Below are 205259 nucleotides of genomic sequence, written 5' to 3'. Positions count from 1 at the left end.
TTCGAAAAACGGCGCGCGTCCTGCGCGCCGCCCTTCGGGTCTACGGTTGCTCGCGTGGGTGCGGGGCTATGGATTCCGATGCCGCGGCAACGGCAACGGCAACGGCAACGGCAACCGCAACCGCAACGGCAACCGCAACGGCAACCGCAACCGCAACCGCAACCGCAACGGCAACGGCAACAACGCGGGCGTGATGCGTGGCGTTGGGCTGCTCTTCAGAAACGCTGGGCGTCGCGATCGCCGCATCGAAGTTCGCTGGACTCCGATGCGGCACGCTCAAACTCAGCGGCTCTTGAAATCTTCCGGCTTCGGCAGGGTCACCGGTACCTGCTGCGCATCGCAATCGCCCTTGGCGCAAAGCGCGGCGCGCAGTTTCGGCATGGACTGCAGCATGAAGTGGAAGATCGTGTTCTGTTCGACGCTGCCGCGCACCGCGTCGCTGCCGGGGCCGCGCGCCCAGATGCCGACGTCGTCGCCGCCGTGGGATTCGTTGCTGGTCGGGACCAGGGCTTCCTGCAGATAGTCGGGCTGTTCGGTGTCGACCTGGGTCAGGTCCGGGCGGCCATGCTCGGCCTGCTGGGTGCCGCTGGCGCTGTGCTGAAAGCGCTTCGGGCCTTCGGGCTGCTGCGCGCTGGCGCCGACGTAGCCGGGGCCGTTGCTGTAGCTGAGCGTGGTGTAGGGCATGCCGAGCGCGTCGCGCGCGTAATCGGCGGCGTCGCCGTCCTCGCCGCTGGTGCCGCGCACCTTGCCCAGGATCGGATTGCCGCGCACCGGATAGCCGACGAAGCTGAGCGTGTGCGAATGGTCGGCGGTGACCAGGATCAGGGTGTCGTCGGCCGAGGTGGCTTCGCTGGCCGCGCGCACCGCGTCGCTGAGGGCGACGGTCTCGGTGAGCGCGCGGTAGGCGTTGCCGTAGTGGTGGGCGTGATCGATGCGGCCGCCCTCGACCAGCAGCACCCAGCCGCTGTCGCCCTTGTCGGCGCTGAGGCGATTCAGGCGCGCGATCGCGGCGCGGGTCATGTCGGCCAGGCTGGGTTCGCCGGCGCCGTCCTGGGGGCGGTCGTGGTCGAATTGCATGTGGTCGGGTTCGAACAGGCCCAGCAGCGGCTTGCCGGCAGGCGCGGCCGCGAACTGCTTGGCGTTCCAGACGTAGGCGCCGTCGGGGTGGCGCTGTTTCCAACTGGCGATCAGGTCGCGGCCGTCGAGGCGCTGGCCGACCTTGTCGTCGTATTCGGGGTCGCGTTGGTCGACCGGCATGAAGTTGGTGCGGCCGCCGCCCATCAGCACGTCGGGGCCGTTGCCGTAGGGCGACTCGATCATCTGCCGGGCGATGTCCTGGCAGCCCGCGGTCTTGGCGCTGTCGGGCAGGTCGGCGTCGTTCTCCCAGTTGCGGTCGGCCGAGTGGCTGAAGGTGGCGCCCGGGGTGGCGTGGGTCACGCGGGTGGTGGTGACCACGCCGGTGGCCAGGCCGCTGCCGGCGGCGAGTTCCCACAGGCTCAGGATCGGCGCGGCCAGGGCGCCGGTGCAGCTGCCGCGCGCGGCCTGCTGGCCGATGCTGAGCACGCCGGCGCGGGTCTTCACGCCGGTGGCCATGGCGCTCATGGTGCCGGCCGAGTCCGGTGTCTGCGAGTCGGTGTTGTAGGTCTTGCTGAGCGCGGTGGACGGGAAGCGCTCCCAGCTCAGGCGATTCTCTTCGCCCGGTCCGCCCTTCTTCTGGCCCTCAAAGATGCGCGCGGCGGCGACCGTGGTCAGGCTCATGCCGTCGCCGACGAACAGGATCACGTTCTTGGCCTTGCCGCCCATGGCGCCGCGCGCGGCGGCCTGGCTGGCGCCGTCGCGGAACCACCACTGCGGGGTTTCGTCCTGCGGGTGGCGGATGGAGGGAACCTCCACCGCGAGCGCGGCGGCGCCCACGACGGCGTTGCCGGCGGCGGCGCGCGGCGGTGCCGAACTGGCGCAGGCGCCGAGGGACAGGGTGACGGCGAGGGCGAGGCAGGCGGTGCGCGTACGGGACATCTCGGGGACCGGTGGCGGACGAAACCGCGATTATGACCTGCGGTTGTTGCTGGAATGGGATACCGGTGTTGCAACGGCGGGGGTCGCCGCGGTCGGGCGCCTCGGCTAAGGTGCTTGCTTGGCAGCGGTGAGGTACGCGCATGACCCTGGTGTCGGCCTGGTTCAAGATCCCGTTCTGGCAACGGGTGTTGGGCGGCTTCGTGCTCGGCGCACTGGCCGGCTGGTTGCTGGGCCCCGCCGCCGAGACCTGGTTCGGGCCATTGGGCAAGCTCTACGTGACCCTGATCAAGATGATCGCGGTGCCGCTGGTGCTGTTCGCGGTGATCAACGCGGTGGCCTCGCTGCACGGGCAGAAATCGGTGGCCGCGCTGGGCGGGCGCACCTTCGCCTGGTTCGCCTTCACCGCGGTGCTGGCGGTCGGCGTCGGTCTGACCGTCGCCCACCTGGTGGCGCCGGGCGAGGGCGTGGGCACGCTGCAGATCGCGGGCGACTACAAGCCCAAGGAGGTGCCGCCGGCGATCGACGTGCTGCTGGGCGTGGTGCCGTCCAACCCCTTCCAGGCCATGGCCGAAGGCAAGGTCCTGCAGGTGATCTTCTTCGCCGGCCTGATCGGCTTCGCCCTGGTCAAGCTGGGCGACCGCGTCGCCGGCCTGCGCAAGCTCGCCGGCGAAGCCAGCGACACCATGATCCAGATCACCCGCTTCGTGCTGGAGTTCACCCCGCTGGGCACCTTCGGCCTGATCGCGGCGCTGATCGGCGGCTACGGTTTCGAGAAACTGCTGCCGCTGGGCAAGTTCGTGATCGCGCTGTATCTGGCCTGCGGCCTGCACATCGCGGTGGTCTATAGCGCGCTGCTGCTGGCGCACGGCCTGAATCCGCTCAAGTTCTTCCGCGGCGCGTTCCCGGGCATGCAGGTCGGCTTCGTGGCTTCGTCCAGCTTCGCCGCCTTGCCGGTGTCGCTGCGCAGCGTCACCCACAACCTGGGCGTGGACAAGAACTACGCCGCGTTCGCGGTGCCGCTGGGCGCAACCATCAAGATGGACGGCTGCGGCGCGATCTATCCGGCGATGGCGGCGGTGTTCATCGCCCAGTACGCGGACCTGGACCTGTCGCTGTCGCAGTACCTGGTGATCATGCTGGCCTCGGTGCTGGGCAGCTTCGGCACCGCCGGGGTGCCGGGCACCGCGGTGGTGATGGCGACCGTGGTGCTCAGCGCCGCCGGCCTGCCGCTGGAAACCATCGGCTACCTGTACGCGATCGACCGCGTGCTCGACATGATGCGCACCATGACCAACGTGACCGGCCAGATGCTGGTGCCGGTGCTGGTGGCCAAGGAAACCGGCCTGCTCGATCGCGCGGTGTACGAGGCCGCATCGACCAATGTCGGCCTGGAATCGGCCGAGGCGGCCGGCAAGGACGGCGCCTGAGATGGGCGGCGCGTCCGCCGCCGAGGTCGTGCTGGTCGAACGTTTCCCCGGCGTCGACGACTACCGCCGGCTGCGCGCGGCGGCCGGCATGTCGCCGCGCACGCACGAGGCCGCGCGCGCGGGTTTGCCCAACACGCTGTACGGCGTCAGCCTGCTGCGCGAGGGCGAGACCATCGGCATGGGCCGCATCATCGGCGACGGCGGCTGCTTCTACACCGTGGTCGACATCGCGGTCGCGCCCGAGCACCAGGGCCTGGGCCTGGGCAAGCGCATCCTCGACGCGCTCGACGCCTGGCTGCGCGCGCATGCGCAGCCGTCCGCGTTCGTGACCCTGGTCGCCGACGGCGACGCCAAGCACCTGTACGCCAAGTACGGCTTCGCCGAAAGCGCGCCGCATGCGGTCAATATGGAATACGTCGTGGGCGAACGCCGCGACGCTTGATCCTGCGCCGCGCGGTCCGCGCGCGCCGCCACCGCTGGAGACCCCGCGATGCCCGACGCTTCCAACCTGATCGCCTTCGCCCTGATCGCTTTGGGCATGGTGCTCACGCCTGGGCCGAACATGGTCTATCTGATCTCGCGTTCGATCTGTCAGGGGCGCAAGGCGGGGCTGATCTCGCTGGCCGGCGTCGCGGTGGGCTTCGTGTTCTACATGCTGTGCGCGGCGCTGGGCATCACCGCGCTGGTGATGGCGGTGCCTTACGCCTACGACGCGCTGCGCCTGGGCGGCGCGCTGTATCTGCTCTACCTGGCCTGGCAGGCGCTCAAGCCGGGCGGGCGTTCGCCGTTCCAGGTCCGCGACCTGCCGCAGGACAGCCCGCGCCGATTGTTCGCGATGGGCCTGATGACCAACCTGCTCAATCCCAAGGCCGCGGTGCTGTATCTGTCGCTGCTGCCGCAGTTCATCGATCCGGCCAAGGGCAGCGTGCTGGGCCAATCCCTGACCCTGGGCAGCCTGCAGATCGCGATCAGCCTGACGGTCAACGCCCTGATCGCGATCAGCGCCGGCTCCCTGGCCGCGTTTCTCGGCCGCCGCCCGACTTGGCTGTCGATGCAGCGCTGGCTGATGGGCACGGTGCTGGCCGCGCTGGCGCTGCGGATGGCGACCGAAGCGCGGCGCTGAGGCCCGGGCGCGCAAGCTTCGAGCGCGCGCTTCAAGGCCGTAGGCTTCAAGCCCGCAAGCTTCAAGCCCGTGTGTAGCGCCACGACTGCATGCGGCCGTCGCGGTAGGGCATCACCCCGTGGAACGCGCGCGGGTCGGCATCGAACACCAGCGGCAGGAATTCGCGGTCGCCTTCCCACATCGGCAGGTCGTGCAGGCGTTCCAGCGGCACCCATTCCAGCGTGCCCTCGGGATTGCTCGCGTAGGGCGTGCCCGTGTAGCGGGTAATGGTGAAGATGAAACCCAGCCAGTCCTCGCCGTGCTTGCCGAAGCCGGGCCAGCTGATGGTGCCGCGCAGGTGCAGCTCGTCGCAGACGATGCCGGCTTCCTCGTGGATCTCGCGACGCATGCCGGCGACCACGTCCTCGTCGCGTTCGAGCTTGCCGCCCAGGCCGTTGTACTTGCCGAGTTGGTGATCGTCCGGCCGCGCGTTGCGATGGACCATCAGCACTTCGCGCCCGTCCGGCGAGAGCACGTAGCCCAGGGTGGCGACGATCGGCGTATAGGGCATCAGCGCGCTTCCTTGGCCTTGGCGGCTTGCTCGGCCAGGGTCTTGTCGAGCGCGCGCTCGGCCTTGTCGGCGTAGGCGCGGCAGCTCATCGGGGTCTTGCGCGGGGCGGCGGTGTCGGCCGGGTCCCAGCCGCTCGCGTCCGGGTGCGGCGTCAACAACAGATCGCAGGGCAGGCCGCGCACGGTCGCGAAACCGCGCCGGTAGTCGTCGACGATGCGCGGATAGCGCGGGTTGCCGATCAGCTGGTAGCCCGGCGCGCTCAGGCTGTCGGCGTAGGCGATGTGGGCGGGCTTGCCGTCGATGCGGTCGTCCCAGGTCCAGCTGAGGCTGCCGGGCGTGTGCGCGGGGGTGAAGTGCGCGGTGAAGCGCACGCCGCCGAGTTCGACGGTTTCGCCGTCCATGACGATGCGCTGGACCTGCACCGGCGGGAACAGCATGCCCTCGCCGAAGTGGATGTCGTCGCTGCCGCCGCGCGCCAGCAGCACCGCGGCCTCGGCGTTGCCGACCACCTGGGCGCCGGTCGCGCGCTGGATCTGCGCCAGGGCGCCGATGTGGTCGATATGGGCGTGGCTGTGCAGGATCAGCTTGAGCTGCGAGGGCTCGATGCCGAGTTCGCGCATGTGCTTCAGCAGCATGTCGCCGGCCTGCGGCAGGCCGGTGTCGATCAGAACGGCGCCGGCGTCGGTCTTGATCAGGACCGCGCTCAATCCGGCGGTGCCGATGTACCAACTGCGCTCGGCGACGCGGAACGGCGCCACCGGCTGGCGCCAGCTGTCCCGGCTGGAATAGGCGCGGGCTTCGGGGAGCAGGGGCTCGGCGGCGGTGGCGCTGCCGGCTGCGATCAGGGACAGGGCGAAGGCGAACAGGGCGGGACGGAGCGGCGGCATCGGCTGCATTGGGGCGTGCGGGTGGGCTTGCAAGTGTCGGCTATTCGGGCGAGTGCAGCTAGGGTTTGAACGGATTGCGGGGTGGTTCGCCAAGCCGGCCTCGGCGCCGGCCTCATCGGGGTAATGTTTCGGTTCAATCCGGCACACCGATTGCCCATTGGCTAATGCCGGGGCTTGCGACGAGAATATCCCAGCACTCGCGCATCTTCGCGCCAGGGGGGGTATGAAGCTTTTCGTAAACATTCTGCTATTCGCGCTCGTCTTTATCGGCGCTCCCGCATTGGCCCAGGACACAGCTTCGACAGGTACGTTGGTGGTCGACGTTAGGCCTTACGTGGGCGAAAAGCCTCTGTCCAAGAAGGTCGAACAGCAGTTCAAGGGAGCCGGTCTGGAATGGGGTATCCGCGACGATCTGCTGGTGTTCACGATGGTCCACAAGCGCTTCATCGATTTTCCGATCAATCACATGACCCGTTATGGGCAAAGCGAAACCTTGACCCTGCCGGCCGGCGAGTATCGCATCACCGGCATCGGCATGAGAATGATGTCCAGCTTCACCATGCAGAAAGTTCTTGATCGCGGCGCTTTCGTCAACAATGACGTTATGACCTTCAGGGTCGAGCCCGGCAAGACCACTACTCTGCGTATCAATTCCGTCATCAAGCGCGATACGGCTTTCGCGGCCGATTTCTGGATGCCGACCTTGTTGGCTAGCATCGTCGACAAGAACGGCACGAGTCAGGAAAAGGCACTGAACGAGCGCATCGATTCGTCGATCGGTTGGCTGGACTATCACGGGCCGTTGAAGTTTGTTGCTCAGTAAGGCTGTGGCCTGCGGTCGGGTCGCGCCCTCACGTCCTTACTGCGATTTCGGGGTAGGTAGCCGCGTCTTCACGTGACTTCTGGCCGGTATGCCGGTGCGGGGGCGAGGTTAGGGTGGGAGTCTTCTGGGGAAAACGGAGACCTCCATGCGCCTGCGCCATATCGCGCTGCTGCTGGCCGGCCTGACGACGACCACGGCCGCGCTCGCGGCCGACGGCGATCGCTGGACCTTGCCGGTGGCGGTCAAGAAGCTCGACAACGGTCTGACCGTGGTCGTGTCCGAGGATCACACCTCGCCCACGGTCGGCGTCAGCGTGGTCTACCACGTCGGCATGCGCCTGGAGCCGAAGAACCGCACCGGCTTCGCCCATTTGTTCGAGCACCTGATGTTCGAGGGCACGCCGAACGCGAAGGAAGGCGTGTTCGATCGCGTGATCACCGGCGGCGGCGGCCGCAACAACGGCTCCACCCGCGCCGACTACACCAACTACATCGAAGTCGCGCCGGCCTCGGCCCTGGAGCCGATCCTGTGGCTCGAAGCCGACCGCATGAAGACCCTGGACTTCAATCCGACCACGCTCAAGAACCAGCAGGACGTGGTCAAGGAGGAAATCCGGGTCAACGTGAAGAACCAGCCCTACGGCGGCTTCATGTGGATCGACATCGGCCAGCAGGCGTTCCAGAAGTGGGAGAACAACCACGACGGCTACGGCAGCTTCCAGGACCTGGAGAACGCCAGCCTGGAGGACGTGGCCGCGTTCCATCGCGACTACTACGGCCCCAACAACGCCGTGCTCGGCCTGGCCGGCGACATCACCCCCGAGCAAGGTTTCGCCCTGGCGCAGAAGTATTTCGGCGCGATCCCGGCGCGCAAGACTCCGCCCGCGCCCGACTACGCCGAAGGCCTGAACACCCAGGAGAAGCGCATCGTCCAATCCGACGCGCTGGCCCAGGTGCCGGCGATCGCGGTCGGCTGGAAGATGCCCGACCGCGGCAGCAAGGACCAGGCGCCGATGGCGGTGCTGGGCGCGCTGCTCGCCGACGGCGACGCCTCGCGCTTCTACCAGGGCACGGTCAAGGGCCGCGAGCTCACGCTCAACATGGAGCTGCTGTACGGCCTGACCAGCGAATGGGAATACGACGGCCCGACCCTGTTCGTGGTCAATGCGCTGTACAAGCCCAGCTCCAGCGCCGATCAACTGCTCAAGGCCTTCGACGAAGAAATCGCCAAGGTCGCCGAGCAGGGCGTGGACGAAGCCACGCTGAAGCGGGTCAAGACCCAGCTGCTGGCCAATTGGTACAACGGCCTGGAGACCTTCATCGACCGCGCCGATGCGCTGGCCAAGCTGCAGACCCTGTGGGGCGACGCAGGCGTGGTCAACCAGATTCCCGGCTGGATCGAAGGCGTGAGCTCGGCCGACGTGCAGCGCGTGGCCAAGACCTATCTCACGCCGGCCAATCGCACCGTGATCGACCGCAAGCCCGCCGCGATGCTGGCCCCGGCCGCCGCGCCCGCCGCCGCCAAGAAGAACTGAGGAGACAAGGATGAAGACCCATCCGAACCTGATCGCCGTCGCGATCTCCTTGAGCCTGGCCTTCGCCGGCGCCGCCCAGGCCGGCCCCAAGGCCGCGCTGCCCGCGCAGCTGCCGCCGTACGCGCCGGACCGCCCGCTGCCGGTGCCCGATATCGTCAAGAAGACCCTGTCCAACGGTCTGGAAGTGTGGGTGCTGCCGCGCGACGGCATGCCGCGCGTGGACTACGTGCTGGCGATGCGCAATGCCGGTTACGCCGCCGATGGCGCCGACGCCTCCGGTTTCGCCGCGCAGCTGGCCGGCCTGCTCAACGAAGGCACTGCCCAGCGCGATTCCAAGGCGATCGCCGAGGCCGCGCAGGGCTACGGCGGCAGCATCGGCGCGGCCGCCAACAACGACGGCATCAATCTGTACGGCGACGCGTTGGTGTCCAACGCCGCGCCGATGCTGGCGCTGCTGGCCGAGATCGCGCGCACGCCGGCCTTCCCGGACAGCGAGGTCAAGCTGGCCCAGGCCAACGCCCTGCAGGCGCTGAAGGCGGCCGAGGCCCAGCCCTCGTTCAAGGCCTCGCGCGCGCTGCTGGCGGCCACGTACGGCGACCATCCCTATGCGCGCACCCAGCCCACCGAGAGCATGATCGCGGCGATCACGCCGCAGAAGCTGCGCGCCGAGCACGCGCGCCGCTTCCGCCCCGATCGCGCGCTGCTGGTGATCACCGGCCGGGTCGCGCCCGAGGACGGCTTCAAGTTCGCCGAGCGCTCCTTCGGCGATTGGAAGGCCGGCGGCGAGGCGATCGCCGACACTCCGCCCGCACGCCGCGAGGCCAAGCCCAGCTTCGTGCTGATCCAGCGCGACGGCAGCGTGCAGTCGACGCTGCGCCTGGGCCGGCCGGCGATCGCGGTCACCGATCCCGACTACGTGCCGATGCAGCTGGCCAGCACCGTGCTCGGCGGCGGCTTCAGCAGCCGCGTCAACCAGAACCTGCGCGAAGACAAGGGCTACACCTACGGCGCCAGCGCGGGCCTGCAGGCCGCGCGTGCCGGCGGCCGCGTGCAAGGCGGCGCCGACGTGCGCAACGAGGTTACCGGCGCGGCGCTGAAGGAGTTCTTCCACGAGTTCGAGCGCCTGGGCCGGGAGCCGGTGCCGGCGCAGGAGCTGGAGGACACCAAGCGCTACATCGCGGGCGGCTACATGATCAGCAACCAGCAGCAGGGTTCGGTCGCGGTGACGCTGGCCAATCAGTGGCTGATGGGGCTGCCGTCGGATTTCCTCGGCCAGTACGTGCCACGCATCCGTGCGGTCGATGCGGCTCAGGTGCAGGCGCTGGCGAAGAAGTACTTCGTGCCGGCGGATCAGTCGATCGTGGTGGTCGGCGACGGCAAGGCGGTGGCGGAGCAGCTCAAGGCCTATGGGGAGTTCGTCGCGCCGGCGAAGTGAGTTTGAGTTTGCTCGTTTCGTCTTTCGCTTCCGACTCTCCGTCTTGTCCTTCGCGATGGCGCCCTCTCCCGCTTGGGGAGGGGGCTTTGGGTAGGAGCGGTGCGAGCCGCGACCGCGAACGCCGGCTACGCCGTTGGCTGGTCATCTTCTCCTGCTTTTGGCTCCCTCCTTTGGAAAAGGGTGAGGCCGTGCGTTTACGAACCGCAGGTTCGTGCGCGGCTGAACGCCAGTAGGCCATGCCTGCTGGCCGGGCGGGTTAGGGAGGATTTGCTGTTGCTCTTGCTCTGCGTGGTGGGCACGAAGGTCAAGGGCTTCCGCCCGCTGCGCGTGCGGGTCACTTTCTCTTGCTAGCCCAAGAGAAAGTAACCAAAGAGAAGGGCTAGCGGGACCAAACCTCCCCTGCGGGTTCGGTGCTGGCGCCGGGATTTTTCGAATGGACATCCTTGTCCATTCGAAAAACGGCGCGCGTCCTGCGCGCCGCCCTTCGGGTCTACGGTTGCTCGCGTGGGTGTAGGGCTATGGATTCCAATGCCGGGGCAACGGCAACGGCAACGGCAACGGCAAGCCGCAGCGGCATCCGCGATGAGTGCCCAACAATCCGGCGTCGCTACGCCGGGGCTATCGGCTCACTGCAAGCGCACTTCCAGATCGCGTTTCGCCGCCGCGACATTGCCGCTGTAATCCTTGGCCGTGATGCGCAGGGTGTAGTCGCCCGGCGGCAATTCGGTGGGCGTCCACAGGCCGGTCGCGAGCGTGCCGTCGCGTGCGGTGTTGGTCAGCACGTAGCGAAAGCGCGTGATCGCGCTGCCGTGCACGGTGACGCCGCTGCCGTCGGCGTAGACGACCTGGACCGCTTCGTCTTCGGACGGCATGCGGTCGAACTGCAGTCGGGTGCGTGGATTCTCGTAGCCCGGCAGCGGGGTGCCGGCGGCGTCCAGCCATTGGTAGCCCAGCGAGTACAGGCCGAGCCGGCGTCGCGCCTGGTTGCGATCGACCTGGTCCCAGGCGTCGACCACGATCTGCACGCCGGGCAGGGCGCGCGAGACCAGCACCCGATTCTGTTCGCGCTGATCCAGCGGCTGGGCCGCGTCGTCGAGCAGGGCCACGCGTTCGATCTGCGGCGCGTGGTGGTCGGCGTAACCGACGAAACCCAGGGTGATCGCGTTGCGTTGGTAGCCGCTGGCGCCGACCACCAGATGCACGTGCGCCATCGGATTGATCGTGCCCAGGGCGTCGCCGACGCGGAAGCGGGTGCCGCGCGGCACCCGGATGCGCTCGGGTTTGCCGTCGTCGCCCAGCACCGGATGGAAGCGGGCCGGGTCCAGCGAGTTGCCTTGCGGATCGCGGCCGACGCGCATGTGGATATAGCTCAGCGTGTCCAGGGCCATGCCTTCGCCAAGCGAGCCCAGGCCCCAGGTTCCGTTCGGGCTGCTGACCTTGGCGTCGGCGATCGCCAGCACGCGCTGGCCGACATCGCCGGCGATGTCCAGGCCGTCGTGCAGGTGGTGGCGGCTCTCGCCGTTGCCGTCGCCGCGCACTTCGGCCAGGGTGCCGACCACTTCGTGCCAGCCGTCCTGCGGCGCCAGAGGCCAGCGGCCTTCGCTGCGCGGCAAGGGATTCAGCGGCGAGGGACCGACCGCGCCGGCAACGGCCGCGGCGCCGGACGCGAGCGGCGCGATCCGGTGCACGCGGTAGCCTTGCGCGTCGGCGACGTAGAGCGCGCCGTCGGGCGCGAGCGCCAGCGCGGAGGGACGCGCGAGGCGCTGCCCGCTGGTGGCGCCGGTGATGGTGCGCACACCGCGGTCGAGGCCGATCTGCAGCACGCGGCCGCGCGCCATCTCGCCGACGTAGATCACGCCGTCGTGGGCGATCGCCAGGCTCAGCGGGCGCCGCATCGCGTCGGGCGGATCCTCCTGCAGCCCCCGCAGCACGGTGCTGACCGCGCCGTCGAGGCCGATCCGGCGGATCGCGTTGTTGCGCAGGTCGGCGACCAGCACGCGACCGTGCCGGTCCAGCGCCAGCGCGGTCGGGGTGTCGAAGCGCGCCAGCGCGCCGGGGCCGTCCAGGTAGCCGGGGCGTTCGCCGCCGGCCAGCGTGCGCACCTGACCGTCCAGGCCGATCACGCGGATACGGTCGTTGTAGGTGTCGGCGATGTAGACCTGGCCCTTGGCGTCCACGGCCACGCCGGTCGGGCCGTTGAAGCGCGCGACCGCGCCGGGGCCGTCGAGATAGCCCGCGCTGCCGTCGCCGGCCACGGTGCTGACCGCGCCCTGCGGACTGATCTTGCGGATCGCGTGATTGCCGGTGTCGGCCACGTAGAGATTGCCGGCCGCGTCCAGGGCCAGGCCCGAGGGCGTATCGAAGGCCGCGGCCGCGCCGAGGCCATCGCGGAAGCCTTCGTCGGAACCGGCGAGGGTGGCCACGCTGCCATCGGCGCGGATCGTGCGGATGCGGTTGTTGTCGCCGGCGTCGGCCACGTACAGTGTGCCGTCGCGGCCCAGGGCCAGGCCATAAGGATCGGCGAAGCGCGCCTGCGCGGCGACGCCGTCGCGCAGGCCGAGCACGCCGTCGCCGGCGCGCAGTTGCAACTGCCCGGCCCAGCCCAGCGGCGTGGGCGGCGGCCCGGCGGGTTTGCGCGGGGCGCCAGGTTCGAACACGAAGGTGGCGGCCAAGGCGGCGGCGGTGAGGGCGACAACCAGCCCCAGCCAGAGATTTCGGGTCATGCGGTTCCTGTTTTTGCGGCGACCGTGCGCGCAGCGGGCCTTGAGCGAGTTGGGATTCTAGCCCGCGGGATCGGTGTCGCCGCCACGCGTTTCGGCGTAGCGATCCACTTTCCGCAGCAAAGCGGACGATCGCGACCTACCCAGGCATCGACGCTGTCCGTGCGCTGGTTTAGATTGCGGCGCGGCGCGCCGGTATCGCCCGGCGCGCCTACCACAGGGGATGGGAATGAGTCGAAACAGGAAGTGGCTCGCGGCGACGGCCGCGTTCGTGATCGTGGCCGCGTTTGCGGCGCCGGTGTTCCAACAGACGATCGAGCGCGCGCTCGCGCACGCCGCGAACGCGCGGGTGCTGCCGCAAGCGGCGCCGGGCGATCCGGCCGAGCCGATCGCGGTCGAGGGCTCGCAACCCAAGTCGCCGCCGGTCGTCCTGAGGATTTCGGGCGAGATTTCCGGCCTGGCCCCGGGCGCGACGCCGGATTCGATCCTGGTGCGAGTCGGCAACCGTAGCTTCGCCGGCCAGGTCCATGGCGGCGGCTATGTGGCCACGATCGATGCGTTGGATCCTGCCGAGATGGTCAGCGTCGAAGTCGCATCGCAGCGCCTGCGCTACCGCAGCATCGTCGGCAGCTTCCGCAAGCTCGCGCTGCGCTCGGGCGGGGACCGTCGCGTCGAGGCCGTCGAATTGCCGACGCTGCGGGTCTCGCCGTGGAGCAGCGCGCTGGCGTTCTTGGTGCGCAACATCCTCGGCGGCCGCGACGCCAACAGCGACCAGGAGTTCGAGCGCACCACCCGCAGCGTGTTCGGCGACGACCTGTTCGATGCCCGCGCCGTGCTGGCGGGCACAGCTTCCGGCACGGTCGCCCTGCCCAACGGCTACGCGGACGGCCAGCAGCTGTTGGAGGACGAGGTCGCCTACCGCGATCTGCTCGTCCGTCTCCAAGTGCATCCGGCCGACCCCGAAGCGGTATTCGCCCAGACCGACTATGCGCCCTTGCCGTCCTTGGCCGAGCTGCCGGCGCAGACGCTGATGATGGCGCCGATCCAACGCGACCACTTTCCGGTGTTCGCGAACGCTCCGAAACTGTTGCTCAGCAACACCGATGGCAGCTACAGCTTTTACGAAGGCGATGCCGAAATCGCGCGTCCGACCTACAACGCGCAGTTGGATGGGGCCGGCGACGTGCTGCTGCTGCCGCATGCGCCGCGCGTGGTCGAACGCTATGAGGGCGCGACGCGTGTGCGCCTGAGCTTGAACCGAATCGTCCTGCGGCGTTTGTTCGACGGCGACCGCTACGACCTGTGGGCGCTGCGTGCGGAGTGGACCCGGACCTCGGTCGACGAGCCGGCATCGCCGCCCAGCCTCTACGCGCCGATCGACCTGTGGTCGGTCTCCGACCTGCAGGAGGTCGCGCGCGCGCGCGCCTGGACCTCGGCGCCGACCCGGCGCGCCTTGCCCTGGCCGTGCGCGCTGCCGGCCCCCGATCTGGGTGGCGATCTGCGCCTGGAAAGCTGCGACTTCGTCCAGCACCGTTTCGATCCAGGCGGCAGCGGCATCACCGAGGACCACGGCGCCAAGGTCGGCGCCAACATGCAGCCGCAGACCGCCGGCTGGGGCGTCGCCTTCGCCTGGGGCGTCGAAGGCAGGCAACTGTTGGTGCATGGACCGCTGGCGAGCCTGCGTTATTGGAGCATCGACGGCGACGACGAACTCGCCGATACCGTGGTCTACGTGGCCACCGGCACCAGCGGCGCAACCGCCGGGCAAACCTTGTCCGGTGTGAGCGGCTCGCTGGCGGTGGAGAGCGTGCCGTTCCCGGCCGCGCATGCGCAGGGCACCTGGACCACCGGATCGGTGCAGGCCCTGGTGAACGCGTATCCGAACCCGCACAGCACGCTGGAGATCCAGCGCAACGCCGGCGGCAGCGCCGAGCAGCGTGACTACAGCTATGAGAGCGGCGCCCAAAGCGCTGTCGCGCGTTGGGAGGCGCTGGGCGAGCGGGTTTACGACATCCGCACGCGCGCCAGTTTTGGTCCGGGACAGGGTTCGCGTTTCGTGCACGACTGCGCCACCGCCTTCGCGGCCGGAGCGCAAACCTGCGCGCCGAGTCGGATCCGCTATTTCCGTCCGCTCAAGCGCGTCGGCGACCGTTTGTACGGAATCGAGGAGCTGCACACCCAGTTCGAGCAAAAGCCGCCCGGCTACACCGGCACCTACGACGTCGTCACCACCATTCGCCCCAACTACCATCAATGCATCGCCGGGGCCTGCCTGGCGCCGCTGGCGCTGCGGCTCCCAGCGGTCCCGGCCCCGGTTGTGGTTGAATCGCGGGCTGCCACCCCCATCCTTCCCCTCGTCCGTCCCAGAAAAACGCCGACCGCAATGCCTATCTACGCCTTCCAATGCAGCGCCTGCGGGCACAGCTTCGACCGTCTGCAGAAGCTGTCCGACGCCGATCCCAGCGTCTGTCCGTCCTGCGGCGCGGAACGGGTGAGCCGTCAGCTCACCGCGCCGCAGTTCCGCCTGGCCGGCGGCGGCTGGTACGAGACCGACTTCAAGAAGGACGGCGACAAGAAGCGCAATCTGGCCGACGCCGCCGGTTCCGGCGGTTCGGACACGCCCAAGCCGGCCGAGACCAAGGCCGAAACCAAGGCCGAGCCGGCCAAGAGCGAGCCCAAGCCGGCCGCCAAGCCGGCCGCGTCCTAGTCGCGGGATTGCGCCCTCGCGGCATCGCGGGGGGGCGACGGGCGCCGTTGCGGCGCCCGCCAGGGGCCGATCAGTTACCGAATTCGCCGCGGCAGCCGCGGCTGACCCAGATCGCGGTCTGCGAGCCGATGCCCCAGGTGTTGCCCTGGATGCAGGGCTGCTTGGAGATCTGCCGCAGCAGGCGCGGCACGCCGTAGCCCGGCGGCCAGGGACAGGTGGTGGTGCGGTTGTCGACGCTGGAGCAGGTGACCCGGCGCGCCCCCGGTTGCGGCGGCTGGATCTGCGCGCCGGCCACGAAATCCGCGCGGCAGCCCTGGCTGACCCAGACCTGGCCGTTCTGCGACTGCCAGGTGCGGCCCTCGATGCAGGCCGAGCTGGACAGCTGGCGCGACAGCCGCGTCGGCCCGTACCAGGGCACCGAGCAGGTGCGCGGGCGGTTGTCGCTGCTTTCGCAGCGCACGGTCTGGCCGATCGGGGGCACCGGCGGGCTCAGGCCGGGCCCGAACTCGCCGCGGCAGCCGCCGCTGACATAGATGTTGCCGTCGCGCGACTGCCAGGTGCTGCCCTCGGTGCAGGGCGTCTTGGACAGCTGCCGCAGCAGGCGCGAATAGCCGGGCCAGCTGGTGCGGCAGGTGCGCGGCCGGCCGTCGGTGCTTTCGCAGCGGATCGTGCCGCCGGGCTGGGGGCCGACCCCGCCGCCGCCGGCCAGGGACTGGGAGATATCGGCCTTGATCCGGCTGAAGGTCCAGTTGGAGCGGTTGACCTGGTCGATATAGAAGCGCAGCTGGTCGTCCGGGATGCGCCGGCCGTTGGACTGTTCGGAGTACTCCAGGCTGATCACCCGGACCTGATCGTTGTAGGACAGGGTGCGCAGGTTCTCGGGCGCGTAGGCGCGCGCCTGCGGCTGGGCCTGGACCAGGGCGGGCGCCGCCAGCGCCGCCAGACACATCGCCAGCGACAGCGGTTTGAGCAGTTTCAGCATGGCCTATCCCCTAAGCCGGGTGGAGCGCGCGGCGGACCGGGCCGCGGCCGGTGATGCGGGTGCGCACGGGGGCGGAAGTGAGTGGACTGGGTATGGACAAAATCCAGCCGCAGTCGCCGTGGCCGGACAAGTAACCGGCCGGAGCCGTTAAGATAGCGTGTTCCTGGCCCAGGCCCGGACGCGCGCCGGCCCGCCCGGCGCCCCCCACCGTGCCGGCCCCGCCGCCGGCCGCCGTTTCGATCCCGGAGTTTCCATGCGTACCCACTTCTGCGGCCTCGTCGACGAGGCGCTGATCGGCCAGACCGTCACCTTGTGCGGCTGGGTCAACACCAACCGCGTCCAGAGCCACGTGGTGTTCACCGATCTGCGCGATCACGAGGGCGTGGTCCAGATCGTGGTCGATTCCGACATGGCCGAGCTGTTCAAGACGGCCGGCGACCTGAGCGTGGAGAGCTGCGTGCGCGTGACCGGCACGGTGCGCGCGCGCCAGGCCGCCAACGACAAGATCCGCAGCGGCAAGGTCGAGATCCTGGCCGCGACCATCGAGGTGCTGAACAAGGCCGAGCCGCTGCCGTTCCACGCCCACGAGAACGCCGGCGAGGAAACCCGCCTGACCTATCGTTACCTCGACCTGCGCCGCCCCGAGATGCAGAAGATGATGCGCACCCGCATCCGCCTGGTGCAGTCGCTGCGCCGCTGGCTGGATGCGCGCGGCTTCCAGGACATCGAGACCCCGATCCTGACCAAGGCCACGCCCGAGGGCGCGCGCGACTTCCTGGTGCCGGCGCGCATGCACCCGGGCGAGTTCTACGCCCTGCCGCAGTCGCCGCAGCTGTTCAAGCAGATCCTGATGGTGGCCGGCTTCGACCGCTATTACCAGATCGCGCGCTGCTTCCGCGACGAAGCCCTGCGCGCCGATCGCCAGCTCGAGTTCACCCAACTCGACATGGAGTTCGCCTGGGTGTCCGAGCGCGACGTGCAGGACACGGTCGAGGACATGATCCGGGTGGTGTTCAAGGAATCCATCGACGTCGAGCTCGACGCCCAGTTCCCGCGCATGAGCTATGCCGAGGCGATGCGCCGCTACGGTTCGGACAAGCCCGACCTGCGCATCGAGCTGGAGTTCGTCGACATCGCCGAGCTGGTCAAGCACTGCGAGTTCAAGGTCTTCACCGACTGGGCCAACCATGCCGACGGCCGCGTGATCGCCCTGCGTGCGCCGGGCGCCGCGGGCTGGTCGCGCAAGCAGATCGACGACGCCGGCGCGCACGCGGCCAAGTACGGCGCCAAGGGCCTGGCCTGGATGAAGATCGAGGACGCGTCCAAGGGCCGCGAAGGCATCAACTCGCCGATCGCCAAGTTCCTCGACGACGCCACCCTGGCCGCCATCGTCGAAGCCTCCGGCGCGCAGACCGGCGACGCGATCTTCTTCGGCGCGGCCGATTACAAGACCGCCAGCGACTTCATGGGCGCGCTGCGCCTGAAGCTGGGCAAGGATCTGGGCCTGGTCCAGGACGGCTGGAAGCCGCTGTGGGTCACCGACTTCCCGATGTTCGAGTGGGACGAGGAGGCGCAGCGCTACGTCGCCCTGCATCACCCCTTCACCGCGCCGGCGGTGGACGACATCGCCGACCTGCGCGCCAACGCCAAGACCGCGGTCTCGCGCGGCTACGACATGGTGCTCAACGGCAACGAGATCGGCGGCGGTTCCATCCGCATCCACCGCCCGCAGATGCAGTCGGCGGTGTTCGATCTGCTCGGCATCGGCGCGGAAGAGGCGCAGGCCAAGTTCGGCTTCCTGCTGGACGCGCTCAAGTACGGCGCGCCGCCGCACGGCGGCATCGCCTTCGGCATCGACCGCATCGCCGCGCTGATGGCCGGCACCGAGTCGATCCGCGACGTGATCGCCTTCCCCAAGACCACCACCGCGCAATGCCTGATGACCGGCGCGCCGTCGCCTATCCCGGACGCGCAGCTGGCCGAAGTGCACGTGATGGTGCGGCCGAAGGATCCGGCCTAAGCCTCGCACGGCCTTGGGGTGGGGCGGCGCTAGCCGCGGCCTCGCCGCGACGGCCGTCGGCGCCGCGGCGATCGTGCGGATGGCCAGGGTTTTGCAACGCGGTCGTCGAGCGCGGTCGATTGCGCGGCCGCGGGCCATGACCGTAGGAAATCCCTGTAGGACGCCGCTCCTGCATCGGGCAGACAACGAGAGGACAGGTCGAGACATGAGCGACGACTACCGTATCCGCCGCGCCACTCCCGCCGACGCGGCGTTGCTGGCCGATCTGGGCGCGCGCACCTTCATCGAAACCTTCGGCCATCTGTATCCGCCGGAGCATCTGCGGCGCTTCCTGGACGATAGCTATTCGGTCCAGGCGCAGGCGCGCGTGCTCGGCGACGCCGAATGCGCGGTCTGGCTGATGGAGCGCGACGGCGTCGCGGTCGGCCACGCCCTGGCCGGGCCCTGCGGCTTGCCGCATGCCGAGGTCGCGGCCGGCGACGGCGAGCTCAAGCGTCTGTACGTACTGCGCGAAGCACAGAACGGTGGTTGGGGCGGGCGTCTGTTCCAGGTCGTGCTGGACTGGCTGCTGCGCGACGGCCCGCGCACGCTGTGGATCGGCGTGTGGTCGCAGAACCAGGGCGCGCAGCGCTTTTATGCGCGCCACGGCTTCGTCCATGTCGGCGATTACGAGTTCGTGGTCGGCGACACCCGCGACCACGAATTCATCCTGCGCCGTCCCGCGCAAGCCTGACCCGAACCTCACCGCCTTGGTAGGAGCGGCGTAAGCCGCGACCACGACACTGCGCGTGCGACGCAAGCTTGCGCTGGCAGCCAGACCTACGCATCGCGGCTCACGCCGCTCCCACAGTGAGGCGCATCGCTCTGATGTCGGTCGACGGCACCGTGGGGCGCGTACCGCTTCCTGTAGGAGCGACGTGAGTCGCGATCGCGAAACTCGGCGCTTGCGTTGGCCTCGCTGGTTCGCGGTCGCGGCTCACGCCGCTCCTACAGTGCAAGGTCGCCGCATGGGTGCCGGTGCGACGACCTTGACGGTCGCGGGGTGCGGCCGCTATCGAAATCTCATCGCCGCGCCGCCGCCACCACATCCACCACCCCTAAACTCAAGCGCCCCGCGCTGTCGCGGCCGGCGTTCTGCGGGGCGATGCCGCGCCGGCCGGGCCAACTGTCGGCCAGCGCCAGTTTGAGGGTGTAGCGACCCGGCGCCAGCGTCGCGGGTACGGTCGCCTGCAGCGCCTGGCTGTGCGCCGCGCCCGGCGGCAGGCCGGTGAGCGGATAGTCCAGCACCGACTTGGCGCGCAGCGCGCCGCCCGCGTCCAGCCAGTGCAGCTCGGCCTGGTAGACCTGGTACAGCGGCGCCACGCCGGTATTCTCGATGCTCAGGCTGACCGGCATGGCGGCGCCGGGCACGGCCTGATCGGCCCAGCTCACGCGGCGCACGGTGAACTCGTAGCCCAGCGCGCGTTTGATGCTCAGCAGCTTGGCGCGGAAGGCCGCGGTGCCGGTGTTCTCGTGCTGCCCGGCCGGGCCCAGCCAACTGAAGTGGTAGTCGCGCACCAGCTTGACGATGTCGGCGGTGCGGTCGGTCCACAGCTTCTTCTGGTCGGCGTAGGGGCTTTCGCCGCCGATCGGGTTGAGCCGCCAGTTCTCGCGCGCGGCCGGAACCTCATTGCGGTAGCCCCACTCCAGGTTCCACCAACCGCTGTCGTCGCAACGCTTGAGCATGGGCGTATAGGCGTTGCACATCGCGGTGTAGGAGGGGAAGAAGTCCTCGCTGAAACCGAACGCGGCGCCGCCGACATCGCTGGCGCGCGCATAACGCGTGTGCAGCGGCGTCTGCACGAAGGCGTTGGTGTAGGCGTCGCGGACCAGGGCGCGGGTGGTCGCGTCGGGCTCGTAGCCGGGGCAGCCGGAGGTGTGCCATTCGCCCCAGAACCCGAGCAGGCCGACATGGACCGCGGTGATGCGCGGGTCGCCGTCGTAGCGGCGCGCGAACGCGCGCACGAACTGCTGCAGCTGCTCGCGCATCGCCGGCGTGTTGTAGTCCGGCGCCACGCCGGGGCCGTCGCCGCCGCAACTGGTGTAGGCGTGGCCGGGAATATTGAGCGGGGCCTGGCCGAGGAACTTGGGATAGTCGCGCTCGGCTTGTTCGCTGTCGTAGTAGTGGTGGATGTTGTTGCCGACGCTGTCCGGGTAGTCGGCGACCGGGCGCAGCACGAAGGTGGCGTTGGGGGCCTCGGCCAGGATCGGCGCCAGATGGCGCTGCTCGAAGCCGTCCCAGTCGTACTGCTCATCGGCGGTTTCGACTTCGCGCCAGGGCAGGTAGATCTGATAGATCGAGGCGCCGTAATGGTTGTCGGGCAGACCGCCGTCGGCGCCGACCGTGGTGCCCCAGAGCAGGAAGCCGCGGTGCGGGTTGGACAGGTCGTCGTTGCTTTGCGCGGGCATGGATTCGCCGGCGCGCGCGGGCACGAGGGCGAGCAGGGCGCTCAGCGCGACGGCGAGGGCGGCGGGTACGACGGGTCGCAGGTCCATGTGGACTCCGTGATGGGGGGGGCGGCGATGGTGAGCGCTGCCCGCGTCGCCGGGAGGGCGCGGCATCACAGTCCCAGGCGTCCCGTGGATGGGACAACCGTTCCGCTAGCCTGGTCACGCTTGTTCCACGCGATTTGCGCCGGCGATGCGAGCCATCGCGCTCCGCTTCAAGGTGGGGCGGCGCAAGCGGCGACCGTCACGCTCACGAGCCTGCGCGGGCCGCCCGACCGTCGCGGTCGCCGCTCGCGCCGCTCCTGTGCCGGACCCGCGCGGCACGACTTGGTTAGCATCGGCGCAGCCCCGATATCCCCGGCATGGCCAACGACGGAGCGGCGATGGAGCGAGCGACGACGGCGGATGCGACGCGCAAGGTGCTGCTGATCCACGGCATCTGGATGCCGGCGCTGTCGATGCGCTGGATGGCCGCGCGCCTGGCTCAGGCCGGCTACGAGCCCGCCCTGCATGCTTATGCCGGCGCCGCCGGCGGCCCGGACGCGGCCCTGCCCGGCTTGGTCGCACGCCTCGGCGCCGGCCCGACCCACGTCCTGGCCCACAGCCTGGGCGGCCTGATCACCCTCAGCACCTTGGCCGCGCACCCCGAACTGCCGGTCCGGCGCGTGGTCTGCCTGGGCTCGCCCCTGTGCGGCAGCGCCGCCGCCGGCGGGCTGGCCCGCCGTGCCTGGACCGCGGCCGCGCTGGGCCGCAGCGCCGAACTGCTGCTGCACGGCTGTCCGCCCTGGCGCGGCCGGGCCGAGGTGGCGGTGATCGCCGGCTCCACCCCGCACGGCCTGGGCCGCTATTTCGGCGATCTCGGCCCCGACAGCGACGGCACCGTGGCGGTCGCCGAGACCCGCCTGGACGGGCTCAGCGACCATGCCGTGATCGCCGCCAGCCATACCGGCCTGCTGTTCTCGGCCGAGGCCGCCGCCATGGCCGCGGCCTATTTCCGGCATGGCCGCCTGCGCGCCTGAGCCCCGGCCGGCCCGGCCTGGGCGCGCCGGCCCCGGCGGACGCGCACTATCGAGTAAAATCGCCGGCTTGTTCACAGATTGAGCCGATAACGCCATGGGTAGAGGTCCGTCGATCGAAGCGCGCAAGAACGCCGAGGACGCGCGGCGCGGCAAGATCTTCACCAAGATCATCCGCGAGATCAGCGTGGCCGCGCGCCGCGGCGGCGGCGATCCCGGCGGCAATCCCAGCCTGCGCACCGCGATCGACAAGGGCCTGTCGGCCAACATGTCCAAGGACGTGATCGAACGCGCGGTGAAGAAGGCGACCGGCGCCCTGGAAGGGGTGGAATACGAGGAAGTGCGCTACGAGGGCTACGCCCCGGGCGGCGTGGCGGTGATCGTCGACTGCCTGACCGACAACAAGGTCCGCACCGTCGCCGACGTGCGCCACGCCTTCGGCAAGTTCGGCGGCAATCTGGGCACCGACGGTTCGGTCGCGTTCCTGTTCCAAAAGCGCGGCGTGCTGTGGTTCCCGGCCGGCTCGGACGAGGACAAGATCACCGAAGCGGCGATCGAGGCCGGCGCCGACGACGTCGTGGTTTATCCGGACGACGGCTCCATCGACGTGCTGACCGCGCCCGACGCGTTCGCCGCGGTGAAGGCGGCGATGGAGGCGGCCGGCCTGGCGCCGGAGCAGGCCGAGGTCACCTACCGCGCCGAGAACGACATCGCCGTCGCCGGCGAGACCGCGCAGCAGGTGGTCAAGATGCTGGCCTGGCTGGAAGACCTGGACGATGTCCAGAACGTCTACTCCAACGCCGAACTCGGCGCCGACGCCTACGCGTAGACTGCCTGCGTGATCCGCATCCTCGGCATCGACCCCGGTTCCCAGCGGACCGGCCTGGGCGTCATCGACGTCGCGGCCGACGGCCGCTGCACCTATGTGCACGCGCAGGCATTGAAGCTGCTCGACGCCGAGGACTTCCCGTCGCGGCTGGGCTTGCTGTGCGAGGGGCTGGAAGCGGCGCTGGACGAATGGCGGCCGCAGCAGGTCGCGATCGAAACCGTGTTCATGGACAAGTCCGCGATGTCGGCGTTGAAGCTGGGCCACGCCCGCGGCGCCGCGCTGGCGACCGTGGTGCGCCGGCGCATCCCGATCTGCGAATACGCCCCGCGGGTGATCAAGCAGTCGCTGGTCGGCCGCGGCGCGGCCGACAAGCAGCAGGTCCAGCACATGGTGCGTTTGCTGCTGAACCTGCCGGAAATGAAGCTGCAGGCGGACGCCGCCGACGCCCTTGCGGTGGCCCTGACGCATGCGCATATGAGCGCTACCGCGGCCCGCACCGGCCTGAGCGCGGTGCAACTGCGCAGGCGCGGCACATGAGCGCGCGGCATCGTCATCCCAAGGGAGTGTGTCCGTGATCGGTCGTCTCAAAGGCATCCTGGTGCACAAGGCGCCCCCGTGGATCGTCGTGGACGTCAACGGCGTCGGCTACGAGCTGGAAGCGCCGATGAGCACCTTCTACGACCTGCCCGAACTGGGCCGCGAGGTCGCCTTGTTCACCCATTACGCGCAGAAGGAGGACAGCGTCTCGCTGTACGGCTTCCTGCGCGAGAGCGAACGCCGTCTGTTCCGCGATGTGCAGAAGGTCAGCGGCATCGGCGCCAAAATCGCGCTGGCCGTGCTGTCGGGCGTGCCGGTCGAGGAGTTCGCGCGCCTGGTCCAGATTGGCGACGTGACCGCGCTGACCCGCATCCCCGGGATCGGCAAGAAGACCGCCGAGCGCATGGTGGTCGAGCTGCGCGACCGCGCGGCCGGCCTCTATGGGGATGGGCTCGTCGGCTCCGGTAGCGTCCTGGGCGGCAACGGCGTGCCCGCCGACCCGCAGAGCGAGGCCACCGTCGCCCTGCAGCAACTGGGCTACAAGCCCGCCGAGGCCGCGCGCATGGCGCGCGAGGCCACCGCCGCCGGCGACGACGCCGCCGCCATCATCCGCAAAGCGCTAAAGTCCGCGCTTCGCTGAGCCCACGGCGGCCCCCGCCCGGAGCACTCGCACCATGGCTTCCACCGTTCCTTCCGCTGCGCCTTCGCGCAAGAACTCTCATGACGCCCAGGGCCACGGTCACGGCCACGGCGGCAAGGGCTTGCCCGGGCTGGTCGTCGGCGCGATCGGCGTGGTCTTCGGCGACATCGGCACCAGCCCGCTGTACACCCTGAAGGAGGCGTTCTCGCCGCACTTCGGCCTGGTCGGCAACCACGACACCGTGCTGGGCATCCTGTCGCTGGTGTTCTGGGCCCTGATGATCGTGGTCACGCTGAAGTACGTGACCATCATCATGCGCGCCGACAACGAGGGCGAGGGCGGCATCATGGCGCTGATGACCCTGGCCCAGCGCACCCTGGCCAAGGGCGGACGCTCGGCCTACGTGGTCGGCATCCTGGGCATCTTCGGCGCCTCGCTGTTCTTCGGCGACAGCGTGATCACCCCGGCGATCTCGGTGCTGGGCGCGGTCGAGGGCCTGGAAGTCGCGGCGCCCGGCCTGCACCGCTTCATCGTGCCGATCACCGTGGTGATCCTGGTGATGGTGTTCCTGGCCCAGCGCTTCGGCACCGAGAAGGTCGGCCGCGTGTTCGGCCCGATCACCGTGCTGTGGTTCCTGGCCTTGGGCGCGATCGGCATCCACAACATCATCGACGCGCCGGAAGTGCTGAAGGCGCTGAATCCGATCTGGGGCGCGCGCTTCTTCATGGAACACGGCGCCCACTCGGTGCTGATCCTGGGCGTGGTGGTGCTGGCGGTGACCGGCGGCGAGGCGCTGTACGCCGACATGGGCCACTTCGGCGCCCGGCCGATCCGCTACGGCTGGTACATCATGGTGCTGCCCTGCCTGATGCTGAACTACCTCGGCCAGGGCGCGTTCGTGCTCGATCACCCGGCCGCGGTGCGCAACCCCTTCTTCGAGGCGGTGCCCTCGTGGGCGTTGTACCCGATGATCGTGCTGGCGACGATGGCGGCGGTGATCGCCTCGCAGGCGGTCATCACCGGCGCCTATTCGGTCGCCCGCCAGGCCATGCAGCTGGGCTACATCCCGCGCATGCAGATCAAGCACACCTCGCACGACACCATCGGCCAGATCTACGTGCCCTACATCAACTGGATCCTGGCGATCGCGGTGATCACGGTGGTGCTGGCCTTCCGCAGCTCGACCGCGCTGGCCACCGCCTACGGCATCTCGGTGTCGGCGACCATGCTGATCGACACCCTGCTGCTGGCCCTGGTCGCGCGCGCGCTGTGGCCGCGCTGGCGCACCTGGGTGCTGCCGCTGTGCGTGGTGTTCTTCGTCGTCGATCTCGGCTTCGTGGTCGCCAACGGCGCCAAGTTCTTCGACGGCGCCTGGTTCCCGGTGGTGCTGGGCCTGACCGTGTTCACGGTGATGCGCACCTGGCGCCGCGGCCGCGAGCTGCTGCACGACGAAGTGCGCAAGGAAGGCATCCAGCTCGACAGCTTCCTGCCCGGTCTGATGCTGGCGCCGCCGATCCGGGTGCCCGGCACCGCGGTGTTCATGACCGCCGACAAGGGCGTGGTCCCACATGCGCTGCTGCACAACCTCAAGCACAACAAGGTGCTGCACGAGCGCAACGTGTTCCTGACCGTGGAAACCTTGAACGTGCCGCACGCGCCGCGCGAGAAGCGGCTCAAGATCGAAGCCATCGGCGACGATTTCTACCGCGTGCTGATCCGTTTCGGCTTCATGGAAATGCCCGACGTGCCGCTGGCGCTGATGCGCTCCTGCGACGCCGGCGGCATCTACTTCGACCCAATGGACACCACCTATTTCGCCAGCCGCGAGACGGTGGTCGCCAGCCGCCACCGGGGCATGCCGATCTGGCGCGACCGCCTGTTCGCGTTCATGCACCGCAACGCCGCGCCGGCGACCGGTTTCTTCCGCATTCCGGGCAACCGCCTGGTCGAGCTGGGCGCGCAGGTCGAGATCTGAGCGCGGCGTCGCCGGAACGTGCGCCGCGGCGTGGGCGGCCCGCGCGCGGCCATGCGAACATAGGCGCATGACCGACGACCGCATCATCGCCCCCGGCGCCACCCGCGAGGACGAGGCCCTGGAGGCCTCGATCCGGCCCAAGCGCCTGGACGAGTACCTGGGCCAGCAGCCGGTCCGCGAGCAGCTCAAGATCTACATCGAGGCCGCCAAGGGCCGCGGCGAGGCCCTGGACCACGTCCTGATCTTCGGTCCGCCCGGCCTGGGCAAGACCACCCTCAGCCACGTGATCGCCAACGAGCTGGGCGTGAACCTGCGCCAGACCTCCGGCCCGGTGATCGAGAAGGCCGGCGACCTGGCCGCGCTGCTGACCAATCTGCAGCCGCACGACGTGCTGTTCGTCGACGAGATCCACCGCCTCTCGCCCGTGGTCGAGGAAGTGCTGTATCCGGCGATGGAGGACTACCAGATCGACATCATGATCGGCGAGGGCCCCGCGGCGCGCTCGATCAAGCTCGACCTGCCGCCGTTCACCCTGATCGGCGCCACCACCCGCGCCGGCCTGCTGACCGCGCCGCTGCGCGACCGCTTCGGCATCGTCCAGCGCCTGGAGTTCTACAGCGCCGAGGAACTGACCCGGATCGTGCGCCGTTCGGCCCAGATCCTGGGCATCCACTGCGAACCCGAGGGCGCGGCCGAGATCGCCAAGCGCTCGCGCGGCACCCCGCGCATCGCCAACCGCCTGCTGAGGCGCGTACGCGATTACGCCCAGGTGCGCGCCGGCGGGCGTATCGACAACGCGACCGCGGACGCGGCCATGGCCATGCTCAAGGTCGACCCGCAGGGCTTCGACGAGCTCGACCGGCGCCTGCTGACGACCATCGTCGAATCCTTCGACGGCGGCCCGGTCGGGATCGAATCGCTGGCCGCCGCGCTCAGCGAGGAACGCGGCACGCTCGAGGACGTGATCGAGCCCTACCTGATCCAGCAGGGCTATCTGGTCCGCAGCGCGCGCGGCCGCATGGCCACGCCCAAGGCCTACCGGCACATCGGCCTGAAGCCGAAAGCCAATGCCGGCGGGCTTTTCGAAGAGGGTTGAGCGAGTGATTGCACCGGCGTTCAGTTGGCCGACACGCGTCTATTGGGAAGATACCGACGCCGGTGGCGTGGTCTACCACGCGCAATACCTGGCGTTCCTGGAGCGCGCGCGCAGCGAGTGGGTGCGCGCGCAGGGTTACGGCCAGGAGCGGCTGCGGCTGGAATTCGAGCTGGTGTTCGCGGTCCGCGCGATGCAGATCGACTTCCTCAAGCCCGCGCGGCTGGACGACGCCCTGTCGGTGTCGGCCGAGCTGCGCGAGTGCCGCCGCGCCAGCCTGGTGTTCGCGCAGGCCATCCACCGCGGCGGCGAGCGCCTGCTCACGGCGACCGTGCGGGTGGCGGCGCTGGACGCGCAGGGCTTCCGTCCGCGCCCGATTCCGGCGGCGCTGTACGAGCCGCTCAAAGCGCTGGAAACCCCGGCGTCGCAGGAAACAACGTAACCACTAGGCCCGTGCTGCGGGCTACGGAGAAACAAGCATGACGTCATCGTTGATCGCGCTACTGGCCACGACCGTGGAAGCCCTGCCGGAACAGGCCGCCAGCGCGGCGACGCAGGTCGCCAGCGCCGCCACCGCCGCCGGTGGCGACTTCAGTCTGCTGGCCCTGTTGCGCGACGCCAGCTTGCCGGTGCAGTTCATCATGGCCCTGCTGGTGCTGGCCTCGGTCACGTCCTGGATCATCATCTTCCGCAAATGGAAGGTGATCCGGCGCGCCAAGCACGAGGCCGACCACTTCGAGGAGCGCTTCTGGTCCGGCGCCGAGCTGAGCAAGCTCTACGCCGGCACCACCGAGCGCGGCCGCGGCGTCGGCGGCCTGGAGGCGATCTTCGAAGCCGGCTTCCGCGAGTTCAACCGCATCCGCCAGCGCCGCGGCGTCGACGCCCGCGCCCAGCTCGAAGGCGCCCAGCGCGCGATGCGCGCGACCGGTTCGCGCGAGCTCGACGGCCTGGAGCACAACCTCGAACTGCTGGCCAACATCGGCTCCACCTCGCCCTACATCGGCCTGGTCGGCACCGTGTTCGGCATCATGGTCACCATGCATTCGCTGATCTCGACCACCAAGCAGGTCGGCATCGCCGACGTCGCGCCCGGCATCTCCGAGGCGCTGCTGGCCACCGCGATGGGCCTGTTCGTGGCGATCCCGGCGGTCTGGGCCTACAACCGTTTCGCCACCGGCGTGGAGCGCCTGTCGGTGCGCTACGACGCGTTCTCCGAGGAGTTCTCCTCGATCCTGCAACGGCAGTCCCACCTCGACGAAGCCTGATGCGGGCCGCACGCACGCATCCGCACCCGAGCGCGTCCGCGCGCCTGCGCTTTCCGCCCCCGCGGAAGGCCTCGTAAAGAAAGAGAGGCAAGGCCATGTCCGGCATATCCACGCGCCGCCACCGCAAGCGCAAACTCAAGGCCGAAATCAACGTCGTGCCCTACATCGACGTGATGCTGGTGCTGCTGATCATCTTCATGGTCACAGCGCCCTTGCTGACCCTGGGCATCGACGTCGACCTGCCCAATTCCAACGCCAAGTCGATCGAAACCAAGAACGATCCGGTGGTGGTGCAGGTCGACGCCGCGGGCAACTACTTCCTGGCGGTCAAGGCCGACAAGAAGGAAGGCGTGACCGCGCAGACGCTGCGCACCCGCATGAGCGCGCTGGTCGCCGAGAACGGCAAGGACAAGGTCCAGGTCTACGTGGCCGGCGACGGCCAGTCGAACTACCAGCGCGTGATGGACGTGATGAACATCCTGCAGGGCGCCGGGGTCGAGAAGGTCGGCCTGATCAGCCAGCCCGAGAAGAGCAAAGCCCGATGAGGGAAAGCAAAGCCGACACCGCGCAAGCCGTCGGTTTGGCCCTGGCGCTGCACGGGCTGCTGATCCTGGCCCTGCTGCTCAGCGCCCTGAACTGGGGCGGCGCGCCGGAAGGCGGCGGATCGCCGATGGCCACCGAGCTGACCGACGCCTCCGACCTGTCGGCGACGATGCAGCGCACCCTGCGCAGCCAGGTCGCGCCTGCGGTCGAGGAGCCCTTGCCGCAGCCCGAACCCGAAGACGCCCTGCCGCTGCCGCAGCCGGAACCCGAGCCGCGCCCGCAGGACGCGCCCACGCCGCAGCAGCAGGCGCCGCAGGACTTCATCCCGGTCCCCGACGAAACCACTCAGGAGCAGGTGGTCGACACCCCGACCCCGAACCAGGCCACCGAGCAGCAGGTGCAGGAGGCCAAGCGCCAGCAGGACCAGGTCGACCTCACGCAGCAGGAGCGCCAGCTCGAGATCCAGCGCCAGCAGCGCCTGACCGCGATGGAACTGGAGCGCCAGAAGCAGCTCGAGGACATCCGCCGCAAGCGCGCCGCGGCCGCGCGCGAGGCCAGCCTGGCCGAGCAGCGCCTCAAGCAGCTCGCCGACGCCCAGGCCCGCAGCGCCTCGTCCAGCCAGGCCGACGCCAGCCAGCCCAATCCCGGTACCGGCGGCCAGGGCGATCCGGGCCTGATGGCGGCCTACCAGGCCGCGCTGCAGGCGGCGATCCTGGCCAAATGGACCCGGCCCGACAACGTGCCCCTGGGCGCCAAGTGCCGCCTGGTGATCCGCCAGCTCCAAGGCGGTACCGTCATCGACGCGCAGGTATCGTCGCCGTGTTCCTACGACGAGCAGGCGCGGCGCTCGATCGAGGCCGCGGTGCTCAAGGCCCAGCCCTTGCCCTACGCGGGCTTCGAGAAGGTGTTCAACCGCCAGCTCAACTTCAATTTCACCGCCCAGGACCAGTGAACCGGGCCGCTTGGGCGGCTCCAATGCTTGCTCAGCTTGAATTCGTTCAGCTTTGAGGTGGCGTTCACCTCCAAACTGTTAAGAATCCCAAGCTGAACAGTGCCGCGTCCGAATGATCCGTATGGAGTGCCGATGAACCGACCCCTGTCCTGGCTGGCCGCGCTGCTGGCGCTGCTGCTTCCGTTTTCCGCCGCCGCCCAGGGGCTGGATGTCGATATCGTCGGCGGCAAGGCCGCAGCGCTGCCGATCGTGGTGGTGCCCATGCCCTATCAGGGCGCCGGCGCCGCGCCGGCCACCGATATCGCCAAGGTGATCCGCGACGACCTCAACCGCTCGGGCCAGTTCCGCGGCCTGCCGGTGGAGCGCATGGCCAGCCAGCCCAGCCGCGGCAGCGACATCAACTACCCGGAATGGCGCGCGATCAACCAGGACTACATCGTGGTCGGGCGCGTGATCGACGGCGGCGCCGGCAGCTACCGCATCGAGTACGAACTGTTCGACGTCGCCAAGCAGCAGCGCCTGGCCGGCTTCGCCTACACCGCGCGCGCCAACGTGGTGCGCGACGCCGCCCACCAGATCGCCGATGCGATCTACCAGAAGATCCTCGGCGTGCGCGGCGCGTTCTACACCCGCATCGCCTACGTCACCGCCAACGGCACCGGCCGCGGCGCCGACTACGTGCTCAAGATCGCCGACTCCGACGGCTTCAATCCGCAGCCGGTGGTGCGCTCGCCCGAGCCGCTGCTGTCGCCGGCCTGGAGCCCGGACGGCAACCGCCTGGCCTACGTCAGCTTCGAGGGCGGCAACTCCTCGATCTACATCCAGAACATCAGCTCCGGCAGCCGCGAACTGGTGGCCAAGTACCGCGGCATCAACGGCGCGCCGGCGTTCTCGCCGGACGGCCGCCGCCTGGCCCTGACCCTGTCGCGCAGCGGCAACCCCGAGATCTACGTGATGGACCTGGGCAGCCGCGCGCTGACCCAGCTGACCAACCATTTCGGCATCGACACCGAGCCGACCTGGAGCGCCGACGGCAGCAAGATCTACTTCACCTCCGACCGCGGCGGCAAGCCGCAGATCTACCAGGTCTCCTCCAGCGGCGGCGGTGCCACCCGCGTGACCTTCCAGGGCAGCTACAACGCCACCCCCAGCGTGTCCTTCGACGGCAAGAAGATCGCGGTCGCGCAGGGCGCGGGCAACACCTACCGCATCGCCATGATGGACAGCAGCCTGGGCTCGGCGCGCTGGAGCACGCTGTCGCCGGGCTCGCTGGACGAGTCCCCGACCTTCGCTCCGAACGGCGCCATGATCATTTATGCTGCGCGCGAAGGCCGCCGCGGCGTGCTGTATTCGGTCTCCGCCGACGCTCGCGTGCGCGAGCGGGTGGTGCTGGACGACGGCGACGTGCGCGAACCGGCGTGGGGTCCCTACCGCACGCCGCAGTGACTGCGAGCCATTCCCCAGATCGATCCCCCGGCACCTGCTGTCCCGCTAATCCTGCCCCCTGTTCCACCAGACGAGGAAAACCCATGAACAAGATCGCTCCTGCCACCGTCGGCAAGGTCGTGCTCGCCGCACTGCTTTGCACCGTCGCTGTCGCCTGCTCCAAGAAGGTCAAGGAAGTTCCGCCGACCGACTCCGGCAGCAACGTCGGCACCACCCAGCCCTCGACCGACACCGGTCCGGTCGCCTCGGGCGCGTACGGTCCGAACGATCTCGACACCGACGCCTGCCTGCGCCAGCGCGTGGTCTACTTCGATCTGGATCAGGACAGCCTGAAGCCGGAGTTCCAGGCCATCGTCGGCTGCCACGCCAAGTACCTGCGCGACCGTCCGTCCTCGCGCATGACCCTGGAAGGCAACGCCGACGAGCGCGGCAGCCGCGAGTACAACCTCGGCCTCGGCGAGCGCCGCGGCAATGCGGTGTCCTCGGCGATCCAGGCCAACGGCGGTTCGGGTAGCCAGATCACCGTGACCTCCTACGGCGAAGAGCGCCCGGTCTGCACCGAGTCCAACGAGGACTGCTGGGCCAAGAACCGTCGCGTCGAGATCGTGTACACCGCCAAGTAATCGGACCCACGATCGATGCGCACGTTCGCACAGACCCTAGCGGCTTCGATCGTCTGCGGAGCGGCGGCCCTCGCGGCCGCCGCCCCCGCTTACGCCCAACGCGCCAGCCTGGCCGACCGCGTCACGGTGCTGGAGCAGCGCGCGGCCAACAACCAGGCCAATGTCGACCTGCTGAACCAGGTCACCCAGCTCAAGTCCGAACTCCAGGCCCTGCGCTCACAGGTCGAGGAATTGCAGCAGCAGAACCAGCAGCTGCAGCAGTCGAGCAAGAACCAGTATCTGGACCTGGACGGTCGCCTCAACCGGCTCGAAGGCGGTGCCCCGGCCGCACCGGCACCGGCATCGGCGCCGGCCGCCGCCGCACCCAAGCCAGCGGCCGTCGCTCCGCCGCCGCCGGCTCCGCACGCGGCCGCCCAGGACCGCCCGCCGGCGGTCTACGGCGACCCCGGCGCGGTGGCCCAGAGCGCCGACGAGCGCAGCGCCTACGACATCGCCTTCAACGCGCTCAAGGCCGGCCTCTACGCCGACTCGGCGCGCATGTTCCAGGCCTTCGTCGAGACCTACCCGAACGGCACCTACACGCCCAACGCGCTGTATTGGCTGGGCGAGAGCTACTACGTGACCCAGAACTACCAGCTCGCCCTGGTCCAGTTCCAGTCGCTGTACGAGCGTTACCCCACCCACGACAAGGCCCCGGGCGCGCTGCTCAAGCTCGGCCTGTCCCAGCAGGGCCTGCGCCAGATCGACGCCGCCGAACGCACCCTGGGCGAAGTGGTGTCGCGCTTCCCCGGCACCGACGCGGCGCGCGCCGCCTCCGACCGCCTCAACGCGCTCCAGCTCGGCCGCCTGCGCTGAGCCGCCCGCCCAGCCGCTCCCGGTAGGAGCGGCGTAAGCCGCGACCGCACCAGCTCGATCCCCGCCGCACCCCGGGCTGCCGAGGCCGCCCCTCCCGTCGCGCCCGCGCGCCGCAGCATTCCAGCGCCGTTCGGGCCCTGGCGGCCCGGCTCCGATAAACTAGGCGTATGAACGCCGTATCGACCGACGCGGCCCTGGCGTCGCCCGAGCGCCTGCGGCTGACCGAAATCTTCCTGTCCCTGCAAGGCGAAGCCCGCAGCATCGGCTGGCCGACCGTGTTCGTGCGCCTGACCGGTTGCCCGCTGCGCTGCCAGTACTGCGACACCGCCTACGCCTTCCATGGCGGGGAGTGGTGGCAGATGGACGACATCCTGGCCGAGGTCGCCCGCCACGGCGCGCGCCACGTCTGCGTGACCGGCGGCGAGCCGCTGGCGCAGAAGCGCTGCATCGGCCTGCTCGCCCGCCTGTGCGATGCCGGCTACGAGGTCTCGCTGGAAACCTCCGGCGCGATCGACATCGCCGAGGTCGACCCACGCGTATCGCGCGTGCTCGACATCAAGACCCCGGATTCCAAGGAAGCGCACCGCAACCTGTGGAGCAATCTGGCGCTGCTGACCGCGCGCGACCAGGTCAAGCTGGTGATCTGCAGCCGCCAGGACTACGACTGGGCCAAGGCCGTGGTCGCGCAGCACCGCCTGACCGAAGTCTGCGACGTGCTGTTCTCGCCCAGCTTCAGCCAGGTCAAACCCAGCGACCTGGCCGACTGGATCGTCGCCGACCGCCTGCCGGTGCGCTTCCAGCTGCAGCTGCACAAGATTCTTTGGAACGACGAGCCGGGGCGGTAAGCGCCGGGATTCGGGATTGGGAATTCGGGATTCGCAACAGCGGCTTCCGACTCAGCCGGATTCTGCGTTCCTCCCATCGCTCGCTCCGACCAATCCCTAATCTCCAATCTCGAATCCCGAAATGAAAAAAGCCGTCGTCCTCGTTTCCGGTGGCATGGACTCCGCCGTCGTCATCGCCATCGCGCGCGAGCAGGGCTATGCCGTGCATGCGCTGAGCGTGCGCTACGGCCAGCGCCACACCTCCGAGCTCGATGCCGCCGCGCGCGTGGCACGCTCGCTGGGCGCGGTCGCGCACAAGACCGTCAACGTCGACCTGCGCAGCATCGGCGGCTCGGCCCTGACCGACGAGGCGATCTCGGTGCCGCTGGATACCGACCACCACCCGGTCGGCGTGGACGCGGCCAAGGACGACATCCCGGTCACCTACGTGCCGGCGCGCAACACCATCATGCTGTCGGTGGCGCTGGGCTGGGCCGAGGTGCTGGGCGCGGCCGACATCTACTGCGGCGTCAACGCGGTCGACTATTCGGGTTATCCCGACTGCCGCCCGGAGTTCGTCGAGGCCTTCGAACGCCTGGCCAATCTGGCCACCAAGGCCGGCGTCGAGGGCGCGGGCCTGCGCGTGCGCGCGCCGCTGCAGTACCTGAGCAAGGCCGACATCGTGCGCGAGGGCCTGCGCCTGGGCGTGGATTTCGCCCAGACCGTGTCCTGCTACCAGGCCGACGACGAGGGCCGCGCCTGCGGCCACTGCGACGCCTGCCGCCTGCGCGCCGAAGGCTTCGCCGCCGCCGGCGTGGCCGATCCCACGCACTACGTCTGAACCGCGGCGCCGGGCCCCGGCTGCATGGGGGCCTGACTCGGCGCGGACGGCTTGTTAGAATGGCCGACTCCGGCACGCTGCCGGCGATGTTCCGGGCCGTTAGCTCAGTCGGTAGAGCAGAAGACTTTTAATCTTTTGGTCGTAGGTTCGAATCCTACACGGCCCACCAATCCCAGCCGCTCCTCGCCCTGGCCATGCGCCGCAGCAGCGAGCAGGCCCCGAAGCGGCGAGCCCGCCGCCGCCTCCGACAGCTTCCACTGGCGAACTCCACGGGCCGATCACCATTTGGCGCTGGGCGATGTGCCCAGGTCCTCGTACAGGCCGAAGACGTCGTTGCCGTCCACTCCGGGATCGCCGATGGCGTACAGGGTGCCGAACACCGCCTCGTAGGTCGCGCTGCGATAGATCAGGCAAAGGTCCGCCGCCGGGATGCCGGCGGCGAGCGCGCGCTCGATCACCGGACCGACCGCGGCGAAGCCGGCCTCGGGATCGCGCTTGCAGTTGGCGATGATGTTGTCGAGCACGCTGGGGTCGTCGAGCGGGTTGATGATCTCCCGCCACAGATGCTCGACCAGTTCTTCTCTCGTGGTCATAACGACTCCTGGCGGCCTGGGCCCGAATCGATCGGGCCACCGCCGCCGTCAGGCTTGCGGGCCGGTGCGGCCCCTTGCGACGCCGATCGTCATCACAGCGCGGGATATTTCTCGCCGTAGCTAAGCGCTTCGTCGATGCGATTGGCCAGGGCGATAGGACAGTTGTAGAAATCCGAGTGCGCGCAAAGAAAGCTGTAGGCCATGTTCAGATCGACGGACAAGGTCTTCGGGGCGGCGCCCTTGGGAATATGCAGTTCGATGACGCGCCCGCCGCCGTAGGTCGACTTGCCGCTGGTCTTGTCCTTGATCAGCAGGAGCAGGGCGTCGATGTCGGCCCAGCGGTTCTTGTAACTGTAGGCCTTGACGGTGTGCACGCGGCCGGCGATGGGCAGCCTCACCGTGCCCATGGCGTACATCACGCCCGCGTGCTCGCGCGAATCGAGGTAGTTGACCGCGGTCGGGTTCGCGCTGGGGGTGAACGAGGCCGCGATCACGCCCTTGGGGTTGTACGGGAAATAGTCCAGGCCGCGGAATCCGCGCTTTTGCACCAGCGCCGGGTTGTACAGCCAGACCTTGAGCGTGGTGGTTCCGAGGAAGGACACCCTGACGGTCATCTGGTTGGGCAAGGTCAGTTGCCGGCCCTCTCGTTTCAGCAGGTCCGTCGCCGCGATTCCGGGCCCGCTGAGCATGGCCCGCGCGTTGCGGAACTCGATCCGCGCGAGGTCCGCGGAACCCGGCGTGTTCGACCAGGCGAGTTGGCCGGCGGTGCCGGCGGCGCGCAGGAACAGCGATTGTCCGGCCGCGATTTCCTTCATGTCCTGCGCGGCATACATGCCGGTCGGGCCGGCCGCGTTGAACGCGGCGCCCTGCGTGAAGGAAAGCCATTGTTGATGCCCGTCGAGCTCGCCTGCGAGCGCTTGCGACGATAGAAACATGCACAGCAGCAATATCCAGCGCATATCTTGCCTCCGAAACGATGGTTGTTGGCGAGGGCGTACCTGCCCATTCGGCGATGGTAGGGCGATGCGGATCGGCGAAACTATGCTTTTCCAGGCACTTCGCTCATGAACGCGGGCCGCGCGCACGAACGCGACGCGCCTGGGGGCGCCAGGCAATCGCGTCTGTATCGGCGAATGGCTTGCCTTAGCGGGACTTATAAGGAAAAAGTCGGCGCCGTGAATTTACTCGGCAGGTAATGGGGCCTGGACCCGTTGCTGCGAGAAGCATAAGTCGGCGCTCGCCGGCGCAACAACGCGAAAGTTATTGAATAGGCACAAGCTGTGCTTATGGAAGTCTCGTCGGTGCCTAGCCCGGCGGCACCATTCGCTCGGACCTGCCGACCTCCGAGCGGGCCGGTGCCAGGACATCGGACAGATCGGCGCGCTGGCCCGTGAAACGCCCGGCCGCGTCGCCGGCCAGGGCCACGCCGGCGATTCCCACGATCCACAGCAGGGTCTCGCGCGCGCCGCGTTGCAGCGATTCGCGCCAACGCTCGAAACGGCCCTGCAGGCGGCGGCCCGCGAACAGGTACAGGCCCAGCAGCGCCAGCGGCGGCGCGACGAAGATCGCGTTGTAGACCAGCAGCAGCGGCAGCCATTGCCAGACGCCGAGCTTGGCCGAGGTCATCAGGGCGATCGCGGCGAAGTAGGGCAGCGCGGTGACCATCTCGATCGCGGTGACCGTCATGCCCAGCAGGGCCATGCCGATCAGGCCGCCCACGCGTGGTTGCGGTTGCGCCGGCGCGGCTTTGCCTTGCTTGGGCGCGAAGATCGCATAACCGAGCATGCCCAGTCCGAGCGCGAGCTGGATCGCCAGCGCCAGCGGGTGATCGAAGGCCTGGCCGAAACGCGCGACCGCCGCGCCCAGGCCCAGCATCAGGGCGATGCCCAGGACCGTGTAGCTCAGGGCGATGCCGGCGATATAGGCCAGCAGGCGTGGCGCCGCGCCGGGGCGCGCCATCCACCACAGCGCGACGGCCAGCGCCGAAGGATTGACGCTGTCCACGACGGCCAGGCCGAGCACGGGTAGGACGATGTCGGTCATGCGTTGGGGGGCGATGGGCGGAGCCGCATTGTGGGACAGGCAGCGGCGGCAAGGCCTGGGCCGTTGGGCATGCATGCGGATCGTTGCGGCGGCTTGGGTGCGCCGCGCCGCGTCGAGGCAGGCGGTGCCCCGGGTTGATGCGTCGCATACGCAAACCGGGGTGGCGCATATCGAGCCGATCCGGATTGTCGACGGCTCCACCAGCCATTATCGTGGCGTTCGCCCATGCGGCGCTTATCCCCCGTAGAAAGGATTCCCATGCTTCGTTCCTCGCTTAGCCTCCTGATGCTGACGCTCGCCGCCACCGCTACGCCTGCGCATGCGGCAGAGACCGAAACGCGCGCCATCGCCGCACCGGATGTCGCCCACGCCAAGAAATACGCCCAGGACGGCGTCAGCGTTTCGCTGCCGGGCAACTGGACGGTGACCGAGAACACCGCCATGGACGAGGGCGGCGGACGCGCGCTCGGCATCGAGGCCGACAAGCCGGACTTCGAGACCCTGGGGCTGGACATCACGCTGCAGGTCTATCCCGAAGACATCGCGCCCTCGCTCGAAGGCGCGGCCGAATTCCTGGTCGCGCGCCAGATCGACGGCTCCAAGAACTACAGCGAACCCAAGCACAGCGACTACAAGCTGGGCGGACGTTTTCCGGCCCTGGTCTCGCGCTATACGCATACCGTGTTCGGTGCCGATTCGCCGTACGCCAAGCGGGTCGACCTGTACGCACTCAAGCCCTGCGGCGACGGCTGGGTCTGCCTGATCTTCGCCCAGACCCTGGCCGCGAACGAAAGCGCCGCGAGCGCCGGCATGGCCAAGCTGTACGAAACCATGAAGTTCGCTCCCGCCAAGGAGTGAAGCGGGACGCTGCGATGCGTGATCCCTGCGTCGCAGTCTTGCGGTTGGCGCGGGGAGCTCGCAGTCCGGCTGGATTCCGGCCCCGACATGCCGGATGGATTTTGGGTAACGCAATCGGAGCATGGTTATGAACAAATGCAGCATAGCCGTGGCAGCCATGCTCTCGATGGCGGCAACGCCTGCGATGGCGGGGGAGTGGTGGCTGGTGTTCATGGGCGGCGAAAAGCCCGGTCGCCTGATCGTCACGGTCGATGAGGCGTTTCTCGACCCGGTCCCATTCGCCAAGAACACCTACAAGCTGGAGACCTTCTCCTTGATGGAGCATCCGAAGTCTCCGGATTCGGTCTCCTCCAACATGATCATCGATTGCGATCGCAAGACGCTGGAAGAAAAACTGATCCAGGTTTCGCCACGCGACGACTTCATCCAGACCGTGCCCGACCAGCCCGCGCAAGCGCCCAAGGACGCGGCCGGCCGCAAGCTGGTCGAGTTCGCCTGCGAGATGGGCCCGAAGACGCAGGCCGAACGGCTGGCGATGCGCAAGCTCAACAACAGCGAGCGCGGTCTGCTGTTCATGGGGCCGCTGACGACCGGCGACATCCGCGAGTTCGCCTGGAAGAACTTCTGGGAAGACGGCAAGCGCCCGGTCGTCGCCAGCAAGCGATCCAAGCAGGAGATGGACGCCAAGATGGCCGAGCTGGCCGAGCGCAGGAAAGCCGCGCTCACCGAGGCCAACGCCATTGCCGGCCAGGTCGTCGAGGCCGACCAGAAGGACCGGCAGCGCACCGCGGACGTGATGGCTCTGACCGAGGCGAATGCCGCCATCGCCAAGGCGCGCAAGAAGCGGGAGTCGCGCGAAGTGCGCGACGGCCTGGAGCCCTGGATCGGACACAGCGAAACCGAACTGGTCGACGCCTGGGGCAGGCCGACCAGTTTCGAGGATCAGGGGCCCAAGCGCACCCTGCATTACTACAAGTCCACCGTGCTGCTCGGGCCCGATCCGTCGCAGGGATGCGGGCCGGGCAACATGTACGTGCCCGATCCGAACTCCAAGAACGGCGGAATGATGTGCGTGGGCGGCGCTCCGCCCCGCTCGGAAACCAAGGTCGATTGCACCGCCAGCTTCGAAGTCCGCGAGGGCACGATCATCGACTTCGTCACCAAAGGCCAAAGCCTGCAAAGCCTGGCCCATAGCAGCAGTTGCGGGGCGATCTTCGGCAAGTCGCGCTGACCCGGGGCCGCCGCTATCCAGGGATGCGGCGGCCACGTTCTTTCTCGGTCAGAGCAAGCGCCGGCACGACCGATCCGTACGGGGCGATGAAGTCCGCTGCCGCCAAGGAGCGACGCGGGACGCTGCGACGCGCAATGCCTGCGTCGCAGTATTCCGATCGGCGCGGCGGCGCTCCTATGCGGCGTCCGCGGCGCCCATGGAGCTCAGTCGGCGATGATGCGTACCGGGCGTAGTTCGAACGGCGGCGTAGGCGCTGGCGGCAAGGCGTCGAAGTACAGGTGCGCGGTGTCGCCGGCGTTGTAGTAGCTCAAGCGGCGTGCATTGTCGAAGTGGAAGACGTAGCCGGCCACTACCTCCGGCGCGACGGTCGCGCCGAACAGCAGCGCGTCGATCGCGACGATCCGGGCGCCCAGCAAGGCGCGGTAGGGCGCCCGGGCGCTCAGATCGACCCGGCGCCAGTCGCTGTTCTGCGCATACAGCAGGGCGGGCAATGAGGCGTAGATCGCGTAGGTCGCCGATTCACCATCCGAGATCAGCCGCGCCTGCAGCGAGCCGCCGTCGTCGAAGCCGAGTTCCAACGGGCCCAGATCGTCCGACTCCAGCGGCTCGTCGACCGCCAGTTCGCCGTGGCACATGCGCGTCAGGCGTTTGCCCAGGACGGCGAGGATTCCGGTATGGGCCGCCAGCGTCGCGTGCGTCGGCGACAGGCGGTTCACCAGACCTTCCAGAACGGCTTCTTGCGTGCGGGCGTTTCAGTCCCGCTATCCGCAGGCGTGTGGCCGAGATAGGGAATGGCCTTGCCGCTGAAACCGTCGATGCCCAGCGGCAGCGGCTCGAAGCTCCGGCTCAGCCAATCGGCGTGTTGCTGTCGCGCTAGGGCGACTTCCGCGTTGGGCAGCACCAGGAAGCCGTGCGTGTCCGAGCCGCCGTAGGAGTCGCTGTGCACGAATACGGTGTAGCGCTCCTTCAGGATTTCGGCGATCGAGGCGATCATCACGTAGCGGTCGCGGCCGCTTTCGGTCAGCGGGACGGCATAGCTCGTCCCGCGATGGACCAGTTCGCGCGGCTCGTCTTCGTCCGGCATCGCGATCGCATCGGCTTCGTCGAGTTCATCGGAAAAGCCGGTGACGACTTCCGACTCGAAGGAGCGCCAATCGATCCAGATCAGCGCCTCCGACAGCGCGTCCTCGTCCAGCGTCGTCAACGTCGTTAACGGAATGCGCATGCGGTACTCCGAGGACCGGACAGGTAAAGCGCGGGCTCGGCTCGGCGCCGGTCCGCGTACTTACGCGTAGCGGTCGGCCAACGCATCGGTGGACGACACCAGCACGTCCACGATCGCCGGGTCGGCCGCGCTGTGCCCGGCCAGCACGATGCGCAGTTCGGCCTCGGGCCAGGCCTGGGCCAGGTCGTAGGCGCTTTTCACCGGGCAGATGATGTCGTAGCGGCCGTGCACGATGGTCGCGGGAATATGGCGGATGCGGCCGACATCGCGCAGCAGTTGGTCCGGTTCCAGGAACACGTCATGGCGGAAATAGTGGGCCTCGGCGCGCGCCACGCTGATCGCCAGGTGCGGTTCCTCGAAGTTGCCGGTCTCGTCGGGGTCGTGGATCAGGGTGGTGCTGCCGCCTTCCCAATAGCCCCAGGCCTGCGCCGCGGCCAGCCGCTCGGACGGATCCGCGCTGTCGAGCCGGCGCCAATAGGCTTCGGTGAGGTTGTCGCGCTCGGCCTCGGGGATGTGCCCGACGTAGCGCTCCCAGCGTTCCGGGAAGATCCAGCGCGCGCCGCCGTCGAGTTCGTTGAACCAGCGCAGCTCGCCGGGGCGGCCCAGGAAGATGCCGCGCAATACCAGCCCCAGGACGCGTTCGGGGTGCGCCTGGGCGTAGGCCAGGGCCAGGGTCGAGCCCCAGGAGCCGCCGAACACCACCCAGCGGTCGATGCCGAAGTGCGCGCGGATGCGTTCGATGTCGGCGACCAGGTGCCAGGTGGTGTTGTCGCGCAGCTCCGCGTGCGGCGTGGACTTGCCGGCGCCGCGCTGGTCGAACAGGACGATGCGGTAGCGCGCCGGATCGAAGAAGCGGCGGTGGTAGGGCGAGACCCCCGCGCCCGGACCGCCGTGCAGGAAGATCACCGGCAGGCCGTCGGGATTGCCGCATTCCTCGATATGCAGTTCGTGCAGATCGTCCACCGCCAGCCGTTGCGTGCGGTAGGGCTCGATCTCGGGGTACAGCTCGCGCATGGCGCCGCTCCGTGGGGTTTGCGCAAGCATACGGCGCGGCGATGGTGGGTACGATAGGGGCTGCGGCGAAACGGTGATCGCGACGAGCGAGCGGGCGTGTCCGATGCTGACGACGGGGCAGCGACCTGGCGCTGGCCAGCTTCGTGTGGGAGCGGCGTAAGCCGCGATGGCATTGCTTCGTGTCGCGGCGACCGTACCGGTGAGCGGCGATGCGTCATTGGCCGCGCAGGCGGTTCGATGGCATCGACTGCGGAGAGCTTGCGCCGGTGGTTGGGGTTGAGCTATCGCGGCTTACGCCGCTCCCACAGAAGGCAGGGGCGGCGCATTGCTTTGGGTAGGAGCGGCGTAAGCCGCGACCGCGTTGTGTCGGAATCGCGGCGGCCGCGTCCATAGCCGGCGTTGGGTCGCTGGCCGCGCCGGTTTTCCGATGGCATCGACTGCGGAGGGCTCGTGCCGGAGCTTGGGGCTCGCGGTCGCGGCTTGCGCCGCTCCTACAGAAGGCAGGGGCGGCGCGTTGCTTTGGGTAGGAGCGGCGCGAGCCGCGACCGCGTTGTGTCGGGTCGCGGTGGTCGCGTCCGTAGTAGCCGGCGTTGGGTCGCTGGCCGCGCCGGTTGTTCGATGGCATCGACTGCGGAGGGCTTGCGCCGGTGGTCGGGATTCGCGGTCGCGGCTTGCGCCGCTCCTACAAGGCAAGGCGGCGCGCCCGCCCCTGCCACAGGCGGAGGTGAGCTGCAGCTGGGGCGCGACGGCTGGCCTCAGGCGTGGTCCAGCAGGTGCTGCAGCACGGCCTCGCCGTAGCGGTCGAGCTTGCTGGCGCCGATGCCGGGGATCCGCGACAGATCGTCGAGGTCGTCTGGTGCGGCCTCGGCGATCGCGCGCAGAGTGGCGTCGTGGAAGATCACGTAGGCGGGCACGTTCTGCTCGCGTGCGGTGGCCGAGCGCCATTCGCGCAGGGCGTTGAAGCGTGCCAGCGAGGTCGGATCGAGGTCGATCATCGGCGCCGCGGCGGCGCCGCTGCGGGTCTTGCGGCTGCGCGCGGCCTTGGGCTGTTCGGTGCGGAAGCGCAGGTCGCGCTCGCCGCGCAGGACCGGGCCGCTGTCGGCGGTGAGGCGCAGCGCGCCGTGGCGTTCGATGTCGGCTTCGAGCAGGCCGCCAGCGACCAGCTGGCGGAACACGCTGCTCCATTGGCGCGCGTCCAGGTCGCTGCCGATGCCCCAGGTGCTGAGGCGGTCGTGGCCGAACTTGAGCGCCTTCTCGGTCTCCACGCCGCGCAGCACGTCGATCACGTGGCCGGCGCCGAAGCGCTGGCCGGTGCGGTAGACACAGGACAGGGCCTTGCGCGCGGCTTCGGTGCCGTCCCAGCTCTGCGGCGGCTCCAGGCAGTTGTCGCAGTTGCCGCAGGCGCCCGGATGCGGTTCGCCGAACCAGCCCAGCAGCGACTGGCGCCGGCATTGGGTGGATTCGCAATAGCCGAGCAGGGCGTCGAGCTTGCGCAGCTCCAGGCGCTTGCGCTCCTCGCCGGCCTCGCCCTGCTGGATCAGCTGGCGCAGGTTGACCACGTCGCCCAGGCCGTAGCAGAGCCAGGCCTCGGCGGGTTCGCCGTCGCGGCCGGCGCGGCCGGTCTCCTGGTAGTAACCCTCGATCGACTTGGGCAGGTCGACGTGGGCGACGAAACGCACGTCGGGTTTGTCGATGCCCATGCCGAAAGCGATGGTGGCGACCATGACCACGCCGTCCTCCTGTAGGAAGCGGCGCTGGTTGGCCGCGCGCGTGGCCGCGTCCATGCCGGCGTGGTAGGGCAGGGCGCGGATGCCGGCTTCGACCAGTTGCTCGGCCACCGCGTCCACGCGCCGGCGCGAGAAGGCGTAGACGATGCCGCTGTCGCCGCGATGGGCGGCGAGGAAATCCAGCAACTGGCGGGTGCCGTTGTCCTTGTGGACCACGCGGTAGCGCAGGTTGGGACGATCGAAGGAGCTGACGAAGCGGCGCGCGTCCTCCAGGTTCAGGCGCTCGGCGATCTCGCGCTGGGTCGGGGCGTCGGCGGTCGCGGTCAGGGCGATGCGCGGGATGTCCGGCCAGCGCTCGTGCAGGATCGTGAGTTCGCGGTATTCGGGCCGGAAGTCGTGGCCCCATTGCGAGACGCAGTGGGCCTCGTCGATCGCGAACAGGGCGATCGGGGCGCGGTCGAGCAGGGACATGAAGCGCCCGGTCAGCAGGCGCTCGGGGGCCACGTAGAGCAGGTCGAGCTCGCCGGCCAGGAGCTGGCGCTCGACTTCGGCCGCGGCGGCCGCGTCCAGGGTGGAATTGAGGAAGGCCGCCTGCACGCCGAGCTGGCGCAGGGCTTCGACCTGGTCCTGCATCAGCGCGATCAGCGGCGAGACCACGACGCCGCAGCCGTCGCGCAGCAGCGAAGGCAGCTGGTAGCACAGCGACTTGCCGCCGCCGGTGGGCATCAGCACCAGGGCGTCGCCGCCCTCGCTCAGGTGTTGGACGATCTGCGCCTGTTCGCCGCGGAAGTCGGAATGGCCGAAGGTGCGGCGCAGCAGGTCGAGGGCGTGGTCTGACATGGCGCTAGTGTAACGAGCGCCGGCCTTACGGCCGCTAAGCGGATGCCGTGGCCCGATGTAGGAATTCGCCGTGGGCGCGACCGGGGCTCGCGATCCAGGGCCGCCCGCGCCGCGGTCGCGGCCGGACAAGGTCGACGCGGGCCGGCCGCCATCGGCAACTCCCCCTGTGGGAGCGGCGTGAGCCGCGATCGGCCCGGGACCGCTGCCCGGGCGGTCGATCGCGGCTCACGCCGCCCCCACAGGGGGCGGAGGCTAAGCGTTTATTGCAGCAGCGAGCGCAGCATCCAGGCGTACTTCTCGTGGGTCTGCAGGCGCTGGGTCAGCAGGTCCTCGGTGGGCGCGTCGTCGACGTCGTCGGCCTGGTCGAGTACCTTGCGCGCGGTGCGGCACACGGCTTCGTTGCCGACCACCAGCTGGCGGACCATCTCGCGCCAGTCGGCGGCGTCGCTCAGGCCCGGTTCCTCCGGGATCGAGCTCAGGCGCACGAACTCGGCGTAGGAGCCCGGCGCGTTGAAACCCAGGGCGCGGATGCGCTCGGCGATCTCGTCCAGCGCGGTCCACTGCTCGGTGTACTGGGTCTCGAACATCACGTGCAGGGCGTTGAACATCGGGCCCGTCACGTTCCAATGGAAGTTGTGGGTCTTCAGGTACAGGGTGTAGCTGTCGGCCAGGAAGCGCGACAGGCCCTCGGCGATCTTCTTGCGATCGGCCGGCGAGATCCCGATATCGATGGAGGGCGCGTTGCTGCCCGGCGCGGGCGAGGCGGCCGGCGTCAGCGGCTTGGCGGGCTTGGTTTTGCTGGTTTTGCTCTTGTCGGGCTTGTTCGACTTGGCCATGGGGGGCTCCTGTCCTTAGTGGAATGGCGACGGCCCGCGACGGGCCGAATAGGGTTTTTCCGGCGTTGCGACGACAATAGGCGCTGTCGCCGCCGATGTTAAATGGTTTGTTCCTAGCGCTGCGATGCAGACGATCTATCGATGAAGAACGAGTCCTCCAGGCCACCATCCACCGACGATGCTAGCGCCACCAACGCTAGCGCCGCGTTACGCCAGGCCCGGCGCGCCATCGACGGCGCGCTGAGCCGCGACCGCGGCCGTCTGCACGGGCTGTGGTCGCGCTGGAGCGGCAAGCCCGGCGACGCGGCCGCGCGCGACGCGTTCGCGCAGGCCCTGGCGGTGTCGGTGGCGCAACGCGAGGCGCGCGCGGCGGCCCTGCCCAGCGCGCCGGTGGAGCCCTCGCTGCCGATCGCGTCCGAGGCCGAGCGCATCGTCGCCTTGATCCGCGAGCACCCCGTGGTGGTGATCGCTGGCGAGACCGGTTCGGGCAAGACCACCCAGCTGCCCAAGCTGTGCCTGGCCGCCGGGCGCGGCGCCGCCGGCATGATCGGCTGCACCCAGCCGCGCCGGATCGCCGCGCGCGCGGTGGCGCGGCGCGTGGCCGAGGAGCTGAACACCCCGGTGGGCGGCGCGGTCGGCTACCAGGTGCGATTCAACGAGAACGTCGGCGAGCGCACCGCGATCAAGTTCATGACCGACGGCATCCTGCTGGCCGAGATCCAGTCCGACCGCTGGTTGTCGGCCTACGACACCATTCTGATCGACGAGGCCCACGAGCGCAGCCTCAACATCGACTTCCTGCTGGGCTACCTCAAGCAGCTGCTGAAGAAGCGTCCCGACCTCAAGCTGATCGTGACCTCGGCGACCATCGACACCGAGCGCTTCGCCGCCCATTTCGACAATGCGCCGGTGGTGAACGTGGAAGGGCGCGGCTATCCGGTGACGGTGCGGTATCGGCCCTTGGACGAGACGGGAACGAGTAGCCGGGAATCGGACATCGAAAAACCGAGCCGCCGCGAACCCGCTGCTACGAATCCCGACTCCCGAATCCCGAATCCCGGCCTTTCAGTCAACGACGGCATCGTCGCCGCCTGCGACGAGATCACCCGCGAGGATCCGCGCGGCGACGTGCTGATCTTCCTGTCCGGCGAACGCGAGATCCGCGACGCCCACCAGGCCCTGGAACGGCGCAAGTACCGCGAGACCGAAGTGCTGCCGCTGTATGCGCGGCTGTCGGTGCGCGACCAGGACCGGGTGTTCAACCCCGGCCCCAAGCGCCGCATCGTGTTGGCGACCAACGTCGCCGAGACCTCGCTGACCGTGCCGCGCATCCGCTACGTGGTCGATCCGGGCCTGGCGCGGGTCAAGCGCTACAGCCCGCGCGGCAAGCTCGACCGCCTGCATATCGAGCCGGTCTCGCAGGCCAGCGCCGACCAGCGCAAGGGCCGCTGCGGCCGCATCAGCGAAGGCACCTGCTACCGCCTCTACAGCGAGGCCGATTTCGAATCGCGGCCGCGCTACACCGATCCGGAGATCCGCCGCGCCGCCCTGGCCGGCGTGATCCTGCGCATGCTATCGCTGGGCCTGGGCAGCGTCGACGCGCGCGGCAAGCGCGGCGGCGACGGCGAATCCGGCGGCGCGGCGCGCATCATCGAGGACTTCCCGTTCCTGGAGCCGCCCGACGGCCGCGCCATCGCCGACGGCTGGCAGCAGCTGACCGAACTGGGCGCGGTCGACGAGCAGCGCCGGCTCACCGCGGTCGGCCGCAGCATGGCGCGCCTGCCGGTGGACGTGAAGCTGGCGCGCATGCTGGTGGCCGCGCAGGCCCACGGCTGCCTGCGCGAAATGATCGCGATCGCCGCCTTCCTGGGCATCCAGGACCCGCGCGAGCGCCCCGCCGATCAGCGCGCCGCGGCCGACGCCGCGCACGCCGAGTTCGCCGATCCGCGTTCGGAGTTCATCGGCATCCTCAAGCTGTGGGACGCCTACCAGAACGCGCACGAGGAGCTGACCCAGTCCAAGCTGCGCGGCTGGTGCGAGAAGCATTTCCTGGGTTTCCTGCGCATGCGCGAATGGCGCGAGTTGCATCGCCAGCTCAAGCTGCTGTGCGAGGAACTGGGCTGGGCGAGCGACCGCGCTTATCAGCCGCAGGCTCATGCGGTCGCGAGCGCCCGGCCGAGGATGGCCGGGCAGGACGGTCCGCGAGCGCGCATGCCGCGCCAGGCAGGGCAGGTGCGCAAGCTCGGCGAAGACGAGGCCGTCGGCTACGACGCCGCCGCCTACGCCACTTTGCATCGCGCCTTGATCGCCGGCCTGCCCAGCCAGATCGGCCAGCGCGGCGACAAGGGTTTCTACGACGGCCCGCGCGGGCGAAAATTCCAACTGTTCCCGGGCTCGCCGCTGGCAAAGAAGCCGCCGCCGTGGGTGCTGGCCGCGACCCTGCTGGACACCGAGCGGGTGTGGTCGATGACCAACGCCGGCATCGAGCCGGACTGGGCGATCCAGGAGCTGCCGCACCTGCTCGCGCGCCGCTACCACGACCCGCACTGGGCGCGTTCGCAAGGCCGCGTGGTCGGCAGCGAGCAGATCAGCCTGTTCGGCCTGGTGCTGGCGCCGAAGCGGCCGGTGCACTACGGCGCGCTGTTCCCGGAAGAGAGCCGCGCGATCTTCGCGCGCGACGCCCTGGTGACCGGCGAGATCAACACCCGCGCGGCTTTCCTGCAGCGCAACCTCGCCACTGTGGCCAAGGCGCGCGACGAAGAAGCCAAGCAGCGTCGCGCCGGGCTGGTGGTCGACGAGGACTGGATGAGCCAGTGGTACCTGGACCGGCTGCCGCCGCAGGTGCACAACGCCCAGGCCCTGGACGCGTGGTACGGCAAGCTGCCGGCGGCCGAGAAAGCGGCGCTGGAATGGTCCAGCGCGGAGCTGATGGTCGGCGGCGAGAGCGAGGCCGCGCGTTTCCCGCCCTATCTGCAGCTGGGTAACGCGCGGCTGGCGGTGCGTTACCGCTTCGAGCCCGGCGCGCCCGACGACGGCATGACCCTGGCGGTGCCGCTGCACCTGCTCAACGCGCTGGACCCGGCGCAGCTGTCCTGGCTGGCGCCGGGCTTCGTCGCCGACAAGGCCGCGGCACTGATCAAATCCCTGCCCAAGACCCTGCGCCGCAATTTCGTGCCCGCGCCGGACTTCGCCAAGGCCTTCCAGGAAGCGCACGCCAAGCCCGAGGCCGACGACCTGGTCGGCGCGCTCGCGCGCTTCCTGCGCAAGCTGACCGGGGTGGAGGTCGCCGCCGGCGATTTCGATCCCGGCGCGATCGAAGCGCACCTGCGCATGAACCTGCGCCTGCTCGATGCCGGCGACGAGCGCGGCGCCGGCGGGCGCAAGACCGAGCCGGTCGTGCTGGCCGAGTCGCGCGACCTCGACCAACTGCGCGCGCGTTTCGGCGAACGCGCCGCGCGCGCGTTCGCGGCGCGCGCCGCCGACGGTCTGGGCCAGCGCGGCCTGACCGCCTTCCCCGAGCAGCCGATTCCGGTCTCGGTGCCCGGCGCGGCCGGCGTGCCGGCGTTCCCGGCCCTGCACGACGACGGCGACAGCGTGTCCCTGCGCGTGCACGCCGAGCGCGAGGCCGCGCTGCGCGCGCACCCGGACGGAGTGCGCCGGCTGCTGGCGATCGCGCTGGCGGACAAGCTCAAGCAGGCGCGCAAGCAACTGCCGGTGTCGCCCAAGACCGGCCTGCTGTACGCGGCGATCGAATCGGCCGCGCCGCGCGCCGACGGCCCGCGCGACAGCGACCGCCTGCGCGACGACCTGGTCGGCGGCGCCTTGCGTTCGCTATTGGGCGAAGACGACGAGCTGCAGCAGGTGCGCGACGCCGCCGCGTTCGAGGCGCGTCGGGAGACGGTGGCGCGCAAGCTGTTCCCGGAGGCGATGGAGCGTCTGCGTCAGGCCGAGACCATCCTGGCCGCGGTCGCCGACGCGCGCGCCAAGTTGGAGTCGCCGCTGATGGGCTGGGCCAGCGGCAACCTCGACGACATGCGCGCGCAGTTGGCGACGTTGACGCCGCCAGGCTTCCTGCGCGAGGTGCCGGCCGAGGCCCTGCGCGAGTACCCGCGTTATCTCAAGGCCCTGGCCCTGCGCGGCGAACGCGCCCTGCGCGATCCGGTGCGCGACCAGGCGCGAATGCTGGAACTCAAGCCCTTCGCCGACGCCCTGGCGGCCGCGAACGCGGCCGGCACCGCCGGGACGGCGGGCTGGCAGGCGCTGCGCTGGGACCTGGAAGAGCTGCGGGTGTCGCTGTTCGCGCAGGAGCTGGGCGTGCGCGGCGGGGTGTCGCCGAAGAAGCTGGCGAACCGACTGGCGCAACTGCGCAGTTAGGACGGGGCAGCCGGGTATTTCTCGCTGACGGCTGATTATTGGTTGCTGGTTGCTGGTTGCTGGTTGCTGGTGCTGATCGCCGGTTGCGGCGTTGTCGCTTTGGCTCGTCATCCCCGCGAAGGCGGGGATCCAGTGACTTCAGCGTCTTGTGGGCATGTGACGTGGCCCGCGCCGAACGAACATCCCGGGCACACGTCGACCGCGTTGCGCGCGGTCGAGAGTTCCGCGGTCACTCCGGCGCCGCCTTCGCGGCGGTGACGTTTCGGCAAAGCCACGCACTGCGCGCTTGGGCGGATCGTCATTTGATCCGCTGCACCCGTGCCTTGGGCAGGTCCTCGTCGACTTGCAGGAACCAGCGCCCGCTCACGCCCGGCACGACCACGATCGCCGGCGCCTGCATCGGCTTGCGCAACTTCAGGCTGCCCTTGAGCACGCGCCACTGCTGGCCGTTCTCCAGCGCGAACACGGTGCCCGGCGCCCATTCGGCGACATCGCCGAGCAGGCGGCTGCGGATCGGGCCGTCGCCGGCGCCTTCGAGCAGGCCGGCGTCGTCATGGCCGGGCGCCGCGCCGGCCATCGCGGGCACGGCGGCGGGTGCCGGCGGCGCCGCAGCGGCCTCGCGTTCGGCGTCCTCGCGCAGCAGGCGGTTGAGCAGGGCCAACTGCGCCGGCGTCAGCGCGTCCAGGCCGGTCTGGCGCAGCTGTTCGGGGCTGAGGCGGTGTTCGAGGTCGCGGTAGGCGGTCTGCGCGCCGGCCAGACTGGGCAACAGGACGAGCGCAAGCAGGAGGGCGGTACGGTGGAGTCGGCGCATGGGTCAGGCCTGGCGACAGCGGTGCGGAGTCGGGCGCCATCGATCGCCGCGGCCGGTATGCGGCGGACGGCGGATGGCGCGGTTCAGGCCGCCCAGACTATTGCGAAGGCGTGACAGTTTCTTGACATGGCCGCTGGCCGCGGCGCCCGGATCATCGCGATCCGGGACGCATTGCGCCGCGGCGGGCGCCGCGCTCGGACGCGGCCATGCTGGTCGCAGGGCCGCGCGTAGGGACGCTTACTTGATGCGCTGCACCTTGGCGCGCGCGTTGTAACCCTGCACCGATATGTACCAGACGTTGCCGATCAGGCCCGGGTTGATCTTCACTTCCGGATTGCTGAGCTTCACCCCGGCCAGGGAGGCGTCGTCGGACTGCTGCCAGACCTGGCCGTTGTCCAGCGTGTACTGGCGGCCGCGACCGAAGCCGCGGAATTCGCCGCTGATGCGCGAGGCGATCGGGTCGCTGGAGCCGCCGAAGTTGAAGAAACCGCGATGTTCGGTTTCGATCACTTCCTTGGCGCTCTTGGCGGCCTTGGCGCTTTCGTCGCCGATCTTGCGGTTGAGCCACTCGTTGAGGCGGCCCAGTTCCTGCGTGCTGAGCTTGTCCAGGCCCGCGGCCTTGAACTGCTCGGGCGTCATCTCCTGTTCGATCGGCGGCTGCGACTGGGCGAAAGCCGCAAGCGGTGCCAGCGCGAGCAGGGTGGCGACGATCAGCGGGCGGGTGCGGAGCATGTGCTGTTCCTCGGGTCGGTTGGCGGCTAGTGTAGACGCTCCCCCGAACCGCTTCGATCCCGATACGCAATCCGCGATGAACGCATCGCCTTCCGCCCCCGCTCCGATCCAGACCGCGCTCGCGCACGCGTCGGCGGCGGCGATCGCCGGCCCGCTGCGGCAGCGCCTGGATCAGGCCGCGCAGGACCCGGCCGCCGCACGCGACGCCCTGGACGCGCCGCCGGTGGTGGCGGCCACCCTGGACGCGCTGGGCCTGCTCGGCGCCGACGGCGACACCGTCGCGGCCGCGCTGCTGCACGCCTATCCGGGCCTGGCCGCGGCCATGGGCGCGGCGCTGGACAAGCAGTTCCCGGCGGTGGCGGCCCTGCTCGACGGCCAGCGCGCCGCCGCCCAGGTCTGGACCCTGCACGCCGAGCACGGCGCGCGCTCCGGCCACGAAGGCCTGCGCCGGCTGTTGCTGGCGATCGTGCGCGACCTACGGGTGGTGCCCATCCTGCTGGCGCGCCAGCTCGCGCGCATGCGCAACGCCGACGCCCTGGCGCCGGACGCGCGCCGCGAACTGGCGGCGCTGACCCGCGACATCCACGCACCGCTCGCCAACCGGCTCGGCATCTGGCAGTTGAAATGGGAGCTGGAAGACCTGGCGTTCCGCTACCTGGAACCGCAGACCTATCAGAAGATCGCGCGTCTGCTGGACGAGAAGCGCGGCGACCGCGAGCGCTACATCGAGCAGGTCAAGCGCACCCTGCGCGGGGCCCTGGCCGCGGCCGGCCTGCAGGGCACCGAGGTCGCCGGCCGGCCCAAGCACATCTACAGCATCTGGAAGAAGATGCAGCGCAAGGACGTGCCGATCGGCGAGCTCTACGACCTGCGCGCGGTGCGGGTCATGGTCGAGGACCTGGCCGCCTGCTACACCGCGCTGGGCGTGGTCCACGCGCAATGGACGCCGATCCCGAGCGAGTTCGACGACTACATCGCCCGGCCCAAGCGCAACGATTACCGCTCGCTGCACACCGCCGTGGTCGGGCCGGAAGGCAAGACCCTGGAGGTGCAGATCCGCACCCACGACATGCATCGCCAGGCCGAGCTGGGCGTGGCCGCGCACTGGAAGTACAAGGAGGTCGGCAGCCAGGCCGCCGACGCCTCGTTCGACCGCAAGATCGCCTGGATGCGCAAGCTGCTCGACGCCCACGGCGAGGGCGGCCGCGACGGCGGCGACGCCACCCTGGCCGGCGAACTCGACACCGAACTGGTCGAGGACCGGGTCTACGTGCTCACGCCCAAGGGCGAGGTGATCGACCTGCCGACCGGGGCGACCCCGCTGGATTTCGCCTACCACGTGCATACCGAAGTCGGGCACCGCTGCCGCGGCGCCAAGGTCGACGGCCGCATCGTGCCGCTGGACCACAAGCTGCGCAGCGGCGACCGCGTCGAGATCCTCACCGCCAAGACCGGCGAGCCGCGCCGCGACTGGCTGGTCGCGGCCAACGGCTTCCTCGCCAGCGGACGTTCGCGCGACAAGGTGCGGGCCTGGTTCCACAAGCTCGATCGCGCCCGCAACGAGCAGGCCGGACGCGAGCTGCTGGACAAGGAACTGCGCCGGCTCGGCCTGCTCGGCGCCGACCTCGCGCCCGCGCGCGAGCGCTTCAACCTGGGCAACGACGCCGAGCTCTACGTCCAGGTCGCGCTGGGCGACCTCGGCCCGCACCAGGTCGGGCGCGCCCTGCACGAACACGAGCGCGCCGCCGCCGCGCCGCCGCCCGCGACCGGCACCACCACCCTGGCGCCGGTGCCGCGCCGGCGTCCGAGCAAGAGCACCGACTTCACCGTCGAGGGCGTCGGCAACCTGCTGGTGCAGCTGGCGCGCTGCTGCCAGCCGCTGCCGGGCGAACCCATCGTCGGCTACCTCACCCGCGGCCGCGGCGTCAGCGTGCACCGGCCCGGCTGCGCCGCGTTCGAACGCCTGGCCGCGGCCCAACCGCAGCGCGTGCTGCCGGTGGAATGGGGGCGCAAGGGCAGCGGCTACGAGACCGATATCGAAGTGCTGGCGCTGGACCGCAAGTGGCTGCTCAAGGAAGTCACCAACCTGATCGCGCAGGGCAACGCCCACGTGGTCAGCATCCGCAGCGACGTCGAGCGCAGCGGCGCGCGCGTGCGCCTGCGTCTGCGCCTGCGCGTGGCCGATTACGGCCAGCTCTCGACCCTGCTGGGCAAGCTGTCCTCGCTGCCCGGCGTGGAGCAGGCGCAGCGCTGCTGAGCAAGGGCCGTGCGCCCGGGCGTTGCGGCCCGCATGCGTCTCGGCCGTCACTCTGATGCAGCCGCGACGGGGCTATGCTTCGGCCGTGACGTCAGAACGCCCGCCCCGCAACGACCGCAACGAGCCGCCCGGCGCGCGCGCGCCGGCCGCCGCGCCGGCGCGGATCGAGCCCGAATTCGGGCGCTGGAACGAGTTGCGCTTCGATCGCCGCGAGCGCCCGCAGCGGCCGCCGGCCGCGCAGCCCTGGTTCGGCTGGGGCGCGGCCGGCGCGGTGATGCTGGTGCTGCTCGCACTGGTGCTGCTGCGGCAGCCGTTGTCGGACCGGCTGTGGCCGGATTCGCGCCTGCAGCAGCTGCGCGGCGATGCCGCCCTGGCCTTGCGCGAAGGCCGCCTGAGCTCCGCCGACGGCCGCGGCGCGCGCGAGCTGTACGAGGCCGCGCTGGCCCTGGACCCGGACCGCGACGAAGCCCGCGCCGGCCTGACCCAGGTCGGCCAGGCCGCGCTGGCGCAGGCCGAACGCGCGATCGCGCAGCGCCGCTATGCCGATGCCCACACCGCCCTGACCCTGGCCGCCGAGCTGGCCGTGCCGCGCGCCCAGGCCGAGGCGCTGGAGCGCCGCCTGCGCGCGCGCGAAGCCGCCGACGCCGGCCTGGACCAGCTGCTCGCGCAGGCGGCCACCGCGCGCGCAGCCGGCCACCTCGACGACGGCGAAAGCGCCGCGCTGCCGCTGTACCAGCGCGTGCTGGCGCTGCAACCCGATCGCGTCGAGGCCTTGGAGGGCCGCGAGGACACCTTGGCCGATCTGCTTCAGCAGGCGCGCCAGGCCCTGGCCCACGGCGACCTGCTGGCCGGTGCGGCGCGCATCCGCCGCGTTCAGGCCGCCGATCCCGGCCACGGCGAACTGCCCGACGCGCTGGCCGAGCTCGCGCGCCGCGCCGATGCTGGTCGCGGCCAGGCCGAGCGCGCGCTGCGCCGTGGCCGTCTGCCCGAGGCCGCCGAGGGCTATCGCGAAATCCTGGCGGCGCTGCCCGACGACGCCGCGGCCCAGCGCGGCTTGAGCGCGGTCGCGACGGCGTACGCGCAGCGCAGCGAACGCCTGGCCGCGGATTTCCGTTTCGACGAGGCCGCCGCCGCGCTGGGTGAAGCGGATGCGATCGCGCCGGCCACCGCGGCCGTGAGCGAGGCGCGCCAGCATCTGGAGCGCGCGCGCCAGTCGCGCAAGCGCCTGGGCGGCGAGCTACCGGTCGCGCAGCGCCAGCAACGCCTGCGCCGGTTGCTGGACGAAGCCGCAGCCGCCGAAGCGCGCGGCGAATTGCTGGCGCCGCCCGGCGACAGCGCCTACGACAAATTGCGCGCGGCGCAGGCGATCGCGCCGCAGGACCCCAAGGTCCGCGCCGCCGCGGCGCGCCTGTTGCCGGCGGCGCGCCGCTGTTTCGAGGACGAGTTGCGCGGCAACCGCCTCAGCCGGGCCGGCGAATGCCTGGATGCGCGCCGCGCGCTGGAGGGCGAGGGCGCGGCTCTGGGCGATGCGCGCCGGCGTCTGGCCCAGCGCTGGATCGCGGTCGGCGACGAGCGCCTGGGCGCGGGCGAACTGCGCGCGGCGCAGTCGGCGCTCCATGCGGCCGGCAATCTGGATCCGGGGGCGCCGGGCTTGGAGGATTTCGCCAGGCGCGTGCGCGCGGCGGCGCCTGGGGCGAACTGAGGGCCCGTTGTTCGCCCGCGCCTCGCTTTGGTTTTCGACTCGGATCGGCCTTGTGTGGGAGCGCCTCGGGTAGGAGCGGCATAAGCCGCGATCGCGAACTGCGATTGCTGCATCAGCTGGACGCTTGTTGAGATTCCGCTGGCGTCGGATTTTGCTTGGGATTAACGGCATACGCCCGCTGCGCGCGCGGGTCACTTTCTCTTGTCCGGGCTCTCTGTAGGAGCGGCGCGAGCCGCGACCGCGAATTCCGGCCACGTCGTTGGTTCCGAATGGGCTGGCTTTCTGTGGGAGCGGCGTCCCACGGGGATTTCCTTCGGTCATAAGCCGCGATCGCGAACCCCGGCTACTGCGCTGGCTGGGCGGTTGGGGGATCTGCTGTTGCCCTTGCTCTGCTTGGTCGGCACGAAGGTCAATGGCTTCCGCCCGCTGCGCGTGCGGGTCACTTTCTCTTGCTGGCCCAAGAGAAAGTAACCAAAGAGAAGGGCCGGTTGGCCAAACCTCCCTTGCGAGTGCTTGGCTGGCGCCGGGATTTTTCGAATGGACATCCTTGTCCATTCGAAAAACGGCGCGCGTCCTGCGCGCCGCCCTTCGGGTCTACGGTTGTTCGCGTGGGTGCGGGGCTATGGATTCCAATGCCGGGCAACGGCAACGGCAACGGCAACGGCAACGGCAACGGCAACGCCATCGCCATCGCCATCGCCATCGCCATCGCCATCGCCATCGCCATCGTCGGCCGTAGGATGTGGTGAGCCGAAGGCGAACCGCATCGCTCGCGCGGTGGCGCCGGGGCGCCGAAAAATCGGCGTGGGGTCTGCCCGCGATCGCCGCCGCGCTCTACGAAGCTGGGGAGTGTGTTCGGCGGTGCCCGGACGCGAATCGCTTCCGCTCGCTCCTCACCGCTCCGCGCTCACTCCTGCTTCAACAGCACCCTGCGCACCACCTCGCGCGCGGCGTCGAGCGAGAAGTGGGTCTGGACGTTGCGCAGGCCGTTCTCCGACAGGCGCTGCCACAGCGCCGGGTCGCGGTACAGGCGCAGCACCGCCTGGGCGTAGCCGGCGGCGTCGTCGGCGACCAGCGCATCCTCGCCGTCGCGCAGGTGCATGCCTTCGACCGCGCAGCGCGTGGCCACCACCGGCTGGCCATGGGCCATGCTCAGGTTGACCTTGCCCTTGACGCCGGCGCCGTAACGCAGGGGCGCCACCGCGATGCGCGCACCGTCCATGTACGGATCCAGATCGGGCACGTGGCCGTGGATCTCGATGCCGGGCTGCGCCGCGAGCGCGGCGATCTCCGGCGGCGCATCGGCGCCGATGCAATGGAAACGCAGCTCCGGCAGTTCGGCGCGGATCAGCGGGAACACCTCGCTGGCGAACCAGAGCACCGCATCCACGTTCGGCGGATGGCGGAAGCCGCCGACGAAGACCAGATCCTGGCGCTGCTCGAACGCGCGTCCGGCGCCGGCGACCCGGTGCAGATTGGACAGGATGTCGACCCGCGCCTGCGGCGCGTCCTCGGCCAGCAATGCGCGCTCCACCTCGCTGACCACCAGGGTCGCGTCGGAGCGCGCGATGATGTCCAGCTCCAGCTTGCGGGTGGCCTCGGCCGCGCGCGCCAGCGCCGGGTCGGCGGCGACTTCGGCGCCACGGCGTTCGCGCAGGTAGTGCAGATCGACGGTGTCGAACACCAGCCGCGCCTGCGGCGCGTACTTGCGCAGCAGAGGCAGCAGTTCGCGCAGTACGTAGTGGCGGCAGACCATGACCGTGTCGAAACGCGGCCCGTGTTCGCGCAGCCAGGCCGGCAGACGGCCCAGTTCCGGCGCGGTCCATACTTCCACGCCCATGCGCTGCATGGCCGCGACCGAGGCGTCGGCGTGGGCGAGGTACGCCGGTACGAACGTCACCTGCGCGCCTTCCTCCAGCAGCAGGCGCATCAGATTGACCAGGCGCAGCGAACCCGAGTCGCGGTCCGGCTGCGGCACCAGGGCATCGACGATCAGCACGCTGCGGCGGCCGCGCGGGAATGCGGCGCGTTCGGCCGGCGTATTGGCCGGCCATTGCGCGTTCAGCGCGTCGCGCCATTTGTCCGCGAACACACCGCGATTGCGCACCTGGTAGGCCTTCACCCCCGAGCCGGTGTCGGTGCCGGCGGTGATGCCCTCGCAATGCACGACCCGCGCCTTGGGCTGGTAGACCACGCGCAGCCCGGCCGCGCGCACCGCGAAGGCCAGGTCGGTGTCTTCGTAGTAGGCCGGCGCGTAGCGGGTGTCGAAACGGCCCAGGCGCTCGAACAGCGCGGTCGGCAGCGCGATCGCCGCACCCGAGCAGTAATCGGCGTCGCGCAGGAAGGCGTAGCGCGGATGGTCGGGTGCGTCGAAGCGGCCGTAGTTCCAGCCGCTGGCGTCGTCGAACACGATGCCGCCGGCTTCCTGCAGGCGGCCGTCGGGATAGACCAGCTGGGCGCCGACCAGACCGACCTTGGGCTGCTCGTCGAAGGTCGCCAGCAGCACGTCCAGCCAGCCCGGTTGCGGGATGGTGTCGTTGTTGAGGAAGACCACGTATTCACCGCGCGCCATCGCCGCGCCGTCGTTGCAGGCGGCGATGAAGCCGCCGTTCTGGACGCGGCGGTGGTAGCGCAGGCCCTCGACCTGGCGCAGCGAGGCCTCGGTGGCGTCGGAACTGCCGTCGTCGACCACGATCACTTCGAACGCGGCCGCGGGCGGGCGTGCGGCCAGCCCGCGCAGGCAGGCCAGGGTATGGGCGAACTGGTTGTAGACCGGGATCACCAGGCTTGCGCGCGGCCGCTCCGAGGTCGGCAGGGCGAACGGGGCGAACGGCTGCTGCTGCGGCAGCCACAGGGCCGCGCGCTGCACGTCGGGCAGGCGCCGGAACTGGCGCAGCACGCGCTGCCAGGAGGCGGCGAGACCGCGGGTGCGCAGGCTGATCAGGCCGCGCCGCGCCAGGCCCGTTCCCCGGTCCAACATAAACCGAAGATCGGTCCAACTCATCGCCATCGAACGCTCGCCATTGCTGAAGGGATTCCCTAATACGGAGACGGTGGCCGGGCCCGCCGCGCGGCGGCGCCGGCCGGCTGCGTTAGACTCGATGGCTACGAGGGCGCAGCCCTGTCATTGTCCCATGCCGTGGCCCGAATCGATTACGACGAAGACGACAGCTCCGACGACGCCCGGTCGCACGACGGCGGCGGCCCAACCTGGAAACGGCGCCTGGTGACCTGGGCCCTGGCCGCGATCGGCCTGGGGCTGGGCTTCCTGATCCCGTATACGCTCTACCTCAATCACGAGGTCGGGCAGCGCTTCGGCCAGCTGCGCTGGCAGATCCCCACGCGGGTCTATGCCCGTCCGCTGGAGCTGACTCCCGGCTTAACCCTGGACGCATCCACGCTCAAGACCGAGCTCGACGCCTCGGCCTACCGCGACGACGGCGCCGGCGCGCGCACCGGCACCTACGCCCGCGACGGCGGGCGCTGGACCATCTCCAGCCGCGGCTACAACGACGTCGACGGCGCGGTCGCCGGGCGCCGGATCGAAGTGCTGCTGTCGGGCGGCCGTGTGGCCAGCCTGCGCGAGGCCGGCAGCAAGAAATCGCTGAAGGTCGCGCGCCTGGACCCGGCGCGCATCGCCACCCTGTACGGACAGAAGCAGGAAGAGCGCCGTCTGGTCCGGATCGAGGACGTGCCCGAGCTGCTGGTCACCGGCCTGCAGGCGGTCGAGGATCGCGATTTCAACAGCCACTTCGGCATCGACATCTCCGGCATGATCCGCGCGGCCTTCAAGACCGCGACCGGCACCCGCCAGGGCGCCAGCACGCTGACCCAGCAGCTCGCGCGCAGCGGCCTGCTCGGCATCGGCCAGGAGCAGACTCCGACCCGCAAGGCCAAGGAAATCCTGTACGCGTTGCTGATCGAGGCGCGCTACGACAAGCGCACCATCCTCGAGGCCTACTTCAACCAGGTCTATCTGGGGCAGCGCGGCTCGCAGGCGATCCACGGCGTCGCCGCCGGCGCCGAGTTCTGGTTCGGCCGCGACCTGCGCGATCTGAGCACCGAGCAGATCGCGCTGCTGATCGGCATCGTCAAAGGCCCGTCCCACTACGACCCGCGCCGCAATCCCGAGCGCGCGCTGGACCGCCGCAACTTCGTGCTCGGCGAGATGCACGAGACCCAGCTGATCGACGATGCCGAATACCAGCGCGCGCTGAAGACGCCGCTGGGCATCACCAAGACGCCGGGCAGCACCGCCGCCAACCGGTTCCCGGCCTACGTCGACCTGATCCGCCGCCAGCTCGCGCGCGACTATCCGGCCGACGCGCTGGCCGGCGCCGGCCTGAGCGTGATGAGCGGCATGGCGCCGTCGGCGCAGGCCCAGGCCGAAGGCGCGGTCGCGCGCACCCTCAAGAGCCTGGACAGCAAGCGCCGCCCGCCGCTGCAGGCCGGCCTGGTGGTCACCGATGTGCACAACGGCGAAGTGGTGGCCGTGGTCGGCAGCCGCGACGTCGCCCAGCACGGTTTCAATCGCGCGGTCGAAGCGCAGCGGCCGGTGGGTTCGCTGCTCAAGCCCTTCGTGTACCTGCTCGCGCTGGCCCAGCCTGGCAAGTATTCGCTGGCCAGCTACGTCGACGATTCGCCGGTCACGGTGACCCTGGGCAAGGGCAGGCGCTGGAACCCCGGCAACTCCGACGGCCGCAGCCACGGCACGGTGCGCCTGGTCGACGCCCTGGCGCAGTCCTACAACCAGGCCACGGTGCGCGTGGGCATGCAGGTCGCGCCCGAGCGCGTGGCCGGCCTGATCAAGACCCTGGCCGGCATCGAGGCCGATCCCAACCCCTCGCTGATCCTGGGCGCGGTCGATCAAAGCCCCTATGCGATGGCGCAGCTGTACCAGTTCCTCGCCTCCGGCGGCGAGATCCAGCCGCTGCACGCGGTGCGCGGCGTGCTCGACGCCAACGGCAAGGCGGTCAACCGCTACGACAAGGAACCGGCGCCGGCCCAGGAAGGCGACGCGATCGCCGCGCGCCTGATCACCATCGCGCTGCAGCAGGCGGTGTCCAGCGGCACCGGTCGCCAGCTGGTCAACGACGGCCTCGGCCGCCTGTCGCCGGCCGGCAAGACCGGCACCAGCAACGACGGCCGCGACAGCTGGTTCGCCGGCTGGACCGGCGACCATCTGGCGGTGATCTGGGTCGGCAACGACCAGAACAAGGAAACTGGCCTGTACGGCGCCACCGGCGCGATGCGGGTGTGGTCGTCGATCTTCTCGCGCCTGCCCAGCGCGCCGCTGCGGGTCGGCGACAAGGGCATCGACTGGCAGTTCATCGTCAACCAGAACACCACCGACCCGGGCTGCGCCAGCGCGCGCCGCTTCGCCTTCGTCGCCGGTTTCGCCCCCGACTACGCGCCGTGCCCGATGCCGCAGGCCGAGCCGGAGCAGGAGAGCGGCGGTTGGCGCGACTGGTTCGGCATCGGCAAACGCGACGACGAGCAGGCTCCGGCCGAGCCGCCGCCGCAGCAGGAGCAGTGAAGTGCGCATGAGGTTCCGTTCCATCGTGCTGTTGGCCGTGAGCGCCTTGTGCGCGGCCTGCAGCACGGCGCCGCAGGCGCCGCCGCAACCGGCCTACGACGCCGAAGCCGCGGTCGCCGCGATCCGCAAATCCGCCGTGGCCGCGCGCGAGCTCGATGTGCAGCCGCTGCGCGACAACCGCGTCGAGGACCTGCGCCAGACCGCGGTCGCTTTCGAGAGGCAGCGCAAGTACGCCGAATCCGCGGCCGCGCTGGACCAGGCCTTGGCGATCAACGCCGCCGATCCGGCCCTGCTACAGGAGCGCGCCGAAGCGGCGCTGCTGCTGCGCAAGCTCGACGACGCCGAACGCTACGCCAAGCGGGCCTACGACGGCGGTTCCAAGGTCGGCCCGCTGTGCCGCCGTCACTGGAGCACGATCGCTGCGGTGCGGCAGACGCGCCTGGACGTGCTCAAGACCACGCCGGTGTACAAGGAGGAGTTCGACGCCGTGCTGGCGCGCATCTCCCAGGCCGGCAAGGACGTGGCCGCCGCGCGCGCGCAGGCCGAGGCCTGTACCGTCGCCGCGCCGCCGCGGTACTGAAGGCGATGGGGTGGGCGTGATGGAATCTGGCCGCCTCGGCGTCGCCAGCCGCGCCGCGCTGAGCGAAGGCGGCGACCTCGCGCGCAGCATCGCCGCGTTCGCGCCGCGCCCGGCCCAGCAGGCGCTGTCGGCGGCGATCGCCGACGCCTTCGAATCGCGCGGCACCCTGCTGGCCGAGGCCGGCACCGGCACCGGCAAGACCTACGCCTACCTGGTGCCGGCGCTGCTGTCGGGCCTGAAGACCATCGTCTCCACCGGCACCCGCGCCCTGCAGGACCAGCTCTATCACCGCGACCTGCCGCGCGTGCGCGATGCGCTCGGCGTCGGCCTCAAGACGGCCTTGCTCAAGGGGCGCGCGAACTACCTGTGCCACTACCGCATGAAGCAGGCCCAGGGCGAGCCGCGCTTCGGCAGCCGCGAACTCGCGGCCCAGTTCCAGCGCATCGTGTCCTGGGCCGGTCGCACCCGCATGGGCGACCTGGCCGAACTCGATGCCCTGCCCGAGGATTCGCCGCTGCTGCCGATGGTGACCTCGACCGCCGAGAACTGCCTGGGCAGCGAATGCCCCTTCTTCGGCGACTGCTTCGTGGTGCAGGCGCGCCAACGCGCCCAGGCCGCCGACGTGGTGGTGGTCAATCACCATCTGCTGCTGGCCGACCTGGCCCTGAAGCAGGAGGGCTTCGGCGAAATCCTGCCGGGCGCGCAGGCTTTCGTGGTCGACGAGGCCCACCAGCTGCCCGACCTGGCCGCGCAGTTCTTCGGCGAGGCGCTGAGCGCGCGGCCGCTGGTCGAACTGGCGCGCGACGCCCTGGCCGAGTGCAAGCATTCGCCGGGCTCGCTGGCGGTGATGCAGGGGCCGGCGCGCGATCTGGAGCAGGCGGTGCGCGGCTTGCGCGCGGCCATGGACGAGCTGCCGGTGCGCGCGACCCGCCGGCGCGCGGCCGAGCTGCCCGCGGTCGAGTACGCCTTCGACGTGCTGGCCGCGGCGCTGCAGCAGATCCAGACCGCGCTGGCGCCGCTGCGCGAGGCGGCACCGGGCTTCGACGGCTGCCATGCGCGCGCCAAGGAATTCGAAGCGCGCCTGCGCCGCTGGCGCGGCGAGCCGCGCAGCCACGGCGAGGCCGACGACATCGTCGACGAGGAAGGCGATGCCTTCGAAGTGCGCATGCCGCTGCCGGCGACGATCGACGAGGACGGCTTCGGCGAGGAGTCGCCGCCGCCGCCGCAGGCCGAGGCCAGCGTGCTCTGGTACGAGCTCACCGCGCGCGGCTTCCGCCTCAGCCGCACGCCGCTGGACGTGGCCGGCCCCTTGGCCGAACACCGCGAACGCTCGCGCGCATCCTGGGTGTTCACCTCGGCCACGCTCGCGGTCGGCGGCCAGTTCCAGCACTACGCCCAGAAACTCGGCCTGGTCGACCCGCCGACCCTGCTTGCGCCCAGTCCGTTCGACTGGCCGCGCCAGGCGCTGTGCTACCTGCCGCGCGGCCTGCCCGATCCGACGGTGCGCCACTACAACGAGAGTGTGGTCGACAAGCTGCGGCCGGTGCTGGAGGCCTCGGGCGGGCGCGCCTTCGTGCTGTTCGCCTCGCACCGCGCCCTGCGCGAGGCGGCCGAGCTGCTGCGCGGCGGGCCCTGGCCGCTGTTCGTGCAGGGCGAGGCGCCGCGGCCGGTATTGCTGGAGCGTTTCCGCGCCTCCGGCAACGGCGTGCTGCTGGGCGCGGCCAGCTTCCGCGAAGGCGTGGACGTGGCCGGCGAGGCTCTGAGCGTGGTTGTGATCGACAAGCTGCCGTTCGCCGCGCCCGACGATCCGGTGTTCGAAGCGCGCCTGGACGCGATCCGGCGCAGCGGCGGCAACCCCTTCCGCGACGAACAACTGCCGCAGGCGGTGATCGCGCTCAAGCAGGGCGCCGGCCGCCTGATCCGCACCGAGACCGACCGCGGCGTGCTGGTGCTGTGCGACCCGCGCCTGCAGTCCAAGAGCTACGGCCGGGTGTTCCTGGAATCGCTGCCGCCGCTGCCGCGGACCCGCGAAATCGCCGACGTGGCCGCGTTCTTCGCGCCCGGCGCCGATGCCCGATCCGGCGAGTCGCTAGAATCGGCCCCGGAACCCGGCGAGGAGCAAGACCATGGCTGACACCGACAACGCCAACAAGCCGCGCGTGCACGGTCTGGGCGGCGTGTTCTTCAAGGCCCAGGACCCGGCCGCGTTGTCGCAGTGGTACGCGCGCCACCTCGGCATCGACGCCCAGGATTGGGGCGGCGCGCTGATGTTCTGGAACCGGGCCGACACCGGCGAAAGCGCATGCACGGTGTGGTCGCCGTTCAAGGCCGACACCGAGTACTTCAAGCCCAGCGACAAACCCTACATGCTCAACTACCGCGTCGACGACCTCGCCGGCATGCTGGCCGTGCTGCGCGCCGAGGGCTGCCAGGTGCTGGACCGCTACGAAGAGAGCGAGCAGGGCAAGTTCGGCTATGTGGTCGATCCGGAAGGCGCGTTGATCGAGCTGTGGCAGCCCGCGCCCGACGACACGTCGACCGCGCCGCCGGCCTGATGCGCGCATGAACCACGCAAGCCCCAACGCATGAAACTGCTCGCCTTCGAAACCGCCACCGAAGCCTGTTCGGTCGCGCTGTGGATCGACGGCGAACTGCGCCAGCGCCACGAGCTGGCGCCGCGCCGCCACGCCGAACTCGCGCTGCCCTGGGCCGAGCAACTGCTGGCCGAAGCCGGCATCCGCAAATCCCAGCTGGACGCGATCGCGCTCGGCCGCGGCCCCGGCGCGTTCACCGGCGTGCGCCTGGCGATCGCGCTGGGGCAGGGCATCGCGCTGGCGCTGGACCGGCCGATCGTGGCGGTATCGACCCTGGCGGCGCTGGCCCTGGGCGCTCGCACCGCGCCGTGCGCGATCGACATGATTCGCGCTCCGCTGGCTGACGCGAGCATCGGCGAACCCCAGCGCGTCCTGGCCTGCATCGACGCGCGCATGGGCGAGGTCTACACCGGCGCCTTCGAACTGCGCGAGGGCGACGCGTTCGCGCTGGATGCCGAGGCCGTGCTCGCGCCCGAAGCCGCCACGCTTCCCGACCGGCACGACGGCTGGCTGGGCGTGGGCACCGGCTTCGGCGCCGCCGACGGTGCGCTGGCGCGGCATCTGGGCACGCGCTTCTTGGCGATCGACGCCAGCGCCCTGCCGACCGCCGCCGACGTGGCCCGGCTCGCGGTCGCCGCCTACGCGCGCGGCGAAGCGCTGGCGCCGGAACGGGTCGAGCCGGCCTACCTGCGCAACAACGTCGCGCTGACCATCGCCGAGCAGCAGGCGCTGCGCGCCAACCGTTGATCGCGCCGCTCGCTTAGGCGCTGGATCGATTCGGTTTCGCGGCGCGCGGGAACGATTGCGGACTCGCTCAGCGCCGAGCCGGCGAGCTGGTCGCCTGGCGGGCCATGACCTGCGACCTATGCGGCGAACGGGAACTCCGACGATTTCGCGCAGGTCTCTACCTTCGACCAAAGGGAGAACGAACCATGGCGAAGCAAGACAGACAACCCGGCCTGCGCGGCTGGCTGCGCAGCGAAGGCCGGTCCCTGCTGGTGATGCTGGTGCTGTTGACGGTCGCGCGCACCTCCTTCGCCAATCACTACACCGTGCCCAGCGGCTCGATGGAGTACACCCTGATGCCGGGCGACCATGTCGCGGTCGACATGTCGGCCTATGGCCTGCGGATTCCCTTCACCGAGACCACCCTGATCGAACGCGGCCAGCCGCAGCGCGGCGATGTGGTGGTGTTCAAGTCGCCGGTCGACGGCACCCGTTTGATCAAGCGCGTGGTCGCGGTGGGCGGCGACCGGGTCAGCGTGATCGACGGGCATCTGGCCATCGACGGCGCGCCGATGGCCCTGGCGGGCGAGCCGGACGTGGAGCGCTTCGGCGCGCGCCGTGCGGCCCTGAACCTGGATGCCGGCGGCGGCCCCGACGTGTTCGACGCGATCGTGCCGGCCGGTCAGGTGCTGGTGATGGGCGACCACCGCGGCAACAGCCAGGACGGGCGCTACTTCGGCCTGGTGCCGGCGAAATCGCTGTACGCGCGGGCGCTGGGGGTCTATTGGCGCAGCGGCGAAGGCCCGGTCTGGAAGGCGCTCTGACGGCCGGCCGCTGCACGGCGCCGGAACTCGCCGGTGCCGGTCCGCCGCCGGCCCTTGGCCGCGACGGACGGCTCCTGAGACCGGTTTACTCGTCCACCAGCGCCCCGTCCGGCAGGAACTGCCAGGTCCGGGTCACGTGCAGGATGTCCGGGTCTTCGTCGGTATGCGGCAGCGGCGGGTAGGGCTCGGCCAGGCGGGCGATGCGCAGCGCCGAGGCGTCGAGCAAGGGGATGCCGCTGGACTGGACGATGTCGGCGCGCTCGACGCTGCCGTTGCGGCGCACCGCCACGCTGATCACCACCTGGCCCTGCAGGCGGCGCCGGCGCGCTTCGTCGGGGTAGTTGAGGTTGCCGACCCGCTCGACCCGGTCGACCCAGCCGCGCAGGTAGCCGGCCCAGGCGTACTCCTGGGTGCTGGCGGAGACGAACTTGCGCTTGGGACGCTTGGCGTAGCGCTCCGAGCGCAGGTGGATCTCGGCCGCCAGGCGCGCCATGCGGATGTCGCGCTCGATCTTTTCCTGGCCCACCGGCAGCGGCCGTTCGCTGGGCGGGGTGGTGGCCTGGGCGCGCGCGGCCACGAATTCGCCGCGCGAGGAGCTGATCACCCGCGCCTGCGGCGGCGGGGCCGGCGCAGGCGACTGCGCCTGCAGGGCGCGCGCGGCCACCCCGGGTTCGGGCTGCGGGGCCGGGCCGGACTGGTTTTCGCGCGGGCGGCTGCTCTTGTCGTGCTCGCCGCCGCCCTGGTTGTTGGCCTGGGCCATGAAATCGGCCTGCTTGGGCGTGAGCGCGGTCTGGGTCTGGGTCAGGATCACGTCCAGGGTCGGCATCACCGGCGCGGCCTGCTCCAGGGCGTAGCCGACGCCGAGCACGAACACGCCGTGGACCAGCAGGGACAGCACCAGGGTCGCGCTGAAGCGGCCTTCGCCGTCCAGGCCGGCGCCGCCGGGGGCAGGGGCGGCCGTCGCGCTCATGCCGCCTGAGCCGCCCGGGCTTCGATGGCGTCGAACAGGGTGGCGGCGATGTTGAGCCCGAACTGGGCGTCGAGCTCGCGGATGCAGGTCGGGCTGGTGACGTTGACCTCGGTCAGGTAGTCGCCGATCACGTCCAGGCCCACGAACAGCATGCCGCGGCGCTTCATTTCCGGGCCGACCTGGGCCGCGATCCAGCGGTCGCGCTCGCTCAGCGGGCGGCCCTCGCCGCGGCCGCCGGCGGCCAGGTTGCCGCGGAACTCGTCGCCCTGCGGGATCCGCGCCAGGCAGTAGTCCACCGGCACGCCGTCGACCAGCAGGATGCGCTTGTCGCCCTGGGCGATCTCCGGCAGGTAGCGCTGGGCCAGGGCCAGGCCGTGGTCGCCGGTCAGGGTCTCCAGGATCACGTTGAGGTTGGGCTCGCCCGCGCGGGCGCGGAAGATCGAGCGCCCGCCCATGCCGTCCAGGGGCTTGAGCACCGCCTCGCCGTGCTCCTGCACGAAGGCCTTGAGCACCGCCGGCTCGCGGCTGACCACCGTGGGCGGGCAGCACTGCGGGAACAGCAGGGCGGCCAGCTTCTCGTTGTAGTCACGCAGGCCCTGGGGATCGTTGACGATCAGGGCGCCGGCGTTCTGGGCCACGCTCAGGATCTGGGTGTCGTGCAGGTAGTTGGCGTCGACCGGCGGGTCCTTGCGCATCAGCACCACGTGGCCGCGGCCGAGCACGAGTTGTGACCAGGGCCCCAGTTCGTACCAGCCCTCGGGGTCCTCGCGCACGCTCAGCGGGGCGACCGTCGCCAATGCGCTGCCGTCGCGCAGATTCAGCGCACCGGGGCGCACATAGTGCAGCCGGTGGCCTCGCCGCTGCGCTTCCAGCAGCATGGCGAAAGTGGAATCTTTGGCGATCTTGATCGACCCGATCGGGTCCATCACCACGACGATGTCGAGCGGCATGGGCGGTTCGTACCTGGAAATGTGCGCGATGGTAGCAGGCGGGTCATCGATATCTGCCATCATGTAGCGTCAGGAATGGTCCTTGCCGGGCCCTTTCTGACTCGTCGGGGCGGCCTTCGCCGGTTTCCCGACGGGACCGACCCAATTCGTGCGCATGCTCGGACGCGAACGGGCCCTCGCGCCAGCCGCAGCCTCAGGGCCCGGCCGGCGCCATGGTCCACGCGTTCAGCTTTATTGCTGGAAAAACGCGTGCTTGACAGCATGCGCGCGGCTTGGAATAAAGGCATCTTCGCGACGCGCCGGGGATTGCGCGGCGTTTCGCTCCGGGGGATACAAAGAATGCTCGATGAGGCTCGTAACGGCAGCCTCGACGGTTTGAAGGTCATGGTGATCGATGATTCCAAGACCATCCGTCGTACCGCCGAGACGCTGTTGAAACGCGAAGGTTGTGAGGTGGTCACGGCCACGGACGGATTCGAAGCACTGGCGAAGATCGCCGACCAGCATCCACAAATCATCTTCGTGGATATCATGATGCCGCGTTTGGACGGCTATCAAACCTGCGCGCTGATCAAGAACAACCAGTTGTTCAAAAGCACGCCGGTGATCATGCTGTCCTCGAAGGACGGTCTGTTCGACAAGGCGAGAGGACGCATCGTCGGTTCGGAGCAGTACCTCACAAAACCGTTTACGCGCGAGGAACTCCTCGACGCGATCCGCAAGCACGTACACGCCTGACCGGGGGGTAGGGCAATCACATGGCACGCATTCTTCTGATCGAGGACTCGCCGACCGATACGGCGGTCCTGACCCAGCTGCTGGAACGCAACGGACACCAGGTGTTCGCGTCCGGCAGCGCCGAGGACGGCATCGAAGCGTGCAAGCGCGAGTTGCCCGATCTGGTGCTGATGGACGTGGTATTGCCCGGCATGAACGGGTTCCAGGCGACCCGCGCGCTGTCGCGCGACGCCGCGACCAGCGCCATCCCGGTGCTCATCGTGAGCACCAAGGGCATGGACACCGACAAGGCCTGGGGCATGCGCCAGGGCGCCAAGGACTACATCGTCAAGCCGCCGCGCGAAGACGAGCTCATCGCGCGCATCAGCGCGTTGCTCGGCGGCTGACGCCATCAGGTACGGTCTATGAACACGCAGTCGCCGTTCGATGTGCTGGTCGATTACGAGCGCCGCAGCTTGGCGCACGTGGTCGGCTTGCCCGAGCAGCTCGACGCGCCGGGCCTCTGGCGCGGCGTCGGTTACCGCATCGGCGATCGCCGCCTGGCCTCGGGTTTCGACGAGGTGGTGGAAATCCTGCCGCTGCCCCAGGTCACCGCGGTGCCCGGCGCGCAGCCGTGGATGCTCGGCCTGGCCAACGTGCGCGGCAGCCTGCTGCCGGTGGTCGACCTCAAGCAGTTCCTCGAGGGCACCCGCACCGTGCTGCACGAAAGCCAGCGCGTGCTGCTGGTGCGCCAACCCGGCGGCGACGTCGCGGTGCTGATCGACGAGCTGTACGGCCAGCGCAGCTTCAACGACCAGCAGCTGGTCGCGTCCGACGAGATCGCGCTGGAACGCATGGCCGAGGGCCGTTACGCCAATTTCATCGACCGGGCCTACCGCCTGGCCGATCACCCGTGGGGGATCTTCAGCCTGGAACGGCTGGCCCGCACGCCCGAGTTCCGCCAGGCCGCCGCCTGACGGGCCCCGGTCCGAACCGCCACGCAATGCCCTGGTTGCACCGCTGCACCCCGAACCGCTCCCCCGCCCAAACCATCAAATCCGCATAAGCAACACTTTCTGAGGTCGAACATGAGCACTGTGATGGACAACGTGGCCGGCAAGGGCCGCAACCTGGGCGTCAACACCTGGCTGATCATCCTGGGCATCTCGGTGGCGGTGTTCGGCTTGAACACGGGCTACGCGACCTGGAAGGCGGCGCGGCTCGGTAGCGCGAGCACCTCGGCCTCGAAGCTGCAGGTGAATTCGCAGAAGCTGGCGGTGCAGGGGCGAGAGGCGGTCGGCGGCGCCAAGGAGGCCTTCGCGGCGTTCAAGGCCACCAAGAGCCAGATCGACAGCGACATCGCCGATCTCAACAGCAAGTACGGCAGCACCTTCGAGGTGTCCGCGCCGATCGAGACCGTCAGCAACACCTGGGGCCTGCTGGGCAAGAACGCCGACCAGGTGCTGAACTCCGAGAAGCAGGTCCTGGACCTGGCCGGCAACTTCGACAGTTTCTCCGGCCGCGTGCCGCAGCTGCAGGCGCGCCTGGACGAGCTGGTGCGCGCGATGTCGGCTTCCGGCTCGCCGTCCTCGCAGGTCTACATCGCCCTGCGCCAGGTCCTGCTGGCCGGCAACATGGCCCGCCGCATCACCGAAATCCGCGCCGGCGGCAGCGGCGCCTCGCTGGCCGGCGACGCGCTCGGCCGCGACGCGGCGGTGTTCGGCAACGTGCTCACCGGCCTGCGCAAGGGCGGCGACACCTCCACCGGCGTGCTGCCGCTGAGCAACGGCGGCGCCCTGGCCGCGCTCGGCCAGGCCGAGGCGCTGTGGGCCGAAATGAAGAAGGACCTGGACGCCATCGCGGCCAGCTCGCCCAAGCTGTTCGCCGCGCAGAGCGCGGCCGAATCGATCACCGGCGGCTCGGAAAAACTGCTCAGCGACAGCGAAAACCTGTTCAGCGCCTTCACCTCGTTCGGCTCGGTGCGCAGCACCAATCCGCTCGGCCACATCCTGGTCTCGATCATCTCCGGTATCGTCGCGCTGCTCGCCATCGCCGGCTTGCTGTTCTCCTTGAACCGCGCCCAGCAGAAGCGCTACCAGACCACCAAGGAACTCAACGACCGCAACCAGGAGGCGATCATGCGCCTGCTGGACGAAATGGGCTCGCTGGCAGAAGGCGACCTGACGGTAAAGGCGACGGTCACCGAGGACATGACCGGCGCGATCGCGGACTCGATCAACTTCGCCGTCGAACAGCTGCGCAGCCTGGTGCAGACGATTACCGACACCTCGGTGCAGGTGGCGTCCTCGGCCCAGGAAACCCAGGCCACCGCCATGCACCTGGCCGAGGCCGCCGAACACCAGGCCCAGGAGATCAACTCCGCCTCCGACCGCATCAGCGAAATCGCGGCCTCGATCGACCAGGTTTCGAAGAACTCGGCCGAATCGGCCGACGTGGCGCAGCGCTCGGTGCAGATCGCGACCAAGGGCGCGGGCGTGGTGCGGCAGACGATTCAGGGCATGGACTCGATCCGCGACCAGATCCAGGAAACCTCGAAGCGAATCAAGCGCCTGGGCGAAAGCTCGCAGGAAATCGGCTCGATCGTCGAACTGATCAACGACATCTCGGAACAGACCAACATCCTGGCGCTGAACGCCGCGATTCAGGCCGCCTCGGCCGGTGAAGCGGGCCGCGGGTTCGCGGTCGTGGCCGACGAAGTGCAGCGACTGGCGGAACGCGCGTCCAACGCGACCAAGCGAATCGAGACGCTGGTCCAGACAATTCAGTCCGACACCAACGAAGCTGTGAGCTCCATGGAGCAGACGACCTCGGAAGTGGTCGCCGGCGCCCGACTGGCCGAGGACGCGGGTACCGCGCTGGGCGAGATCGAAAAGGTGTCGTCCGACTTGTCCAACCTCATTCAAGGCATTTCCAGCGCGGCGCAGCAGCAGTCCAGCGCGGCCTCGAACATCACCCAAACCATGAACACGATTCAGCAAATCACCTCGCAGACCTCCCAGGGCGCCAACCAGACCGCCGAGTCGATCGGTAATCTGGCGCAGTTGGCCGCCGACCTGCGCCGCTCGGTCGCCGACTTCAAGCTGCCGGCCTAAGCCCAGGACGAACGAGGTCGCAATCAGGATGAAGATCCCAGCCGCAAGGCTTCTCCAGGACCGGCGAACACGCCGAGGCCCCGCTGACGGGCGGGGTGCGGCATGACCGCGCTGCGAGAAGCGATCGATACCACCACGCTGGGCTGGATCAAGCCGGAGCTGGACGAGACCCTGCGCCAGGCGCGCCAGGAGATCGAGGCCTACGCCGAAGATCCCACCGACACCAGTCGCATGCGCTTCTGCGCCAGTCACCTGCACCAGGTGCACGGCACCCTGCGCATGGTCGAGCTATACGCGCCGGCCATGGTCGCCGAGGAAATGGAGCGCCTGGCGCTGGCGCTGCAGCAGGGCCAGGTCGGCGATCGCGACGAGGCCTGCGCGGCGCTGATGCGCGGCGTGGTGCTGCTGCCCGACTACCTGGAACGCCTGCAGGGCGGCCACCGCGACATTCCGATCGTGCTGCTGCCGCTGCTCAACGAACTGCGCGCCTCGCGCGGCGAGGCCGGCCTCAACGAAAGCGTGCTGTTCGCGCCCGATCTCGACCGTCCGCTGCCGGCGCACCTGGCGCCGCCGCCGCCGAGCTCGCCCGCGCGCGGCAATACCAATCTGCATCTGACCGCGCTGCGCGATGCGCTGGCGGCGTGGCCGGAAGACGGCGCCCCGGCCGACCCCAGCAAGCTCGCCCAGGCGGTCGACGGCCTGCTCGCCGAGGTCGTGCTGGAACCGGTGCGGCGCATGCTGTGGGTGGCCTCTTCGGTCGCCGGCGCGCTGCGCGACGGCGCCCTGCCGCCCACGCGCGCGCTGCGCCAGGCCTTCGGCGGCGTCGAGCGCGAAGCCCGGCAGATGCTCGCCGACGACGGTTTCTCCAGCCCGCGCGGCGAACCCGCGGCCGAGCCGACCCGTCAGCTGCTCTACCACGTCGCCCACAGCGACGGCCGTCACCCGGCCCTGGACGACCTGCGCCAGACCTTCGAACTGGCCTCGCACCTGCCCAGCGAGTCGGAACTCGAGCACGCGCGCGGCAGCCTCAGCGGCCGCAACCGCGCGCTGCTGGACACCGTGTCGGCGGCGATCAAGGAAGACCTGCTGCGGGTCAAGGACGCGCTGGACCTGCACCTGCGCACCAACCAGACCGATGCCGGCGAACTGCGCCCGCAGGTCGAGGCGCTGGCCCGCGTCAGCGACACCCTGGGCATGATGGGGCTGGGCGTGGCCCGCACCGTCGTGCTGCAGCAGCGCGACGCCATGATCGAAATCGTCGAGGGCAAGCGCCCGGCCGACGAGGGCGCCCTGCTCGACGTCGCCGGCGCGCTGCTGTACGTCGATGCGTCCCTGGACGACCAGGTTTCGCGCCTGGGCCTGCCGGAAGAGAAGGCCGACGAGGACCTGCTGGCCGGCGAATCGCGCAAGGTGCTGGACGTGGTCGTGCGCGAAGCGATCGCCAATTTCGGCGACGCGCGCCAGTCCTTCGTCGCATTCGTCGAGACCAACTGGGATCACGCCGAGCTGGTCGAAGTGCCGCGCGTGCTGGACGAAGTCGCCGGCGCCCTGCGCATGCTGGAACTGCCGCTGCCGGCGGATTACCTGACCGGCGTCAAGCGCTACACCGAAGTCGAGCTGATCGGCCGCCATCGCGTGCCCAACGGCCAGCAACTGGACACCCTGGCCGATGCCCTGGCCAGCCTGGAGTACTACCTGGAAGCGCTGCGCGAGCAGCGCCCGAACCGCGACGACATCCTCGACATCGCGCGCCAGAGCCTGGAAGCCCTGCGCTACTGGCCGCTGCCCGAGGTCGTGCGCGCGCCCGATCCCGCCGCCGCCGCGCCCAGCCGCATCGAACTGCCGGAAGCGGCGGAAATCGACGCCATGGTCGCCGGCCGTGCGCACCTGGATTACCTCGCGCCCGACGCCCTGGCGCCGGCGCCTGCGCCGCCCGTACCCGCCGCGCCGCCGGCCGCGCCCGCGGTCGCCGAAGCGCCGCGCCAATCGGCCGCCACCGGCGGTTTCGCCCACAGCGACGACATCGACGACGAGATCCGCGACATCTTCCTGGAAGAGTTCAAGGAAGAGATCGGCAACCTCGACGAGCTGCTGCCGGCCTGGCGCGAAGCGCCGGACGATCTGGAGCGCCTGTACCCGATCCGCCGCGTCTTCCACACCCTCAAGGGCAGCGGCCGCTTGGTCGGCGCCAAGACCCTGGGCGAGTTCAGCTGGAAGATCGAAAGCCTGCTCAACCGCGTGCGCGATCACGGCCGCCCGGTCAGCCCCGAGCTGATCGATCTGGTCGGTCACGCCCATCGCGCATTGCCGCAGCTGTATTCGGCGCTGCGCAACGAGGGCCCGATCACCGCCGATCTGGCCGGCATCGAGGCCCATGCCGACCTGCTCGCCACCGGCGAAGAAGCTTTCTATCGGCCGATGCATCTGGTCGCGCCGGCCGCGCCCGCGGTCGAGGCGCCGGTCGAGCCGGTGCCGGAAATCGCGCCCGAAGCGCCGCCCGTGCTCGAAAGCGAGAGCTTCGTGCTGGATGTCGAGCCCGAGGCGCCGGTCGCGGAGCGCGAGCCCGAAGCGCCCGCGGTGGTGGAGGCTTTCGCCGCCGACAGCGTGCCGGCCTCGGTCGACGCGGTGCTGCTGGAGATCCTCGACACCGAGGTCACCGGCCACCTGGTCACGATCCAGCGCTGGCTCGCCGCCGCGCAGGCCGCGCCCTCTCCGGCGGACGACGGCCTGCAGCGCGCGATCCACACCCTCAACGGCGCGTTCGCGATGACCGAAGTCCCGGTCATCACCGACGTGATCGCGCCGACCGAGGTCTACGTCAAGCGCCTGTTGGCCGCGGGCGGCCCCGCCAGCGACGAAGGCGTCGCCGCCATCGGCGCGGTTGCGGTCGCGATCGAACGCACCCTGGCCAGCCTCAAGTCCGAACCGCAGAGCGTGCCGGTGTTTCCCGGCCTGGCCGAGCGCATGATCGCGCTGCGCGACAGCCTGCCCGATGCGCGTTCCAGCCTGCAGGTCGAAGAGCCGCAGCTGGAGACGCTGGAATCGGCGGAGTCGCCGTTCGCCGATACCCGCCTGGACAGCGAACTCACCGCGCTGGACCTGAGCGAATTCGGCCAGCTCGACGACGAAGCCGTGCCGGCCGGCCTGGTGCGCGGCCACAGCGCCGCCGATCTGGACGCGCCCTCGCAGGACCTGCCCATGGGCGCCGAGTTCGTCGGCGCGATCGCGGGCGCCATCGCCTCGGCGATTCCGGGCGACGACGCCCTGGCCGCCGCGGCGGAAGCCGAGCGCGCCGCCGCCGAAGCCGAACGTCTGGCCGCGGAACGTGCCGAAGCCGAACGCCTCGCCGCCGAGCGGGCGGAAGCCGAGCGCGTCGAAGCCGAACGCGTCGAAGCCGAACGCCTCGCCGCCGAGCGGGCCGAGGCCGAGCGACTCGAAGCCGAGCGCATCGCCGCACAACAAACCGAGGCCGAACGCGCCGAAGCCGAGCGCCTCGAAGCCGAACGCCTCGCCGCCGAGCAGGCCGAAGCCGAACGTGCCGAAGCCGAACGCCTCGCCGCCGAGCAGGCCGAAGCCGAGCGTGTCGAAGCCGAACGCCTCGCCGCCGAGCAGGCCGAAGCCGAGCGCGCCGAAGCCGAACGCCTCGCCGCCGAGCAGGCCGAAGCCGAGCGTGTCGAAGCCGAACGCCTCGCCGCCGAGCAAGCCGAAGCCGAACGCGCCGAAGCCGAACGCCTCGCCGCCGAGCAGGCCGAAGCCGAACGTGCCGAAGCCGAACGCCTCGCCGCCGAGCAAGCCGAAGCCGAACGCGCCGAAGCCGAACGCCTTGCCGCCGAGCAGGCCGAAGCCGAACGGCTGGCCGAAGAGGAGCGCGAGTACGCGCGCCTGGAAGCCGAGTACGCCGAAGCCGAGCGCGTGGCCCGCGAACAGCAGGCCGCCGCCGAGGCCGCGATCGCGGCCGCACTGGCGCCGCCCGCCGACGCGCTGGCGCCGCTGCCGGCCGCGAACGACGAGGCCGAGCCGGTCGAAGCCCCATCCGCCGAGACCGAACCGGTCGCGACAGAACTCGCCGAATCCGAACCCGCTGCGGCCGAAACGATCGAGGCCGAAACGATCGAGGCCGCCGAGCCCGCGCCGCTGCCGGAAACGCTGGCGCGCATCCTCGACGCCAACCCCGATCCGGACGAGGCGCTGGACCTGAGCGAACTCGATCCGGAGCTGGTCGACATTTTCGTCGAGGAAGCCGGCGACCTGCTCGACGAGTCCGACGGACACGTGGTGCGGCTGCGCGAGGCGCCGAACGAGCGCGAGCCGCTGGTCGGCATGCAGCACAACCTGCACACGCTCAAGGGCAGCGCGCGCATGGCCGGCATCATGGCCGTGGGCGAACTCGGCCACGCCATGGAATCACTGCTGGAAGCGGTGGTCGACCAGCGCAGCGAACTCGGACGCGACGGCGTGCCCTTGCTGGAGCGCGGTTTCGACCGCCTGCACGCGATGATCACCCGGGTCGGCGCGCGTCGCGCGATCGCCATGCCCGAGGCGCTGATCGCCGAATTCGACGCCCGCGCGCGCGGCGAGATCTACACCGCGCCCACCGTCACCGACGACGGCACCATCGTCCCGGCCACCGCGCCCAAGGTCGATCTCAAGCCGCTGTCGGCGCCGTTGGTGGAAATCGATGCCGGCGGCGACGACGACATCGGCGTGCGCGCGCCGCAGGAGCAGGTGCGCATCCGCGCCGACCTGCTCGACCGCCTGGTCAACTACGCCGGCGAAGTCGCGATCTACCGCGCCCGCCTGGAACAGCAGCTGGGCGCGTTCCGCGGCGCGATCGCGGAAATGGCGCAGACCAACACGCGTATGCGCGACCAGCTGCGCCGCCTGGAAATCGAAACCGAAGCCCAGATCATCGCGCGCTACCAGCGCGAGGGCGACGCCAGCGACCAGTCCTTCGACCCGCTCGAGCTCGACCGCTTCTCCAACCTGCAGCAGCTCTCGCGAGCGCTGTCGGAGTCCGCGGCCGACCAGGGCAGCCTGCAGACCACGCTGGACGACCTCACGCGCCAGTACGAAACCCTGCTGCTGCAACAGTCGCGCGTCAGCTCCGACCTGCAGGAAGGCCTCATGCGCACGCGCATGGTGCCGTTCGACGCGCTGCTGCCGCGCCTGCGCCGCGTCGTGCGCCAGGCCTCGGGCGAACTGGGCAAGCAGGTCCAGCTCAAGCTCGACGGCACCCAGGGCGAACTCGACCGCAACGTGCTCGAGCGCATGACCGCGCCGCTGGAGCACATGCTCCGCAACGCCGTCGCGCACGGCCTGGAAGCGCCCGCGCAACGCAAGAAGGCCGGCAAGCCCGAAGAGGGCACGGTCCGCATCGCGGTACGCCGCGAAGGTTCCGAAGTCGTGCTGGAAGTGGCCGACGACGGCGCCGGCCTGAACCGCGCCGCGATCCGTCGCCGCGGCGAAGAGCGCGGCCTGGTCCGCAGCGAAGCGGTGCTGGCCGACAGCGACCTCGACGCGCTGATCCTGGAACCGGGCTTCTCCACCGCCGACGAGGTCAGCCGACTGGCCGGCCGCGGCGTCGGCATGGACGTGGTCGCCAGCGAAGTGCGTCAGCTCGGCGGCACCCTCGACATCCAATCGCGTCCCGGCCAGGGCGTCACCTTCACCCTGCGCCTGCCGCAGACGCTCGCGGTCACCCAGGCGGTGTTCGTTCGCATCGGCGATACCACCTTCGCGGTGCCGATCGCCTCGGTGCGCGGCGTCGGCCGGATCGCGCGCGAGGGCCTGGAAGCCGAAGGCACGAGCTACCGTTACGGCGGTGAAGACTATGCCGTGCACGACCTGGGCCTGTTGCTGGGTCACGCGCCGGCCAAGGCCGAAGGCCAGCTGCAGATGCCGCTGCTGCTGATCCGCTCCGGCGATCTGCGCGCCGCGGTCACCGTCGACCAGGTCGTGGGCAACCGCGAAATCGTGGTCAAGCCGGTCGGCCCGCAGGTCGCCTCGGTGCCCGGCATCTTCGGCGGCACCATCATGGGCGACGGCCGCGTGGTCGTGATCCTCGACGTCGCCCCGCTGGTGCGCCGCCATGCCCTGCTGCCGCGCGATTACGTGCCGGCGCCGGTGGTGCCGGTGGAAACCCGCCGCGTGCCGCTGGTGATGGTGGTCGACGACTCGGTCACCATGCGCAAGGTCACCGGCCGCGTGCTGGAGCGCCACAACTTCGAGGTCCTGACCGCGAAGGACGGCATCGATGCGCTCGAGCGCATGACCGACGTGGTGCCGGACCTGATGCTGCTGGACATCGAAATGCCGCGCATGGACGGCTACGAGCTGGCCACGCAGATGAAGTCCGACGCGCGCCTGCGCGACGTGCCCATCGTCATGATCACCTCGCGTACCGGCGACAAGCACCGTCAGCGCGCGTTCGAGATCGGCGTGGAACGCTACCTGGGCAAGCCTTACCAGGAGCCGGAACTGATGCGCAACGTGTTCGAACTGTTGGGAATCGCGCGACACCATGAGTGATTCGAGCAGACGAGTGGTGTTGCTGGCGCGCGAAGGCGCGGCCCGCGACCGCCTGCGCGGCGCCCTCAACGACGCCGGCGCGCAATTGGTGCTGGAAGCCGATCCGACCCGGCTGCAGCCGGCCGAGCTGAGCGCGGCCTCGCCCGACGTGGTCGTGGTGGCGCTGGACCAGGTCACCGAGGACGCGCTGGACCGCTTCGAAAGCGTGCTGGTGGATCCCTCGATCGAAGTGCTGTTCGAGGAAGCCGAACTCGCCGCCGCCCGCGAAGGCTGGGACGCGGCGCGCTGGGTGCGCCACCTCAGCGCCAAGTTGCATCACCATAACGACGTGCTGCCGCCGGGCCGCGAGCCGGAACCGGAGCAGGCGCTGTTCGCGCCGCAAGCCGACCGGCCCTACGTGCCGCCGATGCGCGAAGAATCCTATACGGGCTTCGATCCGGTCGCGGTGGAGATTCCCAGCGGCGGGCTGTCGTTCGTCGCGCCCGACCATGTCGCCGAACTGCCGCCCGAGTTGCCGCCCGAGTTGCCGCCGGAGCTTCCGTCCGAGTTGGCCCCGCTCGAGATCGAAGGCGCGCTCGACGAAGCGCCGGTCGAGTTCACGCCGTTCAGGTCGACCTTCGATATCGACGCCGACCCCAGCGCGCCCGCCGCGCCGGAAGCGCCGGTGGAACTGGCGCCGTTCGAGTCCAGCTTCGACTTCGAGGCCGAGCCCGCGGCGCCGGCCCCCGCGGCGACGGCGGCGTCCACCGATGCGCCGGTGATGATGTACTCGACCCAGTTCGAATTCGTGTCCGAGCGCGTACCGCCGCCGTTGCCGCCGCAGGACGCCGCCGCCGACACGGCGCCGGCCGCGCCCGCGCCTGCGGCCGAAAAGGCCGTGCCGGTGGCGCCGGAGTGGGGCTTCGACGACGACGCGCCGGCCCTGCGCACCAGCGCCGAGCCGCGCGCACGCGCGCAGGCCGACGGCAATCTGCACCGCGACCTGGATGCGATCGAGCAGCGCATTTCCTCGCTGGAACTGGTCGACGACCGCCCGACCCAGGCGGTCGGCGGCGCCGTGCTGGTGCTGGCCGGCATCGGCGGCCCCGACGCGGTGCGTCAGCTGCTGGGCGCGATGCCCGAAGATTTCCCGCGCCCCTTGCTGGTGCAGCAGCGCCTCGACGGCGGCCGCTACGACAAGCTGGTCGCGCAGATGCAGCGCGCGACCTCGGTGCTGGTCAAGCTGGCCGAGCCGGGCTCGCGCGCGATCGCCGGCGTGATCTACATCCTGCCCGCGGGCGTCGGCATCAACGTCGGCGATTCGGGCATCCAGTTCAACGGCGACGGCGGCGACGTCATGGCGGCGCTGCCGCCGGCCGACAGCGCGGTGCTGATGCTCAGCGGCAGCGATCCGGCCCTGGTCGACGCGGCCATGAACCATGCCTCCGCCGGCGCCCTGGTCGCCGGTCAATCGCCCGACGGCTGTTTCGACGCGGCCGCGCCCAATGCGCTGATCGCGCGCGGCGGCGAAGCGGGCCAACCGGCCGAACTGGCCGCGCGCCTGGCCGCGCGCTGGTCCTGAGGAAGCGAACGATATGTCCGAGCAGAACACCCCCGTGCCCAGCGACATCCGAGGCGTGCTGATCCAGGTCTCGGGCGCGCGTTTGCTGCTGCCCAACGCCACCATCGCCGAGGTGCTGTCGTACGCGCCGCCGGAGCCGATCGCCGATGCCCCGCATTGGCTGCTCGGCCGCCTGCGTTGGCGCGGCTGGCAGCTGCCGCTGATCGCGTTCGCCGAAATGGCCGGTTTCGCCCAGGAAAACGCCGCGCTGGGCAGCAAGGTGGTGGTGCTGAAGGCGCTGGGCGGCGATCCGCGCGCGCCGTACTTCGCGATGCTGACCCAGGGCTTCCCGCGCCTGGTCACGGTGTCGCAGGACGGCCTGCTGCTGGACGCCAACCAGGAAGGCATCCCGCAGGGCGTGCATGCGCGCGTGGTGCTGAACCAGGACGTGGCCTTCGTGCCCGATCTGGAAGCGGTCGAAGCGCTGATCGGCGGCGCGCTCGCGCAGGCCGCCTGAGCCCCAGCCCTCGCGCGGCGTGGGCGCCTCCGTCAGTTCCGCCGCGCCGCCGCGCTACGCCTCGGTCGACGCGCTGCGCGGCCTGACCGTGGCGGCGATGCTGCTGGTCAACAATCCCGGCGACTGGAGCCATGTCTACGCGCCGCTGTTGCACGCGCCCTGGCACGGCTGCACACCGACCGACCTGATCTTCCCGATGTTCCTGTTCATCGTCGGCGTGTCGATCGCGCTGGCCCTGAACCCGCGCCTGGAGCGCGGCGACGCGCGCTCCGCGCTGGGCCGCGCGGTGCTGATCCGCGCCGCGCGCATCCTCGGCCTGGGCCTGCTGCTGCACCTGTGCGCCTGGTGGGCGTTCGATCTGGCGCATTACCGCGTGATGGGCGTGCTGCAACGCATCGGCCTGTGCTTCGGCGCGGCCGGGCTGTGCGCGCTGTGGCTGCCGGCGCGCGCGCAGTGGCGGCTGTTGAGCGCGCTGCTGGGCGGTTACGGCCTGCTGTTGGCCGCGGGCGGCAGCTACGAGCCCTACGCCAACCTCGCCAGCCGCTTCGATACCCAACTGCTGGGCGTGCATGTCTACCAACTCGAGCCGGGCAGCGGCCGCGGCCACGATCCGGAGGGCCTGCTCAGCACGCTGGGCGCGTTGGCGACGACCCTGCTCGGTCTGCGCGCGGGCGACTGGCTGCGCGGCGGACGCCTGCGCGCGCTGTGGATCGGCGGCGCGCTGTGCATGGCGCTGGGCTATGCGGCGTCCTACGTCCAGCCGCTCAACAAGAACCTGTGGACGCCCGCCTACGTACTGTGGACCGGCGGCATCGCCTGCTGGACCTTGGCGGCCTTTCACCATGCGATCGACCGGCGCGGCTGGCCCGCGCTGGGCCGCGCCTTCGGCGTCAACGCGATCGCGGCCTATGCCGGCTCGGCCTTCGTGCTGTATGCCCTGGCCGCGACCGGCTGGCTGGAGCCGCTGTACCGGCACGCCTTCGCCGACTGGATGACGCCGCGCTTCGGTCCGACCTTGCCGTCGCTCGCGTACGCGCTCGCCTTCGTGGCGCTGTGGTGGGGCGTGGTGCGGCTGCTGGACGCGCGGCGTATCTATTTCAAGATCTAGTGTCTGCGGCGGCGGCATGATGCGGTTCGCCTGCGGCTCACCGCATCGCGCGTAGCTTCAAGCCAGATCGCCGAACCGGGCCTGCAAAGCCGCGATCGCGGCCAAACCCGCCGTTTCGGTGCGCAGGATGCGCGGGCCGAGCCTGAGACCGGCGAAGCCGGCGGCGCGCAACTGCTCGCGGTCCAGCGGCGACCAGCCGCCTTCCGGGCCGATGGCCAGATGGACCGGCGCATCCGCATCCACGCTCAAGGTCGAGAACGCGAGCTCGCCGTCCGGATCCAGGATCAGGCGCAGCCCGCCGGCCGGCAGCGCCGCCAGTGCGGCGCTCAGCGCCAGCGGCGCGGCCACCTCGGGCACGCGCGCGCGCCCGCTCTGCTCGCAGGCCGAGGCGACCACGCTGCGCCAATGCGCCAGCCGCTTCTCGGCGCGCGCCTCGTCCAGCTTGACCTCACTGCGCTGCGACCACAGCGGGCGCAGCTCGGCCACGCCGAGTTCAGTCGCCTTCTGCAGGATCAGGTCCATCTTCTCGCCGCGCGCGATGCCTTGCAGCAATACCAGCCGCAGCGGCGACTCGCGCTCCACCGCCGTAGCCGCGTCGATGGCCACGCGCAGTTCGCGCTTGCCCAGGGCGACGATGCGCGCCGGATAGTCGTGGCCGTCGCCGTTGAACAGCACGCAGGCGTCGCCGACGCCCAGCCGCAGCACCCGCGACAGGTGGGTGGCCGGGCCTTCGGGCAGGGCGATCTCGCTGCCGGCGCGCAGCGCCTGGTCGACGTGGACGCGGGTCAGCCTCATGCGCCGGCCTCCGCGACGGCACGGTCGATGGCCTCGCGCGTGGTCCGCGCCAGCAGTTCCAGCGCCTCGTCGTCGATGCAGTAGGGCGGCATCCAATACAGCACGTCGCCCAGCGGGCGCAGCAGCACGCCGCGCTCCAGCGCCGCGCGATAGGCGCGCAGGCCGATCCGCGCCGATGCCTCGAACGGCTGGCGCTTGTCGCCGCCGCGGCTGAGTTCGAAGGCCAGGATCATGCCGGTCTGGCGCAGGTCGGCGACGTGCGCGTGCGCGGCCAGCGGCGCGGCCAGTTCGGCCATGCGCGCGGCGGTGGCGCGGTTGCGCACCAGGATGTCGTCGCTGGCGAAGATGGCCTGCGCGGCCAGCGCCGCGGCGCAGGCCAGCGGATTGCCGGTGTAACTGTGCGAATGCAGGAACGCGCGCTCGCGCGAATCGTCGAGGAAGCCGTCGTAGATGCTTTGGCTGGTCAGCACCGCGGCCAGCGGCAGCGCGCCGCCGGTCAGGCCCTTGGACAGGCACAGCAGATCGGGGGCGATGCCGGCCTGCTCGCAGGCGAACATGCTGCCGGTGCGGCCGAAGCCGACCGCGATCTCGTCGGCGATCAGGAACACCCCGAACTCGTCGCAGAGCGCGCGCGCGTGGCGCAGGTAGGAGGCATCGTGCATGCGCATGCCGCCGGCGCACTGCACGCGCGGCTCCAGGATCAGCGCGCAGACCTCGCCGGCGTGGCGTTCGAGCAGGGCGCGCAGGCCGTCGGCGGCGTGCCGGGCGCGCTGCGCCGGCGTCTCGCCCGGCTCGCACAGATAGGCATCGGGCGAGGGCGCGAACAGGGCCTCGGCCAGCAGCGGGGCATACACGCGCCGGTACAGCGGAATGTCGCCGACCGCGAGCGCGCCCAGGGTCTCGCCGTGGTAGCCGTTGTCCAGGGCGATGAACTTGGTGCGTGCGTTCTCGCCGCGGTTGCGGAACCAGTGGAAGGCCATCTTCAGCGCCACCTCGACCCCGGCCGAGCCGTTGTCGGCGTAGAACACCTTGGCCAGCGGCGCGCGGCCGGGCTCGCGCGGGGCGATCTGCAGCAGGCGTTCGGCCAGCTCCACCGCCGGCGCATGCGAGCAGCCGGCCAGGATCACGTGCTCCAGCGTGCGCGCCTGGTTGGCGATGGCCTCGGCCAGGCGCGGCTCGGCGTGACCGAACAGGTTGGTCCACCAGCTCGAGATCGCGTCCAGGTAGCGCCGCCCGTCGCGCCCGATCAGCCACGGCCCCTGGCCGCCGGCGATCGGCAGCAAGGGCAGCGTGTCGGGGTGTTCGCGCATCTGGGTGCACGGGTGCCAGAGCACGGCGAGGTCGCGTTTGCGCCAGGCGTCGGCCTCGGAGGCGTTGCCCTCTGCTAGCATCGCGGCATGCTGATTCGTATCTTGCATCCCGACATTATCCCGCCTTTTGCCCCGCATACACCTACCGCGGGAGCGCTCTCGTGAGCCGGCGTCTGCCCATCATCCACGGGGTCACCGAGCACGACGCCGGGCCCTACAAGCTGGAACGGCTGGACCTGGAGTTCTCCAACGGCGAACGCCGCCGTTACGAGCGCCTGCTCGGGCGCGGCCACGGCGCCGTGGTGGTGGTGCCGATGCTCGATGCCGAGACCGTGCTGCTGGTGCGCGAATACGCCGCCGGCGTGCACCGCTACGAGCTGGGCCTGGTCAAGGGCCGGATCGACGAGGGCGAGACCGCGATCCAGGCCGCCGACCGCGAGCTCAAGGAAGAAGCCGGCTACGGCGCGCGTTCGCTGACCCTGCTGCGCTCGCTGTCGCTGGCGCCGACCTATATGAGCCATCAGGCCCAGTTGGTGCTCGCGCGCGACCTGTACCCCGAGCGCCTGCCGGGCGACGAGCCCGAAGAGCTCGAAGTCGTGCCCTGGAAGCTCGACCGCCTGCACGAGCTGATCCTGTGCGAGGATTTTTCCGAAGGCCGCAGCATCGCCGCCTTGTTCATCGCCCGCGAGTGGTTGCGCACTCAGGCGACGCAAACCGCGGGACCGTCCCCCGCATGAGCGACACCGCCCCCGATTACGTCGACGGCGCCCTGATCGAAGGCGCGATCGCGATCGCGCGCGACGCGGCCGCCGCGATCCTGACGATCTACGAGCAGGACTTCGACGTCGAACACAAGGCCGACGCCTCGCCTCTGACCGCGGCCGACCTGGCCGCCCACCATTGCATCGTCGACGGCCTGGCCCGGCTCACGCCCGAGATTCCGGTGCTGTCGGAGGAATCCGCGCACGAGGTCTCGTTCGAGCAGCGCCGGCAGTGGCGGCGGCTGTGGCTGGTCGATCCGCTCGACGGCACCCGCGAGTTCGTCAAACGCAACGGCGAGTTCACCGTCAACCTGGCCCTGATCGACGACGGCGTGCCGGTGTTCGGCGTGGTCCAGGCGCCGGTCGGCGGCGCGCTGTGGTACGGCGTGCGCGGCGGCCGCGCGTGCCGTCGCGACGGCGATCGGGAACGTCCGCTGCAGGTACGCATTCCGGCGACCGCGCCGCTGCGCGTGGCCGCGAGCCGCTCGCACCGCGACGCCCGTACCGAAGCCTTCATGGCGCGGTTGTCGGCGCTGGCCGGCGGCCAGGTCGAGCCGATCGGGCTGGGCTCCTCGCTCAAGTTCTGCCGCATCGCCGAGGGCGGCATGGACATCTATCCGCGTTTCGGCCCCACCAGCGAATGGGACACCGCCGCCGGCCAATGCGTGCTCGAAGCCGCGGGCGGGCAGGTGCTGGACCCGCAGGGGCGGCCGTTCCGCTACAACCAGCGCGCGCGCATCCTCAACGGCGATTTCATCGCCCTCGGCGATCCCTCGCTGCCCTGGCGGGATTGCCTCGATGGCTGACGGCGCCGAGCTGCCGGAGGGCATCGCCGGCCTGATCGAAATCATGGCGCGTCTGCGCGCGCCCGTCGGCGGCTGCCCCTGGGACGTCGAACAGACCTTCGCCACCATCGCGCCGTACACGGTCGAAGAGGCCTACGAAGTCGCCGACGCGATCGACCGCCAGGATCTGCCGGCGCTGAAGGACGAACTCGGCGACCTGCTGCTGCAGGTGGTGTTCCACGCGCGCATGGCCGAAGAGCAGGGCGCGTTCGCGTTCGCCGACGTGGTCGCCGCGATCAGCGACAAGATGGTGCGCCGCCACCCGCACGTGTTCGCCGGCGCCAGCGTCGAGGACGCCGAGGCCCAGACCGTGGCCTGGGAAGAACAGAAGCGCCGCGAGCGCGAGGCGGCCGGCGAGGCCGACACCTCCGCGCTGGCCGGCATCGCCCGCGGCCTGCCGGAATGGCAGCGCGCGGTGAAACTGCAAAAGCGCGCGGCCTCGGTCGGCTTCGACTGGCCGAACGCGACCCCGGTGATCGCCAAGCTGCACGAGGAAATCGAGGAAGTCCGCGCCGAGTTCGACGCCGTCGCCGCCGCGCCCGACGATGCGGCCGCGCGCGACCGCCTCGAAGACGAGATCGGCGACCTGCTGTTCGTCGCCGCCAACCTGGCCCGCCACGGCAAGGTCGACGTGGGCGCCGCGCTGCGGCGCGCGAATCTCAAGTTCGAACGACGCTTCCGCTCCATGGAGCGGCTCGCGGCCGGCGACGGCACGCCCTTGTCGACGTTATCGCTGGATGCGCAGGACGCCTATTGGGGCCGGGCCAAGCGGGAGAAGCGGGATGGCTGACCCTCGCGCCGTTCGCATCGGACTGGGGCTGGCCGCATTGATGCTGGGCCTGGCCGGGGTATGGGGCGCGAGCGCGGTCGCCGCGGAAGGCGAGGTGGCGCAGACCTTGCAGGCCACCGCCGAAGGCGAAGACTTGCTGGTATTCGTCGGCGAGAAGCTGTCCGTCGAAGACGTCACCGCACAGGAGCGCGCGGCCGCCGAAAGCGAAGCGGGCCCCGGCCAGATGATCGTCCTGATGGATGAGTACTACCAGGCACGCTATCGGGTCTTGCAGGTCGTGCACGGACGCTACGACAGCGACGTCATCGAGTTCGATGCCGCCGATCACTACGGCGAACCGGCATTCGCCTCCTACGACACCGTATTGCTGTTCGTGTCGAAGGGAGATGGCGGCTACCACCACGTGAAGTACCAGTACTACCCCGTGTTCCGAACTTCGTCGGGCGGATGGGCGGGCTGCGGGCCGATCAGTTCGGGCGACGCCGAAGAGCGCGCCGGCATCGTCACGCCGCACCGCATCGATTTCGGCCCGGAGGCCTACTTCGATCTTCGCAAGCTGGATTGGCGCGTCCATCGCAAGGATTTCGCGGGCGAATACTTTAGGTTCGAGCGCGGTCGAGCCCGCTGCAGACTGGGCAACACGCTCGAAGAGCTGTTCGAGGTCAAGCGGCGTACAGTACTGAAGGAGCGGGGATTCTTCGCCGACACGGCGGCGGCATCGCCTTGAGTCCCGGACGGACACCGATATCGAGCCCGCAGGAGGAAACGGTCATGGCCAACCGATTCGCGAGCTTCAACGAGTTCTATCCCTTCTACCTCAGCGAACACAGCAACCGCACCAGCCGCCGCCTGCATTTCATCGGCAGCTGCGGGGTGTTGGTGTTGCTGGCGCTGGCGCTGATCCAGGGCCGCCCCTGGCTGCTGCTGGCGGCTCTGTTCTGCGGCTACGGCTTCGCCTGGGTCGGGCATTTCTTCTTCGAGAAGAACCGCCCGGCGACCTTCAAGCACCCGTTCTATTCCTTCGTCGGCGACTGGGTGATGTTCAAGGACATCCTGACCGGCAAGATCCGATTCTGAGGCCGGTGCCCAGGGCTCAGTCCAGGAAGATCAGCCAGGCCGCGACCACGATCAGGCCGAAGCCGGCCCAGTGGTTCCACTTCAGGGGCTGGTCCAGGTACCAGGCCGAGAAGCCGGCGAACACCAGCAGGGTGATGACCTCCTGCAGGCCCTTGAGCTGGGGGGCGGAGTAGACCGCGCTGCCGATGCGGTTGGCCGGCACCATCAGGCAGTACTCGAAGAAGGCGATGCCCCAGCTGACCAGGATCGCGGCGGTCAGCGGCGCCGACTTGTACTTGAGGTGGCCGTACCAGGCGAAGGTCATGAACAGGTTGGAGCCCAGGAGCAGCAGGATCGGATACAGGCGGTCGGCGAGCATGGACGCGGTTCGAAAGGGAAAGCGGCCAGCTTAACGCCCCGCCTTCACGGGGCGTCCACCCCGGCCACGGCAGTCTTCACAAAACTGAAGGAAACTGGAGGGCTGCATGCAGGGCACTAGAGACGGGGGCTTGGTCCTGATCGTTGAGGACAACCGAAATATCTCCGAGATGGTGGGCGAGTACCTGGAAGGCCGCGGTTTCGAAGTCGATTACGCCGCCGACGGCCTGGACGGTTACCGCCTTGCGGCCGAGAACAGTTACGACGTGGTGGTGCTGGACCTGATGCTGCCGCGCCTGGACGGCATCGAAGTGTGCAAGCGCCTGCGCGAGGAAGCGCGCAAGTCCACGCCGGTGCTGATGCTGACCGCGCGCGACACCCTGGACGAGAAGCTGACCGGCCTCAGCGCCGGTGCCGACGATTACCTGACCAAGCCGTTCGCGATCCAGGAACTGGAAGCGCGCCTGCGCGCCCTGATCCGTCGCGAGCGCCGCCAGGTCGGCGGCGAAGTGCTCAAGGTCGCCGACCTGGTGTTGGACCCGGCCAGCCTGCGCGTGACCCGCGGCGGCAGCGAACTGCAGCTGTCGCCGATCGGCCTGCGCCTGCTGACCATCCTGATGCGCGAATCGCCGCGCGTGGTGAGCCGCCAGGAGATCGAGCGCGAGATCTGGGGCAACGGCCTGCCGGACTCCGACACCCTGCGCAGCCACCTCTACAACCTGCGCAAGACCATCGACAAGCCGTTCGGCAAGCAGCTGCTGCACACCGTGCAGAGCGCCGGCTACCGGGTCGCGGATATCTCGCAACCGCCGGATTGAGCCTGTCGCCATGCCGCATGGGTTGCCGCGCAAGATCAAGCTTGCCTTCATCGCGCAAGCTTTGATCGGCAGCATCGTCATCACGCTGGGCATCGGCCTGGCGGGATTGGCAGTGCGCAACCTGGTGCTGGAACAGCGCATGCAGCGCGAGGCCGACGCCTTCTGGGCCGGGCATGCGCGCGATCCCCAGCACCCGCTGCCGATCACCTCGACCACGGCCGGCTATTTCATCCCCGCCGGCGCCAGCGATGCGGCGCTGCCGCCGGTGGCGCGCGGCGCCAGCCGGGAGGGGCTGAACGAATTGCCGCACGACGAGCGGGTGATGCTGGTCGATCGCCGCGCGGAGGGCAGCTTCTATCTGCTGTACTCGTCGGAGCTGATCGACGAGGCGATCATCTTCACCGGCCTGGCCTCGCTGCTGCTGTCGCTGCTGACCATGTACCTGATTTCCTGGCTGACCTACCGCAACACCAAGCGCCTGGTCACGCCGGTCAACCGCCTGGCCGCGGCGGTCGCGCATTGGGACCCGCGCGATCCGCGCGCGGTCGCCGTCTCGCTGGAAGACCTGCCCGGCGAGATCGGCACCGAGGTGCGCCAGCTGTCCTCGGCCCTGCGCGGGCTGGCCCAGCGCGTGGGCGATTTCGTCCAGCGCGAGCGCGATTTCACCCGCGACGCCAGCCACGAATTGCGCACGCCGCTGACCGTGATCCGGGTCGCCACCGACCTGATGCTGGCCGACCCGGAAACGCCGGTGCGCGCGCAGCGCTCGCTGGCGCGCGTGCAGCGCGCCGGACGCGACATGGAAGCGGTGATCGACGCCTTCCTGATCCTCGCCCGCGAAGCCGAGATCGCGCCGCAGAGCGAGGAGTTCCCGGTCCGCGAGATCGTCGACCACGAAGTCGAGCGGGTGCGGCCGATGCTGACCGGCAAGGAGGTCGAGCTCAGCGTGGTCGACGACGGCGCGCCGCGCCTGCTGGCGCCGCCGCACGTGCTCAGCGTGATGGTCGGCAACCTGCTCAGCAACGCGGTGCGCTTCACCGACGCCGGCCGCATCGACGTGCATCTGGCGCGCGACCGCATCGAGATCCGCGACACCGGCATCGGCATGTCCGCCGAAACCCTCAACCGCGCCTTCGACCCGTTCTACCGCGCCGACTTCTCCGGCGTGGACGGCAAGGGCATGGGCTTGTCGATCGTGCGCCGCCTGGGCGAGCGCTTCGGCTGGCCGGTGCAGCTCAGCAGCGTGCCGGGGCAGGGGACGCTGGCGGTGATCCGCTTCAGCCACTGAGCGGAAGCCGGCCGCTTGCGCCGGTGCGAACCTGGAGCGAACCGGAACCCGCGGCGGCGCGGCACGGGACGACTTGGCCCTGGTTGGCGGCGCGCTGTGGGTTTGCCATAGCGGATCGAGCCCGATCCCGCGGGCGCGAGCCCGGCGGCGATGCGGCGGGCGCGGAGCTCGCGACGGTTCCCGGCCCGCGCGCATCTTCATGGCGTCGTATCGGGCGCACGGGGCTTGCCGCTAAGCTGAGCGCGCCGTGAAGCGGCCCGCCCGGGAACGAATGCCTGCCCCGGCCTGTCAACCGAAAGCGGCCGTGCGCGTTGCCGGCTCCATACCTTCCAATCAGAACCTCATGAGCGCAGCCCGTAAGCCGCAGTCGCCCGTACGCAAATCCTCGCCCTGGATCCGCCGCGCCGTCGTCGCCGCGGTGGTGCTGGCCCTGGCCGGTGGCGGCTACTACTACTACGCGCAGCGCAACGCCCAGGCCGAGGCCTCGGCCTATCGCACCGCCAAGGCCGAACGCGGCGACATCCGGGTCGCGATCTCGGCCACCGGCGCGCTCGCGGCGATCTCGACCGTGGACGTCGGCAGCCAGATCTCCGGCCAGGTCACCGAGGTGCTGGTGGACTTCAACGATCGCGTCAGCAAGGGCCAGGTGATCGCCAAGATCGATCCCAGCACCTACCAGGCGCAGATCGCCCAGGGTTCGGCCCAGGTCAACAGCGCGCGCGCCAGCCTGGCCACCGCGCAAGCGACACTGCGCAACGCCGAGCTCGATTTCCAGCGCAAGTCGACCCTGGTCGAACGCCAACTGGTCGCGCGCAGCGACGCCGACCTCGCGCGCGCCGCGCGCGATCAGGCGCGCGCCCAGGTCGCCTCGGCGCAGGCGCAGATCAGCCAGCAGATCGCCTCCACCCAGACCTCGCGCCTGAACCTGGAGCGCACCGTGATCCGCGCGCCCGTCGACGGCGTGGTCCTGACCCGCACGGTCGAGCCTGGCCAGACCGTGGCCGCCAGCCTGCAGTCGCCGGTGCTGTTCCAGATCGCCGAGGACCTGTCGAAGATGGAGATCGTGCTGGCCATCGACGAGGCCGATATCGGCCAGGTCAAGGCCGGCCAGAGCGTGAGCTTCACGGTCGATTCCTTCCCCGACCGCCAGTTCCGCGGCAAGGTCCAGCAGGTGCGCCTGTCGGCCACCAATACCAGCAACGTGATCACCTATCCGGTGGTGGTGGCGGTGGACAACGCCGAACAGATCCTGCTGCCGGGCATGACCGCCAACGCCGAAATCGAAGTCAGCCGCCGCGACGACGTGTTGCGGGTCAGCAACGCGGCGCTGCGCTACAAGCCGGCCGAGGACGACCCGGCCGCGCAGGCCCAGGGCGGCGCGGGCGGCCCCGGCGGGCCGGGCGGCGGCGGACGCGGCGGCATGGCCAACGATCTGCCGCGCGTGGCGCAGCAGCTCAAGCTCAGCCCGGCCCAGCAAGCCGCCTTCGACGCCGCGCTGGAAGCGATGAAGCAGCGTTCGGCCGCGCGCCAGGCCACGCCGCCTGCGAACGGCGGCGGCAGTGCGCTGTTCGGCGGGCGCGGTCCCGGCGGCGGTGGCGGCGGCATCGTGATCCGCGGCGGTGGCGGCGCCAATGCCGGCGCGGCCGCGGGCGCGCTGCGCCAGCGCATGCAGGAACGCTTCAACCAGCAGTTCGCCGAGTTCCGCAACGGCCTGAATCCCGAACAGCAGGCGCGCTGGGACAGCGAGGTCGCGGCCCTGCTCAATGCGCGCCGCGCGCCGTTGTACAAGCTGGTGAACGGCAAGCCCGAACAGGTCGTGGTCCGGGTCGGCGCCAGCGACGGCAGCTGGACCGAGGTCTCGGGCAACATCCAGCAGGGCGACGAAGTCATCGTCGGCAGCGGACGCAGCGCGCAATGAGCGAGGCGGCCGCCACCGCCGACGCCGCGGTGATCGAAACGCGCGCGTTGGGCAAGGTCTATTCGCCGGGCACCGAGGCCGAGGTGATCGCGCTGCATGCGGTCGATCTGCGCATCGGCCGCGGCGAATTCGTCGCGATCATGGGGCCCTCGGGCTCGGGCAAGTCGACCCTGATGAACCTGATCGGCTGCCTGGACACGCCCAGCAGCGGCCAATACCTGTGCGACGGCGTCGACGTGGCGACCCTGGACGCCGAGGAGCGCGCGGCGCTGCGCCTGGAAAAGATCGGTTTCGTGTTCCAGGGCTTCAACCTGCTGCCGCGCATGAGCGCGCTGGAAAACGTGGCCATGCCGATGAGCTACGCCAACGTGCCGCGCGAGGAACGCCTGCAACGCGCGCGCGAAGCGCTGGACTCGGTGGGCCTGGCCGAACGCGCCAACCATCGTCCCAGCGAGCTGTCCGGCGGCCAGCAGCAGCGCGTGGCGATCGCGCGCGCGCTGATCAACCGGCCGCCGATCCTGCTGGCCGACGAACCCACCGGCGCGCTCGACACCAAGACCGGCGAGGAGATCCTGGCCCTGTTCAAGCGCCTGCAGGCCGACGATCACACCGTGGTGCTGATCACTCACGATCCCGACGTGGCCGCGCATTGCGACCGCGTGTTCGCGATGCGCGACGGCGAGCTGCACGAACAGGGTGAGGCGCCGCGTTCAGACGATGTCCTATCGACATCGTCTGCGGCGCCGAACGCACGGCCAGGGATGGTCGGGCAGGAGCAGCCATGAGCGGCGCGGGTTGCGCCATGGATGGCAACGCGAACTTGGAGAACTGGAAGTGAACTTCCTCGAAGTCCTGCGCACCGCGATATTCGCCTTGCGCGGCAACTGGCTGCGCAGCGCGCTGACCTCGCTGGGCGTGATCATCGGCATCGCCGCGGTGATCGTGATGGTGTCGGTGGGCCAGGGCACCCAGGCCGAAATCGACAAGCTGGTCTCGGGCCTGGGTTCGAACCGGCTCGACATCAGCTCCGGCGCCGGCCGCGGCGGCGGCGGCGCGCGCCAGAGCGCGTCCAGCTTCTTCACCCTGAACGAAGGCGACGCCGACGCGATCCGCCAGGAGATACCGGAGGTGCAGTACGTCGCCGGTTCGCTGCGCGGCGGCACCCAGGTGGTCTACGCCGAGAACAACTGGTCCACGCAGTGGCAGGGCGTGCAGCCGGAATTCTTCGACATCAACGGCTGGAGCATCGCCTCCGGCGGCGGCTTCGAGGCGCGCGACTACAGCGGCGGCGGCAAGTCGGTGATCCTGGGCGAGACCGTGCGCCGCGAGCTGTTCGGCGACGAGGACGCGATCGGCCAGACCCTGCGCCTGGGTCGGGTGCCGTTCACCGTGGTCGGCACGCTCAAGCCCAAGGGCCAGGGCGGTTTCGGCCAGGACCAGGACGACATTCTGCTGGTACCGCTGGAAACCGGCCGCCGCCGCCTGCTCGGCGCGATGGGCCTGCCGCCGGGCGCAGTGATGCAGATCGCGGTCGGCGTGGGTCGCGCCGAGGACGTGAGCTACGCGCAGGGCGAGATCGAGGCCCTGCTGCGTCAGCGCCACAAGATCCAGCCCGGCGCCGAGGACGACTTCACCGTGCGCAACATCGCCGAGGTGGTGGCCACGCGCACCGCCACCACCAACCTGATGTCCAAGCTGCTGGGCGCGGTGGCGACGATCTGCCTGATCATCGGCGGCATCGGCATCATGAACATCATGCTGGTGTCGGTGACCGAGCGCATCCGCGAGATCGGCCTGCGCATGGCGGTCGGCGCCGGCCCCGGCGACATCCGCCGCCAGTTCCTGGCCGAGGCGATGGTGATCGCGATGATCGGCGGCGTGATCGGCATCGCCATCGGCGTGGTCGGCGCGCTGCTGGTGGGCAAACTGGGTTCGTTGCCGGTGGCCTTGAACGCGCAGGTGGTGGGCTTGGCGGCGGCGTTCTCGATCGCCACCGGCCTGTTCTTCGGCTACTACCCTGCGCGCAAGGCTTCGCTGCTGGATCCGATCGAGGCGCTGCGGCAGCAATAGCGGCGCGCGACCACGACCACCGGCACGGGTGGGTGCCGGCGCGGGCTGGCATCGTGCCTGCCGACAACCCCGATCGGAGCGGATATGAGCAAGTGGTGGCCCCTGGCCCTGTTGACCTTGCAGGCGTTCGGCGCCCAGGCCGCGGACACGGTCGCGGCGCCGACGACGGTGACCGTCCTGGGCGTCGATCATGCCGCGCAGCTGGTCGCCGAGCGCGATCCGCCGGCGCTGCTGGCGGCGTTCCTGGACCGCGTCGAACCCGATGCGATCTGCATCGAGCGCGCGCCGGAGGCCTACGCGCGCGGCGACTATTACGAGTTCACCTACGAGGTCCAGGATGTGGTGGTGCCGTTCGCGCGCCGCGCAGGCATCGAGCTGTGTCCGATCGACTGGGAGCCGCCGGTCGAGGATCAGCGCCTGGGCTTCGGCATGGCCTTGGACGCACCGCCGGAATTGCGCCTGCTCAAGGGCTTCCCCAGTTTCCTCAGTTTCGGCGCGGACGCGCTGAAGCGCGACTTCTTCCGCGCCGACGATCCGGCCAACCTGCAAAAAGTGACGCAGTGGGCCGCGGCGCCGGCCGCCAGCGCCAAGAACGATCTGGCGCGCCGCCTGTACTTGTACCGGACCTACATGCAGGCGCGCCGCATCCTCGCCGCCGCGCGCGCGCATCCCGGCGGCAAGCTGCTGGTCGTGGTCGGCGAGTTCCACAAGCACGACATCGAGGCGATCTTGAAGGACGAGCCCGGCCTGCGCCTGGTCCAACCGTCCAGCTACGGGCGCCCCAGCGCCGCCGACGTCGCCGCGCACGACCGGCCCGAGTACCGCAGCGCCATCGCCAGCTTCAATCTGCTGGGCCTGCAATCGCAGTCCGGCCAGGTCGACTACGCCTACGTCGGGCGCGCGCTGCAGGCCCTGGAAGCCGACGGCATCACACCGCAGACGCGGCTGTTCCGGGTCCGCCTGGAGCTGCTGCAGGGACGGATCCGGCGCGAGGAAGCGATCGCGCGTTACCGCGCCATCGCCGCCGAGGCCGGCGATGCGCGCTTCGCCTGGAACGGGGTCAAGGACCCCGCGCGCGTGGACTCGTACTTCGATCCCTACGGCAATCTCGACGTGCGCCGGCGCGCCCTGCTGGAGGCCGCGCGCGAGACCTGGGCGGCCGGCGACGCCGCCGCGGCCCAGGCCCTGGTCGACGCCTGCGTCGAAGGGCTGAGCCCGCGCCAGCGCAACCAGTTGCGCGGCTACTGGGAGCGCGACGTGGCGACGGCGGCGCAGCTGCGCTAGTTCGCGCAAGCGCCTCGCCGGCCGCTATCCTCGGGGTCTTGAAGGAGACCGCCATGCGCCTGCCGATCCTGCTGTTGAGCCTAGCCGCCATGTCCAGCCCCGCCCACGCCCAGACCCCGCCCAGCGGCGAACGCCCGATCGCCCTGGTGATCCACGGCGGTGCCGGTTTCGTGCCGCGCGATTCGCTCAGCGAAGCCGACCGCAAGGCCGCGCACGCCGACCTCAACCGCGCGCTGGATGCGGGTTACGGCGTGCTCAAGGGCGGCGGCAGCGCGCTGGACGCGGTGTCGGCCGTGGTCGTGGCGCTGGAGGATTCGCCGATCTTCAACGCCGGCAAGGGCGCGGTGTTCAACGCCCGCGGCGGCCACGAACTGGACGCCTCGATCATGGAAGGCCACACCCGCCGCGCGGGTGCGGTCGCCGGCGTCACCACGATCAAGAACCCGATCAAGCTGGCGCGCGCGGTGATGGAGCACAGCCCGCACGTGATGCTGGCCGGCGCGGGCGCGGAAGCCTTCGCCGACACCCGCCCGGAGATCGAGCGCGTGCCCAATACCTACTTCGACACGCCCAAGCGCCGCCAGCAGTTGGAGAAGGCGCAGCGCGAGGAGGCGGCCAAGGGCAAGCGCGAAGCCAACGCGGGCACCGACGCGCCCAGGTATTTCGGCACCGTGGGCGCGGTCGCGCTGGACCGCCAGGGCCATATCGCCGCGGCCACCAGCACCGGCGGCATGACCAACAAGCGCTACGGCCGCGTCGGCGATTCGCCGGTGATCGGCGCCGGCACCTGGGCCGACGACCGCTGCGGCGTGTCGGGCACCGGTTGGGGCGAGTACTACATCCGTTACAACGCCGCCCACGACATCTGCGCGCGCGTGGCCTATCGCGGCGACAGCCTGCAGGCGGCGGCCGACGAGGTCATCAACAAGCTGATTCCCGCCGCCGGCGGCGACGGCGGCGCGATCGCGCTGGACCGCGAGGGCCACATCGCGATGCCGTTCAACAGCGGCAGCATGTTCCGCGGCTGGGTGAAGCCCGACGGCAGCCGTGGCACGGCGATACACGAGGAGGAGTGAGTTTCGCGCGCGAGCGCTAGCTCCGGCCTCGTCCGGGAACCTCATCCGGCGCTGCGCGCCAGCTCTGCCACGGAAGTAGGGAACATCAAGAGCTCTACCTAGCCCCTCTCCCGCAGACGGGAGAGGGGTTGGGGCGAGGGCGGCGCGAGCGCATAGTTCCAAACGCATTCGCTGCCCTCATCCGCCCCTGCGGGCGGCTTCTCAGCCTTGCACACCCTGCGGGCGCCGCGAGCGGGAGAAGGGAAACGCACGGGCTGCGCCGTTATCCGCTGTCCTTATCCGCAGCGCAGCCCCGGCCCATCAGCCGCCCTGCTGCTGCGACCACTCCTGCATGCGGCTTTGCATCTCCTCCTCCGACACGTCCTCGATGTGCGTGGCCAGGGTCCACTTGTGGCCGAAGGGGTCGACGACGGTGCCGGTGCGGTCGCCCCAGAACTGGTTCTGCAGCGGCTTGTCGACGCGGCCGCCGGCCTGGACCGCCTGCTCGAAGGCGGCGTCGGCGTCGTCGACGTAGATCATGAAGGCGGTGGTCGCGCCGCCGCGGGTCTTGGGGCTGAGCGCGTTCATCTCCGGCCACTCGTCCGACAGCATGATCACGCTGTCGCCGATGCGGATCTCGGCGTGGCCGATCTTGTCGCCCATCGGCAAGCGGTAGATCTCGGTCGCGTTCAGGGCGCGCACGTAGAAGTCGATCGCGGCGTTGGCGTCGTGGACGATCACATAGGGCGTGACGCTGTGATAGCCGTCGGGGCGGGGCTGTACTGCCATGTCGGTGTCTCCGTGAGGGGTGGGTGCGGCGTCGGCGCTCGATCGCCGTGGTCGGGCCGGCCCGGCGCGGGCCGGATCCGGGGCGGTCGCGGCGAGCGGCGCGGCGGCGGGGATGCTGACCCGCGCGATTCTCCCTGGCTGCGACTGCGCGCTTGGGCAGCGGCGACCGGCCCGCCAGCGGCGGCGGACCAAGCCGGCTAGGAATCGGGCGCCTCCCGCCAGGTCAGGGGGCGCGCAGGGTAGCGCCGGCGCCGCTAAGCGGGCGCGAAAACCCGCCGGGAACCCGTCGCCGCCGCATCCGGCACGGTCGTCGCGGGGGCGGCGGAGCGGGGCTTATGGCAAAATCCCTGCCTTGCAGCGGCCGCCGGCTGCGCCCGCCGGCCCGTCCGGAGAGAGCCCGACCCTCATGCCCATGACCGAGCAGTCCCGCCGCGGCCACGCCGCCGCGCCGTCCGTCCTGCCGCAACCGGCCGCCGTCGCCGGCCCGTTCGTCGCTCCCACTTCCGCTCCCTGAGGCCGCCATGGCAGACGAATTCGGCCACCTGCCGCGCGGTCCCGTGCGCATCTTCAAAGCGGCGATGTGGTCCATGCAGGGCCTGCGCGCGGCCTGGCTGCACGAATCCTCGTTCCGGCTCGAGGTCTATCTGTTCGTGGTGCTGGCGCCGCTGGGCTGGTGGCTGGGCCAGACCCCGGTCGAGCGCGTGTTGCTGATCGGTTCGATGCTGCTGGTGCTGAGCATCGAGCTGTTGAACTCGGCCGTGGAAGCGGTGATCGAACGCTATGGCCCGGAATTCCACGAACTCGCCGGTCGCGCCAAGGACATGGGCTCGGCGGCGGTGTTCGTATTGATGATGAACGTACTGCTGACCTGGGGCGCGATCGTCGTGCCACGCCTGCTCTGAGCGCGCCGCCCCGAAGCCGCCGCGCATACCGCGCGCCCTCACCGTTTTGTAAAGCCTAGGAAACTCGCAAGTGATTGAGCTGCTCACCGATCCGCAAGTCTGGATCACCCTGGTTACCCTGAGCGCGATCGAGATCGTGCTGGGCATCGACAATCTCGTCTTCATCTCGATCGCGGTCAGCAAGCTGCCCTACGCGCAGCGCGAGAAGGCGCGCAAGTTCGGTATCGCGGTGGCCTGCATCACGCGTATCGCGCTGCTGCTGACCCTGGCCTGGCTGGCCGGCCTGACCAACGACCTGTTCTCGGTGTTCGGCCAGGGCATCTCGGTGCGCGATCTGGTCCTGATCCTGGGCGGCGCCTTCCTGCTGGTGAAGGGCTCGATGGAAATCCGCGACCTGGTCGCGGGCGAGGACGAGTCCGAGGACATGCACACCAAGCCGGCGGTGTCGTTCATGGCGGTGATCGCGCAGATCGCGGTGATCGACATCGTGTTCTCGCTGGACTCGGTGATCGCCGCGGTCGGCATGGCCAGCCACACCCCGGTGATGGTCGCGGCGATCCTGCTGGCGGTGGCGGTGATGCTGCTGGCGTCCAAGCCGCTGGGCGAGTTCATCGACCGCAACCCGACCATCAAGATGCTGGCCCTGGCCTTCATCGTGCTGGTCGGCGTCTACCTGATCGCCGACGGCTTCGAACTGCACATCCCGAAGGGCTACATCTACGGCGCGATGGGCTTCTCGGCCCTGGTCGAGTGCCTCAACCTGTGGGCCAAGCGCCGCGCCATGGCGCGGGTCCAGGCCGACTGAGGCCGGCGCTTTCGCGGCGCCGCCGCCACGGCGGCGGCGCCGTTGCCGTGACGCGACCCTCACGCGGCGTCCATTGCAAGCACGGGGCGCGGGTGGTGCAATGCGCCATCCTCACGAAGGAGTTGCGCCATGCGTAAGCTCATGATGTCGCTGCTGCTGGTGTCGGCGGCCGCCCTGCTCAGCGGCTGCGGCTACAACACCATCCAGCAGAAGGACGAAGCGGTGAAGGCGTCGTGGTCCCAGGTGCTGAACGTCTACAAGCGGCGTGCCGATCTGGTGCCTAATCTGGTCGCGACCGTGAAGGGCTACGCCAGCCACGAGCAGCAGGTGTTGACCCAGGTCACCGAGGCGCGCGCCAAGGTCGGCAGCATCAACGTCAACGCCGACGATCCGGCCTCGGTGCAGCAGTTCCAGCAGGCCCAGGGCGAACTCAAGAGCGCGATCGGCCGCCTGCTGGTGGTCAGCGAGAACTACCCGCAGCTCAAGGCCGACCAGAATTTCCTGCAGCTGCAGGCGCAGCTGGAAGGCACCGAGAACCGCATCACCGTCGAGCGCCAGCGCTACATCCAGTCGGTGCAGGACTACAACACCTACGTGCGCTCGTTCCCGCAGAACCTGACCGCGATGATGTTCGGCTACAAGGCCAAGCCCAACTTCTCGGTCGAGAACGAGCAGCAGATCCAGCAGGCGCCGCAGGTCGATTTCGGCCAGCCGGCCGCGCAGCCCGCACCGCAGCAGCCCCCCGCCCAGCAGCAACCGGCGCCGGCGGGCTGACCGGAGCGGCGGCGGACGCCGGGCGATGAGGCGGACACTCGCGACGGCCGCGCGCGCCCTGACGCGCGGCTGGCTGCTGTTGCCGGTGCTGTGGCTGGTCTGTGCGTTCGCGCAGGCGCAGCCGCTGGCGCCGATCCCGGCCCTGGACACGCCGGTGATCGACACCACCGGCACCCTCGACGCCGCCACCCGTCAGAACCTGGAAGCGCAGGCGCGCGCGTTGCAGCAGCGCAAGGGCAGCCAGCTGCAGGTGCTGGTGGTGCCGACCACCGAGCCCGAAGACATCGCCCAATACGCGGTACGCGCGTTCGAGCAATGGAAGATCGGCCGCAAGGGCGTCGACGACGGCGTCCTGCTGGTGGTCGCCAAGCAGGACCGGCGGGTGCGGATCGAAGTCGGCTACGGCCTGGAAGGCGCGATCCCCGACGCCACCGCCAGCCGGGTGATCCAGGAATACCTGGTGCCGCACTTCCGCAGCGGCGATTACGCCGGCGGCATCAGCGAGGCCAGCGCGGCGCTGACCAAACTTATCGACGGCGAGCCCTTGCCCGCGCCCATGGCCGACAACCGCGGCGAGGAAGACGGCGGCGGCGGCGAGAGCCTGCTGGTCGCCCTGTTCGTGGCCTTCATCGTGGCCCAGGTCGCGCGGGCCATCTTCGGCCGCGCGCCGCGGCCGCTGCGCGCCGTGCTCGGCGCCGGTGCGGCCGGCGGCGTGGCCTGGCTGATCTCCTCGTTCCTGCTGGTCGGCGGCATCGGCGCCGCGATCGGCTTCGTGATCGGCCTGATCAGCGCGCCGCGCGGCGGCCGCTTCGCCCGCGACGCGGGCTGGGGCGGTTGGGGCGGTGGCGGTGGCGGTTGGGGCGGCGGCGGTTTCGGCGGCGGCGGTGGCGGCGGCTGGTCCGGTGGCGGCGGCATGAGCGGAGGCGGTGGCGCCTCCGGCAGCTGGTGACGGAGACCACGCCCATGCGCCTGCTCAAGCACTTGTTCGCTCCCTCGGCCTCGCGCCTGTTCCCCGAACCCTTGCTGCGCCGCATCGCGGCGGCGATCGCGGCCAGCGAGCTGCGCCACAGCGGCGAGATCTGTTTCGCGGTCGAGCCCGCGCTGCACCCGCGCGCGGTCTGGGCCGGGCGCCAGGCGCGCGCGGCGGCCATGGACGCGTTCGCCCAGCTGCGGGTCTGGGATACGCGCGCCAACAACGGCGTGCTGCTGTACCTGCTGCTGGCCGACCACCGCATCGAGATCGTCGCCGACCGCGGCTTCGACGGCCGGGTCAGCGCCGAGCAGTGGCGCGGGGTCTGCCAGTTGGTCGAGGACCGTCTGCGCGCGGGCGATCCCGAGGCGGCCGTGCTGGGCGGGATCGAGGCGCTGTCGGCGCTGCTGGCCGAGCACTTCCCGCGCGCCGAGGGCGACCAGGACACGAACGAGCTGCCGGATCTGCCGCGGATTCTTTGACGGCCGGGCATCCCCGCTCCGCCAGCCGCGGCCGGCTGGCGGGAGGCGACGGGGCGTGGGCCGGTGCGGTCGCGGCCCGCGCCGCTCCTGCCCGGAGGCCGGGCACGGCCGGCGCGACGCAGCGTTTCGCCGTAATCGCGTCCCGGCCAGGGGCGGGCAAGGCACGCGCCATGCCCCTCGGGCACAATACCGGCATCCCCAAACCGCCGGGCCGCTACGCCGCATGATCTACCTGCACCAGATCGATCCGATCGCCGTCCATCTCGGCCCGCTGCAAGTGCATTGGTACGGGATCATGTACCTGATCGGCTTCGGCCTGGCCTGGTGGCTGGGTCAGCGCCGGGTCCGCGCCGGGCGCCTGCCGGGCGTAAGCGAACAGGCCTACGGCGACCTGCTGTTCTACGCCATGCTCGGCGTGGTCCTGGGCGGCCGCTTCGGCTACGTGCTGTTCTACGCCTTCGGCGATCTGCTGCGCGACCCGCTGATGCTGCTGCGCATCTGGGAAGGCGGCATGAGCTTCCACGGCGGCCTGCTCGGCGTGATGGCCGCGGCCCTGTGGTGGGCGCGCAAGCACCGCCTGCATTTCTTCGACGTGATGGATTTCGTCGCGCCGCTGGTGCCGCCGGGCCTGGGCTTCGGCCGCCTCGGCAACTACATCGGCGGCGAGCTCTGGGGCAAGTTCACCGAGGGCGGCTGGGGCGTGATCTTCCCGCGCGCACCCGAATTCACCAACTGGACCGCGCAACAGATCCAGAGCCAGTACGCCGCCGGCGCGCTCAACCATTTCGCCCGCCATCCTTCGCAGCTCTATCAGGCCGCGCTCGAGGGCCTGACCATGTTCGTGCTGCTGTGGTGGTTCTCCAGCAAGCCGCGCCCGCGTTACGCGGTGTCGGGCCTGTTCGCGCTGCTGTACGGCTGCTTCCGCTTCCTGGTCGAGTTCGTGCGCATGCCCGACGCCAAGCCCGGCTATATCGCCTTCGGCTGGCTGACCATGGGCCAGCTGCTGAGCGTGCCCTTGATCCTGCTCGGTCTGTACTGGCTGTGGCGCTCGCGCCGCTCGCCGACCCTGCAGCCGCTCGTCGCGCCGAAGGAGGGCTGAGCGATGCGCCAATACCTCGACCTGCTGCGGCACGTGCTGGAACACGGCAGCGAAAAAGCCGACCGCACCGGCACCGGCACGCGCAGCGTGTTCGGCTGGCAACTGCGTTTCGATCTCAACCAGGGCTTCCCCCTGGTCACCACCAAGAAGCTGCACCTGCGCTCGATCGTGCACGAGCTGCTGTGGTTCCTGCAGGGCGACACCAACATCGCTTACCTGAAGGACAACAAGGTCAGCATCTGGGACGAATGGGCCGATGCCGACGGCGAACTGGGCCCGGTCTACGGCAAGCAGTGGCGACGCTGGGCCGGTGCCGACGGGGTCGAGATCGACCAGATCCGCTGGGTGATCGACGAGATCAAGCGCAATCCCGATTCGCGCCGCCTGATCGTCAGCGCCTGGAACGTCGCCGACCTGCCGCGCATGGCGCTGATGCCCTGCCACACCATGTTCCAGTTCTACGTCGCCGACGGCAGGCTCAGCTGCCAGCTGTACCAGCGCAGCGGCGACATCTTCCTGGGCGTGCCGTTCAACATCGCCAGCTATGCCTTGCTGACCCACATGGTCGCGCAGGTCTGCGGGCTGGGCGTGGGCGACTTCGTGCATACCCTGGGCGATGCGCACCTGTATTCCAACCATTACGAACAGGCGCGCGAGCAGCTGTCGCGCGAACCGCGCGCGCTGCCGAGCCTGCGTCTGAATCCGGAAGTGCGCGACATCTTCGGCTTCCGCTACGACGACATCGCGATCGAACACTACGATCCGTTGCCGGCGATCAAGGCGCCGGTCGCGGTCTGAAGGCGCAGCCCTGGGGAGGGCGCATGAGGGGACAAGGATCGGTTGCCGCCGCGTTGACGCTGGGCCTGAGCGCGGCCCTGTGCGCGAGCGCTTTGTTCGCCGCCGACCCCGTGCCGGCGAGCGCTGAGGGCCCGGCCGGCCGCATCCGTCTGCCCGCCGGGATCGAGGCCGCGCCCGCGGCGACCGAGACCACCGCCCAAGGCCAGCGCATCGAACAGACGCTGACCTACGCTCGCAACGGCAAGAGCGTGCAGGGCGTCCTGCTGCAGTCCTGCGTGACCGCGCCGCCGGATCTGCGCATGGAGGAGAACCTGCAGGTCCTGATGCAGGGCCTGGCGGCGATGCAGCGCCAGGCCGTGGGCAAGGTCAATGGCTGGGTCACGGTGGGCGAACGGCGCGGCTACCGTTTGGACTCGGAGCGCGACGGCGCGGTGGCCACGACAATGTGGATGGTGCCCGTGGGCGAGAAGATGGCCATGCTGCGTTTCGAGCGGCCGCTCGGTTTCGCGCTGGACGAGGACATGATCGTGGCGATCGAAAGGATGGAACTGCGATGCGGTACGACACCCTGACCCGGGCCGCGTTCGCGGCCTTGCTGACGGCGGCCTTGTGGCTGCCGGCCCCGTCTGCGCAGGCCGACGATCGCGCGGCCATGGCCGCGCGCGCCTACCAGCGCATCGAGCCGGCGTTGCGTCAGATCGCGTCGGAGGCGATGGCAACCGGCATGTCGCTGGACCAGGACCCGCGTTTCCAGAACTGCCCGGACGTGGGCAGGCAGTTGAGCCGGGATCTGCAGACCGGCGTGCTGCCGGTGATCGTCGATTTGTTCTTCAGCGGCGAGAACCGCGGCCGTATCGAGGCGATCCTGGCCGACAGCTACACGTCCGCGCAACTCAAGCTCATCGCCTCCGGCGGCGATCCCGCGGGCGATACGGCGAGCACGCAGAAATTCAATCAGGCGCTGGCGGGCCTGCAAACCGAATTCCAGGGCCAGATCATGCAGGACAGCCGGGTGGTCGCGGAAATGACCAAGGCAGTGCAGGCGGCGGTGCTGCGTTCGGGCGAATGCAAGGCCGGATCCTAGCGCTGAAGCCCGCGACACGATCACCGAGCGGGACGGAAGCCGGGCGCGCCGTTCCGAGGGGGCGGGGCCTGCGACCGCGCCGCGATATCGCAATCACCACAAGGGGAAACAACGTGTCGAATAGGGGAATTCTGTCCGCCGGCGTGCTGACGCTGGCCATCGTGCTGGGCCTGGGCAGCGCGCAGGCGGCGACATCGCCGAAGTACGAGGCCGCGCTGGAACGCTATTACGCGATGACCTACGGGCACCAGATCGACCAGCTCAGCATCGACGAGCTGGCGGAGAAATTCCGCGAAGGGACGATGTCCAAGCCCGAGGCCAAGGCCTGTCCGGCGCTGGGCCAGGCGATCGACGAGTTCTCCAGGAACGAGTTCCGCAAGGCCATCACCAACTATTTCCATTCGCCGGAGCTCAAGGCGCAGATCCTGGCGGCCATGCGCAAGCAACTGACCGAGGAGGACCTGGCGGCCTATCTGGGCTTCATCGACACCCCGGCCGGCAAGCAGTACCTGGCGCACAGTCAGGCCTCGAACGTCGCGGTCGAGAAGGCGATCGACCAGATGACCGATAAGATGGACGAGTCGCCGGCGTTCAAGACCATGATGACCGACATGGTCGCCAAGCTGGTGCCGGTGATGATGAGCTGCAGCGCCAAGAAATGAGCGCGGCGCTTTGACGCCGCCAGCGCCCGCCGCCGCGATCGGCGGCGGCGCGCCCGGCCGCGGAATGCGGCGGGCGGAGCGTAGGCGAACGCGTTCGGTGTCGGGAGGAGGAGTGCGGATGAATGCGGTTGCGAGCTGGCACCGAAGGGGCGAGGACGCTTGCGCGCGCCGCGCCGACCTGGGCCTGCTGATCCTGCGCGTGGCCATCGGCGCGCACCTGATGGCGATGACCCAGGACAATGTGTTTTCCTGGGCGCGCATGCTCGAATTCCGCGATTTCATGGTCCACCACGGTTTCGCGTTCCCGCTGCTGTGCGCGGTGCTGTCGGTGGTCGGCCAGTTCTTCGGCGGCCTGGCCCTGGTGCTGGGCCTGTGCACGCGTTTCGCCGGCCTGGTGATCGCGATCAATTTCGTCGTCGCGGTGTGGATGGTGGATTCGAAACTGGCGTATCCGGGCGCGTTCCCGGCCCTGGCCCTGGTCGCGGCCGGGCTGTGCCTGATGTTCACCGGCGCCGGGCGCTATTCGCTCGACCGCGTCTGGCGCAAGCGGCCATGATGCGCCTGTCGCTGATCGCGGCGCTGGATCGCGCCCGCGGCATCGGCCGCGGCAACGAACTGCCGTGGCGCCTGCCCGACGATCTCAAGCGCTTCAAGGCGCTGACCCTGGGCAAGCCGGTGCTGATGGGGCGCAAGACCGCGCAGTCGCTGGGACGGGCCCTGCCGGGCAGGCGCAACCTGGTGCTCACGCGCTCGGGCGAGGTGCCCTACGCGGGCATGCTGGCCCTGGATTCGGTCGAGGCCGCGCTGGCGCTCGCGCGCGAGGACGGTGCCGGCGAGTTGTGCGTGATCGGCGGCGGCGAGATCTATGCGCTGTGCCTGCCGGCCGCGACCCACATGCACCTGACCTATGTGGACACCGTGGTCGCCGACGCCGATGCGCACTTCCCGCGTTTCGACGCGGAAGGTTGGCGGGTGACCGCGCGCGAGCATCATGCCGGCGACGAACGCCACGCCTATGCGTTCGAGTTCGTCGACTATGTGCGCTTGGGCATGGATGCTTGAGGTCGTCCCTCTATCCGCGCCTCCAAAAGCAAATCCCCCTCGATCCCCCTTTTCCAAAGGGGGAGGGCCGTTCGTAGGATGTGGTGAGCCGTAGGCGAACCGCATCGTCGCGCGGGCACGGGATATCGCGTTGGTGCGATTCTCTCCGCCGAGTTCGTCGACTATGTGCGCTTGGGCATGGATGCTTGAGGTCGTCCCTCTATCCGCGCCTCCGAAAACAAATCCCCCTCGATCCCCCTTTTCCAAAGGGGGGGCAGAGCGGGTGTTTCGAATGGCGTTGGCGCCGTGCTTTGCTGTTCTCGATCCCTTTTCGAGAGGACCAGAACGGTTATTGCCGCGCCTTACGAGCTAGCGGCTCGCGCCAGCCTTGCCGGCGATGGCGGAGACTTCGCGCTCCAGCACCGGCCGGTAATGCCCGGTGATCTCGTAGGCGAACAACAAATCGCCCTCCTCGGTGCCGCGCGCGATGTTGTGCAGGATCAGCGGGTCGCCGTCCCAGGACTTGCGGTCGGAGACGATGCCGATGTGCGGCGTGCCGCCGCCCAGGTCCCAGGTGACCAGGTCGCCGGGACGGTAGTCGGCGGCGCGCTCGCTCACCTTCCGCTGCCAGCCCTGGCGCTCGAACCAGCGCCGCAGGTTGGGCACGCGGCGGTGGTCGATGCTGCGGTCGGTGCCGCGCGCGCCCCAGCTCTGCGGGTAGCGCGCGAAATGGGCGCGCATGTCCTCGTGCACGGCCTGCTGCAGGTCCAGGCCCTGCGCGCGCAGGGCGCGGATCACCACGTCGGTGCAGACGCCGCGGTCGCCGGCGACGTCGCCGCCCGGATAATCCAGGCGCACGTAGGTCGGGTCGTAATAGCGCACCACACCGATCTGGGCGCGCGCGGCGTGAACGAGCGGATGCGCGGCTGCGGCGGCGCGCGCGGGCGTGGCTGGTGCGGGCGCACGCGCTGCCGGGAGCGGAGCCGGACCTTCGGAACGTTCGCCGCAGGCCGCGCAGGCGACGGCCAGCAGCACGACGGCCGCGTAACGCCAGGACGGCGCGGCGGCCGGCCTCATGCGGGGCGCGGCGGCCGGGGCTTGGGCGGGGTGGCCGGCACGTCGCGGCCCGGCACCTGGACGATGCGCAGCTCGTCGGTGTCCAACTGCAGCGCGGTGAGCTTGCCGCCCCAGACCGCGCCGGTGTCGATCGCATGCACGCCGTGGCCGATGAACAAGCCCAGCGTCGACCAGTGCCCGCAGACGATCTTGAGGTCGCGCTCGACCCGGCCCGGCACTTCGTACCAGGGATACAGGCCGACCGGCTGCGTGCCCGGGCTGCCCTTGTCCTCGAACGCGATGCGGCCGCGCGGGGTGCAATAGCGCAGGCGGGTGAAGATGTTGATGATCGCGCGGTGGCGGTCGATGCCGGCCAGCTTGGGGTTCCAGGCCGGGCGGTCGCCGTACATGTTCTTGAGCAGGCGCTGGTACTGATCGCCGTGCAGGCGCTCTTCGATCTCGCGCGCGTGGCGCTCGGCCAGCTGGGTGGTCCACTTCGGCGCCAGGCCGGCGTGCACCATCATCCAGCCCAGCGCGCGGTCGGCGTGGACCAGCTTCTGCCGCCGCAGCCAGCCCAGCAGTTCGTCGCGGTCGGGCGCCAGCACGATGCGCTGCAGGTCGGGATTGACCTTGCGCTGCTCTTCCTCGCGGCGCTCGCCGATCGCCAGCAGCGACAGATCGTGGTTGCCCAGCACCACCACGGCGTTGGCGCGCAGCGAATGCACCAGGCGCAGGGTCTCCAGCGACTGCCCGCCGCGGTTGACCAGGTCGCCGCAGAACCACAGCCGGTCGCGGGCGGGATCGAAATTGATCCGCTCCAGCAATCGCTGGGTGGGGTCGTAGCAGCCTTGCAGGTCGCCGATGGCCCAGACGCTCATATCCGATCGTTCCGTGCCGTCAGTGCAGGGTGCGCGGCACGGTCAGGGTGAAGGCCGGGATCGGCGCTTCGAAGCGGGTGCCGTCGTCGGCGACCATCGCATAGCTGCCCTCCATCGTGCCCAGGCTGGTTTCCAGCACCGCGCCGGAGGTGTACTCGAAGTCCTCGCCCGGGCGCAGCCAGGGCTGCTCGCCGACCACGCCCTCGCCCTCGACTTCCTGGACCTTGCCGTTGGCGTCGGTGATCACCCAGTGGCGCGAGAGCAGGCGCGCGGGCACGCGCCCGGCGTTGCGGATGTTGATGGTATAGGCAAAGACGTAGCGGTCCTGCTCCGGCTCGGACTGATCGTCGAGGTAGCGGGTGGCGACGGCGATGTCGAAAGCGTAGTCGTGGCGGTGTTCCATGCCGGCAGTGTAAGCAAAGCGGGCATGAAGCGGGAATGAGCATTCGCGTACCAGTACGCGACGCGGGCGCGCGGACCCCGCCGGAGCCCGTGTCTACGCCGTGCGGGTCCGGTATCGCGTCTCAGTTTTCCGGCGCCAGGCCCTTGAGCGAATTCGCCAGGCGCACGAAATCGGCGACCTCGATCTGCTCGGCGCGTGCGTCCGGGCGCACGCCGGCGGCTTCGATCGCGGCGCCGTCGCAGATCTGCGAGAGCGCGTTGCGCAGGGTCTTGCGGCGCTGGCCGAAGGCGTCGCGCACCACCCGCGCGAAACGCGCGTGGTCGTCGATGCCGATGCTGTCGGGCGCGCGCGGCACCAGCCGGACCACGGCCGAGTCCACTTTCGGCGGCGGCCGGAACGCATGCGGCGGCACGTCGAACAGCGCGGTGACGTGGCAGTAGGCCTGCAGCATCACCCCGAGCCGGCCGTAGACCTTGCTGCCGGGGCCGGCGGCCATGCGGTCGACGACTTCCTTCTGCAGCATGAAATGCATGTCGACGATGGCCTCGGCGTGTTCCAGGGCATGGAACAGGATCGGCGAGGACAGGTTGTAGGGCAGGTTGCCGACCAGGCGGATCGGCCCGCCGTTGTGGGCCAGCGCGCCGAAGTCCACGGTCAGCACGTCGCGATGGATGATCTCGAGCGTACCGTGGGCGCGCGCGCCCTCGGTGAGCGGGAAGATCAGGTCGCGGTCGAACTCGATCACGGTCAGTTCGCCGTGGCGGTCCAGCAGCGGGTAGGTGATCGCGCCCTGGCCGGGGCCGATCTCGACCAGGCGATCGCCGGGCTGCGGGTCCACCGCGTGGACGATCATCTCGATGATGCCGCGGTCGTGCAGGAAGTGCTGGCCTAGGTGCTTCTTGGCGTCGGCGGTGAAGCCTTTGGCGTGGGCTTTGGCCGTGCCGGTCATGACGGAGCTCCTTGCTGGCGGGTGCGCGCGATCCGGGCGCAGGTTTCGGCCGCGGCGATCAGGCTGGAAGGGTCGGCCAGGCCGCGGCCGGCCAGGTCCAGGGCGGTGCCGTGGTCGACGGCCACGCGCGGGTAGGGCAGGCCCAGGGTCAGGTTGACCGCGCGCTCGAAGCCGCTGTACTTGAGCACCGGCAGGCCCTGGTCGTGGTACATGGCCACCACCGCGTCGTAGCCGCGCAGCTTGGCCGGCAGGAAGGCGGTGTCGGCCGGCAGCGGGCCGAGCAGGCGCAGGCCCTGCGCGCGCAGCGCGGCCAGCACCGGTTCGATGACCTCGATCTCCTCGCTCCCCAGATGCCCGGCCTCGCCCGCGTGCGGGTTGAGCCCGAGCACGGCGATAGCGGGCTCGGCGATGCCGAAATCGGCGCGCAGGGCGGCGTCGACGATGCGCAGGGTGCGCATCAGCGATTCGGGCCGGATCGCGTCGGCGACCTGGCGCAGCGGCAGGTGGGTGGTGGCCAGGGCGACCCGGACGATGTCGTTGGCCAGCATCATCACCACCTCGCAGCCGGCCTGGGCGGCCAGCAGCTCGGTGGTGCCGGTGTAGGGGATGCCGCCTTCGTTGATCGCGGCCTTGTGCACCGGGCCGGTGACCAGGCCGTCGCAGTCGCCGTCGAGGCAGGCCTGGGCGGCCTGGCGCAGGGCCTGGATCACCGCCGCGGCGTTGCCGGGGTCGGGTTCGCCGAACGCCGGCACGGTGGCTTGGGGAATCTCGACCAGGGCCAGCTCGCCGGGCCGCAGCGCCGCCTGGTCGGGCGGCAGCAGCTTCAGGGGTAGGTTCAGGACTTCGGCCGCGGCGCGCAGGCTGCGCGGGTCGGCGTAGGCGGTCAGGGCGAAGTCGCGCGGGCGTTGGATCAGCCGCAGGCACAGCTCCGGCCCGACGCCGGCCGGCTCGCCCGGCACCAGCGCGAGCCGGGGAGGGTTCACTCAGCCGCCGCTGGCGGGCGCCACAGGCGCCGCCGCGGGCGCGTCGGTGGCGGCGCCCTTGCCGACGCGGATGTCGATGAAGGCTTCGCCGCGCTTCTCGCGCAGGAAGCGGTTCCACTCGTCTTCGAGCTTGCGCCGGCCGATGGTCTCCTGGACCTGGGCGCGGCGGTTGCGGTCGCCGACGTCGCTCTGGCGGCTGCCGGTGCGCTCGACGATGTGCCAGCCGGCCGGGGTGCGGACCGGCTGCGAGATCTGGTTGTCCTGCAGGCCGGCGACCGCGCCGCCGAACTCGGGGCCGAACTCGTCCTGGGTGAACCAGCCGAGGTCGCCGCCCTTGGTGCGCGAATTCAGGTCGTCGCTGTCCTTGACCACTTCGGCGAAGTCGGCGCCGCCGGTCAGGCGCGCGCGCAGGGTCTCGGCCTTGGCCTTGGCCTGCGCTTCGGTGACGGTGTCGGTGACGCGGACCAGGATGTGGCGGGCCTTGTACTGGGTGACCATCGCCGGCGCGGCCTGCGAGGCGTCGCGGGTCTCGACCAGCTTGAGCAGCTGGAAGCCGCTGGGGCCGCGGATCGGCGCGGTCACCTGGCCGGCGCTCATGTTGCGCATCAGCTCGGCGAAGGCGTTGGGGATTTCGTCGGTGCTGCGCCAGCCCAGGTCGCCGCCTTCCAGCGCGTTGGGGCTGTCGGAGTAGCGCACCGCGGCCGCGGCGAAGTCCATCTCGCCCTTGTCGATCAGGGCCTTCACGCCCTCGATCTTCTTCTGGGCGGTGGCGATCTGCTCGGCGGTGGCGCCCTCGGGCAGGCCGACCAGGATGTGGGCGAGGTGGTACTGGGTGCCGGAATTGGCCTGCGCGGCCAGGGCGGCGTCGATCTCGGCGTCGCTGACCGACACGCGGGTCTGGGCGAAGCGTTGGCGCAGGCGCTGGGTCAGCAGCTCGTCGCGGATCGAAGCGCGGAATTCGTTGTAGCTGCCGCCGTCGCGGGCAAGCTGCTGGCGCAGCTGTTCCAGGCTGATGCGGTTCTGCTGGGCGATGCCGCCGATGGCCTGGTCGATTTCCTGGTCGGTCACGCGCACGCCGCTGTTCTGTGCGTAGGCGACCTGGATCTTGAGCAGGATCAGGCGCTCGAGCACCTGCCGTTCCAGCACGTCGCGCGGCGGCAGCTGGCCTTCGCGGCCGGCGTACTGGGCCAGGATGTTGGCCACGGCGCGGTCGAGCTCGGTCTTGAGGACCACGTCCTCGTCCACCACCGCGGCGATACGGTCGATCGGCTGCACGTCCTGCGCGGACGCCGCGCCGATGGGCAGCAGCACCCCGCCGGACAGCACGCCGACGGCCAGTACACAAGCGAGTAGTTTCTTCATAGGGTCGGGTCGGGGGTGGGATCGGTCTGGCCGCGGGTCACGGACGAGGGCGGCACGAGATAAAGATCGTCGCGATCGTAGCCGAGAATAGCACGGCGCAATACCCGCTCCGTGTTCTGTCCGGCCGAGCCTAGGCCCTTGAGTTCGAACTCGACCTGAAGCGAACTGTTGAGGTCGCCGGAGCGGTCGCGCAGGTAGCGGCGGGCCACCACGCGCACCGCCAGGCAGCAGCTTTCCCACTGCAAACCGGCGATCTGTTCCAGCGGCTTCTTGTCCAGCAGCGAGTAGTAATAGCGGCCGACCACGCTCCAGTTCTCGTTGATCGGGTACAGGAACGACAGGTCGGCCTGCTCCAGCAGATCCTTGCGGTTGACCGGGTTGCGGCGGTAGCGGTAGCCGATGTTGACGATGCCGGCGTCGCCGAACAGGTAGCGCGCGCGCAGGCTGGCCAAGTCCTGGCCGCGGAACTTGGGGTTGTACTGGTAGGTGCCGTTGATGGTCCAACGGTCGCTGGGCGAGACGCTGACGTCAGCGACCCAGGCCGACTTGCCCTGTTCGATCGGGCTTTCGCCCGGCACGGTGACCTGGCTGTCGTCGAAGTACTGGATCTGGCCGATGCTGGCCGACAGCCGTTCGCGGCCGTCGTCCTCGCTGATCAGGCGCGTGGTCAGGGCCACGGTGAGCTGGTTGGCGTCGGTCTGGCGGTCGGCGCCGCTGTAACGGTTGTCGCGGAACAGCTGGCCCCAGCTGAAGGTCATGGGGTCGGTGTCGAAGATCGGCAGGCTGTCCTGATTGCGGTAGGGCGCGCGCAGGTAGAACACGCGCGGCTCCAGGGTGTGCAGGTAGCGGTCGCCGCGGATGACGGTGTCGCGGTCGAAGTACAGGCCGGCGTCGACCGAGGTGATCGGCAGGCTGCGGGTGGGCGACTTGTCGTAGAAGCGCGCATCCATGTCCGGCGTGTAGGGCACGCCGCGGGCTTCGGCGTCGGCGCGGGCGTTGGTGGTCGCCAGTTCGCGCGCCTTGGCCGCTTCCAGTTCGTAGGCGGTGTAGCGCCAGGCCAGCTTGGGACGGATGAACCAGCTCGCGCCTTCCAGCGGCATGCTGATGTAGGGCTTGGCGTCGAAGCGGCTGCCGCCGGGCATGTCGACGCGGCGGTCGAACAGTTTCTCGTCGGTGTGCTGGAAACGCACGGCTTCGGTGTCGATGCCGGCCTCGAACCAGCGCCCGAACGGCTGCGCCCAATGGAAGTAGGCGCGCGGCAGGCGGTCGTAGGGCAGGCTGCGCTCGGTCAGGGTGTAGTCGGCGAGCTGGTAGTGGTCGGCCATGACCCCGGCTTCCCAATGGCGGCCGCGGCCGTACAGGCCCATCGAGCTGCGCAGCGAGTAGGCCGACACCCCGTACAGGCTGTTGCTGAAATCCTGCAGGTAGTACTTGTCGCTGACCCAGGCCAGGTTGGTCGAGGCGTACCAATTGGCGTCCAGGCTGTGGCTGGCCTGCAGCGCGAACTGGCCGCGGTTCTTGTCGGGCAGGTCGTCTTCGTCGATCGGCAGGTCGCGGTAGTCGGTGTAGCGCGTCGGCCGGTCGCCCGGCAGCTTGTCGCTGGGCATGAAGTTGGCGTAGACCTCGCCCTTGCCGTCCGGGTACAGCCAGCGGAACTCGCCGCCCAGCACGCCGCCGCGCTTGGCCATGATGCGCGGGTACAAGGTGGCGTCGTAGTTGGGCGCCAGGTTGAGGTAGATCGGCTGCTTGTAGTCGAAGCCGTTCTTGCCCGACAGCGAGATCGCCGGGTACAGCAGGCCGGTCTGGCGGCGCTCGTCGATCGGGAACTTGAACCAGGGCACGTACAGCACCGGCACCTTGCCGATATGCAGGGTCGCGTTGTGGGCGACGCCGAAGCCGTCCTCGGTGTCCAGGTCGATCTGGCGCGAACGCAGCTCCCACACGCGTTGCTTGGGCGGGCAGGTCGAGTAGGTCGAGCCGACCAGCTTGCCCTTGGCGCCGGTCAGGTCGATGCGCTCGGCGCCGCCGTTGCCGCGGCGCTGGGTCAGCTGGTATTCGACGTCCTCGATGCGGTGGGTGTCGGCGTTCTGGTCGCCGGACGCGCGCTGGGCGGTCATGCGCATGCCGTTGTCCTGGTAGCGCACGTTGCCTTCGGCGGTGTATTTGCCGGTGTTCTCGTTGTAGGAGAGCTTGTCGGTGCCGATGAACTGGTCGCCGCGGCTGAGCTTGACGTTGTCCTGGACGACGATGTTCTCGTTGTCGCCGGCGCGCTCGAGCACGCCGCCGTCGATGTCGGTCGGGGTGCTGGTGCGCTGCTCGGCGGTGCCGACCGGGGCCGGCGCGTCGGTGAACGCCGGCACCACGTCCTGGATCGGGCACAGGCCCCAGTTCTCCTCGTCGTCGCCGGAGGCGGCTTGGGCGGGCAGCGCGATGGCGATGCACAGCGACAAGGGGAGCAGGCGTAGGGGTTTGTGCACGCGGCCATCCGGCGGACAGAAATCGGCCGTTAGCTTGCCGCATCCCTTGCAGGGGGGCAACGCGAAACGCGGGCCGCGGGCCCGCCTCGTTCATCTTGCGCGCGCGGATCGGGCCGGGCTGGGCCGTGCCGGGGCGCGGACGAGGCGCCCGCGCGGGCCGCGAGCGCGGCGGCCGACGGGCGCGCCCGCAGGCGCGGCCCCCGGCGCCGGATACGAGGCCGCCCGGCCATGGCGCGGCCGGGCGGCGCATGCGGCGTGGCACGCGGACTGCGCGCGCCCTGCGCTCAGGGCTGGCCGCTGCGCGGCGGCGCGCCGTCGCCCTTCAGGTAGGTGTCGAGGAAGCTCAGGACCTTGCCGTAGCCCTCGATCTGGTTCTTCTTCTTGCTGAAGCCGTGGCCTTCATCGTCGAACACGACGTACTCCACCGGCACGCCGTTCTTGCGCACCGCGGCCACGATCTCGTCGGACTCGGGCTTGATCACGCGCGGGTCGTTGGCGCCCTGCAGCACCATCAGCGGCTTGTTGATCTTGTCGGCGTGGAACAGCGGCGAGGTCGCGATCAGGAAATCGCGCTGGGTGGCCGGGTCGCCGATCTCCTTGTACAGGGCCAGGCGGAAGCTCTCCCAGTACGGCGGGATGCTTTCCAGCGTGCGCAGCCAGTTGGTCACGCCGAAGATGTCGACGCCGACCTTGAACTCGTCGGGATGGAAGGCCAGCGCGGCCACGGTCATGTAGCCGCCGTAGCTGCCGCCGATGATGCCGATGCGGTCGGGGTCGACGTAGTCCAGCGACTGCAGGTACTTCTTGGCCGAGATCGTGTCCTGCAGCGGTTCGCGGCCGTGCTTGCCGTCGTCGGCGGCGAAGAAGGTCTTGCCGTAGCCGGAGCTGCCGCGGTTGTTGATGCCCAGCACCACGTAGCCGTGGTTGGCCAGGTACTGGATCACCGCGCTGTGCGCGCGCGTGGTCTGGCCGCCGGGGCCGCCGTGCACCCATACCAGCGCCGGCGCCTTGGCCTGCGCGCTGGCCTGGTGCGGCTTCCACAGGATGTTGGGGATCGCCATGCCGTCGAAGCTCTTGAAGCGCACCACGCTGGAGTCGACCAGGTCGGTCGCGGCGATGGCCGGATTGAGCGAATGGGTGAGCTGCTTGGGCTGGCCGCCGAAGCCGAGCGTGTACAGATCGTTGGGCTGGCGGTCGCCGTTGAGGTAGAACGCCATGCGCTTTTCCGAGCGCGAAATGCTGACGTTGCGGATCTCGCCGGCCGGCAGCTTGGGCAGCGCGATCGGCTTGCCGCTGGCATGGTCGAACACCTGGATCGCGGTGCTGCCGTCCTGATTGATCGCGACCACGCGGTATTTGCCGTCGTGGGAGAAGTAGTTGTCGGTGATGTCCCAGGCGGTCTTCTGCACCGGCTCGTGCTTCCAGCTGCGCAGCTCGACCCGGCGCAGTTCGGCGAACTCGCTTTGGTCGTTGGCGGTGTAATACAGCCACTTGGAGTCGGGGCTGAAATCCTGGCCCGCGAACAGGGCCTCGCCGCTGTGCGCGGAGACCTTGGTCGCCTTGCCGCCGGCCAGCTCGGCCACGAACAGGTCGGCGTCGTTGGTGGTGTTGGGCTTGGCCAGCGCGATCCAGCGGCCGTCGGCCGAGATCGGGCCGAGCTGGTAGGCGTCGGCGTTGCGATAGACCAGTTCGCGCGCGTAGTCGCCGCTGTCGTAGCGGTAGAGGTCGAACACCTTGGGGTCGCGCTCGTTGCTGCTGACGTAGAAGTGGCGGCCGTCGTGGCTGAAGCCTTCGAAGCCGGCCTTGAGCTTGTCGCCGGGGGTGAGGTCGCGTTCCTTGCCGTCGGCGCCGATCACGTAGAGGTGGTTGAGCTCGTTGCCGCCCTGGTCGCGGGTGAACAGCACGCGGTCGTCGTGCGGGAAGTAGGCCACCGCATAGGTGCTGTCGACGGTGGAGCGCGTGACCGGGGTCCACTCGCCGCCCTCGACCGGCATCGAATAGGCGTTCCAGATGCCGGACTTGTTGGACGAGAACAGCAGCCGCGATTCGTCGGCCGAGAACGAGGCGCCGGCCACGCCGACGGTGTCGATGAAATCCTGGATGCGGTACTGCTTGGACGGCAGCGCGGCCGCGGGCGTGGCGGCGGCCGGCGGCGTGCGCGCGGCGGCGTGGCCGACGGGGATCAGCATGGCCAGGGCCAAGGCCAGGGCCGCGGGGGTGAGGGCAAAACCGGAACGGGTCATGGAACGGTCCTTGTTGACGGTCGCGAGGCGGTGCGGCCACGGAGCGGGTCCGTGGGCCACGGCGTGAGCGTGTCCGAATATAGGCCGGCCGGCGCCGCGGCGGTTAGCCCGGCCCGGCGATTGCGATCAGCGCGCCGGTTCCAGCAGGGCGCCGACGTGGGCCACCGCGCATTCGCGCAGGGCGGCCAGGTCGTAGCCGCCTTCGAGCATCGAGACCACCCGTCCCAGCGCATGTTTGTTGGCGATCGCGACCAGTTCGGCGGTGATCCACCGGTAGTCGTCGCCCTCCAGTTCCAGCTGCGCGAGCGGGTCGCGCCGATGGGCGTCGAAACCGGCGGAAATCAGCAGCAGCTGCGGGCGGAACGAATCGATCGCCGGCAACAGGCGCTCGCGCCAGACCTGGCGGAAGGCCCCGCTGCCCGCGCCCGGCGGCAGCGGGGCGTTGATGATGTTGCCGACCCCGCGCTCGTCGGCGTAGCCGGTGTCGGGGTACAGCGGCATCTGGTGCGAGCTCACGTACAGCACGCGCGGGTCGGTGTCGAAAATCGCCTGGGTGCCGTTGCCGTGGTGGACGTCGAAATCGATCACCGCCACCCGCGCCAGGCCATGCTTGTCGCAGGCGTGGGCGGCGGCGACGGCGATGTTGTTGAACAGGCAGAAGCCCATCGCGGCCGAGCCGGTGGCGTGGTGGCCGGGCGGGCGCACCGCGCAGAACGCGCGGGTTTCCTCGCCCTTGAGCACCGCGTCGACCGCGGCCACGCCGGCGCCGGCGGCGCGCAGGGCGGCCTCGGCCGAGCCCGGCGCGAGCACGGTGTCGGGATCCAGTTGCATCGGTCCGTCGACCGGCGTGTCCAGCACCAGCGCCAGCAGGGCGTCGTCGTGCGCGCGCAGCAGCTGGCCGCGGCTGGCGCTGGGGGCTTCGTGCCACTCCAGCGTGGCGAAGGATTCGCGCAGGGCTTCGGTGACCGCGACCAGGCGCAGCGGCCGCTCGGCATGGCCCGGACCCGGGTCGTGGCGCGTGCAGGCCGGATGCGTGTAGACGCGCATCGCTAGCCCTTGCGGCGCTCGTGGTTCCACAGCACCTCGCCGTGGCCGCTGGCGCGCGCCAGCACGCGGGCCAGCACGAACAACAGGTCGGAGAGGCGGTTGAGATAACGCACGGCCTCGGGCCGCACGTCTTCCAGCCGCGACAGCGCGACCGTCTCGCGTTCGGCGCGACGCACCACGGTGCGCGCGATGTGGCAGCGCGCCGCCGCTTCGCCGCCGCCGGGCAGGATGAAATCCTTCAGCGGCGGCAGCTCGTCGTTGTGGCCGTCGAGCCACTCCTCGAGGCGGTCGATGTCGGCGTCGAAGATCGCGGCATGGCCGGGGATGCACAGCTCGCCGCCGAGGTCGAACATCTGGTGCTGGATCGCGACCAGCTGGCCGCGGATCGTCTCGGGCAGTTCGCTGGCCAGGACCAGGCCGATGCAGGAATTGGCTTCGTCGACCGTGCCGTAGGCGTCGACCCGCGCCGAATCCTTGCCGACGCGATTGCCGTCGCCCAGGCCGGTGCTGCCGTCGTCGCCGGTGCGGGTGTAGATCTTGGAGAGACGGTTGCCCATCGCCCGGCGCGGATCAGCGCTTGTCGGCGAGGTCGGCCGCGGGCGAGGCGGACTTGCCGGCCGCGGCGACGATCGCGTGCACCACCACCGCGATGCCGACGTAGGTGGCGGCGGTCTGCATGTACGGCAGCAGCCACTGGACGTAGTTCGCGGCCCAGCCGGCGACGGTCTTGTCGGCCACCGAGGCCGACAGCCAGTAGAAGCTGCCCTGGCTGAGCAGCTGGCAGACCATGGTCGAGGCGACCAGCGCGCCCGCGGTCAGGGCCAGGCCGCGCCAGCTGCGCGAGTAGCGGCGCGCGACGAACAGGCCGCCGGCCCACATCGCGAAGTAGGCCGGCACCAGGAACCAGTACGCGGCCGACACGCAGTAGTGCTGCCAGAAGCTCAGGCCCTGGCCGGTGATCACCGCGTAGTCCACCAGCACCGCCAGCGCCATCAGCGCCGGGAAGGCCCAGCGGGTCCACTGGCGCAGGTAGAAGCCGCCGATGAAGAACACCGCCCAGGAGGCGTCGGGGATCGGCGCCCAGTGGTTGACGCGCGTGGCGACCATCAACAGGGCCAGCAGGGCGAGGATCAGACTGCGTTGGGTGGTGGGCTTCATGGCTAAGGCTCCCGACGCCGGACTGGCGCGCCAATCCGCCCATTCTAAGGAACCCGCGGCGAAAGTGCCGCCTATGCCCGCTAAGTGCTTGATCCCAGGGTGCCGGAGCGGCGCGAAACGACGATTGCGCGCGCCGGCCACGGATTCGTCGCGGACGCGGTCGTATCATGAACACATGACTCAAGACGTCCACGCGCCCGCCGAAGCGGCGCAGACCCTCCACGATGTGCTGATCGTCGGCGGCGGCCTGGTCGGCGCCAGCCTGGCCATCGCCCTGGGCCGCAGCGGCCTGCGCGTCGGCCTGGTCGAGGCCGCGCCGCCCGGCGCGCTGCCGGCGGTGTTCGACGAGCGCAATCTCAGTTTCGCCGAAGCCACCGTCAACGCCCTGAGCGCCCTGGGCGTGCTGCAGAAGCTGCGCGCGCCCAGCGGCGCGATCCGGCGCATCCACATCAGCCGGCGCGGCGATTTCGGCCGTAGCCTGCTCGAGGCCCGGAACTACGGCCGCGACGAGTTCGGCCGGGTGGTGACCGCGCGCGACTTCGGCGAGGCCCTGGAAGCGCGCCTGGCCGAACTGCCGCAACTGCAGCGCTACCGCCCAGTGCGTTTCGTCGGCCTGGCCGAAGACGACGGCCGCAGCCGCGCGGTACGGGTCGCCGACGGCGCCGGCGAGCGCGTGCTGCACGCACGCCTGCTGGTCGCCGCCGACGGCACCCGCAGCGGCGTGCGCGAGGCGCTGGGCATCGGCGTGGACGAACACGATTACCGGCAGACCCTGTTCGTGACCCGCCTGCGCAGCGAGCGCGCGCCCGACGGCACCGCCTACGAGCGCCTGGGCGAGGGCGGTCCGACCGCGCTGCTGCCGCGCGGCGACGGCCACTACGGCCTGGTCCACGGGGTGCCGCGCGGACAGGCCGACGCGGTCGCGGGTTTGGACGAGGCCGGTTTTCTGGCCCAGGCGCAGGACGCGTTCGGCTGGCGCGCCGGCCGCTTCCTGGCCTGCGGCGCGCGCAACGCCTATCCGGCGATCCGCGTGCTCGCCCAGCGCCGGGTCGCGGCGCGCGCATTGCTGGTCGGCAACGCCGCCCAGACCATCCACCCGATCGGCGCCCAGGGCTTCAACCTCGGCCTGCGCGACGCTTTGACCCTGGCCGAACTGATCGAGGCCGCGTTGGCCGCGCACGGCGCCGTCGACTGCGGCGCCGCCAGCCTGCTGGACGAGTACGAACGGCGCCGCCGCGAGGACCGCGAACGCACCATCGCCTTCTCCGACGGCCTGGCCCGCATCACCGCCAACGAATCGCCGCTGCTGCGCCCGCTGCGCAGCCTGGGCCTGTTCGCGGCCGACCGCCTGCCGTCGGCGCAGGCCTATCTGGTCGGCGGCGCGATGGGCTATCGCGGCGACGTGCCGGCGCTGTGCCGCGGAGCCCAGGCATGAGCCGGCGCGGTCCGCTGGACGTGATCGTGGTCGGCGCCGGCGTGGTCGGCGCCGCCGCCGCGCTCGCCTTCGCCCGCGACGGCCTGGAGGTCGCTCTGGTCGAGAGCCGCGAGCCGCCGCGTTGGCGCGAGGACGCGCCCGATCTGCGCGTGTACGCCTTCGCGCCCGACAACGCGGCCCTGCTCGACGATCTCGGAGTCTGGAGCGGCGTGCTCGGCGCGCGCGCCCAGCCCTACCGCGCGATGCGGGTGTGGGACGCGGCCGGCGGCGGCGAACTGAGCTTCGAGGCCGACGCCTTCGGCCGGCGCGAACTGGGCTGGATCGTCGAGCACGGCTTGCTGGTAGATCGCCTGTGGTCTGCCCTGCCGGCCGCGGGCGTGCGCCTGCATTGCCCGGAGCAGGTCACCGGCCTGGAACAGTCGCCCGAGGCCGACAGCGCCGAACTGCTGCTGGCCGGCGGCGGCCGGCTGCGCGCGCGCCTGGTGCTGGGCGCCGACGGCGCCGAATCGCAGCTGCGCGGCCTGGCCGGCATCGAGGCGCCCGCGCACGATTACGGTCAGCGCGGCCTGGTCGCCTTCGTCGATCACGAACATCCGCACCAGGCGACCTGCTGGCAGCGCTTCCTGCCCACCGGTCCGCTCGCGTTCCTGCCGTACGCCGGGCATGCGGGCCGGCGCAGCTCGATCGTCTGGACCCTGCCCGAGGCCGAAGCGGAACGCCTGTTGCAGGCCGAGGACGCGCAGTTCCTGCGCGAGCTGGGCCATGCCTTCGGCGCGCGCCTGGGCGCGGTCACCGCGGTGTCCAAGCGGGTCGCCTTTCCGCTGCGCCGGCAGCTGGCGCAGAAATACGTCAGCGGCCGCGTCGCCATCGCCGGCGATGCCGCCCACGTGGTGCATCCGCTGGCCGGGCAGGGCGTGAACCTGGGCTTGCGCGACATCGCCGCATTGCGCCGCGTGCTCGCCGGCGCGCAGCGTCGCGGCGCCGATCCCGGCGGCGCCAGCCGCCTGCAGCGCTGGGAACGCGAACGCCGCAGCGAGAACGCGCTGGCCGCCTACGGCTTCGACGGTCTCAACCGTTTGTTCTCCAACGACGCGGTCGCCGCGACCTTGCTGCGCGGGCCGCTGTTGGGCCTGGCCGGCAAACTGCCGCCGGTCACGCATGCGTTCTGGCGGCGCGCGGCGGGCGTCTGAGTTCGAACGGCGCAATGGCGCCGGGACCTCGGCGCCGCTCAGCCGCGATCGCGCTGGGATCGGCGGCCTGCGCCTTTGCCTGGCCGCTGCTGGGCTGGGCGAGCTCGCAGTGCCCGCCGCATCCGGGCGGCCGCTCCTTGGCCGCGACCGCGCTGGTCTGGGCCCTGCTGCTGGGGTTCGGCCTGGCCGGGCCGATGCTGCCGATCGCGGGCTTTCGCGCCAGCGCCGGTCTGCGCTGGCCGCGGCGCGCGCTGATCGTATCGCTGGCGCTGCTGGGCATGCTGGCGGTGTGGCTGCTGGGCCTGTGGATCTTCTTCGACGTCTTCGTCATGACCTGCGCCAGCTTCTAGCCGCGCCGCGCTGAAGATGGCTTCAGCCCAGGTAGGACGGCGGCCGCTTGAACAGCAGGTACAAGGCCACCGCGATGCCGATCGCCGCCACCGCCATCACGTAGTAGGCCGGCGCCATGCCGCCCAGGCCGCGCATCCACGGCGAGGCCAACAGCGGCGGCGTGCTCGCGCCGAACACCGCGTAGGCGACGTTGTAGGAGAACGACAGCCCGGAAAAGCGCACCGGCGCCGGGAACGCGGCCACCATCACCGCCGGGATCACTCCGACCACGCCGACGAAGGTGCCGGCCAGCGCGTACATCAGCAGGAAGTGGCGGGCGCCGTGGTTGAGGTCGTAATACAGGGCGTAGCTGCTCAGCAGCACGCCCAGCGAGCCGATCAGCAGCGCGCGCCCGCGCCCGATCCTGTCGGCCAGCAGGCCCGCGCCCACCGCGCTCAGGGTCAGGCAGAACGCGGCCAGGCTGTTGCCGAGGAAGGCCTGCGAGGGCGCGACGCCGAAGCGCTGCTGGACGATGGTCGGCGTCATCAGGACGATCACCACGATCGCGGCGGTCAGCAGCCAGGTCACCAGCATCGACAGCGCCACGCCGCCCGCGTGTTCGCGCAGCACCCGCTTCAGCGGCAGCTCCTGCACCAGCTGGCGGCTCTCGCGCATGGCCGCGAACACCGGCGTCTCGCTGAGCCAGCGCCGCAGGTAGACCGCGAAGAAACCGAACACGCCGCCGATCAGGAACGGCAGCCGCCAGGCCCCGCCCAGCACTTCGGCCGGGGCGAACCAGGTGTTGACCGCGGCCGAGATCAGCGAGCCGATCAGGATGCCGGCGGTCAGCCCGGCCGACAGGCTGGCGCAGGCGAAGCCGACCCGGTGGGGCGGCACGTGCTCGGCGACGAAGGTCCAGGCGCCGGGCACTTCGCCGCCGATCGCGATGCCCTGGACGATGCGCAGGGCCAGCAGCAACAGCGGCGCGGCCACCCCGATCTGCGCGTACACCGGCAGCAGGCCGATGCCCAGGGTCGGCAGCGCCATCAGGAACACGCTCAGGGTGAACATGCGCTTGCGCCCGGAGCGATCGCCGAAGTGGGCCATGACGATGCCGCCGATCGGACGCACCAGGTAGCCGGCGGCGAAGATGCCGTAGACCTGCAGCGTCGACAGCCAGCCCGGCATGTCGGGCGGGAAGAACAGCTGGCGCAGGCTCTCGGTCAGGAATACGAAGATGACGAAATCGTAGAACTCCAGCGCGCCGCCCAGCGCGGCCAACGACAGGGTGCGCAAGTCCTTGCGATCCAGGGCGCGCGCGGTGGGCGCGGCGGTCGTCGCGATGCTGTCGATCATGGGGCGTGGGCGGCGGCGGGCGGAACCGGCAATGTACGGCAAAGCCCGCGCATCGCGTGCGCCCGGGTTTGCGTTTCCCGACGCGTCCGCGCCGGGCCCGCGCCCGCTCAGGCGTTGGGGCGGTGACCGTAGCTGAGCACGCGGGTGATCTGCCAGACGCCGTCCTTGAGACGCCAGACGATCGTGAAATCGGCCAGGCCTGCGCAGTCGCCGCTGGCGAACTGGCAGAAGCGGTGCGAGCCCTGGGCGATGGCGCCGAAATCCTTGATCGGGAACACCTTGAGACTGCCGGGAATCAGCTCGCGGCGGAAATGGCCGCACACGTGTTTTTCGGTGTTGGCGAGCATGTCCTGACGCGACCAGGTGACCCCGCCGGTGTCGTGATAGAACTCGACGGCGGCGTCGAAGTAGCCGGCGTGCTTCTGCAGCTGCCCCGGTGCGCTGCAGGTGTTGAACGCGTCGAACACCGCGGTGTCCAGCGCCGCGATGGTTTCGAACAGGGGATCGGCGGCCGGCTTGGTCTCGGCCGCGGGACCGGCGTGGGCGCCTGGCGCGACTACGGCGAAGAAGGCGGCGAGCAGCGGGAGGAGCTTCTTCATGGGGTTCGGAGTCGGCGGCCAGGGGATCGTCCGCCCGACTATACGGTTACCGCCGCCGCGCGCATCTGGCGGAAGGCACGGACCCCAATGGCAAGCCCGGCTATGCGCAGACACCGAATACGCGACGCCCCGATCGCTCGGGGCGTCGCGCTGAGGCTTGCATGGCGGGCGCGCGTTGCGGCCCACCGGGTTTGGCGCTTACATCCTGCCTTCCAGTTCGCGCGGGCTCAGGTAACCGTCGCCGTCGGTGTCGAGCAGCAGGAAGTCCGCGGTCAGCGCCGCGTGGCCGCCGGCCTCGGCGCGGTTGATGCGGCCGTCGCGATCGCCGTCCAGGGCCGGGAAGTCGATGCGGTAGCCGACGCTGGCGCGCGACACCGGCGGCGCGGTGGTGGCCTGGGCGGTGGCGTCGGCGGCGGCCTGCGCGCGCAGGCTGGCGTCGGCGGCCGCGCTGCTGGCATCGCGCGCCGCCAGCGCGGCCTGACCGGCTTCGGCGGCGGCGCCGACCGGGTTGGCGCCGGTCTGCGCGGCGGTTTGCGCGGCCTGCGCGTCCTGCGCCGCGTTCACCGCGCGGTGGGCGGCGTGCTGGGCGTCGAGCGAGGATTGCTTGGCCTGGTAGGCGGTCGCGGCCGCGGTCGCCGCGCCGTGTTCGGTGACGGCGCCGCCCTTGCGCGCCTCGGCGGCCGCGCGTGCGGCGTTGCGCGCGGCGTCGGCGTCGTCGCGCGCATTGCGTGCGTCGTCGACCGCGACCTTGGCGTCGGCGTTGGCGTTGATCTGCGCGCCGACCTTGGATTTGGCCTGTGCCCAGCCGTGCGTGCTCAAGCCGCTGGCGGCGAGCGCCAAGGCCAACAGCGAGATACGGCTCAGGCGGGTACTGCGTTTGAGCGCATGCGGGTTCATCGGCGACCTCGTGCGGTGTGGGGCAGGGCGACCCTAGACCCGAGGCGGTCAATCCGATGTAAACGAGCGCAACGCCCGCTGAACGCGGCGCCGCGACGATGATGAATGCGGCTTCAGCGCGGCCGCGCGTACACCGTGATCTCTTCGCGGTCGTGATAGAGCTGGCGCGCGCGCACGACCAGCGGCCGATGGGTCTGGTGTTCGAACAGTTCCAGGCACACCCGGGTTTCTTCCCAGCGCTTCTTCATCGGCAGCTTGAGATTGAAGATGGTCTGCCGGCACCAGCCTTCGCGCAGCCAGGTGGCCATGCGTTCGGCGACGCGGCTGGGCTGCTCGACCATGTCGCAGACCATCCAGTCGACGGTGCGGCGCGGCTGCCATTGGAAACCGTCGGCGCGCAGGTGATCGACGCGGCCGCTGTCGAGCAGGGCCTGGCGCAGCGGACCGTTGTCGACCGAGGTCACCTTCATGCCGTTGCGCATCAGCACCCAGGTCCAGCCGCCGGGCGCTGCGCCCAGATCGGCGGCCTGCATGTTGTCGCGCACCAGGCGCTCGCGCTCTTCGTCGTCCAGCAGGGTCAGCAGCGCTTCTTCCAGCTTCAGCGCCGAGCGGCTGGGCGCGTCCGGGTGCATGCGCAGGCGCGGGATGCCCAGCGGCCACGGCGAGGCGTCGCGGGTGTCGGCGACCGCGACCAGGGCGTGGTCGCCGTCGAGGAAGACGATGTGCAGGCGCGGGCGCTGCGCGTCGTCCTGCGCGGTGAGGCGGCCGGCCTTGCGCAGGGCCGGGCGCAGCGCGTTGCCGAAGCTGCGCGCCAGGCCGGCCAGCGGCTTGCCGGCGTCGGAGTCGGGATGCTCCACCCACAGTTCGCCGTACAGCGCCGGCACCGCGCCGGCCGCGATCTGGGCGTCGAGCGCGGCCAGGATCGGGCTGATGCGGTCGCGCGGGTCCAGCCCGCGCAGGTCGGCGACGCGCAGCAGTTTCTGGCGCGCGAAGATCAGGCGCGACAGCGGCAGGGCGCGCGCCAGCGCGGCCGCGTCCTCGCACAGGAATTCGACATAGCCGCTGCCGCGCTCGGTGCGCGCGTAGCCGGGGTGGCCGGCGACGGCGGCGCGTTCGCCGAGTTCGGCCGCCAGCTCGGGCTCGAAGCCGGCGCGGCACCAGCAAAACAGCGCTTGCTCGGTCATCGTTTGAACTCGCTATGGCTTGTGGGTAGGAACGGCGTAAGCCGCGACCGCGCCGACACGAAGGTCTGCGCGGCTCGAGGGCAGAGGGGGTCGCGGCTTACGCCGCTCCTACCCCAAAGCGGAGCGATGCCTCAGTAGGCTACGCCGCTTTCGCCGTAGCGCCGCAGCACCTCGCGCGCGGCCTCGCGGTGCAGATCGCGGCGCACGGCGATGCCGCGGCGTTCGAGTTCGCCGATCCAGTCCGCCGGCAGCGGGCCTTCGTCGAATTCGGTCAGGGCCATCACGTCTTCGGAGCGCGCGCCGATCAGCAGGGTGTCGATGCCGGCCCAGAAGCTGGCGCCGTAGCACATGCAGCAAGGCTGGGCCGAGGTCGCCAGAGTGATGGCGCCGGCTTCGTTCAAGCGGTAGCGGCCCAGCGCGGCCTGCGCGGTCATGAAGGCCATCATCTCGGCGTGCGCGACCGAACAGGTCTGCGGCACCACCCGGTTCACGCCCACGCCGATCACGTGGCCTTCGTGGTCGAACACCGCGGCGCCGAACGGACCGCCGCTGCCGACTTCGATATTGCGGCGCGACAGTTCCACCGCCAGCGCGACCTTGTCCTCGTCGGCGGGGTAGCGGCGCTCGCGATCGACCGCACCGTCGATCCAGTCGGGCAGCAGCAGCTCGACCCTGGCCTGCAGCGGGGCGGCGCTCACATCGGCGCTCCGAGCTGGGGCGCGACGCCGCGGCACTGGCCCTGGACGCAGGCGCAGCCGGCGATCACCGGCGAGCCGCACATCGACATCTTGCCTTCCTTCGCGCACTGCGCCATCACCGCCGACGGGTCGGCCGGGCTGCCGCGGTTGACGCAGGCGTTGTACTGGCCGCAGCAGTTGCCGACGTTCTTGACCACGCAATCGTTGTCGCTGGCGCAGCTCAGGTCCATGTCGATCGCCAGCGGTTCCAGCGCTTCGGAACGCTGGCCCGGGGTCGGGAACGGCGCCGCCGGCGGCGCGGCTTCAGGCGCGGGCGCCGCGGCCGCGGGCGCCGCGGCCGCGGGCGCGGCGGTCGCGCTGTCCGCCGCAGGCGTGGGCGCCGGCGCCGAACAGGCGGCCAGCAGCGACAACAGCAGCGCGGCCAGCAGCGCGACGGCGGATCGGCGCAGGCGCACGGCGTTCATTCCTTGCTGGCCCAGGTGTCGCGCAGGGTCACGCTGCGATTGAACACCGGATGCGCGGGGCTGTGATCGTGGCGATCGGCGACGAAATAGCCGACGCGCTCGAACTGGAACGCGGTCTCGGGCGCGGCCTGCGCGGCCGAGGGCTCGACGTAGCCGATGGTGGTGCGGCGCGAGTTCGGGTTGAGGTGGTCCTGATAGGTCTTGCCGTCGCTGTCGTCGTCCGGCGCGGCGACATCGAACAAGCGGTCGTACAGGCGCACTTCGGCCGCGACCGCATGGCGCGCGCTGACCCAGTGGATGGTGCCCTTGATCTTGCGGTCGGCGCCGGCCATGCCGGGGCGCGACTCGGGGTCGAGGCTGCCGCGCAGTTCGACGATCTCGCCGGCGGCGTTCTTGATCACTTCGTCGCAGCGCAGGATGCCGGCGCCGCGCAGGCGCACTTCGCCGCCCGGAATCAGGCGCTTGTAGCCCTTGGGCGGGACCTCCTCGAAGTCCTCGCGCTCGATCCACAGCTGGTTCGAGAACGGAACCCGGCGCGCGCCGAAGCTTTCGTCCTTGGGGTGGTTGGCGAAGTGCAGCGATTCCTCGTGCTCGTCGCCCAGGTTGGTGATGACCAGCTTGAGCGGGTCGATCACCGCCATGCGCCGCGCCGCGGCCGCGTCGAGATCCTCGCGCAGGCAACCTTCCAGCACCGAGTAGTCGATCACCGAGTTCTGCTTGCTCACGCCCAGGCGTTCGACCCACAGGCGCAGCGACGCCGGGGTGTAGCCGCGGCGGCGGATGCCCTGCAGGGTCGGCATGCGCGGATCGTCCCAGCCGTCGACCAGCTTTTCCTGCACCAGCACCATGAGCTTGCGCTTGCTCATCACGGTGTAGTTGAGGTTGGCGCGCGAGAACTCGATCTGGCGCGGGATCGCGGCCTCGTTGGGCAGGCCCTTGGCTAGCAGCGGCGCCAGCAGCTCGGGCGAATTCGGCAGGTCGACCTTGGCCACGCACCAGTCGTACAGCGGGCGGTGGTCCTCGAACTCCAGCGTGCACAGCGAATGGGTGATGCCTTCGCAGGAATCGCTGAGCGAATGGGCGAAGTCGTACATCGGGTAGATCGGCCAGGCGTCGCCGGTGTTTTGGTGGGCGACCTTCTTGATCCGGTACAGGGCCGGATCGCGCAGGTTGATGTTGCCCGAGGCCATGTCGATCTTGGCGCGCAGGGTGCGCGCGCCGTCGGCGAACTCGCCCGCGCGCATGCGCCGGAACAGGTCCAGGTTCTCCTCGACGCTGCGGTCGCGGTAGGGCGAGTTGCGGCCCGGCTCGTTGAGGGTGCCGCGGTAGGCGCGCACTTCCTCGGCGCTGAGGTCGCAGACGAAGGCGTCGCCCTGGCGGATCAGCTTCTCGCCGGCCAGGTAGAACAGTTCGAAGTAGTCCGAGGCGTGGCGCAGCTCGGCCCAATCGAAGCCCAGCCAGCGCACGTCTTCCTGGATCGCGGCGACGTATTCGGGGTCTTCCTTGGCCGGATTGGTGTCGTCGAAGCGCAGGTTGCAGCGCCCGCCGAACTCCTGGGCGATGCCGAAGTCCAGGCAGATCGCCTTGGCGTGGCCGATGTGCAGGTAGCCGTTGGGCTCGGGCGGAAAGCGGGTGCGGATGGCCGCGTGCTTGCCCGAGGCCACGTCCTCGCGAACGATTTGCCGGATGAAGTCGTTCTTGACCGGCGCGGCGTCGGGGGCGGAATCGGTGGCGGGGGCGGACTCGACGGACATGCGGCACTTACGGGGAGGGAAGAACGCCCAGTTTAGCCGCTGGCGGGTGTCCGTGCCCTGTCGCGGCGGGCGCGGCTGGGAGAGCGGCGGCGATTTCGGTCGGGAAGGATGCGGTTCGCGGCCCGCGGACCATGGCGGCGGCGCGGTCGCGGCTCACGCCGCTCCCGGCCAAGCGGGGATGGGGCGTCTACGCGCTCGGGGCCGGCCGGCGTATGCTGGAAACCGGACCGAATGGCCGCTGGGCCGAAGGATCGCGACGATGAAGGTCGTTTACGAAGCCGCCAATCTGATCGACGCCCACCTGGTGCGGCACGCGCTGGAAGCGGCCGACATTCCGGTCTTCCTCAAGGGCGAGGCGCTGCTGGGCGGGATCGGCGAACTGCCCGTGTTCGGCATGGTCCAGGTCTGCGTGCCGGAGGCGGCCTGGCCGCAGGCGCGCGACATCGTCGAGCAACTGTCCCTGGGCGAGGCGCCGCAAGCGCAGGCCGAGCAGGACGACGAACCCGACCCCGGCGCGATCGGCTGGCTGCCGGCCTGAGCCGGCCGCCGCGCTTCCCTTTCCGATTATCGCGGCGCCGGCGCCGGCCGACGTCGCGTTCCCCAGGTTGTTCTTCAGCAGGACCCGCATGCAATCGATTCGAAACCTGATCCGCGACGTCGCCGATTTCCCCAAGCCGGGCATCGTGTTCCGCGACGTCACCCCGCTGCTCGCCGACGCCGGCGGCTTCGCGCGCTGCATCGACGCGTTGGCCGAGCCCTGGCAGGGCAGCCAGGTGCAGGCGGTGTGCGGGATCGAATCGCGCGGCTTCATCTTCGGCGCGGCGCTGGCGCAGAAGCTGCACGCGGGCTTCGTGCCGCTGCGCAAGCCGGGCAAGCTGCCGCCGCCGCTGGTGTCGGTGGACTACCAGCTCGAATACGGCAGCGACCGTCTGCAGGCGCGCGACGACGCCTTGAAGCCCGGCGAGCGCACCCTGATCGTCGACGACGTGCTCGCGACCGGCGGCACCCTGGAAGCGGCGCGCACCCTGGTCGAGCGCCTGGGCGGCGAACTGGTCGGCGCGAGCGTGCTGATCGAACTGGCCGCCCTGGGCGGCCGCGGGCGCTGGCAAGGTCCGGCACGCTTGCATGCTTTGTTGAGCTATTGAGCGCTGCCCGCAAGCCGGCGGTCCCCCGTAGGATGCGGTGAGCCGCAGGCGAACCGCGTCGTCGCGGGGTAACGGACAACCGCGACGATGCCGATTCGCGCGACGGTGCGGTTGCCACCGCACCCTACGGCCCCGGGCCCACCCGACCAAGCGATCGCCCCCGTACCGACCCCGTAGGATGCGGTGAGCCATAGGCGAACCGCATCGTCGCGGAGCAGCCCATAGCCGCGACGATGCCGATCCGCACTCAATCGCGTGCGGGAGAAGGTGGGGTGAGGCCGCGCCAACGGCGCGAGTGCTTCAAGGCGCGCCGCAGCGATACTTATCCACGTTCACGTAGCCATTGCTCTGCCCGATCTCATGGTCGTAGCAGCCCTGGCGGCCGTAGCGCTGATGCCGCTGCGTCGAATGGCCTACCGCATGGCGTTGATCGCGCGGCACGCCGTAGTTCCAGCCCGCCTCGCCGTCGAAGCGATTGCGCTTGAGCTGCGCGATCGGCGCGGCGCCCGGCGCCGGTGTCTGCAAGACGTTGGCGTCGTCGTAGATGCTCAGCGCGGTGGTCACCCGGTAGTGGTCCTCGACCGGCTCGAAGCTGAGCAAACCGTCGAAGCCGAAACTCTGCGAATTCACCGCCACCGAAGGCAGGCCGCCGCCGATGCGGGTCACGGTCTCGGTGTCGTCCCAGTCGCCCTTGACGCCGTCGTGGTACTCGCCCTCGTCCCATTGGTGCAGGTTGCGATTGCCGACGATGCGGTCGACGTGGGTGATCACGCGGCCCTTGGAGGTTTCCAGCCAGCCGCTCGCGCGCAGGCGATGGCCGCCGCGGGTGTCGACCTGGAAACGGCCCGTGGACGGGCTGCTGTAGGCCGGATCGTTGGCCAGCGCGCCGAGTTCGTAGCCGAGCAGCCCGCCGCGCGTGACCGCGCGGCCGGGATCGCGCCAGACCTGCAGGTTCGGCTGCAATGTCCAGCCCGAGGCGCCGTCGGGCAGGTTGGCGACGCGGAAGCGGACCTCGTGCGGGCGGCCGTCGTTGACCAGGCCGATGTAGGGCGTGAGTTCGTAGCGGATCGGTTCGATGTTGAACGCGCGCGGCGCCGGCATCACGTACCACAGGAAGGGATTGGACCAGCCGCCGGTATAGATGTGCGGGTAGGGCATGGCGATGCCGGCGACGCGGCCGTCGATCAGCACCTGCACCTCGCGATAGGGGCCGTGCTGCGCGGGGCAGGAGTAGTCGGCCTGCGGCGGCGCGGTGAAATACCAGAACTCCTCGCAGCCGCCGCCGGAGCCGGTGGCGTAGACCTCGGCGACCCAGCGCTGCGCGTTCGCCGGCAGGGTGGCGTCGCCGACCTGGTCGGCGCCGTCGCGGCGCTCGCCGGCCAACGCCACGACGCTGTCGGCGGCGGCGAGGGCGGGGTGGCGGCGATCGGCGTTGTAGAACGTCACCCGCGCCTTGATGTGGATCACGCCGGTGTAGGTCTGGTTGACCACGTTGCCCAGGTACATGCGCACCTGCTGCGGCGACTCGAGCAGGCTGGCGTAGGCGCTGATGTCCTTCTCCACATGCCATTGAATGCCTTCGCGCGAAGGCTCGGGCGTGCTGGTCGAGAACACGGTCATGCCGCCGATCTGCAGATAGCCCAGGCGGTCGTACTGCACGCCCTTGACCGCGCCGTCCATCTCCAGCACGACCTTGTTCCAGGGCCCGGGGCAGGCCGCCGGCGGCGCGATCTGGCCGTAGTGCCAGTCGAAGTCGGCGAAGCTGGTGTCGAGGATCTCGACCGTGCAATGGGCGGTCGGCGGGCGCGCGACCGCGGGGTCGGCGGTGCGCGGGTCGTCCCAGTCGCCGCCGAATTCGTCGGCGGCCAGCGCCGGCGCGGCGTTCAGCAGGGCAAGGCCGGACAGCAGGGTGGAGGCGCACCAGGCGCGCAGGCTAGCGTTCGCGGGCATATCGGTCGGTTCCTTGGCGGGGGAGGTCCTCGCCGCGGTCGCGATGCCGCCGGCGCGGCATCCCCCTGTGGACCGGGCGGAGCCCTGCGAGCATCCTGCGATCGCGCGCGGCGGACCGCGAACGCGGTCGCGGTTCTCGCCGCGGGTCCGCGATCGCCAACGCCGGTCGCCATTTCGGGTGGGCGACCGGCGCCCCGGCGCCGCGTCGAAACCCTTGAAACAGCGGGCCCGGCGCCGCATTTCTGAGCCACGGATTCCCCCGTGATCGCACCGGAGTCGGACATGCTGGGTATCGGCGCCTACAAACAACGTCTGCCGCAGGCGCAGGACGCGCTGCCGGGCCGCGACCAGCCCTTGCCGCTGCACGACGCCCACTACGTGCACGGCCGGCCGTTGCGCGGCGGGCCCGATGCGTTCGCGGGCCTGGCCCAGGTGCAGTTCGGCATGGGCTGCTTCTGGGGCGCGGAGCGCAAGTTCTGGTCGCTGCCGGGCGTGGTCACCACCGCGGTCGGCTACTCGGGCGGCTACACGCCCAATCCGACCTATCGCGAAGTCTGCAGCGGCCAGACCGGCCACACCGAGGCGGTGCTGGTGGTCTACGACCCCGCCCAGGTCTCGTTCGACAGCCTGCTGCAGACGTTCTGGGAAAACCACGACCCGACCCAGGGCATGCGCCAGGGCAACGACGTCGGCACCCAGTACCGTTCGGCGATCCATTGCGGCGACGAGTCCCAGTACCGCGCCGCGCTGGCCAGCCGCGACGCCTTCCAGGCGCGCCTGCACGAGGCCGGCTACGGACGGATCAGCACCGAGATCGTGTTTCCGGCGCCAAGCTTCTACTACGCCGAGGACGAGCACCAGCAGTACCTGGCCAAGAACCCGATGGGCTACTGCGGCCTGGGCGGCACCGGCGTGAGCTGCCCGATCGGCGTGGGCGGCTGAGGGCGAGACGAGGTTCGCTGCGCGCCCCGGCGCGGCGCTGAAGTGCGGAGCGACGGGCCGCGGGTGCGTTCTCGTCAGTGCGCGCGTTCGGCGCGGCGGCGCGGCTTGGCCGCTGCCGGCGGCTTGGGCGGTTGCAGCAGCGCCTGCGGCAGCTTGCGCAGTTCCGCGGCCAGTTCGCTGAGAAAGTCCGACATCGCCGAACTGCGCCGCCACAGCATGGCGATCTGGCGATGCGGAGCGTCGCCGCGGAAACGCAGCAGTTGGATATCGGGCGAGGCCGGCACCGGCGGCTGCACCGCCAGCATCGGCAACAGGGTGATGCCGACCCCGGCCGCGACCATCTGGCGCAGGGTTTCCAGGCTGGTGGCGCGGAAACCGTCGCGCTCGTCGGCGCCGGCCAGGCGGCACACGTCCAGGGCCTGGTCGCGCAGGCAGTGGCCTTCCTCCAGCAACAGCAGGTGCTGATCGTCCAGGTCGTGCAGTTCCAGCGAATCCTGCGCGGCCATCGGGTGCTGTTGCGGCACCGCGAGCAGGAAGGGTTCGTCGAACAGCGGTTCGATATGCAGCTGATCGTCGTGCACCGGCAGCGCCAGCAGGCCGGCGTCGAGGCGGCCGTCGCGCAGGCGGGCCAGGATCTGGTCGGTTTTCTCCTCGACCAGCAGCAGTTCCAGGCGCGGGAAGCGTTTGCGCAGGCCCGGCACCACGTGCGGCAGCAGATAGGGGCCCAGGGTCGGGAACAGTCCCAGGCGCACGGTGCCGGCTTCCGGGTCCTGGCTGCGGCGCGCGATCTCGCTCATCTGCTCGACATCGGCGATCACCTTGCGCGCGCGATCGGCGATGTCGCGCCCGACCGGCGTCAGCATCACCCGCCGCGGCGCGCGTTCGACCAGGGACACGCCCAGCTCGTCCTCCAGCTTCTTGATCTGGGTCGAGAGCGTGGGCTGGCTGACGAAACTGGCGGCGGCGGCGCGACCGAAGTGCTTGTGATCGGCCAGCGCGACCAGATATTTGAGGTCGCGGAGATTCATACGGCGATCGGCTCGGGTTCCGGAGGAATGTTCATTGAGGTAGGCTATCGCCATCATAGGAACAATTCATTTCTTTAATCAAATGCTGTCCTGCAACATAGCGTCATCGGATGCGGTCCGCGGCATCCAACCCCCCTTTGCTACCCCTTCCATCCCTTAATCAAGGAGTTGTGCGCATGCTTTCCATCGGCGAAAAGTTCCCGAAATTCAAGGTCAAGGCGACCGTCGGCATCGAGAGCCTCGACAGCGCCTTCGCCGACATCGACAACGACACCTACAAGGGCAAGTGGCTGCTGGTGTTCTTCTACCCGAAGGACTTCACCTTCGTCTGCCCGACCGAGATCAAGGGCTTCGGCGACCTCAACCAGCAGTTCCTGGACCGCGATTGCCAGGTCCTGGCCGCGTCGACCGACAGCGAGTTCGTGCACCTGGCCTGGCGCAAGGACCACAAGGACCTGCGCGACCTGCCGTTCCCCATGCTGGCCGACATCAAGAAGGAACTGACCTCGGCGCTGGGCATCCTCAGCGACGAAGGCGTGGCCCAGCGCGCGACCTTCCTGGTCGATCCGGAAGGCGTGATCCGCTTCGTCTACGTCACCGACGGTTCGGTCGGCCGCAACCCGCAGGAAGTCCTGCGCGTGCTGGACGCCCTGCAGACCGACGAGCTGTGCCCCTGCAACTGGAACTCGGGCGACAACACGCTGAAGGTCGCCTGATCCGTCAGCCGGATCGGCGAGCCAGGCCGCGGATCTCCGTGGGTCGCGCCCGGCTCCGACCTCAGCGTTAACGTCCGGTTTCACCTGCGCCGCCTGCGAACGCGGTCGGCGCAGATCTTTTCAGGCACCACCCGCACGCGGGCCGGTTTCACCCCCGGCTCTCCCCTCCCTCCCGTGCGGGATGCCCGCAGCCGGGGTACGCCCCGGCTGTTTTTATCGCCGCGCCGCGACCCGCAGCGCAAGACCGCAGCGAACCCGTCGTCCGCCAGCCGCTGGCCCCGCGCCGCATGCCAGCCAGCGTCGACGCCGGCTCGCGCCCCCGATTCCATCGCTGCGCTATCGCAGCCTCCAGGAGCCCTTCGATGAGCCTTTCCGATCTTCGCAACTCGCTGCCCGACTACGCCAAGGACCTCAAGCTCAACCTCGACAGCGTGCTCAGCGACGCCGGTGCGCAGGGCCTGGACGGCAAGCAGATCCGCGCCATCGCCCTGGCCTCGGCGATCGCCTCGCGCCACAAGCCGCTGGTCGCCGCGATCGAAACCTTCGCCGCCGAGCAGCTTTCGCCGCAGGAGCTCGACGGCGCCCGCGCCGCGGCGGCGGTGATGGCGATGAACAACATCTATTACCGCGCCACCCACCTGATCGAGAACCAGGAATACGGCCAGCTGCGCGCCGGCCTGCGCATGAACGTGATGGCCAACCCCGGTATCGACAAGATGAGCTTCGAGCTGGCCTCGCTGGCGGTGTCGGCCATCAACGGCTGCGGCGCCTGCATGGACTCGCACGAGCGCGTGCTGCGTAAGCACGAAATCAGTGCTCTTGGTGTGCAAAGCGCACTGAAGATCGGGGCCGTGATCCATGCGGTCGCGGTGACCCTGGAACAGCAAGCGGCTTGATCCGCATCCGATCGCGACGCGTACGGCCCCGAACGGTCGCACGCCTGTCCGTGCACCCCGACCGCCGGCCACTGTGCCGGCGGTCGCTTTTGCGGCCGCGGATGCGGGCAGCGGCCCGCGCTCGCGTAGGATGTGCCGCTGGATTCGCCGGGCGCGGAGCGCGCCGGCGCAGAACCGCACGGGAAGGACACCGACGATGAACCGCATCGACCTGCTGCTGCGCGAAGCCAGGGGCCGCCTGGACGACGGCGCCGAAGCCGAGCTGCTGCTCGCCCATGCCCTGGGCAAGCCGCGCAGTTGGCTGTTCGCGCACGGCGACGACGTGATCGCCGAGGAACTCGCGCGCCGTTACCGCTCCCTGGTCGCGCGCCGCGCCGACGGCGAGCCGGTCGCCTATCTGCTCGGGCAGCGCGGCTTCTGGAGCTTCGACCTGCGCGTGACGCCCGCGACCCTGATCCCGCGCCCGGAAACCGAACTGTTGGTCGAGCTGGCGCTGGCGCGCCTGCCCGCCGGCCGGATCGCGCGCATCGCCGATCTCGGCACCGGCAGCGGCGCGATCGCGCTGGCGCTGGCGCGCGAACGTCCGGCCGCGCGCGTGGTCGCCACCGACGCCAGCGAAGACGCCCTGGGCGTGGCCGCCGACAACGCGCGCGCGCTGGCGCTGGCCAATGTCGAATTCCGCAACGGCGACTGGTACGCGCCGCTGGCCGGCGAGCGCTACGAACTGGTCGTGAGCAACCCGCCCTACATTTCCGAGGACGACGCCCACCTCGAACAGGGCGACCTGCGTCACGAGCCGCGCACCGCGCTGGCCTCCGGCGCCGACGGCCTGGACGCGATCCGCGCGCTTGCCGCCGGTGCGCTCGCGCACCTGCAGCGCGGCGGCTGGCTGCTGATCGAACACGGTTGGGAGCAGGGCATGGCCGTGCGCGGCCTGCTGCGCGACGCCGGCCTGGTCGAAGTCGCCACCGAGCGCGACCTCGAAGGCCGCGACCGCGTCACCCTGGGGCGCGCGCCGGCCGACTGAGCGCAGGCGCGCAGCGCGCGCATACGCTATCGCCCGCGCGCCACGCCTGAGTAGACTCGAACCATTCCGTCAGCGAGATTCCGCGATGCGCACGCTCTATCCCGAGATCGAACCCTACGACGTGGGCAGGCTCCAGGTCGACGACCGCCATACCCTGTACTACGAGCAGTGCGGCAACCCCGACGGCAAGCCGGTGGTGCTGTTGCACGGCGGGCCCGGCGCGGGCTGCAGCCCGAAGATGCGCCGCTTCCACGACCCGGCCAAGTACCGCATCGTGCTGTTCGACCAGCGCGGCAGCGGCCGCTCGACCCCGCACGCGGACCTGGTCGGCAACGGCACCTGGGAACTGGTCGCCGACATCGAGCGCCTGCGCGCGCGCCTGGGCATCGAGCGCTGGCAGGTGTTCGGCGGATCCTGGGGGTCGACCCTGGCCCTGGCCTATGCCGAAACCCACCCGCAGCAGGTGACCGAACTGGTCCTGCGCGGCATCTTCATGCTGCGCCGCTGGGAGCTGGAGTGGTTCTACCAGGAAGGCGCATCGCGCCTGTTCCCGGATGCCTGGCAGCACTACCTGGCCGCGATCCCGCCGGTCGAGCGCCACGACCTGATCAGCGCCTACCACCGCCGCCTCACCAGCGACGACGAGCGCCAGCGCCTGGCCGCCGCGCGCGCCTGGAGCGTGTGGGAAGGCGCGACCAGCTTCCTGCACGTGGACGAGGACTTCGTCAGCGGCCACGAGGACGCCGCCTTCGCGCTCGCCTTCGCGCGCATCGAGAACCACTACTTCGTCAACGGCGGCTTCTTCGAAGTCGAGGACCAGCTGCTGCGCGACGCCCATCGCCTGGCCGGCATCCCCGGCACCATCGTCCACGGCCGCTACGACGTGGTCTGCCCGGTGCAGAACGCCTGGGACCTCAAGCAGGCCTGGCCGGGCGCCGAACTGACCATCACCCCGGCCTCCGGGCACTCCGCCTTCGAGGCCGAGAACGTCGACGCCCTGGTGCGCGCGACCGATCGCTACGCCGCCGGCTAAACGCTCCCGTTTCCCGCAATGCCCCGAACCGGCCGGTAGCGCGCAGCTACCGGCCGTTTTCGTTTGTGCTACGACAGGCCGTCGTGGAATCCGGCGATCGGCCGCCCATTCTCCATACAGAAAATTTCCGCTCGCCGGGCGCATGAAGAGTGCGTCGGACGTGCCGTCCGCGGCCGAGCGTCCGCCTCGGCGGGAACTGCGCGATTTCTCCCTCAAGTTTCAGCGAAGCGTGCTTTAGCAGCGTGCCGCCCCGGGCCGGCGGCTGCGGTTCGGCGATCCGCTCCAGGACGCGTGGGGCGGCAAGGCGTTCATAAATGGATAACTGAATCCTAATTAGGTTGATATTCTCTAAACGGGATGAAAAGATCGTTTGGCGGGTGGGGGCGTGTCGGTTGAGTTGCGTTGCGGCCGCCGTATTCGAAGTGCCGGGCGACGGGACGCAGCGTCAGAAATGCATGAGGGGCGTGTTTTGATGTTCAGGCGGTTGTGGGGGGGCATCGTGCGGCGGATTCCCGGTCGCGCGGTAGCGTTGGAGCTGGTTCCGGTTCATCAGCTGCGCGTCGTTGGCCGGGGCGATGCCTGGGAATGCAATGCCGAGGGCGACGACCCTCGCTTCGATCTTCGCGCGCGTCCCGGCTACGCGCTGCCGGCACCGGGCTGGTACCAACTGCGCGTGGCTTTCGAACTGGGCGAGGGCGGCATCGTCGCGCCCTGCCTATACCCGGACTACGGCGAAGGCCAAAGCGAACACACCCGGATCGCCGTCGCCGAGCCCGTGCGCTCGGGCGAGTACCTGCGCACGGTCGTGCTTATCAATGCTCCGCTCAGAGCACTGCGCTTCGATCCGACCCAATGCGCGGCCAGCTTCGGCGTGCGCGGATTCCGGATGCGGCGCATCTCGCGGTTGCGCGCGGTGCTAGGGATGCTCAGAGGCGTGCGGGGCGGCGGCTTGCGACCGGGCGGCCTGCGCCTCTGGTCCGATCTGTTCCGCTTTCTCCGCCGTGCCCTGCGCGAAGGCGTAAGCGACGCGGCGGAGACTTTGAAGCAGCAATACCGCGATGCCCTGCGCGACCGGGCCCTGTCCTATCAACAGTGGGTCGTCCGCTTCGACGCGAAGCCCGTCGCCGCCGATCGCCACGATGACATCGCTCGGCCGGACCGTATCGAGCTGGGGCCGGACGCACCGGAGATATCGCTGGCGCTTGCGATCGGCGATGTCCAGCCAGCGTTGCTCAAGCGCTGCATCGACAGCGTGCTCGGCCAGAGCTACGGCCGCTGGCAGCTGTGCGTGGTCGCCGACGCCGCTGGCGCGCCCGCTGCGACGAGCCTGCTGCACGAATACGCTTCGCGCGACAGTCGCATCTGCTTGCAGTTCGGCGAGGGTCGCTACGGTGGCGGCGAGCTGGCGGCCAACGAGGCCATCGGCCTGGCGAAGGGCCGCTACCTGGCCTTCCTCGGGCAGGACGACGAATTGTCCGTCGATGCTCTGCGCGAGGTGGCGCGCGCGATTGCCGAGCACGCCGATGCGCGCCTGCTGTATACGGATGAGGACAAGATCGATACGGCCGGCCGGCGCTGCGAGCCCAACTTCAAACCGGCCTGGAACCCGGACCTGCTGCGGTCGCAGAACTACCTCTGTCATCTCACCGCGATTCATCTCGACCTGGTCAAAGAAGTCGGATGCCTGCGCGCCGGCTTCGAGGGCGCGCAGCATCACGATCTCGTGTTGCGCTGCGTGGAGCGCCTGCGCGATGAGCAGATCGTGCACATTCCAAGAGTGCTCTACCACGCCAGAACGCTCCGGCACGGGGCGGCAACCGGCGTCGCCGCTGCGACGAAGGAAGCGGGGCGACGCGCCGTCGAAGAGCATCTGGCCAGGATAGGACGCCCTTCGCGTGTCGAGATCACGGATCACGGCTACTACCGCGCATTGCGGGATCCGAGTCTGGCTACGCCGTCGGTCACGGTGATAGTGCCCACGCGGGATCGCGTCGACCTGCTGCGGACCTGCGTCGAAAGCGTGCTGGCCCGGACCGCTTACCCGAACTTCGAGCTGGTGGTGGTCGACAACGGTTCGGTGCAATCGCAGACGGTCGACTATCTGCGCGAGCTGGCCGCTCGCGAGAAGGTCCGGGTACTCGATTACCCGCACGAGTTCAATTTCTCGGCGATCATCAATCGCGCCGTCGCGAAGAGCTCCGGCGAGATCGTATGCATGCTCAACAACGATACCGAAGTGATAGGGCCAGATTGGCTGGGCGAGTTGGTACTGCATGCGACGCGCGAGGAGGTCGGTGCGGTCGGCTGCATGCTCTACTTCCCGGGAGACACGATCCAGCACGCGGGCGTGATACTCGGCATCGGCCTCGGAGGGATCGCGGGGCACGCCCATCTCAATCTGCGCAGGGGCAGCAACGGCTATCTCGGTCGCGCGGGAGTCGTGCACAACCTGACCGCCGTGACCGGTGCCTGTCTGGCGGTGAGGCGCCGGGTATTCGATGAGGTCGGCGGCATGGACGAGGGCCTCGCCGTCGCCTTCAACGACATAGACCTGTGCCTGCGCATCGACGCGCTGGGCTACCGCAACGTGTGGACGCCCTTCGCAGAGCTCTATCACCACGAGTCGGCCAGTCGCGGCCAGGACAACACGCCGGAGAAGCGCGCCCGCTTTATCGCCGAGTCGGAAACGATGCTCAATCGCTGGGGCGAGCTGCTGGGCAGCGATCCCGCCTACAACCCCAATCTGTCGCTGGAAAGTCCGCACTTCGAGCTCGCCTTTCCACCACGCACGAGCATCAGCCGCACCAGTCGCGGCGGACGATCGAATGCGCTCTCCAAGGTAGCGTCATGACCCTGTTGTTCTCCCACTTCCTGCAAAGCCTGCGCCGGCCCGATCACTGGGTCTACGGCAGTTGGCTCGATACCGTCACCAAGTACCGCAAGACGCGCTTGGGCGCGCTGTGGACACTGATGCCAACCGCGGTCTACGTGTGGGGGCTCGGTGGCTTCCTCGCCGCGCTGCAGCCCGGACTGGACCAGGCGCGTTTCCTGGCACACATCGGTGTCGGCTTCGTGGTCTTCAGGCTGATGTCCACCGTGCTTAGTGACGCCACGTCGATGTTCTTGACCTACAAACCCTACATATACGACGGACATCTGCGCCTTACCGACTACGTGCTGCGCACCCAGGCGCGGGCCTTCTACTACTTCGTCCTGTCGCAGCCGATCGTCGCGATCGTGGTGATCGCGTCGCCGGCCGTGCAACCGATGGGCATCGTCGGCTCTCTGGGCGGCCTGGTCGTGGTCATGGTCAATCTGTTCCTGTACGCGGTGTTGCTGGGCGCGGCCGGAGCCAGGTTCCCCGACATGCACGAGTTCATGTCCAGCGCGATGATGGTGTTGTTCCTGATCACGCCCATCGTCTGGTATCCGGAATCCGCGCCAGCCGGAACGCCCCACGGCGCCTTGATGCGCGCCAACCCCTTCCATCACCTGATGATCGCGATCCGCGGCCCGCTGCTGGGCGAGCCGATCGAGCCGATGACCTACGTCTATCTGGGGGTGATGACCCTGTTGGGGCTGCTCGGCGCCGCCGTGGTGTATCGGGGCGCGGCTCGACGCATACCCATTTGGCTTTGAGGAGTCTGCATCCATGGTCTACTTGCGGGCACGCGATGTGTCGCTGGAATTTCCGATGGAGGCGCAGTACGCGTCTCCGCCGACCGCATCCTTCTTCCGATCCACCATGGCGGGCAGCACGCGCCGCTACGTAACGGTCCTGTCCAGGCTGAGCTTCCTCGCCGAGGAAGGCGACAGGATCGCGCTGATGGGGCTGAACGGCGCCGGCAAGACCACGCTGCTGCGCGTCCTCAACGGCGCGTTCCTGCCCAGCTCGGGCACGGTGGAAAGCCGTGGGCTTACCCAGTCGCTGTTGAACGCGACCCTGGGTTTCGCGGAGTACGCGACCGTGAGCGAGAATGTCATGCTGCGCGGCACCGCGATGGGCTTGCGTCTGCGCCAGATCCAGGGCGTGCTGGGCGATATCCTGGACTTCGCCGGGCTGGGCGAGCGCGCCAGTCACCGCTTGCATACGCTGTCGGCCGGCCAGCGCATGCGCCTGGGCTTTGCCATATCCACCGCCGTTCAGCCCGACATCCTGCTGATGGACGAATGGATCGCCACCGGCGACGCCGTGTTCGTCGAGCGTGCGCGTAACCGGCTGACGGGACGCATCAACGGAAGCCGCATCGTCGTGCTCGCCAGTCATGGCGCGGAGCTGCAGAAGCGGCTGTGCAACAAGGCGCTGGTGCTGGACAAGGGGCGGATGCGCTACTACGGCGATATCGACGAGGGTCTGTCCGTCTATCGCAGCATCGTGTCGGCGGCCAGCGCCGAACTGCGCGCGCAGGTGGCCGCCAACGATCCGCTGTTGTTCGGCAGTTCCTCCGGAATGATCGAGCGGGTCCGGATCGTCGACCGGCGGATCGATCTGGAGGGCTGGGCGGTCGACGAAAGGGGCAGAGAGGTCGCGGTGGTATGCATCGAAGCGGGCGGAGTGCGCGAGCCTGCTACGCCCGAGCGCGTGGATCGCGAGGACGTCCGTCTGTTTCTGGCCAAGGGGGTCGGAAAGTTCGGTTTCCGGGTGAGCCTGTCCGCGCCCGGGAATCATGATCCGGAAGACCTACTGCGCGGCCTCAGGGTAAGCGCCGGAGCGTCGATGGACAGATTGGGCGCGCCCTTGACGATGGCGAGAGCGGCCGTGGTGGAGGTTTGCTGAATGAAAATCATGGACATAGTGAACAAGACGGTACTGCGCACCGCTCCGGAGGATCGCGATCGGGAAGGAGCGATGCGGGACGTGGTCGGCGTCGTCGTGCGCTTTCACGACTGCGGATCGCTGGGAAAACTGGAACGTGCGATTCAGAGCCTGCATGCGCAGACCGGCGTCGCCGTCCAACCCATCGTGGTGACCCAGCGTTTCGGCGAGGCCGAGTTGCACAAGACCCTACAGGCCGTCCAAGGCCAGTGGTTCTTCAAGTGGCTGCCCCAGCCCGTGGTGGTCAATTACTCGGACGGCAAGAGCGGGGATGCCCGTTCGGCGCTGATGAATCTGGGAATACAGGAGAGCCTGAAGCGCAAAAACCGCTTTCTGGCCTTTCTCGACTACGACGACATCCTCTACTCCCATGCCTATGAGGTGCTGCGCAAGCCTTTGATGAACAGCGAAGCGGCCGTTTCCTTCGCGGGCATGGAGCAGGCGCGCGCAGTCGGATTGCGCGACTACGACTTCATCTACGAGGTCAGCAGCCCCTATACCGGAAAGAACAAGTTGGACCTGATCAAGGACAATTTCTGTCCCTTGCACTCCTACATGGTCGACTGCGCCAAGGTCGATCGGGATCGGTTGTACTTCCATTCCGAGCTGTCCCGGGTCGAGGACTACGATTTCCTGCTGCGGGTGGCTGGGCCGAATCCCTGCGACTTCTCAGCGTTGGGGCGCAGGATCGGCCTGTACATCCTGCGCAGCGACAACAGCAACAGCACTCCCAGCCGCAACGGCGGCAAGGAGGATGCCGAGAAGGAGCGGGTCTGGAAGAAGAACCGCGACAAGCTGGATCGGCTTCGCAGCACTTATCCAATCAACCTCTTCGCGTCCGACTTCTAGGGATCGACATGCTCAACGATCGATTGTCCGAGATATCCGTCATGCGCGACTCCGGGCTGCTGGACCTGGACTATCTGGCGCGGACGTTGGGTCTGGACCGCGCCGGCGTGGCGGGGATGCCGTTGGAGTTCCTGTACCTGGAGAACAAAAAGTACTGGGCAGCCGCTACCTCGGCGCTGTTCGACGGACGCCACTATCTCGAAGGGAACGAGGACATCCGCGGTGCCGGCATGAATCCGCTGCTGCACTACATTCGGCATGGCTACTTCGAGGGCCGGTCGCCCACTCAGTTGCTCGACATCGATTTCATTCTCGACCAGATCGACCCCGAGCGCCAATCGCGCGAAGCCGATGCTCGCGGCCGCTATCCGATCTTCGAGCGCTACGCCGGGTTGCGCGAAATGCTGCAGGCCACGGACGCGGATCCGTCGCCGTTCTTCGAGAACGCGGTGTTTCGCGCGGACATGAAGGACCGCGCCGGCGAGGCCTCGGGCGTTCCGATCGAGCAGTACCTCCAGGCCGGGGGGCGGTGGGGGAGCGAGTACCTGGAATGCTCCAGCTTCGCGAGCATGGCGTTCTATATGAGCGCCAACTCGGACCTGGAGGCCGCGAACGTCATTCCCCTGATCCACCTGGTCCAGTACGGGCTGTCAGAGAACCGGCGATTCTCGCCGGACGAACGCGTGAGCCAGGCCTTCCTGCGCAACTCCGCGCACCTGTTTGGCGACGAGACCTACAAGAACCTCAAGGGTTTCCTGGCGGGCACCCGCGGCACCGGCAGCATCGCCGGCCCGGCCTGGCCCACGCCCTACGCGCACGCTTCGATCCCGTCGCTGCGGCACGAGGCGCGGAAGGAGGCCCGCCGAGCCTTCGTCGGCGTGGTCCTGTACGAGAACTCCAACGAGGAGGTCGAGCGCTTGAAGGCCTCGATCCAGAACGAGGTGTCGATCAGCAAGGGCTACGACATCGATTGGGCGTACTACGTCAACGACGCGGCCAACGAGTCCAGGTACCGGAAGATCCTGGGCGATAGGCTGATCGTGGATCGCAACCGCGAGAACATCGGCTTCGGTCGCGCCCACAACGAACTGATGAAACGCTGTTTCGGCGTGGATAGGCTCTACATCGGCGCCAATCCGGACGGTTACTTCACGCCCGGTTGCGTCAAGGCCCTGACGGACTTTTCCGACCATTACCAGGGCCAGGCCCTGATCGAAGCCTCGGCGGCGCCGATCGATCACCCCAAGTGGCACGACCCGGTGAGATTGGACACCGCCTGGGTCTCCGGTGCCTGCTTCGCCATGCCGCGAAAGATCTGGCAGCAGATAGGCGGCTTCGACGAAAGCATCCACATGTATTGCGAGGACGTCGACCTGTCGTGGCGCGTGAAGCTCATCGGCGGCCTGCTGAAGGTTTGCCCCACCGCGCGCTTCGTTCACGATGTTACCCCACGATTCGCCGCGGTGAAGGACGAAGCCAAAGAGCGCGCGCGCCATCGGGCCATGCTCGCCGGCGGCTATTACCTCGCCCGTAAGTGGGGCAGCGACGAGCACGCGCGCCGCTTGCGCGACGAGTTCGAGAGCGTGGTGGGGCGAGACAAGTTGCACCTGCTGCAGGAGCCGGCCGTGACCATCGAGGCGGGGATCGCGCGCAAGGTGGCGGACTTCTCCATGAGCAGGTTCGCTCCCTCTCGCTTCTGGTTCTGACGCGAATCGCAGCGTTGGCGCGGTGTCGCATGGGTGCGATTTCAGAATGAAGAAGATAATCACGTTCGGTACGTTCGATCTGCTGCATGACGGTCACCTCAGGATCCTGGAACGCGCCAAGGCGTTGGGCGACTACCTGGTTGTCGGCGTGTCGACGGATCGGTTGAACGCCGAGAAGGGCAAGCGCTCATTCTTCGATCAGCGCCACAGGATGGAGTGCGTGGCCGCGCTCAAGGCGGTCGATGAGGTCTTTTACGAGGATTCCCTGGCCAAGAAGGACCAGTACATCCGCGAGCATCAGGCGGACGTGCTGGTCATGGGCGACGACTGGCAGGGCAAGTTCGACTGGGTCAGCTGCGAAGTCGTCTATCTGCCGCGCACGCCGGGCGTGTCTTCCACCGAGGTCAAGGTCGGGATCGAGGACAAGCTGAAATGCAAGCGAGTGCTGTTCGGCGATACCTATATTAAGAAGCACTACGATTGCACGCTCAGCCTGGTCAACGAGCTGACTGCGGCGAACGTCGCGCCCATCATCACCGCCGCCGAACAGCTGCCGCAAGGGGTGGATTGCGACTGCCTGGTCTATTTCAACCTGCCGGTGAGCCGGCCGCAGGGAGGCTACGCGGACAAGCCCAGAGTGCTGGTCGATCACGGCGCCAGCAATCTCAAATGGTTCCTGGCCGACCAGGACCGCTTCAACTTTTTTGACGTTATCGTAACCGCGGGGCCGGATCATTCCCGCTCCCTGCTGACCTTCTTCCCGGGCAGCGCCGACCATAGCGACAAGGTGCGGTCGGCGGGCTTCATCAAGTCAAAGCAATTGCTGTCGCCGCCGATCTCGACGCGTGAGGAGGTCGCCAGGCGATACCGGCTGGATCCCGCAAAGCCGATCATCCTGTTCGCGCCCACCTGGCATATCTCCAACAATTCGGACATGGCCAGGGCGATCGCCGAGATCGCCGCTGTGGAGAACCATGTGACTCTGCTGCATCCGGAGACGGCGTATCTGGATGTCTCGAAGATGAATGTCGCGGATAACGTGAGCGGGACGGCGAGCGAGTTGCTCAAGCATGCCGATTGCCTGATTTCGGACCTGTCTTCGACCATTTTCGAGGCGGCCGCGTTGGGCAAGCCGGTCGTACAGATCCTGCTGGGGGAGTACTCGGACAACAACGCCACGCTCTACGATTTTCCGTACGTGGCCGGCACGGCCGACTTGTTTTGCGGCGGCTATCCGACCAAGCCCGGCGGCATCCGGGCCGCGGTCGAAGCGGTGATGTCGGACGATCCCTGCGTCGCCGAAGCGCTGCGGCGCATGCGCCGGCGGATCCTGGAGGGCACCGCGATAGGCCAGGACAGCGCCGACTCGATCGTCGAAGAGATCGTCAGGGCTTGCGAGCTGGACGAGGTGACCCGGAAGCGGGCCCTCCGTGGCGCTTCGCCTGCGGTACAAGCCGACTCGCTGGCCATGGCCAACCTGTTTTTCGCGCGCAACACGACGATCGCCCACAAGGCGGGCGATTGCCTGGGCCATCACGCCAGCAACTCGGCGGAGGCGGTCGGCCGTTCCATCCGCGTCTTGGACGCCGTCGAACTGGATCTGGCCCGCTGCAGCGACGGCGTCATCGTGGCACGGGAGGGAAGCGAAGCGAGTTACGGTTTCGAATGCCCGTTCAGCCAGTTGTCGAGCCAGCAGTTCCGGGGCAGCCGCTTCGACGAACGCTTGACGCCGATCGGGCTGGCCGAGGCCATTCGGATCTGCGCCCAGGGCGGCAAGGCCCTGGTCTGCAGCATCGGATCCAGCGCCGACTACGAGTACATCGCCCAGCAGGTGTTTCGCGAGGCCGAGATGCAGGGGGCCGTGGACCGGGTCGTGATGCAGTGTTACGACCGTGGCGATTTCAACGCGGCGCTGCGCATTGGCTTCAGCCGGACGATGCTGGCCGTATGGAAGCATCACTACCGCGACCCGCTCGGGCCGGATGCGATGGCGTTCATCGAGGACTGCATGGCGACCGCGGCCCATGCGGTGGTCGGTATCGCCGTGCCCTATCAGAACAAGCACATGCCGCTGGCCTGCGTCGACGACCCCAGGGCCTTGGGCCTGTACTCGTTCTGGAAGCGCATCTACGTCCACGGCGCTCCCATAGGCGACTATGGGCGGGTACTGAACGCCAACTTCGGCCTGTTCGCCGACGGCTATTCGCAGGCCCTGGATTTCGACCGGTGCCCCGATGGGTTCCAGTGGCGCAGCTATCTGTTCCTCAATCCGGACGTGGCGCTGGCCGGGCACACGAACCAGATCGGGGCGACGACGCACTATCTGCAGTACGGCATGCACGAGGGGCGTCTGTATCGTTACAGCGCGCCGCCGGATTTCTCCCACGCGGTGTATGTCGATATGAACCCCGTGCTGCGCACGACGGGGGTCAGCGGCGCGGATACGGCCAAAGCGCATTGGACGAAGTTCGGAGCGAAGGAGCAGCGTCGCTACAAGCGCTGAGGCGAATGCATCGACAGCGTGGGCAGCGGCCTGCGTTTACGCCTCGAGCGGGGCGGGCGCTTCGATTCGGGTCGGCTGGAAGTCGAACTTCGCCAGCGCGCCGGATTCCAGCGCCTCCAGAGCGCGCTCCGGGCAAGTGAAGTCCAACTCGAAGACCGCGCGCGGGTCCAGGTCCCACCAGGCACTGTCCAGCAACCGGCTGGACGTTTCCTCGGCCACGCGCAGCCGCACCTGCCTGGCCGGATTGCCGGCCACGATGGCGTACGGCGGCACGTCGCGAGTCACGACGCTGTTGGCCGCGACCACGCAGCCCGTGCCGAGTCGTATGCCCATCGCCAGCGTCACGTTGGCGCCGATCCAGACATCGTGGCCCAGGGTCGGGTAGGGACGCATGCCGCCGATCCGAAACCCGGCGGCGAAGTCGCGGATCCGGTCGGTCGCGAACTCGGCGTACAGATGATTGTGCGGGCGGAAGGTGATCGCCGATGTGGTCAGCGTATCGAGCGGGTGGAACGAATCGATGAAGCGCAAGCCGGTGGATATCGAAGCGTACCTTCCCACCGTCAGCCCGTCTGGCAGGCCGGAGTAGGAATAGCTGAAGGCTCCCATCGAGCACAGGCCGCAGGACGGCTGACCGCCCACGAACGGTACGTAGGGGCCCGCGTAAAGCCCGCAATTCCGTTCCAGGGCGACGGTGTGGTGCAGGTGCAGTCTTTGCCCGCGCTTGAGCCAGCCATAGGTGCCATCCTTGGGTGCTGGGCAGTTGTAGCCGAGCAGGATTTTGCGCGAGTGAAGCGCGAACAGCAGCTCGTCCGACACGTCGATATCGAAAGGCATCGGCGTTCAGCTCTCGGATCGGTTCGAGGGGCCGCGCGGGCGCGGCTGCCGCCAATGCTGCGGATCGTGCGCAGCGGAGGGGGCGGCCAGAACCGAGTCGAGCCAAGGCCTGCCGCTGCCTGCGTGCGCGGTCGACGTGGCGCTGGGTTCTGCCGCGGTGCTGGCGGCATGCGGCGGGATCCGGTCGGTATCGCCGCAAGGCAGTAGGTGCATGAGCCGGATGCGCCGGTCGTGGATGCCGATCAGCTTAGCGTTCGTTGCCGTGCGGAAACAGACGGAAAAGGCGTGATTTCACGGTGTCGGTAGTGGTGCCGTATGGCACGGACGACGGCAGGATCGCGACTTGGATGCGGTGCCTCGACCCGGCGCGGCGGCCGCCAGGCGCGCGGCCGTACTCGCAGATCGCGCGCTCGCCGGACGGTGCGCTCAATCCGCGCGCGACCCGTCCGGATTGTGCTCGATCATCCACAGCCCCGCCCACAGCTTGAGGTCGAGCTCGTAGCCCTCGGCGTGCTTGCGCATCAGCCAGCCCGGCGCGTCGGCGCGCGGCACTTCGTGGACCACGATGTCCTCGCCGTCGACGCCGCCGCCTTCGCCGACGCGGCGCAGCTGGCGCGCGCGTACGAAGGCGATGCGTTCGCTGCTCATGCCCGAGGAGGTCGGGCCGGTCAGCAGCACTTCCACGCGCCCGGCCTCCCAGCCGGTCTCTTCGATCAGTTCGCGGCGGGCGGCGCTTTCCAGGGTGTCGGTGTCGTGGTCGTCGCCGACCAGGCCGGCTGGCATTTCGATGGTGCGCGCGTTCAAGGGCACCCGGTATTGCTCGACGAACAGCAGCTTGTCCTCGGGCGTCACCGCGACGATGATCACCGCCATGCCGTTGCCGTGGGTGCGCTCGGCATACTCCCAGCGGCCGCGGCGCATCATCCGCAGCCATTGGCCGTCGTACAGGGTTTCGACTGGTTCGTTCATCGCGTGTCCGGGCATCCGTTCGCTCCGATGCTACGACGGAAGCGATGACGCCGCGAAGTCCAGGCCCGCGGCCTCGTGCAGGCGGCGCCGGGTCATGGGGCCGAATCGCAGGGCTTCGCACAGGCCCAGCAGTTCCGGCGCCAGGCCGCGGCCGCGCAGGAACGGGGCGGCGTCGTCGCCGAGCGGGGCGTCCAGGGCGATCGTGGTCAGGCGCCGGCACAGCAGGGCCTGTTCGCGGTGTTCGCGCAGGCGCGCGGCCGCGCTGGCGGCGCCGCGCACGCGCAGGAAGGGGACTTCCTCGACCCGCGCCAGCAGCGCGTCCAGGCTGCCGAAGTGGCCGAGCAGGGCGGCCGCGGTCTTGGCGCCGATGCCGGGCACGCCGGGGATGTTGTCGACCGCGTCGCCGCACAGGGCCAGGTAGTCGGCGATCTGGCGGGCTTCGACGCCGTGGCGGGCCGGCACGCCGTCGGCGCGCCAGCGCTGGCCGCGCGCGTAGTCCCATTGTTCGTCCGCACCGTCCAGCAACTGCGACAGGTCCTTGTCGGCCGAGACGATCACGCCGCGGTAGCCCTGCACGCGCATCGCGGCCAGGGCGCTGCCGATCAGGTCGTCGGCCTCGTACTCGCTGTGCGCCAGCACCGGCAAGCCGAGCGCGCGGCACAGCGACTTGCAGTGCACGAACTGGCGCTTGAGTTCCTGCGGCGCCGGTTCGCGGTTGGCCTTGTAGGCGGGGTAGAAGGCGTTGCGGAAGCACGAGTCCAAGGCTTCGTCGAAGGCGATCGCGATATGGCGCGGGCGTTCGCGTTCGATCAGTTCGACCAGGAAGCGCGCGAAGCCGTGCACGGCGTTGGTCGGCCAGCCCTGCGCATCCTCGAACTCGTTGGGCATCGAGTGCCAGGCCCGGAACACGTACAGGCTGGCGTCGACCAGGTACAGCGGCGGCGCGGCGCTCATTCGGGCGTCCAGGCGCTCAGCAGCGCGAGCGGGTCGGGGCGCTCGCGCTCCGGGGCGTCGAGTTTGGGGGTGCCGATGTGGATGAAGCCGGCCACGCGCTCGTCGGCGCCCAGGCCGAACCAGGCGCGGACCTGGGGGTCGTAGGCCGGCCAGCCGGTCAGCCAGACCGCGCCGTAGCCCAGGGCCTGTGCGGCCTGGAGCAGGGCGAAGCAGACGCAGCCGGCGGTCAGCAGGCGCTCCTGCTCGGGGATCTTCTCGTCCGGGCCCAGGCGCGCGATCACCACCACTATTAAAGGAGCGTGCGAGAAGCGCCCGCGATCCTTCTCGACCGCGGCCTCGCCGGCGTCGGGGTCGCGCTCCCGGCCGCGCGCGGCCAGGCGCTCGCCCAGGGTATGGCGGGCGTCGCCGCGGATGCTGAGAAAGCGGAACGGCACGCGCTTGCCGTGGTCGGGCACGCGCACCGCCGAGCGCAGCATGCGCTCGAGTTCGCGCGGGTCCGGCCCCGGTTCGGTGAGCTGTTTGGCTGGCACCGAGCGCCGAGTGTCTAGAGCCGCTAACGCTTTTTCGGATTCAGGAGGAAAGTCGGGATCGATTCGGGACATCAGTCACAAAAGCCTATTTTGTGTGTGCATTCGCTGTCGTATCTTGCCACTATGCTGTTGCCAACTGCCTAAAAACGGCACGTTCGGTCCACACGATTCAGCCCTTCACGGGAACAGGGGAAAACGCAGTGTCTGGTCACCTGCACGGCGTCGCTCAAGCCACGCGTACCGATCCCTTGCGCATGCTCGAGGAGATCAAGCGCCTGGCGTTGGAGCAGCTGGGCGGCCTGCCTGGGACCCTGTACGGCCCGATCGAGGACGCCATGAAGGTGGACTCGCTGAAGGGCGACGGCAAGCACCATCAATACGAAGAACAGGCTGCATTGTGGGTGCTGCGGCAGCATCAGGCTACCCATGTGATGGCGTTCCGCCAGCAGGTGGCCAAGGGTTTCGACGAATTCCGCGCCCTGCGCATCCGCAGCGGCGGCGAAGTGCCGATGCGGCTGGTGGACGAGAACCAGCTCGAGTTCGACCTGGCCGGCGAACGCCTGACCGAATCCCTGTGCGGCCGCTACGCGCGCCCCCTGGATATGGTCCAAGGCCGTCTGGCCGCGGTTTCCGAAGTCATGGGCCTGGCGCCCGGCGCGAATCCGATCGGCCCGCAGCGCCTGGTCGCCGCCTTCGTCGAGACCTTCGTCGACGCGCAGCTGCCCGAGCCGCTGCGCGCGCGGCTGTTCCGCCAGTACGAGCATGAGCTGGCACGCGTGCTGGGCGACCTGTACGGCCGGGTCAACACCCTGCTGTCCAGCGGCGGCTACGGGGTCGGGCTCGGCCCGGGCCTGGGCGCCAAGCCGCCGCGCGAACCGGTGCGCGAGCGCGGCTACGGCGACACTTACGATCCGAACCATGGCGCGGGCTTTGGGGGGCCTGCGCCGGGCGCCGGCGGTTATGGCGCATATGGCGGCGTCGCGCCGCCCCATGGCGGCTCGGCCGCCCAACACGACCCCCAACGTCCGCCGATGTCGCCCAGCGATATCGCGGCCATGGCCAGCGAGCTCGCCGACTTGCGCAGTCAATTGCATGCCTGGCGCGAAGGACTGATGCGGTCCGACGCCGTTCCCAACGCTCACGCCCCGCAGCGCACCATGGCGCCGCGCCGAGAGCTGCGTATCGACGAAGTGGTCAGCGTGGCCTCGCTGCTGCAACCCGAACCGCCGGACGCGTTCGCGCGCGCCCTGGCCGTGTCCGGGCGGCTGGGCGAGAGCATCCGCGACCACCTGCACGACGGCGCGCGCCGGCTCGGGCTGAACCCCGACCAGACCTGCTTCAGCGCCGAAGAAGACGATGCGATCGACCTGGTCGCCTTGCTGTTCGATTCGCTGTTCCGCAATCACGCCCTGCAGGATCGCGCGCGCCGTCTGTATGCGCGCCTGGTGCTGCCCTACGTCAAGGTCGCGCTGACCGACAACGAAGTGTTCGTCAAGCGCGAGCACCCGGCGCGCCGCCTGCTCGACGCGATCACCGAGGCCTGCGAAGGCAACGACGGCGAGACCCCGCAGGACCGCGAACTGCTCGACCGCGCCACCGAGATCTCGCAGCGCGTGGTCGCCGAATACAACGAAGACGTGGCCGTGTTCGAGATGGCGCACGCCGAACTCGACGCCCTGCTGGCCCAGCAGCGTCGCCGCGTCGAGCTGCAGGAGCAGCGCGCGGCCAAGGCCACCTACGGCCGCGAGCGCCTCGGCGCGGCGCGCAACCAGGCCGACCACGCCCTGCGCGAACGCCTGGCCGAGCCGCCGCTGACCCAGGCCGTGGCCGACTTCCTGGCCATGCCCTGGCGTCATCACCTGGTCCAGGTGCTGCTGCGCGAAGGCGGCGAAGCCCGCCGCGACGAGGCCCTGTCGCTGGCCGACGCCCTGATCGAAGCCGATCGTCTGGCGTCGGAGCAGCGCGGCCGCGAACTCGCCGACCACCTGATCTCCCTGCAGCCGCTGATCGTGCAGTGCCTGGCCAGTTCGGGCCTGGACGACAGCGCCGCCCAGCACGGCATGGCCGGACTGGTGCGGGCGCTGGCGACGCCGGATTCGGCGCGCCGCACGCGCCCGGCCTCGCCGCTGCCCGCGGCCGAGGACGAGGCGATCGAGGAAACCCGCCGCTTCCTGCCGCCGGGCAGGGACGTGTCCCAGCACGATCCGGTCCTGGCCGAGCGCATGCGCGGCCTGGATCCGGGCGACTGGCTGCGCCTGACCGATCTGCAGGGCGAACAGATGGCGGCCAAGGTGGCCTGGGTCAGCCCGCTGACTTCGCGCTATCTGCTGGTCAACCGCCGTGGCCTGCGCGTGTTCGCGGCCTCGGCCGAGGAACTGGCGATCCTGGCCAGCGAAGGCCGGCTCAGCATCGGCGCCGAGCGCAACGCCTTCGACGAGGCCATGCGCCAGGTCCGCCGCCATCTCGATCGCGCGGTCGGGCACCGCTAAGAGCGAGTAGAGAGCGGGGAGGAGTGAGGAGCGAGACAGAGCGGCTCCCGCTCTGTGGCAGTTGGCGCGCCTCGCCGTGACCGTGCCTGCGTTCGCTTTTTAGCTGCTCACCCCATCCGCAACGGCGCCGACGGCGTCCTGCTGGCGCCGCCCTCCGCTGCGCTCGCTCCTGGCCTTATTCGGCTAGGATGCGGCGAGACACCATCACCGGGTACGGAGCGAAGCATGGCGGGGATCACCATAGGCGTTGCGAGCGAAACCGCGGCGGGCGAGCGGCGCGTCGCGCTGACCCCGGAAACCTGCAAGAAGCTGGTCGCTCGCGGCGCGCGCGTGCGCGTGCAGCGCGGTGCCGGTCGCGCCGCCAGTTTCGGCGACGAGGCCTATGCGCAGGCCGGCGCCGAGCTCGCCGACGATGCCGCCGCCACCCTCGCCGACGCCGACCTGGTGCTGTGCGTGCAGCCGCCGGACGCCGCTGCGCTGGGCCGTTTGCGCCAAGGCGCGGTCCTGGTCGGTTCGCTCGCGCCGCAGGCCGACGCCGCACGCGGCGAAGCGATCGCTGCGCGCGGGCTGGTCGCGTTCCCGCTGGAGCGCCTGCCGCGCACCACCCGCGCCCAGGCCATGGACGTGCTGAGTTCGCAGGCCGGCATGGCCGGCTACAAGGCGGTGCTGATCGCCGCCCAGTTGGCGCCGCGCTTCTTCCCGATGCTGACCACCGCGGCCGGCACCATCCGTCCGTCCAAGGTGCTGATCGTCGGCGCCGGCGTCGCCGGCCTGCAGGCCATCGCCACGGCCAAGCGCCTGGGCGCGCAGGTCGAAGGCTTCGACGTGCGCCCGGAAACGCGCGAACAGATCGAATCGCTGGGCGGCAAGTTCCTCGACTTGGGCGTCAGCGCCGCGGGCGAGGGCGGTTACGCGCGCCAGCTCACCGAGGAGGAACGCGCCGAGCAGCAGCGCCGCCTCGGCGAGCATCTGAAGAACATCGACGTGATCGTCTGCACGGCCGCGGTGCCGGGCCGCCCGGCGCCGAAGATCGTGACCGCGGCGATGATCGCCGGCATGAAGCCGGGCAGTGTGCTGGTCGACCTGGCCGCGGAAACCGGCGGCAACTGCGAGCTGACCCGTCCCGGCGAGACCGTGGACGTGGAAGGCGTGACCATCGCCGGCCCGCTCAACCTGGCCAGCAGCGGCGCGGTGCACGCCAGCGAGATGTACGCGCGCAACGTGTTCAACTTCGTCAGCCTGTTCGTCGACAACGGCGAGCTCAAGTTCGACTGGAACGACGAGCTGCTGGCCAAGACGGTGTGGCCGGAGCGCGCGCCGGCGGCATGAGTTCGTCGGCGCCGGATCAGGCCGAGATCGAGGTTCGGTTCCGCTATAGCTATTGGGATCGGCTCCGCTCGGCCCTGGTGATGTCGTGGCAGACCCCGCTAGGCATCCTGGGGATGCTGGCGGCGCCGTTGATCGTATCGGTGCTGCTGGTGCAACTGTATCGGGGCTTTTCGATCGATGCGGCAGGCCCCGCACTGGCGGCGCTGGCGTTGGCGTTGGCATTCCCGTTGTTGATGCAGGCCGTCTTGACCGCCACGGTGCACTTCTCCCGGCCCCACAAAGGACGGATCTACCGGTACCGCTTCGGCGACTTCGGCTTGCGCGCCCTCAGCGAGACCGAGGAATGGACGCAGTCTTGGAAAGCGATCCTGCAGGTGAAGCAACAAGGCGGTTTCCTGTTGCTGTTTTTCTCGCGAAATTGCGCGCACTGCTTACCCTCCCGCCAAGTGCGGGAGGCCTTGGGGCCGATTCTGTCCCTGGCACGCGCGCACGGTGTTCGCGTCGGCGAAAGCTGATCAAGGCTCGGCCCATTGCTATTCAGCGCTCGGTCGCACGCGCTTAACCCGAGTGCGCGCAAGCTGCGCGGCGTCCCCGAGCGGAGCCATGGCATGGACGACGATCTCGAAGCGATGACGATCGAGCGATTGCGCGAGGAAGTACGACGCCTGCGTGCCGGCATCCGCGCGCATCGCGACAGCAGCCTGCACGAGCTGTGCTGGCATCACCCGCAGTTGTGGGATCTGTTGCCCGAACCCACGCCGGCGGAGATCGCGGTGCCGGAATGGCCGGCCTTCATGCGCGGCTGCGTGCGCTACCGGCAATCGCTGGATCGGCTGCGGCCGGACGCGCCCAGGGTCGATGTCGAGGCGGAATGAGCCCTCGCCGCGAGCTTTTCCCACATCGCGCAAGAGCGACGATCCCGCCGGCCCTCCCTTTCGCAAAAGCGGGGACCTGTCTTCCCCCTTTGAAAAAGGGGGATTGAGGGGGATTTGCTTTTAGGCCCACAGGCCCATAGGCGAAAGCAATCCCCCTAGCCCCCTTTTGCGAACGGGGCACCGAACTCGTCAACGCTCTGCGCGCGGCGCATCCTTCGGGCCGCGGCGATCGCGGTCGTCGTCGCGGTCGCGCGGTTTCGGCGGATGGGCCTGCATCCATTCGCGGCGCTGCTCCGGCGTCATCGCGCGCCAGCGCTCGCGCAGCGCCTCGCGGTCGGCTTCGCTGAGGTTGCGCATCTGGCCGAACAAGGCGCGCGCCTGTTCGCGTTGCTCCGGGTTCATGCCTTCCCAGCGGCGCATGCCGTGGCGGGCGCGCTTGCGTTGATCCGGCGTCATCTGCTGCCAGCGGCGGGCGTGGTCGAGCATGCGCAGGCGCTCGCCGGGTTCGGCGTTCCAGCGCTCGCGCACCGGCGCGATCAACTGCTCGCGCTGCTGCGGACTGAGCTGTTCCCAGGCCGGCGGCGTGGCGGCCTTGGGGTCGGCCGGTTTGGGGCCGCCGGCGAAGGCCGGGGCCGCGGCCAGCAGCGCCAGCCCGAGCAGGGCGGCCAGTGCGGGGCGGAACGAAAGGCGGGACATGCGGCTTACTCCGTTGCGGGCAGGTCGTCGTCGGACGCCAGCCACAGGTAGAAATCGGGATTCTCGTCCAGCGAGGCCAGCGCGGTGCTGCTGTCGTAGGCGGCGGCTTCGGGCGCGGGCAGGCCGGCGATCGAGGGTGCGGCCTGGATCGGCGCGCCGGTCTGCGGGCCGCGTTGCAACTGCAGGCCGATCGCCAGCGCGAACACCGCCGCGCAGCCGCTGGCCAGGGCCCAGCCCAGGCCCCGGCGCGGCGCGCGCGCATCGGCGCTCGCGGCGTGCCGGGCCAGGCGCAGGCGCGCGCGGGTGGACGGCGAGACTTCGGCCAGCGCGCGCCGGTGCAGGGCGCGCGCGGCCTCGTCGAAGGCGCGGTCGGCGCCGGCCGGGCCGTCGCTGCCGTAGCGTGGGTCGTTGTGGTTCATCGCCAGTCCTCCAATTGTCGCTGCAGCGCTTCGCGCGCGCGCGACAGATGCGTCTTCACCGCGCCTTCGCTGCAGCCCATCGCCCGCGCGGTCGTGGCGACGTCGAGTTCTTCCAGTATTCGCAGGCTGAAGGCCTCGCGCTGCCGGCGCGGCAGGGCGCCCAGCGCGTCGGCCAGTTTTGCGTAGGCCTCGCGGCCGTCGTGGGCGCGCGAGGGGTCGGGGCCGTCGTCGGCCCAGTCCAGCGGGGTCTCGTCTTCGCGCGCGGCCGGCATCAACCAGCGCAGCCGGAACGTGCGCCGGCGCTGCAGGTCGACGATGCGGCTGCGCAGGATGCTCCAGAACAGCGGGGTCCATTCCGCGGCCGGACGCTCGCGGTAGCCGAGCATCTTCACCATCGCGTCCTGCACCGCGTCCAGCGCGTCCTCGCGCTGGCGCAGGCCGAGTTCGGCGAAACGGAACGCACGCGTGCCGATGCCGGCGAGGAATTCCTCCAGCGTCGCGGGGCTGCGCTCGGCCGCGTCCGCTGGGGGCGCGGCCAGAGCCAGATCGTCGGCTTCTGCGGACACGATTTGCAGCATACGGGTCAAGGCTTAATGCCGGCGGTCCCAGCGGCGGTCGAAACGCTCGCCGCGGCGGTCCCAATGCGCCTGCGCCAGATCGCCGCGCCGGTCCAGGCGGGCCTCGACACGTTCGCCGTGGCGGTCGACGCGGGCCGCCGCGCGCGCGTGGCCGTGGGCGGCCAGGGCGTCGGCGCGGCGGTCGCTACGGGTTTCGATGCGGTCGCCGCGCCGGTCCAGGCGGCGGTCGATGCGCTCGCCGTGGCGTTCCATGCGCTGCTCGACCCGGTCGCCAGGGTCGCCGGCGACGGCGTTGCCGGCCAGGCCCAGGGCGGCGCCCAGACAGGCCAGGACGACCAGGTACGGTGCGGTTTTCATGCGGCTCTCCTCGTCGGCGGGTGCGTTTGGCCCCTGTGAGGAGGCAAACGCCCGGCCGCCGTCACGGTTGACAGCGCTGGCGCCCGGTTCATGGAACGTTATGATGCCCAAGACATCGCATGGGGAAGGCAAAGATGGGCGACGGGTTCGTGGCGCTGTACATCTTCATGCTGGCGGCGATCGCCGGCCACGTGATCATCTCGCGGGTGCCGGTGATCCTGCACACACCGCTGATGTCCGGCTCCAACTTCATCCACGGCATCGTCCTGATCGGCGCGATGGTGGTCCTGGGCCATGCCGACACCACCCTGGAGAAGGCGATCGGCTTCGTCGCGGTGCTGCTGGGCGCGGGCAACGCGGCCGGCGGCTACGTGGTCACCGAGCGCATGCTGGAGATGTTCAAGGCCAGCAAGAAGCCCGACGGCAAGTCCGGGGGCAAGGCATGAGCGCGCAGGTGCTGCTGGCGTCGGCCAGCTATTTCGTCGCCGCCACCCTGTTCCTGCTGGGCCTGCAGCGCATGGCCTCGCCGGTGACCGCGCGCAGCGGCATCCGCTGGGCCGGCATGGGCATGCTGATCGCGACCGCGGCCACCTTCCTGCTGCCCGAGCTGCACAACATCGTGCTGATCCTGTTGGCGCTGACGATCGGCACGGCCCTGGCCTGGATCTCGGGCAAGAAGGTCGCGATCACCGACATGCCGCAGATGGTCGCGCTGTACAACGGCATGGGCGGCGGTTCGGCGGCGGCGATCGGCGCGGTCGAGCTGCTGCGCTTCGCCAGCCTGCAGACCAGCGACCCGCTGCTGGCGCAGTTGCAGTCCGGCCACGTCGACATGCAGCAGCCGACCACCACGGTGGTGCTGGCGGTGATCGGCGCGGCGATCGGCGCGGTCTCGCTGTCGGGTTCGATCATCGCCTGGGCCAAGCTCGACGGTCGCCTGGACCGGCGCGTGGTGTTCCCCGGCCAGCAGATCTTCAACGCCGCGGTGGCGCTGGCCCTGGTCGCGCTGGGCGCGGTCGTGGTGCTGACCCTGAACGTGCCGGCGATCATCGCCTTCTTCGTGGTCGCGCTGGCCCTGGGCGTGCTGATGACGCTGCCGATCGGCGGCGCCGACATGCCGGTGGTGATCTCGCTGTACAACGCCCTGACCGGCCTGGCGGTGGCCTTCGAAGGCTATGTGCTGGGCAACGAAGCCCTGATCATCGCCGGCACCATGGTCGGCGCGGCCGGCATGCTGCTGACGCGCCTGATGGCCAAGGCCATGAACCGGCCGATCACCGGCGTGCTGTTCTCCAACTTCGGCGGCGGCGGCCAGGCCCAGGAAATCAGCGGCAGCCAGAAGCCGATCGAGGCCGGCGACGTGGCAGCGATGATGGCCTTCGCCGAACGCGTGGTGATCGTGCCCGGCTACGGCCTGGCGGTGGCGCAGGCCCAGCACAAGATATGGGAGCTGACCCAGAAGCTCACCGAGCGCGGGGTCAAGGTGAAGTTCGCGATCCACCCGGTCGCCGGGCGCATGCCGGGCCACATGAACGTGCTGCTGGCCGAGGCAGGCGTGCCCTACGACATGATCGTGGACATGGACGACATCAACCCGGAGTTCCCGAACACCGACGTGTCGCTGGTGATCGGCGCCAACGACGTGGTCAATCCGGTCGCCAAGACCGATCCGTCCTCGCCGATCTACGGCATGCCGATCCTGGACGTGGTCAATTCCAAGAATACGGTGGTGATCAAGCGCGGCAAGGGCACCGGCTTCGCCGGCATCGAGAACGCGCTGTTCTACGCCGACAACACCCGCATGCTGTTCGGCGACGGCGCCGAGATGGCCAGCGCGCTGGTGTCGGAACTCAAGGCGCTGGACGGCGGGCACTAGCCGCCGCGCCGGCCGCCCGATACAGACAGGGAGGGCGCGCGATGTGGCCGTTCAAGAAGAAGTCGCCGCCGCCGGCGGATGGCGACGATCGGCTGGCGGCGTTCGCGCCGCTGGTGCTGGCCTCCGACCGGGTGACCGGCCCGCAGCGGCTGCCGGTGCGCTACGCCTACCGGTCCGAGCCCAACAATCCGCACGACTCGGGCTGGATATTCCAAAGCGGCGACGAAACCCAGGCGTGGTTGGACGCGAACCCGCCCAAGATCTATCCGCTGGAGCGCTTCATCCGCATGGACGAAAGTCTGCTGGACATCGTTCGCGCCGAGGTCGGCAGCGCCTGGGAGCGCGACTCGGCGCAAGCGCCGTGGCGGCGGATCGAGGACTTCCGGCGCCCGGACTGAGGCGCCCGCCCGCGCGGTCCGCGCGCTTATCCGTTGGCGCCGCGCACGCGCAGCGTCAGGCCCTTGAGGAAGTTGCGCAGCAGCTGATCGCCGCAGGCGCGGTAGTTCTTGTGGTCGCTCTGGCGGAACAGCGCGCTCAATTCCGGCTTGGACACCGGGAAACCGGCGTCGGCGAAGGCCTGGTGCATGTCGATGTCCTTCAGCTCGAACGCGACCCGCAGCTTCTTCAGCACCAGGTTGTTGCTGACGCGCTTTTCGAACGGGCGCGGCGGCAGGCTCTCGTCGCGGCCGCGATAGTGGTAGACCAGCCCGTCGAGGAAGCGCGCGAGCACCGCGTCGCTGCATTCGGCATAGCCTTCGTCCTCGTCCTTCTTGAGGAAGGCCTGGACTTCGGCCTTGTCGAGCGCGAAATCGGGGTCGGCCAGCTTGACCAGTTCCACGACTTTGTTGTCGCTGAGGTCGAGCATGTAGCGGATGCTGCGCAATACGTCGTTGGTGATCATCGCCTGTCCTGCCGGGGCGGGCCGGACTGGCCGGTTCCGCGAAGAGGCGATTTTGGCATTTCGGGCGCGTGCGGGCGCGGCCGTATCGGTCGGCAAGGCGGATTTCGTCGGCCGCGCGGCGCCGGCCGGCCAGGAAGCGGCAGCCGTCCCTGGCCGCCGTCGGGGAATGCGAGGCGCAGGCCTCAGTCCTGCAGCTCGCTGAAAACGTAGTCCCGGGCCTTGCGCTGCTCGTGGCAGGCCGCGCAGCCGGCGCGCTGGGCCGGGCCGAGGCGGTCGCGCGACTGGCCGGCGGCGAACTCGGCATAGCCCCAGCCGCCGGTGGCGGCGTAGCGGCGCGCATCCTTGACCATCACATTGACGTGGCGGCGCGGTCCCTGGTCGATGCTGCCGTCGGGCGTGGTGCGGGTTTCGAACAGGTCGTAGACCAGCACCGAGCCGTCGGCGAACCTGCCCTTGGCATACCCGGCCAGCGCGGTCCGGTTGGCGTAGATGTGGTGCAGGCCGCCGTAGCTGGCGAAGGCGGGATGGCCGGCGGGAATCAGGCCGCTCTTGACGTGGGTCCAGCGCGTATAGCCCTGCGGAAACGCGATCGGCGCGGTGCCCGCCGGTTCGGGCGCGGCGTGGACGATGGAAATCGCCAGCGCGGACGCCAGCGCGCCGGCGCAGGTGATCGCGGCGGCGATCGCGACGCCACGGGCCTCAACGCGCATCGGCGGTGACGCCCGGGGCGCGCGCGCGGTCGCCGGCGACAAAGCCGCGGCGCAGGATCAGCGCGATAGGCAGGCCGACCAGCACGGCATGGGCGGCGATGCTGCATGCGATCCACAGGGTGTTGCCGCCACTGCCGCCGGGCGCCGCCGACAGCGGCACCACCACATAGGTCATCAACACGTACAGCAAGACGCCGTAGAGCAATCCGTAGCGCACCGGCCGCGCGATCAGCGCCGGCCAGCGGCGTGCGATGAGTGCGTAGGCCGCGGCCATCCCGGTGGCGATGAAGAAATGCAGGAACAGCCCGAGCGCGGCCGTGCCGTTGCCGCCCGCGAACGCGTCCTTGCCGAGCAGGCCGGCGGCGATGCTTTGGCCGATGCGCTGCGGCGGCACGCCCTTGAGGCCCCAGAAGCTGGTCGCGTAGACGATGTCCAAGGTGCCGGCGACCAGGCCCGCGGCGAGGACGTAGAGCAACAGGGTGCGAGCGGTGGGCAGGGCGGAGCGGGGCATGCGGTGATCCTCGTCGGTGCTGCGGTGTCGTGGCGATGGGGTCGGAGCGGTGGTGTCTCAGGCCGCCTGCGATTGCGCGCATTCCATCCGCCGCGCCTCGGTCGCGGTCAGGCCGAAGGAGTGCTTGAAGGCGCGGCAGAACGCGCTCTGGCTTTCGAAGCCCAGGGCCTCGGTGATCTCGCACACCGGCATGCGGGTTTCGCGGACCATGCGCCAGGCGCGGTCGGAGCGCAGGCGCGCGGCGTACTCGGTCGGGGTTTCGTCGAACACGTCGCGGTAGATGCGGATCAGGTGGCAGGGCGAGTAACTGGCGCTGCGCGCGAGCCGCGCCAGGTCCAGGCGCGCGTCGGGGTGACGGCGGATCAGGTGCTGCACGCGCAGCAGGCGCAGCAGGGTCTGCTGGCGCCGGCGCAGGGTGCGCCCGCTGCAGCGCTGCAGTCGCTGGTGCAGATCGCGCTGCTGATCGACCAGGGCCGCGCACAAGGCTTCCAGCAGCGGTTCGATGTCGTCTTCGACGTCGCGCGTGCGGCGCGCCAGGCGCACGGTCAGGCGGCGCAGGTCGCGGCCGGCCGGGCCCTCCCAGGGGAACAGGTCGGCGCTGCCGGCGTCGGCGCCGACCTCGTCGCCGTGCTGGCTGCGCAGGTAGCGCGCCCAGGCGGCCTGCGAGCCGGCCAGCGCCAGCCAACCGCAGGGCTGGCGCGCGCTGCAGCGCAGCGGGCCTTCGCGCCAGATCTGGGCGTGGCCGGCTTCGATTTCCCAACTGCTGTCCTGGGCCTCGCAGCGTAGGCGGCCCGACAGCGGCAGGCAGAACGAGATCCATTGCGCGGGCAGCTCCACCTGGGCGCCGCGCGCGGAGGCGCGGATCAGGTGCAGTTGGTCGCCGGCGCAGGCGCTGAGGTCGAGGTTCTCGGCGAATCGTAGGGGGTGATAGCGCAGGTTCACGGGGGCTCTCGCGATTCGATGGCGCGTCCGGCGCCGTTGTGTCCACCCTACCCAGCGTCGCGCGCGGACTGGAGGACCAATTTTTTCGAATGCGATGGAGCCAATCGGGCCCGCGGCGGTGGGTCCGAAAAAAGAGCCCGGGATGATCCCGGGCATGCCTGCGGACGGTGGGTGCGCTGTGCCGTGGTTTCCTGCGTGCCGGACTAGCGTCGACCTTGCTTCGGAGAGAGAGATGAGGCACCGCTGACGCCGCAAATCTTGGTCCCCGCGCCGCGCTGGCGCTGTTCCGCGGGCGCCGGCCCGAATCGACGCGCGTATGCGTTCGGCTGTGCCGAAGGCGCGAAAAAAAGGCGGCCCCTCGCGGGGCCGCCTCGGTTACGCGTCGACGCTGCGGATCAGAACTTCTGGGTGTAGCGGAAGTAGATGAAGCGCCCCGGCACCTCGTAGGCGGGATCGAAGCTGTTGGCGAAGGCCTGCGCCGAGAACGGCGGATCCTTGTCGAAGATGTTGTTCACGCCGATGGTGACCTTGGAGTTCCAGGGCGTGTTCCAGTACACACTGGCGTCGTGGTAGGTGGTCGCGCCGATCTTGTTCTCGGCCTCGGCCACCGACTGCAGGGCGTCGCCGCCGGCCGGCCCGTCCCAGACGCCGTTGTTGTTGAGATCCACCGGCACGGCGATCACGCGGTCCGGATCGCTGCACAGCTCGTCGAAGCCGTTGTCGACCAGCACCTGGCAACGCTCGTCCTGGTGCGAGAAGTAGCGCACGTTCCAGGTCGCGCCGAAATCGCCCTTCTCCCAGCGCACCATCAGGTTGGAGCGGATGCGCCAGCCGTTGCTGCCGGTGATGTACTCGCCGGGTTCGTTGGCGGCCTCGTCGATAGGCCAGTCCTCGATCCGCTGGCCGATCCGCGGCACGCCCTCCAGGCGCTCGCCGAACACGCCGTCGTCGTCGAAATCGACCTCGGCCTTGGCCACGTAGGTGCTGTCCCAGTTGAAGCTGAAGCGGCCCCATTGGGTTTCCGGCAGCTTGTAGTTCACGGTCAGGTCGTAGCCTTCGGTGCGCAGGCCGCCGATGTTGACCGGCTGCGAGAGCAGGTTGGAGATCGCGCCGCCGGGCGCGCGGGTGTAGTTGCAGAAGCGCTGCACGTTGCCGACGATGCACTCGTCGAGGATGAACTGACCGGTCGGCGCGACCAGGGCGTTGTCGATGTCGATCTTCCACCAGTCCAGGGTCGCGTCGAAGCCTTCCAGCCAGGACGGGCTGTAGACGAAGCCCAGGGTGGTGGATTCGCTGTTCTCCGGCTCCAGCAGCGGATTGCCGCTGACGTTGATGCGGATCTGCGGATTGCCCTGGTCGTAGCCGCCGTTGGGCACGCCCTGGCCCATGCAGCGCGCCTGCGCCGCCGCCGACAGGCTGGGAAAGCGCGATACGTCGCAGGGGTCGGTGATGGTCGGGAAGGAGTCGGCGGTGCCGGCGAACAGTTCGACGATGGCCGGGGCGCGGAAGCCCTCGGACCAGTTGCCGCGGATCATCAGGTCGTCGATGGGCTTCCAGCGGAAACCGAACTTGCTGTTGAGGGTGTCGCCGACGTTGCTGTAGTCCGAATAGCGCGTGGCGACCGAGAAATCCAGCAGCTTGGCGAACGCCATGTCGGACAGCACCGGCACCGCCAGTTCCAGATAAGCCTCGTCCAGCGAGTAGCCGCCGGAGATCGGCGCGGCCGCGTTGCCGGTGGTGTTGCCGGAGGCGATCAGCGCATCGGGCTGGAAGTAGCCGCTTTCGGCGCGGTGTTCCAGGCCGAAGGAGAACGCCAGCGGGCCGGCCGGCAGCTCGAACAGGTCGCCGCCGATGTTGGCGTAGTAGGTCTTCTGCTTGAAACCGACCGAGTCGTGGGCGACGAAGCTGGAATAGGCCAGCATCTCGGGCGTGATCGAGCCGGCCGCGCCGAGCAGGTTCAGCGGCACGCAGCCCAGGATGATCGAGGTGGGATCGCCCGGGTTGCTGACGCAGATCGGCCGGCCGGTGGTGGCGCGTCCAGCGACGGTGTCGATCATCGACGGGCCCAGCGCGTTGCGCAGCGCGAGCAGGTTGAACAGGCCGTCGGTGACGGTGTTCTGCTTGTTCTCGCCGTAGTAGTAGCCGGCTTCCCAGTCGAACGGCTTGTCGGCGAAGTTCAGCGTGCCTTCGAAGCCGAGATTGGCGGCGAAGGTGTCGATGTCCTGACGGAACGAGCGGCCGCCGGTTTCGACCGCGCGGCGCTGGATGCGCGAGACGGTGGTTCCGAACGGGTTGTACATGCTGTCCGGACTGATGGTGACGGTCTTGGGCTGCAGGCCCGCGCCCGGGCCGCTGCCGAGCACGATCGGCATGGCCGCCAGCAACTGCTCGGAGCGGCGGTTGTTGTAGGTCAGGGTGGTGCGGAAGCGCAGGTTCTCGCTGATGTCGAGCGAGCCGGAGGCGAACACCGAGCGCCGTTCCTGCGGAGTGAGCAGGTAGTTGTCGGGGGCGAAGTTGTAGACGTCGTTGCCGGTGCGGTTGCGCCAGTTCGTGCCGGACTGGCCGTCGTTGTAGGTGAACTGGCCGACCGAGCCGTCCGGACGGGTCTCGGCCACCGAGCAGGTGCCGAAGATCGGGTCGAAGCTGCCGTTGCACAGGGCGAAGCGGCCGTTGGGTACGGTCGAGCTGCCGAAGAAGTTGCCGGTGCCGGCGACCGGTTCCTTGGAGATCTTGCGGTCGCCGGCCAGCACCGGCTCTTCCTTGACGTAGGCGATGCCGAACATCGCGGTCCAGCGGTCGGACGCGGCGCCGATGGTGAAGTCCACCGCCTCGCGGAAACCGTCGCCGTCGGCGAAGGTGCCCAGGTAGGCGTTGGCTTCGGCGCCCTCGTAGTTCTGGCGCAGGATCACGTTGACCACGCCGGCGATGGCGTCGGAACCGTAGATCGTCGAAGCGCCGTCCTTGAGCACTTCGATGCGCTCGACCGCGGCGGTGGGGATGGTGTTCAGATCGACCACGCCGCCCAGGCCGGCGCCGCCGACCCAGCGCCGGCCGTTGACCAGGACCAGGGTGCGATTGGCGCCGAGGTTGCGCAGGTTGACCTGGGTCTGGCCGTCGCCGCCGTTGTTGACGGTGCTGTTGAGGGCGGAGCCGTTGGCGGTGATGTTCTGGATCACGTCGCCGACCGAGGTCAGGCCTTGCGAGCTGATGTCGTCGCGGCTGAGCGAGAAGATCGGCTGCGAGGTTTCGATATCGGTGCGCTTGATGCGCGAACCGGTCACTTCGATGCGATCCAGCGTGGTGGTCTGGGATTCTTCCGCTGCCTGGGCGTGCGCCACGATCGGCAGCGCCGCGGTGGACGCCGCGGCGGTGGCGAACAGCGCTCGTCGGATGGCATGACTGAGGGTGTGCGAGGGCATTGCGTAACTCCGCTGGGTTAGGGCCATGCGTTGGCCGGCTCAGTGAAATTACGAATCCTTAACGATCGGAGTTGCGCGGCCGGCGACTGAAAAGCTATGCCGGACTCATGCGGTGACTGCGCGGAAGTGACGATTTGTGTTGACGCTCCCATTGGTCATGTTGTGCCGGCATCGCCCGGACCGATAGATTGGCCGCCAGGCGGATCGCCTATATCCGCGCGTACGGAGCCAATCGGAAACCGCCATGCATCTGGAGCTAGACGGCCGCGGCCCGCTGCAGAGCCAGCTGGTGCGCGCGCTCAAGGACGCCGTGTTGTCCGGGCGCGTGGCCCAGGGTGTGCGCTTTCCGCCCACGCGCGCGCTGGCCCAGCAATTGGCGGTGTCGCGCAACACCGTGCTGGCCGCGTACGAACAATTGCGCGCGGAAGGCTTCATGCAGGGCCGGGTCGGTTCGGGCAGCTATGTCGCCACGCCGATCACCCCGATCGCGCCGGCCGCGTCGGCGCCGCGACCGGCCGAACGCGGCCTGCCCGAGACCGATTACGTACGCCGCCTGCGCGCCTGCCACGATCACCCGCGCATGCCCGGGCGCCGCGTCGAGGGCGCGCGCTACAGCTTCCAGTACGGCGTTCCCTTCACCAATCCGCTGTTGACCACGGCCTGGTCGCGCGCTCTCGCGCACGCGGCGCTGTATACGCCGCCGACCTATCCCACCGCGCACGGTTCGCCGGCCTTGCGCGCCGCCGCCAGCGAATACATCGCGCACCGGCGCGGGGTGATCTGCTCGCCCGAGGACATCATCATCGTCGCCGGCACCCAGCAGGCGATCAGCCTGACCGCGCGCGTGCTGCTGGATCCGGGCGATGCGGCGGTGATCGAGGAACCGCAGTACTTCGCCTCGCGCGAGGCGTTGTATACCCACGGCGCGGAGCTGGTTCCGGTCGCGATCGACCGCGAGGGCCTGCGCACCGGCGATCTGCCGCAGCGGCCGCCGCGCCTGATCTGCGTGACCCCCTCGCACCAGTTCCCGACCGGCGCGCTGATGTCCCTGCAGCGCCGCCTGGCCCTGCTGGAGTACGCGCGCCGCCACGACTGCTGGATCTTCGAGGACGACTACGACGGCGAGTTCCGCTACGACGCCCAGCCGCATGCGGCGCTGCGCTCGCTGGACGACTCCGGGCGCGTGGTCTACGTGGGCAGTTTCTCCAAGGTACTGTTCCCCTCGCTGCGGCTGGGCTACGTGGTGGTGCCGCCGAGCTTGCGCGACGACTTCATCTCGGCCAAATGGGTGGACGATTTCGGATCGCCCGCCATCGAGCAGGCGGCCCTGGCCCAGTTCATGGCCGACGGCAGCTTCGAGCGCCACCTGCGCCGCACCGGCAAGACCCTCAAGCAGCGCCGCGATGCCCTGCTGGAGGGATTGCGCCGGCACTGCGGCCAATTCCTGGAGATCGACGATTCGCACGCGGGCATGCACCTGCTGGTGTGGCTGCGCGGACGCGACGCGGCCCAGGGCGAGGCGCTGATCGCGCATGCGGCCACGCGCGCGCTGGGCCTGTATTCGATCGCGCCGTACTACCTGCACGCGCCGGACCGCGCCGGCCTGCTGATGGGCTTCGGCGCGATGTCGGTGGCGGAGATCGGCGAGGCCGCCAAGCTGTTCGGCGAATGCCTGCGCGAGACCGCACCGGCATGAAAGGCTGAGGTTCCGGCGCGGCTCAGCGCGAAGCGAACAGCGCGACCACCAGCCCCAGCACCAGCCAGGCCCAGTCGGCCGGGCCGTTGGCGAGCTGGATCAGCAGCCAGGCGTGGTGCGGGCCGAGCTTGAACAGCGAATCCAGGATGCCCACGCCCAGCGACAGGCCGATCTGGGTGGAGGCGATGCTCCAGCTGTACAGGGCCACGATGGTCAGCGTGCCCAGCACGCCCAGCAGGGCCCGGCGCGGGCCGGGCGACCAGCCGCCCAGGCGCAGCATCCAGGCCAGGTCGATCGCCCCGATCACCGCCATCCAGCTGTTCTGGCGGCCGCTGTACAGGCTCAGCAGCAGCCACACCGCGGCGAAACCGAAGGTGCCCAGCAGCAGCAAGGTCCACGACAGCGACCACGACAGCGCCGACTTCGGCGGCGGGGACGCGGAGGCGGGCGGGGCGGCGACGGTCATCGAGGGCTCGTGGGGCGGGGGAATCCAGCCGCACAGCATAGCCGGCCGCGTGCCCGCGGGCAGTGCCTGAAGTCGGCCTGCCGCTGGGGCGCGTGGGGCGGGCGGGGGACGCGGTGCCGATTCGCCTCCGTTCCGGCGACGCTGCGATCCACCCGCGCACCCGGACGCGGGGCGGGGCCCTGTTAGACTGCGCGCCTTGTGCCGGAGCGCGGCACCCCAATCTTTCCGGCATGTACTCCCGCAGCAGCGAACCCGTCCGTTTCGAGCGCGATTGCGCCGTCGTCCTCGTGCCGCAGGGCGAGCAGGTGACCCTGCCCGCCGGCAGCGTCGGCTACATCACCCAGGCCCTGGGCGGCAGCTATACCGTGTTCGTCGAAGGCAACCTGTTCCGGATCTCGGGCAAGGACGCCGACGCCATCGGCAAGGAAGCGCCCGAACCCCTGGAACTGCCCGAAGGCGCCGACGACGAGGCGGTCGAGCAGTTGGTGTGGAAACAGCTGCGCACCTGTTTCGACCCCGAAATCCCGATCAACGTGGTCGACCTGGGCCTGGTCTACGAGGCCCAGATCAAGCGCCGCGACGACGGCCAGCGCACCGTCGAGGTGCGCATGACCCTGACCGCGCCGGCCTGCGGTATGGGCGACATCCTGGTCGACGACGTGCGCAGCAAGCTGGAAATGATCCCGACCGTGGCCGAGGCCGACGTCGAGCTGGTGTTCGACCCGCCGTGGGGCCGGCACATGATGTCCGAGGCCGCGCGCCTCGAGACCGGCATGTTCTAAGCCAGCCGCCCGTTCCCCAGCGGGCGGGCGCACGCATGGCCACACTTTCTGTGTACGCCAAAAATATCTGATTGCGAAAATGCGGCGCGGTTCACGGTTTGCGCCGATTGGAACCGTTTTAGCGCATGGACGCCGGCTAGCCCGCCTACCTAGCTTGTCGATCGCGGCCACGCAAACGCATCGGCCGTGAATCCCGTCTTGCCTTCGCGTCTGCGACGCGAAACGAACGCGCAGGCATGACGGTTACTGCCGCACACCGCGGCCTTCGAAATGCGGGCTCAAAGAACGTAGCTGCCGTGAAGGCGCAGCCGTATCCGTCTTGAATCAGCGGATCCGTGACGTGCCTTGCTGTCCGGTGCCAGGCCGATGGCCACTTCGACGTGGCGCATCGGCGCGCGCGGAGCGGGTCGCCGCTCGTCGCGGGTGCACTGGGGGGCGCAACCGCGACTGCGGAACGGTCCGCCCACTAAAGGGATATGTGAATGAATCGTCGTATCTTGTCGGTAACCATCGGTGCTTCGCTCGTATGCACCGCGCTTCCAGGCCTGGCCGCGGAATTGTTGACCGTCGACAGGCCGATCGAAGGCCGTTACATCGTCGTGCTGAAGGAACAGGTCGCGGGGCCGTCGGCGCGCAGCGCCGGGGGCGTGACGGCGGCGCAGGTGCCGTCGGTCGCGCGCAGCATGGCCACTCAGCATCGCGCCAAGCTGCTGCGCAGCTACCAGCATGCGCTGCGCGGCTTCGTGGTCGATGCCGACGACGCCGCGCTGGCGCAGCTGCTGAAAGACCCGCGCGTGGCCTATGTCGAAGAGGACGGCGTGGGGTCGATCTATGCGACCCAAAGCAACGCGACCTGGGGCATCGATCGCATCGACCAGCGCAACCTGCCGCTGAGCACGACCTATACCTACGACACGGACGCCACCGGCGTGCACGCCTACATCCTCGATACAGGCCTGCGCGCGGACCACACCGAATTCAGCGGGCGTGTGGGCAACGGCTTCTCGGCGCGGCCTGGCGATGCCAGCATCAACGACTGCCACGGCCACGGCACCCACGTGGCCGGTACCGTCGCCGGCACCACCTGGGGCGTGGCCAAGAAGGCCGTCGTGCATCCGGTTCGCACCTTCGATTGCACCGGCAATGCGCAGCACTCCGAGATGATCGCCGCCATCGACTGGGTGACGGCCAATCACACCAAGCCGGCGGTCGCCAACATGAGCTTCGGCGTCCCCGGCTCCGTGGCCATAGACACCGCGGTCAACAACATGATCAACGCCGGCGTGGTGGCGGTGGCGGCGGCGGGCAACAGCAACGACGATGCCTGTTCGGGATCGCCGCGGCGGGTGCCGCGAGCGCTGACCGTCGCGTCCAGCGACCGCAACGACGCACGCTCGATCTGGCCCTTCGGTCAGGCTTCCGGTTGGGGCAGCTGCGTGGATCTGTACGCGCCGGGCAGCGACATCATGTCGGCCGGCATCAACAGCGCTACCGCATCGGTTTCCAACAGCGGTACGTCGATGGCCTCGCCGCATGTGGCGGGCGTCGCCGCGCTGTACCTGGCGACTCATCCCGCGGCCACGCCGGACGAAGTGCACGCGGCGATCGTCAATAACGCCACGGCCGGCAAGATCACCGGCGACCTGCGCGGGTCGCCGAACTTGCTGTTGAACAGCCTGTTCTCGGGCGATCCCGGGCCGGGCAACAACGCGCCGGTGGCCAACTTCATGTCCTCCGTCTCGGGCCTGACGGTGTCCTTCACCGACACCTCCACGGACAGCGACGGCAGCATCGCCACGCGCAGCTGGAGCTTCGGAGACGGCACCACCTCCACCGCCGCCAATCCCAGCAAGACCTACGCCGCGGCCGGCACCTATACGGTCACGCTGACGGTCACGGATAACGGCGGCGCGACCAACACCAAGACCTCCTCGGTTACCGTCGGCGGCACCGGCGGGGCGCAGACCTACAGCAACGGCACCGATGCCAATATCCCGGACAACAACACGACCGGTGCGTCCAGCAGCATCGTGGTCTCCGGCCGTAGCGGCAACGCGCCGAGCAACGCCTCGGTGACGGTGGCCATTCCGCACACCTGGCGCGGCGATCTGAAGGTCGATCTGCTGGCGCCGGACGGCACGGTCTACAACCTGTTCACCGGCAGCTCCAGCGACAGCGCGAACGACGTCAACCTCACCGTGAGCAAGAACCTGAGCAGCGAAGCGCTCAACGGCACCTGGAGGCTGCGTGCGGTCGACCGCGCCGCGCAGGACATTGGCAAGATCGACAGCTGGAGCATCACGTTCTGATCCAGGGCTCACCCAAGACACGGCGGCCGGCGCGCTTCTCGCCCCCGAGGGTGCGCCGGTCCGCCGACATCGCCTGACTTCCACGCCCCGGCCTCGGCCGGGGCTCTTTTTTCGTCGCGGTTTCGCCGTGCGGCCGCGTCGCGACGGATGCGGGCCGCGCTCGGCCCGAGGCGATCGTGTTCCGCGTACCTGCCTCGTCAGAGCCCCTTTTCCGATGCCTGCCGCGTGCGCACCGATGGCGATCCGGTGCCATGCCATGTGCGAATGCAGCAAAAAAAGTTTCAATTGGGACTAATCGTTGTGTATTTATGAAAATGCGATAAGGGTCACGATCGCGCGCCGGCTGAAACGTTTCCAGTCGCTGTCCTCCCCCTGCACCGGCTGCCTAAGGTGTGGTCCACGCCGGGGCAGCCCCGCCCCGGCCGTCCTGCCGCCACGCGCTCGCCCCCGCCGGACGCCGCTGCGGCCTCATGCGTTCTACTCTCGGGAGTTCAGACACCATGCCGCTTTCTGCCCAGCGTTCGATCCGTTCCAACCTGCTCGCCGTAGCCACCGTCGCCGCGCTGTCGGCGGTGTGCGCCGCGCCCGCGTTCGCCGGCCAAGCCGACGTGCGCGGCCTGCGCGGCGGCGGCGAATACGATCAGTTCATCGTCAAGTACCGCGACGGCTCCAGCACCCGCACCAGCGCCAACGCGATGGCGTCTTCGCTGACGGTGGCCGCCGATGCGATCGCGCCGCGCCAGGGCAAGCGCCTGGGGCTGAAGCATCTGCGCCGGATGGCGCTGGGCGCGGACGTGGTGCGCAGCGACCGCAAGCTGGGCCGCGCCGAAGCCGAGGCGCTGATGCGCAAGCTCGCGTCCGATCCGAACGTCGAGTACGTCGAGCCCGATCTGATGATGCATGCGCTGTCGGTGCCGAACGATCCGATGTTCGCGCAGCAGTGGCATTACGCCAACAGCGCCGTGGGCATCAACGCGCCGACCGCATGGGACACCACCACCGGCACCGGCGCGGTGGTGGCGGTGATCGACAGCGGCATCCTGGCGCACGCGGACCTCAACGGCAATCTGCTGCCCGGCTACGACATGGTCAGCTCGACCTCCGGCGGCCTGTGCGGCGACTTCACCTTCGGCTGCGGCGCGTCCGACGACGGCGACGGCCGCGATGCCGACCCCAACGACGCCTCCAACGTCGTCCACGGCACCCACGTCGCGGGCACCGTCGCCGCGGTGGGCAACAACGGCGTCGGCGTGACCGGCGTGGCCTACGGCGCCAAGGTGGTGCCGGTGCGCGTGCTGGGCCGCAAGGGCAGCGGCACCACGTCCGACATCCTCGATGCCATCACCTGGGCCTCGGGCGGCAGCGTGAGCGGCGTGCCCGCCAACGCCAATCCGGCCGAAGTCATCAACCTGTCGCTGGGCGGCCCCACCGCCTGCAGCGCCGCCACCCAGGCCGCGATCGACGCCGCCGTCGCGCGCGGAACCGTCATCATCGCCGCCGCCGGCAACTTCAACAACGACGTCTCCAAGAACAACCCGGCCGGTTGCAACAACGTCATCAGCGTGGCCGCCGCCGACCGCGGCGGCCGCCGCGCCTACTACTCCACCTGGGGTGCGAGCATCGACGTGACCGCGCCGGGCGGCGAAGTCTGCACGCCGGCCACCGAGTTCCTGCCCTTGAACGAGAGCCCGTCGGGCAAGTGCACCGCGGAGCGCTTCCCCGAGAACGGCGTGCTGTCGACCATCGACGGCAACAACTACGCCAGCATGCCCTGGCAGGGCACCTCGATGGCGGCGCCGCACGTGGCCGGCATCGCGGCGCTGATCCAGGCGGCGGCGTCCAGCCCGCGCACGCCCGCGCAGATCGAGCAGATCCTGGAGAGCACCGCGCGTCCGATCGCCGCGGCCGATTGCCCGGGCGGTTGCGGCGCGGGCCTGGTCGACGCGGCCGCGGCCGTGGCCGCGGTCGGCGGCGGCACGCCGGGCAATCAGGCGCCGGTGGCCAACTTCAGTTCCTCGGTCAGCGGCCTGACGGCGAGCTTCACCGACAGCTCCAGCGACAGCGACGGCACGATCGCTTCGCGCAGCTGGAACTTCGGCGACGGCACCAGCTCCACCGCCACCAACCCCAGCAAAACCTACACCGCGGCCGGCACCTACACCGTCACCCTGACGGTCACCGACAACGGCGGCGCCACCAATGCCAAGACCGCTTCGGTCGTGGTCGGCGGCAGCGGCGGCGTGCAGACCTACAGCAACACCACCGACTATCCCATCGCCGACAACGCCACGGTCGACAGCCCGATCACGGTCTCCGGCCGCAGCGGCAACGCCCCGAGCAATGCGGTGGTGACGGTGGCGATCGTGCACACCTACCAGGGCGATCTGAAAGTGGACCTGGTGGCACCGGACGGCTCGCTCTACAACATCCACAACCGCACCGGCTGGAGCACCGACAATGTCAACAAGACGGTGACCTTCAACCTGTCCAGCGAGCCCTTGAACGGCACCTGGAAGCTGCGCGTGAACGACAACGCCGCCAACGACACCGGCAAGATCGACAGCTGGAGCGTCAAGTTCTGATTCCGCGATGCGCAGCGGGGCGTGCGGCGATCGCGCGCCCCGCTGGCACCTCCAGCGTAACCGGCCCCGGTCGTTCGACCGGGGTTTTTTTGGCTTTCGCGGCGGCGACCGCGGCGTGTGCGGGCAAGCCCTCGTACGCGACGCGCTTCGCCCCTGGGCGCGTCGCGACCGTTCGCCGAATACCGATAAGTCGCTTCCAACCCTGGCCTCGGCCGGGGTTTTTTATCCGTTGGGCAGCCGGTCGGCAGGTAGTCGGTCCGGCGATGCAGCGCCGCCTCTGGTGGCCAAGCGAAGGCGGGATTTTCCTATCGGAAACCTTCGCGGCGATTGGCGCCCCAGCGGTTGCCTGCGTCGCGCGCTGCCGGTCTGGTCGCCGCCGATAAGGCTGGAACTGCGGGGTATTAGGGGGGTTTTCGACTTATTCGTTGCGGTGCAGATGCCGGCGCGGCAGCGGAATTTGGCGGTGGCACAAAACGCAATGCGGTGTTTGTGGCTATCCCGTGCCAGGTAAATTTCAGTATTCGAAAGTGGGTTTTGAGTCACGTTTTTCCCTGTGACGGCCGGCGATTAACCGGTATTGCCCCCTGGTTCGGCGCCGTAGCTTGAGTTGCGGTCGTAGCGCCAAGGCGCCCAGACCGAGGTCCGGTCCGCGAGCGGTGTTCGCATCCCTGCTTCCTGTCCGGACGGCTATCGCCGCTTTCGCGGGTCATTGCAGTTCCATCCTTAGGGGATCTGAAAACGATGTCGAATTCCAACAGCAAGCTGCGCGTTCACGTACTGGCCGCGGCGACCGCCGTCGCACTGACTGCCATGGCCGCTCCGGCCTTCGCCGGGCAGGTTTATCTGGGCGGCCTCAAGGCCGACGGCAACAACCGCTTCATCGTCAAGTACAAGGACGGCAGCGCGCCGACCGCCAGCAGCGCTTCCATGGCGTCGTCTCTGAGCACGGCCGCCGCACGCACCGTCCTGCCGGCCAGCGCCAAGGGCAAGAAGCTCGGGCTGCGCCATCTGCGCCGCATGGCGCTGGGCGCGGACGTGGTCACCAGCGATGTCGGCCTCAACCGCGGCGAAGCCGAGGCGGTGATGCGCCAGATCGCAGCCGATCCGAATGTCGCCTACGTCGAGCTGGACCGGGTCGTGCAAGCGCTGGCCGTACCGAACGATCCCCGTTACGGCGAGCAGTGGCATTACGCCAACACCGCGGTCGGCGCGAAGGTCTCCGCCGCCTGGGACCAGAGCACCGGCAGCGGCGTGGTCGTGGCGGTGATCGACAGCGGCCGTCTCACCCATCCCGACCTCGACGCCAACACCCTGCCGGGCTACGACTTCATCACCTCGACCTCCACCGGCAGCGCCGGTTCCGGCGACGGCAACGGCCGCGACGCCGATCCGACCGACTCCTCCAACGTCAAGCACGGCACCCACGTCGCCGGCACCATCGCCGCGGTCACCAACAACGCCGCGGGCGTCGCCGGTGTGGCCTACAACGCCAAGATCTTCCACGCGCGCGTGCTCGGCAATGGCGGCTCGGGCATAAGCTCGGACATCGCCGACGCGATCGTCTGGTCCTCCGGCGGCTCGGTCGCGGGCGTGCCCGCCAACGCCAACCCGGCCGACGTCATCAACATGTCGCTGGGCGGCGATTATCCGTGCTCCCAGAGCCCGACCTACCAGAGCGCCATCAACACCGCCACCGCCAACGGCAGCATCGTGGTCGCCGCGGCCGGCAACAGCAACATCGACGTGACCGGTTCGAGCCCGGCCAGCTGCGACAACGTGATCAGCGTGGCCGCCAGCGACGTCAACGGCAATCGCGCCTGGTATTCGACCTACGGAAGCACCATCGACATCACCGCGCCGGGCGGCGAAGTCTGCTCGCCGACCGAGGAATTCCTGCCCTTGAACCGCAAGCCGGCGGCTGGCGATTGCACCCGCGACCATCCCAGCAACGGCGTCCTCTCGACCTACAACGCCAATGGCTATTTCTTCAATCACGGCACCTCGATGGCCGCGCCGCACGTGGCCGGCATCGTCGCCCTGATGCAGTCGGTGGCGTCGACGCCGAAGACCACCAGCCAGATCGCCTCCATCCTGGCCAGCACCGCGCGTCCGATCACGGCCGCCAAGTGCCCCGGCGGCTGCGGTCCCGGCCTGGTCGACGCGGCCGCGGCGGTGGCGGCGGTGGCGGGCACCACGCCGCCGGTCGGCGGCACCCAGACCTACAGCAACGGCACCGACTACAACATTCCGGACAACAACACGACCGGCGTGAGCAGCAGCATCGTGGTGTCGGGCCGCAGCGGCAACGCGCCGAGCAACGCCTCGGTCTCGGTGAACATCGTGCATCCCTGGCGCGGCGACCTGAAGGTGGACCTGATCGCGCCGGACGGCTCGGCCTACAACATCCACGACCGCACCGGCAGCAGCGCCGACGACGTGACCGGCACCTTCACGATCAACCTCTCCAGCGAGCCGCTCAACGGCACCTGGAAGCTGCGCGCGGTCGATTCGCAGTCCAGCGATGTCGGCCGTATCGACACCTGGAGCATCACGTTCTGATTCGGCCGCGTTGTTCGACGGCCGTCGCGACGCTCCTCGCCCCCGAGCGCGTCGCGGCGGTTCGTTCGGCGGCCTTGGCCTCTCGGACCCCGGCTTCGGCCGGGTTTTTTTGCGGTTGCGGGTCCGCCGATGGGCGATTGCTGCCTGCGATCAGGGCGCTTCGAACGCCGCGATCGCACACGCGGTGCGGTTGCGAGGGCAGGTGGGGCGCATCGGATCCCGGAATAAGCCGATGACCCGCTCGCGGTCGCCGGGCCGAGTTCTTTTCGATTCAGCCCGGCACGCGTACTTTCAAAACCGTATAACCCCGTCCACGTCGCCCGCGCGTTCGCCAAGACACAGATGAAACAGGAGTCAGCATGGTCTCGCATCAACGTCGTTTCCTGCTCGCGACCGCCGCGGCGGTCCTGTCCCTGGCGATGACCGCCTGCATGGCTGCGGGTCCGGCCAAGGTCGGTGGGCTGCAGGGCGAGGGTCCCTACCAGCAGTTCATCGTCAAATACCGCGACGGCAGCGCGCCCGCGCGCGAAGAGGCCAGCGTGCAGGCGCGCCTGGACCGCGCGGTCGGCGCCAGCGGCCTGAAGAACGGCGGCCGCGCGGTCGCGCTGGAGCGCAAGCTGCGCTTGTCGGTCGCCGCCGACGTGTTCCGCGCCGACCGGCCGCTGAGCAAGGCCGAGGCGCAGCGCCTGATGCAGGCCTTCGCGGCCGATCCGGACGTGGAGTACATCGAGATCGACGGGGTGGTGACGACGATGCCCGTCGGCGGCAGTCCGGTCCGCTAGGTCCGCCAAGGCCGGAACGATCCATTTCGCGGCCGCCGCCTCGCGGCCGTGTTCGCGGCGTCGGGTTCGGGCGTCTCGAGCGCAGGCTCCACGCCGGGGATCGCCAGGGCAGGGCGCCGGCCTGGATGTCCCTGTGCAGTCTCCTGTGCAGTCTTCGCGCTGCGCTACCGCCGTCGGAGGCCGATCGGCAGCCGCCTATGTCCGTTGTCGTGGCCGCTTCGTCTCCTGGCGGCCGTCGGCGGTCCGGCCAGGCCCAATATTTCCTATCAAAACCGCGACTTATCGTGGTTTTCCGGTCTCAGTACCGCAACCCGATGTTGCGATGCCGCATATTCTCGTGTCGAGATCACGTGAAAGCGGTTACCTCGGTAATTTGTGATGAGTGTCACAAATCACTATGCCGATTAGGTGGATTTCCCCGTTGCGAGCCAGGTGAAGGCTCGACTAGCGTCACTTTGCGGACACATTTTGTCACCCTGTCCGTATCCACCGCTCGTGCCTGAGGCCACGGTATTCCGTCGGCCAGAGAGAGGCGCTTGCGGTTTTTTGCCGCGCCTAGCGGCTTATTCCAGCTTCGGGGGTTACATAGATGTCTCAGCTGTCTTCGCGTCGCATTCGCGTGCACGCCCTGGCTGCCGCCACGGCAGCGGTACTGGCTTCGAGCGTGATCGCCGCCCCGGCGTTCGCCGCTGGCCGCGTCAATCTCGCCGGCCTGCAGTCTTCCGAAAAAGTTCAGCGCTTCATCGTCAAGTTCAAGGACGGTAGCGCCCCGACCACCAACGCCGGCACGCTGCAGCGCTCGCTGAGCTCGGCCGCCGCCACCGCCGGCGCCGGCAAGGCGCTGGGCATCCGCTCGCTGCGCCGCACCGCCCTGGGCGCCGACGTCGTGCGCAGCGATCGCGCGCTCGACCATGTCGAAGCCGAATCGCTGATGCGCCGGATCGCCGCCGACGCGAACGTCGAGTACGTCGAAATCGACAGGCTCAACCAGCCCTACCTGACCCCGAACGACACCCGTTACAGCGAACAGTGGGGTTACTCGGGCACCTACGGCATCAAGGCCAACCAGGCCTGGGACGTGACCACCGGTACCGGTTCGGTCGTGGCCGTGCTCGACACCGGCATCACCAGCCACAGCGACCTCAGCGCCAACATCCTGCCGGGCTACGACTTCATCATCGACACCACGGTGTCCAACGACGGCAACGGCCGCGACAGCGATCCCAGCGATCCGGGCGACTGGGTCAGCGCCAACCAGTGCGGCGGCACCCATGCCGCGCAGGGTTCGAGCTGGCACGGCACCCACGTCGCCGGCACCATCGCCGCGGTGACCAACAACGCCAAGGGCGTGGCCGGCGTCGCCTACGGCGCCAAGATCGTGCCGGTGCGCGTGCTCGGCACCTGCGGCGGCTACGACTCCGACATCGCCGACGCGATCATCTGGGCCTCCGGCGGCACCGTCAGCGGCGTGCCCGCCAACGCCAATCCGGCCGAGGTCATCAACCTCTCGCTGGGCGGCTCGGGCGCCTGCGGCACCACCACCCAGAACGCGATCAACAGCGCGGTCAGCCGCGGCACCACCCTGGTCATCGCCGCCGGCAACGACAACGTCAACGTTTCCAACGCCTCGCCGGCGAACTGCAACAACGTGATCGCGGTGGCGTCGACCACCAGCACCGGCGCGCGCTCGAGCTTCTCCAACTACGGCTCGCTGATCGATATCGCCGCTCCGGGTTCGAACATCCTGTCGACCCTCAACAGCGGTTCGACCACGCCGAGCACGGAAACCTACGCCTCCTACAACGGCACCTCGATGGCGACCCCGCACGTCGCCGGCGTGGTGGCGCTGATGCAGGCCGCGGCGACCACGCCCAAGACCCCGGCCGAGATCGAGTCGATCATCAAGGCCAACGTCACCGCGTTCCCGTCGACCCCGTCGCAGACCATCGGCCCGGGCATCCTCAACGCCAAGGCCGCGGTCGACGCCGTCAACGGCACCACCCCGCCGCCGACCGGCACGCTGACCAACGGCACGCCGGTGACCGGCCTGTCCGGCAGCGCCGGCACCGAGCTGCGCTATACCCTGGTCGTTCCGGCCGGCGCCAGCGGCCTGAAGTTCGTGACCGCCAGCGGCAGCGGCGACGCCGATCTGTACGTGAAGTTCGGCAGCGCGCCGACCACGGCCAGCTACGACTGCAAGTCCGAAGGCAGCACCAACGCCGAGACCTGCAACATCGCCACCGCCCAGGCCGGCACCTACCACGTGCTGGTGCGCGGTTACTCGACGTTCTCGGGCCTCAGCCTGACCGGCAGCTACACCACCGGCGGTGGCGGCGGTACCCAGACCTACAGCAACGCCACCGACTACACCATCAGCGACAACACCACGGTCGACAGCCCGATCACGGTCTCCGGCCGCAGCGGCAACGCCCCCAGCAACGCCTCGGTGACGGTCGCGATCGTGCACACCTACCAGGGCGACCTGAAGGTGGACCTAGTGGCTCCGGACGGTTCGCTCTACAACATCCACAACCGCACCGGCAGCAGCACCGACAACATCAACAAGACGGTCACGCTGAATCTGTCGACCGAGGCGCTGAACGGCACCTGGAAGCTGCGCGTCAACGACAACGCCGGCGGCGACACCGGCTACATCAACAGCTGGAGCGTCACGTTCTGATCGATTGATTCGCAGGCACAGACGCCGCGAACGCTCTCTCCGACCCCGGCCACGGCCGGGGTCTTTTTTGCGCGGCGATTTCCGCGCACGCGCGTCTACACCACCGCCATCTACACAAAAATGACTGGAATCGGTTACTTCGCATATGCATGACGCGCATCACGTATGCGGTGTCGAATCGCGCCGGAACACGCTTGTTCCGGGGTCTGCGCACGCTTAGCGTCGTGACGGGCGAAAAGGGGTTCGCCCAGTTTCATCGTTCGAGCGCATCGCCGGCACATCGCGCGATGCGGCATTGCCCGTATCAACTCGCCGGATGCCGGCCGACGCCGTCGGTCGCGGTCCAAACGATTGATCCGCGCTCGCCGTCGCAGGCCGCAAGGGCCGGCGATTCAGAGCGGCGAGCCGGTCATGCCCTCTACTACGGATGGAGAGAGACTCATGAAACGAATGTACGGTTCCCTGGTCCTGTTGGGACTTTCGTCGCTCGGTGCCGCCATGGCGGCGCCCGGCGCGCGTCCCGCGGCTTTCGACCATAGCCTCACCGCGCTCGACCGCGTCGAGATGCGCACGATGCAGGCGGTCGACGTGCCGGCATTGCAGGCCGAGGATCGCCAACGCGAAGCGCAGGATCTGCCGCCGCGCTACGCGCAATCGCTGTCGGTGGACCTGACCCCGCTGAATTCCGGCGTGTGGGAAGAAGTCGGCAACGACATGATCTGGCGTCTGCGCGTGCAGTCGCGCGGCGCGCTGTCGCTCAACTTCGGTTTCAGCGAATACAACATGCCCGCCGGCGGCCGCCTGCTGGTCTATCCGGCCAACCTCAGCCGCGCCCAGGCCTCCGACCCGTCGGTGGTGCGCGTGTTCACCGCCGCCGACAACGAAGCCCACGGCCAGCTGTGGACGCCGATCGTCAACGGCGCCGAGGCGGTGATCGAAGTGGTGGTGCCGCGCGACGCCGCCGGCCAGCTCAAGCTGCGCCTGGCCAAGGTCGGCCACGACTACCGCGGCTTCACCCGCATGGCCCAGCAGCTGCAGTCCGACCTGGTGACCGCACAGGGCACCTCGGGCAGTTGCAACGTCGACGTGGTCTGTCCGGAAGGCGACGCCTGGCGTCCGCAGATCCGCTCGGTCGCGGCGATCTCCACCGGCGGCAGCCTGTTCTGCTCGGGCAGCCTGCTCAACAACGCCGCCAACGATCGCAAGATGTACTTCCTGACCGCGTTCCACTGCGGGATCACCGCTTCCAACGCGGCTTCGCTGGTTACCTACTGGAACTACCAGAACTCGACCTGTCGCGCGCCGGGCAGCACCCAGAGCGGCCAGAACGGCAACGGCTCGCTCGCGCAGTTCCTGACCGGTTCGTTCTTCCGCGCCGGCAACAGTCCCTCGGACTTCACCCTGGTCGAGCTCGACGACGCCGCGCCCGCCGCCTACAACCTGTTCTGGAACGGTTGGGACGCGCGCAGCGGCGATTTCAGCGGCGCCACCGGCATCCACCATCCCAACGTCGCCGAGAAGCGCATCAGCCACGGCACCAGCGCCACCCGCACCACCAGCTACGGCGGCGCCAACACCAACCCGACCTCGCCCGGCGACGGTTCGCACATCTTCGTGCGTTGGATCCCGGGCATCGGCGTCACCGAAGGCGGTTCCTCGGGCTCGCCCTTGTACAGCCCGGAGAAGCGCGTGATCGGCCAGCTCCACGGTGGCCCGTCCTCGTGCTCGGCGGCGGATAACGCCAAGGCCGACTACTACGGCCGCATCTCGGTGTCCTGGACCGGCGGCGGCAGCAACTCCACCCGCCTGAGCAACTGGCTCGATGCCGGCGCCTCCGGCGTACAGTTCATCGACGGCCTGGATTCGTCCGGTGGCGGCAACGTCGCGCCCACCGCGAACTTCAGCTTCACCACCAGCTCGTTGACCGCGACCTTCACCGACAGCTCCACCGACAGCGACGGCACCATCGTCTCGCGCAGCTGGAACTTCGGCGACGGCGGCACCTCCACCGCGACCAACCCCAGCCGCACCTATGCGACCGCGGGCACCTACACGGTCACGTTGACGGTCACCGACGACGACGGCGCCACCAATACCAAGACCGCCTCGGTCACGGTCGGCGGCACCGGCGTGCAGACCTACACCAACGGCACCGATTTCGCGATCCTGGACAACAGCACCATCGAAAGTCCGATCGCGGTGTCCGGACGCAGCGGCAACGGTCCCAGCAACGCCTCCATCTCGGTCACGATCACCCACACCTACAAGGGCGATCTGAAGGTCGATCTGGTCGCGCCCGACGGCACGCTCTACAACATCCACAACCGCACCGGCAGCAGCACCGACAACGTGATCGGCACCTTCAGCAAGAACCTGACCAGCGAACCGCTGAACGGAACCTGGAAGCTGCGCGTGAACGACAACGCCAACGCGGATACCGGCGTGCTCGACACCTGGAGCATCACGTTCTGATGCGACACGTCCTCTCCGGCTCCGGCCGGAGAGGACACGCCGCGGGGGCGTAACCCCGACCGTGTACGTCCTCCCGCTCCCGCGCGCCATGCGCAGGGGCGGGAGTCCGCGTGCCCGCGCGTTTGTCCTTCCCATCCACAGATCGGCTGATGCCGATCGTTCCGGCACGTTCGCAGCGGGCGCGGGCCCGCACGTCACGGAGTAAGCCCATGCGCCTCGTCCATGCTGCCGTATTGCTGTTCGCCTTCGCCTCCGCGGCGCCCGCCGCCGAGGCCGACTCGGTGTTCGTCACCGCCCATTACCGCGATCGCGCCCAGCTGCAGCGCATCGCCTCGCGCTTCCAGCACCTGATCGTCGACCGCGATGCGCGCACCGTGCGCATGGAGGCCTCGGCGGAGGACATCGAGGCGCTGCGCGGCGCCGGCGTGCGGGTCGAGATCGATGCCGCCGCGACCGAGCGCCTGCAGGCCATGCAGTTGGCGATGGCGAACGCGCCCCTGCTGGGCCCGGCCGCGATTCCCGGCTACGCCTGCTACCGCACGGTCGAAGAGACCTACGCCACCATGGACGACCTGGCCGCGGCCAAACCGAACCTGGCGCGCATTGCCAACATCGGCCCGAGCTGGCAGAAGAGCCGCAACGCTGCAACCGGCTACGAAATGAAGGTGCTGCGCCTGAGCAACACCGCCACCGACGCGGCGCTGCCGAACAAGCCGACCATGGTCGTGTTCGGTTCCATCCACGCGCGCGAATACACCCCGGCCGAGCTGCTCACGCGCTTCGCCGAAGGGCTGGTCAACGGCTACGGCACCGACGCCGAGGCAACCTGGCTGCTGGACAATTTCGCCTTCCAGCTGGTGCTGCAGGCCAACCCCGACGGGCGCAAGAAGGCCGAGGCCGGCGCGTCGTGGCGCAAGAACACCGACAACCTCAACGGCAGCTGCAGCGCGTCGTCGGTCGGCGTGGACCTCAATCGCAACTTCCCCTTCCACTGGAACAGCGCCGCCGGCGGCTCCAGCGGCAATGCCTGCGCCGAGACCTACCGCGGCCCGGCCAGCGGTTCCGAGCCGGAAACCCAGAACCTGGTGCGCCTGGTCGCCGGTACCCGCAACGCCAGCGGCGTCTATACCGGCGGCATCTTCCCGGACCGCCGCGGCGACGCCACCGGCAGCGCCGCGCCCGACGACTACCAGGGCCTGTTCTTCGACATCCATAGCTACTCGCAGCTGGTGCTGTGGTCCTGGGGCGACACCACCACGCCGGCGCCGAACAGCGTGCCGCTGCAGACCCTGGGCCGGCGCCTGGCCTACTTCAACAACTACCGGCCGCAGCAGTCCAACGAGCTCTACGCCACCGACGGCACTACCGACGACACCATGTACGGCCTGCTCGGCGTGCCCAGCTATACGATCGAACTGGGGGTGGCGTTCTTCGAGAGCTGCTCGACCTTCCAGAGCACGACCTTGCCCAACAACCTGCGCGCGCTGCGCTATGCCGCGCGCAATCTGCATGCGCCCTACCTGTATCCGTCAGGGCCCGATACCCAGTCGGTCAGTGCCTCGGCGGTCAGCGTGCCGGCGGGAACGCCGGTGACGATCACCGCCAGCGTCAGCGACGCCGCCTACAACCAGAGCAACGGCAGCGAGGCCGTGCATGCCATCGCCTCCGCACGCGCCTACCTGGATGCGCCGCCCTGGGCGGCGGGCGCGGCGGGGGTGGCGATGAACGCCAGCGACGGCAGCTACAACGCCAGCACCGAATCGGTGACCGTCGCCTTGCCGACCGCGGGGCTCAGTCCCGGCGTGCATACGGTCTACGTCCAGGCCACCGACGCTTCCGGCAAACCCGGCACGCCCAATGCGGTGCGCTTCACCGTCTCCGGCAGCGGCGGCAACGCGCCGCCGGTGGCGAACTTCAGCAGCGCGGTCAGCGGCCTCAGCGTGGCTTTCACCGACAGCTCCAGCGACGGCGACGGTTCCATCGTCTCGCGCAGCTGGAACTTCGGCGACGGCACGAGCTCTGCCGCCACGAACCCCGCCAAGACCTACACCGCGGCCAGCACCTACACGGTCACGCTGACGGTGACCGACGACGATGGCGCCACGAATACCAAGACCGCGTCGGTCATCGTCGGCACTACCGGTACCCAGACCTACAGCAATGCGACCGACTACCCGATCAACGACAACGCCACCGTCGACAGTCCCATCGCGGTGTCCGGCCGCAGCGGCAACGCGCCCAGCAACGCCTCGGTGACGGTGAACATCCTGCACACCTACAAGGGCGATCTGAAAGTCGATCTGGTCGCGCCCGACGGCAGCCTCTACAACATCCACAACCGCACCGGCACCAGCACCGACAACGTGATCGGCACCTTCAGCAAGGACCTGAGCAGCGAAGCGCTCAACGGCACCTGGAAGCTGCGCGTGAACGATAACGCCAGCGCCGACACCGGCACGCTCGACAGCTGGAGCATCACCTTCTGACCGTGCGCGCGTCCCGCTCCGGCCAACGGAGCGGGAGGCGGCATCGTCGCCCGCGCGGCCGGGGCGACCCCCCGGTTCCGGCCGTTCTTCCGTCGCGCCCCTCGCTGCTCGAATCCGGGCGCATTCACCAGGAGTCGCACCCATGCAAGCCGCTTCCGCCCCGCTGCCCGCGCTGCTCGCGCTGGCCTTAGCGTTGACCGCCGTGCCCGCATTCGCGCAGGCCGCGCACGAGCACGAACACATCCGCCCCGCCGACGCCAGCGACGATCCGTTCGCGCCGGTCTACGTGGTCACCTCGCGCGAAACCTACGAGGCCGGCGTCAAGACGCTGGCGCGCCAGTCCAGCGCCGCGCTCGGTGCCACCGGCGCGCCGCTGGTGATCTCCGAGGTCAAGACCCATCAACTGGCCGACATCACCCGCCACGTGCACGAGAAGGAGCGCCGTTGCGGCGGCTACTTCGCCTTCGCCAGCCGCGCCGAGGCCGAGGCCTTCGTGCGCAACGACCGCAGCGCGCAGGCCATGGCCGGCAAGTTCCTGGCCGCCTACACCATCGACAACCAGGCCACGGTCACGCCCTGGCTGGGCCAGGTCGGCGAGGCCAACATCCGCTCCACCATCAGCCATCTGTCGACCCAGTACCCGAACCGCTACTACGCCTCGACCACCGGCCGCACTTCGGCCGAATGGATCCGAAACACCTGGCTGGGCCTGGCCAACGGCCGCAGCGACGTCAGCGCCGAGCTCTACACCGGTTGCACGACCTGTTCGACCCAGCCTTCGGTGATCCTGACCATCCAGGGCACCGACCTGCCCAACGAGGTCGTGGTGCTGGGGGCGCATCTGGACTCGATCTCCAACTCCGGCAGCGGCAACGCCATGAACGCGCCCGGCGCCGACGACGACGCCTCCGGCATCGCCACCCTGACCGAGGTGCTGCGCATCGCCATGGCCAGCGGCTACAAGCCCAAGCGCACGGTCAAGTTCATGGGCTACGCCGCCGAGGAAGTCGGCCTGCGCGGTTCCAAGGCGATCGCGACCGCGTACCAGGCCCAGGGGGTGAACGTGGTCGCCGCGCTGCAGCTGGACATGACCAACTACCGCACCAGCTCCGATCCGCACGTCAAGGTGATCACCGACTATTCCAACGCCGGCATGGTCCAGTTCCTCAAGGATCTGTTCACCGCCTACATGGGCGGCAGCGGTCTCAACCTGGCCACCGAGGCCTGCGGCTACGGTTGCTCCGACCATGCGTCGTGGACCGCGGCCGGTTATCCGTCGGCGATGTACCACGAGGGCCGGCTGTTCCCGAACCTGCACACTTCCGGCGACACCCTGGCCAATATGGGCAACTCGGCGACCAACAGCGTGCCGTTCGCCAAGCTGGGCCTGGCCTTCCTCGGCGAGGCGGCCAAGACCTCCAGCGGTACCGGCCCGGGCAACAACGCGCCGGTCGCGAACTTCGCCTCCTCGGTCAGCGGCCTGACCGCGACCTTCAGCGACAGCTCCAGCGACAGCGACGGCAGCATCGTCTCGCGCAGCTGGAACTTCGGCGACGGCGGCAGCTCCACCGCGACCAACCCCAGCCGCACCTATGCGGCCGCGGGCACCTACACGGTCACGTTGACGGTCACCGACGACGATGGAGCCAGCAACACCAAGACCGCTTCGGTCACGGTCGGCGGCACCGGCGCGCAGACCTACAGCAATACCGCCGACTACGCGATCAACGACAACGCCACCGTCAACAGCCCGATCACGGTGTCCGGCCGCAGCGGCAACGCGCCCAGCAACGCCTCGGTGACGGTGAACATCCTGCACACCTACAAGGGCGATCTGAAAGTCGATCTGGTCGCGCCGGACGGCACGCTCTACAACATCCACAACCGCACCGGCACCAGCACCGACAACGTGATCGGCACCTTCAGCAAGGACCTGAGCAGCGAAGCGCTCAACGGCACCTGGAACCTGCGCGTGAACGACAACGCCAGCCAGGACACCGGCCGCATCGACAGTTGGAGCATCACGTTCTGACGCGGGCGGGGCAGGGCGGGTCGCCGCGGCGATCCGCCCTGCACCCGCGGCCGGCCGCGATCTCGACGCGGCCTTCACGCGGTCGCCTCATCGCGGCACGGCCTCCGCTCCGCGCTTCGCGTTCGGCCTTCCCGAAGCGGAAAACAGGCCTCGTATCCGGACGCGCCGTTCGTCGGCGCCGCTGCGCTGTAAGCGATTACCGCGCGGATGCTTGAAAGCGATCACGTCGCGCGCCGCGCCGAGCGACTAGCGTCGCCCGGCGGCCGCTGGCGATGCCTTCGGCCGTAAACAACGTCTGGGCGCCGTCGCAGGAACGACCGCCAGGTCGTCGTGCGCGGGTCCCGATGTTTCGCCACAGGAGTGGCTTACCAGCTTCGGGGGTATTACAGATGTCTCAGTCAACCTCGCGTCGCATCCGCGTGCACGCTCTGGCCGCCGCCACGGCCATCGTGCTGTCGTCTTCCCTCATCGCCTTGCCGGCCTCGGCCGCCGGCCGTATCGATACCAGCGGCCTGGCCTCGGCCGACACCCACGCCCAGTTCATCGTCAAGTTCAGAGACGGCAGCAGCGCGCGCAGCAGCGCCGCTTCGCTGCAAAACGCCCTGAGCGCCGCCGCCGATGCCGCGCGCGGCAACCGTGCGCTCGGCCTCAAGCCGCTGCGGCGCATGGCCATCGGCGCCGAGGTCGTGCGCAGCGATCGCGCGCTCGACCGCGTCGAGGCCGAAACCCTGATGCGCCAGCTGGCCGCCCATCCCGATGTCGAATCGGTGGAGGTGGACCGCATGCTGCAGGCGTTGGCGACCCCGAACGACACCCGCTACAACGAGCAGTGGCATTACTACGAAACGGTCGGCGGCCTCAACCTGCCCAGCGCCTGGGACCACTCCACCGGCAACGGTGTGGTGGTGGCGGTGCTCGACACCGGCATCACCAATCACACCGAACTCAACGCCAATGTCGTCGCCGGCTACGACTTCATCACCAACACGACCACCGCCGGCGACGGCAACGGCCGCGACAGCGATCCCAGCGATCCTGGCGATTTCTACAGCATCTACAACTCCAGCTGGCATGGCACCCATGTCGCCGGCACCGTCGCCGCGGTCACCAACAACAACGCCGGCGTGGCGGGCGTGGCCTACAACGCGCGGGTCTCGCCGGTGCGCGTGCTCGGACGCGGCGGCGGCACGATTTCCGACATCGCCGACGCCATCGTCTGGGCCTCCGGCGGCAGCGTCAGCGGCGTGCCGGCCAACGCCAACCCGGCCGAAGTGATCAACCTCAGCCTGGGCGGCAGCGGCTCCTGCAGTTCGGCCATGCAGACCGCGATCAACGGCGCGGTCGGGCGCGGCACCACGGTGGTGATCGCGGCCGGCAACAGCAACGCCAACGTCTCCGGCTTCACCCCGGCCAACTGCAACAACGTGATCGCGATCGCCTCCAACGACCGCCAGGGCAACCGCGCCTCGTATTCCAACTACGGCGCCCTGATCGACGTGACCGCGCCCGGCGGCGAAACCGCGACCACCGCCAACGGCGTGCTGTCCACCCTCAACACCGGTACCACCACCCCCGGTACCCAGACCTACGCCTTCTACCAGGGCACCTCGATGGCCGCCCCGCACGTGGCCGGCGTGGTCGCGCTGATGCAGTCGGTGGCCTCGCCGGCCAAGACCCCGGCCGAGATCGAGGCACTGCTGAAGAGCACCGCGCGCGCGTTGCCCGGCACCTGCAGCGGCGGTTGCGGCGCCGGCATCGTCGACGCCAACGCCGCGGTGCTGGCGGCGGCCGGCGGTGGCAACGCCGCTCCGGTGGCGAACTTCAGCGTCAGCACCAGCCTGCTGGTGGCCAACTTCACCGACAGTTCCACCGACAGCGACGGCAGCATCGTCTCGCGCAGTTGGAACTTCGGCGACGGCGGCACGTCCACCGCGACCAGTCCCAGCCACAGCTACGCCGCGGCGGGCACCTACACGGTCACCCTGACCGTCACCGACGACGACGGCGCCAGCAACACCAAGACCGCTTCGGTCACCGTCAGCGACAGCAGCGGGCCGCAGACCTACAGCAACACCGCCGACTACGCGATCAACGACAACAGTACGGTCGAAAGTCCGATCGCGGTCTCCGGGCGCAGCGGCAACGCGCCGACCAACGCCTCGGTCTCGGTCAACATCGTCCACACCTACCGCGGCGACCTGGTGGTCGATCTGGTGGCGCCGGACGGCAGCGTCTACAACCTGCACAACCGCAGCGGCAGCAGCGCCGACAACCTGATCCAGACCTACACGCGCGACTTGTCGACGGAAGCGCTCAACGGCACCTGGAAGCTGCGCGTGCGCGACGCGGCCTTCCTGGACACCGGCTACATCAACAGCTGGAGCATCACCTTCTGACCGCGCGCGTCCGACGCGTCGCGTCGGAGCCGTCGTCCCTCGAGCCCCGGCCTCGCGCCGGGGCTTTCGTTGGCGCCGGCGCGGAAACGAAAACCCCCGGCAAGCCGGGGGTCCTATACGGTGATCCGGGAGGGTCAGATCGCTTCGAAGCGATTGGCGGCGACGTTCTTGCGCACCTTGTTCGGGTCCCAGATCAGGCCGTTCATGGCGATGTACACGCCGGGGGGCAGCGACTGCACCGCGCCGACCGCGCAGCCGACGTTGAACTCGGCGTCCGAGCCGCGGAAGCGCGCCGGGCTCAACGCGCCGGTCAGCACGATGGTCTTGTCGGCGAGCGTGGCCAGCACCTTGGCGGTCTCGACCATAGTGTCGGTGCCGTGGGTGATCAGCACGTGCCGGGCCGGCTGCGCGGCGATCGCGGCGCGGATCAGCTCGCGGTCCTCGGTGGTGATGTGCAGCGAATCCTTGCGGATGATCGGGATCACGTTGAACTGGAAGGTCACGCCCAGCTCGCGCAGGATGCCGCCGATCTGCGGCTCGCCGATCTGGTAGTCGGACTTGTCGTCGAAATAGATCTTGTCGATCGTGCCGCCGGTGGTGACGATGCAGAGCTGGTCCATCGAAGCTGGGTCGCGAGGCTGAAGTCGCGCCGATTATAGGCCCGGGCCCGGCGCCGGTGTTTTCATTCGCGGCCGTCGGCGTGCACGTCCGGCGAGACCTTCCTGTGGGAGCGGCGTGAGCCGCGATCGGGTACCTGCAGACCTTTGGCGTCACGCGGGCCGTCGATCGCGGCTTACGCCGCTCCCACAGACAGCGGGAGCGCTCAGGCGGCCGGTTTGCCGCCGAAGCGCGCCTTCATGCCCGGCAGGCTCGCGGCGAACACCACGATCACCGCCAGCACCAGTTCGGCCCAGGCCGGCAGGCGTTCGGGCGGGCGCGAATAGGCCACCATCACGCCGTGGCTGAACCAGGCCAGGGCCAGCACCGCCGACCAGAACCCGGCGCGCGCGCTGCCGCGCAGCACGCCCAGCGCCAGCCAGGCCGGCGGCAGCGCGAACACCGCCAGCGCGCCCCAGGCCGGCGGCGTACGCGCGCCGAACCAGGCCGCGTACAGGACCACCAGCGCGATCAGCGCCAGGGCCAGGACCTTGCGCGCCGGGCTCATCGGCTGACCTTGGCGACCAGTTCGGCGACCCGGCGGCCGAGCACACGCGCCAGCTTGGCCTCGTCCTCGCTGGGCTGCGGGTCGTCCTGGCTGCCGGCGACGTGGCTGGCGCCGTAAGGCGTGCCGCCGCCGCGGGTGCTGCTGAGCGCGGGCTCGGTGTAGGGAATGCCGAGGATCACGCAACCATGGTGCAGCAGCGGCACCATCATCGTCAGCAGGGTCGATTCCTGGCCGCCGTGTTGGGTGGCGGTGGAGGTGAACACCGCCGCCGGCTTGCCCACCAGGGTGCCGCTGGCCCATTCCGCGCCCAGGCCGTCCATCCAGTGCTTGACCGGCGCGGCCATGTTGCCGAAGCGGGTCGGGCTGCCCAGGATCAGGCCCGCGCACTCGACCAGATCGCGCGCCTCGACATAGGGCGCGCCGTCCTCGGGCACCGGCGGGGCCGCGGTCTGGGTGACGGCCGCGACCGGCGGCACCGTGCGCAGCCGCGCCTGCACGCCCTCGACCTCGCCGACGCCGCGTGCGATCTGGCGCGCGAGCCGCGCCACCGACCCGCCGCGGCTGTAGTAGAGCACCAGAACTTCGGTCATCGCGTTCTCCTGTTGCGACAAGGATAGTGGGTGAGCCGTCGCGTTTGCGAGCCACCGGCTCGCGCGACGGCGAACGCCCCAGCGCTATGCGCGAGGGCCGGAGGCGAGCGATCGCGTTCGTGCATCCCCTCCGCACGCGCCATCGGTTACCCTCCGGGCGATGGAGCCGCTGAACACGATCAATCGCTGGGGCGACCGCATGCGCGACCGCGCGCGCGTCGGCACCTTCTTCCGTTTCCTGGCCCGGCGCTTCCTCGACGACAACCTGTTCCAGGCCGCCGGCGCGCTGTCCTACACCACCGTGTTCGCGCTGGTGCCGCTGTCGATGGTGGTGTTCGGGGTGCTGTCGGCGTTCCCGGTGTTCGGCGAATGGAGCGATCGCCTCAGCGATTACGTGTTCTCCAATTTCGTGCCCTCGGCGGCGCGCTCGGTCGAGGCCAGCCTCAAGCAGTTCTCGGCCAATATCGGCCAGCTCACCGCCGCCGGCGTGATCGCCCTGGTGGTGTCGCTGCTGATCACCCTCAACGGGGTGGAGGCCACCTTCAACCGGATCTGGCGGGTCAAGGCCGCGCGGCCGCAGGTCGGGCGCTTCCTGGTGTATTGGACGGTGCTGACCCTGGGTGCGCTGATGGCCGCGGCCAGCCTGGCGGTGTCGGCCAAGTTCTTCTCGATGGAAGTGTTCGCGACCCAGCCCGGGCGCTGGCTGGAGCGGGTCATGCTGCAGCTGGCGCCGGTGGCGATCGAATGGCTGGCGTTCGCGGCGATCTACCGCGTGGTCCCGCACCGCACGATCCACTGGCGCCACGCCTTCGCCGGCGCGCTGCTGGCGGCGACCCTGTTCGAGCTGGTGAAGTGGGGCATCGGCCTGTACCTGGGCAGCTTCGGCTCCTATTCCAAGATCTACGGCGCGTTCGCGGCGGTGCCGATCTTCCTGCTGTGGATCTACCTGAGCTGGATCGCGGTGCTGCTGGGCGCGTCGCTGGCGTCGTCGATCTCGGCCTTCCGCTACCAGCCGATCGCCATGCGCCTGCCGCTGGGCTTCGAGATGTACGGCCTGCTGCGCCTGCTGGCGCGCTTCAACGAGGCCCGCGCCGACGGCCGCGGCCTGCACAGCGACGAGATCCAGCAGCTCGAACCCATGCTCACCGACACCCTGGTCCAGCAGATGCTGTCGCAGCTCAACCAGATCAGCGTGGTCGCGCGCGCCGAAACCGGCGAATGGCTGTTGTCGCGCGACCTGGACGAGTTGTCGCTGGCCGAACTCTACGAAGCCTGCGGGCTGCGCATCCCGATCGCCGAGGCCATGCTGCCCTGCCGCGACGACTCGCTGGGACGTTCGGCCGTGGCGGCCATGGACGAACTGCGCATACCCTTGCGCGAGCTGCTCAAACGCCGCGTTTCCACCATCCACGCCGACCAGGAATGATCCGATGACGTTACGCCGCCTTGCCCCGATCCTTGCGCTGTCGCTGCTGACCGTCGCGCTTGCGGGCTGCGACAAACCGGCGCCGGCGCCCGCGGCCAAGGTCGAGGCGCCCGCGCCCAAGCCCGCCGCCGCCGACCCCGCCGCGCCCAAGCCGGCCGAGACGGCGCCCGCGCCTTCGCAGGTGCCGGAGCTGAAGCTGGCGACCCTGGACCACGGCGAGTTCGATCTGGCCGCGCATCGCGGCAAATGGGTGGTGGTGAATTTCTGGGCGACCTGGTGCGCGCCCTGCCTGAAGGAAATGCCCGAACTGTCGGCGATGGACGCGATGCGCGAGCACATCGAGGTGATCGGCCTGGCCTACGAAGAGATCGAGCCGGCCGACATGCGCGCGTTCCTGAAGACGCATCCGGTGGTCTATCCGATCGCGATCGTCGACACCTACGACCCGCCCAAGGCCTTCGACACCCCGCGCGGCCTGCCAATGACCTATCTGATCGGCCCTGAGGGCAAGATCGCCGACAAGTTCCTCGGCCCGGTGACCTCGGCCATGATCGAGGCCGCCATCGCCAAGGCCGGCGGCCCGGCCGCGCCTACCGAGGCCAAGCCGAGCCGCTCGTGAACGCGGCGCGTTATTACGTCAGCGGCAAGGTCCAGGGCGTGTGGTTCCGCGCCAGCGCGCGCGAGCAGGCGCTGGCGCTGGGCCTGCGCGGCTACGCGCGCAATCTCGCCGACGGCCGGGTCGAAGTGTTGGCGGCCGGCGAGGCGGCGGCCCTGGCGAGGCTGGAGAGCTGGTTGCATCGCGGCCCCGCCCACGCGCGCGTCGAGGCGGTGGCGCGCGAGGATGCCGACGCATCCGAAGCCGGCGACGGTTTCGTCTGCGGCTGAGCGGGTAGGCGCGCGCGCCGGCTCAGGCCGGCCCGGGCGTGGCCAGCAGGCGTCCGTTGCGCCATTCGCGTTGCTCGCTGGCATGGCCGCGACGCTGCAGGTAATCGAAGATCGAGCGCACCGTGATCACGGGGTACTCGCCCGACAGGCGCGTGCCCACCGGATGGTCGGTGAAGGCCGCATTGACCGAGAACAGCCCGCCGAGCACGCGCTTGGAATAGGGGATGTGGATGCGATCGGGCCGGAAGCCGTCGCGCCGGGCCCAGGCGTAGGCGCCGCGGCGGTCGGCCATGTCTTCGCCCTCGGCCGCGCTCGCGGCCAGCAGCTCCAGCACCCAGGCGGTGGAGTTCTGGTAGTCGTCGCTGCCCGGGCGCGCGATCAGGCTGTAGCGCGGTTGGTGCAGGCTGCGCCGCGGCAGCGCGCGCAACCGCGCCGCCAGGCGCTGCGCCTGCGCCGGCTGCAGCCAGACGATGCGCGCGTCCTGGTTGACCAGGTCGTCGCTGAAGAAATTGACCAGGCCCTGGGCGTACAGGTGCGAGCGGTCGCTGCCGCATTCGTTGAGCAGGTGGACCGCGGTCCAGCGTCCGTTCGGGTGATCGCGCACGACGAAACCGACATGGCTGTAGACCAGGCCCTGCGCCGACAGGTCGGTGCCCACGCGCGCGACCAGGGCCACCGGCGCGTCGCGCTCGTCCAGGGCCGCGGCCACGCGCAAGGCGGTGGCCGCGGCGGCGGCGACCTGGTCGGCCGCCACCGTCCGGTTGTCGCAGCGGGTGCCGGCGACGGCCGGCGGCGGCGCGATGGCCGCCGTGCAGAGCGCGGCGGCGAGGACGAGGCTGCGCCAGGGAAGCAGGCCGGGGCTGCGCACGGTCTCGCTCAACCGATGCGCCGGCTGTGCAACAGCTCGCGCGCGCGATCGTTGGGGACGAAACACAAAGCCTGGCCGCCGGCACTGAGCACCCAGCCCGCCGCCACCGCGCTGACCACGACCGCCTGGCCGACGCGCAGCCCCACGGCCTTGGCCGCCTCCGCCGACAGATAGACCACGAAGGACGCGCCGACGCCCACCGCCGAGACCGTGACCGCCACGCCCTGGGCGCTGGCGCCGATGCCGGTGATCGCGAACTTGCCGCCCTCCGACAAGGCCAGCGAGACCGCGGCCGGCACTTCCACCGACGCCGCCAGGCTGGCTTCGGACTGGCGGCTGGCGCCGTCGGATTGCGCGGCCGCAAAAGCTGGCGTCCCTGCCAGCAGGCCAGCGGCGGCCGAAACGACCAGGACGAGGGGGAAACTCCAGCGTGGGACGTTCCTAGGCATCGCGCTTGCTCGTCAGGGTCTGGGGTACACGCTGGGCGGCGCGGCATGGGTTTGCAACGCGCATCGGCGAGGTGGCTCCCGCAGGTCCGCCGGGTAGCGTATTTTTATACCCATGGCCCTGTCCCTAGAACTCGTCGACGCCCTCAAGCGCTTCCTGCGCGCGCAGGACCTCACTTACCGCGACCTCGCGACCCGGCTCAAGCTCAGCGAGGCGGCGGTCAAGCGCATGTTCTCCAAGCGCGCGATGAGCCTGGAGCGGCTGGAGCAGATCTGCGACGTGCTGGATATCGGCCTGGCCGAACTCAGCGTCGAAGCCGCGCGCGGGCGCAAGGTGATGGCCGAGCTCAGCCAGGCGCAGGAGCAGGCCCTGGTCGACGACCCCGCGCTGCTGCTGGCCGCGTTCCTGACCTTGAACCGCTGGAAGCAGGCGGACGTGCAGGAGCATTTCCTGTTCGACGACGCGCAGTGGACCGGGCTGCTGGTGCGGCTGGACCGGCTCGGCATCATCGAGCTGATGCCCGGCAACCGCGGCCGCCCGCTGACCGCGCGCAATTTCCGCTGGCGCGCCGACGGCCCGATGGAGCGTTATTTCCGCCTGAACCTGCTCGGTGATTTCTTCGCCGACCCCTTCGACGGCGAGCAGGACGTGCTGCTGTTGCTCAGCGGCAGCCTGAGCCCCGCCGGCATCCGCCAGCTCAAGCAGCGCCTGGGCGAGGTCGCGCGCGAGTTCGACGCGCTGCTGGCGCGCGACGCCGCCCTGAGCGCGCGCGAGCGCGTCGGCGTGAGCCTGGTGCTGGCGCAGAAGCCGTGGCTGCTGCAGCTGTTCCATCCGTATCGGCGCTCGCAGGCGGGGTAGGCGCTGCTGCGAACGCGAGGGCGGGTTCTTCGGTGAAGCGATCGCGGCTTACGCCGCTCCCACAAACGCTGCCTCGCGTTTTCTGTGGGAGCGGCGTAAGCCGCGATCGTCATTCCGAACGGCCGCGCCGCCTCACTTCTTCTTGTTCGCGATCGGCTTGAGCGCGCCGTAGCGTTCCTTCTTCGGTTTGCCCGGCAGCGGCGGGAACTCCAGGGTGCTCTGCGGCAGCTTGTGCTCCGGCGCGCGCGACAGCAGATCGCGGATCAGGCTCAGGCGGCCCTGGCGCTGGTCGTTGAAATCGACCAGGGTCCACGGCGCATGCTTGCTGTGGGTGGCCGCGAGCATGGTTTCGCGGGCACGGGTGTAGTCGTCGTAGTGCTTGCGTGCCTCGACGTCGATCGACGACAGCTTCCAGCGCTTGAGCGGGTCGGCCAGGCGCTCGGCGAAGCGTTCTTCCTGCTCGGCCTGATCGCAGCACAGCCAGTACTTGAACAGCACGATGCCGTCGTCGGTGAGCAGCTTCTCGAACGCGGGCGCCTGCTTGAGGAAGGCGGCGACCTGGTCGGGCTTGGCGAAGCCCATCACCTGCTCGACCCCGGCGCGGTTGTACCAGCTGCGGTCGAACAGCACGATCTCGCCGGCCGCGGGCAGGTGCGGCACGTAGCGCTGGAAATACCACTGCGTGCTTTCGCGGTCGTTGGGCTTGGGCAGGGCCACGACATGGCACTGGCGCGGGTTGAGGTGTTCGGTGATGGCGCTGATCGCGCCGCCCTTGCCGGCGGTGTCGCGGCCCTCGAACAGGATCACCACGCGCCGACCGCTGTGCTGGACCCAGCGCGCGACATCGGCCAATTCCAGCTGCAGCGCTTCGAGCTGGGTCTCGTAGTCCTTGCGCTTGAGCTTGCTCATCGCCCGGCCTTCTTCTTGGCCGGCGCGCGCGGCGCGCGGCTGCGCTTGGTGCCGGCCATCGCGGTCGCGACTTCCAGCAAGGCGCCCTGCTGGGTGGTGCCGAGCGCGCGGTAGGCCGCGAGCAGGTCGTGCTCGCCCTGGGTGCGGGCAGGGTCGAAGGTGCTGGCCAGCTCCGACAGCAACGCGCCGGCGGGCACGCCGAAGGTACGCGCGAGCGCGTCCAGCTGATCCTTGCCGGGCAGCTTGTCGCCCTGCAGCCAGGCGCTGACGGTGGCCACGCCCGCGCGCGGGATGGCGGTGGCGATATCGGCGGCGTTCATGCCGCGGGCCTTGGCGAGCAGGCGCAAGGTGGTGCCTAGCGGCATGGCGATCACTCCTTGTGAGCGGGTTCGAGCAGGCGGGGACGCAGCGTGGCCAGATTGCAGGGCCGGGTGCGGGCATCGAGCTGGGCGCGGATGATCCGCTCCCAGGCGGTGCGGCAGGCCGAGGTCGAGCCGGGCAGGCAGAACACGAAGCTGCCGTTGGCCAGGCCGGCGAAGGCGCGCGACTGCAGGGTCGAGGTGCCGATCTCTTCGAAGCTGAGCGCGCGGAACAGCTCGCCGAAGCCCGGCATTTCCTTGTCCAGCAACGGCAGCAGCGCTTCGGGCGTGGAGTCGCGGCCGGTGAAGCCGGTGCCGCCGGTGACCAGGATGCCGTCGACTTCGCGGTCGGCGATCCACTGCGACACCGCGGCGCGCAATCGGTAGCGGTCGTCGGGCAGCAGCTTGCGCTCGAACAGCCGGTGTCCGGCCTCGCTCAGCGCCTGCACCAGGTAGTCGCCGGAGCTGTCTTCGGCCAGGGTGCGCGAGTCCGATACGGTCAGCACGCACAGTCGCAAGGGAATGAAATCGCGTTCTGCGGTCATGGCGCGAAGCCTGGGCTGGGGGCTGAAAAAAAGCAAATCCGCCACGGTCGCGGCGAGCCGAACGAGTCGTGAGCGGACAGGGCCGCCACCGCAACAGCAAATCCCCCTCGATCCCCTTTTGCAAAGGGGGAAGACCAGCAAGGGCGATGGACACTCGTCGGAGTCGACGGTTCCCCCCTTTGCAAAAGGGGGGCTAGGGGGGACTTGCTTTGCGCTTTACCCGTGCACCGACAATGCCGTCGGCGCCAAGCCCCGCCGATGCCGCTGCGCCATCGCCACGACCGCCGCGGTGAAGTCGATGGCGAACCCGGCCATATCGAACACGCCGCTGTCGGCGCGCCGCTGCGCGAGCTCGGCGCGCAGCGCGGCCCGTGCCGCCGGATCGCGGCCCAGCGCGACCGCGCGGGCGATGAAGGCCGCGTCGTCGTCGACGTTCAACGTGTCCAGGCCGAGGTGATGGTTCAGGCTGCCGGCCACGCGCGCGGCGAAGGTCGCGCCCGGGCGTGTCAGCACCGCGCAGCCGGCCCATAGCGCGTCGGAGGCGGTGGTGTGGGCGTTGTAGGGTTCGGTGTCGAGGAACAGATCGGCGTGCCGCAGCCGCGCCAGGTAATCGGCATGCGGTTGCTTGGGCATGAACACCAGCCGCTGCGGCGCCACGCCCAGCGCCTGCGCGAACGCGCGCAGGCGCGCGTCGGCCTCGCCCGGGCCGGACAGCAGCCACAGCACGCTGTCCGGCACCTCGCGCAGCACCGCCAGGGCCCGGCCCATGCTGCGCGGGTTGAGCTTGTAGCTGTTGTTGAAGCAGGCGAACACCGTGCCGGTGTCGGGCAAGCCGCAGTCGGCGCGCGCCGGCGGCGGCAGAAGCGCGCGCGCGGTGTCGGAGGGCTGGAAGCAACGCGGCAGCCAGGCCACGGCCTCGCTGTAGTGCGGCGCCATCCACTCGGGCAGGGCGTAGCGGTCGGCCAGCACGTAGTCGATCCAGGGCGCGCCCGAGCTGCCGGGATAGGCCAGCCAGTTCACCTGCACCGGCGCCGGCCGCATTGCCAGCGCCTCCGGCACGCCGCCGCCGCCCCAGCCGCGCAGGTCGAACAGCACCTCGATGGCGGTGCCGCGGATCGCCGCGGCGACCTGCGCATGCGCGCGCTGCGAGACGTCGTGCAGCGTATGCGCGGCCGCGTGCAGGCGTCGCCGCACCGGGCCGCCGTCGTCGCCGTTGAGCGCGAACAGATGCAGTTCCAGGCCGGGCCGCGACTTCAGCGCCTCGAACAAAGCGACCGTCAGCAGCCCGGTCGGATGCGCGCCGAAACCGTTGGAGAGGAAACCGACCCGCACCGGCGCGCCGTCGTCGGCAGGCGCGGGCGGGGCGGGCAGGGGCCGCACGGCGCGCGCGATCTCGCCGGCGCGCAGGCGCGCGCAGCGCAGCTGCTCGGCGGCGTCGGCGTCCTCGCTGAGGAAGGCGAAGGGCTCCACCGCGGCGCGGCCGGCGGCGACCGCATCGCGGACCTGGCGCGACAGCGCATCCAGATCGCGCCAGTCGCAGAGCTTGCGCCGCCAGGCCAGCAGGTAGGCGGCCAGCTGCGGCTCGTCCGGCGCCAGCGCATGCGCGCGCGCATAGGCCTGGGACGCTGCCTCGGCCTGTCCGGTGTCTTCCAGCGCATGGCCCAGCCAGACCGCGATGCCTGGATGGTCGGGCGCATTGCGCGCGGCCTCGCGCAGGCTCGCGACCGCGTCCTCGCGCCGGCCCAGCATCCACTGCGCGCGGCCCAATCGCGCCAGCGCTTCCGGATGGCCCGGGCGCAGGGCGAGCGCGCGCTGGGCCGCGCTCGCGCCGGCCGCGGCGTCGCCGGCGTCGAGCTCGTGTTCGGCCAGCACGATCCAGGCGATGGCGTCGCCGGGGTTGCGTTGCAGGGCCAGGCGCAGTTCGGCGCGCGGATCGCTCAAGGCCGGGTCCGGCTCAGGCCGCGGTCAGCGGCAGGTGGTAGCGCAGGGTGCCGTCGTAGCGCTGCCAGCCGGCGGCGTCGTACAGCGCCTGCGCGGTCGCGTTGTCGGGATTGGTTTCCAGTTCCAGCCGCACCGCGCCATCGGCGCGGGCGAAATCGGCCGCCGCGTCCAGCAGCGCCTGGGCCACGCCGCGGCGGCGCGCGTCGGCTTCGACGAACAGATCGTTGAGCACCCACACCCGCGCCGCGCGCACCGAGGAGAAGCTCGGATAGAGCTGGGTGAAGCCGGCCGGGGCGCCGTCGAGTTCGGCCAGGAACACCACCGATTCGTCGCGCTGCAGGCGCTGGGCGATGAAGGCGCGCGAGACGGCCGGGTCGTAGCGCTGGGTGTAGAAGTGACGGTAGCGGTCGAACAGCGGCGCGAGGGCGTCGAGATCGTCGAGGCTGGCGCGACGGGTGGTGGGGCTCATGGGCGATCGATCCGACGAGGGAAGTCGGATTATGGCGCCGCCTCAAGCGCGCGGCGATAGTCCCCGCGATGCCTGTGGGAGCGGCGTAAGCCGCGATCGCGGAGTAACCGATGGCGGCGCAAGCCTGGAAGATCGCGATCGCGGCTTACGCCGCTCCCACAAAAGGCCGAGCCGCGATCAATCGTTGGTCAAACGCGCCAACTCGTCGGCCTGATGCTCCTGCATCAGGCGCGCGACCAGCGCGTCCAGCTCGCCGGCGATCACGTTGGGCAGGTCGTACAGGGTCAGGCCCTCGACGCGGTGATCGGTGATCCGCCCCTGCGGGAAGTTGTAGGTGCGGATGCGCTGGCTGCGGTCGCCGCTGCCGACCTGGAGCTTGCGGGTCTCGGCCTGGGCGGCCGCGGCCTTGGCGATCTGCGCCTCGGCCAGCATCGCCTTCAGGCGCTTCATCGCCTTGTCGCGATTGGCGTGCTGGCTGCGCTCGGTCTGGCTTTCCACCACGATGCCGCTGGGCGCGTGGGTGATGCGGATCGCCGAGTCGGTCTTGTTGACGTGCTGGCCGCCGGCGCCGGAGGAACGGAAGGTGTCGATGCGCAGGTCGGCGGGGTTGATCTCGATCGGCTCGCCTTCGGGCTCGACCGGAATGATCGCCACCGTCGCCGCCGAGGTGTGGATGCGGCCCTGCGATTCGGTCTCGGGCACGCGCTGCACGCGGTGGGTGCCGGATTCGAACTTCAGGCGCGAATACGCGCCGCGGCCTTCGACTCGGGCGATGATTTCCTTATAGCCGCCGTGCTCGCCGGCGCTGGAGGACTCGATCTCGACCTTCCAGCCCTGGCGCTCGGCGTAGCGCGCGTACATGCGGAACAGGTCGCCGGCGAAGATCGCGGCTTCGTCGCCGCCGGTGCCGGCGCGCACTTCCAGGTACAGGTCGCCCTCGTCGCGCGGATCCTTGGGGATCAGGTGCGCCAGCAGTTCCGCGTCCAGGCGCAGCAGGCGTTCGCGCGCGGCGGCGATTTCCTCCTCGGCCAGCTCGCGCAGCTCCGGGTCGGCGCGCATGGCCTCGGCGGCGGTCAGGTCGGCCTTGGCGCGGGCTTCGTCGGCCAGCGCGGTCGCGACCGGCTCCAGTTGCGAGAACTCGCGCGAGAACTTGCGGAAGCGCTCGGCGTCGCCGATCACGCTGGGATCGGCGAGCAGGCGTTCGAGCTCCTCGCGGCGTTCGGCGAGGGCTTCCAGCTTGCGGCGCAGGGTAGGGGTCATGGGAGCCGGGAATGGGGAATCGAGAATGGAGAATCGGTAAAGCGAAAACAGCGGTAGGCGACGCTAAGGGTCGCCGAGCGAATCGCTCCCGCTGCCGTGGCTCTTATCGATTCCCGATTCCCCATTGCCGATTCCCGGCACGTCGGGGAACAACTTGTCCGCCGCCCGCGCCAGTTCGGCGTTGCCGCTCAGCGCGGCCTCGCGCAGGGCGATGGTCGGCGCGTGCAGCAGTCGGTTGGTCAGGGTGTGGGCGAGGAAGTTCAGCACCTCGGCCGGGTCCTGCCCGGCGTCGAGCTGCTGCCTGGCCTTGGCCAGCACTTCGGCGCGCGCGGCCTCGCCGTGCGCGCGCAGGCGCTTGAGCGGGGCGGTGCGGGTGCTCGCGGCCATGGTCTCGACGAAGCGCGCGACCTGCAGGTCGACGATGGCCTCGGCTTCGGTCGCCGCTTCGCGGCGGCTGCGGCGGTTGTCTTCGATCGCGCGTTCCAGATCGTCGACGGTGTACAGGAAGGTGTCCTTGAGCTCGGCCACGTCGGGCGCGATGTCGCGCGGCACCGCCAGGTCCAGCAGCAGCATCGGCCGGTGCTTGCGGGTGGCCAGGGCGGCGGCGACCTGCGGCCGGCGCAGGATCGGTTCGCGGCTGGCGGTGGCCGACAGGACGATGTCGGCCTCGCCGAGGTGGCGGTCGAGTTCCGACAGCGGCAGGGCCACGCCGCCGTGGCGGGTGGCCAGGTCCTGGGCGTGGCTGAGGGTGCGGTTGGCGATCAGCAGGCGCTTGGCCTTGGCCTGCACCAGGTGGCGCGCGGCCAGTTCGATGGTCTCGCCGGCGCCGATCAGTAGCACCGTCGAGTCCTCCAGACGGGCGAAGGATTCCTGCGCCAGGCGCACCGCGGCCGAGGCCACCGAGACCGGGTTGGCGCCGATGCGGGTGTCGGTGCGCGCGCGCTTGGCGGTCGAGAACGCCTGCTGGAACAGGCGGTCGAGCTGGCTGCCCAGGCTGCCGGCGCTGCGCGCGATGGCCCAGGCGTCCTTGACCTGGCCGAGGATCTGCGGCTCGCCCAGGACCAGCGAATCCAGGCCGGTCGCGACCCGGAACAGGTGGCGCACGGCCTCGGCGTCGCGATGGCGGTAGAGGTAGGCGTGCAGATCGCCCATGTCGTCCGGATGCGTGGCCAGCCAGTCCGCCAGGGCGCGGCCGTCGTCGGCGGCGACCGCGTACAGCTCGGTGCGGTTGCAGGTCGACAGCAGCGCCACTTCGCTCACCTGCGGCAGCGCGCGCAAGGCCTCCAGCGCCGCGGGCACGGCCTCGGACGAGAACGCCACGCGCTCACGCAGGCTGACCGGCGCGGTCTGGTGATTGATGCCTAGGACGAACAAGCTCATCGGAACGCGACGCGTCCTGGGACAGGGGCCGACGGCGGTCGACGGGGCGAGGTGGGGGACATCCGTTCAGGTGCTTGCGATAAGCTGCGGGCTGCTGAAGGCCGCCATTCTACCGGCCCTGTTGGTTTCGACGGATTCTAATGAGTTCGATGTCGATGGATTCGATGGGTTCGATTCACTCCGTCTCAAGCCGCCGCGCGCCGTCGCGGGCGCTGAGCGCCCTTGCCGGCGCCGTCCTGGCGGTGCTGCTGGCCCCCGTGGTGGCGGCGCCCGCGGCCAAGCCGGCCCTGAACCTGCCCGCCGACGCCTCGGCCGCCACCAGCGCGGCCCTGGAGCCGCTGCTGACCGGCGAGTTCGCGCTCCAGGCCGGCAAGCTCAAGGAGGCCGCGACCGCCTACGCCGCGGCCGCCCGCGCCGCCCAGGACAAGGAACTGGCCGCGCGCGCCACCGACATCGCGATCGTGGCCAAGGAAGACAAGCTGGCCGCCGAATCGCTGGCGCTGTGGCGCGAGCTGGGCGGCGACGGCGCGCCCCTGCTGGCTTCGCAGGCGATCCTGGCCCTGCGCGGCGGCGACGAACGCGCCGCCCTGCGCGACCTCGACCGGCTGATGCTGGCCGACGAGACCGGCTGGCGCCGCGTGCTGGGCGTGCTCTCCACCGGCTCCAAGGACCCGCAGCAGGCCGCGCGCCTGCTGGAAAAGCTGATCGACGGCAGCGAAATGCCCAAGGACCTGATGGCCTGGGTCGCGTTCGGCCTGTACGCCCAGCGCCTGGACCAGCCCAAGCTGACCGAGCGCATCGTCGGCGAAGTGGTGCGGCGCTTCCCCGGCAATCCGCGCGTGAGCCTGCTGCGCGCCAGCCAGTTGCGCGAGGACGGCAAGAAGGACGAGGCCCGCACGGTGCTGGAGTCGATCGCCGGCCAGGCCGAGACCGATCCGCAGATGCGCGGCCTGATCGCGCAGGAATACGACGCCCTGGGCGACCTGCCCGCGGCCGCCGCGATCCTGGGCCGCGGCCCGCAGGACGACCAGACCTATGCCTTGCGCGCCTCGCTGTTGGCGCGCGCCGAGGACAAGGCGACCCTGACCACGCTCTACGACGAGCTGCGCCGCAACGCCGCCAAGCCCGAGCCGGGCCGGCGCCTGCTGCTGGGCCAGATCGCCGAGTTCCTGGAGCGCAACGACGAGGCCCTGGACTGGTACCGCGGCGTGCCCGGCGGCCCGCAGCGCTGGGTCGCGCGCCTGCGCGCGGCCAACGTCCTGCACGAACTCAAGCGCGCCGACGAGGCCTACGCGGCCCTGCGCGCGCTGCAGTCCGACGCCTCGGCCGAGGACGACACCCGCCGCGACGCCTACCTGCTCGAGGCCGCGCTGCGCGCCGAGGACAAGAACGAGGCCGGCGAGCTCGACGCCTTCGCGCGCGGCCTGGCCGCGTTCCCGGACGAGCCGGAAGTGCTGTACGCGCGCGCCCTGAGCTACGAGCGCCGCGACGACGTCGCCCGCGCCGAGGCCGATTTCCGCCGCATCCTGGTCGCCGAGCCCGACAGCGTGGCCGCGCTCAACGCGCTGGGTTACACCCTGGCCGACCGCACCACCCGCTATCAGGAAGCGCTGGAGCTGATCCAGCGCGCGCGCACCGCCGAGCCCGACAACGCCGCCATCATCGACAGCTACGGCTGGGTGCTCTACCGCCTGGGCCGCAACCAGGAAGCGCTGGTCGAATTGCGCCGCGCCCTGACCCTGCAGAAGGATCCGGAGATCGCCGCGCATCTGGCCGAGGTGCTGTGGGCGGTCGGCAAGAAGGACGAGGCGCGCAAGTATTTCGAACAGGCGCGCAAGCTGGATCCCGACAACCGCGCCCTCAAGCGCGCCCTGGAAAAGACCGGCGCATGAAGGCGCGGGCGCTGACCGTGGCGGCCCTGGCCGTGCTGCTGAGCGCCTGCGCGGGGCAGGCCGTGCGCGGTCCGGCGCCGCCGCTGGCGCCCGCCGCTGCCGAGGCCGCCCAGTCCGCGCGCGAGAGCGAGTTGCGCGCTCAGACCGGGTGGTCGCTGAGCGGCCGCATCGCGCTCAGCAACGGCCGCAACGGCGGCTCCGGGCGGATCGAATGGCGGCAGGACGGCGACCGCTACGAAGTCGCGCTCAGCGCCCCGGTGACCCGGCAGAGCTGGCGCCTGAGCGGCGACGCGACCGGTGCGCGCCTGGAAGGCGTGGACGGCGGCCCGCGCAGCGGCACCGACGCGGCCGCATTGCTCCGCGACGCCACCGGCTGGGAGATTCCGGTCGCGGCTCTGAGCGACTGGGTGCGCGGCCTGCGCGCCGTGGGCCAGGGGCCAGCGAGCGTGCGCTACGGCGCCGACGGCCGCCCGGCCCGAATCGAGCAAGGCGGCTGGACTATCGATTACCGCTGGCCGGCGACCGCCGCCCCCGGGTTGCCGTCGCGGGTGGATGCGGTTCGCGGCGAGGCCAAGGTGAAGTTGATCGTGGACGAGTGGGAGAGCGCCGCTGCCGCCCCGACGATCCAGCTTCCGCGCACCGCTGCCGCCCCCTCGGCCTGGCTTCCCTTGCGGGGAGCGCTCACGGCCGAGCTGCGTGCGGAGCTGTCGACGCTGAATCTGGCCGATCCTGCCGCCGACCTGGCCGCCAATCTCGCTGCCGGCGATCGGCGCGCAATCGGCGTTTGCGGCTATGCCTGCGACGTGCCCGAACTAAGCGTCGATGCGCAAGCCAGGCTCGGCGCGCGCATGCTCGCAGGCACCAACGATGTCATCGAGAACGACGAGCATGGGATGCTGATGCGGCAGGCTTCGGTCTACGCGTCCACCTACAATCGCGCGCTCGGCGCTTGGCTGCAGGCGCAAACGCCGACCGCATCCGCCTTGTCCGACTGATCCCGTCGTTCCCCGATCCACCGCTCCCGCCATGTCCGCCCCCCTCGAACACCCCTGGTCGCTCTGGCCCGCCCCGGCCAAGCTGAACCTGTTCCTGCGCATCACCGGCCGCCGCGCCGACGGCTACCACCTGCTGCAAACCATGTTCCGTCTCCTGGATTGGGGAGACTCGATTCGCCTGCGCGTGCGCGACGACGGCCGCATCGTGCGTCATGGCGCCTCGGTCGCGGGCGTATCGGAAGATCAGGACCTGACCGTCCGCGCCGCCAAGCTCTTAAAAGAAGCGTCTAACGTCACTCAAGGTGCCGATATCGTCATCGAAAAGCGCATTCCGGCCGGCGGCGGCTTCGGCGGTGGCTCGTCCGATGCGGCGACCGTGCTGGTCGCCCTGGACGCACTCTGGGGCACCGGCCTGGGCGTGGAGCGCCTGGCCGAGCTGGGTTTGCAGCTGGGTGCGGACGTGCCGGTGTTCGTGCGCGGCGACAATGCCTGGGCCGAAGGCGTGGGCGAGGCCCTGTCGCCGGTCGCTCTGGCGCCGGCCTGGTACCTGCTCGCCGACCCCGGCGTGCATGCGCCGACCGCGGCCCTATTCCAATCTCCTGAATTGACGCGGGATGCCGCGCCCGCGACAATGTCGGACTTCGTTTCGGGTATGCCGCTCGGGAATGCGTTCGAGCCGGTTCTGCGCCTGCGCGAGCCGGCTGTGGAAGCCGCGTTCGTCGCCTTGGCGCGAGTCGGTTCGCCGCGTCTGACCGGCTCCGGCAGCGGCTGTTTCGTCGAGTTCGCCACGCGCGAATCCGCCGAGGCGGCGCTGGCGGCCCTGCCTTCCGGTCTTCGGGCCTGGACGGCGGCCGGCGTCGCGCGGTCTCCGTTGCACGCCGTACTCGAAACACACCTTATGCAGGGGCGTCGCCAAGAGGCCCAAGGCACCAGGTTTTGATCCTGGCATCCGTAGGTTCGAATCCTACCGCCCCTGCCAGCAACACCCCAATGTAAAGGCCCGATCCGGCCCAGACCTCCGGATCGGACATGGACGTCGCCCGCCACGGTCAGAGCGAAGCGGAGAAGACAAAAGTGCACAACGATCGCAGCCTGCTGGTATTCAGCGGCAACGCCAACCGCCCGCTCGCCCTGGCGGTGTGCAAGGAACTCGGCATCCGTCTCGGCAAGGCGCTGGTCGGCCGGTTTTCCGACGGCGAAGTGCAGGTCGAGATCGAAGAGAACGTGCGCCGCCAGGAGGTGTTCGTCATTCAGCCGACGAACGCGCCGACGGCCGAGAACTTCATGGAACTGCTGGTCCTGATCGACGCGCTCAAGCGCGCATCGGTGACCAGCGTGACCGCGGTGGTGCCGTACTTCGGCTACGCCCGCCAGGATCGCCGCATGCGCTCCTCGCGCGTGCCGATCACGGCCAAGGTCGCGGCCAAGATGTTCGGCGCGGTCGGCGCCGACCGGGTGCTCACGGTCGATCTGCATGCGGATCAGATCCAGGGCTTCTTCGACATCCCGGTCGACAACGTCTACGCCTCGCCGCTGCTGCTGGCCGATATCTGGCGCGCGCACGGCACCGACAACATGGTGGTGGTGTCCCCCGACGTGGGCGGCGTGGTCCGCGCCCGCGCGATCGCCAAGCGCCTCGACGACGCCGACCTGGCGATCATCGACAAGCGCCGGCCGCGCGCCAACGTCTCGACGGTGATGAACATCATCGGCGACGTGTCGGGCAAGACCTGCGTGCTGGTCGACGACATCGTCGACACCGCCGGCACCCTGTGCGCGGCCGCGGCCGCGCTCAAGGCGCAGGGCGCGACCAAGGTGGTCGCGTACTGCACCCATCCGGTGCTGTCGGGCGCGGCGATCGACAACGTGACCCGTTCGCAGCTGGACGAGCTGGTGGTGACCGATACCATCCCGCTCACCGACGCGGCCCGGGCCTGCGGCCGTATCCGCCAGCTCAGCGTGGCCGAGCTGCTGGCCGAAACCATCCGCCGCATCGCCTTCGGCGAGTCGGTGAGTTCGCTGTACGTCGACTGACGGAAGCGGACCGACGAAATCCGCGCTTCCGGCCCCGGCCGGGAGCGCAACACCGCTCACCTGGTCGCGGGTGAGCGTTCTTTACCGCCGCGAGGCGGTTCAACGCAGTAAACGTGAGTAAACGAAAATGTCCGAACACATCATCAAGGCCACTGGCCGCAGCGTCGAGGGTAAGGGTGCGAGCCGCCGCCTGCGTCGCGCCGCCAGCATCCCGGCCATCATCTACGGCGGCAAGGCCGCTCCGCAGCCGGTCCAGCTCGACCACGAGAAGGTCTGGCTGGCCAGCCAGAACGAGTGGTTCTACTCCTCGATCCTGACCCTGGACGTCGACGGCAAGTCCGAGAGCGTGCTGCTGCGCGATATGCAGCGCCACCCGTACAAGCAGATCATCATGCACCTGGACTTCCAGCGCGTGGATCAGAACCAGGCGATCCGCGTCGCCGTGCCGCTGCACTTCCTCAACGAGGACAAGTCGCCGGCCGGCAAGTCGGCCGACGTCGTGGTCACCCACGAGCTCAACGAAGTCGAAGTCAGCTGCCTGCCGAAGGACCTGCCGGAGTTCCTGGAAATCGACCTGTCCGCGCTGTCGGTCGGCGATATCGTCCACCTGTCGGAGATCAAGCTGCCCAAGGGCGTCGAGATCCCCGAGCTGAAGCTG

178 protein-coding genes, 2 tRNA genes and 2 pseudogenes (1 of these 182 running past the window's edge) are annotated in these 205259 nt (G+C 69.7%); 113 read left to right on the top strand and 69 right to left on the bottom strand.

The annotated features are described in order from the left end of the window. Positions 1–282: 282 nt before the first annotated feature. On the bottom strand, positions 283–2016 hold the full coding sequence (locus V1318_RS10310; protein WP_332939557.1) for an alkaline phosphatase: 1734 nt from the start codon (positions 2014–2016) through the stop codon (positions 283–285). A gap of 140 nt (positions 2017–2156) precedes the next feature. Here V1318_RS10310 and V1318_RS10305 point away from each other — a divergent pair, with 140 nt between their 5' ends. The 3 genes from V1318_RS10305 to V1318_RS10295 are packed head-to-tail and all read left to right on the top strand — an operon-like array spanning position 2157 to position 4566. After that, a complete protein-coding gene (locus V1318_RS10305) occupies positions 2157–3443 on the top strand; it encodes a dicarboxylate/amino acid:cation symporter (RefSeq protein ID WP_332939555.1) in 1287 nt (428 codons plus the stop codon). A 1-nt stretch (position 3444) separates the two neighbouring features. Beyond that, positions 3445–3885 carry a GNAT family N-acetyltransferase gene (locus V1318_RS10300; RefSeq protein ID WP_332939554.1) on the top strand — a complete coding sequence of 147 codons (441 nt, stop codon included), beginning with the start codon at positions 3445–3447 and terminating at the stop codon, positions 3883–3885. A gap of 48 nt (positions 3886–3933) precedes the next feature. Then, positions 3934–4566 (top strand): LysE family translocator, encoded by a 633-nt coding sequence (locus V1318_RS10295; protein WP_332939553.1) that lies wholly within the window; start codon positions 3934–3936, stop codon positions 4564–4566. Between the two features lie 61 nt (positions 4567–4627). Here the strand turns inward: V1318_RS10295 and V1318_RS10290 are convergent, their stop codons facing one another. Next, positions 4628–5116, bottom strand: coding sequence for an 8-oxo-dGTP diphosphatase (locus V1318_RS10290; protein ID WP_332939552.1), 489 nt, complete (start codon positions 5114–5116; stop codon positions 4628–4630). Further along, positions 5116–6003, bottom strand: coding sequence for a subclass B3 metallo-beta-lactamase (gene bla / locus V1318_RS10285; RefSeq protein ID WP_332939551.1), 888 nt, complete (start codon positions 6001–6003; stop codon positions 5116–5118). The genes V1318_RS10290 and bla overlap by 1 nt, the downstream gene beginning before the upstream one ends. A 223-nt stretch (positions 6004–6226) precedes the next feature. Here bla and V1318_RS10280 point away from each other — a divergent pair, with 223 nt between their 5' ends. From V1318_RS10280 to V1318_RS10270, 3 genes are all read left to right on the top strand, one after another. Further along, the gene (locus V1318_RS10280; RefSeq protein WP_332939550.1) at positions 6227–6826 is read left to right on the top strand and encodes a hypothetical protein; all 600 of its coding nucleotides are present in this window, start codon (positions 6227–6229) and stop codon (positions 6824–6826) included. Between the two features lie 145 nt (positions 6827–6971). After that, a complete protein-coding gene (locus V1318_RS10275; RefSeq protein WP_332939549.1) occupies positions 6972–8360 on the top strand; it encodes a pitrilysin family protein in 1389 nt (462 codons plus the stop codon). Between the two features lie 10 nt (positions 8361–8370). Next, positions 8371–9795: a pitrilysin family protein gene (locus V1318_RS10270; RefSeq protein WP_332939548.1), complete on the top strand. Its 1425-nt coding sequence runs from the start codon at positions 8371–8373 to the stop codon at positions 9793–9795. 626 nt (positions 9796–10421) lie between these two features. On the opposite strand, the gene V1318_RS10265 is transcribed toward V1318_RS10270, so the two are convergent. Then, positions 10422–12518, bottom strand: coding sequence for an NHL repeat-containing protein (locus V1318_RS10265; protein WP_332939547.1), 2097 nt, complete (start codon positions 12516–12518; stop codon positions 10422–10424). 2380 nt (positions 12519–14898) lie between these two features. Here V1318_RS10265 and V1318_RS10260 point away from each other — a divergent pair. Next, entirely contained in the window at positions 14899–15222 is a 324-nt protein-coding gene (locus V1318_RS10260; protein ID WP_332939568.1) for a zinc ribbon domain-containing protein, read from the top strand. A 70-nt stretch (positions 15223–15292) separates the two neighbouring features. Here the strand turns inward: V1318_RS10260 and V1318_RS10255 are convergent, their stop codons facing one another. After that, the gene (locus tag V1318_RS10255) at positions 15293–16204 is read right to left on the bottom strand and encodes a DUF3011 domain-containing protein (RefSeq protein ID WP_332939546.1); all 912 of its coding nucleotides are present in this window, start codon (positions 16202–16204) and stop codon (positions 15293–15295) included. Positions 16205–16457: 253 nt separating this feature from the next. Here V1318_RS10255 and aspS point away from each other — a divergent pair, with 253 nt between their 5' ends. Both aspS and V1318_RS10245 read left to right on the top strand, forming a co-directional pair. Continuing rightward, positions 16458–18224 carry an aspartate--tRNA ligase gene (aspS, locus tag V1318_RS10250; RefSeq protein ID WP_332939545.1) on the top strand — a complete coding sequence of 589 codons (1767 nt, stop codon included), beginning with the start codon at positions 16458–16460 and terminating at the stop codon, positions 18222–18224. A gap of 205 nt (positions 18225–18429) precedes the next feature. Beyond that, positions 18430–18957 carry a GNAT family N-acetyltransferase gene (locus V1318_RS10245; RefSeq protein WP_332939544.1) on the top strand — a complete coding sequence of 176 codons (528 nt, stop codon included), beginning with the start codon at positions 18430–18432 and terminating at the stop codon, positions 18955–18957. Between the two features lie 329 nt (positions 18958–19286). On the opposite strand, the gene V1318_RS10240 is transcribed toward V1318_RS10245, so the two are convergent. Further along, positions 19287–20759, bottom strand: a complete 1473-nt coding sequence (locus tag V1318_RS10240) for a DUF4832 domain-containing protein (RefSeq protein WP_332939543.1) — start codon at positions 20757–20759, stop codon at positions 19287–19289. A gap of 314 nt (positions 20760–21073) precedes the next feature. Here V1318_RS10240 and V1318_RS10235 point away from each other — a divergent pair, with 314 nt between their 5' ends. The 16 genes from V1318_RS10235 to V1318_RS10160 all read left to right on the top strand — a co-directional run bounded on the left by V1318_RS10235 (position 21074) and on the right by V1318_RS10160 (position 34319). Next, the gene (locus tag V1318_RS10235) at positions 21074–21730 is read left to right on the top strand and encodes an alpha/beta hydrolase (protein ID WP_332939542.1); all 657 of its coding nucleotides are present in this window, start codon (positions 21074–21076) and stop codon (positions 21728–21730) included. A 94-nt stretch (positions 21731–21824) separates the two neighbouring features. Further along, entirely contained in the window at positions 21825–22556 is a 732-nt protein-coding gene (locus V1318_RS10230; protein ID WP_332939541.1) for a YebC/PmpR family DNA-binding transcriptional regulator, read from the top strand. A gap of 9 nt (positions 22557–22565) precedes the next feature. Further along, complete coding sequence (ruvC, locus tag V1318_RS10225) at positions 22566–23093, top strand: crossover junction endodeoxyribonuclease RuvC (RefSeq protein ID WP_332939540.1); 528 nt, start codon at positions 22566–22568, stop codon at positions 23091–23093. Positions 23094–23127: 34 nt separating this feature from the next. Then, entirely contained in the window at positions 23128–23733 is a 606-nt protein-coding gene (gene ruvA, locus V1318_RS10220) for a Holliday junction branch migration protein RuvA (protein ID WP_332939539.1), read from the top strand. 34 nt (positions 23734–23767) lie between these two features. After that, complete coding sequence (locus tag V1318_RS10215) at positions 23768–25708, top strand: potassium transporter Kup (protein WP_332939538.1); 1941 nt, start codon at positions 23768–23770, stop codon at positions 25706–25708. Positions 25709–25775: 67 nt separating this feature from the next. After that, positions 25776–26804, top strand: coding sequence for a Holliday junction branch migration DNA helicase RuvB (ruvB, locus tag V1318_RS10210; RefSeq protein ID WP_332939537.1), 1029 nt, complete (start codon positions 25776–25778; stop codon positions 26802–26804). Between the two features lie 4 nt (positions 26805–26808). Beyond that, positions 26809–27243 carry a tol-pal system-associated acyl-CoA thioesterase gene (ybgC, locus tag V1318_RS10205; protein WP_332939535.1) on the top strand — a complete coding sequence of 145 codons (435 nt, stop codon included), beginning with the start codon at positions 26809–26811 and terminating at the stop codon, positions 27241–27243. Positions 27244–27280: 37 nt separating this feature from the next. Continuing rightward, on the top strand, positions 27281–28066 hold the full coding sequence (gene tolQ / locus V1318_RS10200) for a protein TolQ (protein WP_332939534.1): 786 nt from the start codon (positions 27281–27283) through the stop codon (positions 28064–28066). 95 nt (positions 28067–28161) lie between these two features. Next, a complete protein-coding gene (gene tolR, locus V1318_RS10195) occupies positions 28162–28611 on the top strand; it encodes a protein TolR (RefSeq protein WP_332939533.1) in 450 nt (149 codons plus the stop codon). Continuing rightward, positions 28608–29561, top strand: a complete 954-nt coding sequence (locus V1318_RS10190) for a TonB C-terminal domain-containing protein (protein WP_332939532.1) — start codon at positions 28608–28610, stop codon at positions 29559–29561. The genes tolR and V1318_RS10190 overlap by 4 nt, the downstream gene beginning before the upstream one ends. A gap of 132 nt (positions 29562–29693) precedes the next feature. After that, a complete protein-coding gene (gene tolB / locus V1318_RS10185; RefSeq protein ID WP_332939531.1) occupies positions 29694–31007 on the top strand; it encodes a Tol-Pal system beta propeller repeat protein TolB in 1314 nt (437 codons plus the stop codon). An 83-nt stretch (positions 31008–31090) separates the two neighbouring features. After that, positions 31091–31630 (top strand): peptidoglycan-associated lipoprotein Pal, encoded by a 540-nt coding sequence (pal, locus tag V1318_RS10180; RefSeq protein ID WP_332939530.1) that lies wholly within the window; start codon positions 31091–31093, stop codon positions 31628–31630. Between the two features lie 15 nt (positions 31631–31645). Beyond that, positions 31646–32485, top strand: coding sequence for a tol-pal system protein YbgF (gene ybgF, locus V1318_RS10175; protein ID WP_332939529.1), 840 nt, complete (start codon positions 31646–31648; stop codon positions 32483–32485). Between the two features lie 167 nt (positions 32486–32652). Beyond that, a complete protein-coding gene (gene queE, locus V1318_RS10170) occupies positions 32653–33330 on the top strand; it encodes a 7-carboxy-7-deazaguanine synthase QueE (protein WP_332939528.1) in 678 nt (225 codons plus the stop codon). A gap of 121 nt (positions 33331–33451) precedes the next feature. Continuing rightward, positions 33452–34150: a 7-cyano-7-deazaguanine synthase QueC gene (gene queC / locus V1318_RS10165; RefSeq protein WP_332939526.1), complete on the top strand. Its 699-nt coding sequence runs from the start codon at positions 33452–33454 to the stop codon at positions 34148–34150. A 93-nt stretch (positions 34151–34243) separates the two neighbouring features. Continuing rightward, positions 34244–34319: transfer RNA gene (locus V1318_RS10160), tRNA-Lys, on the top strand. A gap of 109 nt (positions 34320–34428) precedes the next feature. Here V1318_RS10160 and V1318_RS10155 read toward each other — a convergent pair. The 3 genes from V1318_RS10155 to V1318_RS10145 form a co-directional block, all read right to left on the bottom strand. Further along, positions 34429–34743 carry a hypothetical protein gene (locus tag V1318_RS10155; RefSeq protein WP_332939525.1) on the bottom strand — a complete coding sequence of 105 codons (315 nt, stop codon included), beginning with the start codon at positions 34741–34743 and terminating at the stop codon, positions 34429–34431. Positions 34744–34835: 92 nt separating this feature from the next. Continuing rightward, positions 34836–35702: a DUF1684 domain-containing protein gene (locus tag V1318_RS10150; protein WP_332939524.1), complete on the bottom strand. Its 867-nt coding sequence runs from the start codon at positions 35700–35702 to the stop codon at positions 34836–34838. A 346-nt stretch (positions 35703–36048) separates the two neighbouring features. Next, positions 36049–36786 carry a GAP family protein gene (locus V1318_RS10145; protein WP_332939523.1) on the bottom strand — a complete coding sequence of 246 codons (738 nt, stop codon included), beginning with the start codon at positions 36784–36786 and terminating at the stop codon, positions 36049–36051. Between the two features lie 285 nt (positions 36787–37071). On the opposite strand from V1318_RS10145, the gene V1318_RS10140 reads away from it, so the two are divergent. Together V1318_RS10140 and V1318_RS10135 are read left to right on the top strand one after the other, a co-directional pair. Next, positions 37072–37644 (top strand): hypothetical protein, encoded by a 573-nt coding sequence (locus tag V1318_RS10140; RefSeq protein ID WP_332939522.1) that lies wholly within the window; start codon positions 37072–37074, stop codon positions 37642–37644. Positions 37645–37771: 127 nt separating this feature from the next. Then, positions 37772–38875: a hypothetical protein gene (locus tag V1318_RS10135; RefSeq protein ID WP_332939521.1), complete on the top strand. Its 1104-nt coding sequence runs from the start codon at positions 37772–37774 to the stop codon at positions 38873–38875. Between the two features lie 203 nt (positions 38876–39078). Here V1318_RS10135 and V1318_RS10130 read toward each other — a convergent pair whose 3' ends face one another. The 5 genes from V1318_RS10130 to V1318_RS10110 all read right to left on the bottom strand — a co-directional run bounded on the left by V1318_RS10130 (position 39079) and on the right by V1318_RS10110 (position 44517). Then, positions 39079–39591 carry a hypothetical protein gene (locus V1318_RS10130; RefSeq protein WP_332939520.1) on the bottom strand — a complete coding sequence of 171 codons (513 nt, stop codon included), beginning with the start codon at positions 39589–39591 and terminating at the stop codon, positions 39079–39081. Then, positions 39588–40100, bottom strand: coding sequence for a hypothetical protein (locus tag V1318_RS10125; RefSeq protein ID WP_332939519.1), 513 nt, complete (start codon positions 40098–40100; stop codon positions 39588–39590). The genes V1318_RS10130 and V1318_RS10125 overlap by 4 nt, the downstream gene beginning before the upstream one ends. A gap of 60 nt (positions 40101–40160) precedes the next feature. After that, positions 40161–41114: a prolyl aminopeptidase gene (gene pip, locus V1318_RS10120; protein WP_332939518.1), complete on the bottom strand. Its 954-nt coding sequence runs from the start codon at positions 41112–41114 to the stop codon at positions 40161–40163. Between the two features lie 755 nt (positions 41115–41869). After that, entirely contained in the window at positions 41870–43681 is a 1812-nt protein-coding gene (gene recQ / locus V1318_RS10115; RefSeq protein WP_332939517.1) for a DNA helicase RecQ, read from the bottom strand. Positions 43682–43941: 260 nt separating this feature from the next. Continuing rightward, complete coding sequence (locus tag V1318_RS10110) at positions 43942–44517, bottom strand: Dps family protein (RefSeq protein ID WP_332939516.1); 576 nt, start codon at positions 44515–44517, stop codon at positions 43942–43944. Between the two features lie 141 nt (positions 44518–44658). On the opposite strand from V1318_RS10110, the gene hrpA reads away from it, so the two are divergent. Further along, on the top strand, positions 44659–48891 hold the full coding sequence (hrpA, locus tag V1318_RS10105) for an ATP-dependent RNA helicase HrpA (RefSeq protein ID WP_332939515.1): 4233 nt from the start codon (positions 44659–44661) through the stop codon (positions 48889–48891). A 298-nt stretch (positions 48892–49189) separates the two neighbouring features. Here the strand turns inward: hrpA and V1318_RS10100 are convergent, their stop codons facing one another. After that, positions 49190–49702 (bottom strand): hypothetical protein, encoded by a 513-nt coding sequence (locus V1318_RS10100; RefSeq protein ID WP_332939514.1) that lies wholly within the window; start codon positions 49700–49702, stop codon positions 49190–49192. 237 nt (positions 49703–49939) lie between these two features. Next, complete coding sequence (locus V1318_RS10095; RefSeq protein ID WP_332939513.1) at positions 49940–50434, bottom strand: hypothetical protein; 495 nt, start codon at positions 50432–50434, stop codon at positions 49940–49942. A 76-nt stretch (positions 50435–50510) separates the two neighbouring features. Between V1318_RS10095 and V1318_RS10090 the strand changes: the two genes are divergently transcribed. Further along, entirely contained in the window at positions 50511–52691 is a 2181-nt protein-coding gene (locus tag V1318_RS10090) for a bifunctional (p)ppGpp synthetase/guanosine-3',5'-bis(diphosphate) 3'-pyrophosphohydrolase (protein WP_332939512.1), read from the top strand. Between the two features lie 274 nt (positions 52692–52965). Then, a complete protein-coding gene (locus V1318_RS10085; protein WP_332939567.1) occupies positions 52966–54393 on the top strand; it encodes a hypothetical protein in 1428 nt (475 codons plus the stop codon). A gap of 907 nt (positions 54394–55300) precedes the next feature. On the opposite strand, the gene V1318_RS10080 is transcribed toward V1318_RS10085, so the two are convergent. Further along, positions 55301–57403 carry a glycosyltransferase gene (locus V1318_RS10080; RefSeq protein ID WP_332939511.1) on the bottom strand — a complete coding sequence of 701 codons (2103 nt, stop codon included), beginning with the start codon at positions 57401–57403 and terminating at the stop codon, positions 55301–55303. 138 nt (positions 57404–57541) lie between these two features. On the opposite strand from V1318_RS10080, the gene mrcB reads away from it, so the two are divergent. The 6 genes from mrcB (at position 57542) to lepB (ending at position 64653) form a co-directional block, all read left to right on the top strand. Continuing rightward, on the top strand, positions 57542–59929 hold the full coding sequence (mrcB, locus tag V1318_RS10075) for a penicillin-binding protein 1B (protein ID WP_332939566.1): 2388 nt from the start codon (positions 57542–57544) through the stop codon (positions 59927–59929). A 7-nt stretch (positions 59930–59936) separates the two neighbouring features. Beyond that, positions 59937–60509 carry a hypothetical protein gene (locus V1318_RS10070; protein WP_332939510.1) on the top strand — a complete coding sequence of 191 codons (573 nt, stop codon included), beginning with the start codon at positions 59937–59939 and terminating at the stop codon, positions 60507–60509. A gap of 19 nt (positions 60510–60528) precedes the next feature. Next, positions 60529–62643, top strand: coding sequence for an ATP-dependent DNA helicase (locus V1318_RS10065; protein WP_332939509.1), 2115 nt, complete (start codon positions 60529–60531; stop codon positions 62641–62643). Beyond that, positions 62636–63064: a VOC family protein gene (locus V1318_RS10060; RefSeq protein ID WP_332939508.1), complete on the top strand. Its 429-nt coding sequence runs from the start codon at positions 62636–62638 to the stop codon at positions 63062–63064. Before V1318_RS10065 ends, V1318_RS10060 begins: the two co-directional genes overlap by 8 nt. Before the next feature lie 30 nt (positions 63065–63094). Beyond that, the gene (gene tsaB, locus V1318_RS10055) at positions 63095–63850 is read left to right on the top strand and encodes a tRNA (adenosine(37)-N6)-threonylcarbamoyltransferase complex dimerization subunit type 1 TsaB (protein WP_332939506.1); all 756 of its coding nucleotides are present in this window, start codon (positions 63095–63097) and stop codon (positions 63848–63850) included. A gap of 185 nt (positions 63851–64035) precedes the next feature. Continuing rightward, positions 64036–64653, top strand: coding sequence for a signal peptidase I (gene lepB / locus V1318_RS10050; protein ID WP_332939505.1), 618 nt, complete (start codon positions 64036–64038; stop codon positions 64651–64653). Positions 64654–64738: 85 nt separating this feature from the next. On the opposite strand, the gene V1318_RS10045 is transcribed toward lepB, so the two are convergent. Together V1318_RS10045 and gshB are read right to left on the bottom strand one after the other, a co-directional pair. Next, positions 64739–65623, bottom strand: a complete 885-nt coding sequence (locus tag V1318_RS10045; RefSeq protein WP_332939504.1) for an energy transducer TonB — start codon at positions 65621–65623, stop codon at positions 64739–64741. Continuing rightward, positions 65620–66573 (bottom strand): glutathione synthase, encoded by a 954-nt coding sequence (gshB, locus tag V1318_RS10040; RefSeq protein ID WP_332939503.1) that lies wholly within the window; start codon positions 66571–66573, stop codon positions 65620–65622. Before gshB ends, V1318_RS10045 begins: the two co-directional genes overlap by 4 nt. 339 nt (positions 66574–66912) lie before the next feature. On the opposite strand from gshB, the gene pilG reads away from it, so the two are divergent. The 8 genes from pilG (at position 66913) to V1318_RS10000 (ending at position 80096) form a co-directional block, all read left to right on the top strand. After that, entirely contained in the window at positions 66913–67311 is a 399-nt protein-coding gene (pilG, locus tag V1318_RS10035) for a twitching motility response regulator PilG (protein ID WP_055900524.1), read from the top strand. 20 nt (positions 67312–67331) lie between these two features. Next, the gene (locus V1318_RS10030; protein ID WP_056182274.1) at positions 67332–67697 is read left to right on the top strand and encodes a response regulator; all 366 of its coding nucleotides are present in this window, start codon (positions 67332–67334) and stop codon (positions 67695–67697) included. Positions 67698–67715: 18 nt separating this feature from the next. Further along, positions 67716–68267 carry a chemotaxis protein CheW gene (locus V1318_RS10025; RefSeq protein WP_332939501.1) on the top strand — a complete coding sequence of 184 codons (552 nt, stop codon included), beginning with the start codon at positions 67716–67718 and terminating at the stop codon, positions 68265–68267. Positions 68268–68378: 111 nt separating this feature from the next. Beyond that, complete coding sequence (locus tag V1318_RS10020; protein WP_332939500.1) at positions 68379–70403, top strand: methyl-accepting chemotaxis protein; 2025 nt, start codon at positions 68379–68381, stop codon at positions 70401–70403. Between the two features lie 102 nt (positions 70404–70505). Continuing rightward, entirely contained in the window at positions 70506–76931 is a 6426-nt protein-coding gene (locus V1318_RS10015) for an Hpt domain-containing protein (RefSeq protein WP_332939499.1), read from the top strand. After that, entirely contained in the window at positions 76924–78492 is a 1569-nt protein-coding gene (locus V1318_RS10010; RefSeq protein ID WP_332939498.1) for a chemotaxis protein CheB, read from the top strand. The genes V1318_RS10015 and V1318_RS10010 overlap by 8 nt, the downstream gene beginning before the upstream one ends. A gap of 13 nt (positions 78493–78505) precedes the next feature. Beyond that, positions 78506–78988: a chemotaxis protein CheW gene (locus V1318_RS10005; protein ID WP_332939497.1), complete on the top strand. Its 483-nt coding sequence runs from the start codon at positions 78506–78508 to the stop codon at positions 78986–78988. Between the two features lie 19 nt (positions 78989–79007). Continuing rightward, positions 79008–80096, top strand: a complete 1089-nt coding sequence (locus V1318_RS10000; protein ID WP_332939496.1) for a heparan-alpha-glucosaminide N-acetyltransferase domain-containing protein — start codon at positions 79008–79010, stop codon at positions 80094–80096. Between the two features lie 57 nt (positions 80097–80153). Here V1318_RS10000 and V1318_RS09995 read toward each other — a convergent pair whose 3' ends face one another. Together V1318_RS09995 and bioA are read right to left on the bottom strand one after the other, a co-directional pair. Next, positions 80154–80891, bottom strand: a complete 738-nt coding sequence (locus V1318_RS09995; RefSeq protein WP_332939495.1) for a 16S rRNA (uracil(1498)-N(3))-methyltransferase — start codon at positions 80889–80891, stop codon at positions 80154–80156. Further along, positions 80888–82282 carry an adenosylmethionine--8-amino-7-oxononanoate transaminase gene (bioA, locus tag V1318_RS09990; RefSeq protein ID WP_332939493.1) on the bottom strand — a complete coding sequence of 465 codons (1395 nt, stop codon included), beginning with the start codon at positions 82280–82282 and terminating at the stop codon, positions 80888–80890. Before bioA ends, V1318_RS09995 begins: the two co-directional genes overlap by 4 nt. 80 nt (positions 82283–82362) lie before the next feature. On the opposite strand from bioA, the gene nudE reads away from it, so the two are divergent. The 5 genes from nudE to V1318_RS09965 are packed head-to-tail and all read left to right on the top strand — an operon-like array spanning position 82363 to position 85674. After that, on the top strand, positions 82363–82938 hold the full coding sequence (nudE, locus tag V1318_RS09985; protein ID WP_332939492.1) for an ADP compounds hydrolase NudE: 576 nt from the start codon (positions 82363–82365) through the stop codon (positions 82936–82938). Next, the gene (cysQ, locus tag V1318_RS09980; protein WP_332939491.1) at positions 82935–83768 is read left to right on the top strand and encodes a 3'(2'),5'-bisphosphate nucleotidase CysQ; all 834 of its coding nucleotides are present in this window, start codon (positions 82935–82937) and stop codon (positions 83766–83768) included. The genes nudE and cysQ overlap by 4 nt, the downstream gene beginning before the upstream one ends. Continuing rightward, positions 83761–84597, top strand: coding sequence for a nucleoside triphosphate pyrophosphohydrolase (gene mazG, locus V1318_RS09975; protein WP_332939490.1), 837 nt, complete (start codon positions 83761–83763; stop codon positions 84595–84597). Before cysQ ends, mazG begins: the two co-directional genes overlap by 8 nt. Then, positions 84590–85324, top strand: coding sequence for a hypothetical protein (locus V1318_RS09970; protein ID WP_332939489.1), 735 nt, complete (start codon positions 84590–84592; stop codon positions 85322–85324). Before mazG ends, V1318_RS09970 begins: the two co-directional genes overlap by 8 nt. Positions 85325–85368: 44 nt before the next feature. Next, positions 85369–85674, top strand: a complete 306-nt coding sequence (locus tag V1318_RS09965) for a DUF962 domain-containing protein (protein ID WP_332939488.1) — start codon at positions 85369–85371, stop codon at positions 85672–85674. Between the two features lie 16 nt (positions 85675–85690). Here the strand turns inward: V1318_RS09965 and V1318_RS09960 are convergent, their stop codons facing one another. Beyond that, the gene (locus V1318_RS09960; protein WP_332939487.1) at positions 85691–86032 is read right to left on the bottom strand and encodes a DMT family protein; all 342 of its coding nucleotides are present in this window, start codon (positions 86030–86032) and stop codon (positions 85691–85693) included. Positions 86033–86138: 106 nt separating this feature from the next. On the opposite strand from V1318_RS09960, the gene V1318_RS09955 reads away from it, so the two are divergent. The 7 genes from V1318_RS09955 (at position 86139) to V1318_RS09925 (ending at position 94485) form a co-directional block, all read left to right on the top strand. Next, complete coding sequence (locus V1318_RS09955) at positions 86139–86849, top strand: response regulator transcription factor (RefSeq protein WP_055900565.1); 711 nt, start codon at positions 86139–86141, stop codon at positions 86847–86849. Between the two features lie 10 nt (positions 86850–86859). After that, positions 86860–88137 (top strand): HAMP domain-containing sensor histidine kinase, encoded by a 1278-nt coding sequence (locus V1318_RS09950; RefSeq protein ID WP_332939486.1) that lies wholly within the window; start codon positions 86860–86862, stop codon positions 88135–88137. A gap of 343 nt (positions 88138–88480) precedes the next feature. Then, entirely contained in the window at positions 88481–90055 is a 1575-nt protein-coding gene (locus V1318_RS09945; protein ID WP_332939485.1) for an efflux RND transporter periplasmic adaptor subunit, read from the top strand. Then, positions 90052–90840 (top strand): ABC transporter ATP-binding protein, encoded by a 789-nt coding sequence (locus tag V1318_RS09940; protein WP_332939484.1) that lies wholly within the window; start codon positions 90052–90054, stop codon positions 90838–90840. The genes V1318_RS09945 and V1318_RS09940 overlap by 4 nt, the downstream gene beginning before the upstream one ends. A 49-nt stretch (positions 90841–90889) precedes the next feature. Next, positions 90890–92125 carry an ABC transporter permease gene (locus V1318_RS09935; RefSeq protein WP_332939483.1) on the top strand — a complete coding sequence of 412 codons (1236 nt, stop codon included), beginning with the start codon at positions 90890–90892 and terminating at the stop codon, positions 92123–92125. Positions 92126–92209: 84 nt separating this feature from the next. Continuing rightward, a complete protein-coding gene (locus tag V1318_RS09930; RefSeq protein WP_332939482.1) occupies positions 92210–93409 on the top strand; it encodes a hypothetical protein in 1200 nt (399 codons plus the stop codon). A gap of 53 nt (positions 93410–93462) precedes the next feature. Then, positions 93463–94485, top strand: a complete 1023-nt coding sequence (locus V1318_RS09925; protein WP_332939481.1) for an isoaspartyl peptidase/L-asparaginase — start codon at positions 93463–93465, stop codon at positions 94483–94485. A 300-nt stretch (positions 94486–94785) separates the two neighbouring features. Here V1318_RS09925 and V1318_RS09920 read toward each other — a convergent pair whose 3' ends face one another. Then, positions 94786–95253 (bottom strand): VOC family protein, encoded by a 468-nt coding sequence (locus V1318_RS09920; protein WP_332939480.1) that lies wholly within the window; start codon positions 95251–95253, stop codon positions 94786–94788. Positions 95254–95774: 521 nt separating this feature from the next. On the opposite strand from V1318_RS09920, the gene V1318_RS09915 reads away from it, so the two are divergent. The 12 genes from V1318_RS09915 to V1318_RS09860 all read left to right on the top strand — a co-directional run bounded on the left by V1318_RS09915 (position 95775) and on the right by V1318_RS09860 (position 103891). Continuing rightward, the gene (locus V1318_RS09915) at positions 95775–96155 is read left to right on the top strand and encodes a diacylglycerol kinase (RefSeq protein ID WP_332939479.1); all 381 of its coding nucleotides are present in this window, start codon (positions 95775–95777) and stop codon (positions 96153–96155) included. Positions 96156–96225: 70 nt separating this feature from the next. Next, entirely contained in the window at positions 96226–96960 is a 735-nt protein-coding gene (locus tag V1318_RS09910) for a TerC family protein (RefSeq protein WP_332939478.1), read from the top strand. Between the two features lie 129 nt (positions 96961–97089). Next, positions 97090–97734 (top strand): LemA family protein, encoded by a 645-nt coding sequence (locus V1318_RS09905; RefSeq protein WP_332939477.1) that lies wholly within the window; start codon positions 97090–97092, stop codon positions 97732–97734. Between the two features lie 25 nt (positions 97735–97759). Continuing rightward, complete coding sequence (locus V1318_RS09900; protein ID WP_332939476.1) at positions 97760–98683, top strand: YgcG family protein; 924 nt, start codon at positions 97760–97762, stop codon at positions 98681–98683. 14 nt (positions 98684–98697) lie between these two features. Beyond that, entirely contained in the window at positions 98698–99186 is a 489-nt protein-coding gene (locus V1318_RS09895) for a TPM domain-containing protein (protein WP_332939475.1), read from the top strand. A 223-nt stretch (positions 99187–99409) separates the two neighbouring features. Beyond that, positions 99410–100285, top strand: coding sequence for a prolipoprotein diacylglyceryl transferase (gene lgt / locus V1318_RS09890; RefSeq protein WP_332939474.1), 876 nt, complete (start codon positions 99410–99412; stop codon positions 100283–100285). 3 nt (positions 100286–100288) lie between these two features. Beyond that, positions 100289–101083, top strand: coding sequence for a thymidylate synthase (locus V1318_RS09885; RefSeq protein ID WP_332939473.1), 795 nt, complete (start codon positions 100289–100291; stop codon positions 101081–101083). Between the two features lie 23 nt (positions 101084–101106). Beyond that, the gene (locus V1318_RS09880; protein WP_332939472.1) at positions 101107–101655 is read left to right on the top strand and encodes a hypothetical protein; all 549 of its coding nucleotides are present in this window, start codon (positions 101107–101109) and stop codon (positions 101653–101655) included. A gap of 80 nt (positions 101656–101735) precedes the next feature. Then, positions 101736–102167 (top strand): hypothetical protein, encoded by a 432-nt coding sequence (locus V1318_RS09875; protein ID WP_332939471.1) that lies wholly within the window; start codon positions 101736–101738, stop codon positions 102165–102167. Positions 102168–102280: 113 nt separating this feature from the next. Then, the gene (locus V1318_RS09870; protein WP_332939469.1) at positions 102281–102829 is read left to right on the top strand and encodes a hypothetical protein; all 549 of its coding nucleotides are present in this window, start codon (positions 102281–102283) and stop codon (positions 102827–102829) included. A 118-nt stretch (positions 102830–102947) separates the two neighbouring features. Beyond that, positions 102948–103385 carry a DoxX family protein gene (locus tag V1318_RS09865; protein WP_332939468.1) on the top strand — a complete coding sequence of 146 codons (438 nt, stop codon included), beginning with the start codon at positions 102948–102950 and terminating at the stop codon, positions 103383–103385. Then, positions 103385–103891, top strand: a complete 507-nt coding sequence (locus tag V1318_RS09860) for a dihydrofolate reductase (RefSeq protein WP_332939565.1) — start codon at positions 103385–103387, stop codon at positions 103889–103891. Before V1318_RS09865 ends, V1318_RS09860 begins: the two co-directional genes overlap by 1 nt. A gap of 348 nt (positions 103892–104239) precedes the next feature. Here V1318_RS09860 and V1318_RS09855 read toward each other — a convergent pair whose 3' ends face one another. From V1318_RS09855 to V1318_RS09805, 11 genes and pseudogenes are all read right to left on the bottom strand, one after another. Then, a complete protein-coding gene (locus V1318_RS09855; RefSeq protein ID WP_332939467.1) occupies positions 104240–104947 on the bottom strand; it encodes a DUF1287 domain-containing protein in 708 nt (235 codons plus the stop codon). A 38-nt stretch (positions 104948–104985) separates the two neighbouring features. Continuing rightward, positions 104986–105804, bottom strand: a pseudogene (locus tag V1318_RS09850) (symmetrical bis(5'-nucleosyl)-tetraphosphatase); the annotation flags it as partial. Between the two features lie 19 nt (positions 105805–105823). Further along, positions 105824–106207 (bottom strand): Co2+/Mg2+ efflux protein ApaG, encoded by a 384-nt coding sequence (apaG, locus tag V1318_RS09845; protein WP_055900614.1) that lies wholly within the window; start codon positions 106205–106207, stop codon positions 105824–105826. A 121-nt stretch (positions 106208–106328) separates the two neighbouring features. Further along, positions 106329–107156 carry a 16S rRNA (adenine(1518)-N(6)/adenine(1519)-N(6))-dimethyltransferase RsmA gene (rsmA, locus tag V1318_RS09840; protein WP_332939466.1) on the bottom strand — a complete coding sequence of 276 codons (828 nt, stop codon included), beginning with the start codon at positions 107154–107156 and terminating at the stop codon, positions 106329–106331. After that, a complete protein-coding gene (pdxA, locus tag V1318_RS09835) occupies positions 107153–108139 on the bottom strand; it encodes a 4-hydroxythreonine-4-phosphate dehydrogenase PdxA (RefSeq protein WP_332939465.1) in 987 nt (328 codons plus the stop codon). The genes rsmA and pdxA overlap by 4 nt, the downstream gene beginning before the upstream one ends. After that, a complete protein-coding gene (locus V1318_RS09830) occupies positions 108140–109501 on the bottom strand; it encodes a peptidylprolyl isomerase (RefSeq protein ID WP_332939464.1) in 1362 nt (453 codons plus the stop codon). Beyond that, the gene (gene lptD / locus V1318_RS09825; protein WP_332939463.1) at positions 109498–111978 is read right to left on the bottom strand and encodes an LPS-assembly protein LptD; all 2481 of its coding nucleotides are present in this window, start codon (positions 111976–111978) and stop codon (positions 109498–109500) included. Before lptD ends, V1318_RS09830 begins: the two co-directional genes overlap by 4 nt. A gap of 284 nt (positions 111979–112262) precedes the next feature. Beyond that, on the bottom strand, positions 112263–114221 hold the full coding sequence (locus tag V1318_RS09820; RefSeq protein WP_332939462.1) for an alpha/beta fold hydrolase: 1959 nt from the start codon (positions 114219–114221) through the stop codon (positions 112263–112265). A 126-nt stretch (positions 114222–114347) separates the two neighbouring features. After that, positions 114348–115268: a histone deacetylase family protein gene (locus V1318_RS09815; RefSeq protein ID WP_332939461.1), complete on the bottom strand. Its 921-nt coding sequence runs from the start codon at positions 115266–115268 to the stop codon at positions 114348–114350. Between the two features lie 2 nt (positions 115269–115270). After that, positions 115271–115825 carry a cob(I)yrinic acid a,c-diamide adenosyltransferase gene (locus V1318_RS09810; protein WP_332939460.1) on the bottom strand — a complete coding sequence of 185 codons (555 nt, stop codon included), beginning with the start codon at positions 115823–115825 and terminating at the stop codon, positions 115271–115273. 13 nt (positions 115826–115838) lie between these two features. After that, positions 115839–116426 (bottom strand): hypothetical protein, encoded by a 588-nt coding sequence (locus V1318_RS09805; protein ID WP_332939459.1) that lies wholly within the window; start codon positions 116424–116426, stop codon positions 115839–115841. A 175-nt stretch (positions 116427–116601) separates the two neighbouring features. On the opposite strand from V1318_RS09805, the gene ubiH reads away from it, so the two are divergent. From ubiH to V1318_RS09790, 3 genes are read left to right on the top strand one after another with little or no spacing between them, the layout of a single operon-like run. Then, positions 116602–117861 (top strand): 2-octaprenyl-6-methoxyphenyl hydroxylase, encoded by a 1260-nt coding sequence (gene ubiH, locus V1318_RS09800; protein ID WP_332939458.1) that lies wholly within the window; start codon positions 116602–116604, stop codon positions 117859–117861. Then, positions 117858–119051: an FAD-dependent oxidoreductase gene (locus V1318_RS09795; protein WP_332939457.1), complete on the top strand. Its 1194-nt coding sequence runs from the start codon at positions 117858–117860 to the stop codon at positions 119049–119051. The genes ubiH and V1318_RS09795 overlap by 4 nt, the downstream gene beginning before the upstream one ends. 14 nt (positions 119052–119065) lie before the next feature. Continuing rightward, a complete protein-coding gene (locus tag V1318_RS09790) occupies positions 119066–119401 on the top strand; it encodes a hypothetical protein (protein WP_332939456.1) in 336 nt (111 codons plus the stop codon). Positions 119402–119423: 22 nt separating this feature from the next. On the opposite strand, the gene V1318_RS09785 is transcribed toward V1318_RS09790, so the two are convergent. From V1318_RS09785 to V1318_RS09755, 7 genes are all read right to left on the bottom strand, one after another. Further along, positions 119424–120737 carry an MFS transporter gene (locus V1318_RS09785; protein ID WP_332939455.1) on the bottom strand — a complete coding sequence of 438 codons (1314 nt, stop codon included), beginning with the start codon at positions 120735–120737 and terminating at the stop codon, positions 119424–119426. 107 nt (positions 120738–120844) lie between these two features. Further along, the gene (locus V1318_RS09780) at positions 120845–121336 is read right to left on the bottom strand and encodes a nuclear transport factor 2 family protein (RefSeq protein ID WP_332939454.1); all 492 of its coding nucleotides are present in this window, start codon (positions 121334–121336) and stop codon (positions 120845–120847) included. A 198-nt stretch (positions 121337–121534) separates the two neighbouring features. Further along, positions 121535–122233 (bottom strand): hypothetical protein, encoded by a 699-nt coding sequence (locus V1318_RS09775; RefSeq protein ID WP_332939453.1) that lies wholly within the window; start codon positions 122231–122233, stop codon positions 121535–121537. Between the two features lie 113 nt (positions 122234–122346). Then, on the bottom strand, positions 122347–123417 hold the full coding sequence (gene rlmM, locus V1318_RS09770; RefSeq protein ID WP_332939452.1) for a 23S rRNA (cytidine(2498)-2'-O)-methyltransferase RlmM: 1071 nt from the start codon (positions 123415–123417) through the stop codon (positions 122347–122349). Positions 123418–123548: 131 nt separating this feature from the next. Further along, positions 123549–124115: a nucleoside deaminase gene (locus V1318_RS09765; protein WP_332939451.1), complete on the bottom strand. Its 567-nt coding sequence runs from the start codon at positions 124113–124115 to the stop codon at positions 123549–123551. Beyond that, positions 124112–124570, bottom strand: coding sequence for a hypothetical protein (locus tag V1318_RS09760; RefSeq protein ID WP_332939450.1), 459 nt, complete (start codon positions 124568–124570; stop codon positions 124112–124114). Before V1318_RS09760 ends, V1318_RS09765 begins: the two co-directional genes overlap by 4 nt. Positions 124571–124575: 5 nt before the next feature. Next, on the bottom strand, positions 124576–126333 hold the full coding sequence (locus tag V1318_RS09755; RefSeq protein WP_332939449.1) for a glutamine--tRNA ligase/YqeY domain fusion protein: 1758 nt from the start codon (positions 126331–126333) through the stop codon (positions 124576–124578). A 259-nt stretch (positions 126334–126592) separates the two neighbouring features. Here V1318_RS09755 and V1318_RS09750 point away from each other — a divergent pair, with 259 nt between their 5' ends. Then, positions 126593–126871 (top strand): DUF2007 domain-containing protein, encoded by a 279-nt coding sequence (locus tag V1318_RS09750; RefSeq protein ID WP_332939448.1) that lies wholly within the window; start codon positions 126593–126595, stop codon positions 126869–126871. Positions 126872–126959: 88 nt separating this feature from the next. After that, complete coding sequence (locus V1318_RS09745; RefSeq protein ID WP_332939447.1) at positions 126960–127478, top strand: adenine phosphoribosyltransferase; 519 nt, start codon at positions 126960–126962, stop codon at positions 127476–127478. A 300-nt stretch (positions 127479–127778) separates the two neighbouring features. Here V1318_RS09745 and V1318_RS09740 read toward each other — a convergent pair whose 3' ends face one another. Continuing rightward, positions 127779–129428, bottom strand: a complete 1650-nt coding sequence (locus V1318_RS09740) for a peptide-N4-asparagine amidase (protein ID WP_332939446.1) — start codon at positions 129426–129428, stop codon at positions 127779–127781. A gap of 282 nt (positions 129429–129710) precedes the next feature. Between V1318_RS09740 and msrA the strand changes: the two genes are divergently transcribed. After that, the gene (msrA, locus tag V1318_RS09735) at positions 129711–130370 is read left to right on the top strand and encodes a peptide-methionine (S)-S-oxide reductase MsrA (RefSeq protein ID WP_332939445.1); all 660 of its coding nucleotides are present in this window, start codon (positions 129711–129713) and stop codon (positions 130368–130370) included. A 74-nt stretch (positions 130371–130444) separates the two neighbouring features. On the opposite strand, the gene oxyR is transcribed toward msrA, so the two are convergent. Next, positions 130445–131398: a DNA-binding transcriptional regulator OxyR gene (gene oxyR, locus V1318_RS09730; protein ID WP_332939444.1), complete on the bottom strand. Its 954-nt coding sequence runs from the start codon at positions 131396–131398 to the stop codon at positions 130445–130447. 176 nt (positions 131399–131574) lie between these two features. On the opposite strand from oxyR, the gene V1318_RS09725 reads away from it, so the two are divergent. The 10 genes from V1318_RS09725 to V1318_RS09680 all read left to right on the top strand — a co-directional run bounded on the left by V1318_RS09725 (position 131575) and on the right by V1318_RS09680 (position 144944). Then, a complete protein-coding gene (locus V1318_RS09725) occupies positions 131575–132114 on the top strand; it encodes a peroxiredoxin (protein ID WP_332939443.1) in 540 nt (179 codons plus the stop codon). Positions 132115–132476: 362 nt separating this feature from the next. Continuing rightward, the gene (locus tag V1318_RS09720) at positions 132477–133010 is read left to right on the top strand and encodes a carboxymuconolactone decarboxylase family protein (protein WP_332939442.1); all 534 of its coding nucleotides are present in this window, start codon (positions 132477–132479) and stop codon (positions 133008–133010) included. Between the two features lie 196 nt (positions 133011–133206). Continuing rightward, entirely contained in the window at positions 133207–134037 is an 831-nt protein-coding gene (gene prmC, locus V1318_RS09715; protein ID WP_332939441.1) for a peptide chain release factor N(5)-glutamine methyltransferase, read from the top strand. An 85-nt stretch (positions 134038–134122) separates the two neighbouring features. Further along, the gene (gene pip / locus V1318_RS09710; RefSeq protein ID WP_332939440.1) at positions 134123–135070 is read left to right on the top strand and encodes a prolyl aminopeptidase; all 948 of its coding nucleotides are present in this window, start codon (positions 134123–134125) and stop codon (positions 135068–135070) included. 472 nt (positions 135071–135542) lie between these two features. Beyond that, a complete protein-coding gene (locus tag V1318_RS09705; protein ID WP_332939439.1) occupies positions 135543–137921 on the top strand; it encodes a glycosyltransferase family 2 protein in 2379 nt (792 codons plus the stop codon). Next, entirely contained in the window at positions 137918–138709 is a 792-nt protein-coding gene (locus V1318_RS09700) for a hypothetical protein (protein WP_332939437.1), read from the top strand. The genes V1318_RS09705 and V1318_RS09700 overlap by 4 nt, the downstream gene beginning before the upstream one ends. 13 nt (positions 138710–138722) lie before the next feature. After that, complete coding sequence (locus tag V1318_RS09695; protein WP_332939436.1) at positions 138723–139847, top strand: ABC transporter ATP-binding protein; 1125 nt, start codon at positions 138723–138725, stop codon at positions 139845–139847. Next, the gene (locus V1318_RS09690) at positions 139848–140735 is read left to right on the top strand and encodes a glycosyltransferase family A protein (RefSeq protein WP_332939435.1); all 888 of its coding nucleotides are present in this window, start codon (positions 139848–139850) and stop codon (positions 140733–140735) included. Between the two features lie 41 nt (positions 140736–140776). Then, positions 140777–142441 carry a hypothetical protein gene (locus V1318_RS09685; protein WP_332939434.1) on the top strand — a complete coding sequence of 555 codons (1665 nt, stop codon included), beginning with the start codon at positions 140777–140779 and terminating at the stop codon, positions 142439–142441. 46 nt (positions 142442–142487) lie between these two features. Further along, a complete protein-coding gene (locus tag V1318_RS09680; protein WP_332939433.1) occupies positions 142488–144944 on the top strand; it encodes an adenylyltransferase/cytidyltransferase family protein in 2457 nt (818 codons plus the stop codon). A gap of 36 nt (positions 144945–144980) precedes the next feature. Here the strand turns inward: V1318_RS09680 and V1318_RS09675 are convergent, their stop codons facing one another. From V1318_RS09675 to V1318_RS09660, 4 genes are all read right to left on the bottom strand, one after another. Then, positions 144981–145781, bottom strand: a complete 801-nt coding sequence (locus V1318_RS09675; protein ID WP_332939432.1) for a CatB-related O-acetyltransferase — start codon at positions 145779–145781, stop codon at positions 144981–144983. 426 nt (positions 145782–146207) lie between these two features. Continuing rightward, positions 146208–146750 carry an NUDIX hydrolase gene (locus V1318_RS09670; RefSeq protein ID WP_332939431.1) on the bottom strand — a complete coding sequence of 181 codons (543 nt, stop codon included), beginning with the start codon at positions 146748–146750 and terminating at the stop codon, positions 146208–146210. A 30-nt stretch (positions 146751–146780) separates the two neighbouring features. Continuing rightward, on the bottom strand, positions 146781–147704 hold the full coding sequence (locus tag V1318_RS09665) for a 5'-3' exonuclease H3TH domain-containing protein (protein WP_332939430.1): 924 nt from the start codon (positions 147702–147704) through the stop codon (positions 146781–146783). Beyond that, the gene (locus V1318_RS09660; protein WP_332939429.1) at positions 147701–148306 is read right to left on the bottom strand and encodes a nitroreductase; all 606 of its coding nucleotides are present in this window, start codon (positions 148304–148306) and stop codon (positions 147701–147703) included. The genes V1318_RS09665 and V1318_RS09660 overlap by 4 nt, the downstream gene beginning before the upstream one ends. A 20-nt stretch (positions 148307–148326) precedes the next feature. On the opposite strand from V1318_RS09660, the gene V1318_RS09655 reads away from it, so the two are divergent. From V1318_RS09655 to V1318_RS09640, 4 genes are all read left to right on the top strand, one after another. Beyond that, entirely contained in the window at positions 148327–150723 is a 2397-nt protein-coding gene (locus V1318_RS09655; RefSeq protein ID WP_332939428.1) for a DUF1631 family protein, read from the top strand. A gap of 225 nt (positions 150724–150948) precedes the next feature. Beyond that, entirely contained in the window at positions 150949–152052 is a 1104-nt protein-coding gene (locus tag V1318_RS09650; protein WP_332939427.1) for an NAD(P) transhydrogenase subunit alpha, read from the top strand. Next, entirely contained in the window at positions 152049–152567 is a 519-nt protein-coding gene (locus V1318_RS09645) for a YcxB family protein (protein ID WP_332939426.1), read from the top strand. The genes V1318_RS09650 and V1318_RS09645 overlap by 4 nt, the downstream gene beginning before the upstream one ends. Positions 152568–152660: 93 nt before the next feature. Beyond that, entirely contained in the window at positions 152661–152927 is a 267-nt protein-coding gene (locus tag V1318_RS09640) for a hypothetical protein (protein ID WP_332939425.1), read from the top strand. Between the two features lie 189 nt (positions 152928–153116). On the opposite strand, the gene V1318_RS09635 is transcribed toward V1318_RS09640, so the two are convergent. Genes V1318_RS09635 through V1318_RS09620 form a run of 4 tightly spaced genes read right to left on the bottom strand, consistent with a single transcriptional unit; the run spans position 153117 to position 154977 of the window. Beyond that, a complete protein-coding gene (locus V1318_RS09635) occupies positions 153117–153623 on the bottom strand; it encodes a DUF3106 domain-containing protein (protein ID WP_332939424.1) in 507 nt (168 codons plus the stop codon). A 5-nt stretch (positions 153624–153628) separates the two neighbouring features. Further along, positions 153629–154042: a hypothetical protein gene (locus tag V1318_RS09630; protein ID WP_332939423.1), complete on the bottom strand. Its 414-nt coding sequence runs from the start codon at positions 154040–154042 to the stop codon at positions 153629–153631. Then, positions 154039–154587: an RNA polymerase sigma factor gene (locus tag V1318_RS09625; RefSeq protein WP_332939564.1), complete on the bottom strand. Its 549-nt coding sequence runs from the start codon at positions 154585–154587 to the stop codon at positions 154039–154041. The genes V1318_RS09630 and V1318_RS09625 overlap by 4 nt, the downstream gene beginning before the upstream one ends. A 45-nt stretch (positions 154588–154632) precedes the next feature. Then, positions 154633–154977 carry a hypothetical protein gene (locus V1318_RS09620; RefSeq protein WP_332939422.1) on the bottom strand — a complete coding sequence of 115 codons (345 nt, stop codon included), beginning with the start codon at positions 154975–154977 and terminating at the stop codon, positions 154633–154635. A gap of 134 nt (positions 154978–155111) precedes the next feature. Here V1318_RS09620 and V1318_RS09615 point away from each other — a divergent pair, with 134 nt between their 5' ends. The 3 genes from V1318_RS09615 to V1318_RS09605 are packed head-to-tail and all read left to right on the top strand — an operon-like array spanning position 155112 to position 157251. Continuing rightward, complete coding sequence (locus tag V1318_RS09615; RefSeq protein ID WP_332939421.1) at positions 155112–155423, top strand: NAD(P) transhydrogenase subunit alpha; 312 nt, start codon at positions 155112–155114, stop codon at positions 155421–155423. Continuing rightward, positions 155420–156853, top strand: coding sequence for an NAD(P)(+) transhydrogenase (Re/Si-specific) subunit beta (locus V1318_RS09610; protein ID WP_332939420.1), 1434 nt, complete (start codon positions 155420–155422; stop codon positions 156851–156853). Before V1318_RS09615 ends, V1318_RS09610 begins: the two co-directional genes overlap by 4 nt. A 41-nt stretch (positions 156854–156894) precedes the next feature. Then, positions 156895–157251, top strand: a complete 357-nt coding sequence (locus V1318_RS09605; protein WP_332939419.1) for a DUF2185 domain-containing protein — start codon at positions 156895–156897, stop codon at positions 157249–157251. 26 nt (positions 157252–157277) lie between these two features. Here the strand turns inward: V1318_RS09605 and V1318_RS09600 are convergent, their stop codons facing one another. The 5 genes from V1318_RS09600 to V1318_RS09580 all read right to left on the bottom strand — a co-directional run bounded on the left by V1318_RS09600 (position 157278) and on the right by V1318_RS09580 (position 163336). Further along, positions 157278–157754: a DUF1456 family protein gene (locus V1318_RS09600; RefSeq protein WP_332939418.1), complete on the bottom strand. Its 477-nt coding sequence runs from the start codon at positions 157752–157754 to the stop codon at positions 157278–157280. A gap of 182 nt (positions 157755–157936) precedes the next feature. After that, positions 157937–158464 (bottom strand): cytochrome P460 family protein, encoded by a 528-nt coding sequence (locus V1318_RS09595; RefSeq protein WP_332939417.1) that lies wholly within the window; start codon positions 158462–158464, stop codon positions 157937–157939. Continuing rightward, entirely contained in the window at positions 158454–158975 is a 522-nt protein-coding gene (locus V1318_RS09590; protein WP_332939416.1) for a hypothetical protein, read from the bottom strand. Before V1318_RS09590 ends, V1318_RS09595 begins: the two co-directional genes overlap by 11 nt. Before the next feature lie 57 nt (positions 158976–159032). Then, positions 159033–159917 (bottom strand): AraC family transcriptional regulator, encoded by an 885-nt coding sequence (locus V1318_RS09585; protein WP_332939415.1) that lies wholly within the window; start codon positions 159915–159917, stop codon positions 159033–159035. Between the two features lie 395 nt (positions 159918–160312). Beyond that, the gene (locus V1318_RS09580) at positions 160313–163336 is read right to left on the bottom strand and encodes a TonB-dependent receptor (RefSeq protein WP_332939414.1); all 3024 of its coding nucleotides are present in this window, start codon (positions 163334–163336) and stop codon (positions 160313–160315) included. Between the two features lie 244 nt (positions 163337–163580). On the opposite strand from V1318_RS09580, the gene V1318_RS09575 reads away from it, so the two are divergent. Beyond that, the gene (locus tag V1318_RS09575; RefSeq protein ID WP_332939413.1) at positions 163581–165032 is read left to right on the top strand and encodes a PLP-dependent aminotransferase family protein; all 1452 of its coding nucleotides are present in this window, start codon (positions 163581–163583) and stop codon (positions 165030–165032) included. Positions 165033–165054: 22 nt separating this feature from the next. On the opposite strand, the gene V1318_RS09570 is transcribed toward V1318_RS09575, so the two are convergent. After that, on the bottom strand, positions 165055–165498 hold the full coding sequence (locus V1318_RS09570; protein WP_332939412.1) for a hypothetical protein: 444 nt from the start codon (positions 165496–165498) through the stop codon (positions 165055–165057). 230 nt (positions 165499–165728) lie between these two features. Here V1318_RS09570 and sufT point away from each other — a divergent pair, with 230 nt between their 5' ends. The 11 genes and pseudogenes from sufT (at position 165729) to V1318_RS09515 (ending at position 186578) form a co-directional block, all read left to right on the top strand. Further along, positions 165729–166280 (top strand): putative Fe-S cluster assembly protein SufT, encoded by a 552-nt coding sequence (gene sufT, locus V1318_RS09565; protein WP_332939411.1) that lies wholly within the window; start codon positions 165729–165731, stop codon positions 166278–166280. Positions 166281–166762: 482 nt separating this feature from the next. Then, positions 166763–168589, top strand: a complete 1827-nt coding sequence (locus V1318_RS09560) for a S8 family serine peptidase (protein ID WP_332939410.1) — start codon at positions 166763–166765, stop codon at positions 168587–168589. 500 nt (positions 168590–169089) lie between these two features. Next, positions 169090–171171 carry a S8 family serine peptidase gene (locus tag V1318_RS09555; RefSeq protein WP_332939409.1) on the top strand — a complete coding sequence of 694 codons (2082 nt, stop codon included), beginning with the start codon at positions 169090–169092 and terminating at the stop codon, positions 171169–171171. Between the two features lie 741 nt (positions 171172–171912). Beyond that, positions 171913–173730, top strand: a complete 1818-nt coding sequence (locus tag V1318_RS09550) for a S8 family serine peptidase (RefSeq protein ID WP_332939408.1) — start codon at positions 171913–171915, stop codon at positions 173728–173730. Positions 173731–174089: 359 nt separating this feature from the next. Continuing rightward, a complete protein-coding gene (locus tag V1318_RS09545; protein ID WP_332939407.1) occupies positions 174090–174512 on the top strand; it encodes a hypothetical protein in 423 nt (140 codons plus the stop codon). Positions 174513–175101: 589 nt separating this feature from the next. Further along, positions 175102–176829, top strand: a pseudogene (locus V1318_RS09540) (S8 family peptidase); the annotation flags it as partial. Positions 176830–176958: 129 nt separating this feature from the next. Then, positions 176959–177192, top strand: coding sequence for a proprotein convertase P-domain-containing protein (locus tag V1318_RS09535; protein WP_235567287.1), 234 nt, complete (start codon positions 176959–176961; stop codon positions 177190–177192). A 441-nt stretch (positions 177193–177633) separates the two neighbouring features. After that, complete coding sequence (locus tag V1318_RS09530; protein WP_332939406.1) at positions 177634–179664, top strand: proprotein convertase P-domain-containing protein; 2031 nt, start codon at positions 177634–177636, stop codon at positions 179662–179664. A 209-nt stretch (positions 179665–179873) separates the two neighbouring features. Beyond that, positions 179874–182150 (top strand): M14 family zinc carboxypeptidase, encoded by a 2277-nt coding sequence (locus V1318_RS09525; protein WP_332939405.1) that lies wholly within the window; start codon positions 179874–179876, stop codon positions 182148–182150. 142 nt (positions 182151–182292) lie between these two features. After that, positions 182293–184182, top strand: a complete 1890-nt coding sequence (locus V1318_RS09520) for a M20/M25/M40 family metallo-hydrolase (RefSeq protein ID WP_332939404.1) — start codon at positions 182293–182295, stop codon at positions 184180–184182. Between the two features lie 389 nt (positions 184183–184571). Then, positions 184572–186578 carry a S8 family serine peptidase gene (locus tag V1318_RS09515; RefSeq protein ID WP_332939403.1) on the top strand — a complete coding sequence of 669 codons (2007 nt, stop codon included), beginning with the start codon at positions 184572–184574 and terminating at the stop codon, positions 186576–186578. Positions 186579–186712: 134 nt separating this feature from the next. Here the strand turns inward: V1318_RS09515 and V1318_RS09510 are convergent, their stop codons facing one another. The 3 genes from V1318_RS09510 to wrbA form a co-directional block, all read right to left on the bottom strand. After that, positions 186713–187198 (bottom strand): asparaginase domain-containing protein, encoded by a 486-nt coding sequence (locus V1318_RS09510; RefSeq protein ID WP_332939402.1) that lies wholly within the window; start codon positions 187196–187198, stop codon positions 186713–186715. Between the two features lie 203 nt (positions 187199–187401). Then, on the bottom strand, positions 187402–187743 hold the full coding sequence (locus V1318_RS09505) for a DUF2069 domain-containing protein (protein WP_332939401.1): 342 nt from the start codon (positions 187741–187743) through the stop codon (positions 187402–187404). Further along, positions 187740–188333 (bottom strand): NAD(P)H:quinone oxidoreductase, encoded by a 594-nt coding sequence (gene wrbA / locus V1318_RS09500; protein ID WP_332939400.1) that lies wholly within the window; start codon positions 188331–188333, stop codon positions 187740–187742. Before wrbA ends, V1318_RS09505 begins: the two co-directional genes overlap by 4 nt. Positions 188334–188493: 160 nt before the next feature. Here wrbA and V1318_RS09495 point away from each other — a divergent pair, with 160 nt between their 5' ends. Genes V1318_RS09495 through V1318_RS09485 form a run of 3 tightly spaced genes read left to right on the top strand, consistent with a single transcriptional unit; the run spans position 188494 to position 190644 of the window. Continuing rightward, the gene (locus tag V1318_RS09495) at positions 188494–189759 is read left to right on the top strand and encodes a YihY family inner membrane protein (RefSeq protein WP_332939399.1); all 1266 of its coding nucleotides are present in this window, start codon (positions 188494–188496) and stop codon (positions 189757–189759) included. Positions 189760–189763: 4 nt separating this feature from the next. After that, on the top strand, positions 189764–190378 hold the full coding sequence (locus tag V1318_RS09490) for a TlpA disulfide reductase family protein (RefSeq protein WP_332939397.1): 615 nt from the start codon (positions 189764–189766) through the stop codon (positions 190376–190378). Next, a complete protein-coding gene (locus V1318_RS09485) occupies positions 190375–190644 on the top strand; it encodes an acylphosphatase (RefSeq protein ID WP_332939396.1) in 270 nt (89 codons plus the stop codon). Before V1318_RS09490 ends, V1318_RS09485 begins: the two co-directional genes overlap by 4 nt. 22 nt (positions 190645–190666) lie before the next feature. Here the strand turns inward: V1318_RS09485 and V1318_RS09480 are convergent, their stop codons facing one another. Further along, positions 190667–191524 (bottom strand): DUF2145 domain-containing protein, encoded by an 858-nt coding sequence (locus tag V1318_RS09480; protein WP_332939395.1) that lies wholly within the window; start codon positions 191522–191524, stop codon positions 190667–190669. Further along, on the bottom strand, positions 191521–191961 hold the full coding sequence (locus tag V1318_RS09475) for a hypothetical protein (RefSeq protein ID WP_332939394.1): 441 nt from the start codon (positions 191959–191961) through the stop codon (positions 191521–191523). The genes V1318_RS09480 and V1318_RS09475 overlap by 4 nt, the downstream gene beginning before the upstream one ends. Before the next feature lie 112 nt (positions 191962–192073). Between V1318_RS09475 and V1318_RS09470 the strand changes: the two genes are divergently transcribed. Continuing rightward, a complete protein-coding gene (locus V1318_RS09470; RefSeq protein WP_332939393.1) occupies positions 192074–192817 on the top strand; it encodes a helix-turn-helix transcriptional regulator in 744 nt (247 codons plus the stop codon). Positions 192818–192949: 132 nt separating this feature from the next. Here V1318_RS09470 and ppk2 read toward each other — a convergent pair whose 3' ends face one another. The 7 genes from ppk2 to hemA all read right to left on the bottom strand — a co-directional run bounded on the left by ppk2 (position 192950) and on the right by hemA (position 199680). Beyond that, on the bottom strand, positions 192950–193726 hold the full coding sequence (ppk2, locus tag V1318_RS09465) for a polyphosphate kinase 2 (protein ID WP_332939392.1): 777 nt from the start codon (positions 193724–193726) through the stop codon (positions 192950–192952). Continuing rightward, complete coding sequence (locus V1318_RS09460) at positions 193723–194091, bottom strand: helix-turn-helix domain-containing protein (RefSeq protein WP_332939391.1); 369 nt, start codon at positions 194089–194091, stop codon at positions 193723–193725. The genes ppk2 and V1318_RS09460 overlap by 4 nt, the downstream gene beginning before the upstream one ends. A gap of 5 nt (positions 194092–194096) precedes the next feature. Further along, positions 194097–194630, bottom strand: coding sequence for a molybdenum cofactor biosynthesis protein B (gene moaB, locus V1318_RS09455; protein ID WP_332939390.1), 534 nt, complete (start codon positions 194628–194630; stop codon positions 194097–194099). Between the two features lie 216 nt (positions 194631–194846). Next, a complete protein-coding gene (locus V1318_RS09450; protein WP_332939388.1) occupies positions 194847–196571 on the bottom strand; it encodes a tetratricopeptide repeat protein in 1725 nt (574 codons plus the stop codon). Between the two features lie 13 nt (positions 196572–196584). Next, the gene (locus V1318_RS09445; RefSeq protein ID WP_332939387.1) at positions 196585–197040 is read right to left on the bottom strand and encodes a GNAT family N-acetyltransferase; all 456 of its coding nucleotides are present in this window, start codon (positions 197038–197040) and stop codon (positions 196585–196587) included. A 177-nt stretch (positions 197041–197217) separates the two neighbouring features. Beyond that, positions 197218–198300 (bottom strand): peptide chain release factor 1, encoded by a 1083-nt coding sequence (gene prfA / locus V1318_RS09440; RefSeq protein WP_332939386.1) that lies wholly within the window; start codon positions 198298–198300, stop codon positions 197218–197220. Between the two features lie 63 nt (positions 198301–198363). After that, positions 198364–199680, bottom strand: coding sequence for a glutamyl-tRNA reductase (gene hemA, locus V1318_RS09435; RefSeq protein ID WP_332939385.1), 1317 nt, complete (start codon positions 199678–199680; stop codon positions 198364–198366). A 287-nt stretch (positions 199681–199967) separates the two neighbouring features. Between hemA and V1318_RS09430 the strand changes: the two genes are divergently transcribed. From V1318_RS09430 to V1318_RS09405, 6 genes are all read left to right on the top strand, one after another. After that, entirely contained in the window at positions 199968–201572 is a 1605-nt protein-coding gene (locus V1318_RS09430; RefSeq protein WP_332939563.1) for a tetratricopeptide repeat protein, read from the top strand. After that, positions 201569–202567: a lipoprotein insertase outer membrane protein LolB gene (gene lolB, locus V1318_RS09425; RefSeq protein ID WP_332939384.1), complete on the top strand. Its 999-nt coding sequence runs from the start codon at positions 201569–201571 to the stop codon at positions 202565–202567. Before V1318_RS09430 ends, lolB begins: the two co-directional genes overlap by 4 nt. Before the next feature lie 31 nt (positions 202568–202598). After that, positions 202599–203507, top strand: coding sequence for a 4-(cytidine 5'-diphospho)-2-C-methyl-D-erythritol kinase (gene ispE, locus V1318_RS09420; protein ID WP_332939383.1), 909 nt, complete (start codon positions 202599–202601; stop codon positions 203505–203507). Then, positions 203470–203546 (top strand) — tRNA-Gln (locus V1318_RS09415). The genes ispE and V1318_RS09415 overlap by 38 nt, the downstream gene beginning before the upstream one ends. A gap of 95 nt (positions 203547–203641) precedes the next feature. Next, on the top strand, positions 203642–204601 hold the full coding sequence (locus V1318_RS09410) for a ribose-phosphate diphosphokinase (protein ID WP_332939562.1): 960 nt from the start codon (positions 203642–203644) through the stop codon (positions 204599–204601). 127 nt (positions 204602–204728) lie between these two features. After that, positions 204729–205259, top strand: partial view of a 50S ribosomal protein L25/general stress protein Ctc gene (locus tag V1318_RS09405; protein WP_332939382.1) — the 5' portion only. 126 nt of this gene lie beyond the right edge of the window; only the first 531 of its 657 coding nucleotides appear in the window; the start codon lies at positions 204729–204731; its stop codon lies beyond the right edge, outside the window.

Origin of the sequence: Lysobacter sp. CCNWLW3 (genome assembly GCF_036697405.1) — a bacterium.
Classification (GTDB): Bacteria; Pseudomonadota; Gammaproteobacteria; order Xanthomonadales; family Xanthomonadaceae; genus Lysobacter.
This window is presented reverse-complemented; position numbering and strand designations above follow the sequence as displayed.

Bases quoted from the DNA above. Each gene is read 5' to 3' on its own strand.
- mazG (WP_332939490.1), top strand. From the start codon at position 83,761: ATGGCTGACGGCGCCGAGCTGCCGGAGGGCATCGCCGGCCTGATCGAA.
- V1318_RS09510 (WP_332939402.1), bottom strand. From the start codon at position 187,198: ATGGACCAGCTCTGCATCGTCACCACCGGCGGCACGATCGACAAGATC.
- V1318_RS09645 (WP_332939426.1), top strand. From the start codon at position 152,049: ATGAGTTCGTCGGCGCCGGATCAGGCCGAGATCGAGGTTCGGTTCCGC.
- recQ (WP_332939517.1), bottom strand. From the start codon at position 43,681: ATGTCAGACCACGCCCTCGACCTGCTGCGCCGCACCTTCGGCCATTCC.
- V1318_RS10080 (WP_332939511.1), bottom strand. From the start codon at position 57,403: ATGGCGATGAGTTGGACCGATCTTCGGTTTATGTTGGACCGGGGAACG.
- V1318_RS09855 (WP_332939467.1), bottom strand. From the start codon at position 104,947: ATGAGGCCGGCCGCCGCGCCGTCCTGGCGTTACGCGGCCGTCGTGCTG.
- V1318_RS09915 (WP_332939479.1), top strand. From the start codon at position 95,775: ATGGCAGACGAATTCGGCCACCTGCCGCGCGGTCCCGTGCGCATCTTC.
- lolB (WP_332939384.1), top strand. From the start codon at position 201,569: ATGAAGGCGCGGGCGCTGACCGTGGCGGCCCTGGCCGTGCTGCTGAGC.
- V1318_RS10025 (WP_332939501.1), top strand. From the start codon at position 67,716: ATGAACACGCAGTCGCCGTTCGATGTGCTGGTCGATTACGAGCGCCGC.
- V1318_RS09470 (WP_332939393.1), top strand. From the start codon at position 192,074: ATGGCCCTGTCCCTAGAACTCGTCGACGCCCTCAAGCGCTTCCTGCGC.
- V1318_RS09705 (WP_332939439.1), top strand. From the start codon at position 135,543: ATGTTCAGGCGGTTGTGGGGGGGCATCGTGCGGCGGATTCCCGGTCGC.
- V1318_RS09820 (WP_332939462.1), bottom strand. From the start codon at position 114,221: ATGACCCGTTCCGGTTTTGCCCTCACCCCCGCGGCCCTGGCCTTGGCC.
- V1318_RS09795 (WP_332939457.1), top strand. From the start codon at position 117,858: ATGAGCCGGCGCGGTCCGCTGGACGTGATCGTGGTCGGCGCCGGCGTG.
- V1318_RS09445 (WP_332939387.1), bottom strand. From the start codon at position 197,040: ATGAGCCCCACCACCCGTCGCGCCAGCCTCGACGATCTCGACGCCCTC.
- V1318_RS09670 (WP_332939431.1), bottom strand. From the start codon at position 146,750: ATGAACGAACCAGTCGAAACCCTGTACGACGGCCAATGGCTGCGGATG.
- bioA (WP_332939493.1), bottom strand. From the start codon at position 82,282: ATGCTAGCAGAGGGCAACGCCTCCGAGGCCGACGCCTGGCGCAAACGC.
- V1318_RS10070 (WP_332939510.1), top strand. From the start codon at position 59,937: ATGAGGTTCCGTTCCATCGTGCTGTTGGCCGTGAGCGCCTTGTGCGCG.
- V1318_RS09930 (WP_332939482.1), top strand. From the start codon at position 92,210: ATGAGCAAGTGGTGGCCCCTGGCCCTGTTGACCTTGCAGGCGTTCGGC.
- V1318_RS09895 (WP_332939475.1), top strand. From the start codon at position 98,698: ATGCGCCTGCTCAAGCACTTGTTCGCTCCCTCGGCCTCGCGCCTGTTC.
- V1318_RS10150 (WP_332939524.1), bottom strand. From the start codon at position 35,702: ATGCGCTGGATATTGCTGCTGTGCATGTTTCTATCGTCGCAAGCGCTC.
- V1318_RS09600 (WP_332939418.1), bottom strand. From the start codon at position 157,754: ATGATCACCAACGACGTATTGCGCAGCATCCGCTACATGCTCGACCTC.
- V1318_RS09940 (WP_332939484.1), top strand. From the start codon at position 90,052: ATGAGCGAGGCGGCCGCCACCGCCGACGCCGCGGTGATCGAAACGCGC.
- V1318_RS09920 (WP_332939480.1), bottom strand. From the start codon at position 95,253: ATGGCAGTACAGCCCCGCCCCGACGGCTATCACAGCGTCACGCCCTAT.
- V1318_RS09740 (WP_332939446.1), bottom strand. From the start codon at position 129,428: ATGCCCGCGAACGCTAGCCTGCGCGCCTGGTGCGCCTCCACCCTGCTG.
- V1318_RS09595 (WP_332939417.1), bottom strand. From the start codon at position 158,464: ATGCGCGTTGAGGCCCGTGGCGTCGCGATCGCCGCCGCGATCACCTGC.
- V1318_RS09695 (WP_332939436.1), top strand. From the start codon at position 138,723: ATGGTCTACTTGCGGGCACGCGATGTGTCGCTGGAATTTCCGATGGAG.
- queC (WP_332939526.1), top strand. From the start codon at position 33,452: ATGAAAAAAGCCGTCGTCCTCGTTTCCGGTGGCATGGACTCCGCCGTC.
- rlmM (WP_332939452.1), bottom strand. From the start codon at position 123,417: ATGACCGAGCAAGCGCTGTTTTGCTGGTGCCGCGCCGGCTTCGAGCCC.
- V1318_RS09925 (WP_332939481.1), top strand. From the start codon at position 93,463: ATGCGCCTGCCGATCCTGCTGTTGAGCCTAGCCGCCATGTCCAGCCCC.
- V1318_RS09900 (WP_332939476.1), top strand. From the start codon at position 97,760: ATGAGGCGGACACTCGCGACGGCCGCGCGCGCCCTGACGCGCGGCTGG.
- pip (WP_332939440.1), top strand. From the start codon at position 134,123: ATGCGCACGCTCTATCCCGAGATCGAACCCTACGACGTGGGCAGGCTC.
- tolB (WP_332939531.1), top strand. From the start codon at position 29,694: ATGAACCGACCCCTGTCCTGGCTGGCCGCGCTGCTGGCGCTGCTGCTT.
- V1318_RS09475 (WP_332939394.1), bottom strand. From the start codon at position 191,961: ATGCCTAGGAACGTCCCACGCTGGAGTTTCCCCCTCGTCCTGGTCGTT.
- V1318_RS09685 (WP_332939434.1), top strand. From the start codon at position 140,777: ATGCGCGACTCCGGGCTGCTGGACCTGGACTATCTGGCGCGGACGTTG.
- V1318_RS09575 (WP_332939413.1), top strand. From the start codon at position 163,581: ATGCATCTGGAGCTAGACGGCCGCGGCCCGCTGCAGAGCCAGCTGGTG.
- V1318_RS09780 (WP_332939454.1), bottom strand. From the start codon at position 121,336: ATGAAGAAGCTCCTCCCGCTGCTCGCCGCCTTCTTCGCCGTAGTCGCG.
- V1318_RS10065 (WP_332939509.1), top strand. From the start codon at position 60,529: ATGGAATCTGGCCGCCTCGGCGTCGCCAGCCGCGCCGCGCTGAGCGAA.
- V1318_RS10215 (WP_332939538.1), top strand. From the start codon at position 23,768: ATGGCTTCCACCGTTCCTTCCGCTGCGCCTTCGCGCAAGAACTCTCAT.
- V1318_RS09620 (WP_332939422.1), bottom strand. From the start codon at position 154,977: ATGAAAACCGCACCGTACCTGGTCGTCCTGGCCTGTCTGGGCGCCGCC.
- oxyR (WP_332939444.1), bottom strand. From the start codon at position 131,398: ATGAATCTCCGCGACCTCAAATATCTGGTCGCGCTGGCCGATCACAAG.
- V1318_RS09690 (WP_332939435.1), top strand. From the start codon at position 139,848: ATGAAAATCATGGACATAGTGAACAAGACGGTACTGCGCACCGCTCCG.
- ppk2 (WP_332939392.1), bottom strand. From the start codon at position 193,726: ATGAGCAAGCTCAAGCGCAAGGACTACGAGACCCAGCTCGAAGCGCTG.
- ispE (WP_332939383.1), top strand. From the start codon at position 202,599: ATGTCCGCCCCCCTCGAACACCCCTGGTCGCTCTGGCCCGCCCCGGCC.
- lepB (WP_332939505.1), top strand. From the start codon at position 64,036: ATGGCGAAGCAAGACAGACAACCCGGCCTGCGCGGCTGGCTGCGCAGC.
- V1318_RS10305 (WP_332939555.1), top strand. From the start codon at position 2,157: ATGACCCTGGTGTCGGCCTGGTTCAAGATCCCGTTCTGGCAACGGGTG.
- V1318_RS09875 (WP_332939471.1), top strand. From the start codon at position 101,736: ATGGCCGCGCGCGCCTACCAGCGCATCGAGCCGGCGTTGCGTCAGATC.
- V1318_RS09660 (WP_332939429.1), bottom strand. From the start codon at position 148,306: ATGTCCCGAATCGATCCCGACTTTCCTCCTGAATCCGAAAAAGCGTTA.
- V1318_RS10095 (WP_332939513.1), bottom strand. From the start codon at position 50,434: ATGCTCCGCACCCGCCCGCTGATCGTCGCCACCCTGCTCGCGCTGGCA.
- V1318_RS10235 (WP_332939542.1), top strand. From the start codon at position 21,074: ATGGCCAACGACGGAGCGGCGATGGAGCGAGCGACGACGGCGGATGCG.
- V1318_RS09610 (WP_332939420.1), top strand. From the start codon at position 155,420: ATGAGCGCGCAGGTGCTGCTGGCGTCGGCCAGCTATTTCGTCGCCGCC.
- V1318_RS10275 (WP_332939549.1), top strand. From the start codon at position 6,972: ATGCGCCTGCGCCATATCGCGCTGCTGCTGGCCGGCCTGACGACGACC.
- V1318_RS10045 (WP_332939504.1), bottom strand. From the start codon at position 65,623: ATGAGCGCGACGGCCGCCCCTGCCCCCGGCGGCGCCGGCCTGGACGGC.
- moaB (WP_332939390.1), bottom strand. From the start codon at position 194,630: ATGACCGCAGAACGCGATTTCATTCCCTTGCGACTGTGCGTGCTGACC.
- prmC (WP_332939441.1), top strand. From the start codon at position 133,207: ATGAACCGCATCGACCTGCTGCTGCGCGAAGCCAGGGGCCGCCTGGAC.
- V1318_RS09550 (WP_332939408.1), top strand. From the start codon at position 171,913: ATGTCGAATTCCAACAGCAAGCTGCGCGTTCACGTACTGGCCGCGGCG.
- V1318_RS10300 (WP_332939554.1), top strand. From the start codon at position 3,445: ATGGGCGGCGCGTCCGCCGCCGAGGTCGTGCTGGTCGAACGTTTCCCC.
- pip (WP_332939518.1), bottom strand. From the start codon at position 41,114: ATGCGCGAGCTGTACCCCGAGATCGAGCCCTACCGCACGCAACGGCTG.
- V1318_RS09945 (WP_332939485.1), top strand. From the start codon at position 88,481: ATGAGCGCAGCCCGTAAGCCGCAGTCGCCCGTACGCAAATCCTCGCCC.
- V1318_RS09615 (WP_332939421.1), top strand. From the start codon at position 155,112: ATGGGCGACGGGTTCGTGGCGCTGTACATCTTCATGCTGGCGGCGATC.
- V1318_RS09580 (WP_332939414.1), bottom strand. From the start codon at position 163,336: ATGCCCTCGCACACCCTCAGTCATGCCATCCGACGAGCGCTGTTCGCC.
- V1318_RS09865 (WP_332939468.1), top strand. From the start codon at position 102,948: ATGAATGCGGTTGCGAGCTGGCACCGAAGGGGCGAGGACGCTTGCGCG.
- V1318_RS10310 (WP_332939557.1), bottom strand. From the start codon at position 2,016: ATGTCCCGTACGCGCACCGCCTGCCTCGCCCTCGCCGTCACCCTGTCC.
- V1318_RS10090 (WP_332939512.1), top strand. From the start codon at position 50,511: ATGAACGCATCGCCTTCCGCCCCCGCTCCGATCCAGACCGCGCTCGCG.
- V1318_RS10110 (WP_332939516.1), bottom strand. From the start codon at position 44,517: ATGGCCAAGTCGAACAAGCCCGACAAGAGCAAAACCAGCAAAACCAAG.
- V1318_RS09725 (WP_332939443.1), top strand. From the start codon at position 131,575: ATGCTTTCCATCGGCGAAAAGTTCCCGAAATTCAAGGTCAAGGCGACC.
- V1318_RS09815 (WP_332939461.1), bottom strand. From the start codon at position 115,268: ATGCGCGTCTACACGCATCCGGCCTGCACGCGCCACGACCCGGGTCCG.
- V1318_RS09650 (WP_332939427.1), top strand. From the start codon at position 150,949: ATGGCGGGGATCACCATAGGCGTTGCGAGCGAAACCGCGGCGGGCGAG.
- V1318_RS10265 (WP_332939547.1), bottom strand. From the start codon at position 12,518: ATGACCCGAAATCTCTGGCTGGGGCTGGTTGTCGCCCTCACCGCCGCC.
- V1318_RS09830 (WP_332939464.1), bottom strand. From the start codon at position 109,501: ATGAAGAAACTACTCGCTTGTGTACTGGCCGTCGGCGTGCTGTCCGGC.
- V1318_RS09960 (WP_332939487.1), bottom strand. From the start codon at position 86,032: ATGCTCGCCGACCGCCTGTATCCGATCCTGCTGCTCCTGGGCTCCAAC.
- V1318_RS09460 (WP_332939391.1), bottom strand. From the start codon at position 194,091: ATGCCGCTAGGCACCACCTTGCGCCTGCTCGCCAAGGCCCGCGGCATG.
- V1318_RS09520 (WP_332939404.1), top strand. From the start codon at position 182,293: ATGCAAGCCGCTTCCGCCCCGCTGCCCGCGCTGCTCGCGCTGGCCTTA.
- V1318_RS09810 (WP_332939460.1), bottom strand. From the start codon at position 115,825: ATGGGCAACCGTCTCTCCAAGATCTACACCCGCACCGGCGACGACGGC.
- V1318_RS09750 (WP_332939448.1), top strand. From the start codon at position 126,593: ATGAAGGTCGTTTACGAAGCCGCCAATCTGATCGACGCCCACCTGGTG.
- V1318_RS10085 (WP_332939567.1), top strand. From the start codon at position 52,966: ATGCTGGTGCTGCTCGCACTGGTGCTGCTGCGGCAGCCGTTGTCGGAC.
- hemA (WP_332939385.1), bottom strand. From the start codon at position 199,680: ATGAGCTTGTTCGTCCTAGGCATCAATCACCAGACCGCGCCGGTCAGC.
- V1318_RS09745 (WP_332939447.1), top strand. From the start codon at position 126,960: ATGCAATCGATTCGAAACCTGATCCGCGACGTCGCCGATTTCCCCAAG.
- V1318_RS09950 (WP_332939486.1), top strand. From the start codon at position 86,860: ATGCCGCATGGGTTGCCGCGCAAGATCAAGCTTGCCTTCATCGCGCAA.
- V1318_RS09805 (WP_332939459.1), bottom strand. From the start codon at position 116,426: ATGAAGCCCACCACCCAACGCAGTCTGATCCTCGCCCTGCTGGCCCTG.
- V1318_RS10060 (WP_332939508.1), top strand. From the start codon at position 62,636: ATGGCTGACACCGACAACGCCAACAAGCCGCGCGTGCACGGTCTGGGC.
- V1318_RS09665 (WP_332939430.1), bottom strand. From the start codon at position 147,704: ATGAGCGCCGCGCCGCCGCTGTACCTGGTCGACGCCAGCCTGTACGTG.
- msrA (WP_332939445.1), top strand. From the start codon at position 129,711: ATGCTGGGTATCGGCGCCTACAAACAACGTCTGCCGCAGGCGCAGGAC.
- V1318_RS09590 (WP_332939416.1), bottom strand. From the start codon at position 158,975: ATGCCCCGCTCCGCCCTGCCCACCGCTCGCACCCTGTTGCTCTACGTC.
- wrbA (WP_332939400.1), bottom strand. From the start codon at position 188,333: ATGACCGAAGTTCTGGTGCTCTACTACAGCCGCGGCGGGTCGGTGGCG.
- bla (WP_332939551.1), bottom strand. From the start codon at position 6,003: ATGCCGCCGCTCCGTCCCGCCCTGTTCGCCTTCGCCCTGTCCCTGATC.
- V1318_RS09505 (WP_332939401.1), bottom strand. From the start codon at position 187,743: ATGAGCCCGGCGCGCAAGGTCCTGGCCCTGGCGCTGATCGCGCTGGTG.
- V1318_RS09905 (WP_332939477.1), top strand. From the start codon at position 97,090: ATGCGTAAGCTCATGATGTCGCTGCTGCTGGTGTCGGCGGCCGCCCTG.
- V1318_RS09605 (WP_332939419.1), top strand. From the start codon at position 156,895: ATGTGGCCGTTCAAGAAGAAGTCGCCGCCGCCGGCGGATGGCGACGAT.
- hrpA (WP_332939515.1), top strand. From the start codon at position 44,659: ATGAAGAACGAGTCCTCCAGGCCACCATCCACCGACGATGCTAGCGCC.
- tolQ (WP_332939534.1), top strand. From the start codon at position 27,281: ATGACGTCATCGTTGATCGCGCTACTGGCCACGACCGTGGAAGCCCTG.
- V1318_RS09880 (WP_332939472.1), top strand. From the start codon at position 101,107: ATGAGGGGACAAGGATCGGTTGCCGCCGCGTTGACGCTGGGCCTGAGC.
- V1318_RS10290 (WP_332939552.1), bottom strand. From the start codon at position 5,116: ATGCCCTATACGCCGATCGTCGCCACCCTGGGCTACGTGCTCTCGCCG.
- V1318_RS09700 (WP_332939437.1), top strand. From the start codon at position 137,918: ATGACCCTGTTGTTCTCCCACTTCCTGCAAAGCCTGCGCCGGCCCGAT.
- V1318_RS09515 (WP_332939403.1), top strand. From the start codon at position 184,572: ATGTCTCAGTCAACCTCGCGTCGCATCCGCGTGCACGCTCTGGCCGCC.
- V1318_RS10280 (WP_332939550.1), top strand. From the start codon at position 6,227: ATGAAGCTTTTCGTAAACATTCTGCTATTCGCGCTCGTCTTTATCGGC.
- V1318_RS09630 (WP_332939423.1), bottom strand. From the start codon at position 154,042: ATGAACCACAACGACCCACGCTACGGCAGCGACGGCCCGGCCGGCGCC.
- V1318_RS10010 (WP_332939498.1), top strand. From the start codon at position 76,924: ATGAGTGATTCGAGCAGACGAGTGGTGTTGCTGGCGCGCGAAGGCGCG.
- V1318_RS10145 (WP_332939523.1), bottom strand. From the start codon at position 36,786: ATGACCGACATCGTCCTACCCGTGCTCGGCCTGGCCGTCGTGGACAGC.
- lgt (WP_332939474.1), top strand. From the start codon at position 99,410: ATGATCTACCTGCACCAGATCGATCCGATCGCCGTCCATCTCGGCCCG.
- gshB (WP_332939503.1), bottom strand. From the start codon at position 66,573: ATGCCGCTCGACATCGTCGTGGTGATGGACCCGATCGGGTCGATCAAG.
- V1318_RS09785 (WP_332939455.1), bottom strand. From the start codon at position 120,737: ATGATCGACAGCATCGCGACGACCGCCGCGCCCACCGCGCGCGCCCTG.
- V1318_RS09635 (WP_332939424.1), bottom strand. From the start codon at position 153,623: ATGTCCCGCCTTTCGTTCCGCCCCGCACTGGCCGCCCTGCTCGGGCTG.
- V1318_RS10190 (WP_332939532.1), top strand. From the start codon at position 28,608: ATGAGGGAAAGCAAAGCCGACACCGCGCAAGCCGTCGGTTTGGCCCTG.
- V1318_RS09675 (WP_332939432.1), bottom strand. From the start codon at position 145,781: ATGCCTTTCGATATCGACGTGTCGGACGAGCTGCTGTTCGCGCTTCAC.
- V1318_RS09860 (WP_332939565.1), top strand. From the start codon at position 103,385: ATGCGCCTGTCGCTGATCGCGGCGCTGGATCGCGCCCGCGGCATCGGC.
- V1318_RS09525 (WP_332939405.1), top strand. From the start codon at position 179,874: ATGCGCCTCGTCCATGCTGCCGTATTGCTGTTCGCCTTCGCCTCCGCG.
- V1318_RS10100 (WP_332939514.1), bottom strand. From the start codon at position 49,702: ATGCGCCGACTCCACCGTACCGCCCTCCTGCTTGCGCTCGTCCTGTTG.
- rsmA (WP_332939466.1), bottom strand. From the start codon at position 107,156: ATGACCGGCACGGCCAAAGCCCACGCCAAAGGCTTCACCGCCGACGCC.
- V1318_RS09555 (WP_332939409.1), top strand. From the start codon at position 169,090: ATGCCGCTTTCTGCCCAGCGTTCGATCCGTTCCAACCTGCTCGCCGTA.
- V1318_RS10135 (WP_332939521.1), top strand. From the start codon at position 37,772: ATGAACAAATGCAGCATAGCCGTGGCAGCCATGCTCTCGATGGCGGCA.
- V1318_RS09755 (WP_332939449.1), bottom strand. From the start codon at position 126,333: ATGTCCGTCGAGTCCGCCCCCGCCACCGATTCCGCCCCCGACGCCGCG.
- V1318_RS09560 (WP_332939410.1), top strand. From the start codon at position 166,763: ATGAATCGTCGTATCTTGTCGGTAACCATCGGTGCTTCGCTCGTATGC.
- V1318_RS09955 (WP_055900565.1), top strand. From the start codon at position 86,139: ATGCAGGGCACTAGAGACGGGGGCTTGGTCCTGATCGTTGAGGACAAC.
- V1318_RS10140 (WP_332939522.1), top strand. From the start codon at position 37,072: ATGCTGACGCTCGCCGCCACCGCTACGCCTGCGCATGCGGCAGAGACC.
- apaG (WP_055900614.1), bottom strand. From the start codon at position 106,207: ATGGAACACCGCCACGACTACGCTTTCGACATCGCCGTCGCCACCCGC.
- V1318_RS09490 (WP_332939397.1), top strand. From the start codon at position 189,764: ATGACGTTACGCCGCCTTGCCCCGATCCTTGCGCTGTCGCTGCTGACC.
- V1318_RS09970 (WP_332939489.1), top strand. From the start codon at position 84,590: ATGGCTGACCCTCGCGCCGTTCGCATCGGACTGGGGCTGGCCGCATTG.
- V1318_RS09790 (WP_332939456.1), top strand. From the start codon at position 119,066: ATGGCGCCGGGACCTCGGCGCCGCTCAGCCGCGATCGCGCTGGGATCG.
- V1318_RS10270 (WP_332939548.1), top strand. From the start codon at position 8,371: ATGAAGACCCATCCGAACCTGATCGCCGTCGCGATCTCCTTGAGCCTG.
- V1318_RS10240 (WP_332939543.1), bottom strand. From the start codon at position 20,759: ATGGACCTGCGACCCGTCGTACCCGCCGCCCTCGCCGTCGCGCTGAGC.
- V1318_RS10125 (WP_332939519.1), bottom strand. From the start codon at position 40,100: ATGCGCATTCCGTTAACGACGTTGACGACGCTGGACGAGGACGCGCTG.
- V1318_RS10255 (WP_332939546.1), bottom strand. From the start codon at position 16,204: ATGCTGAAACTGCTCAAACCGCTGTCGCTGGCGATGTGTCTGGCGGCG.
- prfA (WP_332939386.1), bottom strand. From the start codon at position 198,300: ATGACCCCTACCCTGCGCCGCAAGCTGGAAGCCCTCGCCGAACGCCGC.
- V1318_RS10295 (WP_332939553.1), top strand. From the start codon at position 3,934: ATGCCCGACGCTTCCAACCTGATCGCCTTCGCCCTGATCGCTTTGGGC.
- V1318_RS10015 (WP_332939499.1), top strand. From the start codon at position 70,506: ATGACCGCGCTGCGAGAAGCGATCGATACCACCACGCTGGGCTGGATC.
- V1318_RS09720 (WP_332939442.1), top strand. From the start codon at position 132,477: ATGAGCCTTTCCGATCTTCGCAACTCGCTGCCCGACTACGCCAAGGAC.
- tsaB (WP_332939506.1), top strand. From the start codon at position 63,095: ATGAAACTGCTCGCCTTCGAAACCGCCACCGAAGCCTGTTCGGTCGCG.
- V1318_RS10020 (WP_332939500.1), top strand. From the start codon at position 68,379: ATGAGCACTGTGATGGACAACGTGGCCGGCAAGGGCCGCAACCTGGGC.
- aspS (WP_332939545.1), top strand. From the start codon at position 16,458: ATGCGTACCCACTTCTGCGGCCTCGTCGACGAGGCGCTGATCGGCCAG.
- V1318_RS10155 (WP_332939525.1), bottom strand. From the start codon at position 34,743: ATGACCACGAGAGAAGAACTGGTCGAGCATCTGTGGCGGGAGATCATC.
- V1318_RS10030 (WP_056182274.1), top strand. From the start codon at position 67,332: ATGGCACGCATTCTTCTGATCGAGGACTCGCCGACCGATACGGCGGTC.
- V1318_RS09885 (WP_332939473.1), top strand. From the start codon at position 100,289: ATGCGCCAATACCTCGACCTGCTGCGGCACGTGCTGGAACACGGCAGC.
- sufT (WP_332939411.1), top strand. From the start codon at position 165,729: ATGTACTCCCGCAGCAGCGAACCCGTCCGTTTCGAGCGCGATTGCGCC.
- V1318_RS10260 (WP_332939568.1), top strand. From the start codon at position 14,899: ATGCCTATCTACGCCTTCCAATGCAGCGCCTGCGGGCACAGCTTCGAC.
- V1318_RS09530 (WP_332939406.1), top strand. From the start codon at position 177,634: ATGAAACGAATGTACGGTTCCCTGGTCCTGTTGGGACTTTCGTCGCTC.
- queE (WP_332939528.1), top strand. From the start codon at position 32,653: ATGAACGCCGTATCGACCGACGCGGCCCTGGCGTCGCCCGAGCGCCTG.
- V1318_RS09570 (WP_332939412.1), bottom strand. From the start codon at position 165,498: ATGACCGTCGCCGCCCCGCCCGCCTCCGCGTCCCCGCCGCCGAAGTCG.
- cysQ (WP_332939491.1), top strand. From the start codon at position 82,935: ATGAGCGACACCGCCCCCGATTACGTCGACGGCGCCCTGATCGAAGGC.
- ubiH (WP_332939458.1), top strand. From the start codon at position 116,602: ATGACTCAAGACGTCCACGCGCCCGCCGAAGCGGCGCAGACCCTCCAC.
- V1318_RS09965 (WP_332939488.1), top strand. From the start codon at position 85,369: ATGGCCAACCGATTCGCGAGCTTCAACGAGTTCTATCCCTTCTACCTC.
- V1318_RS10245 (WP_332939544.1), top strand. From the start codon at position 18,430: ATGAGCGACGACTACCGTATCCGCCGCGCCACTCCCGCCGACGCGGCG.
- V1318_RS09495 (WP_332939399.1), top strand. From the start codon at position 188,494: ATGGAGCCGCTGAACACGATCAATCGCTGGGGCGACCGCATGCGCGAC.
- pilG (WP_055900524.1), top strand. From the start codon at position 66,913: ATGCTCGATGAGGCTCGTAACGGCAGCCTCGACGGTTTGAAGGTCATG.
- V1318_RS09545 (WP_332939407.1), top strand. From the start codon at position 174,090: ATGGTCTCGCATCAACGTCGTTTCCTGCTCGCGACCGCCGCGGCGGTC.
- V1318_RS10230 (WP_332939541.1), top strand. From the start codon at position 21,825: ATGGGTAGAGGTCCGTCGATCGAAGCGCGCAAGAACGCCGAGGACGCG.
- pal (WP_332939530.1), top strand. From the start codon at position 31,091: ATGAACAAGATCGCTCCTGCCACCGTCGGCAAGGTCGTGCTCGCCGCA.
- V1318_RS09640 (WP_332939425.1), top strand. From the start codon at position 152,661: ATGGACGACGATCTCGAAGCGATGACGATCGAGCGATTGCGCGAGGAA.
- tolR (WP_332939533.1), top strand. From the start codon at position 28,162: ATGTCCGGCATATCCACGCGCCGCCACCGCAAGCGCAAACTCAAGGCC.
- V1318_RS09680 (WP_332939433.1), top strand. From the start codon at position 142,488: ATGAAGAAGATAATCACGTTCGGTACGTTCGATCTGCTGCATGACGGT.
- ruvB (WP_332939537.1), top strand. From the start codon at position 25,776: ATGACCGACGACCGCATCATCGCCCCCGGCGCCACCCGCGAGGACGAG.
- ybgF (WP_332939529.1), top strand. From the start codon at position 31,646: ATGCGCACGTTCGCACAGACCCTAGCGGCTTCGATCGTCTGCGGAGCG.
- V1318_RS10005 (WP_332939497.1), top strand. From the start codon at position 78,506: ATGTCCGAGCAGAACACCCCCGTGCCCAGCGACATCCGAGGCGTGCTG.
- V1318_RS09775 (WP_332939453.1), bottom strand. From the start codon at position 122,233: ATGAACCCGCATGCGCTCAAACGCAGTACCCGCCTGAGCCGTATCTCG.
- V1318_RS09995 (WP_332939495.1), bottom strand. From the start codon at position 80,891: ATGAGGCTGACCCGCGTCCACGTCGACCAGGCGCTGCGCGCCGGCAGC.